The sequence below is a fragment of the Thermanaerosceptrum fracticalcis genome (assembly GCF_000746025.2).
GTDB classification, from domain to species: Bacteria; Bacillota; Peptococcia; order DRI-13; family DRI-13; genus Thermanaerosceptrum; species Thermanaerosceptrum fracticalcis.
This window is the reverse complement of sequence record NZ_CP045798.1, coordinates 3,127,948-3,358,633: the sequence shown is the minus strand read 5'-3', so window position 1 is coordinate 3,358,633 and position 230,686 is coordinate 3,127,948. Positions and strand designations below refer to the sequence as shown.

The 230,686-nt window shown below is 44.7% G+C and carries 222 protein-coding genes, 1 tRNA gene, 10 pseudogenes and 1 riboswitch (2 of these 234 running past the window's edge); of the genes and pseudogenes, 25 read left to right on the top strand and 208 right to left on the bottom strand.

Annotated elements, in window-relative coordinates; all coding sequences use genetic code 11:
- The 13 genes and pseudogenes from BR63_RS17065 to BR63_RS17010 all read right to left on the bottom strand — a co-directional run.
- Positions 1 to 117, bottom strand: partial view of an SDH family Clp fold serine proteinase gene (locus BR63_RS17065; RefSeq protein WP_034425082.1) — the 5' end (the start) only. Its footprint begins 699 nt before the window's first position; only the first 117 of its 816 coding nucleotides appear in the window; the start codon lies at positions 115 to 117; its stop codon lies off the left edge, out of view.
- Positions 118 to 152: 35 nt separating this feature from the next.
- Positions 153 to 881: pseudogene (locus BR63_RS19815) on the bottom strand (rhomboid family intramembrane serine protease).
- 369 nt (positions 882 to 1,250) lie between these two features.
- Positions 1,251 to 1,442, bottom strand: a complete 192-nt coding sequence (locus BR63_RS17055; RefSeq protein WP_338056063.1) for a type II toxin-antitoxin system RelE/ParE family toxin — start codon at positions 1,440 to 1,442, stop codon at positions 1,251 to 1,253.
- A gap of 108 nt (positions 1,443 to 1,550) precedes the next feature.
- Positions 1,551 to 1,832 (bottom strand): annotated as a pseudogene (locus BR63_RS17050) (type II toxin-antitoxin system Phd/YefM family antitoxin).
- A gap of 256 nt (positions 1,833 to 2,088) precedes the next feature.
- Entirely contained in the window at positions 2,089 to 2,286 is a 198-nt protein-coding gene (locus BR63_RS17045; protein WP_034425084.1) for a cold shock domain-containing protein, read from the bottom strand.
- A gap of 181 nt (positions 2,287 to 2,467) precedes the next feature.
- A complete protein-coding gene (locus BR63_RS20055; protein ID WP_081908294.1) occupies positions 2,468 to 2,641 on the bottom strand; it encodes an SDH family Clp fold serine proteinase in 174 nt (57 codons plus the stop codon).
- A gap of 35 nt (positions 2,642 to 2,676) precedes the next feature.
- Entirely contained in the window at positions 2,677 to 2,871 is a 195-nt protein-coding gene (locus BR63_RS17035; protein WP_243270020.1) for an SHOCT domain-containing protein, read from the bottom strand.
- A gap of 266 nt (positions 2,872 to 3,137) precedes the next feature.
- Positions 3,138 to 3,416: a hypothetical protein gene (locus BR63_RS17030; protein ID WP_034425088.1), complete on the bottom strand. Its 279-nt coding sequence runs from the start codon at positions 3,414 to 3,416 to the stop codon at positions 3,138 to 3,140.
- A 364-nt stretch (positions 3,417 to 3,780) separates the two neighbouring features.
- Positions 3,781 to 4,005 (bottom strand): DUF5348 domain-containing protein, encoded by a 225-nt coding sequence (locus BR63_RS17025; protein ID WP_187142736.1) that lies wholly within the window; start codon positions 4,003 to 4,005, stop codon positions 3,781 to 3,783.
- Positions 4,002 to 4,802, bottom strand: a complete 801-nt coding sequence (locus tag BR63_RS17020) for an ExeA family protein (protein ID WP_187142735.1) — start codon at positions 4,800 to 4,802, stop codon at positions 4,002 to 4,004. The genes BR63_RS17025 and BR63_RS17020 overlap by 4 nt, the downstream gene beginning before the upstream one ends.
- A gap of 1 nt (position 4,803) precedes the next feature.
- Positions 4,804 to 6,150, bottom strand: a complete 1,347-nt coding sequence (locus BR63_RS17015; RefSeq protein WP_187142733.1) for a DDE-type integrase/transposase/recombinase — start codon at positions 6,148 to 6,150, stop codon at positions 4,804 to 4,806.
- A 53-nt stretch (positions 6,151 to 6,203) separates the two neighbouring features.
- Positions 6,204 to 6,707 carry a DUF6431 domain-containing protein gene (locus tag BR63_RS19640; protein WP_276568918.1) on the bottom strand — a complete coding sequence of 168 codons (504 nt, stop codon included), beginning with the start codon at positions 6,705 to 6,707 and terminating at the stop codon, positions 6,204 to 6,206.
- A gap of 406 nt (positions 6,708 to 7,113) precedes the next feature.
- Positions 7,114 to 7,815: a PspA/IM30 family protein gene (locus BR63_RS17010; protein WP_034425289.1), complete on the bottom strand. Its 702-nt coding sequence runs from the start codon at positions 7,813 to 7,815 to the stop codon at positions 7,114 to 7,116.
- A gap of 435 nt (positions 7,816 to 8,250) precedes the next feature.
- Between BR63_RS17010 and mntA the strand changes: the two genes are divergently transcribed.
- The 3 genes from mntA to BR63_RS16995 are packed head-to-tail and all read left to right on the top strand — an operon-like array spanning position 8,251 to position 9,312.
- The gene (mntA, locus tag BR63_RS17005) at positions 8,251 to 8,712 is read left to right on the top strand and encodes a type VII toxin-antitoxin system MntA family adenylyltransferase antitoxin (RefSeq protein WP_034425287.1); all 462 of its coding nucleotides are present in this window, start codon (positions 8,251 to 8,253) and stop codon (positions 8,710 to 8,712) included.
- The gene (gene hepT, locus BR63_RS17000) at positions 8,705 to 9,136 is read left to right on the top strand and encodes a type VII toxin-antitoxin system HepT family RNase toxin (RefSeq protein ID WP_034425285.1); all 432 of its coding nucleotides are present in this window, start codon (positions 8,705 to 8,707) and stop codon (positions 9,134 to 9,136) included. Before mntA ends, hepT begins: the two co-directional genes overlap by 8 nt.
- A gap of 47 nt (positions 9,137 to 9,183) precedes the next feature.
- Positions 9,184 to 9,312: a cupredoxin domain-containing protein gene (locus BR63_RS16995; RefSeq protein ID WP_153802180.1), complete on the top strand. Its 129-nt coding sequence runs from the start codon at positions 9,184 to 9,186 to the stop codon at positions 9,310 to 9,312.
- A gap of 269 nt (positions 9,313 to 9,581) precedes the next feature.
- Here the strand turns inward: BR63_RS16995 and BR63_RS16990 are convergent, their stop codons facing one another.
- From BR63_RS16990 to BR63_RS16955, 8 genes are all read right to left on the bottom strand, one after another.
- Entirely contained in the window at positions 9,582 to 11,525 is a 1,944-nt protein-coding gene (locus tag BR63_RS16990; protein ID WP_034425284.1) for an oxidoreductase, read from the bottom strand.
- A 354-nt stretch (positions 11,526 to 11,879) separates the two neighbouring features.
- Complete coding sequence (lipA, locus tag BR63_RS16985; protein ID WP_034425283.1) at positions 11,880 to 12,737, bottom strand: lipoyl synthase; 858 nt, start codon at positions 12,735 to 12,737, stop codon at positions 11,880 to 11,882.
- A complete protein-coding gene (gene lipB / locus BR63_RS16980; RefSeq protein ID WP_207724732.1) occupies positions 12,734 to 13,420 on the bottom strand; it encodes a lipoyl(octanoyl) transferase LipB in 687 nt (228 codons plus the stop codon). The genes lipA and lipB overlap by 4 nt, the downstream gene beginning before the upstream one ends.
- 10 nt (positions 13,421 to 13,430) lie before the next feature.
- Positions 13,431 to 14,834: a dihydrolipoyl dehydrogenase gene (gene lpdA, locus BR63_RS16975; protein WP_081908304.1), complete on the bottom strand. Its 1,404-nt coding sequence runs from the start codon at positions 14,832 to 14,834 to the stop codon at positions 13,431 to 13,433.
- An 18-nt stretch (positions 14,835 to 14,852) separates the two neighbouring features.
- Complete coding sequence (locus BR63_RS16970; RefSeq protein ID WP_034425282.1) at positions 14,853 to 16,151, bottom strand: 2-oxo acid dehydrogenase subunit E2; 1,299 nt, start codon at positions 16,149 to 16,151, stop codon at positions 14,853 to 14,855.
- A 168-nt stretch (positions 16,152 to 16,319) separates the two neighbouring features.
- Positions 16,320 to 17,321, bottom strand: a complete 1,002-nt coding sequence (locus tag BR63_RS16965; RefSeq protein ID WP_034425281.1) for an alpha-ketoacid dehydrogenase subunit beta — start codon at positions 17,319 to 17,321, stop codon at positions 16,320 to 16,322.
- Positions 17,321 to 18,295, bottom strand: a complete 975-nt coding sequence (locus tag BR63_RS16960) for a thiamine pyrophosphate-dependent dehydrogenase E1 component subunit alpha (protein WP_034425279.1) — start codon at positions 18,293 to 18,295, stop codon at positions 17,321 to 17,323. Before BR63_RS16960 ends, BR63_RS16965 begins: the two co-directional genes overlap by 1 nt.
- Positions 18,296 to 18,613: 318 nt before the next feature.
- On the bottom strand, positions 18,614 to 20,590 hold the full coding sequence (locus BR63_RS16955; protein ID WP_051966210.1) for a sigma-54-dependent Fis family transcriptional regulator: 1,977 nt from the start codon (positions 20,588 to 20,590) through the stop codon (positions 18,614 to 18,616).
- Between the two features lie 114 nt (positions 20,591 to 20,704).
- On the opposite strand from BR63_RS16955, the gene BR63_RS16950 reads away from it, so the two are divergent.
- On the top strand, positions 20,705 to 20,941 hold the full coding sequence (locus BR63_RS16950; protein ID WP_051966208.1) for a hypothetical protein: 237 nt from the start codon (positions 20,705 to 20,707) through the stop codon (positions 20,939 to 20,941).
- A 559-nt stretch (positions 20,942 to 21,500) separates the two neighbouring features.
- On the opposite strand, the pseudogene BR63_RS16945 reads toward BR63_RS16950, so the two are convergent.
- Positions 21,501 to 22,997: pseudogene (locus BR63_RS16945) on the bottom strand (IS5 family transposase).
- Between the two features lie 511 nt (positions 22,998 to 23,508).
- Positions 23,509 to 26,730, bottom strand: coding sequence for a hypothetical protein (locus tag BR63_RS16940; RefSeq protein WP_034425276.1), 3,222 nt, complete (start codon positions 26,728 to 26,730; stop codon positions 23,509 to 23,511).
- Between the two features lie 56 nt (positions 26,731 to 26,786).
- Between BR63_RS16940 and BR63_RS16935 the strand changes: the two are divergent.
- Positions 26,787 to 27,311, top strand: a pseudogene (locus BR63_RS16935) (transposase); the annotation flags it as partial.
- 242 nt (positions 27,312 to 27,553) lie between these two features.
- Here BR63_RS16935 and BR63_RS20050 read toward each other — a convergent pair.
- From BR63_RS20050 to BR63_RS16920, 3 genes and pseudogenes are all read right to left on the bottom strand, one after another.
- Positions 27,554 to 27,748, bottom strand: a complete 195-nt coding sequence (locus tag BR63_RS20050; RefSeq protein WP_420825510.1) for a helix-turn-helix domain-containing protein — start codon at positions 27,746 to 27,748, stop codon at positions 27,554 to 27,556.
- 391 nt (positions 27,749 to 28,139) lie between these two features.
- Positions 28,140 to 28,292, bottom strand: a complete 153-nt coding sequence (locus tag BR63_RS16925; protein WP_187142727.1) for a transposase — start codon at positions 28,290 to 28,292, stop codon at positions 28,140 to 28,142.
- A gap of 63 nt (positions 28,293 to 28,355) precedes the next feature.
- Positions 28,356 to 28,712 (bottom strand): annotated as a pseudogene (locus BR63_RS16920) (IS110 family transposase); the annotation flags it as partial.
- A gap of 291 nt (positions 28,713 to 29,003) precedes the next feature.
- Between BR63_RS16920 and tnpA (BR63_RS20045) the strand changes: the two are divergent.
- The 4 genes from tnpA (BR63_RS20045) (at position 29,004) to BR63_RS16905 (ending at position 30,324) form a co-directional block, all read left to right on the top strand.
- Positions 29,004 to 29,201, top strand: a complete 198-nt coding sequence (tnpA, locus tag BR63_RS20045; protein ID WP_420825483.1) for an IS66 family insertion sequence element accessory protein TnpA — start codon at positions 29,004 to 29,006, stop codon at positions 29,199 to 29,201.
- Complete coding sequence (locus tag BR63_RS16915) at positions 29,129 to 29,338, top strand: hypothetical protein (RefSeq protein WP_243270018.1); 210 nt, start codon at positions 29,129 to 29,131, stop codon at positions 29,336 to 29,338. The genes tnpA (BR63_RS20045) and BR63_RS16915 overlap by 73 nt, the downstream gene beginning before the upstream one ends.
- 70 nt (positions 29,339 to 29,408) lie before the next feature.
- Entirely contained in the window at positions 29,409 to 29,765 is a 357-nt protein-coding gene (locus tag BR63_RS16910; RefSeq protein ID WP_187142725.1) for a transcriptional regulator, read from the top strand.
- A gap of 16 nt (positions 29,766 to 29,781) precedes the next feature.
- The gene (locus BR63_RS16905; RefSeq protein ID WP_051966324.1) at positions 29,782 to 30,324 is read left to right on the top strand and encodes an ImmA/IrrE family metallo-endopeptidase; all 543 of its coding nucleotides are present in this window, start codon (positions 29,782 to 29,784) and stop codon (positions 30,322 to 30,324) included.
- On the opposite strand, the gene BR63_RS16900 is transcribed toward BR63_RS16905, so the two are convergent.
- From BR63_RS16900 to BR63_RS16705, 43 genes are all read right to left on the bottom strand, one after another.
- Positions 30,319 to 30,573 carry a hypothetical protein gene (locus tag BR63_RS16900; RefSeq protein WP_243269976.1) on the bottom strand — a complete coding sequence of 85 codons (255 nt, stop codon included), beginning with the start codon at positions 30,571 to 30,573 and terminating at the stop codon, positions 30,319 to 30,321. The two genes, BR63_RS16905 and BR63_RS16900, sit on opposite strands and share 6 nt — an antisense overlap.
- Complete coding sequence (locus BR63_RS16895; RefSeq protein WP_420825509.1) at positions 30,521 to 31,780, bottom strand: IS91 family transposase; 1,260 nt, start codon at positions 31,778 to 31,780, stop codon at positions 30,521 to 30,523. The genes BR63_RS16900 and BR63_RS16895 overlap by 53 nt, the downstream gene beginning before the upstream one ends.
- Positions 31,773 to 33,230 (bottom strand): transposase, encoded by a 1,458-nt coding sequence (locus BR63_RS16890; protein ID WP_243269974.1) that lies wholly within the window; start codon positions 33,228 to 33,230, stop codon positions 31,773 to 31,775. Before BR63_RS16890 ends, BR63_RS16895 begins: the two co-directional genes overlap by 8 nt.
- A 414-nt stretch (positions 33,231 to 33,644) precedes the next feature.
- Complete coding sequence (locus BR63_RS16885) at positions 33,645 to 34,214, bottom strand: TIR domain-containing protein (RefSeq protein WP_034421070.1); 570 nt, start codon at positions 34,212 to 34,214, stop codon at positions 33,645 to 33,647.
- Positions 34,215 to 35,648: an SIR2 family protein gene (locus BR63_RS16880; protein WP_243270017.1), complete on the bottom strand. Its 1,434-nt coding sequence runs from the start codon at positions 35,646 to 35,648 to the stop codon at positions 34,215 to 34,217.
- A gap of 84 nt (positions 35,649 to 35,732) precedes the next feature.
- Complete coding sequence (locus tag BR63_RS16875; RefSeq protein ID WP_034421068.1) at positions 35,733 to 38,930, bottom strand: type I restriction endonuclease subunit R; 3,198 nt, start codon at positions 38,928 to 38,930, stop codon at positions 35,733 to 35,735.
- Between the two features lie 110 nt (positions 38,931 to 39,040).
- Positions 39,041 to 39,400 carry a four helix bundle protein gene (locus tag BR63_RS16870; protein ID WP_034421067.1) on the bottom strand — a complete coding sequence of 120 codons (360 nt, stop codon included), beginning with the start codon at positions 39,398 to 39,400 and terminating at the stop codon, positions 39,041 to 39,043.
- A gap of 136 nt (positions 39,401 to 39,536) precedes the next feature.
- Positions 39,537 to 40,622: a restriction endonuclease subunit S gene (locus BR63_RS16865; RefSeq protein WP_034421065.1), complete on the bottom strand. Its 1,086-nt coding sequence runs from the start codon at positions 40,620 to 40,622 to the stop codon at positions 39,537 to 39,539.
- The gene (locus tag BR63_RS16860; protein WP_034421064.1) at positions 40,619 to 41,647 is read right to left on the bottom strand and encodes a virulence RhuM family protein; all 1,029 of its coding nucleotides are present in this window, start codon (positions 41,645 to 41,647) and stop codon (positions 40,619 to 40,621) included. The genes BR63_RS16865 and BR63_RS16860 overlap by 4 nt, the downstream gene beginning before the upstream one ends.
- The gene (locus tag BR63_RS16855) at positions 41,637 to 43,139 is read right to left on the bottom strand and encodes a type I restriction-modification system subunit M (protein WP_034421062.1); all 1,503 of its coding nucleotides are present in this window, start codon (positions 43,137 to 43,139) and stop codon (positions 41,637 to 41,639) included. Before BR63_RS16855 ends, BR63_RS16860 begins: the two co-directional genes overlap by 11 nt.
- Positions 43,140 to 43,156: 17 nt before the next feature.
- On the bottom strand, positions 43,157 to 44,740 hold the full coding sequence (locus tag BR63_RS16850; RefSeq protein WP_034421061.1) for a restriction endonuclease subunit S: 1,584 nt from the start codon (positions 44,738 to 44,740) through the stop codon (positions 43,157 to 43,159).
- Positions 44,741 to 44,955: 215 nt separating this feature from the next.
- Positions 44,956 to 45,252 (bottom strand): DUF1281 family ferredoxin-like fold protein, encoded by a 297-nt coding sequence (locus tag BR63_RS19635; RefSeq protein ID WP_243270016.1) that lies wholly within the window; start codon positions 45,250 to 45,252, stop codon positions 44,956 to 44,958.
- Positions 45,159 to 45,593: a hypothetical protein gene (locus BR63_RS16845; RefSeq protein WP_243270136.1), complete on the bottom strand. Its 435-nt coding sequence runs from the start codon at positions 45,591 to 45,593 to the stop codon at positions 45,159 to 45,161. Before BR63_RS16845 ends, BR63_RS19635 begins: the two co-directional genes overlap by 94 nt.
- 1 nt (position 45,594) lies before the next feature.
- Positions 45,595 to 46,122, bottom strand: a complete 528-nt coding sequence (locus BR63_RS16840; protein WP_034421059.1) for a hypothetical protein — start codon at positions 46,120 to 46,122, stop codon at positions 45,595 to 45,597.
- Between the two features lie 161 nt (positions 46,123 to 46,283).
- Complete coding sequence (locus tag BR63_RS16835; protein ID WP_243270015.1) at positions 46,284 to 47,573, bottom strand: sensor domain-containing diguanylate cyclase; 1,290 nt, start codon at positions 47,571 to 47,573, stop codon at positions 46,284 to 46,286.
- 14 nt (positions 47,574 to 47,587) lie between these two features.
- Positions 47,588 to 47,938, bottom strand: coding sequence for a response regulator (locus tag BR63_RS19630; protein WP_243270014.1), 351 nt, complete (start codon positions 47,936 to 47,938; stop codon positions 47,588 to 47,590).
- Positions 47,939 to 47,977: 39 nt separating this feature from the next.
- The gene (locus tag BR63_RS16830) at positions 47,978 to 49,087 is read right to left on the bottom strand and encodes a putative bifunctional diguanylate cyclase/phosphodiesterase (RefSeq protein ID WP_051965544.1); all 1,110 of its coding nucleotides are present in this window, start codon (positions 49,085 to 49,087) and stop codon (positions 47,978 to 47,980) included.
- A gap of 81 nt (positions 49,088 to 49,168) precedes the next feature.
- Positions 49,169 to 49,498, bottom strand: coding sequence for a PAS domain-containing protein (locus BR63_RS16825; protein WP_034421057.1), 330 nt, complete (start codon positions 49,496 to 49,498; stop codon positions 49,169 to 49,171).
- A gap of 70 nt (positions 49,499 to 49,568) precedes the next feature.
- Entirely contained in the window at positions 49,569 to 51,305 is a 1,737-nt protein-coding gene (locus BR63_RS16820; RefSeq protein ID WP_034421056.1) for a methyl-accepting chemotaxis protein, read from the bottom strand.
- Positions 51,306 to 51,352: 47 nt separating this feature from the next.
- Positions 51,353 to 51,616: a chemotaxis protein CheW gene (locus BR63_RS16815; RefSeq protein ID WP_161781860.1), complete on the bottom strand. Its 264-nt coding sequence runs from the start codon at positions 51,614 to 51,616 to the stop codon at positions 51,353 to 51,355.
- Between the two features lie 56 nt (positions 51,617 to 51,672).
- Positions 51,673 to 51,759: riboswitch (cyclic di-GMP riboswitch) on the bottom strand.
- A 519-nt stretch (positions 51,760 to 52,278) separates the two neighbouring features.
- Complete coding sequence (locus BR63_RS16810; protein WP_034421054.1) at positions 52,279 to 52,584, bottom strand: type II toxin-antitoxin system RelE/ParE family toxin; 306 nt, start codon at positions 52,582 to 52,584, stop codon at positions 52,279 to 52,281.
- Complete coding sequence (locus BR63_RS16805; protein ID WP_034421052.1) at positions 52,577 to 52,864, bottom strand: type II toxin-antitoxin system Phd/YefM family antitoxin; 288 nt, start codon at positions 52,862 to 52,864, stop codon at positions 52,577 to 52,579. Before BR63_RS16805 ends, BR63_RS16810 begins: the two co-directional genes overlap by 8 nt.
- Positions 52,865 to 52,956: 92 nt before the next feature.
- Positions 52,957 to 57,345 carry a hypothetical protein gene (locus tag BR63_RS16800; RefSeq protein WP_034421051.1) on the bottom strand — a complete coding sequence of 1,463 codons (4,389 nt, stop codon included), beginning with the start codon at positions 57,343 to 57,345 and terminating at the stop codon, positions 52,957 to 52,959.
- Complete coding sequence (locus tag BR63_RS16795) at positions 57,345 to 58,067, bottom strand: DUF6063 family protein (protein ID WP_034421049.1); 723 nt, start codon at positions 58,065 to 58,067, stop codon at positions 57,345 to 57,347. Before BR63_RS16795 ends, BR63_RS16800 begins: the two co-directional genes overlap by 1 nt.
- Positions 58,067 to 59,716 (bottom strand): hypothetical protein, encoded by a 1,650-nt coding sequence (locus BR63_RS16790; protein WP_034421048.1) that lies wholly within the window; start codon positions 59,714 to 59,716, stop codon positions 58,067 to 58,069. Before BR63_RS16790 ends, BR63_RS16795 begins: the two co-directional genes overlap by 1 nt.
- Positions 59,697 to 60,869: a Wadjet anti-phage system protein JetD domain-containing protein gene (locus tag BR63_RS16785; RefSeq protein ID WP_034421047.1), complete on the bottom strand. Its 1,173-nt coding sequence runs from the start codon at positions 60,867 to 60,869 to the stop codon at positions 59,697 to 59,699. Before BR63_RS16785 ends, BR63_RS16790 begins: the two co-directional genes overlap by 20 nt.
- A 388-nt stretch (positions 60,870 to 61,257) precedes the next feature.
- Positions 61,258 to 61,788, bottom strand: a complete 531-nt coding sequence (locus BR63_RS16780) for a PIN domain-containing protein (protein ID WP_034421046.1) — start codon at positions 61,786 to 61,788, stop codon at positions 61,258 to 61,260.
- The gene (locus BR63_RS16775; protein ID WP_034421044.1) at positions 61,781 to 62,539 is read right to left on the bottom strand and encodes an ImmA/IrrE family metallo-endopeptidase; all 759 of its coding nucleotides are present in this window, start codon (positions 62,537 to 62,539) and stop codon (positions 61,781 to 61,783) included. Before BR63_RS16775 ends, BR63_RS16780 begins: the two co-directional genes overlap by 8 nt.
- A gap of 2 nt (positions 62,540 to 62,541) precedes the next feature.
- Complete coding sequence (locus BR63_RS16770; protein ID WP_034421042.1) at positions 62,542 to 62,880, bottom strand: helix-turn-helix domain-containing protein; 339 nt, start codon at positions 62,878 to 62,880, stop codon at positions 62,542 to 62,544.
- 70 nt (positions 62,881 to 62,950) lie between these two features.
- Positions 62,951 to 63,265, bottom strand: coding sequence for a TOTE conflict system archaeo-eukaryotic primase domain-containing protein (locus tag BR63_RS19875; RefSeq protein ID WP_420825482.1), 315 nt, complete (start codon positions 63,263 to 63,265; stop codon positions 62,951 to 62,953).
- On the bottom strand, positions 63,204 to 63,425 hold the full coding sequence (locus tag BR63_RS20040; RefSeq protein ID WP_420825481.1) for a TOTE conflict system archaeo-eukaryotic primase domain-containing protein: 222 nt from the start codon (positions 63,423 to 63,425) through the stop codon (positions 63,204 to 63,206). The genes BR63_RS19875 and BR63_RS20040 overlap by 62 nt, the downstream gene beginning before the upstream one ends.
- Before the next feature lie 612 nt (positions 63,426 to 64,037).
- A complete protein-coding gene (gene qatD, locus BR63_RS16760; protein ID WP_034421036.1) occupies positions 64,038 to 64,787 on the bottom strand; it encodes a Qat anti-phage system TatD family nuclease QatD in 750 nt (249 codons plus the stop codon).
- Positions 64,780 to 66,108 carry a Qat anti-phage system QueC-like protein QatC gene (qatC, locus tag BR63_RS16755; RefSeq protein ID WP_051965536.1) on the bottom strand — a complete coding sequence of 443 codons (1,329 nt, stop codon included), beginning with the start codon at positions 66,106 to 66,108 and terminating at the stop codon, positions 64,780 to 64,782. Before qatC ends, qatD begins: the two co-directional genes overlap by 8 nt.
- Entirely contained in the window at positions 66,105 to 66,947 is an 843-nt protein-coding gene (gene qatB / locus BR63_RS16750; protein WP_153802038.1) for a Qat anti-phage system associated protein QatB, read from the bottom strand. The genes qatC and qatB overlap by 4 nt, the downstream gene beginning before the upstream one ends.
- A gap of 12 nt (positions 66,948 to 66,959) precedes the next feature.
- A complete protein-coding gene (locus tag BR63_RS16745; protein WP_034421032.1) occupies positions 66,960 to 68,930 on the bottom strand; it encodes a KAP family P-loop NTPase fold protein in 1,971 nt (656 codons plus the stop codon).
- Positions 68,931 to 68,963: 33 nt separating this feature from the next.
- The gene (locus tag BR63_RS16740) at positions 68,964 to 70,721 is read right to left on the bottom strand and encodes an ATP-dependent helicase (RefSeq protein ID WP_034421030.1); all 1,758 of its coding nucleotides are present in this window, start codon (positions 70,719 to 70,721) and stop codon (positions 68,964 to 68,966) included.
- Positions 70,702 to 72,729 carry an ATP-dependent nuclease gene (locus tag BR63_RS16735; RefSeq protein WP_034421028.1) on the bottom strand — a complete coding sequence of 676 codons (2,028 nt, stop codon included), beginning with the start codon at positions 72,727 to 72,729 and terminating at the stop codon, positions 70,702 to 70,704. Before BR63_RS16735 ends, BR63_RS16740 begins: the two co-directional genes overlap by 20 nt.
- A gap of 347 nt (positions 72,730 to 73,076) precedes the next feature.
- Entirely contained in the window at positions 73,077 to 74,711 is a 1,635-nt protein-coding gene (locus BR63_RS16730) for a recombinase family protein (protein WP_034421026.1), read from the bottom strand.
- The gene (locus tag BR63_RS16725; RefSeq protein ID WP_081908069.1) at positions 74,659 to 75,639 is read right to left on the bottom strand and encodes a recombinase family protein; all 981 of its coding nucleotides are present in this window, start codon (positions 75,637 to 75,639) and stop codon (positions 74,659 to 74,661) included. The genes BR63_RS16730 and BR63_RS16725 overlap by 53 nt, the downstream gene beginning before the upstream one ends.
- Positions 75,640 to 77,235 (bottom strand): recombinase family protein, encoded by a 1,596-nt coding sequence (locus tag BR63_RS16720; RefSeq protein ID WP_034421024.1) that lies wholly within the window; start codon positions 77,233 to 77,235, stop codon positions 75,640 to 75,642. It abuts the gene before it with no gap.
- An 83-nt stretch (positions 77,236 to 77,318) separates the two neighbouring features.
- On the bottom strand, positions 77,319 to 77,480 hold the full coding sequence (locus BR63_RS16715) for an SHOCT domain-containing protein (RefSeq protein WP_187142722.1): 162 nt from the start codon (positions 77,478 to 77,480) through the stop codon (positions 77,319 to 77,321).
- Between the two features lie 568 nt (positions 77,481 to 78,048).
- Positions 78,049 to 78,453: an RNA polymerase sigma factor gene (locus tag BR63_RS16710; RefSeq protein WP_034421022.1), complete on the bottom strand. Its 405-nt coding sequence runs from the start codon at positions 78,451 to 78,453 to the stop codon at positions 78,049 to 78,051.
- 349 nt (positions 78,454 to 78,802) lie between these two features.
- Positions 78,803 to 79,321: a hypothetical protein gene (locus tag BR63_RS16705; RefSeq protein WP_051965535.1), complete on the bottom strand. Its 519-nt coding sequence runs from the start codon at positions 79,319 to 79,321 to the stop codon at positions 78,803 to 78,805.
- Positions 79,322 to 79,469: 148 nt separating this feature from the next.
- On the opposite strand from BR63_RS16705, the gene BR63_RS16700 reads away from it, so the two are divergent.
- Positions 79,470 to 79,916, top strand: a complete 447-nt coding sequence (locus BR63_RS16700) for a helix-turn-helix domain-containing protein (RefSeq protein WP_034421020.1) — start codon at positions 79,470 to 79,472, stop codon at positions 79,914 to 79,916.
- Between the two features lie 20 nt (positions 79,917 to 79,936).
- Entirely contained in the window at positions 79,937 to 80,446 is a 510-nt protein-coding gene (locus BR63_RS16695) for an ImmA/IrrE family metallo-endopeptidase (protein ID WP_034421018.1), read from the top strand.
- 160 nt (positions 80,447 to 80,606) lie between these two features.
- On the opposite strand, the gene BR63_RS16690 is transcribed toward BR63_RS16695, so the two are convergent.
- The 56 genes from BR63_RS16690 to rlmD all read right to left on the bottom strand — a co-directional run bounded on the left by BR63_RS16690 (position 80,607) and on the right by rlmD (position 132,560).
- Positions 80,607 to 81,251 (bottom strand): plasmid pRiA4b ORF-3 family protein, encoded by a 645-nt coding sequence (locus tag BR63_RS16690; protein WP_034421016.1) that lies wholly within the window; start codon positions 81,249 to 81,251, stop codon positions 80,607 to 80,609.
- 5 nt (positions 81,252 to 81,256) lie between these two features.
- Positions 81,257 to 81,871 (bottom strand): hypothetical protein, encoded by a 615-nt coding sequence (locus BR63_RS16685; protein ID WP_051965531.1) that lies wholly within the window; start codon positions 81,869 to 81,871, stop codon positions 81,257 to 81,259.
- Between the two features lie 55 nt (positions 81,872 to 81,926).
- Positions 81,927 to 85,133, bottom strand: a complete 3,207-nt coding sequence (locus tag BR63_RS16680) for a DEAD/DEAH box helicase family protein (protein WP_243270013.1) — start codon at positions 85,131 to 85,133, stop codon at positions 81,927 to 81,929.
- The gene (locus BR63_RS16675; RefSeq protein ID WP_034421012.1) at positions 85,133 to 88,267 is read right to left on the bottom strand and encodes a site-specific DNA-methyltransferase; all 3,135 of its coding nucleotides are present in this window, start codon (positions 88,265 to 88,267) and stop codon (positions 85,133 to 85,135) included. The genes BR63_RS16680 and BR63_RS16675 overlap by 1 nt, the downstream gene beginning before the upstream one ends.
- A complete protein-coding gene (locus tag BR63_RS16670) occupies positions 88,264 to 88,488 on the bottom strand; it encodes a MerR family transcriptional regulator (RefSeq protein ID WP_034421010.1) in 225 nt (74 codons plus the stop codon). The genes BR63_RS16675 and BR63_RS16670 overlap by 4 nt, the downstream gene beginning before the upstream one ends.
- A 46-nt stretch (positions 88,489 to 88,534) precedes the next feature.
- Positions 88,535 to 89,029 carry a hypothetical protein gene (locus BR63_RS16665; RefSeq protein WP_034421008.1) on the bottom strand — a complete coding sequence of 165 codons (495 nt, stop codon included), beginning with the start codon at positions 89,027 to 89,029 and terminating at the stop codon, positions 88,535 to 88,537.
- 40 nt (positions 89,030 to 89,069) lie between these two features.
- Entirely contained in the window at positions 89,070 to 90,110 is a 1,041-nt protein-coding gene (locus BR63_RS16660; protein WP_034421007.1) for an SH3 domain-containing protein, read from the bottom strand.
- 324 nt (positions 90,111 to 90,434) lie between these two features.
- Entirely contained in the window at positions 90,435 to 90,872 is a 438-nt protein-coding gene (locus BR63_RS16655; protein ID WP_476718252.1) for a JAB domain-containing protein, read from the bottom strand.
- A 242-nt stretch (positions 90,873 to 91,114) separates the two neighbouring features.
- Positions 91,115 to 91,381 carry a helix-turn-helix domain-containing protein gene (locus BR63_RS16650; RefSeq protein WP_034421006.1) on the bottom strand — a complete coding sequence of 89 codons (267 nt, stop codon included), beginning with the start codon at positions 91,379 to 91,381 and terminating at the stop codon, positions 91,115 to 91,117.
- 10 nt (positions 91,382 to 91,391) lie between these two features.
- Entirely contained in the window at positions 91,392 to 93,230 is a 1,839-nt protein-coding gene (locus tag BR63_RS16645; protein ID WP_034421004.1) for a VirD4-like conjugal transfer protein, CD1115 family, read from the bottom strand.
- Between the two features lie 92 nt (positions 93,231 to 93,322).
- Entirely contained in the window at positions 93,323 to 94,804 is a 1,482-nt protein-coding gene (locus tag BR63_RS16640; RefSeq protein ID WP_034421002.1) for a DUF3991 domain-containing protein, read from the bottom strand.
- 146 nt (positions 94,805 to 94,950) lie between these two features.
- On the bottom strand, positions 94,951 to 96,726 hold the full coding sequence (gene mobP3, locus BR63_RS16635) for a MobP3 family relaxase (protein WP_034421000.1): 1,776 nt from the start codon (positions 96,724 to 96,726) through the stop codon (positions 94,951 to 94,953).
- An 11-nt stretch (positions 96,727 to 96,737) separates the two neighbouring features.
- The gene (locus BR63_RS16630) at positions 96,738 to 97,145 is read right to left on the bottom strand and encodes a hypothetical protein (RefSeq protein ID WP_034420998.1); all 408 of its coding nucleotides are present in this window, start codon (positions 97,143 to 97,145) and stop codon (positions 96,738 to 96,740) included.
- Between the two features lie 418 nt (positions 97,146 to 97,563).
- On the bottom strand, positions 97,564 to 97,818 hold the full coding sequence (locus BR63_RS16625) for a DUF6103 family protein (protein ID WP_034420995.1): 255 nt from the start codon (positions 97,816 to 97,818) through the stop codon (positions 97,564 to 97,566).
- A gap of 110 nt (positions 97,819 to 97,928) precedes the next feature.
- Complete coding sequence (locus BR63_RS16620) at positions 97,929 to 98,222, bottom strand: hypothetical protein (RefSeq protein WP_034420994.1); 294 nt, start codon at positions 98,220 to 98,222, stop codon at positions 97,929 to 97,931.
- A 4-nt stretch (positions 98,223 to 98,226) separates the two neighbouring features.
- Positions 98,227 to 99,108 (bottom strand): ParM/StbA family protein, encoded by an 882-nt coding sequence (locus BR63_RS16615; protein WP_034420992.1) that lies wholly within the window; start codon positions 99,106 to 99,108, stop codon positions 98,227 to 98,229.
- Between the two features lie 32 nt (positions 99,109 to 99,140).
- Entirely contained in the window at positions 99,141 to 99,515 is a 375-nt protein-coding gene (locus BR63_RS16610) for a DUF6103 family protein (protein WP_034420991.1), read from the bottom strand.
- A gap of 13 nt (positions 99,516 to 99,528) precedes the next feature.
- Positions 99,529 to 99,900: a DUF6329 domain-containing protein gene (locus tag BR63_RS16605; protein WP_051965521.1), complete on the bottom strand. Its 372-nt coding sequence runs from the start codon at positions 99,898 to 99,900 to the stop codon at positions 99,529 to 99,531.
- A 76-nt stretch (positions 99,901 to 99,976) separates the two neighbouring features.
- The gene (locus BR63_RS16600; RefSeq protein ID WP_034420989.1) at positions 99,977 to 100,774 is read right to left on the bottom strand and encodes a Fic family protein; all 798 of its coding nucleotides are present in this window, start codon (positions 100,772 to 100,774) and stop codon (positions 99,977 to 99,979) included.
- A gap of 154 nt (positions 100,775 to 100,928) precedes the next feature.
- Positions 100,929 to 102,020, bottom strand: a complete 1,092-nt coding sequence (locus BR63_RS16595) for a M23 family metallopeptidase (protein ID WP_034420987.1) — start codon at positions 102,018 to 102,020, stop codon at positions 100,929 to 100,931.
- Between the two features lie 4 nt (positions 102,021 to 102,024).
- The gene (locus BR63_RS16590) at positions 102,025 to 102,519 is read right to left on the bottom strand and encodes a gamma-glutamylcyclotransferase family protein (protein WP_034420985.1); all 495 of its coding nucleotides are present in this window, start codon (positions 102,517 to 102,519) and stop codon (positions 102,025 to 102,027) included.
- Between the two features lie 15 nt (positions 102,520 to 102,534).
- Positions 102,535 to 103,572: an amidoligase family protein gene (locus BR63_RS16585; RefSeq protein WP_034420984.1), complete on the bottom strand. Its 1,038-nt coding sequence runs from the start codon at positions 103,570 to 103,572 to the stop codon at positions 102,535 to 102,537.
- 63 nt (positions 103,573 to 103,635) lie between these two features.
- Complete coding sequence (locus BR63_RS16580; RefSeq protein ID WP_034420982.1) at positions 103,636 to 105,468, bottom strand: VirB4 family type IV secretion system protein; 1,833 nt, start codon at positions 105,466 to 105,468, stop codon at positions 103,636 to 103,638.
- Between the two features lie 88 nt (positions 105,469 to 105,556).
- The gene (locus BR63_RS16575; protein WP_034420980.1) at positions 105,557 to 105,847 is read right to left on the bottom strand and encodes a hypothetical protein; all 291 of its coding nucleotides are present in this window, start codon (positions 105,845 to 105,847) and stop codon (positions 105,557 to 105,559) included.
- A gap of 195 nt (positions 105,848 to 106,042) precedes the next feature.
- Positions 106,043 to 106,486 carry a HEPN domain-containing protein gene (locus tag BR63_RS16570; protein WP_034420979.1) on the bottom strand — a complete coding sequence of 148 codons (444 nt, stop codon included), beginning with the start codon at positions 106,484 to 106,486 and terminating at the stop codon, positions 106,043 to 106,045.
- Entirely contained in the window at positions 106,479 to 106,802 is a 324-nt protein-coding gene (locus tag BR63_RS16565) for a nucleotidyltransferase domain-containing protein (protein WP_051965520.1), read from the bottom strand. The genes BR63_RS16570 and BR63_RS16565 overlap by 8 nt, the downstream gene beginning before the upstream one ends.
- A 236-nt stretch (positions 106,803 to 107,038) precedes the next feature.
- Positions 107,039 to 107,629 carry a hypothetical protein gene (locus BR63_RS16560; RefSeq protein ID WP_034420976.1) on the bottom strand — a complete coding sequence of 197 codons (591 nt, stop codon included), beginning with the start codon at positions 107,627 to 107,629 and terminating at the stop codon, positions 107,039 to 107,041.
- The gene (locus tag BR63_RS16555) at positions 107,626 to 107,928 is read right to left on the bottom strand and encodes a hypothetical protein (RefSeq protein ID WP_034420974.1); all 303 of its coding nucleotides are present in this window, start codon (positions 107,926 to 107,928) and stop codon (positions 107,626 to 107,628) included. Before BR63_RS16555 ends, BR63_RS16560 begins: the two co-directional genes overlap by 4 nt.
- Positions 107,929 to 107,941: 13 nt before the next feature.
- Positions 107,942 to 108,511, bottom strand: a complete 570-nt coding sequence (locus BR63_RS16550; protein ID WP_034420972.1) for a DUF7768 domain-containing protein — start codon at positions 108,509 to 108,511, stop codon at positions 107,942 to 107,944.
- On the bottom strand, positions 108,508 to 109,368 hold the full coding sequence (locus tag BR63_RS16545; protein ID WP_034420970.1) for a conjugal transfer protein TrbL family protein: 861 nt from the start codon (positions 109,366 to 109,368) through the stop codon (positions 108,508 to 108,510). Before BR63_RS16545 ends, BR63_RS16550 begins: the two co-directional genes overlap by 4 nt.
- A 73-nt stretch (positions 109,369 to 109,441) precedes the next feature.
- The gene (locus BR63_RS16540; RefSeq protein WP_034420969.1) at positions 109,442 to 109,783 is read right to left on the bottom strand and encodes a DUF3852 domain-containing protein; all 342 of its coding nucleotides are present in this window, start codon (positions 109,781 to 109,783) and stop codon (positions 109,442 to 109,444) included.
- Positions 109,784 to 109,876: 93 nt separating this feature from the next.
- Entirely contained in the window at positions 109,877 to 111,568 is a 1,692-nt protein-coding gene (locus BR63_RS16535; RefSeq protein ID WP_034420967.1) for a DUF8193 domain-containing protein, read from the bottom strand.
- A 75-nt stretch (positions 111,569 to 111,643) separates the two neighbouring features.
- A complete protein-coding gene (locus BR63_RS16530; protein ID WP_034420965.1) occupies positions 111,644 to 112,207 on the bottom strand; it encodes a DUF6550 family protein in 564 nt (187 codons plus the stop codon).
- A gap of 89 nt (positions 112,208 to 112,296) precedes the next feature.
- The gene (locus BR63_RS16525) at positions 112,297 to 112,842 is read right to left on the bottom strand and encodes a hypothetical protein (RefSeq protein WP_034420964.1); all 546 of its coding nucleotides are present in this window, start codon (positions 112,840 to 112,842) and stop codon (positions 112,297 to 112,299) included.
- Positions 112,839 to 113,240, bottom strand: coding sequence for a DUF4320 family protein (locus BR63_RS16520; protein WP_024832204.1), 402 nt, complete (start codon positions 113,238 to 113,240; stop codon positions 112,839 to 112,841). The genes BR63_RS16525 and BR63_RS16520 overlap by 4 nt, the downstream gene beginning before the upstream one ends.
- 14 nt (positions 113,241 to 113,254) lie before the next feature.
- The gene (locus BR63_RS16515) at positions 113,255 to 114,127 is read right to left on the bottom strand and encodes a hypothetical protein (protein ID WP_034420962.1); all 873 of its coding nucleotides are present in this window, start codon (positions 114,125 to 114,127) and stop codon (positions 113,255 to 113,257) included.
- Positions 114,128 to 114,132: 5 nt separating this feature from the next.
- Positions 114,133 to 115,062 (bottom strand): type II secretion system F family protein, encoded by a 930-nt coding sequence (locus BR63_RS16510; RefSeq protein WP_034420961.1) that lies wholly within the window; start codon positions 115,060 to 115,062, stop codon positions 114,133 to 114,135.
- Entirely contained in the window at positions 115,059 to 116,522 is a 1,464-nt protein-coding gene (locus tag BR63_RS16505; RefSeq protein ID WP_243270130.1) for a type II/IV secretion system ATPase subunit, read from the bottom strand. The genes BR63_RS16510 and BR63_RS16505 overlap by 4 nt, the downstream gene beginning before the upstream one ends.
- A gap of 92 nt (positions 116,523 to 116,614) precedes the next feature.
- Positions 116,615 to 117,430 (bottom strand): AAA family ATPase, encoded by an 816-nt coding sequence (locus BR63_RS16500; protein WP_034420959.1) that lies wholly within the window; start codon positions 117,428 to 117,430, stop codon positions 116,615 to 116,617.
- Positions 117,431 to 118,249 (bottom strand): Flp pilus assembly protein CpaB, encoded by an 819-nt coding sequence (gene cpaB, locus BR63_RS16495; RefSeq protein WP_034420958.1) that lies wholly within the window; start codon positions 118,247 to 118,249, stop codon positions 117,431 to 117,433.
- Positions 118,246 to 118,689, bottom strand: a complete 444-nt coding sequence (locus BR63_RS16490; protein ID WP_034420957.1) for a prepilin peptidase — start codon at positions 118,687 to 118,689, stop codon at positions 118,246 to 118,248. The genes cpaB and BR63_RS16490 overlap by 4 nt, the downstream gene beginning before the upstream one ends.
- Positions 118,679 to 118,909 carry a DUF6133 family protein gene (locus BR63_RS16485; RefSeq protein ID WP_034421075.1) on the bottom strand — a complete coding sequence of 77 codons (231 nt, stop codon included), beginning with the start codon at positions 118,907 to 118,909 and terminating at the stop codon, positions 118,679 to 118,681. The genes BR63_RS16490 and BR63_RS16485 overlap by 11 nt, the downstream gene beginning before the upstream one ends.
- A 112-nt stretch (positions 118,910 to 119,021) precedes the next feature.
- Entirely contained in the window at positions 119,022 to 119,480 is a 459-nt protein-coding gene (locus tag BR63_RS16480; protein WP_034420956.1) for a hypothetical protein, read from the bottom strand.
- Between the two features lie 57 nt (positions 119,481 to 119,537).
- Positions 119,538 to 119,720 carry a hypothetical protein gene (locus BR63_RS16475; protein WP_034420955.1) on the bottom strand — a complete coding sequence of 61 codons (183 nt, stop codon included), beginning with the start codon at positions 119,718 to 119,720 and terminating at the stop codon, positions 119,538 to 119,540.
- A 62-nt stretch (positions 119,721 to 119,782) separates the two neighbouring features.
- On the bottom strand, positions 119,783 to 120,343 hold the full coding sequence (locus tag BR63_RS16470; protein WP_034420954.1) for a YodL domain-containing protein: 561 nt from the start codon (positions 120,341 to 120,343) through the stop codon (positions 119,783 to 119,785).
- 34 nt (positions 120,344 to 120,377) lie between these two features.
- On the bottom strand, positions 120,378 to 124,427 hold the full coding sequence (locus tag BR63_RS16465; RefSeq protein ID WP_081908067.1) for an S-layer homology domain-containing protein: 4,050 nt from the start codon (positions 124,425 to 124,427) through the stop codon (positions 120,378 to 120,380).
- Between the two features lie 94 nt (positions 124,428 to 124,521).
- The gene (locus BR63_RS16460) at positions 124,522 to 124,809 is read right to left on the bottom strand and encodes a hypothetical protein (RefSeq protein ID WP_034420953.1); all 288 of its coding nucleotides are present in this window, start codon (positions 124,807 to 124,809) and stop codon (positions 124,522 to 124,524) included.
- Entirely contained in the window at positions 124,802 to 125,221 is a 420-nt protein-coding gene (locus BR63_RS16455) for an AbrB/MazE/SpoVT family DNA-binding domain-containing protein (protein WP_034420952.1), read from the bottom strand. The genes BR63_RS16460 and BR63_RS16455 overlap by 8 nt, the downstream gene beginning before the upstream one ends.
- A 37-nt stretch (positions 125,222 to 125,258) precedes the next feature.
- Positions 125,259 to 126,221: a DNA adenine methylase gene (locus BR63_RS16450; protein WP_034420951.1), complete on the bottom strand. Its 963-nt coding sequence runs from the start codon at positions 126,219 to 126,221 to the stop codon at positions 125,259 to 125,261.
- 7 nt (positions 126,222 to 126,228) lie between these two features.
- Positions 126,229 to 126,429, bottom strand: a complete 201-nt coding sequence (locus BR63_RS16445; protein WP_034420949.1) for a hypothetical protein — start codon at positions 126,427 to 126,429, stop codon at positions 126,229 to 126,231.
- A 96-nt stretch (positions 126,430 to 126,525) separates the two neighbouring features.
- A complete protein-coding gene (locus BR63_RS16440) occupies positions 126,526 to 127,125 on the bottom strand; it encodes a DUF1281 family ferredoxin-like fold protein (protein WP_034420948.1) in 600 nt (199 codons plus the stop codon).
- A 1-nt stretch (position 127,126) separates the two neighbouring features.
- Positions 127,127 to 127,654 carry a hypothetical protein gene (locus tag BR63_RS16435; RefSeq protein WP_034420947.1) on the bottom strand — a complete coding sequence of 176 codons (528 nt, stop codon included), beginning with the start codon at positions 127,652 to 127,654 and terminating at the stop codon, positions 127,127 to 127,129.
- Positions 127,655 to 127,827: 173 nt separating this feature from the next.
- Positions 127,828 to 129,030, bottom strand: coding sequence for an IS110 family RNA-guided transposase (locus tag BR63_RS16430; protein WP_034420946.1), 1,203 nt, complete (start codon positions 129,028 to 129,030; stop codon positions 127,828 to 127,830).
- 457 nt (positions 129,031 to 129,487) lie between these two features.
- Positions 129,488 to 130,174 carry a TIR domain-containing protein gene (locus BR63_RS16425; protein ID WP_034420944.1) on the bottom strand — a complete coding sequence of 229 codons (687 nt, stop codon included), beginning with the start codon at positions 130,172 to 130,174 and terminating at the stop codon, positions 129,488 to 129,490.
- Between the two features lie 263 nt (positions 130,175 to 130,437).
- The gene (locus tag BR63_RS16420) at positions 130,438 to 130,866 is read right to left on the bottom strand and encodes a hypothetical protein (RefSeq protein ID WP_034420943.1); all 429 of its coding nucleotides are present in this window, start codon (positions 130,864 to 130,866) and stop codon (positions 130,438 to 130,440) included.
- Between the two features lie 329 nt (positions 130,867 to 131,195).
- Positions 131,196 to 132,560, bottom strand: coding sequence for a 23S rRNA (uracil(1939)-C(5))-methyltransferase RlmD (gene rlmD, locus BR63_RS16415; RefSeq protein WP_034420940.1), 1,365 nt, complete (start codon positions 132,558 to 132,560; stop codon positions 131,196 to 131,198).
- A 285-nt stretch (positions 132,561 to 132,845) separates the two neighbouring features.
- Here rlmD and BR63_RS16410 point away from each other — a divergent pair, with 285 nt between their 5' ends.
- Together BR63_RS16410 and BR63_RS16405 are read left to right on the top strand one after the other, a co-directional pair.
- Positions 132,846 to 133,460 (top strand): hypothetical protein, encoded by a 615-nt coding sequence (locus BR63_RS16410; protein ID WP_034420939.1) that lies wholly within the window; start codon positions 132,846 to 132,848, stop codon positions 133,458 to 133,460.
- A gap of 13 nt (positions 133,461 to 133,473) precedes the next feature.
- On the top strand, positions 133,474 to 134,568 hold the full coding sequence (locus BR63_RS16405) for a hypothetical protein (protein WP_034420937.1): 1,095 nt from the start codon (positions 133,474 to 133,476) through the stop codon (positions 134,566 to 134,568).
- Here the strand turns inward: BR63_RS16405 and BR63_RS16400 are convergent.
- The 41 genes and pseudogenes from BR63_RS16400 to BR63_RS16200 form a co-directional block, all read right to left on the bottom strand.
- Positions 134,558 to 135,298 carry a hypothetical protein gene (locus tag BR63_RS16400; protein ID WP_034420935.1) on the bottom strand — a complete coding sequence of 247 codons (741 nt, stop codon included), beginning with the start codon at positions 135,296 to 135,298 and terminating at the stop codon, positions 134,558 to 134,560. The two genes, BR63_RS16405 and BR63_RS16400, sit on opposite strands and share 11 nt — an antisense overlap.
- Before the next feature lie 63 nt (positions 135,299 to 135,361).
- Positions 135,362 to 136,030, bottom strand: a complete 669-nt coding sequence (locus BR63_RS16395; RefSeq protein WP_051965519.1) for a CPBP family intramembrane glutamic endopeptidase — start codon at positions 136,028 to 136,030, stop codon at positions 135,362 to 135,364.
- Between the two features lie 67 nt (positions 136,031 to 136,097).
- Entirely contained in the window at positions 136,098 to 136,832 is a 735-nt protein-coding gene (locus BR63_RS16390) for a CPBP family intramembrane glutamic endopeptidase (protein WP_034420933.1), read from the bottom strand.
- Between the two features lie 234 nt (positions 136,833 to 137,066).
- On the bottom strand, positions 137,067 to 138,512 hold the full coding sequence (gene gatB / locus BR63_RS16385; protein WP_034420931.1) for an Asp-tRNA(Asn)/Glu-tRNA(Gln) amidotransferase subunit GatB: 1,446 nt from the start codon (positions 138,510 to 138,512) through the stop codon (positions 137,067 to 137,069).
- Position 138,513: 1 nt separating this feature from the next.
- A complete protein-coding gene (gatA, locus tag BR63_RS16380) occupies positions 138,514 to 139,980 on the bottom strand; it encodes an Asp-tRNA(Asn)/Glu-tRNA(Gln) amidotransferase subunit GatA (protein WP_034420930.1) in 1,467 nt (488 codons plus the stop codon).
- Positions 139,981 to 139,997: 17 nt separating this feature from the next.
- Positions 139,998 to 140,282 (bottom strand): Asp-tRNA(Asn)/Glu-tRNA(Gln) amidotransferase subunit GatC, encoded by a 285-nt coding sequence (gatC, locus tag BR63_RS16375; protein WP_034420928.1) that lies wholly within the window; start codon positions 140,280 to 140,282, stop codon positions 139,998 to 140,000.
- 156 nt (positions 140,283 to 140,438) lie between these two features.
- Positions 140,439 to 140,693, bottom strand: a complete 255-nt coding sequence (locus BR63_RS16370; RefSeq protein ID WP_243269976.1) for a hypothetical protein — start codon at positions 140,691 to 140,693, stop codon at positions 140,439 to 140,441.
- Positions 140,641 to 141,900: an IS91 family transposase gene (locus tag BR63_RS16365; protein ID WP_187142658.1), complete on the bottom strand. Its 1,260-nt coding sequence runs from the start codon at positions 141,898 to 141,900 to the stop codon at positions 140,641 to 140,643. The genes BR63_RS16370 and BR63_RS16365 overlap by 53 nt, the downstream gene beginning before the upstream one ends.
- Positions 141,901 to 142,077: 177 nt before the next feature.
- Positions 142,078 to 144,027 carry a sodium/solute symporter gene (locus BR63_RS16360; RefSeq protein WP_034425813.1) on the bottom strand — a complete coding sequence of 650 codons (1,950 nt, stop codon included), beginning with the start codon at positions 144,025 to 144,027 and terminating at the stop codon, positions 142,078 to 142,080.
- A complete protein-coding gene (locus BR63_RS16355; RefSeq protein WP_051966281.1) occupies positions 144,024 to 144,326 on the bottom strand; it encodes a DUF485 domain-containing protein in 303 nt (100 codons plus the stop codon). The genes BR63_RS16360 and BR63_RS16355 overlap by 4 nt, the downstream gene beginning before the upstream one ends.
- 41 nt (positions 144,327 to 144,367) lie before the next feature.
- A complete protein-coding gene (gene acs / locus BR63_RS16350; protein ID WP_034425815.1) occupies positions 144,368 to 146,311 on the bottom strand; it encodes an acetate--CoA ligase in 1,944 nt (647 codons plus the stop codon).
- Positions 146,312 to 146,649: 338 nt separating this feature from the next.
- The gene (locus tag BR63_RS16345; protein ID WP_034425818.1) at positions 146,650 to 146,835 is read right to left on the bottom strand and encodes a hypothetical protein; all 186 of its coding nucleotides are present in this window, start codon (positions 146,833 to 146,835) and stop codon (positions 146,650 to 146,652) included.
- A gap of 276 nt (positions 146,836 to 147,111) precedes the next feature.
- Positions 147,112 to 147,903, bottom strand: coding sequence for a LytR/AlgR family response regulator transcription factor (locus BR63_RS16340; protein ID WP_034425821.1), 792 nt, complete (start codon positions 147,901 to 147,903; stop codon positions 147,112 to 147,114).
- The gene (locus tag BR63_RS16335) at positions 147,900 to 149,171 is read right to left on the bottom strand and encodes a histidine kinase (RefSeq protein WP_420825508.1); all 1,272 of its coding nucleotides are present in this window, start codon (positions 149,169 to 149,171) and stop codon (positions 147,900 to 147,902) included. The genes BR63_RS16340 and BR63_RS16335 overlap by 4 nt, the downstream gene beginning before the upstream one ends.
- Before the next feature lie 171 nt (positions 149,172 to 149,342).
- Complete coding sequence (locus BR63_RS16330; RefSeq protein WP_034425824.1) at positions 149,343 to 150,746, bottom strand: ATP-binding protein; 1,404 nt, start codon at positions 150,744 to 150,746, stop codon at positions 149,343 to 149,345.
- A 583-nt stretch (positions 150,747 to 151,329) separates the two neighbouring features.
- Positions 151,330 to 151,572, bottom strand: a pseudogene (locus tag BR63_RS16325) (integrase core domain-containing protein); the annotation flags it as partial.
- 111 nt (positions 151,573 to 151,683) lie between these two features.
- On the bottom strand, positions 151,684 to 153,714 hold the full coding sequence (gene ligA / locus BR63_RS16320; protein WP_034424366.1) for an NAD-dependent DNA ligase LigA: 2,031 nt from the start codon (positions 153,712 to 153,714) through the stop codon (positions 151,684 to 151,686).
- 27 nt (positions 153,715 to 153,741) lie between these two features.
- A complete protein-coding gene (pcrA, locus tag BR63_RS16315) occupies positions 153,742 to 156,090 on the bottom strand; it encodes a DNA helicase PcrA (protein ID WP_243270010.1) in 2,349 nt (782 codons plus the stop codon).
- Positions 156,091 to 156,461: 371 nt separating this feature from the next.
- Positions 156,462 to 157,718 carry a lysine 2,3-aminomutase gene (gene kamA / locus BR63_RS16310; protein WP_034424364.1) on the bottom strand — a complete coding sequence of 419 codons (1,257 nt, stop codon included), beginning with the start codon at positions 157,716 to 157,718 and terminating at the stop codon, positions 156,462 to 156,464.
- Positions 157,719 to 157,770: 52 nt separating this feature from the next.
- Positions 157,771 to 158,088, bottom strand: coding sequence for a hypothetical protein (locus tag BR63_RS16305; protein WP_034424363.1), 318 nt, complete (start codon positions 158,086 to 158,088; stop codon positions 157,771 to 157,773).
- A 56-nt stretch (positions 158,089 to 158,144) separates the two neighbouring features.
- A complete protein-coding gene (gene hisIE / locus BR63_RS16300) occupies positions 158,145 to 158,786 on the bottom strand; it encodes a bifunctional phosphoribosyl-AMP cyclohydrolase/phosphoribosyl-ATP diphosphatase HisIE (RefSeq protein WP_034424355.1) in 642 nt (213 codons plus the stop codon).
- A complete protein-coding gene (hisF, locus tag BR63_RS16295; protein WP_034424353.1) occupies positions 158,783 to 159,541 on the bottom strand; it encodes an imidazole glycerol phosphate synthase subunit HisF in 759 nt (252 codons plus the stop codon). Before hisF ends, hisIE begins: the two co-directional genes overlap by 4 nt.
- 6 nt (positions 159,542 to 159,547) lie before the next feature.
- Positions 159,548 to 160,273, bottom strand: coding sequence for a 1-(5-phosphoribosyl)-5-[(5-phosphoribosylamino)methylideneamino]imidazole-4-carboxamide isomerase (gene hisA, locus BR63_RS16290; protein ID WP_034424351.1), 726 nt, complete (start codon positions 160,271 to 160,273; stop codon positions 159,548 to 159,550).
- Positions 160,251 to 160,880, bottom strand: coding sequence for an imidazole glycerol phosphate synthase subunit HisH (gene hisH, locus BR63_RS16285; protein ID WP_034424348.1), 630 nt, complete (start codon positions 160,878 to 160,880; stop codon positions 160,251 to 160,253). The genes hisA and hisH overlap by 23 nt, the downstream gene beginning before the upstream one ends.
- Before the next feature lies 1 nt (position 160,881).
- Entirely contained in the window at positions 160,882 to 161,466 is a 585-nt protein-coding gene (hisB, locus tag BR63_RS16280) for an imidazoleglycerol-phosphate dehydratase HisB (RefSeq protein ID WP_034424346.1), read from the bottom strand.
- On the bottom strand, positions 161,463 to 162,755 hold the full coding sequence (gene hisD / locus BR63_RS16275) for a histidinol dehydrogenase (protein WP_034424344.1): 1,293 nt from the start codon (positions 162,753 to 162,755) through the stop codon (positions 161,463 to 161,465). The genes hisB and hisD overlap by 4 nt, the downstream gene beginning before the upstream one ends.
- Positions 162,755 to 163,417: an ATP phosphoribosyltransferase gene (hisG, locus tag BR63_RS16270; protein WP_034424341.1), complete on the bottom strand. Its 663-nt coding sequence runs from the start codon at positions 163,415 to 163,417 to the stop codon at positions 162,755 to 162,757. Before hisG ends, hisD begins: the two co-directional genes overlap by 1 nt.
- Entirely contained in the window at positions 163,407 to 164,582 is a 1,176-nt protein-coding gene (gene hisZ / locus BR63_RS16265) for an ATP phosphoribosyltransferase regulatory subunit (RefSeq protein ID WP_034424340.1), read from the bottom strand. Before hisZ ends, hisG begins: the two co-directional genes overlap by 11 nt.
- Before the next feature lie 255 nt (positions 164,583 to 164,837).
- Entirely contained in the window at positions 164,838 to 165,155 is a 318-nt protein-coding gene (locus BR63_RS16260) for a YerC/YecD family TrpR-related protein (RefSeq protein WP_034424337.1), read from the bottom strand.
- A 207-nt stretch (positions 165,156 to 165,362) separates the two neighbouring features.
- Positions 165,363 to 167,114, bottom strand: coding sequence for a pyruvate kinase (pyk, locus tag BR63_RS16255; protein WP_187142718.1), 1,752 nt, complete (start codon positions 167,112 to 167,114; stop codon positions 165,363 to 165,365).
- 168 nt (positions 167,115 to 167,282) lie between these two features.
- Entirely contained in the window at positions 167,283 to 167,477 is a 195-nt protein-coding gene (locus tag BR63_RS16250) for a putative signal transducing protein (protein ID WP_034424331.1), read from the bottom strand.
- A 34-nt stretch (positions 167,478 to 167,511) separates the two neighbouring features.
- A complete protein-coding gene (gene mtrB / locus BR63_RS16245) occupies positions 167,512 to 167,745 on the bottom strand; it encodes a trp RNA-binding attenuation protein MtrB (RefSeq protein ID WP_034424328.1) in 234 nt (77 codons plus the stop codon).
- 14 nt (positions 167,746 to 167,759) lie between these two features.
- Positions 167,760 to 168,251, bottom strand: a complete 492-nt coding sequence (gene coaD / locus BR63_RS16240; RefSeq protein ID WP_034424325.1) for a pantetheine-phosphate adenylyltransferase — start codon at positions 168,249 to 168,251, stop codon at positions 167,760 to 167,762.
- Positions 168,252 to 168,517: 266 nt separating this feature from the next.
- Positions 168,518 to 168,979, bottom strand: coding sequence for a phosphatidylglycerophosphatase A family protein (locus BR63_RS16235; protein ID WP_051966073.1), 462 nt, complete (start codon positions 168,977 to 168,979; stop codon positions 168,518 to 168,520).
- Between the two features lie 71 nt (positions 168,980 to 169,050).
- Positions 169,051 to 169,254, bottom strand: coding sequence for a Sec-independent protein translocase subunit TatA/TatB (locus BR63_RS16230; protein ID WP_051966071.1), 204 nt, complete (start codon positions 169,252 to 169,254; stop codon positions 169,051 to 169,053).
- A gap of 51 nt (positions 169,255 to 169,305) precedes the next feature.
- Positions 169,306 to 172,734 (bottom strand): DNA polymerase III subunit alpha, encoded by a 3,429-nt coding sequence (locus BR63_RS16225; protein WP_034424322.1) that lies wholly within the window; start codon positions 172,732 to 172,734, stop codon positions 169,306 to 169,308.
- Between the two features lie 169 nt (positions 172,735 to 172,903).
- Positions 172,904 to 174,229: a CBS domain-containing protein gene (locus tag BR63_RS16220; RefSeq protein ID WP_034424320.1), complete on the bottom strand. Its 1,326-nt coding sequence runs from the start codon at positions 174,227 to 174,229 to the stop codon at positions 172,904 to 172,906.
- 124 nt (positions 174,230 to 174,353) lie between these two features.
- A complete protein-coding gene (locus BR63_RS16215; protein WP_034424315.1) occupies positions 174,354 to 174,557 on the bottom strand; it encodes an alpha/beta-type small acid-soluble spore protein in 204 nt (67 codons plus the stop codon).
- Positions 174,558 to 174,630: 73 nt separating this feature from the next.
- Positions 174,631 to 176,004, bottom strand: a complete 1,374-nt coding sequence (locus BR63_RS16210; RefSeq protein ID WP_034424312.1) for a sodium:solute symporter family protein — start codon at positions 176,002 to 176,004, stop codon at positions 174,631 to 174,633.
- Between the two features lie 169 nt (positions 176,005 to 176,173).
- Positions 176,174 to 176,725 carry a hypothetical protein gene (locus tag BR63_RS16205; protein ID WP_034424310.1) on the bottom strand — a complete coding sequence of 184 codons (552 nt, stop codon included), beginning with the start codon at positions 176,723 to 176,725 and terminating at the stop codon, positions 176,174 to 176,176.
- A 114-nt stretch (positions 176,726 to 176,839) separates the two neighbouring features.
- Positions 176,840 to 178,273 carry a 4-hydroxyphenylacetate 3-hydroxylase N-terminal domain-containing protein gene (locus BR63_RS16200; RefSeq protein WP_034424306.1) on the bottom strand — a complete coding sequence of 478 codons (1,434 nt, stop codon included), beginning with the start codon at positions 178,271 to 178,273 and terminating at the stop codon, positions 176,840 to 176,842.
- Positions 178,274 to 178,458: 185 nt separating this feature from the next.
- Between BR63_RS16200 and BR63_RS16195 the strand changes: the two genes are divergently transcribed.
- Positions 178,459 to 178,535 (top strand) — tRNA-Pro (locus BR63_RS16195).
- Between the two features lie 120 nt (positions 178,536 to 178,655).
- Here BR63_RS16195 and BR63_RS16190 read toward each other — a convergent pair.
- The 5 genes from BR63_RS16190 to BR63_RS20035 form a co-directional block, all read right to left on the bottom strand.
- The gene (locus BR63_RS16190) at positions 178,656 to 180,296 is read right to left on the bottom strand and encodes a glutamate synthase-related protein (RefSeq protein ID WP_034424303.1); all 1,641 of its coding nucleotides are present in this window, start codon (positions 180,294 to 180,296) and stop codon (positions 178,656 to 178,658) included.
- A 443-nt stretch (positions 180,297 to 180,739) separates the two neighbouring features.
- A complete protein-coding gene (locus tag BR63_RS16185) occupies positions 180,740 to 182,521 on the bottom strand; it encodes a hypothetical protein (protein WP_034424297.1) in 1,782 nt (593 codons plus the stop codon).
- 396 nt (positions 182,522 to 182,917) lie between these two features.
- Positions 182,918 to 183,316, bottom strand: a complete 399-nt coding sequence (locus BR63_RS16180; RefSeq protein ID WP_034424296.1) for a putative toxin-antitoxin system toxin component, PIN family — start codon at positions 183,314 to 183,316, stop codon at positions 182,918 to 182,920.
- Positions 183,300 to 183,575 carry an AbrB/MazE/SpoVT family DNA-binding domain-containing protein gene (locus tag BR63_RS16175; protein WP_034424294.1) on the bottom strand — a complete coding sequence of 92 codons (276 nt, stop codon included), beginning with the start codon at positions 183,573 to 183,575 and terminating at the stop codon, positions 183,300 to 183,302. Before BR63_RS16175 ends, BR63_RS16180 begins: the two co-directional genes overlap by 17 nt.
- A gap of 487 nt (positions 183,576 to 184,062) precedes the next feature.
- A complete protein-coding gene (locus BR63_RS20035) occupies positions 184,063 to 184,233 on the bottom strand; it encodes an IS3 family transposase (protein ID WP_420825507.1) in 171 nt (56 codons plus the stop codon).
- A gap of 350 nt (positions 184,234 to 184,583) precedes the next feature.
- On the opposite strand from BR63_RS20035, the pseudogene BR63_RS16165 reads away from it, so the two are divergent.
- The 3 genes and pseudogenes from BR63_RS16165 (at position 184,584) to BR63_RS16155 (ending at position 187,846) form a co-directional block, all read left to right on the top strand.
- Positions 184,584 to 185,847, top strand: a pseudogene (locus tag BR63_RS16165) (IS3 family transposase).
- Between the two features lie 767 nt (positions 185,848 to 186,614).
- Entirely contained in the window at positions 186,615 to 186,947 is a 333-nt protein-coding gene (locus BR63_RS16160) for a TIR domain-containing protein (RefSeq protein ID WP_207724815.1), read from the top strand.
- Positions 186,948 to 187,153: 206 nt separating this feature from the next.
- The gene (locus BR63_RS16155) at positions 187,154 to 187,846 is read left to right on the top strand and encodes an HNH endonuclease (RefSeq protein ID WP_034426054.1); all 693 of its coding nucleotides are present in this window, start codon (positions 187,154 to 187,156) and stop codon (positions 187,844 to 187,846) included.
- 238 nt (positions 187,847 to 188,084) lie between these two features.
- Here the strand turns inward: BR63_RS16155 and vapC are convergent, their stop codons facing one another.
- The 7 genes and pseudogenes from vapC to BR63_RS16120 all read right to left on the bottom strand — a co-directional run bounded on the left by vapC (position 188,085) and on the right by BR63_RS16120 (position 193,036).
- Positions 188,085 to 188,486, bottom strand: a complete 402-nt coding sequence (vapC, locus tag BR63_RS16150) for a type II toxin-antitoxin system tRNA(fMet)-specific endonuclease VapC (RefSeq protein WP_034426056.1) — start codon at positions 188,484 to 188,486, stop codon at positions 188,085 to 188,087.
- Positions 188,487 to 188,488: 2 nt separating this feature from the next.
- Entirely contained in the window at positions 188,489 to 188,716 is a 228-nt protein-coding gene (gene vapB / locus BR63_RS16145) for a type II toxin-antitoxin system antitoxin VapB (RefSeq protein WP_034426058.1), read from the bottom strand.
- A 376-nt stretch (positions 188,717 to 189,092) separates the two neighbouring features.
- Positions 189,093 to 189,257 carry a hypothetical protein gene (locus BR63_RS16140; protein ID WP_153802206.1) on the bottom strand — a complete coding sequence of 55 codons (165 nt, stop codon included), beginning with the start codon at positions 189,255 to 189,257 and terminating at the stop codon, positions 189,093 to 189,095.
- Positions 189,258 to 189,597: 340 nt separating this feature from the next.
- Positions 189,598 to 189,915, bottom strand: a pseudogene (locus BR63_RS16135) (transposase); the annotation flags it as partial.
- A gap of 49 nt (positions 189,916 to 189,964) precedes the next feature.
- A pseudogene (locus BR63_RS16130) lies at positions 189,965 to 190,600 on the bottom strand (IS1634 family transposase); the annotation flags it as partial.
- Between the two features lie 663 nt (positions 190,601 to 191,263).
- Positions 191,264 to 192,501, bottom strand: a pseudogene (locus BR63_RS16125) (IS110 family RNA-guided transposase).
- A 223-nt stretch (positions 192,502 to 192,724) separates the two neighbouring features.
- Positions 192,725 to 193,036 (bottom strand): transposase, encoded by a 312-nt coding sequence (locus BR63_RS16120; protein ID WP_051966310.1) that lies wholly within the window; start codon positions 193,034 to 193,036, stop codon positions 192,725 to 192,727.
- Positions 193,037 to 193,353: 317 nt separating this feature from the next.
- On the opposite strand from BR63_RS16120, the gene BR63_RS16115 reads away from it, so the two are divergent.
- On the top strand, positions 193,354 to 193,671 hold the full coding sequence (locus tag BR63_RS16115) for a hypothetical protein (protein ID WP_034425938.1): 318 nt from the start codon (positions 193,354 to 193,356) through the stop codon (positions 193,669 to 193,671).
- Between the two features lie 31 nt (positions 193,672 to 193,702).
- Here BR63_RS16115 and aroB read toward each other — a convergent pair whose 3' ends face one another.
- The 14 genes from aroB to BR63_RS19615 all read right to left on the bottom strand — a co-directional run bounded on the left by aroB (position 193,703) and on the right by BR63_RS19615 (position 206,080).
- On the bottom strand, positions 193,703 to 194,794 hold the full coding sequence (gene aroB, locus BR63_RS16110; protein ID WP_034425935.1) for a 3-dehydroquinate synthase: 1,092 nt from the start codon (positions 194,792 to 194,794) through the stop codon (positions 193,703 to 193,705).
- Positions 194,795 to 194,817: 23 nt separating this feature from the next.
- Entirely contained in the window at positions 194,818 to 195,969 is a 1,152-nt protein-coding gene (gene aroC / locus BR63_RS16105; protein WP_034425933.1) for a chorismate synthase, read from the bottom strand.
- A gap of 2 nt (positions 195,970 to 195,971) precedes the next feature.
- The gene (gene aroE / locus BR63_RS16100) at positions 195,972 to 196,829 is read right to left on the bottom strand and encodes a shikimate dehydrogenase (RefSeq protein WP_034425930.1); all 858 of its coding nucleotides are present in this window, start codon (positions 196,827 to 196,829) and stop codon (positions 195,972 to 195,974) included.
- Between the two features lie 5 nt (positions 196,830 to 196,834).
- Positions 196,835 to 198,121, bottom strand: a complete 1,287-nt coding sequence (gene aroA, locus BR63_RS16095) for a 3-phosphoshikimate 1-carboxyvinyltransferase (protein WP_034425927.1) — start codon at positions 198,119 to 198,121, stop codon at positions 196,835 to 196,837.
- A 38-nt stretch (positions 198,122 to 198,159) separates the two neighbouring features.
- Positions 198,160 to 199,263, bottom strand: coding sequence for a prephenate dehydrogenase (locus BR63_RS16090; RefSeq protein WP_034425923.1), 1,104 nt, complete (start codon positions 199,261 to 199,263; stop codon positions 198,160 to 198,162).
- A 17-nt stretch (positions 199,264 to 199,280) separates the two neighbouring features.
- Positions 199,281 to 200,294, bottom strand: a complete 1,014-nt coding sequence (gene aroF, locus BR63_RS16085) for a 3-deoxy-7-phosphoheptulonate synthase (protein ID WP_034425920.1) — start codon at positions 200,292 to 200,294, stop codon at positions 199,281 to 199,283.
- Between the two features lie 340 nt (positions 200,295 to 200,634).
- The gene (locus BR63_RS16080) at positions 200,635 to 200,922 is read right to left on the bottom strand and encodes a ferredoxin family protein (RefSeq protein WP_034425919.1); all 288 of its coding nucleotides are present in this window, start codon (positions 200,920 to 200,922) and stop codon (positions 200,635 to 200,637) included.
- Positions 200,919 to 202,220, bottom strand: coding sequence for an FAD-dependent oxidoreductase (locus BR63_RS16075; protein ID WP_187142717.1), 1,302 nt, complete (start codon positions 202,218 to 202,220; stop codon positions 200,919 to 200,921). Before BR63_RS16075 ends, BR63_RS16080 begins: the two co-directional genes overlap by 4 nt.
- Before the next feature lie 11 nt (positions 202,221 to 202,231).
- Positions 202,232 to 203,167, bottom strand: coding sequence for an electron transfer flavoprotein subunit alpha/FixB family protein (locus BR63_RS16070; protein ID WP_187142715.1), 936 nt, complete (start codon positions 203,165 to 203,167; stop codon positions 202,232 to 202,234).
- A gap of 15 nt (positions 203,168 to 203,182) precedes the next feature.
- Positions 203,183 to 203,965 carry an electron transfer flavoprotein subunit beta/FixA family protein gene (locus BR63_RS16065; RefSeq protein WP_034423508.1) on the bottom strand — a complete coding sequence of 261 codons (783 nt, stop codon included), beginning with the start codon at positions 203,963 to 203,965 and terminating at the stop codon, positions 203,183 to 203,185.
- A gap of 66 nt (positions 203,966 to 204,031) precedes the next feature.
- Entirely contained in the window at positions 204,032 to 205,171 is a 1,140-nt protein-coding gene (locus BR63_RS16060) for an acyl-CoA dehydrogenase (RefSeq protein ID WP_034425835.1), read from the bottom strand.
- A gap of 285 nt (positions 205,172 to 205,456) precedes the next feature.
- On the bottom strand, positions 205,457 to 205,609 hold the full coding sequence (locus BR63_RS16055; RefSeq protein WP_161781905.1) for a helix-turn-helix domain-containing protein: 153 nt from the start codon (positions 205,607 to 205,609) through the stop codon (positions 205,457 to 205,459).
- Positions 205,610 to 205,617: 8 nt separating this feature from the next.
- Positions 205,618 to 205,890 (bottom strand): AAA-type ATPase lid domain-containing protein, encoded by a 273-nt coding sequence (locus BR63_RS19620; protein ID WP_051966283.1) that lies wholly within the window; start codon positions 205,888 to 205,890, stop codon positions 205,618 to 205,620.
- A gap of 43 nt (positions 205,891 to 205,933) precedes the next feature.
- Positions 205,934 to 206,080, bottom strand: coding sequence for a sigma 54-interacting transcriptional regulator (locus BR63_RS19615; RefSeq protein ID WP_243270008.1), 147 nt, complete (start codon positions 206,078 to 206,080; stop codon positions 205,934 to 205,936).
- A gap of 466 nt (positions 206,081 to 206,546) precedes the next feature.
- Between BR63_RS19615 and BR63_RS16045 the strand changes: the two genes are divergently transcribed.
- From BR63_RS16045 to tnpC, 5 genes are all read left to right on the top strand, one after another.
- Positions 206,547 to 206,786, top strand: a complete 240-nt coding sequence (locus BR63_RS16045; RefSeq protein WP_034425837.1) for a hypothetical protein — start codon at positions 206,547 to 206,549, stop codon at positions 206,784 to 206,786.
- A gap of 254 nt (positions 206,787 to 207,040) precedes the next feature.
- Positions 207,041 to 207,730, top strand: coding sequence for a hypothetical protein (locus tag BR63_RS16040; RefSeq protein WP_153802192.1), 690 nt, complete (start codon positions 207,041 to 207,043; stop codon positions 207,728 to 207,730).
- 112 nt (positions 207,731 to 207,842) lie between these two features.
- Positions 207,843 to 208,148: an IS66 family insertion sequence element accessory protein TnpA gene (tnpA, locus tag BR63_RS16035; protein ID WP_034425842.1), complete on the top strand. Its 306-nt coding sequence runs from the start codon at positions 207,843 to 207,845 to the stop codon at positions 208,146 to 208,148.
- Positions 208,145 to 208,507 carry an IS66 family insertion sequence element accessory protein TnpB gene (tnpB, locus tag BR63_RS16030; protein ID WP_051966285.1) on the top strand — a complete coding sequence of 121 codons (363 nt, stop codon included), beginning with the start codon at positions 208,145 to 208,147 and terminating at the stop codon, positions 208,505 to 208,507. The genes tnpA (BR63_RS16035) and tnpB overlap by 4 nt, the downstream gene beginning before the upstream one ends.
- A 103-nt stretch (positions 208,508 to 208,610) precedes the next feature.
- Positions 208,611 to 210,188 (top strand): IS66 family transposase, encoded by a 1,578-nt coding sequence (gene tnpC / locus BR63_RS16025; protein ID WP_051966286.1) that lies wholly within the window; start codon positions 208,611 to 208,613, stop codon positions 210,186 to 210,188.
- A gap of 106 nt (positions 210,189 to 210,294) precedes the next feature.
- Here tnpC and BR63_RS16020 read toward each other — a convergent pair whose 3' ends face one another.
- Complete coding sequence (locus BR63_RS16020; RefSeq protein WP_051966288.1) at positions 210,295 to 211,563, bottom strand: MFS transporter; 1,269 nt, start codon at positions 211,561 to 211,563, stop codon at positions 210,295 to 210,297.
- Between the two features lie 213 nt (positions 211,564 to 211,776).
- Here BR63_RS16020 and BR63_RS16015 point away from each other — a divergent pair, with 213 nt between their 5' ends.
- Positions 211,777 to 213,234, top strand: a complete 1,458-nt coding sequence (locus BR63_RS16015; protein WP_243269974.1) for a transposase — start codon at positions 211,777 to 211,779, stop codon at positions 213,232 to 213,234.
- A 361-nt stretch (positions 213,235 to 213,595) separates the two neighbouring features.
- Here the strand turns inward: BR63_RS16015 and metK are convergent, their stop codons facing one another.
- From metK to BR63_RS15970, 8 genes are all read right to left on the bottom strand, one after another.
- Positions 213,596 to 214,786 (bottom strand): methionine adenosyltransferase, encoded by a 1,191-nt coding sequence (gene metK, locus BR63_RS16005; protein WP_034421804.1) that lies wholly within the window; start codon positions 214,784 to 214,786, stop codon positions 213,596 to 213,598.
- 89 nt (positions 214,787 to 214,875) lie between these two features.
- Positions 214,876 to 215,598, bottom strand: a complete 723-nt coding sequence (locus BR63_RS16000; RefSeq protein ID WP_034421805.1) for a GntR family transcriptional regulator — start codon at positions 215,596 to 215,598, stop codon at positions 214,876 to 214,878.
- Between the two features lie 93 nt (positions 215,599 to 215,691).
- Positions 215,692 to 216,198, bottom strand: a complete 507-nt coding sequence (locus BR63_RS15995) for a LeuD/DmdB family oxidoreductase small subunit (protein WP_034421807.1) — start codon at positions 216,196 to 216,198, stop codon at positions 215,692 to 215,694.
- Positions 216,198 to 217,448, bottom strand: a complete 1,251-nt coding sequence (locus tag BR63_RS15990) for a 3-isopropylmalate dehydratase large subunit (RefSeq protein ID WP_161781869.1) — start codon at positions 217,446 to 217,448, stop codon at positions 216,198 to 216,200. Before BR63_RS15990 ends, BR63_RS15995 begins: the two co-directional genes overlap by 1 nt.
- Positions 217,449 to 217,534: 86 nt before the next feature.
- Positions 217,535 to 218,770, bottom strand: a complete 1,236-nt coding sequence (locus BR63_RS15985) for an NAD(P)-dependent malic enzyme (RefSeq protein ID WP_034421809.1) — start codon at positions 218,768 to 218,770, stop codon at positions 217,535 to 217,537.
- An 18-nt stretch (positions 218,771 to 218,788) separates the two neighbouring features.
- Positions 218,789 to 219,346 (bottom strand): Fe-S-containing hydro-lyase, encoded by a 558-nt coding sequence (locus BR63_RS15980; RefSeq protein WP_034421810.1) that lies wholly within the window; start codon positions 219,344 to 219,346, stop codon positions 218,789 to 218,791.
- 13 nt (positions 219,347 to 219,359) lie between these two features.
- The gene (locus BR63_RS15975) at positions 219,360 to 220,205 is read right to left on the bottom strand and encodes a fumarate hydratase (RefSeq protein ID WP_034421812.1); all 846 of its coding nucleotides are present in this window, start codon (positions 220,203 to 220,205) and stop codon (positions 219,360 to 219,362) included.
- Positions 220,206 to 220,290: 85 nt separating this feature from the next.
- Positions 220,291 to 221,700: a lyase family protein gene (locus BR63_RS15970; RefSeq protein ID WP_051965671.1), complete on the bottom strand. Its 1,410-nt coding sequence runs from the start codon at positions 221,698 to 221,700 to the stop codon at positions 220,291 to 220,293.
- Between the two features lie 313 nt (positions 221,701 to 222,013).
- On the opposite strand from BR63_RS15970, the gene BR63_RS15965 reads away from it, so the two are divergent.
- Complete coding sequence (locus BR63_RS15965; protein WP_034421814.1) at positions 222,014 to 222,700, top strand: metal-dependent hydrolase; 687 nt, start codon at positions 222,014 to 222,016, stop codon at positions 222,698 to 222,700.
- A gap of 43 nt (positions 222,701 to 222,743) precedes the next feature.
- Here the strand turns inward: BR63_RS15965 and BR63_RS15960 are convergent, their stop codons facing one another.
- The 7 genes from BR63_RS15960 to BR63_RS15930 all read right to left on the bottom strand — a co-directional run.
- Positions 222,744 to 223,979, bottom strand: coding sequence for a DUF401 family protein (locus tag BR63_RS15960; RefSeq protein ID WP_153802065.1), 1,236 nt, complete (start codon positions 223,977 to 223,979; stop codon positions 222,744 to 222,746).
- Positions 223,980 to 223,992: 13 nt separating this feature from the next.
- Positions 223,993 to 224,505 (bottom strand): LeuD/DmdB family oxidoreductase small subunit, encoded by a 513-nt coding sequence (locus tag BR63_RS15955; protein ID WP_034421817.1) that lies wholly within the window; start codon positions 224,503 to 224,505, stop codon positions 223,993 to 223,995.
- On the bottom strand, positions 224,502 to 225,773 hold the full coding sequence (locus tag BR63_RS15950; protein WP_034421819.1) for a 3-isopropylmalate dehydratase large subunit: 1,272 nt from the start codon (positions 225,771 to 225,773) through the stop codon (positions 224,502 to 224,504). The genes BR63_RS15955 and BR63_RS15950 overlap by 4 nt, the downstream gene beginning before the upstream one ends.
- A gap of 373 nt (positions 225,774 to 226,146) precedes the next feature.
- Complete coding sequence (locus tag BR63_RS15945) at positions 226,147 to 227,643, bottom strand: tripartite tricarboxylate transporter permease (protein ID WP_034421821.1); 1,497 nt, start codon at positions 227,641 to 227,643, stop codon at positions 226,147 to 226,149.
- A 12-nt stretch (positions 227,644 to 227,655) separates the two neighbouring features.
- Positions 227,656 to 228,102 carry a tripartite tricarboxylate transporter TctB family protein gene (locus BR63_RS15940; protein WP_161781870.1) on the bottom strand — a complete coding sequence of 149 codons (447 nt, stop codon included), beginning with the start codon at positions 228,100 to 228,102 and terminating at the stop codon, positions 227,656 to 227,658.
- A 68-nt stretch (positions 228,103 to 228,170) separates the two neighbouring features.
- A complete protein-coding gene (locus BR63_RS15935; protein WP_051965673.1) occupies positions 228,171 to 229,157 on the bottom strand; it encodes a tripartite tricarboxylate transporter substrate binding protein in 987 nt (328 codons plus the stop codon).
- Positions 229,158 to 230,066: 909 nt separating this feature from the next.
- Positions 230,067 to 230,686 carry the end of an SLC13 family permease gene (locus tag BR63_RS15930; protein ID WP_034421825.1) on the bottom strand. 787 nt of this gene lie beyond the right edge of the window, so only the last 620 of its 1,407 coding nucleotides appear in the window; its start codon lies off the right edge, out of view; it ends in the stop codon at positions 230,067 to 230,069.

The window sequence follows — 230,686 nt, the reverse complement described above, 5'->3', positions numbered from 1 at the left end:
GCGCTGTTCAATTTTGGCAATCAGTTTTTTTCGTGCAGATTCAACCATTCTCTGATTAATGACTGGTTGAAGCGAAGTGAGGACAATAAATATCCAGAATAGATCTAATAACCCCATTTTTCTACCCCCTTTTTAAAAATCAAACTTAAAGGTTAATAAAATTGATAGTAATAGTATTCATCGTCAAAAAACAAGCGGTAACGACTGCGTTTTTTCTTAAATATACGAATAGCCACGGCTCCGAAGATAAAACCTCCCACATGGGCCCACCAGGCGATCCCGCCCCCAAATACCGGTCCAAACAGTTCAAAAATTCCCGAAAAAACCTGCGAAATAAACCAGAGTCCGATAAAAACAACCGCTGGAATTTCAAAGAAAAACGGAATCCAGAACACCGGAACAAGCGTGACAATACGAGCCAGTGGGAACATGATAAAATAAGCGCCCATAACTCCGGCAATAGCCCCTGAGGCTCCAATCGTCGGGACAGGAGAATGAATATTAAAAACATAATGCGTCAGAGATGCAACGATTCCGCTCAAAAGATAGAAAACAAAAAAACGGAGATGCCCAACCCGGTCTTCCACATTATCGCCAAACAGCCATAAGCTTCACATATTGCCGATAAGATGCATCCAGCTTCCATGAAGAAACATACTGGTAATCAGAGGCCATAAAAAAAACACCAATTCCAGTCTCAAACCATAATTCCAAAGAGTTGTTAGATCGCGAGGCACAAACCCCAGGCTATACACAAAATACTCTGAAATATCGGGAGGCAGTAATACCTGAAATAAAAAAACAAAAATATTAATGGTTATTAACAACCAGGTTACAAATGGCTTATCCCTATGAGGGATTGTATCTTTGAGTGGTATCATACTTCGTTCTCACCTCCACATTCTTCAAATCTCAGCTATACCGGGAAATAGAACAAATCTCCTATCAACCTTAATCTGGCCCAATTATGTATGTTACTATTCGACAAGAATTTTCCTATTCCTTTAGCTCACTCTTTTTTTCAACGCCAGCCACCCGGTTCATTTTTGGAATTGTAGATTTCTCATTTTTTATGGTACCCTCACTTTTCATTTTCTTTAAAAATGTATAAAAGGGCTGATGAAAAGAGCATAAGCTAAAGGACATCCGCCTATTCCAAGCAGATGCCCTCTATATTTAGCCAAGCTTCAGGATAATAAATATTTAAGGAACGCCCATATCCCGGACGTTGGAAAATTGCTGTATTTTATTTAAATCAGCCAGCCATAATCCTGGCGGCAATCCAGTATATAGTCGATATAAACCGTGTCATCCTTGATTTGATAGATGAGCAAATACCGCTTATCCACAAGCAGTTTTCTATATTTGTTTGCGGGCAGCAGCAAATCTGTAAGCCAGGAACCGCGTTCCGGAAACTCCTGCAGAGATTTTGCTGCCCCAATGACATCCCTCCTGAGCTTGTCGGCAGCCTGGGTGCTGACCTGCGCTAAAAAGCGGCATGCTGCACCAGCATTTCATCCGCTCTTTCAGAGATGATGACATGATACCGTTTACCTTCGCAACTTATTGGCAGCCTCCATGGCTTTTTTCATCATCTCATCTACTTCTTCAATGGAATAACCCTTTTTACCCGCCTACCAGTCCTCTTCAGCTGCAATTAGCTGTTCCCTCAATCTCAGCATGCTTTCACGCCGGGAATAAATTTCGATATCCATAACCACTAGATCTCCTTCGCCATTCTTCGTCAGAAAAACAGGTTCTTTGGTAGCCTTGCAGAGTGCGGAGATTTCGTTAAAGTTTTTACTTATTGCCGTAGATGGTTTTATATGCATCAAGATAACTCCCTGAGTAGTAAAATTATAGCTTTATTGTATTCTTATTATACTACCAGAGATTCCTCAGATAAAGGTTAGCCAGTTCAATGTTCTCGTGGCTATGTCATTTTCAAGCATCGCACAGGAACAGCTTGAACGATTGGGTATTTACACTAATGAAGAAATTTAAGAAACTTAACCGTACGGAATCTGAACAATAATCAAATAAAAAACAGGCACTTCCGACAGGAAATACCCGTTACAATTTTCAGTATTATTTACTGACAACATTTGCAGCTTGAGGACCACGACTGCCCGCCACAACATCAAAGGAAACTTCTTGGCCTTCTACAAGCGTTTTGTAACCGTCTGTTTGAATTGCCGAAAAATGAACGAATACATCGTTACCTTCGCTAGTTTCGATAAATCCAAAACCTTTTTCTGCGTTGAACCACTTTACTTTTCCTGTCATTTTAAAACCTCCTTCTCCAGAATTAGTCAAAAAGCTAAAAACCCAAAAACTCAATATCCTATTCTGCAGAAGAAGGACTTGAAATTGTTGCGAATCACTCTTTAACTTCCAATCTATATTATCATATTCCACAAAAAATAACAAGTAGAATTTTATGAAATGTTATAAACGTATGCGTTTTTTATTTTTTTAACTTCGGCAAAGGCAGATATTCAACAGAAGCTTTATGTCGAACTGGTTGAGGATACAGGCTCATTAGCTGATTAAATTCTTTGTCCATTTTCCCTCTGACATGTAAGCCTCGTACGTTGGCCTGTCCAAAAGTAATTGGATAATCATGTGTCCTCTCGCCTATTTAATCCACTGACACGAGAACAACCATGAGTTGTCTTAATACCTCATCAGATCTTCTTTGCGGTGTAAGTATTCTTCGGTACTGATTTCTCCCCGGGCATAACGTTCTCTTAAAATATCCAGGGAATCCCGACGATCCCATCCGCAGCTATGCCCTCTATAACTGAAGCGTCTAAACAATTTTACACCAACGTAAATGAGCCCAATCCAGAAGATCAGTTGAAGGAGCATAGCAAAGAGACCGATTCCCCACCAGCCTCCTCCCAGACCATACCATCATATTGCCAAAACCCATCATGATAGATTCCTCCTTAGTTATAACAATGTGTGTGAAGAATAATTGTGTTTACATTATGAAGTATATCCCCTGTATTTGAGAAACCCGTGAATGACCTATGAATTTGCGGTGAATTTAATTAAGCCATTAACGAAAGGCAGCTTTCCGCTGCCCATTCTACAGGGTCCGCTCCCGAGAGCTCAGACAATCGCCCGAACGGCTATTCTTTTAAGATTTTAAGTTCTTTCTCCAGTCTGGCTAGTTTTTCTCGATGACCGACGGCTTTCAATTCCAAGAGTTTGGCTTCCAAACGTTTCTCCGTGTGGGTCATTTCCTCCAAATCTGAAGCGAGTTGAGCTAATCTTACCTCTAAGCCGGCCAATTGTTCACCCAACTGCTGCCGATGCCGAAGATGAGTTCTGGCTTGGTCCTCATCTATACTCAGGGCTTGTTTGGCTAATTGCTCTTTTAGAGTCATCTGTTTTTTTAAGTCATTCACGGAATCTTTAAGCTGTAGACAACACCCGTTCTGTTTCCCCTTTGATGCGGGTAATCTGGCTCTTTTTCCGTTCTAAGGTCACGATCTCCTTACGAACCTCCGGGCTTAAAAGGGGCTCATACTCCGCAAGCCGTTCTTCCTTGGAATAGTCTCTTTCTCTTCTTGCATACTCACTGCGCCGCCTTAACTCGCCCAGATCATACCATGTAAGTAATCCCCGCTCTAATCGATCTAATGCTTCATAGTGTTACTGACACTTCATAATGTCCTGTAACTGCCAGTATATGGTGTCCAGTTTATGACGGACAATTTGGCCAGTGGCCGAGAAGGTGAGACGACTTTATCGCCACCTTCCCGGATGCCGTTATATTTCCACCTTGTACGAATTCCCGATCCGCAAATTGAAGCGGGCTCCCGGCATAATCACATACCACTGATGATCGTACTCTATGCGGCAAGGAATACTAGTTGAACCGATTAACAAATCAAAAACTTCTCCACAATGGAGTTCGTAACAGTAGTCTCCCGTATCCACCATCCAGCGGTCTTGTTCGTGGTCGTATGTCATCTTGCACCATTGCTGCTTCATGACAATTCTCCCTGGATAACCAACTTAACCATATGGTCATCGATGATCCGGCGGCCATTCTGTGCCCCATATAGCAAGCAGTGAGTACAGACCTTGTTCACTAGCCTAGGGACACCACTAGAGAACCGAAATATCTCATCCAAAGCACCATCAGAAAATATATCATGGTCGGCACCAGCGTAAGCAAGATGTCGTTTCACATAATCCCCTACCTGGGCGCGGTCCAAGTGGGGCAGTTTACACTGGAGATCAATGCGTTGCCGGATAGCGGCATAGGCCTGAAGCTTAAACTTCTCCCAAAGTTCAGTCTGACCGACGAGGATAAGAGCCATGGGACTTTGCGCATCCATCTTGAAATTGAGAAGGAATCTGACCTCCTCCAGCATCTCCCGGTCCAGAAGATGTGCTTCATCTACGATGACAACAGGCTGAAGATGCTGGATACCCCGCATAAGCTCGATTTCTCTATGCAGTTGACGCTTGGCATCACCACGATAAAATTTGGATTCACAGCCTAGCTGCTCCAAGAGACCCTTGTAGAAATGTCTGGGTGTCAGCTTGGAATCCGCCAGGTACAGCACCATGAATTTAGCAGGGTCTAAGGAATCCCTGAATCGACGGATAGTAGTAGTCTTGCCAGTCCCGCAGTCACCGGTAACAACGGCGAACAACTGACGCTGGGCAGCATATTCCAGGCGACCTAACGTCTCTTCCAGCATGAGTGACTGATACAACTCGTTTGTTGGGATATCCCGTGAAAACGGAGTTTGAGATAGCCCGTAGAAAGGTTCAAACATCTTAGTTCCCTGCCTTTCTTACGGTTCTGTAGGAAATGGCAGGAGCCTGTTGTTCTATTCTCTGCTGATTCTTCTCAAGAGCTGCAGCCAGGAGTCTTGAGGATTCGGCTGGTTGTGTCCTTAGATGTTCAGGTAGCTTAGGTCGCTGGCCTACCATTTCTCCGATAACGAGTTCCCGGGCCTTCCAAGGGGTATGCCCCTCATATTCTATGGTCAGTTCAGTAATGTCAGCGGGATCATAGATGACATCTACGGTACACCCGATGAAACTAAGCCCGACCTCATACTTTTTCCCCTGGAAGCTGATACATCCAGCTTTATCAACTTTGCGTTCTTCGCAATGAAGAAAGGCGTTGGCTACTGTTTCCGGGTCCAGGAATTTTAGGGCTTTTTTGTCGCTACGATAGGCACTGGCGGGGCTAGCTTTGCCTTCCAATGCAGAATGGGGCTTGTTTTGATAACACTCCTCTAACCACACCCAGAACAGCTCATTGAGTTTGTCTAATGACTGAGGTTTCTCCAAGGCAACTTCACTGAGAAAGGAATCGACCACCCGGTTAAAACGTTCCACTTTCCCAGTCGATTCTGGGGAATATGGCCTAGCAAATAGTAGCCTAATCCCCATCTTGGCGCAGGCCCGTCCCATCCATTTTGTCCGGTACTGGCTGCCGTTATCGAAGAACACTGCCTCCGGCACTCCATATTTTAAGATAGCCTGACGGAAACAGTCTTCAACGATGACCTGATCCAAGGTTGGATAGAACTGACCGTGAAGAACAAACCTAGTGCAATCATCAAAAAATGTTACTAAGTATACCTGCTTCTTGGTACCATCTATGCCGATAGGTAAGTAGGGTCCATACTTAATGTCGGAATGCCAAAGCTTGTTACGATACTTCTGCTGATACCGCCGAGTAGCAACACCGGTACTCATATACATCTGCATATGCCTGGCGCTGTATCCACGTTCGGCTAGCTTCTCTTGCAGTGTACTGCGCTTAATTTGACCCGGCTGGGCCAGACCTTCCCATTCTAGAATCTGTATGATTTGGGCCACACTGCGCTTTGGAACCTCTCGTCGCAATAATATGGCCTGTTCCAGGATGTTTGGCGGAATGGCATCTTCGCTTCTGCTCTGAGCTTTACCTTTGGGCTTAAGTCCGGCAAAGCCATGTGTCTTATACTCTGACAGATATCTGCGCAGAGTACGTTCGGAAATTCCAGCCTGCTCGCAAATTTGGGTTTTAATCTGTCTGGCTTTGGCAGGGTCCAACCCTTCAGTTAGAAGTGGGGATATGAGTTGTACTCGTTGAGTAGCAACGTCCTCGGCCTTTTTTTGGTCTCTCATGCTAGATTACCTCCCTAATATTCGGAATCTAACATGAGTGTATAACCTCTACATCAGGACAAAAAGGCAGAACGGGTCTGTACCCAGTTATTTGAATTAACTACGGTTCGGACAACTCTGGCTAGCCAGCCGTAAGATTCTCCTACATAATGCCATATCCTTTGGAGCGGGGACAGGGGAAGGTCGGATGGTACTTCCACAGAATTTCTGGAATACTGAATAATAGCTATAGATATTAGGCAACCCAAAAAGTGATTAACTAAATCAAAAAACCAGATCCGCCAACGGGTAATAGTTGATTCATCTGCTGCAACGGCGAGAGTATTCCCGGCTATCACAGTCTCTATACTTTCACTGCAATGCCGCTTGTATGGAACAAGGATATCTGGAAGTTCGTGATGGATGCGCTTACAATTACTACATTGAAGTCTTCTAATCATTAGGACCATTTTTTCTCCGGCACTATTAATGCAGTTCCGCCGGCGACTTCCGATCACTTCCATTGATTCGCTACAGCAGGGACAGAGATTCTGTTCCTCGCTCCTAACAAAAAACACCTTTAAGGGGATTCTCAATGAGCTTATATTTTGTTACAATGACCATGTTAAGCTTATTGGGGACGCTCCTAGTGCTACTGTTGGCGCAGTAACACATCAAAACGGGGGCGTCTTTTTCTTTCTATTTGATATGGTCATTATATACAGCAATTCCTGGTCAGGCAATTCCGTCAGCTTTGTGCCATATTAGTTCGACGGCAACATCATAGTAGTCACTGCGCGTGATCTCTCCAGCAGCATACATGTATCGTACTTCTTCTCGAAGGCTTTCCCAGCCGGAGTCGTAGCAATAACGCTTATGCCTCAGCCCATGTCGGTATAGATGAGGATCGTAGAACCTCCTTCCACACCCAAAACCAAACATCTCTCTCCACCCTCCTTTCGTCAAAAGTAATCTCTTTTAGGATCAGCCTGCCAGGCCTTTCTTTAAACGTTCTAATTCCGCTTCTACAGCCGAGTTTGCGTTCAATTTCTTCAGCTTCCGATCAATATCATCCTGAGTATCTGCAAAGACTTCTGTAATCAATCCTTGGTCGACCAACTCGTCAATAGCCTTTCCTTTGGCTTGCATCTCCTGAATCCGAGCTTCCGCACGTTCCACAGTACGCCCAATGCTTTCCGCCTCCAAACCGACGGAACTTACAAGTTCCTTAACCTTCAGTTGAGCCTGGGATGCAGCATAAATTGCTTTAAGCTCTTCTTTCCGACTGCGGAAGTTTTGAATCTTGTAGCGCAGTTCTTCCTGGCTTTTGGCGATTTTCTGCAAATGTCCATTCATATCAGCAATCTGAGCATCCAAGCCGGTAATCCGCTGCTCTGTTTCTAGTTTCCTTGTTAGTGCCTCTTTGGCCAAGTCTTCTTGGCCAAACTCCAAAGCTTTTTGAGCTTGCTCCTCATATTTGCGAATGGTAGCCTTTAGAGTCTCCCTTTGCAGCTCAAGGCGTTTTTTGGCAGTTCCAAGCTCCGTAGCATTTCTAGTAAGAGCATGTAACCCTTCTTCCATTTTGACCAAGCTATAATCTAACATTTCTTTCGGGTTTTCCAGAGCATTAAGCCCCTTTTCTAACTTTGCTCCGAAAACATTTTTTAGGCGACTTACTATTCCCATTTTTCCTTCCTCCCTAAAAATTTTGTATAGCGATTAAGCGTAATCGCTTTGACAGTCTTAAGTATAAAAAGGACCTTTGAACAAGCCGTGAAAGAGTTATGAATTTGTGATGAAATTAAGCTTAATAACTTCAAAGGCAGCAATTTATTCAAAATCAAAGTCCTTTCACGTTATGAAGCTTTTCTTTTACATGTTTCATGGTGGGGCAGCTTTTAAAATGTTCCGGATAAAAACTATGCACGCATTTTTAAAATGGATTAAAGCCACTGAGTCTTAGAACAACCAAGCAATAACGGGCAAAATGTGAAGGGAATTATGGTACCGGTGTAGCTGAGTAGTAGTAAATAGGCCAACAACCAACTTGCTCTACACTTATGTCCATGCTATGATTATAGAGGAAATAATTGGTATACATAGTCTCGAGGAGGACTGAACATGATCTTTGACAACAAAGCGTTGGATTTTGGTTTCATCCGCGAAAGGCTCAAAACTTTGCCACTATCATTAGAACCCTTCAATCAACAGATCAGTGCAGTCATCCTCTTTGGCTCTTTGGTTATGGGCAAGGAAACCCCGTTAAGCGATGTAGATCTTGCTATATTGTATAGAAGAAATCTAGATAATGATGAGCTTGCGAGGGTTCATAGCCATGTCTATGGAATAATTACGGACTTACTCGAAACGGATGACATTGATCTGATCAATCTGAATACTGCTCCTCTTTCCATGAAGTATGGAGCTATTAAGCAATCGAAAATCCTTTTACTGAATAACAGAAAAGAATATATTGATTTTTGGGAACAGACGGTTAAGCAATACCTAGATTTTAAACCTCTCTTAGACGAATGCAATAAAACCTTGCTTGAAACTCTTGCAGGGAGGGCCGTACATGGATGAAAAACTTGCCTTTCAAATGCGCCATATCTCCAAATATCTTGGACGGTTAAAGGAAGTAGCTAAAACCCCTCGTGAAGAATATTTACGAGATTCCATTTTGCAAAGTGCCTCTGAGCGCTACCTCCAGTTATGCATAGAATCCTGCATCAATGTTGGAAATCGGCTCATTTCCATGCTCCAAGTTGATCAACAGTTTGAAGCTCCCAAAACGTTTGCAGATGTTTTTCGGGAATTAGAAAAACAAAAAATCACTCAAGGTTTAGAGCCAGCAATGACTGAAATGACTAAGTTTCGCAATCGGTTAGTCCATGTCTATTGGGATATTTCTCCAGAAGTAGTATATGACATTATTCATAACTATCTCAAAGATGTAGATTTGTTTCTGAAGCAAGTGGCCCTTTATATAAACAAGAATAACCTATAGCATAGCGTTATGCGCTTACCGCTTGGGAGAGACCAAAATTCGGTACCATCGAAGTTTGGAACTTGATCATTTTAACCCCTGACACTCATCCGGTTCACCTGCACCTGGTTCACTTCAAGATCCTTGACCTTCGGCCGTTCGATGTGAACCTTGAAAGTTACAAATTTCCCTGTTAAGGCCACGTTACACATTTTGCCTTGTCACTGCTTGATTACTGTTTTACTAAATGTGGACAACAGTCTAGGGTGCCGAAAGCAGGCGTAGCCCTTGCCCTGAGTGATATACGCATTTGGGACACAATGAATGGAACTGACAGCCTTGCCTTAAGCTACAGCTACTGCTGCCTTCACCGTTCGGGACTTTCACTCTATAGACAACGCCCATGCCGGGCGCACGCGCAAAAGCCCCTTCCTGCGGAAGGGGCTTTGTTAATGAAGCATCAGAATTACAAGCTATAAGCTCGACGAAAGCCTTCGTGAATGGCCTCTATAATTCTTCGGGGTTTGACACAGTCTCCGATAGCAAAAACAGGTATTCCTTCTCCTTCTATAAGCATAAATAAATCATTCTTGGACTTAGAACCAACTGCGATTACTACAGTATCTATGCCGGTTATTTCTTCCGTTCCTTCTTCTTTTTCTATAATAACTCCATCTACTGTTATTTCTCGGACTTTGCTCTTAGTTAGTACCTGGATTTTGTTCTCAGCCATCCTATTTAGTAATAGAGCTCTAGTGAGGGCTCCAACATCTACCGCAACATCGTCCAGCATTTCCACCACTGTAACCTGTTTGCCTTGTTCTGCCAGATATTCTGCGGTTTCGCAACCTACAAGCCCGCCGCCAACAACCACTACTTTTTCACCAACAGAAGCTGAACCCATCAAAACCTCATGCGCCGTAACAACCTTTTTCTGCTCAACCCCGGGAATCTTTGGTATTATTGGTTCAGATCCTGTGGCTACGATTACCACATCCGGTTTAAGCTCTTGAACAATCTTTATATCTGCTTCCTTGCCTTTTTCAATCACAACACCGGATTTCTCTACTTGGTCAATAAGATAATTCACCAAATCATTTATCTCTTCTTTATAAGGCGGTACTGCAGCAATCCGCAGTTGCCCACCTAATTCCGCTTGCTTTTCATAAAGAATCACTTCATGTCCCCGCAAAGCTGCTACCCTGGCTGCTTCTAATCCACCGGGGCCACCACCAATCACTAACACTTTCTTTTTATTCGTTGCTGGAATTTCTGTGTTAAATTCCGTTTCATGTCCGGTCGCTGCGTTAGCCAGGCAGGCAATGTCAATGTCCAGGAACAAGCGATCAATACAACCCTGGTTACAGGCGATGCATTTCCTTATCGTTTCAGCCTTACCTTCAGCCACTTTTTTGGGTAATTCCGGATCGGCTAACAAGGCCCTTCCCATCGATACCAGATCAGCTTTGCCTTCCCGGATGATTTGTTCAGCCATAACCGGATCTTTGATACGGCCGGCAACAAGCACGGGTACCTCTCCGTTAATGGCTTTCTTGATAGCAGCAGCATTTTCTACGAAACAACCTTGGGGAATAGCTGCCGGCTGAATAATCATGGCCGATGTCTCATAAACCCCTCCGGAAATGTGCAGGGCATCAATTCCTGCCTCCACCAGCTTTCTAGCAAACACTGTGGTATCATCGAGGGTAAGTCCTCCAGCCACATATTCTTCAGCACTCATGCGGTAGATAATCGGGAAGCTTTCCCCAACTTCTTTTCTTATCCTTTGGATAACCTCCAGGGGGAATTTCATCCTGTTTTCGAAAGTTCCGCCGTACTCGTCGGTTCGCTTGTTGCTATAGGGCGACAAGAATTGATTAACTAGATACCCATGGCCGCCATGGATCTCAACCGCATCAAATCCTGCCTCCTTAGCACGGCGCGCAGCTTGTCCGAAAGCTTCTACCAACTCTTTTATTTCCTCCAATGATAATTCCTTGGGCATTTCTTGCTTTACCGGACAAGGAATAGGCGAAGGAGCAACTATACTCATTCCGGTAACTTTGGAAGTTGTCTGTCTCCCGGCATGATAAAGTTGCACGGCAATTTTGGCTCCATAGCTATGCACTGCATCAGTCAAGTTCCTCAAACCGGATATTAATTCATCTTTGTAAATCCCCACTTGGTTTTGAAAACCTTTACCATTCGGCTGGACATATGCCGCTTCAACAATAATAAAGCCGACTCCGCCCTTAGCTCTAGCCTGATGATAGGCCTTAAAACGTTCGGTAACTGCCCCATCAGTAGCAGCATAATTTGTCACCATAGGAGGCATAACAATCCTGTTTCTTACTTTCATTGGCCCAATTTGAATTGGTTCTAAGATTTTTTCAAAGGTAAATGCATTCATTTTATATCCTCCATCCTGTAATCGTTTCGCATTATCACACGAGCGTAAATGTTTTTACTCAAATGGTTTCATAACATCAAGCGAACGTGAATGTTATCATCATCACAATAGAGATTAGTATTATTTCTACGTTTTACGAAAAAATCCTGCTTAGTCAGCATAGGCGGCAGAATCTTAAGTTACAAAAATTTAAACCCTTTTCCTTGGTGCTTAAGGTACCTCCAGCGATAGCTACTTGTCGTTGGAGGTACCCCTTCTTACTGTTACAGAAGTCCAACACGCGCTATAATCAATTGCACTCGTTTAACAATTGCAGGCGGTGTGTCTTGGCTACCGGCATCCTATTAGTGCCGCTTACACATCGGTTAATGTCCTAAAGACCTCGCGCGCATGGTACGAGCTTCTCACTAACGGCCCGGCGTAAACTTCTCTAATTCCCAAACTTAAGGCTATTTCTCGGTAATAGCTAAATTCCTCTGGAGTTACATACCTTTCTACCGGTAGCTGTTGAGGGGTAGGTTGCAAATACTGCCCGAGAGTCAGAATGTCACAATCCACTTCTTTTAAATCCTGAAATACCTCTCTAAGCTCTCCTTCCGTCTCGCCGAGTCCTAACATTAAACTGCTCTTCGTGAGCATCCCCGGCTTCATCTCTTTGACGGCCTTCAGTACTCTCAGAGATTGCCGGTAAGACGCTTGTGGCCTAACCTTAGCGTAAAGCCTCGGGACGGTCTCTAAGTTATGTCCTAGAACATCCGGCCTGGCCTGCACAATAAGTGCCAGAGCCTTTTCCTCCCCAGTTAAGTCCGGAATCAGTACTTCAACTAAAGTATCTTCGTGCAGAGCTTTAATTTCCCGAATAACAGCGGCAAACTGGCCCGCTCCATAATCCGGCAGGTCGTCACGGGTTACAGAGGTAATTACTACATATTTTAAATCCAGGATCTGCACAGCCTGAGCGACTTTAGCCGGTTCCAACGGGTCAGGTTCTGCCAACCGACCATGGTTAACCGCACAAAACCGGCAATTACGTGTGCAATTAGGTCCCAAGATGAGGAAGGTTGCTGTGCCCTGGGCAAAACATTCCCCGGCGTTGGGACATTTTGCGCTGGTACAAATCGTATTTACATTTAACGAAGCCAGCAATCCGAGCATGTCCCTGAGTTTTTGCTGATCAGGTGTTCCGATCTTCAACCACGGAGCTAGAGTCATGCACTTTTGCCCTCCTTGCCCAGCATGCCAGCTTTAATCTCCTCAACCCGGCTATACCCGAACTGATGCCTAAATTTTTCGATCAGTTTTCTTTCAACCTCTTCATTACTTATCTCGCGTCCAAGGATTTTTTGCAGGGAAGTAACCCCTTTGTCCGAGATCCCACACGGTATTATATAGTTAAAATAGGACAGGCTTGGAGCAATATTTAAAGCAAAACCATGCCAAGTCACCCACTTGCTCACCGCAATCCCGATCGCTGTAATTTTCTCATTGCCTACCCAAACTCCGGTCAAACCCTCTATTCTACCGGCGTTAACTTCATACTCCTTTAATAAATCAATGATCATCTGTTCGAGCTTATAGACATAAAGATGAAGATCTTTCCCTAAACGGCCCAAGTCAAGAATGGGATACCCTACGATCTGCCCGGGGCCATGATAGGTGATATCACCACCTCTCTCGATGGGAACCACCTCGATCCTGCGTGTCTGAAGAAATGCTTCACTCACCAGCAGGTTGTCTCTGCTTCCCGCCCGGCCAATGGTGATAACATGGGGATGCGATGTCAAAAAGAGGGTATCTTCAATCTCCCCTTTTTGACGCAAAGTCAAAAGCTCGCGCTGTAACTGATAAGCCTGCCGGTAATCCATCCCGTAACTCTTAAGCAGATTAAGTTGCACACCATCACCTCTAGACATTATGGATTGGCTGACCTGTTGCCGCGTGCGCAACCTCCATCAACACTTCATTGAACGTAGGATGAGCATGAATAGTATTAGCCAGTTCCTCCACCGTGGACTCCAAGGTTATGGCTAAGCCTGCTTCGCCCACAAGTTCTGTAACCATCGGCCCAGCCATGTGAATTCCCAGAATTTCACCGTATTTCTTATCGGAGACGAGTTTCACGAAGCCTTCCGCTTCATCAACCGCCACCGCCCGGCCGTTCGCTTGAAAAGGAAAGCGGTGCACGGCAACGTCATAGCGCTTGCTCGCTTCGGCCTCCGTTAGACCGACAGAAGCAATTTCCGGATGCGTATAGATGCACGCCGGTACACTGCGGTAGTCTATCTTAATCTTGTGACCAAGCGCATTCTCGACCGCGACGATGCCTTCCCGGGAAGCAACATGGGCTAGCATGATGCCTCCGGTTACGTCCCCAATCGCATAAATGCCGGAGATCTCTGTTTCCATATACGCGTTGACCGGAAGAAAACCGGCATTTAACTTCAGACCAACCGCCTCTAAGTTTAAGCCCGCAGTATTAGCTTGGCGACCGGCAGCCAGCAGTACGAATTCCGCCTCGATCGTTTGCTCTTGCCCGTCGAGGTTCTTAATCCTTATTTCCTCGCTACTGCCATTATCCCGCATTCCTTGTACGTAGGCGTTTACTTCAACCCTTATCCCATCTTTGCTAAACTTTTTAAGTAAGAAACTACCCAAGTCCATATCCATTGTTGGCAACAAACCGGGCATGGCTTCGATTATGGTCACTTTAACCCCCAGCGCATGGAAAATCGAGGCAAATTCTACACCAACAGCACCAGCCCCGATAATAGCCAAGCTGTTCGGCATGCTTGGCATGTTCAACAACTCGGTACTACTCAAAATTCTCTTCCCGTCAATACCCTCAACCGGGATTCTCTTGGGATTAGATCCCGTGGCAATGATAATTTTTGCCGCTTGGATCTTGGTCTTTGTCCCGTCACTATGTTGGCAAAGCAGGGTCTGCGCATCTATAAATTGCCCATGCCCTTTTAGTACCTTTACTTTGTTCTGTTGCAGCAGATAGCTGACCCCTCCGACCAAGGTCGCAACAGCTTTGTCTTTTTGCGCCAAAGCCTGTTTCCAGTCCAGTTCTTTTCCCGTGACCTTGATCCCCCGCTTAGACAGAGAATCCAGCTTTTTGTATTCATGGGCTGTTTCCAGCAAAGCCTTGGTCGGAATACAACCCCGATTGAGGCATGTACCCCCTAATTGGTCTTCTTCGATCAGAACGACCTGAGCTCCCATTTGAGCCCCTTTGATGGCAGCAACATAACCTCCTGGTCCGCCACCGATAATCGCCAGATCTGCCTTGATCATATTTTCTGCCATGTCAACTGCCTCCTAACTCTACTCGACCACAGGTTGGTAGGGATTTTCCAACAAATACTTCAATCTCTTCAGGAACCTGGCTGCTACGTCACCATCCATCACCCTATGATCAAAAGAGATACTGAGGACCATAGTCGGCTTGACAACAACCTCTTGCTTGACGGCCACCGGACGGTCCAGAATCCGTCCCACCCCGAGAATTGCCCCTTGGGGCGGATTGATGATCGGCGTGAAACCATCAATGTCATACATACCCAAGTTGCTGACCGTAAAGGTTCCACCTTGTATTTCATCCAACGTCAAGCGGTCAGCCCTGGCCCGTTGCACGAGATCAGCGGACTCTTGAGAAATCTCAACCAGGGATTTACGTTCCGCATTCTTCAGTACCGGGACGATTAAGCCCTTTCCCCTGGCTACAGCTATGGCCAAGTTTACTTTGTGCCACTGCCTGATTTCGTCACCTTCCAGAGTGCAATTTACCTCCGGCATTTCCTGCAAGACCTTAATCACGATAGCATTGATAAAATCGGTGAAAGTAATTTTTGCTTCTTTCCTGTACTTTTCCTTTAATTCATTGCGCAGCTGGACGGCTTTGTCCATCACGACTTCAGTGGTGAGGGTGACATGAGGAGCCTTAAAGGCGCTGGCCGACATGTTTTCGCCGATTACCTTGCGCAATCCGGCTAGAGGAAGAACAGTAAAGTCGTCCATGGCCAGATGCCCTGCCTTTTCGGGAGTTTTCTCCTCGAGTTTGCGCAGGACGTCTTCCTTCTGAATACGTCCGGATACTCCGCTGCCTTGCACATCAGCTAAGGAAACACCCTCGGCTTCCGCTATCTTGCGGGCGGTAGCCGTCAGCTTCTGTTGTTTGGCGCTATCTTCTAGTTCTTGATACTTAACAAGATCCTCTTCAGTAATACGCCCGTTCGGGCCGCTTCCTGAAACAGCGGCCAAATCGATACCCAGCTCTTTGGCCAGTTTTTTCACCCTTGGGGTGGCAACAATCGTCTTCTGTCCTTCCTGAACTCCGACGTCCGCTAGACTCTGAACCGGCTCTTTAGCAGCACTCTCCGGTTCCGCGGCTTCTGTTAAAAAGGCGATAGCCTCTCCGACAGGTACCAGCGCCCCGTCCATCGCTACGATCTTCTCCAAAATCCCTGCCGCCGGTGATTCTACTTCGGCGTTAATCTTGCCTGTGAGTACTTCGACCAGAGGTTCCCCTTTTTTTACTTTATCCCCGGCCTTTTTATACCACCGGGAGATTATTCCCTCTTCCATCGTAGCGGCCAGTTTTGGCATCTCAATCTTAATGCTCAAAGATGTCAACCCCTTTTTCTTTCTGCTTAAGATACCTCCAACGCCAACTACTTGCCGTTGGAGGTATCCCGTTCTTTCTCTTTCCTGTTGATAAGTCCTAAAACACTATGATTTATTGCTACATCCTTTACGAGACCTGTAGGCAACTGTTACCCAAGCTGTTTACTGTTACTCTTGAACAAGAGCTTTGGCCGCGGCGTAGATTTTCTTTTCATTGGGAAGAACGAAATCTTCCATCGGATGGCTAAACGGAATCGGCACATCGGGAACAGCTAAGCGTTTGATTGGAGCCTCCAGATCATAAAGACCTTCTTCGGCGACCACAGCCGCAATCTCGCCGCTCATGCCGTAACTTAGATAATCTTCATCAACAATCAGGAGGCGGTGCGTCTTAGCTACCGAGGTGAGGATTGTTTCCTTATCGAGAGGCACGAGGGAACGCAGATCGATAATTTCCGCTTCAATACCCTCAGCACTCAATTTTTCAGCAGCTGCTAGCGCCCGATGAACCATTAAGGAGGCAGTCACGATCGTCAAATCTTTTCCGGAGCGCTTGATGTCGGCTTTACCGAGCGGAATGGTGTAGGGTTCTTCCGGCACTTCCCCTTTCACTCCAAACGGCAGCCAATCCAGGCCGGCCAAAAGCTTATGTTCGAAGAACATGACCGGATTATCATCGCGGATCGAACTAATCAGTAACCCCTTGGCATCATAAGGAGTCGACGGAACCACAACTTTGATTCCCGGTACATGGGCAAATAACGAATATAGGATTTGGGAATGCTGGGCTGCATCGCCGTAACCGCCTCCGATCGCTGTCCGCAAAACCATAGGAACGGAGAAGTTGCCACCAGACATATAGGTTATTTTCGCCATGTGGTTAAAAATCTGGTCCATGGCTACGCCGAAAAAGTCCACAAACATCAGCTCGACAATCGGGCGCAACCCTTCCATGGCTGCTCCTATGCCGGCGCCAATAAAAGCTGATTCCGAGATCGGTGTATCGATGACACGGTTCGGACCAAACTTGTCATAGAGCCCCACATCCGTGCCAAAGATTCCCCCGTAGCGGCCGACATCCTCGCCCATGAGAAATACCCGTTCATCCCTTTCCATCTCTTGGGCCATAGCTTCACTAATCGCCTCGGCAAAGGTCAATATCCGGCTCATTATCTGACACCTCCTTCAACGAAAACATCTTCTAAGGCTTCTTCCGGTTTGGGCCACGGTGAAGTTTCCGCAAATTTTATGGCCTCCGCAATCTCCGCTTGGCGTGCCTCTTTGATTTTCACCAACTCTTCAACGTTAACCCCGTATTCTTTAGTGAGAACCTTCTCCAGGCGGATGATCGGCTCATTTCTCAGGGCTTCCTCTTGTTCTTCTTTGGGCTTGTACACCTCCGGGTCACCCTCGAAGTGCCCCATTAGACGGTAGGTTGTAAATTCAAGCAACGTCGGTCCTTCTCCCTTCCGCGCCCTTTCCACAGCAGCTTTGGTAACCTGATATACCTCGGCCACATCGTTACCATCGGCAGCAACCCCAGGAATACCATAACTTACTGCCCGATCCGCATTACTGTTGATGGCGGTTGACATCTCTTTGGTAACGGAAATTCCGTAACGATTGTCCTCGCAGACAAAAATTACCGGCAGCTTCCACAAGGCAGCTAAGTTTAAACTTTCATGGAATGTTCCTTGGTTAGCAGCCCCATCCCCAAAGAAAACTACCGATACACTATCCAGACCTTTCCGTTTAAAGGCCAAGCCGGAGCCAACTGCCAAAGGCATACCAGCCCCAACAATTCCACCGCAGCCAAATTTTATTGATGGATCAAATAGGTGCATGTGTCCGCCTTTGCCCTTGCAAAGCCCGGTTTTGCGGCCAAACAATTCCGCCGTCATCTTTTTCAGATCGACACCCTTGGCTATCATGTGTCCATGAGCGCGGTGCGTACTGGAAACAGCGTCATCCGCCCGCAAGTTGGCGCAGACACCTACCGCGATAGCCTCTTGACCATTAGAGAGGTGCATTTCGCCTGGGATTGCGCCTTTGCCGTAGATCTCTCCAATTTTGCTTTCAAAAAGCCGGATAAGTACCATTTGGGAATACATTTTGATTAATTCTTCCTTGGTCAACTTTGCCATTAATTAATATCCCTCCTTTAGTCGTTTGCTCAATTATATATGCATATTTCGTGCCAACACAGACAACCAGGCTTGGGTCAAGCCCTCAGGCGCAGGCCTATCCCTTAATTGCATTAGCTTACCCTCCCTTGGATTAAGAAAAATCGGGAGACTAGGCTGGTCTCCCGACATAATCAAATGGTTTCTAGAGTTGTCTTACAATGATTGTTTCACTTTGAAACGTTCCATTATGAAATATTGTTTCAGTTAGAAACATTCACAACTATTGCTTTAGACAGAATACTTTGTTTCTTTTCTACCGCGTGTGCAGTCACTTTCTTACAGCTTCATATCTTTATATTCCTTAATCCTTCGATACAAAGTTGTCCTCCCAATTCCCAGGCGCTTGGCTGCTTGGGTCATATTATTGTTACATTCGTTTAATACCTGTAGGATAAGTTGTTTCTCCACAGCCGCTAATTCCAAGCAGAAATTGTTACGGTTTGCCTCGGTAATTATGGTCTTGTTAAAGGAGCCAGTAATTTCCGGAGGTAACAGGTCCGGAGTAAGGGTCTCGCCCAACGCCAGATTGATTGCACGCTCGATCACATTTTCTAACTCACGGACATTACCTGGCCAATCATACTCACTCAAAATCCGGAGAAATTCACCGTCAATACGTTTCACCTCCGTACCCATTAGGCGATTGTACTTTTCGATAAAAAACCAAATCAGGGTCGGAAGGTCGTCCTTGCGGTTCCGAAGGGGAATCATCTGTATTGTTAATACATTTAAGCGATAGTACAAATCTTCCCTAAACTTCCCGTTCTGAACCATTTCCAGCAAATTTCTATTAGTAGCCGCGATAACTCGGACATCAACCAGTATGTCGGTTTGTCCACCGATGCGCCGGACACGTTTTTCTTCCAGAACCCGTAACAAATTGACCTGCATGTCGAGGGGCATATCCCCAATCTCGTCCAAGAAAAGGGTACCCCCGTCAGCTAACTCAAACTTGCCAGGATTACCCTCCTTTTTGGCACCTGTGAATGCCCCGGCCGAGTAGCCAAATAACTCGCTGCCAATCAACTCTCGGGGTATGGCTCCGCAATTGAGATCGACAAAAGGGCCCTGGCGCCGCCGGCTTGCATTATGGATGGCTTGGGCAAACATTTCTTTGCCTGTGCCACTCTCACCCAACAATAATACGGTGGATGTACCAAGGGCCGCCCTTCTCGCCATTTCGATGCTCTCTTGGAAACGTTGATTATTACCTTTTAGATCCTGAAAAGTAAACCTTGCTCGGGCCCCGACGATCTTATGCACTAGCTTTTTAACGTTCTCCATCTTTTTGAGAATAAACAATACTCCTGTCACTTGACCGTTAACTTTAATGTTGCGGAAAGTCATCGTACAGTGAATCTTGCCGCGGCCGGTTCTGAGATATACCTCCTGATCTGTATTAAAAAGGTTGGCATGGACAATATTATTAAAATCCAGTTGATCACAGATGAAAGCATTAATGTTTTTATTGACAATCTTGTCTGCGGTCATCCCTAGAATATCTTCAACCGCCCAATTAAACTTGGTAATATTTCCGGCGGTGTCGGTCGCAATGACCCCGTCCGTCATGGAATCCATCATAGCATTCAACAAATTGTTAGTGACACTCAAATTGTCGGATATTTTTTTGAGCCGCAGGAGATTTTCGATAGCATTAGCAGCGGCTACCGCCATACCCAGAGTATGCTGGTTTACTTTGGTATAGTGTCCGGATAAGTTTAGGACCCCAATCTTCTTCCCTTCTTCATCATGGAGCGGTACAGCGGAGCAAGTCCAGCTTTTACATCCCACACAGTAATGTTCAGAAGCAAAGAGTTGAACCGGACTGTCTGTGGCCAGGGCTGTTCCAATGGCGTTAGTTCCGATAGACTCCTCACTCCAATTTGCTCCGGGCATAAAATTTATGATGCTGGCCGATTCTAAGACGTGCTTATCACCGACCACATGAAGCAGATAACCTTCTTCATCACAGAGAATGACGACAAAGCCCGAGCCCTTCACAGATTCGTACAAATTGTCCATTACACCGAGCGCGACATCGATCAACTCTTGCTTTTGTTTGATTCTATTAAGGAGTAACTCACCTTTTAAAATGATTTTCCCCTTTTTGATGTATGGCGATATCCCCAAATTTTTGCAGCGTCTCCATGAATCAGCCACCATCTTTCTGACAACTCCGGGATCGATTTCATCTTGGGCCAGGAAGTCTTCCCACGCTTTTAAAATAGCCCTGTTCCTTTCCTCGATGTCCATCTCCTATTACCCCCGCTGTTAAATCTGTCGCCAAAATCTTCTTATGTGACCCATAAACCGCCTGATCTTGGCATTTCCTATTCAAGATTAGAATAAATAATAATAGATGAATTCTTGCTTGGCAAATCCGATGAAGCAAAGAATTTGAATGAAGCTGCAACGAGTGAGATTTTGCTAAAAGAAAATATAAGTACGATTGCTAAAGCTATAACTCATTTTGTCTTCCGGAATGGGCCTGTCGAAAATATGCATGCAAATCGTCAACTATCTCAAGATGATATGAAAACACTAAATAAATTTATGGTTAATCGATTGGCTTATGTATTTACTCTAATTATTGAAGAACCATGAATAGAATTTAATTCACTGATTCAGAGCCATGATTGGATCTATGTTCGGACATGATTGGGATGAAGTAGAAATTGACGACGGAGGATGAGAAACTATATTGAACTTCAGTTGAAGGATTTACGAAAAAGGTAATTAAGTGGTTCAAGGCACCGTCATATAGTAGCGTAGTCCCAACACTTTGCTTAGTTAAAAGCTGTTCGGACGCGTCGGGAATCCTCAGAACGTTAGTGTGCCAAGAAAACTTAGTATTTCTTGCGAGGTGAAAGTCCATGCTGGGTAAGGTCTAGCCAGCCACCCATATCGAGTGCAAGGTGAAGTGTACACAGAGAACCATATAGGCCATAGGGTCTTTATGGCAAAATAAAAATACAGACTTCGGAAGTCAAAAAATACATAGTTTGCGGTAAAAAAGAGCCCTTGCCAACACCTCAAGAAATTATTACCCTTCTGTTAACCGCCAAATTCGACAGGAGGAAAAGAAAAGAGGATGTTAGCATTGGCTCAACAGGATTATATCAGATATCTAGGGCTTGCTAGCCAAACCCTGTTTTTTAGTAATCTAAGCACTAATCACTTCATGATGTCTTCTTAAGAGTCTCCATAAAATTTGGGCAAAAAGAACTCTGAGCTGACGCTCTAAGTTCATCACCAAAAAGTGCAGAGCAATCATACTCTCTGCCGTCTCTTTTAACTTGGCATAGATACGATCAAGCCCGTATTTTCGTTTACCTTCGCCAAACTTCCCTTCGACTGCATTGCGCATACGGGCATCCAATCGTTCCAAGGCTTTCTCTGCCTTCTGAATCTGGGCATTTGCTGCAGGCCGTCCCAGCTTCGGCCCGCTGAGCCGGATGTTGTGCGCTTTGCAATAGGCTAGATTCTCACGATTGCGGTATATTCGGTCAGCCAGAACGGCTTCGGGGTAAACTCCATTGCGCTCCTTGTAGCGCTCTACGCTTTCAATCAGTGTTCCGGCTTCGTTATAAGCATCCCAGGATAGCTTTTCAAGGCGACAAATCCCGTTTTCAATGCTGATGGCGACTTTCGCCCCGAGCTCGACGCTCGCACTCACTTTTCCTCTCACTATCGGCCGAACATGCGGCTAATGAAGGCTGACGATCCTGTCTGCGACTTGGTGGCTTTTGGCTTTGTACATTGTTTCCTGCTGTTCAATCACTATGCGGATGGTTTTCAATAGCCGAGCTTGTCTTCGGCTTAAGGCTTCCATCCCTGCGGGGTTGTCTTCCAACATCCGGTCTACAGTGCGAAGGTTCCGTTTGCAATACTGCAATTGACGCTTAATACCCTGACGCAGCTGGATTCTTCTTGGGCTGCGCTGTTTAGAAACACTCAGATAGGCCTTTCGTGCTTTTTGACGATAGGTTCTCGGCTTTTTGCCCTGTTTGCCGTTGGCTTCATAAAGGGTGTCGATGATCTCTTCTAGCTTTTCACGGGCTTCATTGAGCAAGCCCAGATCAGTTGGATATTTGATGTCAGCTGGGATGCAGGTGGCATCGAGAATGAGCGTGCCCTGGTTGGCTGGAGATTCTGAACTTACTGGATGATCCGCTGGAGTTTCTGTATCTGAACTGCCAGAACCGCCTTGAGGATCGTTGTGATCATCATCCTTGGTTTCACTGGTTTTATCCGCTGCTTGTTGCTGTGCCAAGGCAATCTGCTCGTTGATTCTAGCCAGACGCTCGTTTTTAAAACGCTTGCGGAATTTGACTAACGCTACTGGAGTAAACGGTGGAGTCACCTGGTATTCCTTGAGGCCGATGAAATATTGGAGATAGGGATTTTCAGTGATCTGCTGGACCAATTCTCGGTCTGTATAGCCGCAGCGAGTCTGAATAATCAATGAACCCAACGCCATGCGGACAGGTGCGGCCACATTCCCCCGGTCACTTGGAAACAGGAAGGCATAGTCCTTTTCTAATTCATCCCAAGGAATAATCTTTGCTAATTGAACCCAGCGATTTTCCGCATCAAGTTTGCCGGAAAATGGGAGAATAAAATCATCGATTGTTAGCTGAGGTTTCGGTTTGCGGTACATCTTATCGCCTCCAAGTGCACGGTTTTAAGGGGGAATATCCGTTTTTCCATGCACTAAATTTTGACGAAAGAGCCCTCAAACCCTTGTAATTACTGAATTTTTCTTTCCGTTAGCAAGCCCGAATTACTGCCAAAAACATGCAGTCATATAAAACCGCCATTCTTTTCGAAGACTGGCGATATTTTTTATAAATATCTTTTTTATACACTCAAGGGTTACTCAAAATCAACAAAATAAAGAAAATGCCACAAACACTTGAATTATCAACCTTTCACCCGCTCAATCCTCGCGACGGTTTCTGTATGCCTTGATGGTATGGAATAGATAAATTGCTCAGTAAAATACACCAAAAAAGATGGTAAGTGTCTCCAAAAAATAACTTACAGTCATCCCAACTTATCATCAAAACAACTATGAGATACCAACACATCTCGGCTCTCTGTAAGAATTCCGCTTTTTTAAAAACTATAGATGGTAAATTGGGTACTTGTTACTGCTGGTATCATGGTACTTAGCTCCAATAATACAATACATATCGTCTTGAATATCGACTATCATTAGGTTCTGGACGGTAAATAGACTCGTAATACTCCCGTTTTTCATCAATACAAATACACAGTAATTTGCGATAACAACGACAAATCTCGGTTAAGAAGTCTTGGCGCACCCGAAGTCTAAAGCCAAGTGACAGTTTCTCCCGTGTGTAACACTCATCCTGGTAGCCTTCCTGCCATGCCTCATACTTGGCAACAACTTCGCCATTTCTGAGAAGATTCAACCCTTCAAACGACAGATTGAATTCCTTTATGATGAAAGATGTCAGAGTACACACATTTAAGTACCCCAAAAAAGTTAAAGGATTCTCGTGCTCAGCGATAATCGGGATACATTCGTCTGACTTTTCCAAGACTCTGTGTCCTCTACCAGATAGTTCTGTCTGAGTCTGTTTAATTGTGACAGACATTGAGGAATTTGGGAGGATTCTCTCGGTCCATAATTCAAGTTCATCTAACCTATAGGATCCACCGTACACCTGTTGAGGGATCAGAAATCCTTGCAGGGAGATCTCTTGTCTATATGGAACATTGTACGTTTCTTCCTGAGCCATTCTCCGCTTCTCAAATATTGTTATCCATTCTCCATCATCACCCTGGATTCTTGTATCTCCAATTTCCAGAGATTTGAACGCGTCCAGCTCGCTGAACCAGGCCTCTTTGTCATGGACATTAAGTGGCTCGATGTCTAGAGGGCGCGGCATTAAACCACGGAAAACATATTCCGGATCGGCAGGCTGGATTGTCTGCCAAAGCCAGTTAATCTGTTCTTTGCTCATCTTCAGCTTTATAGCCACTTCGTCCAGTATGCCCCAAAGAGTCTCTGTAACAAGTTCCTGAAATTCGGTTGTAATCCAGACAACAGGCCAGCCCTGCGGATGTACATGGCCGTACCAGTCATCTTTTACACGGTCTCTCTCATCATCTATCGACCATTTTTGGGCAATCAGTCGTTCTTCAATGGCAGCCACAAGACTCCCCGGAGGTACTTGAAGAATTTTCTCCATCAACTCTACCTGCTTGGAAAAATCAGACAGGGTGTTTCGTTTTAGAAAATGCTTGAATTCAGGAGTAGAACAAGACGGAAGTATATATGACGAATAATATATGGCATCTGAGTAATTCCTATCGATACGCTGGACAGAACTGTTAACGGAAGCTTCAAGAGGAGAAGCTTCGTCCACACGGCGAAGAATACGCAGAACTGTTTGACGGCAGAAAAAGTCCTCCCTCTCAAGAATTTGGGCGAACACCTGCTGGTGCGGCACCAAGAGCTGGGGACAATGGGTAGCAAGACAGTAAAATACCGTCAGCAAACGACGCAGAATCCTTCCGGAAGCTGATACCATCCTGGTAATAAGCACAGGTATTGCCTCATCGGGTCTGGCAATCGCCAACTTCGTCACTGCCCTGATCAATCTCTCGCCGTGATCAATCTCAGAAGTCGACAACTCGTCCACAACAAAATTAAGAATGAGCTGGTTGGCATCGGCGGACGGTTCCTTGTACTCTTTCAGCCATGCATAGTTATCATTCTTAGGCAATTGCGCAAACATGCTTTCACAATGCGTCAGGAAGTCATTGAATACATCCTCAAGCATTTGAGGTTCATCCAGCACATCCAGTCCAGAAGCCGCAATAGGCGGTGTATCATAGCCACCACCGGAACCGCATGTTGATTCATAGCATTCCTTTAGGACAAACTTCTTCGCAGTTTGTCTATCCCTTGCCGCTATTGCCGCCAGATATTTTCTGTTATCTCGCCAACGGGACCAGCTTCCATAGCAAGCATAAGCCATTCCAAAGCACGATATGGCGTTAGCATGATCTCCGAATTCCACAAAACGTTCAGCCAATTGTTCAATAACACCTGCATCCTGCCAACGACCTTCAGACTCAGCATATTCCTTAATCGGGATAAGGTCGTCTAATGACTTAGCGGTCATTATATGATGTCTTAAGGAGGTATTTACTAGATCTCGTTCGTAAAAATGCTCATTCTGGTTCTTCAGCTTGTCAAGCGTCTTCAGAAACTCAGTAAATGATACCCGGCATTTCTCAGCTATGCCTTCAATGGTTATGCTTTCACCATCCAGTTTGAACTCTGATGGCGGCTTAGCCCATGAGTCAGCATTGTCATTCTTAACATTAGTGCTACCAGGGATGCCGAGCTCTTTCTTCAGGTCTTCGGGCCAGTGCCTAGGTGTGATCTCCGTTAGTATGAAGCGTCGGAAGCGGTTTTCGAATTCATTGTAGATTTCTACTGAACAGGATTCGTGCACCAAATCGACGATGTGCTGCCTGGTTTCCATAATTTGATTACAATGCCTACCATCTTCGCTAAAGTGATTGGCAAAGAGCTCCGTAAGACACCAGAGGTACTCAGGGTCGCCCTCTTCCATACTAAGAATGTATTCCTCAAGGCAATCCTGCATCTTCCATCTTGCTATAGACCGGGAGAAATGAGTTAGCAAATCAAACGCGGCCTGCCGATTGACTTTTAAAACTGCTGCGAAAGCTTTCTGGGGAAACCACTTGGTCTCCCTGCCATCCGTAAGATGCGGCATCCAGTCAACCATTGACAGCACGCGAGCACACCGTTCAAGTGCCAGTTCAGGCTGGCGCTGATTGACGAGATTGAGGACATCGACAAGGTATAAAAGATTGATATCCTTGTGGTACCCGTATATGTGCGATGACCGTATGCCATAGCGGAGCCACTTATCAGCATCATCACGCATACCGCATTTAGCCATAATAGCTGAAAGCCAAATAAAATGATCCGAACGGGAGCCTCCTTTAAGCAATGTCGATTTCTCATAGGTTTCAGCACACCGTTTTAATATTGGGGCAAGCTTGGAGCCCACCTGCGGAATCCTTGCAAGGGTTTCCCATAGCCGAAGCTCAAAATCATAATCTTGACGGGATTCCCCTATTCCGAAATGTGTGTTCCATAGTATAGAGTCACGAAGGGAATCCAAGCCCATGACCCATTCACTCAGACGCTCTGGAAAGTACTTCTGTACCTGCTCAGTAAGAAGGCCGATAGACAACTGCAGTACTTCTCTAATTAGCTCAATCGACTCGAAAATTCTTTCGCCTTCTCCTTGTTCAGCCTGGACAAGTATGTTGATACTCTGCCGCGCTTCTTCATACCAATCATGATTAGTACCTCGCAACGACTGCCCGATACAGTGACTGGCTACGAGCAAATGTCTGAGAGCCGTCTATTTAGCTCTGGCAAATGGATATAAAATATGGCTATATTGCCGGGACCGGTCAATTTTTCTTCCAACTTTCAGCCATAGATGTATTTGATAGATCAATAGTAGGTTACCATGTAGGATTAAGCGCCACAGCAAAGGATGCCTGCAGGGTACTTATAAATGCCCTTAAAAAACGTAACTTAACTCCCGGTGTGAAAATGCCGGTGATAAGAACGGACAATGGGCCCCAATTCATTGCTAAACTGTTTAAGGAAACTTGCGATAAATGGAATATCGATCATGAAAGAATTCCTGTCAAAACACCTAATATGAATGCCTATATAGAGTCATTCCACTCTATCCTAGAGGATGAATGCTACAGTCGCCATGAATTTGACAGCTTTATGGAAGTATATCGGACTATTAGTGAATATATTGATTACTACAACAATAGGCGTAGACATAGCGGTATAAAGTATATGGCTCCTAATGAGTTTTACAAGGCCTTTACAAAAGGGCAATTCACAGGGTCAGTACAACCTCTTATCGCCTAATACTGTTATCCTCCTAGCCAACCTTAGCAACGAAAAAGCAGGCTTCCGCAATTGGTGTCAAGGGTGCGAAGCAGGCTTTAGCCCTTGCCCTTGACAACATAAGGAAGGCGGCTAAAATTGGGTGAGGTTGGATAGGCAGCCGTTTTAAAACTATTGTATGGCATTATTTACCATTTGGTAGAAGATTATAGCCTTACTGTTAGTGAGAAAGAATCAAGTAGATATTCTCCAATTTTAGGGAGCTATTTAGGACCTGTTATTTTTTCTCGCTTAGCAAGCTTCTTAGGACGCTTGGGATATATTTTTCGTTGAGGACGTAAAATATCAAGTTCTTTGCAAAGCCGGTAAACTTTCTTATGGTTGATTATCAACTTATAATCTTCTTTCAAACAAATGCCAAGCTTTTTGTATCCATAGGGAAAACCATCGCCGGTTATAAGCTCACAAAGGTATTCTTTGATAAGTTCATCCGGTATCTTTTCTCCCTTTTTGTTCAGTGAATAGCCTGGTATTTTACGTCCCGTCTGCTTTTTTGTTAATGCTTGTTCCTCTCTGCTTTCTTTTGTGATGTTGTAGTAATAGGTGGATGCAGCTAGACCGACAGAGTTGAGAACAGTAGTTGTGTTGTATCCCTTTTCAATCCACCTCTTAGCAATGGCAACTCTGCCGGTTACCGAGGGTTTTTACAATCCATCAAATCCTTTAGAATTGCCGATTGTAATTCTTTCTCGGCAAGAAGACGTTTTAATCTATCATTTTCTGTACTTACTTCTTTAAGCTGTTTTTCCATGGCTTTGTACCGTTCTTCTTTTGCTTTGGGCAGAGGTTTTACCGAACCTCTTTGTCGTTGTTTTTCAGCCAGGTATGGATAGTAGTTGTTGCTATCTCATGCCTTCGGGCCACTAAGGCTACATTGCCTGTCTCCTGACATTCTTTTAGAATTTGCTTTTTAAATTCATGACTGTACTGATTTTTTGTCACTCTTATTACCCCCTACTTAAATACTAACATATAAGTGCATTTTCTCCAAAAGTTCTAGGGGGCTAAATAGCTACCGGGAACCAGACCGAGGCGAAAAAGATCGCCGATCCACTTGGAATCCTTGACATCATCCTTGTTGCCCTTAACAGCAGCAACCCACTTGGGGTTGGCGACGGTAACCCGGATGCTGTCCTCCAGCAAATTGTATATGGGAACATAATACTTCCCGGTGCTCTCCATGCAAACGTCAAAGCAGTTGTTGTCAATCAGCCACTGCTTAAACGCCAGAATGGATTTGTTAAAGGTAGAAAAACGCTTTTTTTTGTAACTCGGAACGATACCCTGCGTTGTGATGAGCGTAGCGACGAGAAATGTCTTGTGTACATCGACGCCACAACAGATGGGATAAACGATTCTCAGAATTCTCCCTCCTTGCAATGAAATTGTGAGGGAGAAGACAGTGACTGGATCGCCGCACATTTAACGCTGAGTTAAAACAATGATTAGCGTGCGGCCTCATGGCACCACTTATTTGTGCTTGTAAGGCGATCCTTACACTGGTTTTTATACTGATTTAAGCCAAGAGGCAGTCTGCAACTCGCCTCACCGTGCTTTGTAGTGTGCCTTCTCCTCAGACAGATTGTACTGTAATCAGGGTGGGTGTGCACCTGTTTTCATTACTATTTGTGTCGCCCGCACCGGCGGCGCGAGATGGAGGTTTTTATGACAAAAGCCGAACGTCAAAAAGAATGGGAGACTCGGATCGCCGAATATCGAGCCAGCGGCCAGAGCGTTAAAGAGTGGTGTGCAGCCCATAATGTGAAACCCCAGCAATTATGGTATTGGCTCCGAGGTATAAGACCCAAAAAGATGCTCCTTCCATCAAGCCAACCCAGTGGCTACCGGTAGAAGTCAGCGAGGGAGAAGCCATGGATCAGAATAATGCCCTGGTGGTTAAAGTGGGTGTAGCCAGCATCGAAGTAAAACCCGGCTTTGATCCGGCGCTGCTTACAGAAATCGTCCGTACGTTGGTGCCATTATGCTGAACGAAACAAGTATTGATCGGGTTTATCTCGCCTGCGGCGCGCTACCGATTTACGCAAGTCCATTGACGCTATGGTATACTATGAAAACGGTGAGCGCTTTCCACGGGAGGCAGGACTAATTGATAAAATCGCCGGTTTCTTTAACGTATCTTCAGATTTCCTGACAGACGATAGCGAAAGCATTGCAATGACTAAGGAAGAAATATTTCTAGAGGAAGCAAAAGCAGAAGATAAGTTGAGAGGAAAAAGCGAAGCAAAAAAATTCATTGAAACTACAAAATGTTTATTTGCCGGCGGAGAATTATCAGATGAAGATAAAGATGCGCTTTTTGAGGTATTAACCGAAATATACTTTGACTCAAAGAAAAAAGCCAAAAAGTATGGTGTCCGTAAAAGTAAAGGCAACAAGAATCCACCAACTGATTAGCTGTGGGGTGAAAAGTATGGAATTTATTTTACGAGAAGCCGAGAGGTTGATTCAAAAGCATAAAACCAGGAACCCCTTTGAGATTGCCGATTGTCTTAATATTAATGTTCTCTACAGGCCGCTCGGCAAGCTTAAAGGGATTTACATATACACAAGGCGGAGCCGATATATCTGCATTAACAATGATTTGGACAGTCCTGCCAGACGATTGGTATGCGCTCACGAAATTGGCCATGACCGCTTCCACAGGCATTTGGCCAAAATGAATCCCCAGGCCCAGGAGCTTATCAGCTATGATATGTCATCAAAACCGGAAAGGGAAGCAAACATTTTCGCCGCTGAAGTCCTCTTGCCTGATAATGAGGTTATTAAACTGATAAATGACGCGGAAATGAATTTTTTCAGAGCCGCAAGGGAACTTTATGTACCACCGGAATTAATGGATTTTAAATTTCAGATATTGAAAAATAGAGGCTACAGGCTTGAAGCTCCATTAAATGCGACAGGAGATTTCCTAAAAAAAGCGCGACCAAGGTCGCGCGCTCTTTGGTTCCTATAACTCATATTTAATACCATGCACACCTAAGTATTCTTTTGGGCGCATCTCACCGCCACAAACCTCACAACTAAACCTTGGTGGAACTGAAATATCTCCGTCATCCATCATATCGCAGTAATCCACCACTTCCTTCGGAATGTCTTCTTCTATGTTACACTGCAAACAAACAAATTTGATGGTTGCCTTGCCGCCTACTTTAGGCGGCTTTTTCTTTGCGTGTTTCTTTCTTTTTCTGCTTACTGGGCTCATCTATTCCTGCCAACTCCTTTAGTCTTTTTTTAGCAAAGTCATCTACGGCATCAACAACTTTCAATATCCCTGATTTTAGACACACTTTCCCCTTGTATTCCATTATCTCTTTACATCTCATACATTCTAACGGGTCTTTTCCTGTGAATTCTTCTATTTTATTTCTCCAGCCTATCCGTTGCTTTCCTCTTTGGCCGTTTTTCCTTCTTTTCTGCCTTCCCAGGTATGCTTCCATTAATTTGTCAGCCAATCTTTTACTCCTTCTGGAGTAAATTCCATAATACCGGATTGTTTTAAATTGCTCATCCGGTATATGCCTTATTATCCGTGATATGAATTCTTCTACGGTGATGGTTTCTTGTTTTTCTTTTTGCTCTGTTTTATCAAAGTATTTAAAGGTTACATTTTCCCCGTCATAGTCTACAATTCTGCTTAACGCCATGGCAGGTCTTCTCATGTACCGCCCTATATATCCTACTTGGGCTTCTACTGACCCTTGTCCTTTTTTATTGGGCGGACCATAGATTACAAATCCTTCAGGGTTATCATCCCATATCTTTTGAAACAACTTCTTATATCGTTTAACTTCTTGTTCCGGCAGTTTTTTCTTCAACATCTCCATTACTGCCGCCTGCCACCTTTTCCTCAGCATTACATATGGGATAAAGTCTTTAACAACCCATTTCCCCGCTCCGTCAAAACCACCTTCAGTTACTAGGATATGTACATGGGGATTGAAGTTCATTCTTGCTCCAAAGGTATGTATTCCTACCATGGCGCCGGATTTGACTTTTCCTCTTTTCTTCAGCCATTCTAATAGTATTTTTACTGCCAGGTCCATTAGATCTTTCAAGAGTTCTCTATGACGGGTAAATATTTCCCACAAACGTTCGTCCACTGTAAACATGATGTGGCGATGAGGAACCGGATACATTCTTTTACTGGTTTCTCGACTCCATTCTTGGGTGTATCCGGTTGCGCACGATGTACAAAAACGTCCCTTACACGTGTGAGGAACTATTTTCATTTCTCCACATACCGGACATGCGAACAGAGTAAATCCTGCTTCTTTTTGTCCACATCGATTAAATTTATTGATTTCCTTTATCACAACAGGACGTATTCTGTCTTCGTATTTATTAACAAACTTTTCCCAATGCTTGTTCTCATCAAAAAATATCTCTCTTAAGATACAGTAGTTATGCAGTTTCAGGATAATTTTCCCAATCCCATAACCTAAGTTCCAAAGAATGTGGCCAGAATTTATCAATAAGCCTTGAAAAACGCTGGGTTGCCGTGTCAAAATAGACTTGGATCAACTGCTCGCAACAGCGGATCCGACAACCGGCGTTGAAGAAGTACCTTATCACTTCGCAGAGGGAGGGGGCTTGTTCGGCGCCTTCTTTATTGCACTCCCAAGAGGCATAACAAAGAAGGGTCTTCGCTGTAAACAAGAGCTCCACATGTGCGAAATGAGCTGTTTCAGACTGAGCATAGCAAGATGTTAAACCAAGATTCTGTTTAGCGGTGCGGTAAAAAACTTCTATTCTCCATCGTTTAACATAGGCAGTTGCAGCTTCTTCCGGCGTATCTACGCGATTGCTTATCAGGAGATACGCATCCTTGAAGGTTGCTGGGCATTCTTCCTCCGGAAGAACTATGCTGCCCTCGACAGCCTGCTTCTCATAAGTGGCTGCAATGGCAGCTATGGGTAAAAAACGTTGTCTAGTAATGGGTTTTCCCTTGCGTGTTAAGGTCTCATAGGGCATTTTGATGTAAATGTCCGGAATACTGAGAACCGATTCTTTGCCAAGGACCCGAAGCTGGGAATAAACTTCTCGCAGCAGTTGCTTCGGATTAAGTTTAATGTAGCGTTCCTTTCCTAGTACCGGGTCGTAGATTTTCCTGAATAGCGCTGTGTTACGTTTGGCTTTGGTAACCCAGTCAAAATTTTGACCCATCAGCCAGTTCAGGAACTTTTTACACAAAAACCAGCGATCCATGGCTACCCATAGTCTGGCCTTGTTCAGCTGACGAGCCTCTGCGAGCATCTGTTTAGCAAGATCAAGCTTGCTTTGTTTTTCATTCTCCTGACCGGTTTTAACCCAAAAGCGCCATAACATGGGATATTCAAGACCATTCTTTAAGATAGCCAGGGTCGACACAAGATTAATACACCATACATGGCGCTTATCCGAACTGTCAAAGAGCCAACAGAGAAAGGGGATTTTTTTACCGTGAGGATGCTCAATTTTGGTATCGTCTAAGGCAATGATATCGCCGTCGGTCAGCCTGCTATCCGTATTTTCTTGTAACCTGGCAAATCTGCCCAAAGAGAACCGGAGCCACTGAAAGGGCTTGGAGAGAAACCGGCTGAAGGCACTTTGAGAGATGATTTGCCCGGAAAGCAGTTGTTGTAAAAATGGAGCTTCCGTTGAAAACTTAGCATTTTGATTTGCAGAACTTGAATGATTAACAAGGCCGCAGATGTAGGCAAAAGCCAGGAGCCACGCTGGAATTCCGGAGTGTTTGCGTATTCCGGACTGGGAAAACAGCAGAGACAGGTCAAATAAATCCCAAATTGTCTTGAGTACCGGGATTCCGGCACCTTGACCGTGATCCTTTTTTTCGAAAGTTGGTTTACACAGTTTCTTCATCAGCATCACCCATATCGCTAGAGTGATGGTAGAAAATACCATCCAAAGCGATTATGGGGGCTTTCCGAAAAAGTCAAGCCTTTTTTGTCGAAAATTAGGATCTTTTTTTTAAAAAAAATATTTTTGGAGTTATCATTTTCTATTTATTTCCACCAACTGCATAACTCCTGTTAAGATATTATCCTGGCCCATATGTTCTCACCTTTCTAACGACTACTTCCTGCTTTCGTTAAAAAATGAAAAAAACCCTTGCTTAGCAAGGGCTGAGAACCACAAAAATTTTTATACTTTCCTATACGTTGAAAAAATAGCACCCCGAACATCATATATTTTAAGATGTGCGGGGTGCTATTGCTTTGTTTAGGCTGCTGTAATTTCTTTTAAAAAATAACAAGATATTTGAGTTAACTGCTTTTACTCAATCCATTTATCAAAATTCTTATACCCATCATCTGCAACCCAATCATAAACCTTGAAATATTTTGATAATTTATAAGCTTTCCCCCAATCAGACCGATTAATACCACTTATGCTCCATCCATCTAGGTCACTATATTTGACCCATTTCCCATTTTTATATTCAAGCAAATTGAGTTTTTGACCATCATTGCTAAACTCAATTGCTAGATAATCGAATGGATTAGGCCCCAGTTTTTTTGTTTTTTTATCTTTACCTGCAATAGAATTAATATGAATTCCAAGTAATAAATTCCCTTTTTCCAGACTTTTCATAATTTCATATCTTACCCAACGTCTTGAGTATGTTTCTGAACCTATTAAGACAGCTGTAACTGATGTATTCTTTAGTTCACTATTTATTAAGCGTTTTAATGCCAAATCACTCTCTTTCTTCGCATCCTCCCATATGGAAGCGTCAAAATACCCTGCTCCTTCGTGTTTTGTAGTTTTATGGTTTCGAACTACATTTGCGCGGAAATCAATTACATCTTGATAATGGAAGCTGAAAAACACCCGCTTTGCCATCTAGATTCTCCTCCTTATCTCATCAATTATTTTCATTATTGTATTAATAATTTCATCCGGTATTGAAGTACTGCCAAGGATTTCAAACAATGGCTTAAACACCTGTACCTCAGGATAATACTTAGGAAAGTCATTCATTACTTCTTCCCATAAAATCCTTGTTTGAAAACCAGTGACACCTACTGGAATTACATTGACCCCCATTGAATAAGCTATTTCAAATTCATTTCTGACCCCTTCAGCATTAACAATTTTTCCGTCCACCCTTTTATTGCCAAAGAGAAAGATAGCTATGCCCGCTTCGGCAATCATATTCTTCCTATAAAAATCCCACAGTTCAGGCAGCGACTTACCGCCGCTTGCTTTTTGAGGAAATGGTCTTAAAACTAAGTTGTTTTCAATTCTGCTTTTCCTTTCTGACTGTAAACAGTCAAGTGCACCATTAATCACATAGCTTCCTACTCCTAGACCAAATCCAGAAATTACTCTGTAATCTCTTTTCACCAGTTCATTACTCAAGCCATGCAAGAGTTCTTTTGCAGTATCCTCAGACATTGCGCCGTAATCTTCAGCACTTCCGGATATAAAGATGCTATTTTTTCTGAAGGAATCCTCAATCATTCTTAAAATGCTGGTTATTTCTTGGTATTCATCTACTAAAATTGTATTAATTGAGAACCTTTTTAAATCGTTGATCTGTAATTCCTGTTTTATCCTTGCATAATCATAATCCTCTTTATTGTTACATTCTGATTCTACAATTCTTCTCAGGAAACAATAGTGCGGACGTTGATTCCCTTCGAGCCTTATTCTTATACGGCTAAGGATATAGTTCAGGTTTGGATCATTAAAACTGAAACCTATAAACAAGAATGTCTTTGATACCAAGTCACCTTGCAAGGCAGTAGTAAACAACGAGTGCGTCAGCTCATACTTTTCATAATCATCCCGTGTTATTACTGCCTTATGAACTTGACTTACATCCCCATGCATTTTATAAACAACTGCATCTCTGTCACTTAATGTTAGTGCAAGATTTTCCGGGTCAATTTTCACATCAGGATTTTTACCATTCTCCCTGAGCGCAGTTTCAATTAAAGTGTCATAATTAGTTGTCCAATATGTCGTAATAGGCAATCTGGCTAAAATCCTATGATTCTCAGTAATGGATGCCCGCCGCTGAAATTCATCGGTAATAATTTGATTAAGCTTACCTCTTCCACCATGTTCATTACAGTAATACTGAGCAAGAGATACCAGGTCATGTTGTTCTCTTTCTATTTTTAAACGAAGCTCTTCAGCAACGCTCCTAAGCAGTTCTGTCCAATTCACAAATCCCGCTCCGCTGGAAAGCCCAGCCCCAGCAAAAATGGCTGCATTATTTTCCTTTAATGCCTTAGAAAAATCGTCAATAAAACCTTTCAGATTCTGCAATTCTATTCACCCCTTCCTATACTTTTAATACTTCGGAGAGAACGTCACGGGCTCCTTAGATATCGTATTTTATACCCGTCATAATCAGAAATTCCCCTTTTCTTCCGCTACTTTTGGCAATTCTTCTTTAACAAGCTGATACTGATACCTAACCCCTGCACTCTCGTTTTGACACATGAGCTTGGCCTGCTCCATTACTATTTCTACAGCCTTAGGTGTTTTGTCCGGCGGATAACCATAGTGCTTAAGCAGTCTCTTTATAATCATCTTCATTTTTGCCTGGACGCTGGCACGAATAGACCAGTCAATGCTGAGATTTTTGCGTATTGCCTCAGTCAAATCCCTTGCTATCTGCTTGAGGATATCGTCGCCCATTACCTCTTTGGCAGACTCATTTTCGGCAAGGGCATCGTAAAACGCCAGCTCATCTTCAGTAAGACCGGTATTTTCTCCACGTTTATGAGCTTCATTGATTTCTTTGGCAAGCTGTATAAGTTCCAAAATAATCTGCGTAGTTTCAATGGTGCGGTTCTGGTACTTCCTGATAGCATTCTCCAAAAGCTCCGAGAACTTCCTGGACTGGACAAGATTCCGCCTGGAAAATGCCTTTATCTTGCCCTTAAGCAATCTGTTGAGAAGCTCGACGGCAAGGTTGCGCTGCTTCATGTTGCGCACTTCCTCCAGGAACTCGTCGGACAGTATGGCGATATTAGGCTTATTAAGCCCAACGGCATCCAAAACGTCGATAACCTCATTGCTGGCAATCGATTTGGATATAAGCTGGTTAAGCTGGGCTTCAATCTCCGCAGCAGTTTTCTTTTTGGAATTTTCGGGTATGAGCTTGATGATCCCGGATTTAACTGCTTTATGGAAACCTACCTCAAGATTTAATTTCTCAGCAATATCGGTAGTAGCACAAAGCGAGTAGGCCTTGGAAAGTTCGCTGACCAGCTTTAGATATTCGTTTTTGCCTTCCTCGCGCAGCCCGATGATGTAGTCGATGGTTTCAACAATGGCGGCCATTCTGTCGGAAGCAGAACCGGTAAAGAATTTCTGATAATCATGACCATGAAGCAATTCCTTAATCAATTCATACTTCTCAAGAAGTACTGCTGCTGCCAGTTCAGTATCAACACCTGTCTTCTCCCTGTCGCTCTCGGTATAATCATTAAGAGCATTTTTCAGATTTTCTGCAATGCCGATATAATCTACTATCAAGCCGCCCTGCTTTTCCTTAAATACCCGGTTGACGCGGGCGATGGCCTGCATTAAGTTATGTCCCTGCATGGGTTTGTCAATATACATGGTGTGCATGCTCGGAACATCAAAACCGGTCAGCCACATGTCACGCACAATGACTAACTTCAGCTCGTCCTTGTTATCCTTCATGCGCTTTGCGATTCTGTCCCGGGTAGCTTTTGTGCCGATGAAAGGCTGCCATTCCTTAGGATCAGAAGAACTTCCGGTCATGACCACCTTAATAACGCCTTTTTCCACATCGTCAGAGTGCCATTCCGGGCGCAGTTCTACAATGGCTTTATAAAGGTCAACCGCAATCCGCCGGGACATGGTTACAATCATACCTTTGCCCACTTCTGTTTCCTGGGCTGCGAGACGCTTTTCAAAATGCTCCACAATGTCTTTGGCAATAGCTTTAACACGCTGCTCGGCACCAACAATAGCTTCAAGCCTTGACCATTTTGACTTGAGCCTTTCTTTTTGGGTATACTCCTGGTATTCAGTGATTTCTTCGTATTCGCTGTCAATAACGGGCTTTAGTTCATCGGGCAGCTCCAGCTTCGCAATCCGGCTTTCGTAGAAAATGCGTACTGTCGTTCCGTCCTCTACTGCCCTGGTCATATCATAAATATCGATATAGTCGCCAAATACCGCCCTGGTATCCTTGTCCGCAAGGGATATCGGCGTGCCGGTAAAGCCGATATAGGATGCTTTAGGAAGGGCATCACGCATATATTTGGCATAGCCGTATTTGACCTCGGCTTCAGTATCACCCTTGACAATTTCCGCTCCGAATCCGTACTGGCTTCTATGGGCTTCATCAGCAATAACAATTACGTTTTCCCGGTCTGTAAGAACAGGTACGCTGTCCCCTTTTTCTTCAGGAGCAAATTTATGTATGGTCGTGAATATTATGCCTCCCGATTCTCTCGCCAGGAGTCTGCGAAGATCTGCTCTGTCCTGGGCCTGCACCGGTTCCTGGCGCAATAAGTCTTTTGATTTGGCAAATGTGGAAAAGAGCTGGTCGTCAAGGTCGTTACGGTCGGTAATCACTACGATTGTCGGGTTATTAAGTTCTTTCGCAAGAACAAGCTTGCCCACATAGAAAACCATAGAAAGACTTTTGCCGCTGCCCTGGGTATGCCAAACAACGCCGGCTTTGCGATCCCCCTCAGTGATTGCAGCTCTTATAGTGCTTTCAACCGCCTTATTGACAGCATGATATTGATGGTAACCTGCCAGAATTTTGTAAGTATCTTTTCCATCAGTCTGGAACAACACAAAGTTCTTAATAAGATCAAGCAGGCGTTCCTTTTCAAACATTCCTTTGATTAAGACCTCAAGCTGTGGGCGGCCTGCAGGTGCAACCTCGTCTCCGTCAATAGTACGCCACATCATGAACCTGTCTTCATCGGCAGTTATTGTGCCTGCCCGTGCATTTACCCCGTCAGATATAACCACAAAGGAATTATAGGTAAAGAGAGACGGGATAGTGCTTATATAGTTTTGGATCTGATTAAAGGCGTCAGATATTTCTACGTCCTCGTTGGCCAGGTTTTTAAGCTCGATGACAACAAGGGGAATGCCGTTGACAAATACCACCACATCAGGACGCTTTTCAATCCTGTTCTCAATCACAGTAAATTGGTTAACAGCCAAAAAATCATTATTCTCTGCTTTCTCGAAGTCAAAAACCTTGACCTGCTTGCTGACTATTCTGCCGTCACTGGCCCTGAAGGTAGCATTCACCCCATCGGTGACCATCTTCTGAAAAAGATGATTGTTGTCTATTAGTGCAGGATTGAGCGGCACAAGGATTTGATGCAGGGCGTCCTCAAGAGCTTCCTGGGGCAAATCCGGGTTTATGCGCTTTAAGGCGTCCTTCAGACGTTCCTCCAGTATTACATCGAAATAATCAGAACGTTCAGGATAATCCCCGCCGGGCGAAATATCAGGAGCAAAGGCAATTTCGTAGTTGAGTTCTTCAAACCATTCCAAGGCCGCCTGCTCCAACTCATCTTCATATATATTATGGTTTGGCATGTTTCTCCTCCTCTCTTAAATTGAAAATGGAAAATTGAAAATGGAAAATTACTTAGTTGTTGTCAATTATTCTTCATAACTTTTCATTTTCAATTGTTAATTCTCAATTTTCAATTTTTAAGGTTGTTTTTTGTTGTTTTTACTATTTGGGTCAATATCTTTTCAATTTCCGTACAATCATTCCTAATTGATAGGAATTGGTTTTCTGAAATATACTCTGTTGCAACTAATAGTTCAAGCCAATACTTGGTTTCACTGGCTTCTTTTAAGGCAATATTCATTTTGGACAAAAAATCTTTCTTACTTTGAGCATTTAGAGCTTCTCGTACGTTGGCACCAATGCTCGTACCGCTCCTCAGTAATTGCTTCGCTAAAACAAACTCCTTTTTATCTGTATATATGAACTTATACAGATTAACTATTTCAACTGCAAAGCTAAAACTCTTTTCCTCAATTGCATTTTTCTTCATAATCCCCCATTCCCCTTCTTAAATTGAAAATTGAAAATGAAAAATGGAAAATTGTTTGATTTTCAATTTTCAATTGTTAAATGTTATTTTGATTTTTTCTTTTAATCTTCAATTGTCAATTTTCAATTCTCAATTTTCAATTGCCAATGGGTACTCTTATCTCTCCGCTCATCAATTTTGGGAGGAGGGTGTCGCGAATGTTCTGCAAATGTGTAATCTCGTTTTGATTATTAAGCACTAAATCAAAGATAGGTTGAATAACATTGTCAAACTTATTTAACACATCTTCCCTTGGGAGTAATAAAGAATTCATATAAGCAATATTTCTGTTTAAGCCGGGTACTGCAGAATCTGCACTAAGCTGAATCAAATTCTGATTTTTAAGAGCAAAGTAAAGAAAGATTTTACTAATTTTAGTATCAATATAAAAAGTAGTATCAATTGGATAAAAGTTATCAAAAATATAATTCACTGTACCTGGGTTACCTTTTCTACCAACAACGATACCGGGTCCTTTAACTAAATATTCATCGTGATATCCAACAATACCATTGGAACCTACTACAGGATAATGACCATATCGGCGGTTTTCTGCTTTTAAAGCTTTTCCGTAAGATAATTCAAATACCTCTTTATTCTTAACAACTCTCCACCCCTTCGGTATCAGCCCCAGTTCGCTTTCCTCAAACTCCCCGTCCTTAAACGGCTCAAAATCCACAAACCAGGATTTGAAGATTGCCTGCGCGATTTCTTCAAGGGTTTTGTTGATTTGGTTGTTAAGCTCGATCATGTCGTCAAGGGCAGACAGTGTAGCGGCGATTGCCTTTTGCTCATTTAATTCAGGTATTTTTATAATTAAATTATAAACATTATCGCGGTTTAAACCTGGAACAGCACTATGCGTATTCATGTTAGACAATCCTAATGTTTGCAAAAAGTAATACATAAACTTTAAATCATTATTCCTTGGATTTAAATAATAAGTAGTATCTATTGGGAAAAATGGTACTGAAGAATAATTAACAGACCCCACAGTTCCTTTTCGACCAATAATTACACCAGGCCCATTTATTAGTGCTTCATCGTGAAATCCAATCAGCCCATTAGATCCATACACAGGAACGTTTCCATTATTATTCCTTTTTGTTTTTACTAGACCCTTACCATATAGGAGTTCGATCTCATCCCCAAGCTTCACCTCTCTCCACTCCCCAACACTCACACCACATCACCTCCGGCGCTATCCTTTTTCCCTTTTAGCATTTTTCCAGTCTTGTCAATGCTCTTAAGAAAGTGCTTTTCCACCTCGGAAAGTTCATTTTTGGTTCGTTCCCTATATTTTTCATACTCTTCTATCGCCTTTTGAGCAGCCTGTTGGTGGCTGATTTTGCCTGCGTGCGTAAGAATCTCACTGTCGCTCATCTTAAGGAACTCGTCTAATTTACTTACCCAGTCGGCCATGTACATTGGTTTTCTGCGCATTGCCTGAAGCTCGGCAAATTCGATATAAGCATTGACGATGCGGTTTAGTACAGCCAGTTCATCCTCTGTAAGATAGTTTTTGGCAATCTGGGATTCTGACCTGGTAGGCTTGGAACCTGTAAAGTTGGTCATGCCCATAAAAGGTTTTGTACTGTCGGCTCTCTGATACACTATTTCCGCCGCGGTGTGACCATGGGCCGCCCAGTGCATTTTGTTCTGGACCGTTTGAAAAAACTGCTGGGAAATGGCCGCGTCCGGTGTATAGTCAATACTGGTGGCATAAATGTCTAAAATTTTGCGATAAAAGACTTTTTCACTTGAGCGGATATCCCGTATGCGCTCCAATAATTCCTCAAAATAATTGCCGCCGCCTGCTTTTTTCAGCAGGTCATCATTCATGGTAAAGCCTTTGATTATGTATTCCTTGAGTCTTTGGGTTGCCCAGATTCTGAACTGGGTGCCCCTGTGGGATTTGACCCGGTAGCCGACAGAAATTATGACATCCAAGTTAAAGTACTCTACATTATAGGTTTTTCCGTCCGCTGCAGTTGTTGCAAAATATGCAACAACTTCTTTTTCTTTAAGTTCTCCTTCGCTAAATACATTTTTGATATGGCGTGAAATAACAGACTTATCACGTTGAAATAACTCTGCCATCTGATTCAAGGAAAGCCACACTGTCTCATTTTCCATTTTTACCTCGATTTTGGTTTTCCCATCTTCAGTTTGGTAAATTAATATTTCCGAATTATTTTCAAAACTCATACCCGATCGCCCCCAGTCTTTTACGGATTTCCTCCTCCAAATGGCTGCGCTTTGCAAACATCTCGGCAAGCTTCTCGGTAAGTCTTGTCATTTTTTCATCAAAAGGCTCCCCGTCATCGACCTTATCTTCAATGCCCACATACCTGCCGGGGGTGAGGATATATTCATGGGAGCGCACTTCATCCAAGGTGGCAGACTTGCAGAATCCTTTGATATCCTCGTATCCTTCGCCCTTTTTCCATTTGTGGTAGGTATCGGCGATATATTTTATCTCTGTCTCATAGTCAAGTTCCCTGTGCTTGCGGTCAACCATCGTACCCATCTTACGGGCATCAATAAAGAGGATTTCATTGCTGCGGTCCCGGCCTGCGGATTTCTTATTCTTTGTCAAGAACCACAGGCAGGCGGGAATGGTTACATTATAGAAAAGGTTGGACGGCAGGGTGATGATGCAGTCCACAAGTCTGTCTTCGATTATATTCTTCCTTATCTCGGCTTCACTGGTTGTATTGGTAGACATAGCGCCGTTGGCCATGACAAAGCCCGCTACCCCGTTTGGCGAGAGCTTGGAAATAATATGCTGTATCCAGGCATAGTTGGCGTTTCCCGCAGGGGGCATACCATACTTCCAGCGGACATCATCGGCAAGCCTGTTAGCTCCCCAGTCCTTGATGTTAAAGGGTGGATTGGCAAGTATATAGTCCGCCTTCAGCATCTTGTGGAGATCATTGGAAAAGGTATCCGCATCCCGCTCGCCAAGGTTTCCGTCAATACCCCTGATAGCAAGGTTCATTTTGCAAAGCCGCCAGGTGGTAGCAGTGTATTCCTGTCCAAAGATATGGATGTCGTCCTTTCTGCCGCTGTGTTCTTCAACGAATCTTTGGCTCTGCACAAACATGCCGCCGGACCCGCAACACGGGTCATAAACCCTGCCTTTATATGGCTCAATCATTTCAACAAGAAGTTTTACAATGGATGGCGGGGTGTAAAATTCGCCTTCTGACGAACCGAACTTCCCAAGGAAGTATTCATACACCCTGCCGAGCACATCTTTTGCTCTTGCCTCCTTATCACCAACCTTAAAGGAAAACAGGTCGATAAGCTCGCCAAGTTTTGTTTTATCTATTTCCGGGCGTGCATAGTTTTTAGGCAACACCCCTTTAAGGGAGGCGTTTTCCTTCTCAATAGCTATCATTGCTTCATCGATAATCTGTCCGATAGTAGGCTGCTTGGCATTGGATTTTATGTACTCCCAACGGGCTTCCTTCGGTACGAAAAAAACATTCTCTTCGGTATAAGCATCTATGTCTTCCTCAAATCCTTCGCCCTCTTCAACCAGCTCGTTATATCTCTCCTCAAAAGCATCGGAAATGTATTTAAGGAAAATAAGTCCCAGTACTACATGCTTGTATTCCGAAGCCTCAATGTTGCCGCGCAGCTTGTCTGCCATTTCCCATAGATTATTTTCAAACCCCAAATTTACCGTTGCCATTTTTTATCCTCCTCATCTTAGAGCAATCTCTCATAGATTTTTTCTTTTTCAGCAGCAAAGCGTTCCTCAGCCTTGCTGATAGTTTCTCGATACAGGGTGCTTTCAGCTTCATAGTGAGCTGCCAGCTCTTTCTGCTCTTCTATACTTAAGAGTGGTATTTCCATTTCCATAATGTCAGTGTGATTTATATTTACAATGGTCGTTCCTCGTTGGAAGCTTTTTATAAGTGCTATTCCGACAGGACTCTCAAAGAATATCTTAAGGTAATCGCTTAAGACCCTATTATTGGGTCTGATAACTATAACATTGGCCGAGGCGATAACGATACTTTTTTGTTTACGGTATACACCCGTTTTAATTGCCGATCCCCTGCAGGATAAGACTATATCTCCGTCTATCAGCTCATATCTTTTGATTTTTCGTTCTTCTTCATCAATACTGTCCATATTGGAATAATCAATGCCGGTATCAGTAATGTTTGAAATATTCAGTACCATGATTTTCCCAGGCTTAACATCTTTTTTGAGGATTGATTTTCCCCTGAAAACCTCTGCAACTTCATGAAGTTTAACTCTTTCAAGAGTTGATGTCTTATACTTTCTGATATTCTCGTCATCATCCGCGAGTATAAGTTCAATTCGCCAATCCTCATGAGCGGCAAAATCTTCGTTGGACACTACCTTCACTTTATCGACATAAAGACCATTATCATAACCTAAATATCCCACGCTCACATTTTCCTTTTTTACAGCACCTATTTTAAGCATATAGGTTTTTATGGCAGTATACGGCTTGAAAGTGCCTTCGGGAAGACTGTAAATACCCTCCAATTGATAGTGGGTCATGATATGCTCACGCAGCTTTGCTTCAGAACCACTTGCAAATGCAATCTTAGCAGGGAGCACAGTCACCAGCGTGCCTCTGTCAGATAAGTGTCGAAGTAAATTCTGCGTTGCCACAACATCTGGTCTTGAGGACATAAATTTATGGTTAACAGCTTCAATCTTGCCGCCAAAATCAGGCAGTGAATAGATAAAGTCAAAACGTGCGTCAATAAGAAGCTCCTGGTATATCGACTGATTAAGAATACTGACGTTCTCATATTCTTCAAATCCAAGCTTAAGCAGCATAAACATAAGTACATTGGATGTGGTAAAGGTTATATTGCTTGACTGATGCTTCTCCACCAAGCCTTTAAGACCTGACAGGCTTTTTTCTGCTTCGGCAATAAGTATCGACTGGGCTTTTGCATCATCTATCAGGCTACAGACATATTCCGTCAAATAAGCCGGAGAGAATATTTGTCCGAAACGGTCGTTTTGGTATAGTTTAAGTGTATACTCAATAAGATCAATTTCTTGTGCAACCTTATAAATAGAAGAAAAGAAATCCCTGTCGCCTGGAAAGTATCCCAGGATTGTACTTTCTGTAGAATGCTTCATCAATTCGAAAAGCTGCTCTCCATCCTGTAGAGATTTTTTTCGTGATTTCACGGCTCGCGCTGTAAGTTTGACGCGTAACATTTCGTTTAATAATTGCTCTCGGGAGGTAATACCGCGCATGGCAAACGAATTAATAAAAATATCTATTGATGGGTTCACGATTTTCCTCCTTTCTATCCAAATGTGTAATTATTTCCATTAATAGTAGTGTATCATAAATATTTTAGTATGTCTATACTAAAATATTATTTTTACATTTTTTAGTCTGTTGATGCTATTGGTACTTTCACCCTTCATCTATAGAAACATAGCCCTGCAATCTCCTGATACGGTTGATGAATTAAGCGTAATCTTCTTCTCACTTTCATAGATTTTCAAGAGATTATAGGAGGCAATGAACTCGTTGAGCAGCCCTGTCTTTTCAAGCTGTTTTTCATTTGGTTCCATGATATGAGGGTGTTCCAAGATTCACCGGTGCTTTCATTGTAGAGATATCCTGCTTCGGCAAGGTCTATATCAAGAATACTTGCCGCCAGCTCAAGGGCCTCGGCAGAGCCGCCCTCTGGTGTAAAATAACTCAGGGTTTTGCCGCCTCTAAACTCTGCCTTGCCGGTGTTATAGCCAAAGTCCTCGTCCACCCATTTGTACTCGAAACGGATGTCGGGAAACATAGATGACAACTTTTCACTAGATTACTAACGCTGCTCCATGCGGTTAAGAATTTTACCGTGCTGCCGTCAAAATTCTCTGCAGTATGTTCGTCATAGCCATAGCTGTTCCATTTCGTTCCCCAATTTTTTATGCTCCAGTCGTACCAGCAGTTTTCAACGCCGTACTTTTCAATTTCCTCCTTGCCAAGATCCCCCCTGTAGATGTGTTCCGGCATCGGTGTAATTTTATTGAAGTCAATGCTGCCGATTCCAATCTCATCATTTTTAATTACTTCAAACATTGCTCTGACTTTTTTTTCATCGCCATGTGCGGTGAGTATGTTTGTAATATGATTTGGCATACTACATTCCTCCCATCGTCTGTTCATTAAAGTTTTGTTCAGTTCCCTGCTTCAGCTCCTGTTCCGGCTTGATAAAAAAGTCCTCACTGTTCCAGAAACTGACGAAGATTTCACCGTCATTCGTTTTGATGGGGCGCTGCTCGAACCCCTCACCCCAACCGTCAGACATTTGACCAACGGCAAAATCAAGCAGTTTGGCTGTTTCCGCTTCGATCAGCTCACCATAAACCTCTACGACCATGACGCCCCATAACTTGCCGTTCCATTCTTCAACTGTCGGATGGAGGCTGTAGATTTTTTCAGACAGCGCCTGGTCTTCGTAGTAATATACCATCAGCCCACGGTCACCTTCGCTGGGCAGCTTTTCTTTTTCGATAGCGGCAAGGATTTCATCCATGTAATACACCGCCTCCGATGGAGACAGTTCTTCAGGCAGTTCGCCCGCGCGGCATCCGCCGTATTCATGAGAAGGGTATGCTGTAATCGACAGGGAACTGAAAAACTTGAGGGTTTGCTTGATGTTTGACATTTGATTTCCTCCAATCGTTTGTGATTTTTCACCCTAAAAAAGGGCATAAAAAAAGCGGCAGCATCTTATTTCCTAAAATGCCACCGCTAAACCGGTAAAGTAATCTGATTAAATTTTTATAGAATCATTATCAATTTATCCTATGCTCATCATTTTCCTCCCTATTCACATTCTTCTGTATATCGCACACAATTCCTGCCGGCAGCTTTTGCTTCATACATCATGTTGTCTACCTTATTCACCAATATATCAACCGTGTCCCCCGGACAGTAACCGACAACTCCGAAGCTGGCTGTTACACGTCTTACGCCCGGCATATCCATTTGGCTTAGACTTTCCCGCAGTTCTTCCGCTAAACGAGCCGCATTATTTACCGTTGTGTCCGGCAGTAGTATGACAAATTCCTCCCCGCCCCAGCGGGCCAGGGTATCTATTTTGCGGATCCTGTTCTTAATCAATTCTGCTATGCTTTTAAGAACTAAATCACCGGCGTTGTGGCCAAAACGGTCATTGATGCTCTTAAAGCAGTCTATGTCCAGCATTATCAGGGAAAACTTACTTTCTGCCCGTTTGGAGCGCTCTATTTCTTCTTCCAGTTTATGCGTAAAATAGCGTCGGTTATAGATTTTCGTCAGAGGGTCAGTTATTGTCAACAGATATACCTGTTCCTCTACCTTTTTTCGTTTACCTATATCGCGCACAACTCCAATCGTATACAAACCTTCTTTTCGTTTTACGGCTGTAAGGGTAAGTTCCACGTCCAGGATTTCCCCTGCCTTATTTTTTGCTTTAAGTTCTACAATCTTTCCAATATTATTGCCTTCCCCGGTTGATTGGAAATGAATAAAACTATTTTTATAAGCTCTATAGCTTTGTTCATCCAACAACACCAGCCTATGCAAGTCTTTTCCCAGAATTTCTTCCTGCAAATAACCGAAAAGCTTTTCCGCTGCCGGGTTCCAAAATGCTACCATTCCTTTTTCATTTAACATAATGATGGCTTCTCCTGCTGATTGGGTAACCGCACTCAAAAGAGCTTCTCTTTCCCGCAAGTCTTCTTCTAGTTTCCTCCGCTCTGTCAAATCAGCAACAAGAGCCATACAGACTTTTTTTCCCCTGTACGAATAAAGCTGCAGGTTTACTTCGACCGGATAAAATGAACCATCCTTGCGGCAGTGTATTGTATTGTAGAAAAACCTCTCTTTTTCTCCTTTTAGCAGGGGTTCGATGGCCCTCCTGGAATTTGGTATTTCTGTTCCCGGGATTATATCTAGGAGTGTCATGTTTGCAAGCTCTGCCATGGTGTATCCAAGGTTTTCCCTGGCACCGCGGTTTACCATCATAAACTCTAAAGTTTCAGGATTGAAAATATAAATTTCATTCATGGAATATTGCACAATCTGCCGGTACAGACCGGTACTTATGCTTTCTTCATGAAGTTTCAGTGCCATATCGACTACAGTTATTAGAATATGTTCACTGGCGTTTTTCGCCACAAAACCATATTTTGCAACAGAACGGATTTTTTCAATAAATTCCCCTCAGTATGAGCGAAAAGAAAAACTACAGGAATGCCGCAGCACTGCTGGATTTCAGCCGCCGCTTCCATCCCATCCATTCCTTTTCCCAACTCTATGTCCATCAGGATAAGGTCATAATACAGTTCTTGGTAACTATTCATTTTTTCCAGGGCTTCTTCGCCGCTTCGGACAATCTTTGTGTCATAACCGTGTTTTTTCAGTATATCGGAAGTTACTGCGGCATCAAATTTGTTGTCGTCGACAATCAGAATTCTTTTTACTGCTGCGTCTCCCAACAATAACACCTCCAAAGCAGACAACTCAATACATATTACTTATTCCTCGACCCTATCGCAAAATATACTTTTTTGCACATATTTCTCAAAATCAGCAATGGGTATAGGCTTTGCCCAAAAGTATCCCTGGCCGTATTCACAATTTATATTCTTTAGGAAGTTTACCTGTTCCTCTGTCTCAACCCCTTCTACAATAACGGTTAAACCTAATTCTCTAGCCATTGATATTACTGTTCTGATTATTTTCTCATCCCTGCTTTTCTCTATATTGTTTATAAAGATTTTATCGATTTTTATTTTATCTACCTCCAGGTTTAAAAGCATAGCCAAGGAGGAATAACCCGTACCGAAATCGTCCATGGCTATTTTTATCCCCAGTCCTTTTATTTTTCGCAGGTTTTCAGCGATTACCTCCATATTGCCCGTCGAAACGCTCTCAGTAATTTCAAATTCTAAGTTTTTACCTTCTATGCCGTAAGAAGCAATAATATTTTCAACCTCTCGGGCAAAGTTTCTGTTTTCCAGCTGTTTTAACGAAATATTAATGGCAATGGGAATGGGATTTAATTCTTTTTTTCGGAAACCTTGAATAAAACGGCACACCTCTTTCAGAACGTATGTACCGATCTCGTGGATCAAGCCCGTTTCTTCTGCTAAGGGAATAAACTTATCCGGCGGTACAAGACCAAAAACTTCATTTTCCCATCTTACAAGCGCTTCTGCAGTTGACAGCCTGTTTTCAATAATAATATTAACAATAGGCTGCAAATAAAGGCTTAATTCCTCTTTATTATCGATGACACAAGCAGTCTTTAAGCTCTGTAGTAATCGCTGCGTCATGGTGTACAGTTCATCTTTTGAGCAAGTAGAAGAAACGATTATGGCAAATTCGTCACCACCGTACCAGGCAAGCAAACAGTTTTCAGGGACTGCTTCTTTTAGCCGTCTCGCAGCCTCTTCGATAACTCTGTCACCTGTCAGATGACCCAATGTATCATTTATTTCTTTAAAATTGTCAAAGTCTATAAAAAGCTGGGCAAACCTGCTTTTTATCCTGTATGAAGCTTGGATAAGCCTGTCCAGTTGCTCCACAAAATATTTCTTATTGTATAAGCCTGTTAAATAATCCCTAATGGCAAGATTTTTCATCTCTTCAAATATTTTTGCCGTCTTGTTTTTAAGCTTTTCTACGTGTTCTATATCCTTTACAGTGGCAAAGATTAAGCCTTTTTATGCAAACAATTCTACTTCTGCCAAAAATTTTCTTCCGCCCTTCCTCTGATGCACCCAACGAAAACTGTAGTAACCCGATTCTTTTGCCTTATTGATCATTTCCCTGCCTTTGACGACCGAGCTTGACCCATCAGGCTGATTTGCGGGCGACAAAGAGTATGGCGTCAAGCCCAGCAGTTCCTCTTTTTTCTCATAGCCGAAGACTTTTAAGGCTTTCTGATTGCAAAGGATAATCCTTTCCCCTTCTATAACATAAAAAGGCAGAGAAAAATATTCTATTATCTCATATGCAGTTATATCCGTAATCTTATCGTCTTTGCTTTGCACTTATCTCCCTACCTTTTGCAAATTTTTGGGACTTTTAAGCAGCAGAACCGAAAGTTCTGCTGCTTTGACATCACACCTTGAACCTGTTTACAGTATTCATTAAGCCTTCAGCAATGGAAGCCAGGTTTTGAGCTGTAGAAGCCACTTCCTGTGAAGAAGCTGACAACTCCTCGGAAGAAGCCGCAACTTCTTCTGTGGCTGCAGAATTTTCTTCCGTGACGGCACTGACCTGTTCCACCCTGGTCATAACCTGATCCTTGGATTTGACGATTTCATCCATGGCGCTGTAGGTTTTCTTCATGAGCGGGGCAATATTTTCAACGGAAAGGGTGATGTCGCCAAAGGATTGCACCGTCTGCCCCACGGACTGGGCCTGGCTTTTGATGAAGCCCTCCACATCTTCCGAGGTTTTGATGACCTCATCGGTATCTTTATTGATGGATGCCACCAAGTTGGTAATTTCGCTGGCTGATTTTCGCGATTCTTCCGCCAGCTTTCTCACTTCATCCGCAACCACAGCAAAGCCTCTGCCGTGTTCACCCGCTCTGGCCGCTTCAATGGCTGCGTTCAGGGCGAGAAGGTTCGTCTGGTCGGCTATTCCGGTAATGATCTCCGTTATCCCGCTGATTTGCTTGACGGAGCCCGTCAGGTTTGTCACCTTGCTTACAACCACCTCGAAGGAGTTTTTGATTTCATTGATGGATTTGATGAGCTTGTCCATTTCCCCCTTGCCTTTGTTTGCCCTTTCGGCTGTGGTATCCGTCTCATCCTTCACCTTTTGCAGTTCTTTGTAGACATTTTCGATATTCTGCGTCAACTCCGACAAGGAAGCAACAATCTCTTGAAGGTCCTGGGCCTGAGAAGTTGCCCCCTGGGCTACCTGCTGCATGGTAGTAGCCAGTTCCTGGGTGGCAGAGGTCATCTCTTCAGAAACAGCCGCCAAGCTTTGGGAATGCCCGGTGACATTCTCGGAATTTTCCCTTACTTCCTTTAAGGCTCTTTTCAGATTATCAACAACTATAGCTAAGGAGCTGTTCATCCGGGCAAATTCGCTCTTGCCGCCTTCTTCCAGTATCACAGTAAAATCATATTCCGCCAATTTGGCAAGGACATCATTGATCTGCGCCATGGAACCTCTGATGAGCCTGGAGAGGATGAGTCCGTAAACAATAAATACTGCTGTAAGGACCACAAATAACCAGATAAAGGTTTTCTTAGCACTTTCGTAACCGCTGTTTGCCTTATTAACTACTCCTTTAGCTGTTTCGGCATTCAAGGCCACCAATTCATCAATGTTTTTCTGGATGTCAGCCGCATATGCGCCCAATTGATTGATTTGGGCCTCTGATACGGCATTGCCGGTTTTTAAGGCTTCTAACAGCTGTCCTGCATCTTTTATATAGGATTTATAGCCGCTTTCTATATTTTGCAGCAGCCTTCGCTCGTCCTCATTTAAAGCAAAACCCTTATATTCTTCTATTTTTTTATTCAAACTTTCCTGTTTGTCTGCCACTGCCCGGGCAGCTTCTTCATTGTACTGTCCGGCATAAAGCATTTGCGTCATATTAAGCCGCCTGATATAGAACTCTGTTTCTAATCGTTTCAGGTCAAGGGATACAAGCATTCTATCCTTATACAGGCTGTTCATATCGCTGCTTAATACTTTCATGTTATTCAGGGCAGTAAAAGAAATTCCTCCGACAGCAAAAACAGTAAAAATCATCAAAACAAAAATCAAAGTAGTAATTTTGACGTTTTTCAGGATATTACTGTTCTTTTCGCCTTTACTATGATTTTCGCTTTTCATTTCACTTTCCTCCCTGCAGTTAAATATTCTCTTTAAAGCTAATGATTTTACGCACTCATTTCTTTCAGCTTATCTTTTTCGTCCTCTGAAAGCACAGCATATGGTGCCAAAAGTATTACCATGCCTTTATCCGCTTTTCCGATACCGGCAATAATAAATTTGCGGTCACAGCCTGCAGCAATCTCCGGGGGAGCTTCTATATCTCTTTCGGAAATAGATGCTACCTGTGATACCTCATCCACCAGAAAGCCTATCTTTTTTTGTCCGATATCAACAATAATGATCCTGCTCTCATTTGTTATCTCCCCCACTTCTATGTCCCGCCACATCCGCCGCCAGTCACATCTGGATACACAAAAAGCCCCTGTGCATTAATCGCATAGAGGCTATTATTCTACTCCTTAGGCCCTTGGCTTTGCGCCCCTGGCTTTCGACAGGTTTGCCTTTGATATATTTATTTATGTACACCGTGTTGTGGTTATGACCGTATTTCAGTCTTATGGTAATATTATACTATTTTTTTCAACGAGATTCTTTCTTTTTCTTGATATTTTTCGTCGACGCGTTTTTCCAATCCTTCGAATCCTTGAAAAGCTATCTTCCCGCTTACACTTTGGCTGATTAAAAGCCGAATACGTTCATAATCTCCTCCATCACATCGGTTATCCTATCTCCCTGTCTCACCGTAAATATCCGCATGTATTTTGGCCTTTATATTCAACTTTACCTGCCTCTCCATTCCCTCAATGCTTACTTCTGAAAAATATTATATTCTAAATATTGGACGACATAACTAGTTTTTATCAGCGTTTTATCATCATTTTTTCCTTTCAAAACCCGCTCTTCAAAATCTCTGAAATCCTTACGTCATGCGGGTTTCGGCACGTTTTATCAGAACTATGCACTCAACGTGCCTTGAGCGCATGAAGAAGATAAAATTAAATTCGATGGTCAAGTTTCCGAGTCACTTCTTCTATCGGATAATCTTGGTAATATCCATCTTTGCATAAATTATTCTGTGTATTTCCACATCATGCTCACTCGCTACGTAAAATACCAAGTAGTTCTTTACAGGCAATATCCTATATTCAGCTTCAAGTGGTTCTATTGGCTGATAAACTCTGTAGGAATAAGGGAACTGTGCAAGACGGGATATGGAATGGTCAAGTGCATCCACCAGATCCATTGCAGCCTTTGGCGCTTTAAGGGTGTCAGCGATATAACTTGTAATATCTCTTAAGTCCTTTTGTGCCAAAGGCAGGTATCTCAATTTATGCATTATCCCCATCTGCCTTATCTACAAGCCTTAATCTTAAATCCGAAAACACTTCTTCATGGGTAAAGCGCTTATCCGTAGATTTAGCTTCTAGTTCTGCCTCTTTCAATTTAAAGTAAATTTCACTTTCAAACAGCTTGCGTTCATAGGCTTCGATGCTCATAACAACCATATCGCCATAACCATTTTTGGTCAAGAAAACTGGTTCTGACGTTTCATGCACAATCTTCGAAATTTCTGAAAAGTTATTACGCAAATCCGAAATCGGTCTAATATGTGGCATAAAATTCACCTCTTATTATCATCTTAGCATAATAATATCATAATTGTGCTAATCTATCAATTTGAATGGGTCGACGCTAGTGAGATCTAATCTCAGAACAAGGATAGTTGTTCTGAATCAATATACCTTAGAACTTCCTCATCCTCTTCAACCCGCACATCTTTGATAACCACTCTCATCCGACCGTCCTGAAGAATATCCTGGTTTAAGAGATAGCTAACTCCGAACCTTGATGTAATTTCCCTCGGTATTCTATGGCCAGGAGCAATCAATTGAATATCATTCTGTTTCATAATTTTGAACATAGGATCCCATAAATAAACAGCAGAAGTTGCTCCAAAAGGATTATCTGCAATAATGACCTTCTTTGTTCTTACCGAGGTATTGGTGATAGAAAGCATTCTAATAAATGAAATCAGACAGGCGGCAAAAATAAAGTAGAGAGAATTGTTTTGTCCCTCAGAACCGATAGCGTTTTCCCAGCGGTAGAACCTGGAGTTTTCCGGGATACTTTCAATTTTATATAATCTAACGGCAGCCTTATCCATGTTCACAATCTGGGCTAGAAGCTCCTTTGTGGAAAGCTTGGCTGCAACGCGCTTGCGGTCGACATCACCTTCCTCCCCGATCTCCCTGACAATCCCGTCTATATGCGCCTTCATCCGCAGTTGCTTGTCTTTTTCCTCAAATTCCTGGAGCTTAAGTTCAATCATGTTGGTCCGCCTGCCGTAAACTTCGATCCGGGAAAGAGATTCCAGCTTTCTCAAATGCCCCAGAACCAGTTCGGCTCTCTGGATACACCGGCGGGTAAAATCTTCCTGGTAGCTTTCCAATTGCCGAATATCACGGATGATTTTCTGCATTTGTTCTTCAATATTGGCAATGTATTCGATGAAATTCTCTTTTCTGGCCAAGCATTGGGCAGTGCTGACCGGCTTGCTGATTTTGCCCAGTTCTTCGAGAGGCTCGCGTATGACAAACTGAACATTCTCTGCCTGGATGGTTTTCATCCTGTCATCCCATTTCTCACTCTGCAGCCGGATGATATCCTGCAAACGGCGGTATTCTTTTTCAAACTGCCTGTATTCTTTCGTCTCAGGCGCTACTGTGCCGTCATCGGTCACTTCTTCCCTTTCCAGGAAGGCCTCATAGTCCTCTTTCTGATTATTGAGCCTGCTATATTCTTCTTTGATTCTTTCCAGTTCCTCATTGGCTCTATTAATTTCTTCCGCATAGCTTTTGATCAGCTGTTCGGCCTGTTCAATCTCCTGCTGATAGCGGCTTTCACTGTCATAACGGGGTAAATCCGCCTCCAAATCTTCTCCGGAATCTTTTAGGATTTCTTCCAGCTTCCCTTCCGTTTTTTGGATAGCCAGACTAATCTCTGTAACCCTTTCATTGGCAGCTTTTAATTTTTTACTGTTTGCATCTTTATTCTGTTTGACCTCTTTGATCATACTTTGGGTAGGAATAATGATCTGAAGGCCCTTTTCTTCACCTTTTTCAACCTCTTCCAGGTCCTCTCCGTAATCCCTCAGAATTCTGTCCTTAAGCGCATCAAGCCTGGTTTCATTGTCTTCCAGATTGCTTCTCAGTTCGCTTTCCTCGGCATTCCGCCCGCTCATTGCTTCCTGCAAGGCCTTATATTCGGCGCGCACTTGAGTAATGGCTAAGGTATTTTCTACTTCTGTAAAACTGAATAATTGCTCCTTATCTTTCTTTACATCATGAACTTCAAGCCGTAACCCGTCCAGCCGCTCGACTACCGAATCATACTGCTGTTTTAAGTTGGCGATATCGGCTTTGATCTTAGCGATTTTCTCCTGAACAGCTTCAAGCTCTTTTTGTTTTAGGCCCAACTGTACTCTGATCCCTGCCAGGTTATTTCCCGTTTCCCTGCTGTCTACAAGTTTTTCTATTTTTTCCTGGCATTCCGCCGTCAGTTTGGCAAGTTCCTCCAGTCTTCCGTTTAACACTTTTCTTTCCTTGAGGAAGTTGTTTTTCTTTTCATTCAACTCGTGCAGGCGTTCTTGAAAGATTGTAATATCATCTTTAATGGTTTTAACCATTTTCTTCTTGTTTTCAATCTCAGCCTGCGGGTATTTGCCGTAAAAAACATCAACCCCGGACAGATCTCGGTTCAATTCATTGATCCTTGTGTCCGTTGTAATGATTTCCTTATCCAGCTTTTTAAGCGCCGCTTCCATACTTTGGATATACTGATTATACCGACCGCTGTCCAATAACAAACCTGTAAAGCCGCAAAAATAATAGATGTCTTCCCTGTTGCTGTCATTCATCAAGCGTACGGTCTCCAGATTAACCACCGGAACAGGATAGTCCGAGGAAAAATCCGGTTTCAGTCTGCCGTTTTTGAGCTTGTCAAAGGATCCCCTATCGATAATAACTGAAAAAGGCAGATAGGGCATCTGGCGCAGAATATTTTCCTTCTCTTCAGGTTCGGCTTGGGCAATCCAATCTATTCCCGTTTGAACAAATTCGCATTTGGAACTCAATTGACCGGCCAGAGAGAGGATTTCCTCATTGGGCACATAGTAACCCCTGTCCTCGGAAAGCTGCTTCTTTTGCCGCATTCTTCCGGCTTCGATCTCCTTCTCCAGCTTGCTCAGGCTTTCCTTGTGAATCAGCAGCTGCAATCCTTCCTTATACTCCTCAACCGTGCTTTTGCCAAAGCCGGCAGCCTTTTTTTCCAGTCCTGAAAGTTCAAGTTGACAGTCTTCCAGCCAGCTTTCCAGCGTTTTTTTGGTTTCCTGCTTACTATTAATTTCGCCCTCTGTTTTTACAACTGCAAGACCCAGATTCTGCAACTCGTAATCTATGGATTTTATTCTTTCGATAATCGAATCATGTTCCGACAGATACCGGCTTCGTTCCTCTTCCAGGCGACTCAAAAACTGCTCGGGCGCAAGGACGGCGTCCATTTCTCCGTGTTTAAGGAAGAAATCGTTCAGCCCTTTCAGCTTATCCTGTAAATGGGTCTCTTGCTGAATAAGATCCTTAATCTTTACTCCCAGTTCGGAGGCTATTTTCTCGTTTTCTATCCGTTCCTGCTGGGCTTTGTCGTTTTCCTTTTCAAGTTCATCCTTGGTCGTTTTAGCTTTCTTTTGCTCTCCTTCAAGCTCCTGAAAGAGCTTGTCCGTCAGGAATCGAAGCTTACCTCCCGCTTTCCTGTAATCAGCCTTCAAACTGTCTTCATCCGTTTCCAAGGTTTGGAGACGTTGGCGGATCTCTCTCACTTTGGCCTTTACTTTCCGGTATTCTCCATAACCCTCCAGTGTCAGAAGGCGGTTGAGCCGCTTTTCCAGTTCACTTTGTCTTGCAGCCAATTGGTCTCTTTCCGCCTCCAAGTGCTGCAAAACAGCAAACAGCCTTTCTTTCTCATGGTTCACCAAACCGGCCTCCAGGAGTCTTTTCAACTGTTGCCCCTCGATGCTGCCGTCCGTATTGTAGTCTAATTTAGCTTTGGTTTCTGTCTTTTTCTCTTCCAGGGTTTTCAGTTTGTTTTTAATCAGTTTGTGGATAGCGGCGGCCAGCATTTTACACGCTTCGTACTCCTGGTAGGCCTTCAGGAACTCCTCATTTCTCTTGCCGAATTCCTCATAGTATTCCTTAATCTTCTCAAATTCGGTCATGTGACCTTTAAGCCGCAGGTATTCATTCAGCCTGTTTCTGATCTCAATCAAGGTATCTGCCAGCAGAAAGCTGTCATCGTTATTTTTCTCGCCCTTGTTTAAAGCCTCGACGTCCTCCACAATTTTCACAAACTGGTTTTCGATCAGTTTCCTGGAGGTGGCATTCTGTCTGAAATAAGACTCGATATTATTTTCACCGCTGTTGATTCCTTTGATGATATTCCATTCGGCAGAGAGGAGGTGATGTACAGAAATATAGCTTTGGTATTTGTCAATTTTATCAAAAACTTCCGCTGGTAAACCTTTTTGCCTTATTAGCTGGATATACTTCCGGATATCTTCAAATCCGGCATAACTTTTTTTCCCGGCCTCTTCCGCAAACAAAGGTACGGACTTGATCCCTGTGATCCGATTGTCGTTATAAAATACACACCAATTCAGGTGCTCAATATCCACTGCCTGAAGGTTTTCCTCTTCTTCGGAACCATTTGTTCCTGCCGGTTCAGCAGTGCCCCTTCTTTTCCTGGCCGAAAAACCGGTCAGCAAATATTTGTAACCGCTTCCCTCTTCCAGAATCCATTCCACAGCCACATGGGAGGTCCTGTCCTTCCCGCCCTGGAACAACAGGCTTAGGGGTTTTTCCCTTCTGAGATAGGATTTGGGCAAGACCGTCTGCAGGACCATCAGCAACAAAAGGGATTTGCCGCCTCCGTTTTCCAGGTCATAGGTTGTATTCCTTCCTCCCAGCTCCATGCTGAAATCATCATAGAACTGGGTGGCGTTATTAAAGTGGACATTGACAAGCCTTATACTTTTGATATGGGGCATCAGCCATTGACCTCCAAGCTTTGGACAAAGGTCAGCAGGTCTTTCCTGTTGTCCCTGTCCTCATAATAGTTCCAGATAATCGTCTTAAACCGTTCCGTCGGATAAATGATTCTCTGGTTCATATCCAACACAATCAGTTTTTCGCTGTTTAAGAATTTGCAGATGTTTTCCACGAAAGCAACCTTGTCGTTCTTGCCTCCGGAAACCCCTTCCCTGGCATCGGGCAGTCTTTGCCAGATCCGGCAGATTTCCGTAAAGTCAAACTGGTTTTCCTGGCTGACCGCTTCCAAATCCTCCAATTTTAAAAGGGGTTCCAAACGCTTAGAAACGCTTTCCACCAAGTCGTTCAGTTTGATGTAGGCTACCGGCGTATCCGGATAAGCTTCCCGGTAAAACAGGGTAACCAGCGTCATGATGATGAAATATCCGGTAAATAATTCGCTGTTCGTGGAGATATAACTGATCTTGTCCCGCAGTTCTTCGTTTGTCCAACCGAAAAGCCGGCTGCCGGCCTCCGGACAGATAAACAACCTCCCATTTCCCGAATAAACCCTGAGTTCCAGTTTGCCGGCAAGATGATAAAGCATTTCCTCCACATCGGTACGATAACGGTATTTTTCATATAAAAGCGCATTCTTGTTTTTGCTTACTTCTTCACCCTGCAAAAGGGCTTTTAATATTTCCAGCGCTTCATCCAACACTTCTAGTGTTCCTGGCATCATCAGTTTCGTTCTCCTCTAAACAGCATATTGGTTATTTTCAATCCCGGCAAAAGTTCGACTTCCTCTTCGGGAAAGCTTTGCACCGTGACCTGGTTGATTTTCCCTTCCATATGGGCAGCAAGCGCTGCTTGGATAAAAACCTCTTCCATGGTTTTCAGTTCTTCATCCAATTGGATCTTCCCGTCACCAAAGCGGATGATTCTGGAGTGTTCCCCTATGCTCTTGTCCCGGTTCATTTCCAGGAGGAAGCTTAAGAAATCCCCGTTATAGACGATGTCTTCCGAATACCTGTCGATCAGACTCTTACAGAAATCTTGCAGACCGATCTGTCGTTTGGACGTATCCAGCGCCTTCAAGAGTCTGGTCGCATAGAACAGAAAGTTCTTTCTGACCCGTCTGCCGGTGAGATGATCGATTGTCTCCCTCCCGGCCTGAAGATCGCTTTCCGGGCTTTCTTCGTCCTCCTGCCGACTCTTTGTCACCCGCTGAGGCTCAAGGACCCTCAAGGGGTTAAAACTTTTTCGGACATAAGGATTCAGCAAAGGCTCAAACAAGAACTTCAGGGCTTCCGGTTTCTCATTTTGGTTCATCAGCTTTTCCAGTTCACCCTGAAAGTTGAACCTTTCGGTAAATATGGCTTTTCTTCTGACCGCCAAGGCCTGGTCGTACTCCTTGGTAAAACCCACGGCTTCCTTCAAGAGTTGAGTATGCAGGGTCTGGGCCCTGCTGATTTCTTTCTCGATTATTTTTATTAAGGTAAAAGTCCGGATTTCTTTGTCCGTGGCTTCACCGTTATTGATTCTCTCCACATACTCGCTATAGGCACTGCTGACGTTTTTCACCGCCGTAGTAAACAACTCGGCTTCTTCTTGAAACTGCATCACGATACTATGATGATAGCTGTTGTAAGCTTCTCCCAAATCCAAGCGGCCATAAATCAGAGCTTCGAGCAGAGAGTATTTCCGGTCTTTCTTTTTCTGAACCTCCATGTTCAGCCTTCTCACCGTTTCATAGGCGAAGCCGAAGGCGCCTTTTTCCATCTGTTTTTGAAAGAGAAGCAGGTTGATGGTAATTTGGGTTTCCTCGGGGAACTCCTTGGTCTTAAGATAAAAGTCAACACCCTGTTCCGTGATATAGTATTGGAGCACGCCCTCCTCGGACTGCTTAATTTCCAAGAATTTGACATACTTTTCCCTGAAGTTTCCGCTTTTGAAGCTATAGGTATTTAAAATGAAATTCCGGCCCCCGTTTTGCAACCCATCCAGGATTTCCACCGTCAGTTTCCTTGTCTTCTCCGACTCCAGGTTCCTGGTCATGATTTGTTGCAAAGCTTTGGCCAGAAAAGCCTGCAAATCCTGAAAGGTAATTCCTTTATGTTTAAGCTTCCCTTCATATATCAAATAGGAAAGGGTTAAAAAGCACAGTTCAGGAACTAGCCCGGAGAATTCCTCTTCCGTCTTCCGTTTCCTCAAAAGTTCCATGATGGGATAATACACTTTGACTTGTTCCAGCCTCAATTCCAGCTCTTCCAGAAAATCGTCAACAAGGGAAAGCTCCGGGTCTTTTCCCCCGATGTTTTCCCGGATGATTTCACGGGCCAGGATGTCGTCTTCATCATGTACAAGAATATTACGTCTGGGATCCATCATTTCTGTTCGTTCCAAACCTTTCTTTCATTTTGGTAGCTGAAAGCGCTTCCTGAGGGATATAGAAGCCTCCTTCGAGATGTTTTTTCAGCATTACGATCCAAGATAGATCGAAGACCCCGGATGACACGCTTGACTCAAGTTTCTTTAATTCCGGGGATTCTTCCAAGGCCTGGATAAACTTTTCAATATTTTCTTTCCTGACCCTCTGCTCTTTCGGAGTTTTTACAGGCTCTCTTAGCATGCCAATCTCCAAAACAGCCTTATATCCTTCAGCAAAGGGATAGATTTTGTATTGTGGATATTCGTCCAAAAGTTGGCAGTAAATGTTAATTCCCTCGGGATCCAGGTCACCGAAGTAGAAGAAATGATCTTGTTGCGCATCCACTTCGTATTCCTCAATAAACTGGAAACTGCTGACAATTTTCTTTCCTTCACCGTAAACAAGCATGTCTGCTTTAATTTTCGAGGATGAGTCCATGATATTCCGTTTAAAAGACCAGAAGGTATCCTTGTTTTCAATGATATAAATATTTCTTGCAGCCAGGGAATAAAAATCCTTGTTCTGAAAGCTAAAAAACGGTTCAACCGTCTCTTGACACCCTATACTTGCATAACTGAGCCCCAGCCTTTTAAGCACAGTTTCGCCATAGCTTCTGTTCTTGCCTTCTCCCTTAAAAAACTTTTCATCGTCGAAAAGCTGATAGGCCCTTTCATTCACCGTGATTAGGTCTTTATTCTTCTGTTTAAGGAAAAGACAAATAATCTCAATGATAACCCTATCATTCAAAAAATCCTGTGGATTTTTAATATAGTAATCCAGCGTTGCAGGAGGCGCTATACTTCTAATAATTTGCGCTACTAAATCCTTATCTTTCTTTTCTAGACTTCTATTTATTCTGTATTTTAGATGTAACCCTTGAGCAGTATTGGGATTACCTACAGGTGATATGAACTGCTCCGAGACAAGCTTCATGACTGCATTGTTAAAAGCAGCCCGTCCTTCCGGGCTTTGGAGAAAAACTGGCATATCATAATTGATGCCTTCAGCGGTGGAAAATAATCTTTCTAAAAGAATATATCTGCTCTGAATGCTGTTAATTTCGTTTTTAAGTCTTATATAGAGTTCATCATTATTTGTTTTGTTATATTTCATTAACTTAACCCCATAACTCTTTCTGCCATCTGACTTTTTTCGGTATAATTATAACACAAATGTAAAAATAAAGACGAATCATTAGTCTGTACTACATAAAAATGTAATTATTCCATAAATAGGCAGTTATAAAAAACCCGCCATTCCTTTCGAAGACTAACGGTTAGTTCTTATCAAATATCTTTTTTATGCACTCAAGGGTTACCCAAAACCTGCAACTTTGCAAATGGCCTGTAACCCTCTATCTATCAGCCTTTAACTCGCTCAACCCTCGCAACACTTTCGGTACGCCTTGAGCGCATGAAAGAGATAAATTAAGTTACAAAATAATGTACGCTAAGGGCGTTATACCCTATTTTCTACCCCAAAACTGTTTACTAAACCATCATTAACAAAATTTAAGATAATCAGAAAAAGTTGCTGCCGGCAATAACCTTTGTTTTGAAAGCATATTAGCCCATATTTGGTTACCTATATTTTCATCTATCAACCCTTTGTTCATGGCTTCTACTAAAATATCGCCGGTTGTAATATGATTTAATTTCAATTTCTCTATGTATCTTTTGATGTCCTTCATATTATTACTGGCAACAATGCCGTTATGTACTTTCGCCAGCGCCAGAGCTGCAGCTTCACCTTTACCTATAACTACTTCGCCCTTTGGAGGAGAAATTGCTATTTCATAAAATAGCCTGTATTCTTCCGTTCCCATCATTATTTTCATTGTTGAAACATCACCATTTGAACAAAGAGCAGAAATTTTTCTTTTGATATGAGGTATGCTCGGGTTTGATAATTCAATAAATACTTCATAAGGTAAAATAATCCTGCCTGGATACAACTGCAATAAAAGGTTTTCTTGCTTTACCCACAGAAAAGAAGATATGCAATCGGTATCAAAAAATAATTCTTTAATCATACCGTTCTTCTCCTTCTGTGTTTAAGCCATAAACGATATCACCCCTAAAAGCATCTAATAATAATTCCTCATACTTTCCTTTCGAAATAAGGTTTTTGTCTTTTAATTCTTCTGCCATTTTAATATACTTGCCAAAAGTTGAATATTGTTTATCCTCGGGTGTAGGTAAATATAACTTGGCATCAAAACCAAGCCTTTGGGCAGATAAAATTATTCCTCTTTTCATTGGTTCGGCTTCATCAGAAGACAGATAGCCATCGTTAATCAACCTCCAAAGGGTGGCTTGCCTGCTTAAACCAAAGTACTGTTCTATTTTTACAATGTCACTAACATCTAAATTCTTGTTTTGTTTTTTTAATTTAGTCCTTATAAAGTCATTTAATGCTTCATATGGAGCCAAAAAATAAGACGCGAACATATCTGCTTCCTTTTCCAGGGGATCTTTGTTTTTGTCAATATCTTTTGCACATACTATGCTCGTAAAACTCTCGTGATAAAACAAATGACATAACTCATGGGCCGCCGTAAATCGCTGGCGGCCGTAAGTTAATGTCGAATTGATTCCTATCAACTTGTTATTTTTGTCTCTAATGCATAATCCGCTTATCCGCTCACTCATCGGATAAAATACGACGGTAAAATCTTCGCCGGTACTCAGCATGGAAAAAATATCAACGGGAGAATAACTGTCTTCGCCAAAATACTTGCGTAGACTGATGGCATCTGAATTTATTTGTATTTTTTCCTTCACATTTATTCTCCTTTCAACAACCCTTCCATATAACGCAGATTTAAAGCAATTTTATTCATTGTTGCTATTGTCTCCAGGTCCTCAGCGGTAACCGCTTTTGCCCGGAGAGCGATAGCTGCAGGAGAATATTCTGTTTCGTCATTTGTAAAGTATTCAAGGGAGCAACCAAAAAGATTGGCTGCCTTCTCGAGAATATCTACGCTGAATTGACGCTCGTTTTTTTCACATTTGGAAATATAACTCTGGTCTACATTTAAATACTCAGCAAGCTGCCCTTGCGTAAATCCGCATTGTTCTCTTAAAACTTTAAACTTTTTACCTACCAAATCAAAGTTTAGCATTATCTTCGCCTCCTTCTACTTATAGTATATGCAGCTTCTGTCATAAAATCAATTATCTATCTTGCTAAGATTATGACGGGGTGTTCTGGTTCAAAACATTTTTGAACTTCTGCAGGTTGCCGAATTCAGTAGTCAGAAAAGTCCTCCTGAAGCTTTCACCCCGGTCGTTGATAACCTCTGCAGATACTTGCGCTTCCTCCTCAGCCTCAATGATTTCAATGGGCTTAATAATAAAGTTTGAAATGGCATCTATAAAAACACTGTTTTTGTTTCTTCGTGCATTTAATTGTAAAGGTAATGCGATAAGATTCCCAAGACCGCCTTTAGGAAGTGTATCCTGGTTTTTTTGGAAACAAGCGGTCGTATGAAGTAAATTTAATTTCATGTCTTTTGGCCATTGCATGCATAAGAAGTGCTGTACCAAATTTTCTAGCTGATACAGCACTTACCTTGTCATCAAAAAAGAACCATACATGCGCTCCATTCCCTGAACGAGAACGTTCAACTGCAAATGGAATATTTTTTTCTGCACAGATATCTCTCAAAACTGTTATTTACCTCTATTGAGGCTTGAACATCATTTTTTATATACGGTGATGTCAATGGCAATCCAAGCCGTTTCCTATAGTCCTCATTTTCATTTTTTAATCTTTGATTTTCCTCCAGCAGCTTCCGATATTTTTCAAAAAGCTCATTATATTCCATCTTTCCTTACTTCCCAATACCCATTTTTCTTGAACCAATCCGCTCAATTCATAATACCCATAATTTGTTAAAATATAGTTACTACCATTCTATTTGCTTGTCCAAAATTATTCAAGGAAATGTTATTCTAATCAATTTTGATTCTTATTAATTATCTTTTTTATACACTCAAGGGTTACCTTAAATCAGCAAATTCTCAAAGTGCCCCAAACCCTCCATCTATCAGCCTTTTACCCTCTCAAGCCTTACAACCGTCTCCACATGCCTTGAGCGTGTGAAACAGATAAAACTAAAAAGCATTGACCGAATATCCGTCTATGCATAGCTCTTTAATCTCATTAATTATTTGGTATATTTGATGTCTTCGGTTATGCTTTACAACAAATAGATGTCATCAAAAATTCCAAACATAAAATTTATATATTTTTTTAAAGAGTTTACAGGATGCTATATTAAAAATTAACAGCTCTGAAATAGTTTGCATAGACACGAGCCTTTGCTTCCTCCAAATCGCATTTCCAAGCATTAGCGAGAAAATAAATCACATTAATGACCTCAGCAGGAACGGCTGGTACTTTTCCGACACAAACAAAAGGACCGTCAGTCTCAGTGAGTACCAGATTAGGGTCCATATGCTTTATTAGGCTTTGACCTTTGGCCGATCTTACCATGGAAATATTGACTGATATGTACATACCATACTCCATTGCTTTTTTTAGGTCTTTTATTGTTCCGCTAAACCAGTGAAGAATAACTCGTCCCGGATAATCAGGCCCAATCATGGCAATAACATCACTGGCTGCCCGGCGTGAATGAACCGTGAGAATTTTATCTCCTTCTGCTGCACATTGCTTTAAAATCTCTTCGAAGACCTTTCGCTGGAGCTTAATTTCCTGTTCGTTTCCGGTAGTGTAATCCAGGCCTACTTCCCCAATAAAACGGGTTTCCTTCATTAGATTCTCCATGAGTACAAGTTCCTGGCTCCGCGTTCCCACAAGTTGGGGATGTAAACCCAGAGAAGCGTGAATATATTTATAGCAACTCACAAGGTTCTGAGTGGCTTTAAAAACAGAGGGCGTATTCGTAACAGCTATTACCTCAACCCCTGAGGCCTCAATTTCAGTTGCGATCCTAACTGGATTTTCAAACAGGTCCAAATGAAAATGACAGTCTACTAGCCGACCCGTATTCAGGCTATTCATCTTTATTACTCCTCAAAAATTTTGCTATTTCTTTCATCCCACGACAATATACCCCGATGTACTGGGATAATTCATCAGGAGAGATAGGTCCGGAACTGAGTACGTCAAAAACAGCCTTCTCCTCTCCCCGTTGACTAAATCTTTCCAGAGCAATTTCCATTGCCCGTAGGTCTTTCCCTTTATCTGATCTTGAGAGTGGCGGCAGGTGAAAAATGTCATGGTCATAGGCTGCATCCGGCATGCCACTTTCAAAGACTGCTGCCTGGCGGATGATGCAGGGGAAGCAATACCCGCAGTGACCACCAGGCGGTAAGTTCTCAAGGCGACGATTATCCGGGTGGGCGCAGGACATGCTGAGAGGAAGGGTTCTTCTTAACAAATCCTGATTCTTACTTTCCCTAAGCATCTCACCTTTTGTCTTAAACCGGTAATCGAGATTCAGAGGATGAGCTAAATTTAGGGCCTGCAATAATTCCCTAAACAAAGCAATGTAGTATGGATGGGTTGTACGGGTGCTACAACTGCCAAGCCGGGCTGGTGTCAGTGGGACATTGAGTGAGATAAGCCCGTTTTCAGCCACATATAGGGGAATACCCGTACCCAGAGTATCAGCCACTGCAATACCCAGTACAAAAAACAGAAAAGATCTCGTGCGTGTAGTATCTTCGTTGTCTGGGTCCGAATCTATTCTGGGAACTTGCGGAGGAAGAACATAGAACTGGAGTGGCACTACCTGTTCACCATATTCGTCTTTTAAACACTTAAATAGGTCATTCTGGAATTTGGGCGTGCTGCCCCCTCCATGGTGTGACACAAGTGCTACCTTTTTACCTTCCGATAGCAGGTCAATAGCACCAATAAGGGAGTCGAGACCCCCGGAAAATAAAGATACTGCCTCAGGCAGATTTTCAGGCAATTTTTTATAACCTTCCCGTTCTGCTGAAAACTCCCGGAAGTAAAATTGCCAGCGGTCCCCACTAAGAAAGGTCAATAATTCGGTAAGTAACGGCCCTGCCTGCTGCCAAATTGCTAACGAAGTGACAGGGAGATAGATATTAATATCCCTTGTCCACCCATCTGATGCATATCTGCGGGAGATTAATAGATCAGCAGAATAGACAGCAATTGCAGCACGCAAAAGATCGCAAGCAGTATTTCCTGGGACAGAACCAAGAACATCTGCGATTTTATTAAGAACACTTTCCCGAGCCAAAAACGGATCTTCCGGCCTGTCAAAGGAGACGCCTAATACTGGCCCACCTTGGCTTATAGGAGCAAAAATATCACTATTCCCAATTCTGACAACTACATCCCAACTCATTGTTCCACCTCCAAAAAGCCATACGCCTCCTGAAAAACTGTATCAATGATATTACGCCCAGCAGGACCATTCCAGTCAATCGACACCGGGTCTTGTTCTCCGAGTTCAAGCCTTACACGTTCCCTGACATATACCCTGACATCACGTTCTAAACCTACTGCTTGTAATGGTGAAATTGCCTTTGTTTCTATGCTTAAGCCTAGTTCATCAAGCCAGAGGTTATATATGTAGCCAGCAATACTTGCCTCAATGGCATTGGTAATACCATCTTTATCAAGACTTTCCAGGGCTGTTACATCTCCTGTTTTTGCAATATAGTCTTCGTATAGTTTCTCCAAGACGTCATCAGCAGCTTTCCTGGCAGCCGCTTCCTGGAGTGTGGCACCAGCGGGAGCAAGTACATCTATAAGGGCAGCCAATACTTCCGGTGCACTTCTTCCTACCATATGGCCTAGGCCAATCTCATCAAGTGCTGTCCTTATCCCGGCACTTGCCACCGTGGAAAGAAATCCACCCACTTTTAGGGCCACCGATTTACCTGTGCTGGCCGCTTGAGCTGCCGCCCTCCTACCACCTTTGGCCCCGACATAATCTCTGCCCGCCCTGGATAAAGAATTCCTTTCACCAGTACTAGCAAACCGGGACATGGAAGCCTTGGCCATCTGCCATGTCACCGGTGGTGTTGGGAGGGGTGAATTATCTTGTTGATCCCCATTATCAGGGGATTCATTTTCGCCATCATTCGACTCCGCATCGTTGCCTGTATCTGGTGGAAGTGCCCAGGACGGCAAAAGGGGTTGTCTATCAAACGGACCAGGGTTTGAAGTTGAGGTACCCATTACAACATCTCCTTATTCCTTCTTTTTTAAAGCGCTAACTGCTGCCTTTTTTAGCTTGGTATTTGCACTACTATCAGCCCAACGAGTGATTAATTGCCATGCCGCAGGTGCAGTTGGCGTTTCATTACATATATTAACAAGTTTTATGGGCGTAAACATCGGAAGGCTTTCTTCAGGCAGTCCATTTAATATAGTAACTATCTGCCCAAGAAGTTCAGGACGAGCCTCTCCCCAGTCAAAGAGACGTTGAAATGCAGAAGCATCCGCTCCATAATCTTCTTCTTGCCGAACACGGGAACTGATTCCTTCAAGAACCGATGCAGCATCCATTTCACTCAGTTGTGCTGCGTTTTTAAGCGCAGTCCTTCTGACAGCTTCACTTTCATTGAGAATTTTGGCTAATATTTCTTGCGCCTGCCTGCTCATTCTCTGGGCTGAACCAGAGATCGCACCTAACAGGTCCCGTGAGAAAAAGAAATAGGGGCGGAGATCTGTATCTCGAAGCCTGGGCTCAAATTCGATCCATTCTTTTAATACAGGATCGGAAAGCCAGGCTTGCATATCCGTATCCAATTGTTGAGGTGATTTTTCTGGTTCTTTTCCTGTAGCTCCCTTTTCAGTTTCGCTCACACCATGTTTATCTCTTGCCTCATCTCTTGCTTCGACTGAAGGTTGGCAATATTCTTTTTCTGCTTCTAAGAATAATTCAGCATTTTTTAGTTGTTGTGGCCGCCCACCCTGGGCAGCCTGCCAGCGGGCAAGTTGTTTAAAAGATTCCGGCCTGAATCGCTCAAGCAACATCAGTTTTACCAGGACGCGCTGCTCAAGGGTAATTCCACGCAGTCTAGCCATTTCTAAACGGAGAACAAATGTGTTTAGGAATCGCTTGCACTGACGTGGATTCCCATTGAGTCCCCTCGCTAAAAGCGGCGCAATTCGAGCAGAGATGGCCAGGCTCTCCTGTAATTCTTTAGATAGTTCCCCAATCACTCCCTGGGCTTCCTCAATGCCAAAGCTTAGTTCAAGGTCCGTGCCTATACACTCTAAAGCTTTGGTGCGTGTTTTCGTTATTAAGTCACTGTCTAAACCAGAGGCTTCGGTAAAAAGTAGTGAGATATAGGTTTCCATTTCTGCTCTGCCAAGAGGGGGTACCCTTACCGGATATTGAATTAGCTTTTCCAGGTAGTCCTTGCCTACCTCTGATTTGTTGCCCTGAAACTCCGGAAAACGCTGTTTTACAGCGTATTCTACCAGCCTCTCATCCGCTCCGATTATAAAGGCTGTCCGGGGTACAAAGAGAAAAAGCTTAATGGCTTCAAGAGTTTCTATAATTGTGTCAGGCAGGCACCTATCAAGATCATCAATGATAACTACTAGTTTTTCTATGTTACTCTCACTGAGTAAGGACTCAAAATCCTTCCGGAATTCACGTATGCCCCGCCTTAAATTGTGTGCCGTCTCGCTCTCAAACAGCTTGTTTAACTCTTCCTCTTTTACATCACTAATTTTCTCTGAGGCCTTTTCCAGAGCCTGTTTGGCATCAAGGCCTGCAATCAGCCCCACACCTGCTGGACCTCCGGTAAGCAATGCTGTCCCATATTTAACACTGTGGCGCATCACCGTACCTGCCACCCGGAACCAATTTACCCGGCGCAACAAATTCACCGCAAGAGTTTTTACCTTTTTACTTGGTGTTTGATGACTTAAAATCTCATCGATAATTGTACCCATAAGCGCGGACTTTGCGTCATCATATCCCTCAAAGAGCCAGCCATTAAAATCTAGCACTAATGTTCTTTCGTTTTTTTCAAGCTTTTGCCGAACCATTGAAATCAGGCTTGACTTGCCACTACCCCAGTCACCAAAAACGCCAATGGTAGCTGGAAGCAAATGATCTGCGGAAGCCAGATTTGCAACAGCATCAGCAATGTAGGAAAAGCCAAGAAGGTCGATATTTGTTTCATGATCTGGCCATAAATTCATTTCTATCCCCCCGCAATAATTTAAAACTCTTTACTAAATTTGCGTATATATCCATTTATCTAGTGGTAACCTTTTAAACGACTTCTTATTTTTCATTACCGGAAGTGCTACGACAAGAAGCTTTCGTGGTCTTGTCATAGCTACATATGCTATACGAATTAACTCACTATCTAAAGGAGCTGTATCTATCATAGTAGGCGTTAACGTATTGCCTTTTATCCCTTCAATAATTAACATAATTGCATCATAGGTTTCTCCCTTTACTCCATGTACAGAAGATAAGGTAATATCATTTTCGTCCCTTTTTTCAATATAATTACGTAATGGTATTGACTGAAAACCTGGGTTTTTAGTATCCCGTAACTTAATTTTTATTTTATCTTGCAATGATATAGCTGGTATCAGATAAATATCTTCCGCAGACTGAATTATATTAGTAATTGTTGATAACATACTTTTAACCCAGTCTGACAATTTGATGTTTGGATCAGGGAGTGAAACAAGTAGTTTTACTACATGTTTTCTCCAATTTTCGTAAGGCATAATGTTTTCGATAACTTGTCTAATCTCATGTTTTATATCGCCTATGTCACCAATTGTAAGGCTGTACAGCACTTTTTCACAAAGACTAAATGCTTTACGGCGTGAACCCTTATACCATTCGTAAGATGCTTTAGCCAAGGATTCGACCTCTGGGCTCTTCCAAAGCCCATCGATATCAATACCTTTATGGATTTTACCTCTAGTCAAAACTGCTACTTTGCTTGGAGTCCATTCAATTCCGTTTTCTTGGCAGAGTTCCTTAAATTTATTAATAATGTCACTCTTATCAGTTTGATTGCTATAATTCAATAAAATCGGTTTCTGTTGATACAGAGCAAACTCTCCCTCAGCCTTACTTGGTTGCCTTGAAGCCAATGAGTGTGAAAACACTTGTGTTGCATTACATATTAACTGGGAGCTCCTAAAATTGGAAGTCAGCCACATTGTTTTCCAGTTGTCATCCTTCACTTTGGCAATAAAAAATTCCGGAGTAGCATTACGCCATTCATATATTGATTGGTCTGGGTCTCCAACGAGAATAATAGTTTTTACGCCTGCATCAGTTAACAAATCAATAATTTCCATTTGTTCCTTTGATGTATCTTGTGCTTCATCAATCATTACAATAGGGAAGCGCCGTACAATAGCATCTACAATTTGAGGATATTTTTTAAGAAGTCTATATGATAACGCAGTTGCTTCATTCTGTGTAACAAAGCCTTTTTTTATCATTGCCTGTTTAAACGCAACACATGGTTTTTTGGTCGTAATGGAGCAATCGACTTTTTTACCATTTCTCAACAACTTCCCATCTGAAGACCAATGAAATTCAAAAGGATTGGATATACAACCTCGAGCATGGCATTCCTTATTTTTGGTATAAAACCTTATCTCACCATAGTTTTCATGTAATATTACTGGTCTTTTCCTACTTCCTTCTTGCATCAGATACCCAAACCTTAATAGAATAAAACTGTCAATAAAGCTATCTATTGTTCCAATAAAATGAGGGTATTCTATACGATACCCCTCTGGCATCAGTTCTTTAGTTTGTTTATCTATTTCTTGACTTGCAACATTAGTAAACGACAGTACAGCTACACCTCTATGTGCATACTCCCAATTCTCAACGTATTTTAGCAATTTCCTTGCAACGATAAATGTTTTGCCACTTCCGGGGCACGCACAAAGAACAATTTTACCCTCTGCTTCTAAAAAGGCTTCTTGCTCAGGTGTCAATTTCTTCATCAACGGAGTCCTCCTCTTCAGTAACAGCATAGATAGCCTTTTTAATGTACAATGGAACACAAAATTTCTTTTCTACTTCTATGTTTTCTGCTAGTTTTTCAACCTGGTCTCTTATAAATTTTGACAATGCTTGAGCAAAACTACCTTTGCTTTTATTTCTGGTTTGAATAAAGAGCCATATGCATGCAGCCCTTTCTTCATCGGTATTTAAGGATGCAACTCTTTCTGATAGTTTTGGTCCTACCTGTGGGTATGCTTCAATTATAGCGTTAAGAATAAACGGCACATTATTAGGTGATAGTGCCAGTTCGTACTCTAAAGTCTTTTTAGCGGTAAATGGCTGTATATGAGTAGCTTCACATACAGAACATATTTCTGTGCACCTTGATGATGGTTTTCCTATAGAAAGTTTTTTAATTACCTCGTCCAGCTTGTCCGTATCATAGTCGTAATCCTTAGATATATAAGTATCTTTATCCTCTTTATCAGTGCATCTATCGTCATCAGTTATCAGTGCCGTTTTCGCGAACGCACAAACTGAGGAATCCGACTTAGTGAATAGATGTGCAAATGGTTTAAAAGAAACGCCGTCAACATTTACTACCTCGACAGCATATTTATCTAATGGTCGTGATAAGAGTTTCGCCATCTCCGGTAATAGTAAGGCTTCACAAATTCCTTCAACGAATATAATACCTTTTGCAAAAAACATTTGTGATTTAGTTACATCAAGGTAACGTTCAAGATACTCCTTTTCGTTGCCCTTTAAATTAGCTTCAGCTAATGGAGTGCATTGTATCCTATGGTCTTTTTCAAAAAGTAAATTGATTTTATCTATTCCAATACGTGAAACAAGAGTCGGCGAATGTGATGTGTAAAAAACTTGTATGCTGGGCGAAGGTTGCTGCTTATTTTCGAAAAAGCTATGTACTAACTCTTGTAACTGAGGATGAAGATGGGCTTCTGGTTCTTCTACTATAAGAAGATTATAGACTATATTGCCTTTTGAATATCCCATATCCCCTAAGACCGCCGACATAAACAAAATGTTGTTATACCCAAGTCCGTTTTGATATAATTCCAATGAGTGAGATGCTAAATTGGTAAGTGCTTCTTTAGTTTTTGTTTCAATAGGCTCATCTAGCCTCAAAAAACCCTGAATATCAAGGTAAACTCCTTCCACACATTGTTCAATTAATTTCTGATTCCCTTCTTTAGAGCATATCTCAATTATATTTGTGTATATATCATTGTCCTTATCAATAAAAAACCAGCGGGGTTTTAGCCATGTTCTTAAAGATGATGCAATAGATTCAAACCTTGGTTCAATTAAACCTATATCGATTCTTTGCTGCATAACTTCTTGTTCAATCATTGCAAGGTTAGTATTAATAATTTCTCGTGTTTTTGTTATAGCTGTCTTTTTTAGTAATTCTGCATTTGCTTTGATAAGTATATCGATAAGCTCTTGTCGTGCAATATCACTATCTGCCACTGTCCCAAGTAAGTTCGCAAGTTTGCTAGAACGTGAAGGCTTCAATTCACTTTCAGCATCCCTTAAGGCCCCTAAAAATACCACTTCAAGGGCATCAAAAGTTTCTACTGATAATGTGTTACCTTCAACAGGCCCACCCCAAGCCGTATAGCGAATCTTCTCTAAACCATTTTTTCCGGGCACAGTATAATACCGAACATGAAACTCACCCTTGGTTGGATTTTCCGGGTCCCATATTTCAAAAAGATCTTCTGACACTTCATCAAAATATACATCTATTTGTGCAGTCTTCGCAACTTCTCCCTTAGTATTAATATGGAAATCTGATTTATTAAAGTAAATGTCTTTTTTATAAGGGACACTGGAGAAAGCGATTCTAATAGCATCAATCAGGGCTGTTTTTCCGCTATTGTTTTCTCCAATAATAGCATTAACACCCTTTTTGAAAGTGGCAACAATTCCAATATCGTCAAATACTCTAAAATTTCTAATCGCAACTTTACTGATATACATTTATTTCCTCCTTGTACGAGCATCTGCAGGCTTGTCCGCCTCTTTTGGAATTGCCCATGCCCAGCCTAACCGAACCGCCCCCGCCACTCGTCCTTGCTCACATAGGAGCTGAACCCTGCGCTGGGATATTCCCCATTTTTCTGCTGCTTCTTTTGCCGTAATATAGTCCATTCCTTATACCTCGCAGAAATATTTTCCAAATAATATTATATACGAAGAAACGAATGAAAACAATGAATTCTGTGAATTATTTCTATGAAGGAACTAATCGAGCAAGTAATATACATGAATAAAAACAGCCGCCATTCTGCTTTTCACAGTTTGGCGGTTGTCTTTTCCCGGTAATGTTATTTTTCACTCAGCGTCTGCTCCATCTCCAAACCCGACTTGAATTTTATGAGAATCTTATCCTTTGACACGACCTTGATGCTTTGTATAAGCTGCCTGACAAGCTGGTTATCAAATTCTGATAAGTTGCAGTCTGCACTGCTCAGAAACTTCTTCATATCCTCGATTCTTCTCTGGAAGCCGTCTTGCCTGGCTTCCTGTTCGGTATATTGCGTTTTCTTCTTCTGGAGTTCTTTCAATTCGGAGGAGATTTTGGCATAGTGCTCGTCAAAGTCCGTATTATCTGCTCCACATCTTGCATTTTCCTCTACGAAGCTTATCATCTCTTTTTTTAATTCCGTAATCCGTTCCTCTATTCTTGCTATGTCCATCCGTTTAGTCCGGTTGCTCATCACCATCTGAATGTTGGACTGGAGCGTGTCCATAAAATCTCTCTTATCCTGTATAAGCGAGTTAAATGCATCCATAATGGCTCTATGTAAAACTTCTTCATCAATGGTCGGAGACTTTTGACAGTGTTTTTTCCCGTACTCCAGTCTATTTAAGCACCGCCAGACAATTCTTTTCTCGCTGTATGCTGTCCAGGATACCCGCCTGTAAGGCTTGCCGCACTCCCCACATATCAATAATTCGGTGAGTGCATATATTGAGCTGTATTTCCCGCTGTCGGTTTTGGTTCTTTTTTCAGCACTCTTTTTAATGTTAGCCCGGCGTGCTTTTTCTTCTTGTATCCGGTGAAACAAGTCTTTGGAAATGATAGGCTGATGGCTGTCCTCCACATAATACTGCGGAACAATTCCATTGTTTTTAACTCTTTTCTTTGTGAGATAGTCTACGGTGTAGCTTTTTTGCAACAAGGCATCTCCCATATACTTCTCATTGGAGAGCATGTTGTTAATGGTAGTTGTAGACCATTGGTTTTTTCCGGTAACGGTTTTAATGCCGTTTTCCTCCAGGTACTTTTTGATTTGGGTGATGCTTAGTCCCTCTAAATACAGCCTGAAAATCAGCCTTACTATTTCTGCTTCCTCCGGCACTATCACCAATTCACCGGCCTCATTTTTCGTATATCCCAAAAACTTGTTGTGATTGACCATAACCTGTCCTTTCTCAAACCGGCGGACCACACCCCACCTTGTGTTGGTGCTTAAGGAGCGGCTTTCTTCCTGGGCCAGGCTTCCTAGGATGGTGATGAGAAATTCTCCGGTGCTGTCCAAGGTGTTGACGTTTTCTTTCTCAAAGAACACACCGATGTTTTTTTCTTTCAGTTTCCGTATGTATTGAATACAGTCAAGGGTATTCCTTGCAAAACGGCTGATGGATTTTGTCAGCACTAGGTCGATCTTGCCTGCCATGCAGTCTTCAATCAGTTTATTGAAACCTGTCCTGTTTTTTGTGCTGGTGCCGGATATGCCCTCATCGGCATAGATGCCTGCAAACTTCCAGCCTGGGTTTTTCATAATTTCCATCGTGTAATAATCCACCTGCGCTTGGTAGCTGGACTGCTGTTCCTCCAGCTCCGTGCTGACCCGGCAGTAGGCAGCCACTCTCAGCTTTTTTATCTTTGCTTTTTCCTTGAAATCATAAATCGGATTTGCTGGGATTACCGATACTGTTCTTTGTCCCATCGCCATGGGCTTTTCCTCCTTTTCCCCGTAGTGTATATGAAGTGCTCAGCACCACTCCGTTGATCAGTTCAAACCGGAGCTGCCCGGTGATTTCCACCGTAATGCTTTTGATGGTTGCTTTGAATAAAGCCTCATCAAATGCTTTAACAGGCTTAACGCTCTCAAGCGCCGTTTTCAATTTCCTGGTTTTGTATTCAAAGTCATCCACCTGGGAGATTCGATATTGTTCTGCAGCTCTTCTAAATAGCAGCTGTGCCATTTCCGACGGTTCCAAGCCGCTTTGACCGAATCCGTTGGATATTTGCAATTTTATCTTTTTTAATTCAACACTCTCAGCAACAGCATTAACTGCCGGACGCTTTTCTATCATTTCAGGGCTCTCCATTACCCGGTTGATAATCTGCATAAAGGCAGCTTCAAGCTGCTTGTCATCAACCACGCCGCTTTTGCAGCACACCCTGTTGTCAACGATATACCGTTTGCATTTCCAGTTGCATTTCTTGTTCCTGTCATGATGTTCGGTGTACCTTTTGAAAACACTTCCGCATTCCCCGCATATCAACCTGCCGCTGAAGGGATAAGTGCTGGCCACACCGTTGGCAAAGTAATTGACATTTCTGCCAAGCCGGGCGTTCTTTTCTTCCCTGATCTTATTTGCAGTATTGAACACTTCCTCCGGGATAATGGCAGGATAGAAGTCACTTCCTATATATTTGCAGTTGCTCAAAATTTTTCCGATGGAACCGTGATTCCAGGAGCGCTTTCCGTTGGCATTGGGAACCTTCATTTCCGTCAGGGCCTTTGCCATCTGGTTTAAAGATATTCCCGATATAAAATCATTGAACATTTTCCTAATCAGGTCTGCTTTTTCCGGTTCGATGGCTACAGCTCCGTCTATGATTTTATAGCCGAAGGGCATATGTCTTTGTGCCATTCAGACCACTTCCTCTCCGATGATTTCCGGAAGCTCCAGTCCGTTGATCAGGCGGAAGGCGATTTCAAGTTTGGATCTTACGATGATCTTTTCTACCATCAGAGAAAAAATGTTTTCATCAAAGCTCTCCATCAGGTCATCCTGCTTTTTAAGAAAAGCGATTAGTTCCTCCGTCCTGGCGGCCTCGTCATTAAATGCGTTGTATTCGAACAGCTTGCTTCGCTGCTTTTTGGCTTCATGGAGCTGCTTGGTAATCAGATTGCTTTGCTCTATAAAAAGAACAGAGTCAAGATATCCTTTCGACCTCAGTCTACTCAGTACATGACTCTGTTCCGTAAGTTCCGTTATTCTTTTGTTGATTTCTTTAACCTGGGATTCATGTTCCCTGCCGCAGTGAAGCTTTTTCAAATCCTCGGCCAGGGGGGTTAATATTTTGTCATGATTGCTTTTCAGCTTATTATATAGATTGATGAATGCAGCTTTGATGTGATTGTCCTTGACAGCTGTCATGCTGCATTCCGCCCGATTCATGATATGCTTGGTGCAGCACCACTGCACTGTTTCATAAGGTTTGCCCTTGAATATGATTTGCCTTTTGAAAGTGCTTCCGCATTCACCGCATTGGATTTTGCTGCTGAAGGGATAACGCTGGTTATATTTTCGCGTGTCGGTATCCACCATGGCTTTTTCAATTTTTCGCTGTTCCATGATCTCCCTGACCCGTTCAGCCTGCTCTATAGCAATAATGGGTTCATGGTCATTGGCGATATAATAACTCTGTTTTTGTCCCCGGTTCCGCTTTCGTTTAAAAGGCAATGTGTCGGTAGTAAAGGTTTTCTGAAGGAGCATGTCGCCGTAATATTTTTCATTGGTCAGGATTTCCTTCACCACATTTTCTCCCCAGGCTTCCGCCCCTTTTCTTGTTGGGATTCCTTCTTCCGTAAGCTCCTTTGCGATGATATATGTTCCTTTCCCGTTCAAGTAATCGGTATAAATCCTTCGGACAATAGCGGCTTCTTCTTCATTGATGACGATTCCTCCGTCCTTACCCTTCATATAACCGTAGGGAAGGTAGGACGGCTTCCATTCGCCTTTCATAAACCTTTTTTGTATCGCCCACCGGCTGTTTTTGGATGTGGAAATGGATTCCTCCTGGGCAATGGAGCTTAAAACCGTCATCAGAAGCTCGCTTTCAGCGGACAGGGTGTTGATGTTTTCTTTCTCGAAAAAAACGGCAATCCCCAGCGTTTTCAGCTTTCTCACCGTCTCAATGCAGTCGGCGGTGTTTCTTGCAAACCTGGATATAGACTTGGTGATGACCATGTCCACCTTTTTGGCCTCGCAGTCGGCAATGAGCCTTAGAAACTCATCCCGCTTGTCCTTGGCGGTGCCACTGATGCCTTCGTCCGCATAAATTCCGGCAAAAGTCCAAGCATCGTTGTTTTCTATCAGCCGGGTGTAGTACTCCACCTGTGCTGAAAAGGATTGCAGCTGCCCTGTATGGTCTGAGCTGACCCGGCAGTAGGCACACACCCGCAGTTTCGGAGCTTCTGCTTCCATACGATGGATGGGCTTGATGACTCTTACCTTTGCCATACGCTTCCTCCTTTCACTTTTCAGTACATGATGCTTTATCAGCAACACACAGTACCACACAAATCCAGCCATATCAAGTGTTTTTACACATATACCTCCGCCAGAGTTGGAGTGAATGAATTCCGATTTAATCTGTCAATTTCTTTCAATTCAGAAAGAGTAATAAGCCCTTTTTCAAGCAGGCTGTTCAGCAGCGAAAGCGCTATTTTGTACTTGATTTCATTAGTTATTTGAGTCTGTGACATGGTCTTTTATCCCCCTTTACATTTTGCTTTAATACCACAAGGATGCAGCGGATTTGAGTTCCGCTGCATAGTTTCTGATATCAAAGCGGTTAAGCTTGTTATCAATCTTCATCCTGTGCTCTATTTGCCGCTGCTTCCCAAGCACCGGGGCAACAGCTCAAACTATCTGTGGTCAGCAGATATCACAGGAATTCCACCTCCCCGAGAACCTCCGGGCTGCACTCTGGGACTCAACCTCGACTATGCAGGAGTATCATTGTAGGCTGTTCAGGTCCTGGCGAAACAATCCACCACAGATTGTTTTATGGTCAAACATTTATCGCTCATAGCCTTTGATGCCATCGTTTTGACGGGCAAAAATGTCCGCAGGCTGTCTTGGCGTGTTTACCAATGTCGCTTTCCGTTTCAGCAGCTGAACAGCTAACGTATTTGAGCTGTTGGATATGGGGCCGGTTATAAGACTCGCAAGCGAGCCTTTGCCGGCAATTTTTCAAAGAGCAATAAGGGATAAAAAAATACCCCTTCACTTTTTAAGCCGAAAAAATGAAGGGGTGGACGAAAAAAATTTTTATTTTTCAATAATTTTTTTAAGTTTGCTGATAATGCTGTTTTTGCGAGACTGCAAAGTTGTTCTTGGCAGCTTCATAGAATCTGCAAGCTCTCTTTCGCTTTTGCCATTAAAGAACAGTTCATTAATTATTAACCGCTCATACTCTGTCAATTCTTCAAGCGCCAGCATTAATTTCTCAAGCATGATTTTTTCAATAATAACGTCTTCAACAAGAAGTTGGGGATCACACATTTTCTGCTCGATAGGATAGTCCAGTTCGACTAGCTGGTCATAAGAAAGATTGTTCTTTATGCTGATTTCCTCCATGTACCTTTCACGTCTTCTCATCTTGTAATAAGCAGTATATATTTCCTTGCTTACAGTAACAATTTCATTTTTCACTCTAATTTTGTATTCTTTCATCTTTCCTTCCCTCCGTTTTGCTTTGTTTGCGGGTCTTAGCAAAACAGAGGAAATCAAGGATACCGGATGTAGTACCAAAACAAACGCTTCACGGATGTCCCCTTTCCGGCAGCAAAAAAGGGCCGCACGATTTTTCGTGCGACCCTTTTTTTGCTGCCTATGTGCAATTTGGGGATGAGTTTCGAGGCATAAAAAAACCCTCGATTCATGGCTATATAAGCCTGAAATCGAGGGCTTTAAAGTATGCAGCTACCCATCATAATTATCGTAACACCCTGGCAGTTCGTATTCAGTACTTGTTATGTAGGTATTTTGTCCTTTATCAATTCGTATTTAGTTCACATTCCGTTTACCATATATCCCTTAGAGCAGGTATCACATATCCCCATATGGCAAGGCCCATTAAATTTATAGCTTCTTTTTTTCTTTTATAAAAGGTTGTCCTCTCACAATTGAGAGATTCGATAATTTCCTTTTCCGAATACCTGTATTTTACAATGTACTGCTTGTAAAGGATATTGAAATACAAATCCCCATAATCAGGATAATTCTTTATTTTTAACAATGCCTTGTCCACAATTTCAATAAGCCACTTGCTTTTCAATAATGAGCACAGCTTTTCTTCAAGGTCTTTCTTATTGATATTGGGATCATAATCATCCAGGTAATCCAAGGCTTCAGCCAGACGATTGCCTCCCATGGCATAATACTCTGCTTCAATCTCGCATACCCTGTCTTCAATACACCAAACTACATCCCGGTATATTTTCAGCAACAATTTTGTTTTATGATATACCCGCTCTTCATCAATGTGCATGGAAGCTAATCCTCGTTTCAACACAGCTAACGCCATTTTTTCAGAACTCATCTGTTTTCACCTCTTTTTAAAATTATTGACATATTTTTCGTTCTCTTGTATTATAATATGTGAACAATATTTTTGTCAATAAATTTGTTCTCTCCATGAATAATTAGTGAACAATATAGCCAAAATATTACCGGAGGTGTTTTATCAAATGCAGTTTGGCGAAAAAATTAGATTATTACGTAAAAGGGCAGGCATTTCCCAGAAGGATTTTGCAGAGCAGCTTGGAATTACAAGACGGGCATTGGTTTATTATGAAAACGGACAGCGTTTTCCAAGGGAAGCAGAGCTAATTGATAAAATCGCCGGTTTCTTTAACGTATCTTCAGATTTTCTCACAGACGACAGCGAAAGCATTGCAATGACCAAGGAAGAAATATTTCTTGAGGAAGCTAAAGCAGAAGATAAGTTGAGGGGAAAAAGCGAAGCAAAAAAATTCATTGAAACTACAAAATGTTTATTTGCCGGCGGAGAATTATCAGAAGAAGATAAAGATGCGCTTTTTGAGGTATTAACCGAAATATACTTCGACTCAAAGAAAAAAGCCAAAAAATATGGTGTCCGTAAAAATAAAGGCAGCAAAAATACACTAACCTGATTAGCTGCGGGGTGAAAAGTATGGAATTTATTTTGAGAGAAGCCGAGAGGTTGATCCAAAAGCATAAAACCCGAAACCCCTTTGAGATTGCCGATTGTCTTAATATTAATGTTCTCTACAGACCGCTCGGCAAGCTTAAAGGGATTTACATATACACAAGGCGGAGCCGATATATCTGCATTAACAATGAATTGGACAGTCCTGCCAGACGATTAGTATGTGCTCACGAAATCGGCCATGACCGCTTCCACAGGCACTTGGCTATAATGAACCCCCAGGCCCAGGAGCTTATCAGCTATGATATGTCTTCAAAGCCTGAAAGGGAAGCAAATGTTTTCGCTGCTGAAATCCTCTTGTCTGATGATGAGGTTATAAAACTAATAAATGACGCGGAAATGAATTTTTTCAGAGCCGCAAGGGAACTTTATGTACCACCGGAATTAATGGATTTCAAATTTCAGATATTGAAAAACAGGGGCTACAGACTTGAAGCTCCATTAAATGCGACAGGAGATTTCCTGAAAAAGTAGCACCCCGAACATCATATATTTTAAGATGTGCGGGGTGTTTTTGCTTGTTTTTAATATTTCAGTTTAAATTCCTTATTTCTAAATTTTAAGCACAGTAAAAAATCATTTCATTGCTAATCCTTTATTTATTACTTCCTGAATGATCTTATAGCATCCCCAATTATTTTACTTTTTTGATTTTCAAGCATGTCTTGAGCAAATCACTCCTAAAGTCAATGTCAAATTCCCTGTAATGCTGGCTTTCTCCCCATTGCCTCATTGATTCATGTTCCGGGTGCTTAGGGTCATTCCATGCTTCAAGGAATTCTTTATAACCGCCAAGGCCACCTACATCTTCCGGCGGACAAGCGCCCTCGCCCGCAAGTATTGTAGGGTAACCAAACTCATAATCTTCTATGGTTTTTTCCAGTTCAATTTTATGTCTCCAGTAGTCGCCAAAGTCGTAAATGTACTCAAAGGTCTTATACTTTTCCAGATACTTGTCAATTTTGATCGTTTGAGGCTGTCTAACGTTTGTTTCAATTATCCCGACTATAATGCCATGAGAGTCTTCCTTTTTTGTTGGCTTTTTGCTTTTGTACTTAGAAGAATAAAATTTGAATTCCTCATAGGATTCTTCGTCATTTGTAATTCTGAGTTTCTCCTGCGGGAACTCAAATTCATAAAGATGATAATCCCGCCAACCCATTGAAAATTGTATTGTGTCATGCAGGCGTCTGAAGGTAACATCCGCCGGGATAACTACCCTTCTCCATATTAGCGGTTCGGAATTAATCAATTCGATTTTTATTTGATAGGCTTTCATAAGCTTCACCTGAATTCTTTTCCGGTTATTTTTTTAATAATTTTGCAAAACTGTTTCCATTCTTCCGGAAACTTATTGCTACCATATTTTCTGACGGTTCTCTCGTCAGTAATTATTTCAATGCTCCATTGGGTCCCGTCACAGACTCCGGGTTCTATGTACTTACCTTTCCAATTCAGCAGGTTAATCTCTTTTAAACACTTAATGAATTCTTCTGCTGTTTTTGTTCGAATGGATCTTGTACTGGCTTCTTCAGAACCGCCCTCGTTGAACAGCCATGTAGTTTTAAGATTTGTCAAATCAATAGTTACACGATAATAACCACCGAAGTAACCACCCACTGATGCTTTAAGCCCTTTGATCTGACCGTATGCGATGTCAAGCACCTGCTCCCGGTTCCACTCATTGTTACAATCCTTGCAGTGGTATTCAGGACTGCCCTCTATAATGCAACAACCACCCAATTTTACCTTTCCGGCTTCGGCTTCCTGGAAAAGCTTAAAACTTGGCATGCCATATACAATTTTAACCGAATTCTTAGACCCGCATTTAGGGCACTTTTTATAATTAACAGCCACTTTTCCGCACCTCTTTGCTACGATAAACTCATCACGCTCCACATTACAAACCTCGTTTAGCTCATTTAGCCCCATGCCTCTCCATGCTCGCCGGTTCTTAGCATTCCAGACATATCTTGCTCATCATCTTCTCTATACAATCATCATCCTCCAGAAAAAGCACATTTCTGCTTTCAAACTCAGGTCTCCTAACTCCAAAATGAGCGCTGGCATCTGCAGCCGGTGTGCCGGAAATGATGAAGGAATTCAAAATTATCTGTTTTTCTGTACAGGATGGCTGCAACTGGGCTTCCTTTTCCTTGATGGTTTTATAAAATTGGATTTTAGGATTATTAATATTCTTTTCCAGCATCATAATGCCTTTTGGGTCAATAAAGGTAATATACTGCTTGTCATCTTCGGCAATCCACATAATAAAGTCCGGATAAAAATTGCCTGCTTCAAAAAAGCCAATACCAACCTTACTCTTGTTGCGGAGCAGGTACAGCCTCTTTTCTATAAAAGCAGATGGATTTTCATCACAATATTTCTTAAGTCTGTCAATAAACAGCTTTTCATCGCTGTTTAAGCTTACAGGCGAAACCTCAATACGGATTCCTTTATCTATAGAGATAAGAGGAGTGTAAATGTGGTTGTAAAAATCAAAATAGCGGAAATTCAAATGCTTATCCTCGTACTTGCCCAAACGCCTGTTTTTTTCCAAAGCATCCTTTATTCCCTCTATCAGCTCCGCAAATTCGTCAAATTTCTCTTTGTTAAAAAGAGTAATATTATACTCGTCGATAAAATTCTTATCACTGGATTTTAAGTCTCCGTAAACCAGGTGTGGCGCTTCCCACTCTGCCTTATGATATTTAAAAAATCTGTCCAGATAGTTTTTCAGAAGCATCACACATATATCATTGATTCTTCCAATTTTATCAAAACTGTCGGTTTCCATCAGTGCTTTGGGAACAAACAAAGTGTACCAGCCTTTTTGTTTGAGTATTTCCGGCAATAATGACTTTTCGATACTGATATTGTAATAAGCCTTTTGGTTTTTGTATTGCAGCAGTTCGGCATAAAGCTTATCCACATCTAAAAATGCGATATGATGTGGCTCCAATACAGCCTCGTCCTTTTGATATTTTACATCTTCACTCCTGGTAGAGGTAAGGCTTTGGACGGTAGCATTATAATCAATCTTGATTTTATTTTTGACCAGGTTGTCCATAAACCCGTCCGAAGGTGTGGTAAGGATCAGCCGTTTCGATTGTTTTTTGAAATTGATACCGTCCTTGACCTTAATCACCTTCAGTTTATCCTTCACATCATGAAAACGGCTTACTACAGGGAGCCTGAACTCTCTGATGGAGTCATTCAGATCCATATCTTCCTTTTCAAGATATTCTTTGAATTGTGCCATATAATCGGCTTTTACGCCAAATATAGTTAAGGTTTCTATTTTGTTAATATACCTTGGCACTTCAACATGGTAGTCCAGTTTGGAACTGCGCTTGAGACAGTTTCCGTAACCTTTAAGCCTTACCCCCCTGCCAAAAAGCTGAATGGCCTGAGACCCTTCGCCTTTAGCAAAGTTAATCAGCCCCATGGTGGAAACCCGCCAGCTGTTCCACCCTTCTGTAAACTTTTTAGAGCCTATAAGTATATTAATCCTGGAATTTTTATCATTTATTTTTTTAAACAGAGACTCATTCTCAAACTGGTTTTCATCGGTAACAATCCCGGTCTTTCCTTTTTCAATATTCTTAATCAGCTCGCTGTCGCCGCCAGCACCAACGTTGATGACCCCGAAAAACTCATTGTCGCTGCCAATCCGTAAACCGATTTCTCCACCCAACTGCTTTAGATTTACCAAGTGTAACCTGCCTGGGGAAGTTGTCTCAAAAACGATTTTTAACACATCGTCATAAACAGAGTCAGCATCTCGCTTAAACAGATTTTGCAGATAGGAAAAATCGCCATAAAACAGCTCCTGTCCTCTTTCATCAAGGAGTCCGGTATTGTCATCCAGCAGCATTTTGATCCGGCTTACGGTCTTTTCTTTATTCGCTGTAAAGCCGTTAATAAAGGCCAGGACTTCCTGCACGTCGGTTAATTCGTCCTTGCTGACGGTTTTATTGACGCTGTTACCCACAAATACCAAGAGCGGCTTTTCAATATTGAAGGGGACAAAAGCCCCTCTATCACTCTGATAAATTTTCATTTGCTGATAAAAACTGAGTAAACAACCCGTTAAATACATCTCCTGCTGTTCTCTGGAAAGACTCTCTTTCAGGTTGTAAATACGGTATTCTTTGCCATAGCCGTCGTTATAGAAGTACTTATAGGAATAGTCAAATATAATGGCCTTGCCGTACTGATGAGCAAGAGCCTCAGCCTCTGACTTTGTTTTTTCCTCCTTGATAGCCTGCTTAAAAGTCGCTGAATACTCAAAGGAAAACCCGTTCTCCGACAACCGGCTGCGAAAATCGTACCACACATTTCCGGAGAGTCCTTTGTGCCCTTCATCAACCAGGACAAGGTTGTTCTGCTCGAAACTGTCCACAGAAACTGTCTTCACCTTCCCCTGCTCTTCCAGCTTGTTAATGTCGATAACCAGCACTTCATCTTTTTCCTGCAGGGTATCCTTTTCAAAGAGGCGGCAGCGGATGCCGGAAAGCTTCATTTCCTCAATGTGCTGGTGCGATAAACCTTCATTGGGCGTAAGAAGAATGATTTTATTTAGCGCCAAGCTTTTGTTATATTCCTGCGCCCTCTTAAAGTAATGTTGGAATTGCAGGATATTAACATGCATAATTAACGTCTTGCCGCTACCTGTAGCGCACATAAAGGCCAGCTTGTTCAAGCTGTCCGATGTATAATCTGAAATTGTTTCTCCATCGCTTTTAGTATTGAATTCATGCAGGAAATTATTTAAGTCAGCAACAAAGTTCTCCCTGTCCAGGAAGTACCTGTCAAGATACATCTCGGTAAAAAGGAGAGCAAGATACTGGAAATATTTTAGGGTAAGCCCGCCACGACCCTCTCCGATATGCTGGACATAACGGAAGATGTTTTCATCATATTCCTTCAGCTTGTCCTTATTTAAAAAGCCCAGCTTAACATACTTGCGTACTATAAATTCATGGAAATAGGAGGTGTTCTCTTCATTATACCCTTCCAGATCAGCAGACCTCATGTCTTCCGCCAGTTCCCTGAAATCTCTTTTGCCAAAGAGGGAAAGGAAGTACTTATTGAGCACCAGGCAATCATTGAGATTGATGGCTTTATTTGCTTTCTTGGTCTTCTTTGCCCCCATCATCACACCTCCTCGAACATTCTCTTCTTAAATTCAAGCTCGATTAAATGAACCTTCCACTGCTGGTTGTCCTTGCGGAGGTTTTCTAAATTGTTGTCTCCATTGACATAGATAACATCAAAGTCCTTACCTTTAGCTCCAGCGCAATATTTAATGAAGTAGCTGTCTAAAGCTGCGTTGTCAGCTGCCAGATCATCGGTAAGGCTGCGCCAGATAACAAGAGCTTTATCCCCATTAGGCATAATGCCTTCCACTGTTTTAAAGGTATATTTCCCTTCCTTGTCTTCTGTGAGCATTACTGCATTTTCATATTCACCCTTAGGATCAGGGACGGCATTAAAGCGGGCAGCAGCTTTTTGTCTCGTAACAGTAAGGCCAAGGAGGTAATTAAAGGTTTCCACCAGGTCAATGGTTGTTTCTTTTGTCTCATTATTTTCAGCAATTTTCATTTTATAGGCAAAAGGCTCCTTAAAGCGGTCAAGGCTTAAGAGGCTGCCCCTGCTTTCAATGTCCAGCATATAGGATACAAGGTACTCGTTAAAGAATTTTGCATCCATCCTCAGCTGCTTTTCCTGCTCAGGCGTGCGGCTAAGCTCGATATTATTCAATGTATCCTCATAGCTTTCCAGACGAATGTATTTAAAAATCTGTGAAACACCGGTATTTCTGTTTTGTGGCTTGCCGTCCTTCCAATCTTTAGCGTAGACAACCTTTTTAATCCTCGGCTTGGTAACTGTGTTGAAATAATTGCCCATTTCCACAAGGATATATTTACGGTTGCCTCCGTCTTCGCGGTTGAGGTCTATCACAGCATGACCTGTTGTGCCGGAGCCGGCGAAGTAATCGAGAATAGTATCGTTTGAGTTAGAAACAGCATATATACAGTCTCGTACAGTAAATATTGATTTTGGGTAATCAAATAACTTATTACCCAAGCCTAAGGAACTAAGTACTTTTGTACCATAATCTCCAGCATTATAGAGCGGCGAATACCACATAGTCTTGAATTGTTCAGTTGCTTTTGCAAATTTAATCTGCAAATTCCCCTTTCTTGACGTATCAACTTTTAAATATTTTTTAATCTGTTCTACTGTTTGTCTAGCATATCGCCATTTTCTTTCTATCCCCTCATCATCAATAGGATAAATTTCAATTATTCCATCATCACGCAAAACATTTGAAGATGTGGGATGAAAATCGTCTTCGCAAACATTGCCAAATCCAATGATTTGATTATCTTTTACATAAATAGGGTAAAAACAATTAGCAGCATCTTCTCTTAATGATTCACCGCCCCAGTTTCTTAAATTCGAATATTCCCACTCATTTTCAGGGATTTCAACCCTGTTTAATTCTTTTAGGGTCTCAGGCATTACAAATATTGCATATTCATTTGAAAATGAGAAATGATCACCTTGTGTCCCTTTTTTGTTATGCTCAACTGATACAGATACAATATCATAATTGGGATAAAGCTGTTTTAATAATGCAAATAATCCATTATGCTCATATTTATCAATAGCTACAATAATAGAACCGTCGCCGGAAGATAATTTTCGACTTATATTTAACCTGTTTTCCATTAAAGATAACCATGATGAATGCTTAAAATTGTTTTTATATACAATCTCACTAGAAGGTGAATTATACGGTGGGTCAATATAAATACACTTTATCTTTTCTCTATACTTCTCCTTCAGCAAATTCAATGCCTGAAAATTTTCACTGTGAATTAAGAGGCCGTTTGTCTCCTCATCTAAATTGTCAATGCTCGCAACCAGCCTCTCCTTGAATTCTGTTGTAAAATGCTTTGTATCCAGCACAAGGTTTTTATTCTGTTTTAAAAAATCTACGGTCAGCGGATTGGAATAAGCCTCTGTCATCAAGTCCCCGGCAATCTCATCGATGGCATACAGTTCCACCCATTCCTGCCGTTGAGCATCATTTGCAGCTATTTCGGGATAGAAGCTCTCATCAATCTTATCAAGGGTGATACACCAGTTTGTTTCAACCACAAACTTTTTCTTGAGCCACAGCTTTTTCTGAAAGTCCTCTATTTGCGCCAAAAAGTCAATAATGGTGCGGCCTACCTTTTTAATGGCCTTCACCTTGGCCAGGTAGGCATTTACTTTCACTTCATTGTCGGTGTCCAGGTCGTCCAGGTGCATTATCTCGGCTTTTATGTAAAAATCCAGTTCCCTGTTCAAGAAACCGCGCAAATCTTTGTGAATAAAATAATCGAAGGTGTTCTTGGCAACATAGGTTTCCAGGTGCTTTTCCAGAATTGTGCGGGTCTTATTTTTATCTGTTGGAGCAGGCATGTTTATGGCCCAGACAAAGCGCTTTAAGTCGGCATTTTCTGAAACGGCGCCTTTAATTTTATCAACGGCGGATTTATTTAATTTAGAATTATCTTTCAGCTTGTTTACGCTATCCTGCTCACTTGCAGGAACACGATATTCAAATTTTATTGTAAGCTCATTACCCTCCGCTTCCAGGAAGTTTTCATCCAGCAGAATAAATTCGCGCTTTTTGTCATCACTTTCTTTGTTGTTATTTTGCTCGGTATTGGCGTCAACCAGCTTAAAATGAATCGTATACTTTTCTCCATGTACATCCACCTTAAAGGAATAATCCCTGAAGTTTTCACTGGTTTTGATATAGTATTGGTCATGGTTGGCCCAGTAAAGTTTGACTTCTTCCCCCTCATAGGGAATAGCATAAACACCTTCTTTGTAGCGGCGTTTGCTGATGAAATCTCCCTCATCATAGTAACGGCTGAAAAAGTTATATAAAGCTGAATAAACATCACTTTCCAGCTCGGCAACTCCTGTACCGGAGGCAAGCAACGCCTTATATTCGGCATATTCTTCCCTTAGCTTGCTGTCCTCTACCTTAACCCCTACGCTTTCACACTGCTTCTCAATTTCTTCAATACGCTTTCTTACCTGGCTGTTGTCGGTAGCATATTTCGATAGTATGGAATTAACTTCACTGGCAAGAGTATTTTCAATGAAGTTATTGATCTCATTTTTTCGGATATTCATGATGCGGTATATGCCAAAGTCAAGATCTGATTTCTCCAACTCAAACATGTCCCTTAAAAGTTTGGTAAAGCGTTGCAGTTTTTCGCTCATTGCCTAACCCCTCCTGTCCTAGCATCTATCTTCTTTTCATTAGTCCTGGTTTCTTCTCTTTTAAACCTTGCATCTGCTGGTTTTGGGGCATCTTTAGGAATTGCCCATACCCAGCCAAGGCGCTTGGCTCCATCAACTCTGCCCTGTTCACACAGAACCTGCACCCGCCGTTGGGATATGCCCCATTTTTCAGCAGCTTCTTTCGCAGTAATATATTCCATTTCTCATCCCTCATCGAAATGTAGTTTTCTAGGCTCCAGCAATTTCTTAATCCTCAATCCCATAAAATAATGGTTTATCTTTAATCAGCTCTTCCATCCTTTTAACCACACTGTCTATTTCGGCACTTTCTTTAAAATTATTTGATTTCAATGCTTCTATATAAGATTCCAATATTTCAGCAGGTTCTATAAAACTTATATTTTCCGGCTTATTGCTGAGCATGACTTGTGCGTCTATAAATGCACCCATACTGTTGATCACAATATTAAGTAATTTCCCCGCACGCTCACAGTTTCCTTGTATCATCTCATTCCTTGCCTTCAAGGTTAAACTGCGGATATCTTCTCCCCATATGGCATAACGTGAATGAGTAGCTTTAGCCTCTTTATCACAATCATTAAAGATGGCCCGCTCCAACCTGTCCATTACCCATTCCTCGCTATTGCCCTCTTTCATACGTTCAAGAACTACTGGATTTTCCATTCTTTGGAGATTATAAAAATCCAGTATGCATCTTATTAAAGAATTCACTTGCTTCAAATAAACACCCCTTCTTTCTTGCCATCCAAAACTTTTCTACTTATTCCAAACCATCATCTTCAGCAGCGCTGGTAGACTTCGTTTCAATGGTTTTCACTGTTGTCCGTTTAGCAATATATCCCCTGTAAACAGTTTTTTTATCTTCATCCTCAAATTTTAGAGGTACATATTCGACCTGGTACCAGTACCGTTCTTCGCTAATTATCGTGACGATTTCATTTTTTGTAACGGTATATACAATTGGAGCTGCTTTAGAAGGTTCTTTTCTTATTGCTGCTTTATCTGAAACGATGGTAGCCTGATGCACAAAACCAGCTATCGTCACTATTGCACTTATTATGGTAATTATCGTAACAATTGCTTGTAAAACCCGCATAACTATAGGATTTTTTTCCTGCCATTTTATTATTGCTGCATTTAGCCGTTGCTGCCAGTTTGGAGAAGAATAAATCTCTGTAATATCATTTGCAAGCTCTTCCTCTTCGATAGAGGTTAAAGATACCTCGTCAATTTCACTATCAAAATTGTTGAATATCTGAGAATACTCGTCTTCAGGAAATAAGTTCCCTAACAAATTGTTATAAGCAGTGGTATTTATTATGTTTTGGAAAAGGTTTTGATAAGTATTTAATGAATCTATAATGAACGACAGCCTGCTGTTATTAAAATTAATCCTCTCAAGGATTGCTATAGAATTCTCAAACATACTGCCTAAACGCTTAGGCATAATACCTTCAATCCTATTTGCATAAAGAATTGCCTCTCTGATTGCAGGCGTATTGACAATATCTAAAGCTCTTTGTACTTCAGAAAAAACCGCAGCATTAGGCAATACAAGCTTTTCAATACGCGGAAAGAGTTTGTCCATTTTCTCTGCATATGAAAATGCAGAAGTAAATTCTGTGCTTTTAAAAAGATTGGCAATATAGTCTTGCTGTTGTAGCAACCGACTAATAGGAGTCTCAAACATGGTTGCTATATTAAGCCTTGATGCTATTCCTGTCAACCTACTGATTCTATCCATTTGTTCCATATATCTATTCATCGTCCTTAATGGCTTCTCCATCTTACCCTTTGACATTTCTACCGAAAGCCCCCCCACCTAATCGCAAGCCTTTCTGATTTGACTTACAGCAAGGTATTTGCATTCTGTTTTAACTGATATATCCCATTGACATATCTCTTAAAAGTTATAATCATACAAAATATATTATATTCGAAACTACGAATAATGGCAAGTATTCCCTTCATAATTAAAGATAATTTTCAATTGGTTCTCTCCATCAATGGAATATATCTAACTATAACAATGCCCATAAGCTCATAAAGCCTTTCATAGCAAGACTTTATGAACTCAAAATAAATATACTGAACTAGCTGCAATCGTTTTCCCCTTCTCTTCGGCCTAAAATGAATGAGTATATTGAAAACTATCCTGGTTTTCTTCTACTGCCGCTTCGCCTAATGCAATCACTTCATAATTTGCTTTACTGTTACACTGATGAGGAATTTCTCCGTTTTCCGCCATGGAAGAATAGCGTGTTCCGCCTACAACAATGTGATCTAAAACTTTGATTTCAAGAGGATGAAAAATATCAACAAATCTCTGTGTCAATGCCCTATCTTCCGGAGAGAAATTTGTGGAGCCGCCAGGATGATTATGGGCTAAGATTATAGCCCTGCAATCACAGGCAATAGCATATTTCAATACCTCCCTGGGATAAACAACTGCTTGTCCAACACTCCCTTCAGACATGGTTCTTGTTTCAATCACGTTATTGCCGTTATCCAAAAAAGCAACCATGAACCTCTCTATATCCTTCATTCCACCTAAAAGAGCCAAAAAATACTGTCCCGATAGGGTAGATGAATTAAGCGTAATCTTTTTCTCACTTTCGTAGATTTTTCTAAATTCATCTCATCTTCCACCTTTCATGTTATTTATCCACTAAACTATTTTGTTTCTTTGTCTGACGTTGAATATTTTTTAGAGTGGGCAGTTCACTGCATAGCTCACTGTGAACCGTACCACAGTTCACCAAATAAACAGACTGCCCCCCTGGTGTAAAGTAAGGTTTTTCAGAGTTACCCCATCCCTGTTTTTAAAAAATATATGTTGCTGCTCTTACCCCCGTTTTCACGCCACCGCTGCTCTTTGTAAAGATAACCGCTCTTTTCAAGGTCTGCGATGGCTCTTTTTACGGTACTCCGTGACAGCTTCAGTTCTGCGGCGATGGTACCGATCGCCGGATAGCATTTGCCGTCCCTGTCCGCCCTGTCACGAAGGTACATGTAGACGGCTACAGCCCTATGGGGAAGCTCTGATGCATAAAGCGATTCAAAATAGCCCATCAGACACCTCCTAATCTGTGCGCAGCGGAGTCTCCATTTGCTTATGTGCTTTTATCTTTGTTTGCAGCCTGGACTTCAATGCTTTCCCCTGAATCTCTTCAGCAGGTGCAAGGGATATGCCGCCTTGAGCTGATGTGGAGTATGGTTCCTGTTCTTCTATATCTTCATATGATATGTGCCTTTTGACGATTTCCTCTTCAAGTTCTTTTTTATCAGCATAGGCCACCTTGCGGGCGGATTTTTCCTGCAGCTCATACACCTTTTCAAACCGGATGCCCCATTCCATGAACAGCTTTAAATTGGTTTTCATAGGACAGGCGCCGGTCTTTGCGACAATGAAGCTGCCTTTTGGCAGGGTCTTCAATTCGTCGGGAGTCATCAGGGGACGCTGGATCATTTGCAGGGATTGGGACGGATCATGCTTTCCCCGGGTGACCGAACCTGATAAAACCGTCTTATTGCCAAGGCTTCTGGAAAGTATCTCCGCTGATTCCGAGTTTGGGGCAAAGCCTCCGAAGATGGTATCCTGGCAGTTGTCGATGATGATGGCAGCCCCTTCCTTGCCGTAATTCTTTTCAAGCTGCGCAAAGCTCTGTATGATAGCCACGATGGAAACACGGCGGGAACGGGAAGCAGAAAACATCATCTCTGCACATTCAATTTTAGGTATAGTGCCGATCTCATCCAGGTACATCATGACACGGTTTTGAAGCCTTCCACCCTGTTCATCGGCCACCGACAGTATCTCCCGGTAGAGCTGCTGGACAATTAAAGAAATTAGAAAATATTTTGTATTGTCTTCTTCCGGCATGACAAGGAAGATGGCAGACTTTCTTTTGCAAAAACGCTCTGCATCGATGGCAGTGTCAAAGCACAGTATCTGCTCCAGTTCCGAGTCCAGGAATGCATTCAACCGGGAAAGGGCTGTCGACAGGACGCTTTGCATGGCCTGCTCCGCAGTGTTTAATGCCGCTCCTGCAAACCATCTTGCCTTATGCTCTGACGGAAGCTTTTCAATGAGCAGCTGGAACTGATTTTTGCCTTTTACGCCGGAAGGAGCCAGCAAGTCCTGTATGAGCTTAAAGACCGATATGATATGGCGTTTTTCGTTTGGACAGTATTCCGCCACCAATAAAATGACGGCGGTCAGCAAGCCTTCGGCTGCATCGTAGAAAAATGCATTCTGGCCGTAGGAGCCTGCATCCAGTCCTCCGGAGTTAACGATGGTTTTGGCAATAATCTTTGCATATTTCTCCGCCCTGGCTTTTGCTGGGAGATTATCAGGATTGGCAAGGTATTCATCCATATATTTGTTTACAAGGTGCAGCATATTGTTGCCGTCGCTGCGGGTAGGGTTTCTCAGGTCAATGACGGACACATCGTAGCCATAGTAGTCCTTGGCGATGCATCCGTAATTCCTGTAAAGGTCGCCCTTGGTGTCGGTGGTAATAAAGCTCATCCCGGAAGCACAAGCATATTCCAGATTGGGATAAAGGAAATTTGCGGTCTTGCCGACCCCCGCCGCACCGATCATCAATGCATGCACATCCCCCTGGTCTACAAGAGCGGTGACCGATCCTGGAGCCGTTTTGCATCCCACAACCAGCCCCTGCACCTTGGGCAGGTTGATGCCCTTGCGCCACCGTTCCGGCTCATAGGGTACATGAGCATAGGTCTTCTTTATTTCATTCTTCGTTGCGAACCTTGCCGTGCCATGCTGACCGTCACCCACCGTCCTGGCCTTGATGCCGTTTAATGTATAGTAATGAGCCAGGAGAACGATAAAACCGATGACTCCAAACATAGTTGCAGCAGCTATGATTAAAGTAACCACCTGTGATGCTTGCATTGGTTTCCTCCTTCTTTTAAAATTAAGAAAGCCATGCGCCAATGGTTTTTCATTCGCACATGGCTTTCTTCAAATATGCAGTTATAATATTGCTAAATACCAGGCTGCATAAATTCTTCGCAAACAGCCTGCATATAATCATCTCTGCCTTCATTCTGCTTTTGCAGGGTTTCAATTTTTTGCTCCTGGCTTTCGAGGCATATAAAAATTTGAGCCTTGACACAGTTTAGTGCAAGACCCATATACGATGCGATTAATTTTTGCTTATCCTCAAGGGTACGGATTCCAGATGTGTTGAGCTGATCATTAATGGCATTGACATCCTGCTGGATATCCTCTGCTTTGGTTTTCAGCTTTCCCCGGTCCTGGTGCGGATGATAGCTGTGACAGAGTTCATCGGTCAGTTGCTTAAAATTCATCGGTTTTTCAAGCTGCCGGTATTGCGCCATCACTGCAAATAACGCATATACCGCCACGCTTAGCAGCTGTTCCATCAGGACAGCCTTTTGTCCATCGGTTGACCTGGATGATAGCATGAGGGGCACTGCTTTTTCATAGAGCTCCATCAGCATTTCATGGGGATTTTTCACGGATTTGATAGTGCTGCACAAGTAACGAATCTCTCCGCACAGCTCTTTGCAGGCTGCAAGCTTCGGATGCGGTTTTGCCGGAACCGGTGTTATGCCATGCTGCGCTTTCAAGTCCTCATTCCAATCCTTGCATGCGGGCTGTAAATATGCAATGCAGGCGTATCCTTTTTCATGCAATATGTCTGTAAGTCGCCCGGAAGCTTCTATACCGGCAGGATCATTGTCAAGGCACAATACCACATTTTTAATGTGAATATTTTTTGACAACACTTGAACCAAGGCATGTTCAGCCACACCGTCCAGCGCTACATAGCTGTGCTGCTGCCAGCCGTTCTTATGCAGGGTGATAAATGACAGCATGTCGATGGGAGCTTCAAATACATACAGAATACTGCTTGTACCAATGTAATTGAAACTGTATTTTGGATCTGAGCCTTCCACATTGCCACGGTAACCAGCAGCATTGGAATAGGTTCCCCTTTTATGTGCATGCCGGGCAGTGCCGTTTTCATCACAGCCTACAAAAACAACATTGTGATATTCCTTATCCTCATATATTTTTTTCTCTCTGACAAAGTGGGTGAGGACATCCCGGTCAATATACCGCTGCTTCAAGAGGTAGGCATATACCCGGCGCATATTATCTGCAGCCTCCGGCAGTACGAATTTTTTTTGTTCTGCTTCCGGCGCCTTTTTATCACTTTGCTTAAACGCCGTACCCTGTTCGCCGCCCAGCAGCAGTGTCACTGCATCAGGGAATGAGAGGCCATAAAATTCCTGCACAAAATCAATGGCCAGACCGCCTTGCCCGGCGCTGTGGCGGAACCACCGGTTGCCCCGGATTGTCACGCTGTCATGACGCTTCCACCGCCACTCCCTGCCGGAGCGTATGAGCTGCTCTCCCTGCCGTCTGAGAAAGTCCACAATGTCAACGGAGTTTGCACGCTGTTTCTGCTCATCGGTAAAATGTACGTACTCTGCCATAGCCATCCTCCTTTGTCAGCATTTCCGCTTGCCCGACCTGCGAAAATAAGCCACCCTTTTCACAGGTGGCTTCAGTCTTGAGAATATATAAGAGACGGGGAGCTTTTCTTTTTTCTGTAGGTAGTTCTTCTTCATGCGAATTCCTCCTAATAGCTTTGATGTGGCGCATGGTCGTTATATGCGTGGCCTTGCGACAGTTTTTTCTCCATGATTTTTTTGCGAAGCTTGCGGTCAACATGGACGAGAGGATTGCCAAAAGCTTTCTGATACTCCTCTCTAAAGATATTGCCCAGGTGATGCATCAAGCGTGTTGCTGCAAGGAGTATGGATGGGTCTTTGAAGGAATCCATGCGTTCCAGCAAATACTTTGCATAGATATTTCCCTGTGCTGTAGCTGCCGACAGCCAATACACTGCTGTTTCCTTATCCTGCCTGACATCATGCCCCAAAAGATACAGTTTGCCGAGGGCATATTGCGCATACTGATTGCCTTGTTCTGCAGATTTGGTGAACAGTTCCACAGCCTTTACGGCATCTTTCTCTAGATGGTTTCCTGTAAGGTACAGCTTCCCCATTGCATACTGTGCGAGAGCATTTTCGTTGTCCGCAGCTTTCCCCAGCCACTGTAATGCCTTTTCAATATTTTCATGCTCGCTGTCTGATTTGAGATAAATCCTGCCGGGCATATACTGTGCGTTGACATTTCCGAGCTTTGCAGATTTCTCAAAATATGTGGTGGCAGCAGTAATATCACCATCATCTTCTATTGATATATCCTGTTCCTCGTCCGGCTCAAAAGTGAAATGGTGACTGCCGATATTTAACGCTTCGGCAATCACCATGTTTTTAATGCTCTTGAATTCTTTCTGCTGTGAAAGCGGAAGAGGTAGCGGCAGCTTGTCAGCATACGTGCTTAAAACTTCATTACGCATTTCGTACCAGCTGCTGTAAAGCTCTGCTACTCTTTCATCCTTTGCAAGCTCATCGACAATCTGATTAACAAGTGCCTTGAGGGGGGCTTTCAGGTAACCGTATTGCTTCTTGCCGGAAGTATGCTTGAGCTTTTCAACAAGGTATGCAATCAATTCCTCTATATTTTTATTTTCACATATCCCTGAACGAATTTGAGCAATGATGTCCTGCATGGTCACACGGCTCTGTCTATTCAGAGCATTGCGTCGTTCCGTCTGCTTTTCATAAATCTGCATCAAGTCCTGGCGGAAGATTTCCCGTGCAAGACTTCCCCGCATGTTTTCTATCCCTTGCTTTGTGACATAGGCTTCTTTAGGATTGATGGAGTAAGCAATCAGGTGGATGTGCGGGTGATGGCTCTCATTGTGAAAAGCAGCATACCATCGCAAATTTTCCGGAGCGATCTTCATGTTTTCCGCGATGACGTTCCGTTGTGCCCGGATCAAATCCTGCCATGATTTTGCGCAGTCATATCCCAGCCTCTCTGCATCTTCGCGCCGGAGGGATACAATATTTGTCCACACATTTCCGGGATGATTGGACACTTCCTCAGCAACCTTTGAAAGTACAACAGGTACACCTTCATCTGTAAAGAGTCCGTGGCTGCCGATCTTTTCAACTCTCGGACGATTGGCGATATATTCTACAAAGTTTTTCTTTTTACCAATCAGGTCGAGATTGTTCTCAAGGGCAATGGAGATAAACTCCGATGCATTTTCCCTGGTAGGATTGTTCAGATAGTCCTCGTACTCAAACAAGTCAGAGGTTTCCGGCAGCGTTTTCAGGATTTCAGAAATCAACTGCTGCTGGTTTTTTGTCGCAGGAAGGAGGCGTGAGCTGTCGGAGACTTTTTCAACACCCTCACGGGTAGCCACATATTCTACAAGATTGACCAAGTGTGCTTTGGGTGCATTTTTTAAGTACCGGTATTTGAATATGATCCTGGGCATAGCATATCACCTTACTTACCCTTTTGATATTTCACTGCCTCCTCAAAGGTGACGGAGCCGATGGTCTTTTTTACATCGTTGATGCATTTCCCCCGGAGCTTTTGCAGCAGGGTTTCATCGATCTCGGCGGTAGACGCAAGGACATTCATCATCATGGACATCTCCACCGCCAGCTTGAAAAGCAGCCGTGCAATACGGTTTTCGGAGCTTTCAACAATACCGGAAAGGGTGGAAGTGATTGCACTGGGAAGATATTTGTTGTTTTCACCGGATGTGATATATCCGCTGTAAAAGTGAATGGCCTTTTCTATATACTCGCTCCGGCTTTTGCAGTTATCCTTCGGGAAAAGCTCGTCTGTCTTTTTTATGGTTTCAGGATACAGCCACAGGGGAATTCTCTTTTTATTCTCCTCTGCCACTCTCAATCCACCTCCGTTCCTTGTCTGGATTCTATTTACATATTCGGCAACCACCTGTGAGGTGTACCTGTAAAAGCCTTTGCATACGGGAAAAACCCGGAGTTCCGACCACCTGCGAGGTAACCACAGTCCTGCTCAGGTGCACCTGCTTCAAAGTCTTTCAGCCCGCATTGCGGGCTGATGTGATTCGAGGGGAGGTCGCTTGCGACCACCCCTCTTTAACCTGCACCGTTTTCGACCCCATGGTTCACCCCTGCTGAGGATAATAAAAGCCATGCCTGCTGCCGTCTTCTTTATGCTCTCAACAAGCCCCAACAAGGGGCGGAAAACTGCCCAAAGGTATATAGACGCCACCTTCCCCCTGAAAAGGCCGCACAAGGGCACACAGCCGCCAAATATGCGGCTTTTAGTATGCTGTTTACACGGTGGTGTTGACTTCATTATTGGCAGCAGCCGTAGAGGAAGGCCGGGCCGGTCTTTTCGGCTTTTCCTGCACCCTGGAATCCCGGCTTTCAATGTACTCACGAACTGGTGCGGGGACATGCTTTTCGTAGAGCTTTTGCATCACATCGTCCAGTTCATTGTCAAGGGCAATGTCATTTTTGCCCATGTACTGGCGTATGGCGCAAAGCTTCTCGGTGTCGTATTGAATTTGGACCGTTGCCTTTCTCATAGTGGGTTCACTCCTTTACAAAATTTCTGTATTGCAGGAAAAAGTAAGCCATGTTGGTGTACTTTCCTAGCCTGCCATTATAACGGCGGCAGGAAATTGAGCCAACATGGTCACAGTTCCTCCAGTGCATGGATCAGGCTGCCGGGGAGATCGGACAGCTGAACATCGGCATTTGTTTTCCCATGCAGCGTGTTTTGCAGTGGCGGCACAGCATTTCGCAGTTCGTCCCTGACCGCTTGCCGGACAAGCTGTTCCAAGCTTTCCGTCTGATGCGCCGCCAGGATGCTGGTGACCACATACTCGGTGCGCTGCCTGCTGGCCTGCCGTGCAAACAGTGCCTCGGCTTCCCGATGCCTTGGGTTGTCCATATCAAAGGATAGATAGTATCGTTTTCGCCCGGACATATGCTCACCCCATCAGGAGCTTGTAACCGTCCGCATTGGCAAACCGGTTCAGCACCGCCACAGTATTGAGATCGCTCCTGTGCAGCATTGGTTCCAGCAGTTCCGCACCGCCGCCCGCGAACACCGTGGGGAGCCGCAGGTCAAGTCCGCGCTCCCGGAGCGCATTGAGCAGCTCCTTGCAGTAAGCCGCCACAGCCTGCTCCACCACAGCATGGATCAATTTGCTGTCGGCGTGCTGGATATCCCCTCGAATCGCGTCGGTGATGAGCTCATCCGACAGGAGGATGTCACTGCGCTGGAGCGTATCCTGTATGCGGCTGTAGAGGGTAATGGTCCCCATGCGCAGGCTGGCACAGCTCGACCTGTCCAACCGGAAGTCATGGAGTGTAAGTACATCCACCGTATACCCGCCGATATCCACCAGCGTGATGCTGCGGTAATCCTTCAGCCGCGTATAATACCGGCACAGCGCCGCATGACCCTGCGCGAACACCTTGCACTCGGCGATGCGGCAGCGGTAAGATGTTCCCTCGAACAGGAACGAAATATTGTCACGCAGGAAGTATCGACGAAACGCCTCCTTCTGCGTCCCATAGCTGTCAATGGGCAGACCCACGCCAAGGGCGATTTCCGCATTGGTCGTCCCTGCCTTTTTCATGGCGTCTGCAATGGCAGGCAAGGTCAAAATGAAGGCGTCCTGCTCCTTGGTTTTATCCTGCTGAAAGCGCAGACGCCGCTCGCCGACGGCGTAATACCTGCCCTCGTAGAAGAGCTGCATGTCCGGCGTGATGAATTCCTTGTCGCTTGCGGTGTACCCGGAGGCATAGAGCATCCCCTCCGAGGATTTGGTGTTGTAGTTTCCGTTGTCCACACCAACCTTGATCATTGAAATTGGCACCACCTTTTTCTTTTTTGATTTTACATGTTCATGCCCATGCCCTGGGATTCTTCCTGTTCTTCCGGCAGCTCCGGCTGTCTGGCCTGCGAAGATAATGATGCTGATCCAGACACCTCTTGCTCACGCTGGCGGCGGGTCTGCCTTGACTGGCGTTCCCTTTGTGGCTCCGGCTGCTGCTCCTGAGCTCTCTGTCCAGGCGTTTCCTCCTGCGGTGATGCTTGGTCAAGCCTGCTTTCCACATATTCTCGAACGTGTGCCGGAACAACTTTTTCATAAGTTTTATCAAGGTAATCCTTTAGCTCCTGCTCAACATCCAGCTCCTTTTTGCCCATAAAAAAACGGAGTGCATCCAGCTTCTCCGTAGGGAACAGTATCTTCAGTTCCGTTTCTCTCATGGCTCTTTTCCTCCTATAAATTCATTTTCATGCCGGCAGATTCCGGCTCAGCATCATGAAGCCCTTGAGTTTGCTCCTGATGCGCAGCGAGAAAATCACAGGCGTTGGGAAGAAATGCGGCGTAGCGGGCGTAACTGCTTCCCTCACTTTCTACAAGTATACCGTCCGGCCTGTCCTCACCCACTACTAAGAGGCAATGATACACACCTTGCCTATCGCAGTACATGAGATCAATGTTGTTCTGGATAAAGTCATAGTCATCCAGCATGTTTTTAGAAAAAGCATCGTATTGCTGTGAAGTAAGCTCAATTATTTTTTCAATAACGCAGTCCCTGGGCTGAAAATCATAGGTCTTTCTTTCAAAGATGGCCTTGGTCTTTAACATTTTTTCTTCCCTCCTTGGCAAACAAAAAAAGCCATCCCTTTTCGAGATGACTTCTCTTTTAATGTTATGCTGTCGGCTACATGCCCTGGGTAAAATCTGATAAGCCTTTGCGTTCCGGCTTCATACCTTCGACAAGAGCCAGCGTCTTTTCCCATGTCTTTTCGGTTTCATATTTGAGAAACTCATAAAGGGGATTTAAATCCTCGGCTTCATCATACTTTTGCAGGCACTCGTAATACATCCGCTTATCCTCGTTATAGACGATAAGGGGCGGGTGGTTATGGGTCATGAGATAGTAATTCATCAGCGTCCTGCCGACACGTCCATTTCCGTCTGCGAAGGGATGGATATACTCAAACCGCGCGTGAAGGTAGGCAGCGGCTTTCAAAACATCCTTTCCCTCATACGCATTTACTTCGGCAATCAGCTCTGTCAGGTCGTTTTCAACATCTTCCGCAGCGGAGCCCACCTCATGGACGCCGGTTACATAATCGTGCTTTTTAAATTCGCCTGGCCGTTCCTCATTTTCAATATACCTGCGCTCATCGTATGTCCCGCCGGTGAGAACCTTGTGCATCTCCTTGACCAACTCGATGCTGAGAGGCTCCTTCTTGACGATTTTTTCTTTCAACAACTCATAGCACAGCTTTTGGTTTTGCTGCTCAAACAGAGCGCGGGGACTCCCGGTGTAGCCCACAACCCTGCCGTTTTCAAAGATTTCTCTTGTATCGTGGTATGTGATTTCCTCGTTCTCTATTTTCCCGGAATGAAACGCAAACAGGATGCGGAAACTGTCAAGATATTTATCTAAATCAGCGGCAGACGCAATTTTGTATGACTGCCACAGTTCAACAGCCTTATTGTATAGCTCCAAACACACCCCTCCTTTTTTACAATATTTGTTTCATTATACCACACTTTTAATAAGCTTAGACAGAACTATGAAGGTTATAGGTTTATTCTAACATTAAGTCTCGCCATCGGAAGCTACCCATTTTTCTAATCCACGGCATTGTTTTTCACATTGCTTACGGCAGATAGTTTCTTGGGTTTTGCTTTTCACCGTTCACTCGTACCTCAAAGTGCAAGTGCTCTCCGGTGCTTCGGCCTGTAGAACCGACCTGTGCGATGATGTCGCCCGCCTTCACGATCTGCCCCTCAGCGACAAGGATTTTGGAGCAGTGGGCATATATGGTGACGAAACCGCCGCCGTGGTCAATGGCCAGATGATAGCCGTAGCCTGTGTTCTTATAGCGCACAAACAGCACAGTACCATCAAGGGCTGCATGGATCGGTGTGCCTTTGGACGCTCCCATGTCCAGTCCGGAATGTCCTCTGCGCTGGCCGGTGAAAGGATCGGTTCTGTAGCCAAATTCCGAGGTAACCATGCTGCGCCAGTTTTCCCCGAGAGGAGAACAGAAACCGTCCACGCCGGTAAAGGGTGCATCGGACAGCGGCAGTCCGTTTACCCAAGCATCGAATTCTTCTCCATAAGTGGGGACACTGCCGCCGTAATTAATTCGGTAGTAAATCTCCGAAGCGTTGGCCTGTTCCTCATAGGTGATGGTCCTACCAAGGGTGCTCTGAAGGTTTCCGTAAATTTCCGGCAGTGATTTAAGCGGTACAGCTACGGTGTATTCTTCCTCCGAGGTTGTGCCATCGCCATTGTCCACGGCTCGGGTGCGGGTTTCATAACGGACGAAGCAGTCAGCAAAGGCACGGTAGTCCGAGCTGTCCATCCGCAGATTTTCAGAGCCGAAGAACAGAGAATAAAAAATCGCCTTAACCCTTGTACTGTCGATGCTACCGCCCTCCACCAGTGATGATATACCGGAGATGACGGTGTCAAGCATGGCGAAGCTATCCTGCATATCTCGGATATAGGTGGCGTAATCGGAGGGAACCCGGGAAGAGATCGCGCCGCCGTTGAAGCACAATTCTATGGCGTTGCTGTTGTGATCCGCCGCAGCCGAGAGCAGGCTCACGATCATTACAACGATAAGGATGAAGGGCGTCAGGATGGCGGCGACAAGAACGCCGACAGCCTTCCATGTCCTTTTGTTGGTTGCCGCGGCGATGACCGCCCTGACCGCAAGGGTGATGGTTGCGGGATCAGCCATGCTCTCACCACCATTTCAGGCCAAACAGGTTTTCCTGTTCCGGCTGTTGTTCCTTAGCAAGCCGGATGGATTTTTCCACTGCCTGTTCCAGAACCTCGGTGTCAAAGCCCGCGCTTTCATAGCCTTCCAAAATGGTGTTCAAGTAGTAATCCGAGGGCGCGCCGAAGGGATGCCCGTCGTTCATGATATAAACCATCGCAGAAATGGTCTTGCCGTTAAGCTCGACATCAAGGATTTCCTTGCGGTAAAAATGGGGATACCCCTCATAACGGTCAAGAGCCTGCAGGTCTTTTTCTTTCAGTTCCCATAAAAGAACAGGAACATGGCTTCCCTTGAGAGGTTCCACCGTTGCTACCGAACCTCTGCGACCGCCACGGAACAGCAGCTCATAATCCTTAATTTTACTTGCCCCGATTACCTTGGCAGTGGGGCATCTAAATGCCATCTGCTGCAGGTTGAGATTGCTTCCGTACGCAATGTACAAGGTTTTGCTTTTCATGTTTTATCAGTCCTCCTACATGGACATAGAAAGACCTGGGCATTCTTCGGCCTCGGTCTGTTCGATGTCCTCTTGATTTTGTTCTTCCAAAGCTGCGGCTGCCTGTGCCTGTTCCTTTTCCTTCTTCTGCTTTAATCGTTCCTTTTGCCGCTCGGCCTGCTGGGGGTCTTTCCAGGCGATACAGCCGTCTAGATGCTCCAGCAAATGTAGCCGTGCGGTTTTGAATTCATCGCCGATTAAGCCGAGCCTTAAAAGCCAGGTGCGGAAGGTATATTTCTCATTGGTGCTTTGAGTTTTAATGCGGCTGGCGCACCTCTGTGTCAGTGCCTGATGGCTTATGGCGAGGCAGAGCTGGATGTATGCCTTGATCTTTCCGGCATGGGTGGTGCCGTTGAACAGCCTGAATTCAATCGTACCCTTCTGGAACACGCTGTGGAGGTTCAAACAGTGGTAGCGGCTGTTGTGGTAATGCTCATGCCTGCCGTCATTGCCGTTGTACCAGATCCGGCTGACCTGCTCCAGGGTTTTCGGCTTCTTGCGGTTGAGTTCCTCCAAAAAGCTCTGCTCCACCTTTTTGCAGTAGCGGCGTTCCCGTGCCACGCTCACCTGCAGCGCCTTGTAGATCAAGTCCTCCTTGCTGGCCATGATGTTAGTAATGTTGCGCAGGGTGTTGGCGTTGTGGGGCGAAGCGTCCACGTGGACATGGATGCCGCAGCTTGCGTTGGCGATGGCTCCTGCGGCACGAAGCTTGCGGACGATTTCCTGTATGGTTTCGATATCCTCATACCTGCAGATGGGGCTGACCAGCTCCACGCTATAGGTGCTGTCGGCCGGAATAATCCGCCGTCCTTCTTTTTTCTCTGTAGTGATGCTGCCGTCGCTCATGACCTTCCACCGGCGGCTTTGGCCGTCCAGGACAGAATAGATGCCGTAATAGCCCCCGTCATGGGAAACCGGCGTGCTGAAGTATTCCGCCATAACCTGGGCAGCGCGCAGACGGGACAGTCCCGTCAATTCGATTTCGATGCCGAAGCGCTGGTCCTTCATCTCCAAAAACCTTCACCCCCTTGTCGCAGCACAGGCGTTTCACCCATACTGGATTTCTCAGGTTTTTGATCATCTGCCGCCCGCCCTTCCAAAGAGCCTTGCCTTGTGTTCCGGCGCGGTCACCATGAGGTTATACCGCTCGTTGCCGCATTTGTAGAGACACACACCGCGCTGCGGGTAGCGGATCAGGTTATATTCGCTCTGCTCCAGCTGCAGGGTATCGATGTAGAATTTGGCATCAATATTTCCGGCATTAAAGAGGAAGGCATGAGTCGGTATGGAAAACAAAGGCTTGGTATATTCCCGGATGCCGTCAATATTGAAATCCTCCAGGTTCTGGCTGGCAAGGATCACGGCACTGTCCTTTTTGCGGACACGCTTCATAAAGTTGCGGATATACTCGACCGCTGTGAGGTTGGTAAGAAACAGGTAAAACTCATCGATGCTTGCTACCGTATTGCCCTTGGTTAAAAGCTCGTTGGACATGAAAGACAGCACGTTAAACAGCAGGGCATTGCGGATATTTTTGCTTGCCTGCAGCAGTCCTTTCACACCAAAGGTGATGAAATGGCTGCTGGTGATGTTGGTGTGCCCGTTAAAAAATTTAGACTCCGCACCCTTGCATAGGGAGTGGAGTCCAAGGCAGATCTGCTGCAGGATTTCTGCGGTATAGAGCTGGCGTTTGCTTTCATCAAAGGTTTTGTATTCGTTTTCAATCAGCTCATACAGGTCGGACAGGATGGGATAATCGGTGGATTTAAGCCGGTCAAAGTTGCTGTGGTCCGTGATGCCCCATTGCTCATACAGTTTCCCCAGCATGATTTCAATGGTGTCGATCTGCCGGTCGTCAAAATCCTTGTAGGTTCTGAAAAAGTCCTTGAGAAAGCTGACGTGCTGGCTGAGTTTGGAGGTCTGCCGGAACGCCTGCGGCGCTTCAGCATCCCTGGGGTCGCCGTTTTCATCCCATGTTTTCGGTTCCAGCACATTAATGATATATTCGCCGGACATGAGGTCTATGAAGCAGCCGCCGAGGTTTACCGTCAGTTCCTCGTATTCCATCTCAGGGTCTAAAGCCAGCACATGCATGCCGGACTCCCGCAGATTGGTGAGGATAAGTTTCAATAGATAGCTTTTGCCCTGGCCGGAATTGCCCAGGATCAGGATGTTGGCGTTGGTCTTGTCATCGGCCCGCTTGTTGAAATCCACAAGGATGTTGCTGCCGAATTTGTCCCTGCCGAGGTAAAACCCGCGCTCGTCGGTTTTGCCGCTGTAGTTGAAGGGATAAAGGTTGGCAACGGAGGATGCCGGCAGCACCCGCTCAAACTGATCGCCGAACACATTCCAGCCGGAAGGCATCACGCATATAAAGCCTTGCTGCTGGCGGAGCATGAGGCGGTCAACGTTGAGCTTAGAGCGGATCAGTTCGGTCAGCACCTCGGTCTGCAGCAGCTTTAACTGCTCAAGGTCGTATGCTAAAAGCTCAATGTAGACGGCGGTATGGAGCAGCGGTTCTTTGTTCCGGTGCATGCTGGCTACGATGGAGGCTACATCCTGCAGGTTGCTTTCAGCAGTGACGGTCTGCTGCAAATCATTGGTGTTGCTTCTCTTTAGCCTGTTCTTGTTTGCCGCATTGCTGATAATTTTCTTCTCCTCCACCGGCGTGACATGGCGGGTATATATTTTTAAAGTGACTCCGTCCTTCTCTCCAAGGTGGCGCAGGATTGCCTGTTCTTCTGTAGCGGTGGGGTACTCGCGAAGCGCCCACACGCAGCGGTAGGTATTGCCGCAGATGAAGTGGTCGGTGTTGAATTTAATAACCGACGGTGCGATCATGTCTAGAAATTCCTGTATGCGCACGTCCTCCTGCGCCACGGCAGTATTCATTCGATTTGTTTTTGGCATTGCATCATCTCCTCTCCTCGAAAAAAAAATAAAAAAGACCTGCCTGAATTTTTAGGGCAAGCCTCAAATATCCTGTATGGTTTAGGGGTTATATTATTTTCAACATTTTCAGCATCTTGCAGCAGTGTATTATGCCTTGCAGGTAGACGTAGTCAAGCTCGTCACTGGTGAGGCTGTCTTTTTCCTCCATGTAACTTTCGATTGTTTCTCTGTCTTCCTCGCTGAAGTGGGAGAGAATATCTCTTAATTTCATGCTAAGCTCCCTGACCCGCTCATACCGGTCCTGGTTTTCCTTTTCAATGCGCCGGAACTCTGAAAGTGCCCTTTCCCGCAATTCCGTTATGAATGCATCCAAGACTTCATCTTGTACAACCGCCATCTTAATCACCTCAGCACACACAATAAACGAAGATGCGGCGGAAGTCCATAGGGAAAAATAGATAAAGAGCAGTCCTATCCTTCGCCATAAAATTTTTCTTGCTTTACTGCCAAAACATTCCTATTATTTCATGAATTTTAGCACAAAAAACCACCGCTTTTTCTTGCGATGGCTTCATGTATTTGTTTCGTTTGACTATAATGAAGGACTGTCCTGCGATTGTGATTCGTCCTGTCCATGTTCCTCCGGCACCATCTCCGGCGCAAGGGTTAGAATAAAATCCCGAATTGTTTTTGCACTATTCAGCGCTTGCCACATATCCTGCTCTTCCAGCATCATTTCCATTGGATACCTCGGCTGAACGCCATAAGCTGTCAGGTCGGAGCATTGGTCGGCTATATCTTTAAAGGTGTCGGACCATTTCATACAGAGCTTGCACAATTCGTCTAAATCATGTATCTTAGGCGGATTTATGCCGTGCAAAACAAGGTATCCTTTAAGATATTTCTCAGCAGATTGCTGGCAGTGGTAACAAATGATCTCAACAGGTACAGGGTGCATTTTGAGCAGATATTCAGCACTGCTTAAATCCATTTCCGCAAGTCTTTGCCATTCCTGTGCGCGAGTGCGGCTATCCATACAGCACCATCCCCTCTTGTGCTATTTGCCGCTCAATGGTGGGAGTGGATTTGCGCTGATTAAACTTATTTTTTTTGCTGACTATCACATCCACAGGCATTGTTTTTTTATCCCGAATTGCTCTGTGAATCAACCTTATTGCATCAATTTCTCTAATATTTGCATTCTCCGGCATCACCACATAAATATCCAGGTCTGAATCAGCATGTGGTGTACCGTTTGCATAGGAGCCGAACAGGAATATCTGCTCTACCGGAACGGTGTTTACTATGATATCTTTAAGGATATTCAACTCATCCTGTATTCGTTTTTCCACATTAACACCTCCATCTATTTTTAGCATATCCCAATAGCTTCAATAGTACCATTTACTTTATATATGATTATTGTATCATAATTCAGAAGACCTGATTAGCGATTATTATTATGCTATAGCTGCAATATCCATGCTGCTGTCCAGCTTTGGTATCGGCATGTGCAAAAACCGCATGACTTCCTTTAACCTGTTTTTATTGCATATTTGTTATATAATTATAACACAAAAACTTCCATTTAGTCACCGAAAATCACCCATCTTTCACCATCGAAGTCTTCGAATTTTTCGGTAGTCACGTTCTGCTCGAAATACACGGCGAGGATTCTTTTGATGTCCTCTTTTTCGGCCCTCTTAACGGAAAAGCCCTGCTCTCGCAGGGTTTTTTCAATGCGGTTTAAATACGGGAACACTTCGTTCGGTTTTTCATCCCGCAACCGGATAACAATGAGGAATTCACGGGCGGTCGCCATCTGCACCTGTATGCGGTCAAGGAAGGTCAAGTCTGCCTCCAAAAGTTTTCGGACAGTGGGGTTATCCTCCTGTTCAATGCGGTTTCGCAAAAAACGCTTGTTGCCCTCAAAGTTTTCACGGCTGTTGAGACACAGCATTTCAATCTCAGCCATGCCTTTCAGAACAGTCATAAGAGCATAGATCCGGGCGGCGATACTGGCTTCCGACAGAACCGAGATGTTGGTCGGCTTGATGATAAAATATACCAGTTCGCCATGGCCGTAAGTCAAAAGGCTGTAGTCAGTAATCGCCTTTGTGTTTATGAGCTGCCGTGTGGAGAGCTTTTGTTTGGCTGTCTTTTTTTCTTTTCTGCTCATTTGTCCACCTGCTTTCTATTCGGTTCTGAATGGACAGCGGGTTGAAGTTTCCATTCATATAACTGCTGTTTGGTTATAAAAAAGGCACAGGCATACTTGATAAAATCGAGGATAGAGGTATCCTCAAAACGGATGGTTAAAAATGCATAGAGGGCAGTTGCCACTATCGGAAGCAGCATGCCGAGCTGTACGAGCGCAAACACAGAAACAAGACATCCGATGCCGATGATGCCGATATCCCGAAGCTGCCACAGCCACAATACCGCCTTGGATTTTAAATTATCCGGGTAAATATACATACTCTGCCCCTCCTTATAGCTTCATGTTTATGCCAGGGGATTGATCTTCATTTAGTTCAATTTCTATTTCCTTGGGATAGTAGGAGACATTTGCCGTGCCAATGTTTTTCATAAGTGTGCTTGCTTTCTCGGCAGCTTCCTCATAAGTATCAAAGATTTGCACCTTTCCTTCCGATTTCAGCCAATCTTCAGCAGCGCCGAAGATAGAGGCAGCACTGCGCTTTGCCCAAATTCCCCATCGCTTCATGTTCATCACTCCCTGAATTTTATTTGAATCTTGAAAAATAATTTTAATCCCGAGCCTTTCGGCTTCCTGAATTTCACGCCGCATACCCTCGGATATCCTATCACCGAACACCCACAGCTCAGAGCATAAGGCAAGAAGCTTAAGCCCCATTTTGATTCCCAGCTCTCGTTCTGCTGGATTTGATTCACAGAGAAATCTCGTCAGCAGCAAATGTGGAGCCAGGGGAATTACGCCACAGTCTGCGGCATAGCGGCAGTATGCTATTGCCCTTTTGGTGTTATATTCAATATCTCCGGCATAGGGAGAACAAATATAGACCAGCTTCGTATCCGTCATTTTGCCACCGCCCTTACCACTGTGCGCGTAATGTTCATCGCAGTCTGCGCCGCATACATGGTACTCATGAGGTTGCCCCTGGTGCTGGTGTCAAGCCCGAACTGCCCGGCAATCCGTGGTATCTCTGAAGCTGCAAGCATAAGGCCAAGGCCTAGAAGCATGTTGCTGTTAAACACCATGAGCCCTGCAATGAGGATGGTCGCCTGCAAAAATGCGGTCAGGCATAAGCCCACCACCTGTTTGCACCATGATACGAATCCGTCTATATATCCTCTGGGGACACTGAACATATACAAGCTGCCCACGGCAATCTGGATGAGCAGAATTCCCCCTCTCTTGAGGTTGGCAAAAAACACTTTGATTACCGCATAGCCCATGAGGATCAAACAGAATATCCCCATAATGGGACTAACTAAGACATCGCCTATGCTGGCAAGGGCAGCGGCAGCCATGATACTAATGCGGCTGTCTGCCGCCGCAAGTCCTGTGATGCCGGATGTGAAGACGCCCTGCAGGGTAATCGCCAGCTTGTACAGTTCCACCGGCACAATGGTAAACAGGCTGACAGCCATAAAGCCCTTGATGGCATTTAAAGCGGTGTCCTTGATGCTGCCCCTGCCGCTTTGGTATTCAATACCGCATTCAAAGGCGGAAACCACAAGCCCTGTCCCATAAAGCGCCCATGCAAGATAGGAAAAGAACAGCACAATAGCCTGCACCCAGCTCATCTCGAACAGCTCGGCTCCCATGTTGCCCATCATAGCGAAGAATTCACCAAGAAAGCCGATTATCTGAGCATAGATCCAGTCCATAATCTGTCCGAGGACAGTGTCAGCAGCAAAATCCCATATGAACATTTATAAGTTCACTCCTTTCGGAAAAGATTGAGAGCCTGCTCTTACACAGACTCCCTGCACAATTTTGCTGCTGTTACATGCCAAGAATCTGCCAAATATAAAGAGGCGCTGTGAGGGTAAATATCAAGCAGGCGAAGAGAATAGCAGGAGCCGTCCACTCAAACATTCCGTGTTTTCTATAGTCGAAGTACGCCATCCCCAGTTTGGCGAAGAAAAACACAGCAAGAATCAGGTCGATTGCAGGGAAAACGACCTTGTTGACCACGGTTTTAATCTGCGCGGATGCGTCCTTCCATGTGCTTTCTATGGCTCCCGCAACATCGCCGGTAGGAGCGGCATAGGCGGTCATGCAGAAAACGCTGATAAGGACAAGGGTGACGCAAAAAAGGTACAAGAACTTTTTCTTTTTTTTCATCAATTTTTCCACCTTTCATCCATTATTGCTGAAAAAGAAAAGACCGCAGGGCTTTTCACGCCTTGCGATCCTATTCTTTTTCTGATGATTTTTTTAAGGTTTTACGGGCGCGATGTGCCAGTCATCCCATAAGCTTCCGCTTATGTTCACTGAGTCTGTTAGGTTCATAGAGAGCATCCCCTGCGGTGTCCAGCAGTCAATTAGGTACGTATACGGGGTGTAGCTTCCATCCGGCATCCAGATTGGGGTGAAATGGGTGCGCCGGTTGTAGGTTGAATATCTGTTCTTAGCAAACTCGAATTTGGCACTGTAGCCGCTGCTGGTTCTATCCAGCAACCGCCAGTAGTTTTGGTACTGGAATTCTGGGAAATAGGTCACAGCAGTCTGTGCGCCGGTCACTGCCCAGGACTGATTGGTGCTGACATTGGCAGTCACGATTTGGTTGATGCCATATCCGCTTTTCATGGTTTTCCCCGATGCGGTTGGTGCTTTAGCATCGGGAATGATGCTCATGGAAGCTGAGAGATCTGCCCTGTAGGAGTCATAATCAAACTCCCACCAGCCGTGATCGCACCAATAGCCTGAATCTTCGCCGGTGGAGTGCCACACCCAATATTCCTGCCACCAAGGACGCCACACGCCCCATGAGGCGGAGGTTACCTGTGGGTTACTCGGGACGCTTGGTTTAGAGTAGGAATCATTGCGATCATCCGCAACGGGGTTTGGCGGATCATTGCCCGACAGATCCACAATATTTGCGGTGATGGTTCCTTGGCTTGCTCTGCCTCTGCCGGTTACAGACACAGTTATTGTCATGGTCTGCGGTGTGGAAGGTGTCGTCCAGCGCACCCACACAAGCTGGCTGTCGCCATCCGGATAATATACGTTGTTTACCGTGTAGGTTTTGCCGCCGATGGTAAAGCGTACCGATACAGGATTGTCGGGATCAGCCTGGCCTCCGCTGACCGTGACCGAGGTAATGACCTCGGTATTAACACGATAAGTGTAATCGTAGCTGCTCACTTGGGGAGGCTCTGCCTCGCTGAACCGTACAATGCCAAGGCCAAGGGAGGACTTTATATCCGCATTGGAAGCTTTTGATGTGGTGCTTCCCGACCACGCAGGATAGCCAAGATCAGGCGTTTCCAGAAACATGGCAAGGGGTAGATTTTGGTGTGAAAGAGAAGCCATTTTGCTTCTTAAGCCGCCGCCGAGCTGCTCGTCATAAAGAGCAGCTTCTGTTGCAGTCACAGCAATCCTTACGCCTTGAAAGGTCATATACGCAACTGGCTCTAACAGTATTTTGTAGTCACCGCTGATGAGGGTGTCGTAATTGAAGCCGGTAACATCGGCAATGTATCTGATAACCAGTTCGTCTGTAAAATAGCTTTTTATGACTTCAATGTTTGCATTGCCGCTGCCAGAGCTAATAATTCTCGGAATTGCTTTTGCAGGATTGACATAGGTGTATGCTTGTGGATTAGGTGTCAGAGAAAAACCTTTTGTATAAGATATTTTGCTGACCTTTCCAAAGTGTGCCTGGATGTTATCGGGATTTTTGTTGGTAAAATCAATGGGTGTGGTGACCACCGCACGATCTCTTACTCTCACAACCGTAACCCGCACACCCTCATCGCCAGGATTCCAATAGTTTTCGCTGGTACCGCTGCCCATCCCGCCGCCTCCATGGTCAATGTTCCCTTCGCCCTCGGCATAGGCGGCGAGAGGAGACAGGAAGGTCAGCAGCAAAGCCAGCATAAGAAAAATACTAAGGTTTCGTTTCATAAAGACCTCCTTAAACAGCAAAAAGCACAGCATTTCTACTGTGCCTCTTCGATTGCTTTATTCTAATTTAATGGGTTAATCCATCGTCCCAACCTTGTTGCCAGTAAGCTCATCCCCTTGTTCACCTACCGTTGTACCCGAGCCTCCTGTTTCGGTTACCCAACCGAAGCCGGGGAGATAAACCTTGCCGTCTTTTTTCTCACCGCCCTGCGGCTCACCGGACTGCGTGGTATTTGGTCTTTTTACACTGTCATGGTCTACCGCTTTCACATTGTCAACCTTTTCTCCGTTGGGCTTTTGGGTTTTGTCGATCTTTTGGCTTTCTGTCGGCGCTGCCGGTTTGGTCACTTCCGGCTGAAGATTCTGTACCGGCTGATCGGTCTTAGCCGCTGTGTCATCGGTCGGCGCTGCAACCGATTCGTTGGCCTGGATGACCACTTCTTTTTCTTCTGCCTTATCACCGGTATCGATGCCTGGATTGACCTTATTATCTGTAACTGCAGTCGGCGGAGCTATGTCGTCATCCACCGGCGTTTGCGTCTTAAATTGAGAGGATATTGCAATAACCAGCACCACGCACACAATGCCAAGCCCGGCGATGGTCAGCCATTTCTTTGTCTTGTCAGTTATATTCTTCATAAGAGATTACCTCCTTGTCTATTTTTACAGTTCCTTACAAGCCACCCTACCACAAGAGTTTTCAAAAGTCTATTACAATTCCGATACAGTTAAAATAAAGGCATATATTTCGCCTGCACCTTAAGGTTCATCCGCATCGGCGGCAGGGATTTGCCGCCAAAGGACACCGGAACCTCCAGCCGGAACACCGCATCGGCGAGAAGGCCCTGCGCACTGTCGGAGTCGGAGGGTGCAAGGGGCACATTAGTAATATCGACGGATAAACCGGAGAGCTTGAATTCCACCGCTTCGCCTGCGTATTTCACATGATAGCCGCCGTTTTTTTGCAAGCCAAGGGTATTGTCAAGATACTCATAAATATCGCCGTAGTCAATGCTGCCCTCCCATGAGGAACCGCTTGGCTTATACCCTCCTGCATAGCCCTCCCGAACGCCGTGGTAAACATCATCATAGTTGTCGTTAACTGTCGAAATGATGGCAGACTGCACCGCATCCCGAACACCGGAGGCGATGATCATGAGCCTCATGTATTCGGATATTCCGCACAGGATGATGCCAAGCGCGAGGGTGATGGCAACAACCAATGGGAATGACGATCCTTTTTTTTCCTTTAGTATACCATATAATTTTGTCATTTTTTCCAATACACCTCGCTTTTGCCTGTCGCCTGTGCGGTCAGAGTAATGGGAAAGGAGCCGAAACCGCCAAAGAGTCCGATGTCGGTCTGCATGGAAACGGTCACCGTGAACTCTTCATTGAGCTGGATTTTGCCGGTCTTTGACCAGGAAATGGCGGGATCAAGTCCTGTTTTTTCCCGCAACACCTGCGCCCTTTGGTTCGTTTCGCTGCCGACCCTGCCTGCAATCTCCGCTTCTCTGCAAAGTTCCGAGGCAAAGGTGTCAAGTTGGCTCTTGGCGATGTAGACCGGAAATACCTTGACGGCAAGAGCAATGACAAGCATGGCGCAAAGTACCAGTATCGCCACATCGATGTAGCCCTCACCGCCCTTACAATGCAATAGTTTTTTTAGCACCTCAAATCCCCTCCCTAAAACATTCCGCCGAGGGACTTAATGATCTCATAGCCGATGATGGCGAGATAGGTAAACAGGAAGCATATCAGCATAATGAAGGAGAAAATCCGGATTTTGGGCGGTATCTTCTGCGCCTCACCCTTGAGTCTTTGCAGCTCCAGCACCTTAAAATCGTGGGCGAGCATCTGAAAATAGATTGCGCCGTCATCGCCGCGCAGCACACCAATGAGTCCGCGCACTACATCAGAGAGTTGCGGTGAATTGAGCCTTGCCTCGAACCGCGTGAGTGCTGCCTCGTAACTTGATGAGCGCATGTCTGCAGTCACGATGTCCAGTTCACTTGCAAAAGCAGCGCCTGCATTTTTCTTAAAATTCTCCAGAATGGACAGCACATCGCGGCTGCTTTTCAGCGACTGTTCGATGGTCGCCACGAACCTTGGCAGCTCGCTTTCGATCTGCTCTCGTTTGACCTTCAGCTGCTCATCCGCTTTTCTGGTTTCCTTGAAATAGACCAGCACGGCGAGCAGCACCATCACCAGGGAAAGCAGCGGGAACAAGAACAGGCAGGGTATCACGCCAAGGAGGATCGCTCCTGCTTTGACGAAGGCATACGCAAGGTAAACCTCCGGTGTCATACTGATGCCCGCCGCTTTGAGGACGTTGGACATGCGGCTTTTGCGGTACTCATCCAGGCGAATAAATCTTGACAACCTGACAGCGCCGGACATAAAATACGCATCCACGGTTTTGGCAGCCTTTTTGTCCTGCTTACCGGCACTGAGCATAGCCTTGGCTGCTCCCATGGTCGGCAGCTTGAGCACATCCGCGAGAATAAAAAACAGCCCTGCCGCAAACAGGACTGCAAATAAAAATAATAGTATCAACATGTATGCTACCTCCTGTACTCAATGGGCTTAGTCAGCTTAATAACAAAGGCGGTGGAAATAAAAATTGCCGCCGCACAGATGGTAAGGATAAGCTGCCCCACATATGTGTGCATTAACGTGTCATACCAAGACTTATTGAGGAAATACATCAGGGGGATGTTGCCCATGACAAGGAGCGCCATGATGATGAATTCCTTGCGAGGCTCGAACACGAGATATTCCAACTCCGCGTTGACGATTCGCATATCCGAGAGCTTGCTGACAATGGGGGTCAGCGTTGTCTTGAGGCTCCGGTCATACTGGCAGGCGGCAATGGCATCACACCACTCGCGGAACACTTCGTTGTCAATCTTGGTCTTCATAGTTTTCAGTGCCGCATCCACATCGGGGTTGATGAGCCTCACCTGTGTCAGAAACCCGGCAAATACATTGCGCACCGGCGGGTTTAAGTATTGCATATTTTCCTCCACGGCAGTCACAATGTCCTCGTTTCGCAGGTAAGCCGTGGTGATGATGGACAGCGCCGTTTCCAACTCTGCAGCAATATTCTTCTTGTAGTGGGTGACAGTCAGCTTGATATACCAAAACGGCAGGAACATCATGCCCAGCGCAAGGACAGGGACGAGGAACACATTCTGCAGCAGAATGGCAATACTTACGCCTATAGCGAACAACAAGAGCGAACAAGCACAGATCAGGGAGAAGCGGCTGCTTCGTCCGGTCAGCGCGAGAATTTCCTGCGCTTCTATAATCTCCCTGCGGAGGAAGGAAGGGCGCTTGCGCTTGGTGGCCTCGTTGATTTCATCCTTGATGCTTTTGGGTCTTTTAATCAAAAAGCTGAACAGGCCGTCCGTAAACGCTATGGGTGAAATTCCAAGCAAGATAAAAGCACCGGCAATCATGCCGATGCAGGCGATGAGCTGAATAAAAGTCATTTTGCAATCACTTCCTCTTTTTTCTCGTTTAATTCGCTGGAGGATGAGCTGCTGTTGTGCAATATCTCGGTACGCAAAATGGGTGCAGCAGAGAGGTTCTGTGCCAGCTCATCCTGCCCTTTCGTAATTTTCTTCAGTGTCTCCTGCGGCATGCCGTTTTCCAGGAAGCGCTTTTGCAGGCTCTTGGAGATGGTATTCTCCTGCCGATGGCTGCCGCTTATGATGAAACGGTCGCCTTCCATGCGGCTCTCCGTGATGTGGAACCGGTATAAGGTGCGGAAGTTGCGTGTGCCATCAGGCAGGATTTCACACTCCATGATTTCCATGATCTTGCGCTGCTTATTCTCCAGCTGCTTGGTGAACACAACAATCGGAAACGCTTCGGTCACAAGGGACATGAGGGTATCGTCCGCAATATCGTATTTCCGTTTGCAAAGAGTGGCCATCCTGCGCCATGTGGCTTCACAGGAATTGGAGTGGATGGTGGTCAGCACCGTGTGGCCGGTACGGGCGGATTCCTGGGCGGTGTATGCTTCTGCAGAGCGCATCTCGCCCACGCAGATGACCTCCGGATTGAAGCGCAGCGCCATATCCAGGAGCATATCCTGATCAATGTTCTGCTTCTCGTTATCACTGGAGCGTGTCAAGGTATGGATAACGCTGTTGACCACCTTGCCGTCCTTTTTTCGCACCAGTGCCAGCTCACGGGAGCCGTTTTCAATCGTAAAGATACGCTTGTTGTCCGGAATGGTGGTCAGCAGCCAGCCGGCCACCGTAGTCTTGCCGGAGCTGGTCGCGCCAGCCACACACACCGAAATGCCGTACCGAAGGCATTCCGCAAGGAAGTCCAGCATCTCGTCGGTTGCTGTGCCGCCCTTTACAAAGTCAGCTTTCTCCATGTTCTGCGGATTCACAATACGGATGGAGGCCGCCACACCTACATCCTCGTCCACGAGGGGTGTTTTCAGCACGGCGATGCGGATATTTTTGCTCAAATGTCCCAAGATAGCGGGACTGGCATTGTCCAGCACCATGCCTGACACATGGAGCATACGGCGGATTACGTTGATGGCGTGTTCGGGAGAGTCAAAGTGTTCGTCAAGCTTGACTGTAGTGCCATTGCTGTACTGGACCTCAATGTCATTCCAGGCATTGATGTCAATTTCCTCAATCCCTGCGCCGAAGATGTATTTAGTGAGAAATGAGAACTCGGCCATTTCGGTATAGAGGGCATCAACGAGCTGCTGGTCGGTCATCCCCTTTACGGCGATGCGGCAATCCATCAGATATTTGCTGATATACCGCTTGACCTGTGTTTTAACCTCATCATTTCCCCCATCGAGAATGAGGGTGGAATACTTGCTGGAGATATACTCCTGCACTTCGCGCAAAACAGTGCCAAAATCCTTGGAGTTGTTATTTGGCGCAAAAAACAGGCTGTGGTTATGGGCTGCATTCATAGGCCGGATAGTTTGCGGCGATTCTACCGCAAGCACTTCTGCACTTCTTACCTGGAACTTTTCAAGGGTTCTTTGCTTACGTTTTTTGCTTTTCATATGCCAAAGACCTCCTTTGAAATTTTTTCAATCTCCTTGCGGAAGCCCCGGCTGTCCTTGAGCGCCAGGTCCCGGAACAAATCCCCGGCAAGAGCTTGATTCTCCAGCTCATCGGAGTGGGGTATCTTGAACACCACATTGCCCAGCACCTGTTCAATATGTTCGCTGGCTTGATTTGTCTTTACATTGCTTGCCACCTTGTACTGCTTATCCGCATCCCATTTGTTGTCTTTTAAGAGCGGGAGCTGGGATGAAAGGTAGCTGATTGATTTGAGATCGCAATTGACCAGACGCAGTACCGAGTCCGCTTCCATGAGGGCAACAGCGGACAGGATGTCGTTGGCGATATAGCTGCTGCAGTCGATGATAACGTATGGCGCAATATCCCGCAGATGATCGAGCAATTCTGTTGCAAGCTCCGCGTTATAGGGCGGGTAGGTGAACACATTCTCTCCCTTGAGCATGCCGATTAGGGTTAAATAGCTGATTTTCTTATGGGTGATGCAGTTCTGTTTGATCAGGGTATCCGTCACATGGGTTGCAGCCAGAATACTGCCCAGCGACCGTTCCCATTCAAGGTCAGAGGGCGGACAGATACAGGGCAGCATGGGCGCGGTCATGTCACATAAAAGCAGCACTACATTGCGCTTTTTGTCTGCCAGATGCTTGGCCAGCTTGACACTGACGGTGGTCTTCCCGGAAGAGGGGCTGCCCCATACGGCCAGCACCTGAACATCCTTTTCAGATTCCGCAGCCTGCGCCTCAACACCGGTGTTTCGGGAGAAAATGCTGCCTTTGATAAAATTAAGCATTTATTCTCCCTCCTTTGGCGTGTCGGGTTTTATATTTCCGGTATTCTCTGCCCCGATTGACTCTGTTTTTTCTTCTCCTGTTTGCACCTTGGCGGAGGGATACAATTCCTCGATTACCTTGTCCTGTGCCTCAATAAACTTGGCGGCATTCTCCTTGCTGCCCCGGTACACGAGGGACAGGTGCAGCTTGCCGTCCGCCTCCAGCTCGGCAAGGATTTTCAATTGCTCCGGCGATGCCAGAAGGGTGACGGTGCTTGGGAGCTGCTTTTCATCCTCATTCCCCCGCTGTCCGCCGGTGTCATAGCCGGTGTTAGCCGTAACGGCAATAACCTCCACATACTTAAGCTCTGCAGGGATGACGGTCGTGCCTCGCTTTTTGTAGTCAGGAGCGATGACTGATACTATGTCGCCAGTAGCCAGCTTGCCGGACAGACCGGTGGCAAAACTTTTGAGCGTCACGGAGATGGCCTGCTTTTCCCCATTGAGGTGGTAAAGATAGGCGTTTTCTGCCGCAGGCACATCGGTGAGCTTGGAGCTTAAGATGTAATCGCCTGCAGCCATATCAGCCGCAGCATATTTCCCGATAGCCGTATCCACATCTTTGACTACGTTTTTCGGCAGGTTGTAGCTGCCGACCTCCACAGTCTTCAGCATCTCCCTGGTGATCTGATCTCCGGCTTTGATATCCTTGATGACACGGACAATGTCGGTTTTTTGGGAGATACTGGAGTTAAAAAGCGGCGCTACCACAAAGCAAATCAAAAGAGACAGCACAATGCAGATGACACCGAGTACGGTTCTGTTTTTTAGAAAGCTCATAGGATGATTCCTCCTGTATTCATGAAATATATGGCGATACAGCCGATGGATAAAAAGGGTGCAAGAGGGTATGCTTTGGGGCATTCCCTCCCGCGCAGTCTTTGGACTATGGCATGGAAAACATAAAAAAGAAGCATGGCGGTAAGTCCAATGACCATGGCCGCAATGCTTCCTATGAAACCGAGGACAATACCCGATGCCGCCATGAGCTTGATGTCCCCGCCCCCAAGGCCGCCCCAAACAAGCGCGGCAAGCAGGAGCGGCATGGCTGCCAGTACGCCGAACAGCTTCACCGGCTCGAAGCAGATCAGTCCGGTGAAAGCAATAAACAGGCAGATAGTGTCGGGGATAATCCTCTTTTTGATATCGATGACAGATGCCGCCAAAAGCAGGGCAATAAAAATGCCGCCCTGCATAAAGAGCGGCAGATTAGCCTGCATAATTGAACATCTCCTGGATGCGCTCCTTTAAGGTCGGCAATACCGTTTCGCCAAACAGGGCATAGAGTCCGGCCAGCACGAGTCCGCCGATGACCACAGCCATTAAAATTTTGATTGCCGTATCCACAAAATTTTCACCGCACTGTGATCTAAGGATAGCCTTTGCCATAGGTATCTTTCCGGTAATTTTATTCATTATTCTGGTCGCAAATTTTCTCATCATGTTCTAACCTCCATAAATTTAATTTTTTGATTCCCTGCTTTTTCGGTGATTTCAGGGCTTTTCAATCATGTTAATTTGTGCAGTGTTGACTTTCGACACAAAATTTGGCTTACATACCACCCATCTGCATGCCGGAGGTCTGCTCTGGCAACTCAGAAGAGGGATTGTCCTGGGTAAGTGCCTGGTTCCGGTTCATATCCAGCGCCTGTGCAGCAGTGTTTTCCGTGACTACTTCAATTGCCATGTTTTCATCTCCAATCTCTGCGACTTTTGCTTTTTTACTATTAAGGTTTTTTCGATTATCCGGGTGGTCAATGCGCCTTTTCCGCTGCTGCTTATAGGTAAAAGCTGGCTCAATTCCTTCGAGATCCTTGCGCCTTTTTACCTTGTACCTTTCAGTGTCCTGTTTGTACAGGTAGTACCATTCTTCATCAAAGCTGTATACCCCAATCATGCCAGTAGCATTTCCATCCCTGTAAATCAATTGATACTTAAAAAGAGGATTGGGATCGCATACAACCCTAATCAGGTCAAGCTTTAATTCCTCCGTAGCTACCACCTCCGGCACAGGAAGTAAAAAAACACCGGCAGTTTATTCCGGTGTTTGGATACTCCCTGTGAAATTTTATTTGGTTTTGTATTCTTCTGTGTCATCTACATGAAGAAAACCCTGAACTGCAATTTCAACAATTCCTGAGGTTGCAAGGGATACAGGCGTGTCCCCTTTGAATAAAAACCCATCACGTATCGAATAGTTTTCCGGCAGCCCTGTATTGGCCTGAGATTTTATGATTTTTTCTATGTCCATAAAAATCACCTCCTGGTATTAATTTTGGCGACAAAAAAACAGCCACTTGGCTGTTATTGGAGTTATAGGCTCATTTCTTGTGTGCCTGACTGCTTTAGTGCCGGTGCTTGAAAATCAATCTCTTTGAAGCCAAAGCGGTCTACATAGTAAAAGGTGCTGCCGCTGTCGTCATAAAGCTGAATAATGTCCGACATGGACAGGGAGTGTCCTTGGTAATCGGGTGGGTGGTTTAAGTTGAATTTCTCATAGATGGCATCAAGATCGTTGGTTTCCAGCTGTCCGTCATACACCACGCGGTAGTTTTCCGGATTCGGCTCGCCAAACCGCTCCAGCAGCTCATCATAGCCGATGAATTTCATCATGACATCCACTTCCGGCTTGAGCTGGTGGATGCGGCAGGCTTTCAGAATCGGCGCGTTGCCGTCCATGTCAGGCTTGCTGTTTGCCAGCCGGTCGTACACACCGTCTGTCCATTGCACGGTAAGCCCTTTCTTCACTGTAAGATAATCCTTTAATTCCTCACAATGAAATATGGGATCGACCACCGCCTTGCCGCCATCCACATACCCTGCGGTATTGCCGTAAAAGAGGATGCGGTCTTTTTTGATGCTGATGCCGTTCATTCCGATCCCTCCTTTGATTTGCATACCATTCAGGCTATTCGAAGTAGTACTTGACCGAATAGGTGATATTTGACTTGTTGTACATGCAGTTGTGGTTGGTGTAATAGTAAAATTCTAATTTGCTATAGATGCCAGGAGCCAGCGTTCTGCTGAAGGTGATACCATTGGTGGTTGTCTGGTAGTCCAGCTGATCCCATTGGCGGGTATTCTTGTTATATCCCCTCACCCGGCCATAGTCGCTTCCGCTGTGGCCGCTGACTGGAGGAACCGTGAAGGTGTACTCAGTGATGGTTGCTCCTTCAATGCCATTTTCCAGAATAACGGATTCGGGACCAGTCAAGGTCATACCGCCGCCATTGGTGGAATCGGCCACAAAGAATACGATGGCCGTCCAGGGGGATTCTGCCCCGGCGGCGTCCACCGCTTTCACACGGACAGTATTTTTGCCTAACGGATATGTGGATGTTTGAGCCGGTCTGCCCTCCCACACGTAGGTGATGGCGTCTCCATCCGGGTCGGTGGACGATGCCGTGATGGTGACGGGCGTGTTTGGAGGAACACTGTTGCCGTTTGGCGTTCTGGTGATAATCGGGGTACTTGGCGCTGAATTGGCAACGGTAAAGTTGATATCCGTCCAATCGGAATACGCACCGTAAGCATCCTTTGCTCTGACCTTTACGGTGTGGGAGCCGGCAGCATAGTAGCCGTCCGCGCTTTGACCGCTGTATTCATAGGTGACTGCATCTCCATCGGGATCGCTGGCGGAAACTGTAAAGTTCACAAGGAATTTATGATCCTTAACGGTCCTTGTCACCGTTGCACTGGCGGTCGGCGCATTGGGTACGGCATTGGTGACTGCTACGCTCTCAGAATGGGTGAACACCCTGCCTGCATCATCGGTGACGCTGGCAGTTAAGGTATAGGTTCCTGTAGTATTTATGACAATGCTGCCGCCACTGTTTGTGAGGCTCCCTGTAAAGCTTGCGGCATTGCCATCCTTGGAAAGCGACCATACAATGCTCTTGCCCTCCAAGCCAGACACATTTCGCATGGACACCTGAAAGGCCGTACCTGCATGAACGGATGATGGGAGCGTAAAGGAACACTGTGCTATTGGCTTTACGGCAACTGTATCAGACGTAAAAGTAAAGCTGCGGTTGTTCTTATCCGTTGCGGCCGCAATGATCTTTACGGCAATGGTCTTGTCCGTACTGATGCTTATCTCGCCGCCGCTGTTTGACAATGTGCCGCTGGCATAATCGGTATAGGGCACGGCAGCGCCGCCATTTACCGAAATGCTCCAAGTGATATTAACACCAGCAAGATCTCTTCCGCTGACTACGACAGGAATGGCTTCCCCACCGTAAGAAAGCGGCGGCAGGGTAATCAGCATTTCCGGTATCGGATATATGGTAATGGCGCTGCTGTCAGAAAAAGTTCTGCCAAGAGCGTCTGTCATGGTAACAGTCAGCGTATAGCTCCCTTTTTCCACAAAGGTGATGGTACCGCCCTCATCGGAAAGACTGCCGCTGGCATAGTCGGTATAGGGTGCGGCATCACCGCCATTTGCTGAAATACTCCAAGCGGTATTAAGGTTGTCAAGATGGTTTCCGCTGATAGCGACGGAGACAGGTTCACCCGCATAGGAAACCTGCGGCAGCGTAAGCTGTATTTCCGGAATCGGGTGCACGCTGACGGCGCTGCTGTATGAGAAAGTTCTGCCGAGGGCATCGGTCATGGAGGCAGTCAGCACATATTCGCCTTCCTCAGTAAAACGGATTTTTCCTCCCTGGGCGTTGAGCTCACCTTCCACATATTCCGCCAGCTTTACCGCTTTGCCGTCTTTGGTGACGACCCATTCAATGGGCAGGACGCCGATGTTTCCTGTTGTTCTAAGGTCGATGGTTCTGTCCGTGTAGGTTGCCTCCGGCAACTCGAACCGGATGTCCAGCACAGGATGCACCTCAGTCTTATTTCCATACTCAAAGAGGAACACCCGGCCTGTGGCATCGGCCACCCTCGCCACCAGCTCGTAAACTCCGGCGTGTTTAAAGCGAATGGTGCCGCCGTTGTTATTCAGCTTGCCATCTACATAAGTCGACCAATCCTGAAAACCATAGGTATTGTCTACCATCCACTCAACGGTTAAACCATCCATTTCCTCTGCGGTTGTTGTGACAGGGATGGCTGTATCGGTATGCGCCGTGGCAGGCAGGCTGAATGTAAAACTTGGGACGGGATAGACCGTCACCGCCGAGGTGTAGCTGTAGGTTCTGCCTGCTCCATCCGTAAAGGATGCTTTCAGTACATATTCACCTTTGGAAATGAAGCGGATGGAACCGCCATCATTGGTCAGCTCGCCTTGGATCGCATCACTGAGTGCAACCGGCTTTCCGTCCTTGGTCAGGGTCCACACTGCCGTAGCCGTGTCAATATTTTGAAAGGTGGCTTCAACGGCAACAAAGGTATCCGTATGGGTGATTTCCGGCAGATAGAAACCAGCTGATCCAACAGGGTAAACCGTGGTTGTTGCCGTGGTTTCAAAGACTCTGCCTGTTATGTCGGTAACCCTGGCGGTTAAGGCGTACACACCTTTTTCCTTGAAACGGATTGTGCCGCCGCTGTTTGACAGTTCACCCTCCACATATTCACGGATGGAAACTGCTTCGCCATTGCGGGTCAGGCTCCAATCGGCGGTCAGCCCGTCCATTTCCGTCAGTTTAGTGACAAGGTCGATGGTCGTGTCGGTGTGCGCTGTTTCGGGAAGCTCAAACGCCACGCCCGCCACTGGGTAAACGGCGACAGCCTCGCTGTGAGCGAAGATTCTGCCTGTGGCATCGGTGATAGTGGCGGCGATGTCATAGCTGCCCTTTTCCTTGAAGGCAATCGTACCGCCATCATTGGAGAGCCTGCCGTCAATGACGGTATCCCAGGCAACAGCCTCGCCGTCTTTAACTACCGACCATACAATGTCAAGGCTTCCAAGCCCGGAAGCGGTTGCTTTAATGGTGACTGTCCTGTCCGTATGGGTGTACTCCGGCAGCTCAAAGCCTGCGTTTATCACCGGATAGACCGTGATGCTTTTTGAAAAGGAGGTTTCTCTGCCGCCGTAGTTTACAGCAGTGGCGGTCAAGGTGTAGCTGCCGCTTTCTTTAAATACAATTGTGCCGCCCTCTTTGCCCAGGGAGCCGTCTACCGCTTTTCCAAGGTCAATGGGTTGCAGCTCACCGGTTGCGGTTTCTTTGGCAAGCGACCATGTAAGTGTCTTGGCGTATTTCAGGTCAGGCGCTATGGTGATACTTGTATCGGTATGCGCAACAGCGGGAAGCTCAAAAGCCACCTGTGCCTTTGGGTGGCTGGCAGAGCCGCCGCCTGAACTGCCGCTTGAATTCCCGCCCGTGTTGTTACTCGTACTGTCGGTGATGTCGGCGGGTGGTTTCTCCTGATCCGGTTTGTCCTTTGCTTCGTTCAGATTATCAATCAGTTCAAAGGCTTCGCCTCTGGTGGTTCCACCGTCCGGACGAATGGTTCCGTCAGGATAGCCGCTGATTAAATCGTCCTCCTTGGCAATACTGACATATCCCTTGTCGGAGCTGTTGATTGCCTCATCGTCCTTAAAACCGGTATTTCCACTGAACTGCTTTGCAGCCTCGCCTTTGCCGATGGCACGCACTAACATCCTGATGATTTCAATGCGGGTAATCGGTTCATCGGGCTTCAGGCTGCCGTCATAATCTGCCGGATCAAGGAGACATATGTCTACGAGGGCCTCGATGTTTTTCTCCGACCAGTGACCGTCAATATCGTCAAAGGTGGGCGGCTCTTTCTCTGCCTCTGTTGTATCAAGCTCCAGATTCCTGACCAGCAGGGCGGCGAACTCGCCTCTTGTAATGGTGTCGTCCGGCCTGATCGTTCCGTCAGGGTAGCCCTTAATCACACCCTTTTCCACGAGTCTGATGATGGTCTGTTCCGCCCAATGCCCTGCGATGTCGGGAAAAAGTAGCGTTCCAGCATAGACGCTGCCGCAAAGCAGGAAGGACAGAACAAGGACCATGAGCCAAATTTTTTTGCTTTTCTGTTTCAAAGGTTCTCAATCCTTTCTGTTTATTTTTTATGGATATTCAAAGAGCCAGGGTCATCGCTTTAGACCTTGGCTCCGTTCCATACTTGAATAATCTTTACTCCCTGGTAATTTCTTCGATGAGGGCAATAAGCTGCGCCGCTAGGGAGAGGAGGGTTTGCTTTTCCATCGTCTTTACGGCAGAAAACACATAAGCCTCCACCGCTTGCGGGGACTGATCCCCCACTTCAATGATGTCAACCTTTTTGGCAGCAACAATACCCTTTTGCACGGCAAGCTTTATAATGTCGCCGTGATTCATCCCGGTGGCGGCGCGAAGCTGCTTAGGGATCAGGATGCGGCCTTTTTCGTCCATTACCTTGTAGACAGGCTTGCTGTTACTCATCATAAACACCTCCGTTTCTCATAACTGCCCGAACGGTTTCGGGATTGATGCCCAGGTCATCAAACAGCTGGCGCAGTTCATCAGGAAGGCTGTCCAGCAGGTCTGCCTCCATGATGACAACAGCACCCTTTGCACAGACAATTTCCAGGTCGCTGTCCACGGGAATCCCAGCCGCCTCCAGCAGGTCATGGGGCAGGGTGAGTTCGCTTTCCTCATCTTCTGCGAGGGCGGTAATGCCATCAGGGGTGATGACAAATTCCTTAAAGGTATTGCGGATAGAATCGGGGGCGTTGCTAATGTAGGCAAGCTTCACCGTGTCTCCGGCCGCAAGCCCCATGTCGCGCAGGAGAGACGCGGGAATGGTAAGCTGCCCGTGTCTGTCCACGGCACTTTGGATTTCAATCATTTTCATATTCGGGTTCCTCCTTATTGTCCATGAATGGAGCATTTTAAATTTCGCATGGTCTTTTTAAGTCGCTATCCGTGTTGTAAAAGCCGTCTGCCAGATCAAACAGCCCTATTTGCATTGGGGCATCCCGCAGCCGCTCCGCGGTGTCGTAGTTGGAAATGAGCACCTCCGGGTATTCGCAGCCTCCCTCATATCGCTGTGCGAGGTTATTTATGCGGGTGACGGCTTCGATGTAGTAGCCCTTATATAGCTCTCGGATATATTCGCAGTCGTTATATGACACCAGCCATTTGCCCTTACATTGTTTCAGCGTATCCCGCAGCCGCACATGATCCTCCTTTTTAAATTCCACCTCGTAATGCCCCTCGGTCTGATAGTACGGCGGGTCGCAATAAAAAAAGGCGTTGTCCCTGTCGTATTGAAGGATCAACGCCTCAAAATCTTTATTCTCGATGACCGTATCCTTAAGCCTGCGGCTTCCCGACCATATAAGGTGGAAGGTTTTCCGGATATCAAAGGGCTGGCAGCTATATGAGGTGCAGCCGCTGCCGTAGCTGTAGCGGATCAGCTTGAAGAAGGCGGCGGCGCGTTTTACGTCCGACATGGTCGCGTTTTCAATGAGAATCGATTTGATTTCCTCAAACTGCAGCGGGGACAGGCAGTTCTCCGCCAGTTCCAGTTCCTCCCGCAGGTATTCGCTGGTGAATTCCTCCTTTTCAAGATATTTTTTGAGGACGTTGAATTCGTCCCTGCCGTTTATGGGCAGGAAGTTCAACTCCTTAAGCAGGGCAAGAGGACGCTCCTTGACGCAGCGGAACAGGTTGGCAAGGTCGGCGTTGTAGTCATTATAGACCTCCATGCTTGCATCCGGTTTCCTGCCGAAGAGTACCCAACCGCCGCCACCAAAGACCTCAATGTATCTTCCATAATCTTTGGGCATCCGCTGGTAAATAAGTTCACGCAGGGCCTTTTTGCCGCCGACCCAGCTGATAATGCTGTTCAATCAGTCATCACCTCCTTGGCCTGCTGATCCTGTCCATATCGGTCCGCATACAGCTCCCGTCTGTACTCCAGCAGATAAAGCCGACACCAGGATAGGGACAGCCTTTGCAGCGCTCGGTGTCTTTTGGCAAGGGTACGTTGTGAATTTTTCTCGGTGGCGCAGGATCGCTGCCGGTTTTTTTCTCCTGTGTTTTTGTGTCTGTGTTCATAGTTCAGCTCCTTTCCGGCAACAAAAAAAGACGCTGCCTTTTCAGATAGCGCCTCATGCTTATTTGCCTTTCATAAAAAAATAGCGGCATGCATTTCTACACACCACCCATCTGAGGAGTTTCATCCGGCTCATCTTCCACATATTCGTATTCACCGGTGCTTTTATTGTAGATATATCCTGCTTCGGCAAGGTCTATATCAAGTATGCTTGCCGCCAGTTCAAGGGCTGCGGCAGAACCGCCCGCCGGTATATAACAGCTTAAGGTTTTGCCGTTTTTATACTCTGCCTTGCCGGTGTTATGCCCAAAGTCCTCGTCCGCCCATTTATAGTCAAAACGGATATCAGGAAACATAGAGGACAGCTTTTTCATCAGATCGCTAACGCTGCTCCATGCGGTTAAGAATTTTACCGTGCTGCCGTCAAAATTTTCTGCTGTATGTTCGTCATAGCCATAGCTGTTCCATTTCGTTCCCCAGTTTTTTATGCTCCAGTCATACCAGCAGTTTTCAGCGCCGTACTTTTCTATTTCCTCCTTGCCAAGATCTCCCCTGTAGATGTGTTTGGGCATCGGTGTAATTTTATTGAAGTCGATGCTGCCGATTCCAATCTCCTCATTTTTGATGGCTTCAAACATTACTTTTACTTTTTTCTCATCGCCATGTGCGGTGAGTATGTTTGTAATATGATTTGGCATACTACATTCCTCCCATCGTCTGCTCATTAAAGTTTTGTTCAGTTCCCTGCTTCAGCTCCTGTTCCGGCTTGATAAAAAAGTCCTCACTGTTCCAGAAGCTGACGAAGATATCACCGTCATTCGTTTTGATGGGACGCTGCTCGAACCCCTCACCCCATCCGTCGGATAGTTGACCAGTGATAAAATCAAGCAGTTTGGCTGTTTCCGCTTCGGTCAGCTTACCATATACCTCTGCTATCATCACGCCCCATAACTTGCCGTTCCATTCTTCAACTGTCGGCTGGAGGCTGTAGATTTTTTGGGATAGCTCCTGTCCATCGTAGAAGTAAACCATCAGGCCACGGTCACCTTCGCCTGGCAGCTTTTCTTTTTCGATGGCGGCAAGTATTTCATCCATGTAATACACCGCCTCTGATGGCGACAGTTCTTCAGGCAGATCGTCCGCGCCGCATCCGCCGTATTCATGAGAAGAGTACGCCATAATCGACAGGGGACTGAAAAACTTAAGGGTTTGCTTGATGTTTGACATTTGATTTCCTCCAATCGTTTATGATTTTTCACCCTAAAAAAGGGCATAAAAACCTGCTAACAAAAGTCAATACTTTTTCAGCAGGTTTTCAAATATTTTTGTATTTCATTTTTCCCACGACAAATAGACCGGCCTATATCCAGTCTTTGTTTTCCCTCCTGTATTTGGATTTTCTATCGCTGATATACCTCCATTACCCTTGCATAGTAAATACGTAAAAATTTATTCAATCCGGCTATCTTTGCGGCACATTTCGATTTACCCTCTCGTTCTTTCTTTAAGATAAATTGATACACAGCATCATCCTCTGGCGCTTTATGTGTTTTTAAACAGCGCATTACTTCATACCCTATCTTTCTCAAACTGGAAGAGCCTCGTTTTGAGATTTTTCTTTCTGTGCCTGTGAATTGACCAGACTGGTATGGAGGGGCATCTATTCCGGTATATGCTATCAGAGCCTTTCCATTATGGAATCGCCTTACGTCTCCTATCTCTGCTATCAGCTTGGGTGCCAGGACGTTTCCTACTCCGCCCATCGCCCGTACAACAGGATATTCTGGCAGGGTCTTGGCTAATTCCTGCATCTGTGTTAAAATCCTCATCAGAGTGTTATCGACTTCTCGTAACACCCTTACTGCCTCCTGTACCAGTATTTTGACGGATGGTGTGCCGGAGGAAAGAGTGGGGATGCCTTCTTTGGCCAGTGCATAAATCTTTGCGGCTTTATCCTGGTTCTGATGGTATCCCTTTTTCTCTGCCCATTTTAAGTAACTGTTGATAAACTGTTTCTCTGACTTTTTCGTGATGTTATCATAATGCCAGTATTCCTCTGCAAAATCAGACAGCTTATCTTTCCCATTTGTCTCATTCCAACCTTTTAATAAAGTCTTTATTCCTGGCATGGTATAATCCAATAGATGCGTTAGTTCCAATACGCTTTCTACCCGCATCCTCATATAATGCCGATACTGTCTTCCTAAGAGTTTCAACTCTTCATAGATGCCTGTATCTGCTTCATAATTCTTTAAACGATACCAATGATCAATTCCATAGTTAGAAATCGTAATGGCATCCTGTTTATCTGTTTTCACCCTCCTTAGTCCACGACACCGATATTCTTTCATTTCAAACGGATTGATGACTGCAACAAAAATCTTTTTTCCCTGTAAATAGCTCAATACAGGCAGGTGATAAATACCAGTAGCCTCCATAACTACCCGCACTTCATCATCCAGCCGCAGCAGCATTGCTGACAGTCCATTCAATTCCTGTTCTACATGCTGGATTTCAAACGGCTTGCTTATGATTTCACCATATGGTTTCATGATACATACCGTACTTTTTTCTTTTGACACATCAATTCCTACACTTATCATCTGTAACCTCCAAAATGAACTTGTAATTGTCTCCATCCACACTTATTAAGATTCATTTTAGTTTGTTACACGAAAGCTCCTTATGAGTTTCAACCTGCTTAAACGAATGTTTATAATAAGGGGTGGTTGACGGTTTTTATGACGGATGTGCTTAATCCAAAAAGCGCCGCGCCAGACCAATTACTCCCTTATTATAAAAAAATAAGTGTAAATGTTTAAGCACAAATGATATGCTCTAACAATTACACTTATATGGTACTAAAAAGCGGCAGCATCTAATTTCTAAAATGCCACCGCTAATTTGCTAATGGGGAATTCTTTATTTAGTTTTAGCTGTATATATAAAAAGAAGCTACGCTATCAGGCAACCTTGAATACCCGATCAGATTTATTTTAATTCGCTTTTTGACACCAGCCACTATAATATGGATAATGGGAACTGGATCAGGCTATTAAATTAAACTTCCTTGGTGATATTATAACTATCAATGTTATCTTGAATTTCATAGGCTTTATCTATGTATGTGTCCATATCCTTAATAAAATCATCCCATTTAACAGAAGTTATGTAACTACTGTCCCCGTAATAGACTTTAGAGCCGTCGTCACAATCTTTAGTACTAGGATCTTTTTGATTAAACATATTTTTCTTCAAAATGTCAAATAATTGATTTGTTTTAAGGACTCTACATCCAGAAGAACAACAAGTTTTATTATAAGTATAATACGTATAAGAGTTATTTCTATCTGGTACAATCACAGCTAACATTGCATTGGTCTTGCTTGTTACAGCGACGCCACTACTATTAATGCGAGACGTTTCTTTTAAAGAATATGATATTTCTCTTGGTATCCATTGATCCTTGTCAGGTTTCCATAATTCTTTCATACCCTTTGAAATCATCACTAATGTTAACGAGCTGTCATAAATTCTATCCCTTAATTTTGACCATATGGTATCTTCACTTAACTGTGAAAGATCTTCTCCATCAGATTCTCCCTTATAAATATGATCAGAACTATCAATACTAGATTCAATTACATCTACATAATCACGCACCGTATTTGTTTCCCACCAATTACCTTTTATATGTTGAACATCACTATCTCCGTATTTGTAAGATATAAATATTTTGCGTCCCATTTTTTTTGCTCCCCCCTATAATACTTAATGTAAATTATTCTCGGATTCGTATAACACTCTTGAATTATCTTATTTTGGAATTACCGTAGTTTTTATTTCTTCAATATTTGGCAAGTTTTCTGTTTTAGCATTTCTCACAGGCATACGAATTGCCTAAACTTCTTGAAAATAACGGTCGATTTGCTCTTTTTGAGTTTTGCCAAGAGATTCTGGTCTATCACATAGTCTTCGGTACATATAAATGCTACGATATGAGTAATTTTTTACAACAAGTTTCTAGCTATTAATACCATTGCAAACAGAATCAAATAAAATGGCCATATCGAGATCGAAGTAAGCGATTCAAAAAACCAATGGGTAATATTTCCCGAAGGATTAACTATGAAAAAATCCGAAGCCGTCAATAAAGATTTATGTAGCTTTTCAATGAAATCGCTATAGGAATTTCTAAACGATCTTTCCAAGGCCAAATAGTAAGTGTCTAAGAAGAGAAATAATAATATTGGTATTATTGCAATTAATGTATAATTAGGCTTGCCTTTATCCGCTACAGCCACCAAGATAGCAGAGACTATCGTAATACACCAAGTTTTACATGATGTACTATTTGTAGCCATGCGTTGTATGATCGACTGAATAATCGTAAGGTGAGCCTGAACTGCTTGAGAGTTTTCCTTGAATTCTTCACTCATTAATATACTCCCCTTCCAAAATATGTACATCTTTAGACTGCTTTCTCTGCTTCAGTAGGTTCACATTATAGACATAATTATATCATAAATTCTGGAAAACTTGTTGAAAGACTTTTATTTGACTAATTTTTCAGAATATCATTCGTGCTTTCCTGGCGAGCTATATCCCCAGATTTATCAAAGAAAATCCAGTGAGGCAATTAATGCTTTTCTGGTCGTTTATCTTATAAAAGTAAAAACCCGATTATTTTAAAAATAACCGAGTTTTTATTATTAATTATCATCATTTTTCCCTTTCAAAAACCGCTCATCTAAATCCCCGGAAAGCCTTATTTCATGCGGCTTTCAGCACGTTTTATCTGAATTATGCACTCAACGTGAGCCGTCCAGGGGAACATGTCCACAGGCTGTACCTCCTGAACCTGATATCCACCTGTTGTTAGGTATTTCAAGTCCCGGGCCAAGGTAGCGGGGTTGCAGGAAACGTACACCACCCGCTCAGGTTTGACGGCGATTATGCTTTCGAGAAGCCTAGGATCGCAGCCTTTGCGCGGCGGGTCCACGACAACCACATCAGGCTCAACTCCCTTTTTTACCAGCTGAGGTATCAGCACCTCCGCTTCCCCCTGGAGAAATTGGACATTGTTGACATCGTTTCTTTGAGCATTGAGCTGAGCATCTTTTACGGCTTCTGCCACATATTCAATGCCCATGACTTTCTGTGCTTTTTGCGCCAGGAAGAGACTGATGGTACCGATACCGCAGTAAGCATCGATAACGGTTTCTTTACCGGAAAGCCCTGCATAAGCCAGGGCTTTTTCATATAGCACCTCCGTCTGGATATTATTGACCTGGAAAAAGGAGCGGGGCGAAATGGTAAAGGTAAAAGACCCAATCCGGTCCTCGATTTCTCCTTTTCCCGAAAGAACAGTGGTTTTTTTCCCCATAACCTCCCCCACAGGCTTAGGGTTGAAATTCTGACATATACCAACAACGGCTGGGGTTTTATGGCATATTTCCCGGGCAATCATTTCTTTATGGGCTGAGAATTCTCCCGAAATAATGAAAACTACCAGGATCTCACCAGTGGCTTTGCTTTCCCTGATTACCACGTGACGCAGCCCCTTTTCCTCTTTTGTCGCCACTTTTACCTTATAATCGGTAAGAATGTCTTCTATGGAGGAAATTAAGGCCGTCACCTGGGGAGAAAAAAGATGCTGGCAGTACTGGGAAACAAGGTCGTGGGACCCCTCTTCCACAAACCCCAGCTTTACTTTTCCCTGGGATATACCTACCCTAAAATGACCTTTATTGCGGTAGGCCCAGGGGTTTTTCATGCCAAGGACAGGCTGTACCGGCACTCCATCTAAACCGCCAATACGGGTAAGGGCTTCTTTTACTATCCTTTCTTTAATCTCTAACTGCCCCTGGTAAGCGATGTGCTGTAGCTGGCAGCCCCCGCAGGAAGCATAGACTTCACAGGGAGGGGTTAGTCGTTGGCCGTGTTTTTTTATGACCTCCAGCACCCTGCCTTTTAAGAAGCGTTTATGCCTTTCCGTAATCTCCACCAGGACTTCTTCATCCAACAAGGCCCCGGGAACAAAGATTACCTGCTCACCGACTCTCCCTACCCCGGCCCCCTCATGGGAATATCCCGTGATGGTTACCTTGTATACCTTATTTTGCTTCTGCATCCTTATTTCACCGATCCAATCTGATTTACTGACTTCCTAAATAAGTAACGAGTCACGAGTATTCTTATATCGTGAACAGTGAGCCGTAAACCGTGAACAGTTAACAGCAAACGACTTCCGATATCCGACATAGCGAGACTTGTGCCTGTGGTGCATCCGATATTAGTGACCAGATTCCAAGTGTCCGGAGTCCGGTTAATAAAATTCACTACCAACTACCAACTTATCTCTACTCCCAGCATAAAAATAACCTGGCTCTGGGAAACTAGTAGTCAGGGTGATGAGATGAATTACGATACATCTTTGTATGTGGAAAACCTCCAGAAAATACTGTCAGAGCCCCTCTGCATCCAGGGAAATCCCCAATACCTGGACATCTCTTCCTCTCAGTTAATAGAGGACGAACTGCTTAGAGAAGCTAAAGACCAGGTTCCCCCTTCGGATCCTTTGATTAAAGGCCTCGGCCTCATCCTGGAGTCCATGGAAAAAGGCCCTTTCGACCTTACACGCTTTGGCATCAACGAACTGCTAAAGTCCTATCTGTTCAAGGTAAATGAAGAAAATCAGGAATACTGCACCATGTGTTATTTAAACTGTATCTATCAGATTTATCTTTACGGCCTGATGGAATATTATCCTTTTACCGACCTGCTCTGGGAGTATTTAAGCCTTTGTTTTCATGCCATGGGCATCTATCTGGTAGACCATAAATTAGATAAAGGCTGCCAGGTCTTCCTCAACAAAGTTTCCACCATGGGTAAACTTGCCGCCCAAAAAGGATTACACACCAGCTCTATCCAGCATTTCCTGCATAACTTAGAAATCCGGGCTAATGAGAGCGGTTTCCCGGATTTGGCCGACAATGCCAAAAACCACCGTTTCAACCTGGAAACTTTCTGAAAAAGGTGATTCCGTGTTCAGCGACAAAATTTATCCCTATGTCATGCTGGCTGTAGCCAGCGGTCTTTTAACCCTTTTGGGTTCAGTGGGTATCTTTATCTCCTTAATTGTGCAGAGACGCCTGGAACGCTTGCAAGACGTCCTGGAAGAATTTATCAACCTGTCCTACCGCAGTGAAATCAATCTTACCGGGAAAATGTATAACCTGATTGAAAAATACCAGATGCACTATATTTTCCCCCAAAATCCCCGCCGTATGATTTTACGCTATATAGACCTTAATATCATCTTCATCCTGGTTATTTGGGTAGGACTCCTCTTTTTATATTATGAGCCGCCCTTTTCCCCCGAGATCATCCTGCGTTCCCTTCCTTTAATAATTGGGATTTATGCCACCCTGTTTTTCCGCCAGCTCCTGAGAAGTACCATCAACCTGGAAAACCCTTTGCTGGACTCTATCATTCCCGCCCCTACCAAACTGCGTAGCATCTCTTTTCTTTCCCGCTTCGTTAACCTCTCGGTAAAATCAGTTCTCAAACAGGCCCGGCTTACTCTCTTGGTGAAAGCCGGGACCAGGGATAGTCATAAACTAAAAGTACTCCTCAAAGAAGAACTGTCCTTTGACGACTTTTTTTATTTTCTGCTTATTTCTGAAGGTGAAACACCCTGTTTCGTTTCCTTCGGTGAGATTAGCTTTCATTTTCCCCCCGATCCGGTTACAGGTAAACCGGCCCCTGTCCGCCGTAACGTCAATGTCCCTTTAGGGGAATTTACCTTGTCCCGGTTTCCCGAGGAGTTAAAGGCCCAGTTCCTGGTCTTCACCAAAGGAGAAAAACACCCCATCCAGTATGTTTACCTCCTCTCCCAGGGGACCAGTTATCTATCCCCTAACAGTGAACCGGATATAACGGTAAACCATCAGATTATCTACACCATTAAAAATGACATGGTGGAAATCCTGGAGTGCGAAAGTAAGATACCCCATTTCTGTGAATTAAGTTCTTTTTTCCATCTAAACGGCGAACGTTATTATTTAGACCGCCTCCACCAGGGCTATAACCAGTCCGCCAATCTCAAAACAAGTCATGAAGAAGTCTTTATTGACTAACTACTTTCCCCTCCCGTACCAGGTAAACAGGATAGGGGAACTCCCCTTTTTTCAGGATTTCCGCCAGCTTGTCCCCTTCATACTCATAAGTTTTAAAGAAATACAGATTGGCCTTATAACCTGTTTTTATTACTCCTTCGCTCTCTTTACCCAAAAGCTGGGCGCGAAATCCCGTGAGACCGGCCACCAAGTCTTTCTCCTCCTCCGCCCCCTTTTCCAGGGAACTCAGGGGGAGAAGCAAAGCTTTCCTGGTATTGTCTCCTGCAGAGAGCATTTTCACCATCTGCTCCGGGGTAACCCCTTGCACCCGGGAAGCCTGCCGCAGACTCAAACCGGTATAAGGAGGATCTATAAGAAAAATGTCTTCTGCCGGGTATCGGGGATAGCTGGTCAGTAAAAGATGTTCTACTACTTCCTCACCTTTTTCCACAGGAACCAGAAAAGGAAGCACTGTAAGCCCTCCTGCTTCCAAAACAGGAGAGTCTTTGGGATTTACGTATCCGACCCCCACAATGCAGCCATCCCTGATGGCAATGTCCCCGCGGAATTTTCCATTTATGCCCGAACCGTCGAGGATTAAGGCGTGTTTAACCACCAGGTCATAAGGCTCTTTGGCCCGGAACAGGTAGCTGTAACCCTGTACTTTGAGACTTGTGAAGATATTGAGGCTCAAAAAATAACTGGTAATCCCCAGAACCAGCGCTAACAGGCCTATTTTTATCCAGCGCAATCTTTCACTCCTCTATTTTGGACTCTCCTCTTAATTCTACATCGATAGCCCAGGTCCTTTATGTCAGAGGGATAAATATATGGAAAGGAGCCTGCTGCCATTCAGGATAATGTGGGCGATAATTCCCGGAAATAAGGAATCGAACCGCTGGTACAACCAGGTAAGAATCACACCCACCAGAAAAATCTCGACAAACCAGATCTGGTTAAAATGCGCTAAGGTAAAAAGCAGGCCGGAAGCAATAATGCCTAAAAGTACACCCAGGTGTCGGCGTAAAACGGGATACAAAAAACCTCGGTAAAAAAACTCCTCAGCCACAGGCACCAGGAATCCCCCAACCAGGAAGGGGAACAAAAACTGCCCTGACGTGCGGGCGTTGGCGGTTAAATTGATTAAAGGATGGGGCCCCACATCCACCAGCAGGTATTTTAAGGCTAATTTTTCACCATAGTTACCCAAAAAGAAAACGGCAAAGCCTACCACTGCACCCCAGGTCAGTTGGGTGATAACTTCGTTGACAGAGTCGGGGAAAAAACGAGCTGGACTGATACCTTTTATTCTTAAGAAAATAAGCACAAGTAAAATAAAAATACTGCTGTCTACCACCTGTAAGCTGAGGTAATCCGTAATCCCCAGCAAAGGAAGTATCAATCGTCCAAATAATAAAACAAGAAGCAAACGAAGAGCAAAAACAGCCACCACGTCCCGCCATTCCCAGAAACCAGTCTTCATAAAATTACACCTTCTTTAACGTAAAGTGAGAAGTCCCCGGTATTAACATATACCGGAGACTTCTTTGCTATGCCCCTATATTGGCTCCCCAGAAAATTAACAGCACCATAAGGGTATTCCACACAGCATGGGCTGTAATGGAGGTATATAAAGACCCTGTTTGTTCGTAAAGCAGGGTTAACCAGATTCCTCCCAACGTAATGGGTATAAAACGAATCAAATCAAAATGAACCAGGCCAAAAAATGAACTGGCAATCAGCAACGCGGGAATCCTCCCCAGCCAGTTTTTCAATGCCGGGTAGAGGAACCCCCGGAAATACAATTCCTCACTGATGGGTGCCATCACTGCGGCAACAAAAAGGGGCAACAACATTTCACGAAAGCTTCTAGCAGACATAATAATTTCGGCAATAGGTTGAGGTTCTACCTTAATGGGGAAGAGTATGGTGATGATGATACCGAGAATTACTACAAGAATAAACAGTACAACTCCCTGTTTCAGCCCCGTCCAAAACCAGCGTTTTTCCTCATCGGAAATCAACCCCACCCGGGACCAGGGTAAATCATATCTTCGCCTCAGGAAGTAGGCAATGAGAGCAATAAATAAACCGCCTTGAACAATTCCACTCCAGAAGACCTGGCCCAGCAAAGGATTATCTGGGCTAACCAAAGCAGCTAAAAATTTAAACCAGGACATTTTCTTAAAGGGAATAAAAATACCTGCAGCAAACACTATGATGATTACGGAGAGGGCTTCAAGTACTGACCATCCCGGGTTCACCGGTCTTAACTCCTCTTCCATTCCTGCCACCTCCTCTTCTTCTTTTAACGACATCTGACTCCGATATCCGATGTTAAAACTATATTCCCTAAGAGGTAACTCATGAACTAAATTATATCAAGAAATACAATGGTGTGCTAAAAAAACAAGACGTAAGAAAACTTACGTCCTAAAATTAATAATTAATTCGGATGTCGGCATTCGGACATCGTAAAAATAATCGGAAGTCGGAAATCGGTTATCGGATAACGTAAATTAGCCAAGCTTATCTTTTAAGAGCTTGTTGACCAGACCGGGGTTGGCCTGGCCCTTGGTCTCTTTCATCACCTGGCCCACCAGGAAACCGATGGCTTTTTCTTTACCGGCCTTATAGTCTTCCACCGACTGCGGGTTGGCCGCAATCACCTTCTCCACCACGGCAGCCAGGGCCCCTTCGTCGGAGATTTGAACCATTCCTTTTTCTTTAATAATGGTTTCCGGCTCTTTGCCGGTCTCAAACATTTCTTCAAATACAGTCTTGGCCATTTTGCCGCTGATGGTCCCTTCGGCCTGAGCCTTTAACAACGCCGCCAGGCTGCGGGGTTTTACTTTACTTTCGGCTACCTCCAGGTTATTAGCATTCAAGAGACGCAGGAATTCGCCCATAATCCAGTTGGCCACTGTTTTCGGCTCGTTATATTCAGCCACCACCTGGTCGAAGAAATCGGCCAGGGCACGGCTCCCCGTAATAATGCCGGCATCATATTCCGATAAGCCCATTTCTTGAACGAGACGTTCCCTCTTGGCGTCGGGAAGTTCGGGCAGGGAATCCCTGATTTCCTGAACCCACTGGGGATCTATGACCACAGGCACCAGGTCCGGGTCAGGGAAATACCGGTAATCGTGGGCCTCCTCTTTGCTCCTCAGGGATACAGTAACCCCTTTGCCTTCGTCCCAGGAACGGGTTTCCTGGATGATTTTGCCCCCCTCTTCCAGGATATCCCTTTGCCTTTCTATTTCGTATTCAATAGCCTTTTGCAAGGCCCTGAAAGAGTTAAGGTTCTTGATTTCTGTTTTAGTCCCAAATTCTTTCGCGCCCATGGGCCTCAAGGAGATGTTGGCGTCACAGCGGAGCGACCCTTGCTCCATGCGCACATCAGAGACACCGGTGTACTCCAGTATCGCCTTAAGCTTTTCCATATAAGCCCGGGCCTCTTCCGCCGAGCGCATATCGGGCTCGGAAACAATCTCAATGAGAGGCACCCCGGTACGGTTGTAGTCTACCAGGGAATAGCGGGAGGTGGCAATGGTAGCCCCGCCGTGGACAAGTTTGCCCGCATCTTCTTCCATATGGACACGGGTAATGCCTATGGTCTTTTTCCGGCCATTCACCTCAATTTCCAGGTACCCCTTTTTGCAGATAGGCAGATCGTACTGGGAAATCTGGTAGGCCTTGGGCAGGTCGGGATAGAAATAATTTTTTCTGTCAAATTTACTAAAACTGGCAATCTCACAATTTAAAGCCAGGCCGGCCCGCACCGCATATTCTAAAACCTTTTTGTTCAAAACAGGCAGCACACCCGGTAACCCTAAGCACACAGGGCAGACATGGGTGTTCTCCTCCCCGCCAAATTCCGTGGGACAGGAGCAAAAGATTTTCGTATCTGTCTTTAATTCGGCATGGACTTCCAGGCCGATGACCACTTCATACTGGGCAGACAACCTAGATCACCCCTTCCATTTGAGCTTTGGGTTTCGTCAGGTCGGTATTTTGTTCCAGGGCATAGCCCACACGCAGGAGCGTACCTTCGCCAAAGGGCTTGCCAATGAACTGGATACCCACGGGCAGCCCTTCTACCGTACCGAAAGGTAGGGATAAGCCGGGTACACCCGCCAGGTTAATAGGAATCGTACATACATCAGATAAATACATGGCCAGGGGATCATTGACTTTCTCCCCGAATTTGAAGGCCGTGGTAGGACTGGTCGGTGTCAAGAGACAGTCATATTTAAGAAAGGCCTGGTCAAAGTCTCTTTTAATCAGGGTACGCACCTTGAGGGCTTTCAGGTAGTAAGCATCATAATAACCGGAACTCAAGGCATAAGTACCCAGCATAATCCTACGCTTTACCTCTTCCCCAAAGCCCTGGCTCCGGGTCTTGCAGAACATGGAAATGACATCCTCGGCCTCAACACGCAGGCCGTAGCGCACACCGTCGTAACGGGCCAGATTAGAGCTGGCTTCCGCCGAGGCGATGATGTAGTAGGCAGGCAGGGCATATTCGGTATGAGGTAAGGAGACTTCCTCACACACCGCGCCAAGCTCCTCCAGTTTTGCTGCAGCTTGCTTGAGATAAGCGGCAATGCGGGGATCGATGCCTTCGCCCATATATTCTTTGGGGATACCGATTTTTAGTCCTTTCACATCGTCCACCAGGTACCGGGTAAAATCGGGAACCTCCACCGGTGCGGAAGTAGAATCCTTGGGATCATGACCGGCTATCACATTAAGAACCAGGGCGCAGTCGGTGATATCCTTCGTTAATGGCCCGATCTGGTCCAGGGAGGAAGCATAGGCAATAAGCCCATAACGGGGAACATACCCATAGGTAGGCTTGAGGCCCACCACACCGCAAAAAGCTGCAGGCTGGCGAATAGACCCTCCAGTATCAGAACCCAGGGTAAAGACAGCTTCATCGGCGGCCACGGCCGCTGCCGCACCGCCGCTGGAGCCGCCCGGAACGGCACTTAAATCATGGGGGTTACGGGTAGGGAAGAAACCCGAGTTTTCGTTGGAAGAGCCCATGGCGAACTCATCCATGTTACACTTACCTAACAGTATGGTCCCTGCCTCCAACAACTTTTCCGTTACCGTCGCGTTGTAGGGAGGCACAAAGTTATAGAGGATTTTGGAAGCACAGGTGGTGGTAACTCCTTTTGTACAGATATTGTCTTTCATGGCCATGGGTATACCGGCCAAAGGCGACATCGCTTCCCCCCTGGCCCTCTTTTCATCGATTTCCCGGGCCTGCTCCAGGGCCTGTTCTCCTGTTACGGTGACAAAAGCCTTAACCTTTTCCTCTACCTTATTGATACGATCAAGCACTGAGCGGGTCAGTTCCTCACTGCTGACTTCTCTTTTTTGTAAAAGGCTGCTCAGTTCATGGGCTGTCTTTTTATATAAATCCATGGGGAACCCTCCTTGCCTCACACAATTCGCGGTACTTTAAAACAGCCGTCTTCTTCTTCGGGAGCATTGGCCAGCACCAGTTCCTTATCCATAGTACGGTGAAGCTTGTCTTCCCGAAACACATTCTTCAGGGGCAGCACATGGGCCGTAGGCTCCACATTGCTGGTATCTATCTGGTTCAACTTTTCCATATATTCAAGGATCGCATTTAAAGACTGGGTATATTTTTCCTTATCCTGTTCCGTCAAATCCAGGCGGGCTAACAAGGCCACATGTTCCACATCTTTAACGGTAATCTTCATTGATCTTCACCATCCTTCTTCATCCTTCTCTGCCATACCTTGCATTATATCAAATTTGCCAGATTACTTACAAGCTATTAGATTATAACCACCCAATCCTACCCATTTATAGCATAATTAAAAAAAGCGCGACCAAGGTCGCGCGCTCTTTGGTTCCTATAACTCATATTTAATACCATGCACACCTAAGTATTCTTTTGGGCGCATCTCACCGCCACAAACCTCACAACTAAACCTTGGTGGAACTGAAATATCTCCGTCATCCATCATATCGCAGTAATCCACCACTTCCTTCGGAATGTCTTCTTCTATGTTACACTGCAAACAAACAAATTTGATGGTTGCCTTGCCGCCTACTTTAGGCGGCTTTTTCTTTGCGTGTTTCTTTCTTTTTCTGCTTACTGGGCTCATCTATTCCTGCCAACTCCTTTAGTCTTTTTTTAGCAAAGTCATCTACGGCATCAACAACTTTCAATATCCCTGATTTTAGACACACTTTCCCCTTGTATTCCATTATCTCTTTACATCTCATACATTCTAACGGGTCTTTTCCTGTGAATTCTTCTATTTTATTTCTCCAGCCTATCCGTTGCTTTCCTCTTTGGCCGTTTTTCCTTCTTTTCTGCCTTCCCAGGTATGCTTCCATTAATTTGTCAGCCAATCTTTTACTCCTTCTGGAGTAAATTCCATAATACCGGATTGTTTTAAATTGCTCATCCGGTATATGCCTTATTATCCGTGATATGAATTCTTCTACGGTGATGGTTTCTTGTTTTTCTTTTTGCTCTGTTTTATCAAAGTATTTAAAGGTTACATTTTCCCCGTCATAGTCTACAATTCTGCTTAACGCCATGGCAGGTCTTCTCATGTACCGCCCTATATATCCTACTTGGGCTTCTACTGACCCTTGTCCTTTTTTATTGGGCGGACCATAGATTACAAATCCTTCAGGGTTATCATCCCATATCTTTTGAAACAACTTCTTATATCGTTTAACTTCTTGTTCCGGCAGTTTTTTCTTCAACATCTCCATTACTGCCGCCTGCCACCTTTTCCTCAGCATTACATATGGGATAAAGTCTTTAACAACCCATTTCCCCGCTCCGTCAAAACCACCTTCAGTTACTAGGATATGTACATGGGGATTGAAGTTCATTCTTGCTCCAAAGGTATGTATTCCTACCATGGCGCCGGATTTGACTTTTCCTCTTTTCTTCAGCCATTCTAATAGTATTTTTACTGCCAGGTCCATTAGATCTTTCAAGAGTTCTCTATGACGGGTAAATATTTCCCACAAACGTTCGTCCACTGTAAACATGATGTGGCGATGAGGAACCGGATACATTCTTTTACTGGTTTCTCGACTCCATTCTTGGGTGTATCCGGTTGCGCACGATGTACAAAAACGTCCCTTACACGTGTGAGGAACTATTTTCATTTCTCCACATACCGGACATGCGAACAGAGTAAATCCTGCTTCTTTTTGTCCACATCGATTAAATTTATTGATTTCCTTTATCACAACAGGACGTATTCTGTCTTCGTATTTATTAACAAACTTTTCCCAATGCTTGTTCTCATCAAAAAATATCTCTCTTAAGATATTATCCTGGCCCATATGTTCTCACCTTTCTAACAACTACTTCCTGCTTTCGTTAAAAAATGAAAAAACCCTTGCTTAACAAGGGCTGAGAACCACAAAAATTTTTATACTTTCCTATACGTTTAAAAAAGCGGAGAGTAAAGACTCCACCGCTTTTTCCCGGCTCTTATTTTTAACTTCAATAACTGTTGTTTAAATCTCCTGCGATGAAACTCCCGTACATTTGAGTACCGGCTCAGGCTGGGTAAGCAGGGACACTACTACCAGGGTAATAAAACTTAGAGGCACAGAAATAATGGCCGGGTTGTTGAGAGGTACAGGAGCAACAAGATGAGATAAGTGATACACTTCATTAAATGTCTTTTGTGATAATAATATTAAGCCCAGGGCAGAGGTCAAACCGACAAAAATTGAGGCAGCAATCCCCTGGGAAGTGGTTTTTTTCCAAAACAACAGCATAACTATGGCCGGTAAATTGGCGGATGCAGCCACGGCAAAGGCCCAACCCACAAGAAAAGAAACATTTATATTTTTAAAGGCGATGCCCAAGGCAATGGCTATGCAACCAACAATCACCGCGGTGATTTTTCCTGCCATTACTTTTCCCCTGTCGCTCATTTTCCGGCCAAAGAATTTATCCATTAAGTCATGGGCTACAGCTCCCGAGGCTGCCAGAATAAGGCCCGCCACTGTCCCCAGCACCGTGGCAAAGGCAACTGCGGTAATGATGGCAAACATTAGAGTACCAAAGGATTTTGCCAAAAGGGGAGCAGACATGTTGTCATTTGTTAAATCGATTACCCCGCTTACCATGGCACCTAATCCCATGTACAAAGTGAGGACATAGAATAATCCTATAGCAGCAATAGCAATAATGGTAGACTTCCGGGCACAAGAGGGACTTGGTACGGTATAGTAGCGGATAAGGATATGGGGAAGGGCTGCTGTACCCAAAAACAAGGCCAGCATTAAGGAGACAAAATCGAATTTATCCCGCACAGTAGCTCCTTTATCCGAATCTAATTTATAGATGAGCCCCGGGCGCAGTACATCCTTCCCCGGTGTGGGATTCTGATAATATACGGTAGTCTCACTGTCTCCGTCCTTGATTATTTGTTTGCCCCACCTGACAACGGAACTCTTCTTAATGTTTTCAATAAAAGAGAAAGGATTAAGGGGTGCGATTTGCCAATCGGCTTTGCCGTCTATTTGGCTTAAATGGCCGACCTGATAAAACCTCCCCGCTTCCTTTTTGCCACCGTTATAGAGTGTGCTGCCATCGGCCAGTTTTGTGACAAAAAGCGTCTCTTCCAGCATCATGTCTTTTTCATTGATTTTCCAGATGGAGACGACATTATCCCTGGATAGTTTCACAAAGGGGTATTTCTTGCCATATTCCTTGCGGTAATCGGTAAGCACCTGGTAAGACTGGTCCGCAAGTTCAAGGGAGTCGGTACTAAGGGCAGTCAGTTTTAAGGTCTTAAAATCGTGGTAAGGCACATTTCCGCCCTGATCAGGTTTGGTAGTAAGACCACGGGAGAATATAAAGAACACCAGGAGCAGTGAAAAAACAATCAGCAAAAGACCTTTAAGAAATTGCACATAAGTTGTAGATGTCATACCAGCGGTGCCCACAATAATTATCACGACAGCTCCAACCAGAAGAACACCGGCGCTGTGAGGCAACCCCAGCAAGGGGGTAACCAGTGACCCGGCACCTACCATTTGCGGGATTAGATAAAAAAGCGAAACCAGTAAAGTACTGATGGCGGCCATCAACTGAATAGATTTGGAATTAAACTTGGCGTCCAGGGCATCGGCAAAGGTATACTTACCAAGACGTCTCAAAGGTTCCGCCACTAGAAAAAGGGCGACTATCCAACCAGCCAGGTAACCAATGGAATACAGGAACCCATCGTAACCGGACATGGCGATCATTCCGCAGATTCCTAAAAAGGAAGCTGCGGAAAGATAATCACCGGCAAAGGCAATACCGTTTACTGCCCAGTGGATCTGCCCACCGGCGGCATAGTATCCGGCGGCTGATTTGGTACGGTGGGCGAAATAATAGGAAATATACAGCACAGCTACTACAAAGAAGACAAAGATAACGATAGCCCAGGGCGAAGGCACATAATTCATAAAGCATCCTCCTTCTGCAAGGCATGGTTTTCTTCGCGGAAAATTTTTTCTGCTCCGGAACTGACGCTGTTATAGAAAAGCGCCAAGAAAAGGGCGAAAATAATTAGCCCGAAACCATACACTATGGCTACATTCAGGGGTCCAACATCCACCGCCATTAGTTTGGGAGCTGTAATATTGATTAGAATAAACCCCCCATAAACAAAAGCATAGAGAAAGAACAGCCATAAACCCAGGTGAGTTTTAATTAAAGAAGCTTTATCTTCTTGCCATTTCATCACAGAACCATGAAAACTCATGATTTTACCCCCTTTTTTTACAAATTTCTATGAGGTGATATTTAGATGGCAATTTTCCGCTCCAGCAACTGGGATATTACCGATGGATCCGCCAGGGTGGAGATATCGCCCATCACCCTGCCTTCCGCAATATCTCTTAATAAACGTCTCATAATTTTGCCACTGCGGGTCTTAGGCAATTCCCCGGCGTAAATGATTTCCTCGGGCCTGGCCAGTCCGCCGATCCTTTTGGCCACGTGGTTCTTTAAATCATCCTCCAACTCAGTGGCCCAAATTACTCCTTCCCTGAGGGTAACAAAGGCCGTAACCGCCTGCCCTTTGAGCTCATGACTGCGGCCAATCACCGCAGCCTCCGCCACTGCGGGGTGTTCCACAAGGGCGCTTTCCACCTCGGCACTGCCAATCCGGTGGCCTGATACGTTGATAATGTCATCAACTCGTCCGCGCACCCAAATATAGCCGTGTTTATCCTTTTTCGCCCCGTCCCCGGTAAAATACATCCCTGCAAAACGACTCCAATAAGTGTCTATATAGCGTTGAGGGTCTTTATAGACAGTGCGAAGCATCGAAGGCCAGGGCCTCTTAATTACCAGGTATCCACTACCACCGGGCACTACCGGTTTGCCGTTTTCGTCAACCACATCAACAAATACTCCTGGCAAAGGTTTTGTGCACGAACCAGGTTTAACCGGTGTGATACCGGGTAGTGGCGCCACCATGATGCTGCCGGTTTCGGTTTGCCACCACGTATCAACAACGGGGCACCTTCCCCTGCCGATGTTTTTGTGGTACCAATGCCAGGCTTCGGGATTGATGGGCTCACCAACGGATCCCAGCAGTCTCAAAGAAGACAAGTCCCTGCCTTGTGGCCAGGATTCCCCCCACTTCATAAACATCCTGATGGCGGTAGGAGCCGTATAAAAGATAGATACTCTGTATTTCTCAATTATTTCCCAGAACCGGTCCTTTCCCGGATAATCGGGGGCCCCTTCAAAGATTAGGATGGTAGCACCATTGGCCAGTGGGCCGTATACCACATAACTGTGGCCAGTAATCCACCCAATGTCAGCAGTACACCAGTAAACATCATCTTCCTTGAGGTCAAAAACGTTCCGGTGGGTCGAGGCAACACCCGTTAAATATCCGCCGGTAGTATGAACGATCCCCTTGGGTTTACCGGTTGTGCCGCTGGTATATAAAATAAACAATACATCCTCGGCATCCATGATTTCACATTGACAACCCGCGGGTGTTTTTCTCATTATTTCGTGATACCATACATCCCTCACCGGCTCCATCTTGACTTCAACCCTAGTCCTTTGCACGACTACTACTTTTTCCACGGTTGGGCATTGAGAAATGGCTTCATCTACGTTGCTTTTAAGGGGAATGGCTTTACCCCGGCGCCAGCAACCATCCGCCGTGATAATCACCCTGGATTCTGCATCACTGATTCTATCCCTCAGGGCCCCAGCGGAAAAACCTCCGAACACCACACTGTGAGGTGCACCAATGCGGGCACAGGCAAGCATGGTTATGACCGCCTCCGGTATCATGGGCAGATAAATCGTTACCGTGTCACCTTTGTTTACTCCCATACCGCGCAAAACATTGGCAAACCTCGTCACTTCCCTGTGCAAATCCTGGTAGGTCCATACCTGGCGGTCTCCAAGTTCACCCTCAAAGATAATGGCGGCTTTGTTTCTGCGCCATCCCTCCAGGTGTCTGTCCAGGCAATTGTAGCAGGCATTGAGTTTACCATTGACAAACCATTGAGCAAAAGGGCTATGCCATTCCAGCACTTTATCCCATGGCTTGAACCAATGAAGTTTTTGAGCCTCCCCCATCCAGTAATTCTTGTAATCTACCCACGCGCTGTCATAAATCTGGGTATTTTGAATATTGGCCCGGGTGGAAAAGGATGAATCAGGAAAAAATAACTGTTCTTCATCTTCATAATGAGATATTGTTTTTGCATTATTCATAATGTTTCCCCCTGTCTTTTTGATTATTGTTCTTTTTGATTATTATCTTAATTAACACACAATGAAGCAGCTATGTTTTTCCCGGTAAAGGCAATATTTAAGACTTCTCGTACACCCTTCCCCTCCCAACAGCACAACACCACCCTTGGGGATACAATGCCTCCTGCCACTTACCGTTAAACCTCCCGTTTGTGCACTTAAAGCATCAAAAAAACCTCTGGAGCGGGAAAATATCATTTTTCCGTACTTTAGAGGTTAATGGCAAAAAAAAGTCACCACTTTCAGGTGGTGACTCTTCACGGACGTTTTAATCAATTAATAAATGTTTTATATTTTATTTATATTAAGGACAGCTTAGCCTGATTCATATTGTGAACAAAGTACTCGGAAATATAAAATACAAGCCCCGGAAATTCTTTTTCCTGTTCCCTGGCATATATTTCCGCTTCATTTTTGTCTTGAAAAACCTTATCGATGGAGACAACACAGTTGGTATCCATACTTTTTACTATATAGACCTTCATTCAAATCCCTCCTTCGCCCTGCTCCGGTTGATTATGTTAGATACTTTTGTTGATTACATCTTACCTCTGGAGCTAATTAAACTAAACTTCTTTCCCGAGAACGGAAAAAATATGCCTCCGGGCGGTCAAAATGCAGGCTGAAAGGTAGATTTCACCGTTATTAAGTAAAAACAGCGGCTTTGCCTACCGTTTAACCCTCTATTTAAACCGTTAAGCTGCTTTAAAAACATCTGGGATAGTCTTTCAAAAATCAATTATCTTTAGCAAAATCCTGTTTTAAAAACCTAGTACTTTCCTTAGTTTTCGCGCCTGGTTCCGGCTGACCGGCACCGTACTATGATCTTTATCCTCCAGCACCAGGTTAAAAGTGCCATTAAATAAGGGCAGTATTTCTTTTACCTTCAGCAAATTTACTATATAACAACGGTGCGTCCGAAAAAACTTGCCGCCGCTGCCCAGCCTGGCCTCCAGTTCTTTCAGGGTAAAGCGAGTGAAAAGCTTTTCCCCAAAGGTTTTGATAAATACATAATCCTGCTCCGTAAAGGCATAATAAATCTCATTAACATCAACGAGTACGGTCTTACCCTGCTTTTCTGCCGTTAACAGGTTTACTTTCACTTCCCCGGCGTTTTCCGCGGCTGTTTTAGGACTTTCCAAAAGTGAGTCGCCGCTTCCTGGTGGCGCAGAAGAGCCCCCGCTTTCCTGGCAAGTCTTCAGCACACGCTCAATAACCCGTTTGATCTTTCTTTTATCAATGGGTTTAAGAATATAATCAATGGCATTCACATCAAAAGCTTCCAGAGCATACTTGTCGTAGGCGGTTATATAAACAACAAAGGGCGGTTTTGGCAAAGCCTGAATAGCTGCTCCCAGTTCAATGCCGTTCTTTCCCGGTAGGTTTATATCCAAAAACAAGACCTGATAATCAAGGGCTTTAATCAACGTCAGCGCTTCAGATGCACTGGCAGCCTCCCCTACCACTTCAATGTTGTTAAACTGGCTTAAAAGAAACCTCAGTTCCTGACGGGCAGGATATTCATCATCAACAATCAAGGCTTTCAATGTCATGTTATTTCCTCCCTTATCATTACCGAACTGAAAGGAACCCTGAACCAAACTTTTGTACCGTTGCCGAATTCACTTTCAACGTGCAAACCATGCTCCTCGCCAAATAAAATTTTTAACCTTTCATGAACATTTGACAGTCCTACCCCGCAGCCGGAACCAAAACCCGGCTGAAATATTTTAGGCATAATTTCGGGATGAATGCCTATTCCATCGTCAACAACGGATATTTCAATTTCATCCCCTTGCAAACAGGCCGAAATCTGCACCGTTCCCCGGCCTTCTTTGGGTGTAATACCATGCCTGATGGCGTTTTCCACCAGTGGTTGTACTGTCAAAACAGGAATGGAGTATTCTAAAAGCGATTTATCAATGTTCCTGCTAACCCGCAGTTTTTTCCCAAAACGTGCTTTTTCCAGGACAATATAGTTTTGAATATACTTTAACTCTTCCTTAAGGGTAATAAAACGACCCTCGCGATTCAGTGAATACCTGAAAAACGAAGCCAGCCGGATTAAAAGCTTGCGTGCGGTTTCCGGTTTTGTCCGGATAAACATATTGATGGTATTCAAAGTATTAAAAAGAAAATGGGGATTAATTTGGGCCTGCAGGGCATCCAACTGGGCTTCGGTTAATAGCCGGGACTGCCGGTCCAGCTCGGCCAGTTCCATCTGCATCCCAAGGAGTTGGGCTATACCGGCGGCTAATTTTACCACATAATTAGGGATGTGCCCCTGCCGGGTTTGATAAAGTTTTAGTGTGCCTACGACCTGTCCCTTACAGATCAGGGGTGCAATTACCGCAGATTCCAGAGGGCAGTTGCAATTGTTGACAAGGCAGTTGAATTCGCTGTTGTTCTGGACAACCTTCAACTGTCCCGTCAAGATAACTTCAAAAGTAGCTCTGGTTACGATGGGCCTTCCCACCGGATGGTTTTCACAACCCGTGCCTAAAAAAGCCAAAACCTTTTCCCGGTCAGTAATAGCCACAGCAGACACGTCGCTGATTTTTTGTATAATCTCTGCTATTTTACGCGCAGTCTCTTCGTTAAGTCCTCTGCGCAGATAAGGAAGTGTTTCATTGGCAATCAGCAAGGTGGGAGTAAAAGCTTTATCGTCAATACGAGAATCAACTGCCTGCCGCAGTGGGTAAAAGCGTATGATAATTATACTCCCGGCAATGCTCAATAGGCATGCTGCTGACAAAATCGGCCATACCGTGGGGAACAATATTAAAAAGATAAGCCAAATAGCTGTTTGTACCGTAAATATGAAGAAAATTAATCTTAATTTTTGTTTGTTGTAACCAAATTTGTTTTTAATCACTTTCTTGCCGTTACCCCCCTATGCTCCCCTTATGTAACATTCTGCAATACTGTCATAGGGCCAAATAATATATAATAAATTCAGGGAAAACCTTTGCACACGGCGAAACAAATGCACTTACGCAAGCCTGACCCCAAAAACCAATATTAAATCCTTTCGTTTATCAGCCAGGGATAATAAATTATGGGTAAAGCCAGATTTACTAAACAGGACATATTGTTCTTTCCTTTCTTTTTTGTACCAGTCTACCTGTTTTGCCTTTTGCAATAAATCATAGAACACATCTCCATCTACTGGTTTATCGTGATATTTACATTCACAAAATACAATGTCCTTACTATCTTCGTTTAAACCTATGAAATCAATTTTTTCGCTGCCTCTCCACCATTTGCCCAGTTTTAAAATTTTAAAATTCAAGAAATTTTCGTCATTCATCTTCCATAATTTTTCCATACATATTTTTTCGTAGACAAAACTAACATGGTTGTCGATAAAATTATTCTTAATTTTCTCCATCACATATTCTGTATTATCCATCTCGAGATAATTTCTATAAGGGTAGATAAACTTAAACCAGAACTCAATGAAATTATCTTTTATAAAGTAAAGTCCTTTTTTGCTCTTTTCAGGGTTTTTCTCAGTTATAGGGACTTCTCTTTGAATTAGATCAAGATTTATCATTGTATTCAAATATTTTGTTAGGCTGGTCTGGGATACTCCCAGTGCTGCTGCAATACTTCCCAGTTTATGATTTCCCTGAGCGATAGTCTTAATTATTGAAAAATAACTGCCTATCTCTGAAACTTCCTTCTCCAAAAGAAAGATTGGTTCTTCATATAAAAAACTTTGTCGTGTTAAGATATTTTTCTGAATTCCCTCATAAACATCTTCCACATCCCGAAAAACCTCAATATACTTCGGTACCCCGCCTGTTACAGCATAATATTGTATTAACTCTTCTTCACTCTTATTACCGTAAAATTCTCCATAATGCAAAAAAGGAATTTGCTTCAGCTTGATTTGTCCTGTTCTTCTTCCGTATAAAGGACTTGAATAAGCAAGGGTTTGGCTTTCCATCATATGAATTAAAGAACCGCATAAAATCACCATGATATATGAATCTTTCAATATTTGGTCCCATATCCTCTGAAAGATGGATGGAAAGGCACTGTTGGCCTTGCCTAAATACTGAAACTCGTCAATAACAAGAATCTTTTTGTAATTACTGTTATAATCTCTAAATACGGTAAACAAATCATCCCAGGAGAAGTCTGAACCTCTTCTAAGGAGTATATTTCCTGTAAATTCAGCCAACAGGTTTTTAAAACTGTTGATATTTTCCCTTTCCGGCTCTTCAGAAGCGAGAAAATACAGAGCAGATTTGTCCTGAATAAATTTTTTAATTAGGGAAGTCTTTCCGATTCTTCTTCTGCCATAAATAATCACTAAAGAAGATTGCCTTTTAATGTATTCACTTTGCAAAAAGGTCAATTCATTTTCCCGGTTTACAAATTTATTCATAACATCACCTGCTATTATTATAACTCAAATTATAATAACCTTAAATATATTTTTCTTTTGATTAAATAAAAAATATCCGTTAATGAATAAAAGAAACCCGTATGATAAACACACAGGTCAGACTGCCGACAACCAGCCAACCGGTTTAACAACTGCACCCCATGTTGTACCCAAATCCCAGTTAAGCTAAAAGTTAAAAAGTATCCAAGTGGAGAGTCCTTGGATACTTTAATCTCACAGATAAGTTTATATGGTGGCTAAAGATGTTAAGACATTTTTTTGACCTTGTTTAAGGTGGTTTTTCTCCCTCCTTTGTGTATTTTGTAAGTAAATTATTGTTAATAATGACATTTGTTGGCTGGTATTATGTCATTTTTTACCAAACAAACACTGTCTGACTCCTGTTCGTCAAGTTCGTAATCGACGTACTGACTCTTAGCGACCACCAGGGAGCTTAGAGTCAGTAGGAGGCTTCGAACTTGACGGAGTAGCCAGGATTATACTGGTCAGAGGGGGTTTGGACACCAGAGTGGCCAATACCCCCTAAATGCTCTATAATCCTCGGCTTAATAGACTCGAAATGTTATTGGAAGTGTTCCAAGGTATAATTGCCGAAGTAGACTTCGGCCGGAGTCAAATTTTTCAGTGCCTGATGCGGCCTGTAGTTGTTGTATTTTTCAAAGAACCTGGCAAGACCGAGACGGGCTTCACGGGGGCTTGTATAGTCGTTTATGTAGACCTCCTGGTACTTAACTGTACGCCAGAGTCTCTCGGTAAAAATGTTGTCCATAGCACGACCTCGCCCGTCCATGCTGATTTTGATCCCTTTACTCAGTAATGCTGGGGATATCCCCATTTCCCGCATATACTTCTGTACCGTGGATCGACTGATGCAAAAGCCTTCCCGGTATAAACACAGGTTTCTGTTTCGTCTTTATTAACTTTTAATTCCTTTTAACAACTCCTGGAATTCTTCTTCCGTAAGTATTTTGAGAATTGACTCAGGTTCGGTCTCCAGGATGGCCCTGGCTTTATCCAGTTTGGACCCGGCGTTTTCACCTGCTATTACGTAATCCGTCTTCTTGCTGACACTGCCGGAAACTTTAGCCCCCAAATCGCTTAAGAGTTTCTCAATCTCAGACCGGGTGAAATTCTGCAAGGTTCCGGTCACTACCACCGTTTTATCTTTGAAGGGGCTGTCCGTCTCAGGACCTTTTACGAATTGGGGCCTTACGCCCGAGGCCAGGAGGCTCTCTATGCTTTCCTTTATTTTTTCATCGTGGAGGAATTTAAGGATGCTGTCTGCAACAATCTCTCCGATCTCAGGTATGGCCAGTAATTCTTCCCGGGTAGCCTGCATGACACCCTCCAGGGACTGGAAAGTTCGGGCCAGGTCGCCGGCTGTTTTTTTGCCCACATTGGGAATTCCCAGGGCGTAGATAAAGGAATCCAGGGTACAGTCTTTACTTTTTTCTATGGAATCCAAAAGGTTTTGCACCTTTTTCTCTTTAAACTTCTCCAGGGTAAAAAGGTCTTCCCTGGTGAGACGGTAGAGGTCGGAGATTTCCCGGATATCCAGCTTTTCAAAAAGCTGCTCCGCCGTTTTTTCACTGAATCCTTCGATATTCATGGCCTCCCGGCTGGCAAAATGTACGATGCTTTTCACCAGCTGGGGTTTGCAAGAGAGGGAGTTCTCACAGAATAGATGCACCCCGTCCTGGATCAAATCAGCCCCGCAGGCCGGGCAAACTTCCGGTGCTTTTATTTCTGCAGTGCCGGATAAAGATTCTTCCACTACACCGGTTATTTCGGGGATCACATCATTGGAACGACGCACAAAGACCTGGCATCCTAATCTTACGCCTTTCCGCTTGATGTCATCCATGTTATTAAGGGTAGCCCGCTTCACGGTTACTCCCCCGATATCCACAGGTTCCAAAAGAGCAGTAGGGGTTACCTTTCCGGTGCGGCCCACATTCCATTCTACCGCAAGCACGGTGGTTACGGCATCCTTGGCTTCGAATTTATAGGCAATGGCCCACTTGGGGAATTTGATAGTATAACCAATAACCTCCCGCGTGGGCAGATCGTTCACCACAATCACAGCCCCGTCAATTTCGAACTCGAAAGTATCCCGGATTCTTTCCAGTTCCTTGACCTCCCGGATCACTTCTGCTATACTGCGGCAGGTCTTATGGTATTTATGGACAGGCAGCTTTTGTTCCTTAAGAAAAGCCAGGATCTCCTCATAGTTCCGGAAAGACTCTCCCTGGCTAAAACCAATATCATAAAACCAGGCAATGAGCTTGCGTTTGGCCGTTTCCTGGATATTGAGATTCCTTAAAGCGCCGGCCGCTCCATTACGGGGATTCTTTAAAGGGACTAGAGCCTTGGCATTATACTCTGCAAAGGCCTTTTTGGTCATGAGGGCCTCGCCGCGAATTTCCAGTAAGGCTTTACTCTTGATGGCGAGAGGTATGGACTTGATGGTTTTTATTTGAGCAAGAATTTCCTCCCCTACTTCGCCTGTCCCCCTGGTGGCGGCATGCTGTAAGACACCCTCGTAGTATGTCAAATTGATGGTTAATCCGTCGAACTTGAGGGTAACCACGTAGGAGAGAGGGGGTAAAGGAACATCATGAGAAGCATTGTATTCTTCGATGGCCTTTTCCAGCCTCTTTTCCCAGCTTCTCAGTTCCTCTTCATTCTGGGCTTTGTCCAAACTCCACAATTTGGCTTTGTGGGTGTGCTTTTTAAATTCGGTGAGGAGCACATCTCCCACCCGCTGGGTGGGTGAGTTGGGGAGTACCACCCCTGTTTTCTCTTCCATGGCCTTTAAGCGGTCATAGAGTCGATCATATTCCCGGTCACTGATACTGGGATTGTCCAGAGTATAGTACTCGTAAGCATACTGGTTTAACTGTTCTACCAGTTTTTCCATTTCCTTCAGCATCTCAGTCTGGTCCATATAAATCCCCCTTGCCTTTAATTAGGCTTACTGGATTTTGGAGATGGGTGCGTATTTCGCTACCAGGCTCTTAATACCTAAATTGGGGAAAGCCACTTTAATTTCCGCTTCTTCTCCTTCTCCCTTGACACTGACTACCACACCCTGTCCCCATTTGCGGTGTTCTACCTTATCGCCCACGTTAAATTGAGTATACCCCCCCGGCCCCGGCGAGGTAACGGGAACCGGAGCCCGGGTAGTGGGGAAGAAATCATGATTACTTTGATATTCTTCCCAAAGCTGGGGCGGAATTTCCCCGATAAAACGGGAGGGCGGGTTATAACTTGTATTACCATAGAGATTCCGCTCCCGGGCACAAACCAGGTGTATTTTCTCTTTGGCCCGGGTTAAGGCCACGTAACACAAACGTCTTTCTTCTTCCAGTTCGCTTTCGTTGAGAAGAGAGCGAGAATGAGGAAAAATCCCCTCCTCCATGCCTACAATAAAGACCACGGGGAACTCCAAACCCTTGGCTGTATGCATGGTCATCACGACCACAGCCTGGCTCTGGTCTTCTAAGGTATCAATATCACTGACCAGGGAAACCTCAGCCAGGAATCCGCCCAGGGATGGTTCAACCGCTTCTTTTTCATAATTCTGGGTTACTGTAAGAAATTCTTTGAGGTTTTCCCGGCGGCTCTGGCTCTCTACAGTATTATCTTCCAGAAGCTCCTGCCAGTAACCCGATTCTACCAGTATTTTTTCCGTAAGCTCAGTGAGGGAAACTTGTCCCACCAACCGGTACATCTTGTCCATGAAATTGACAAAAACGGCAATACCCCTGGCTATCTTGGCCGTGAGGCCTAAGCTTTCATACTGCTTGAGGGCCTCATAGACAGGTAGTCCTTCCGCTCTGCTGAAATCCTCCACCTTCTGGACAGTGGCCTCACCCACGCCCCGGCGGGGCACATTAATGATGCGGCGCAGACTGATACTGTCACTGGGATTGGCCAGCAATTTTAAATAGGCCAGGATGTCTTTAATTTCTTTACGCTCGTAGAATTTCAGGCCGCCTACGATTTTATAGGGTATACCGGCCCGCAGAAACCATTCTTCCAGTACACGGGATTGGGCGTTGGTCCGCATTAACACGGCACAATCCTGGTAGCGGTAATGGCCCTGGGTGAATTCTCTGATGCGCTCTGCCACATACCGGGCCTCGTCCTGTTCATTCTGGGCCCGGTAGAGGACAAGCCGTTCACCCTGGGGATTTTCCGTCCAGAGGCTCTTTTTCTTTCTTCCCACATTATTTTTGATGACCTGGTTGGCAGCAGCCAAAATGCTCTGGGTGGACCGGTAATTTTGTTCTAATTTAATGACTTTGGCCTGGGGGTAATCCCGCTCAAATTCCAAAATGTTTCTTATATCGGCCTGGCGGAAACCGTAGATGGACTGGTCATCGTCCCCTACCACACATAGATTCTTGTATTTTTGGCTCAAAAGATTTACCAGCACATACTGGGCATGGTTGGTGTCCTGGTATTCATCCACCATAACGTAACGGAACCTTTCCTGGTACTTCTTGAGCACCTCAGGGTATTTTTCGAAGACCTGGACCGTAAGGGAGATGAGATCGTCAAAATCCAGGGCATTGTTTTCTTTTAAACGTTTCTGGTAGATCTCATAAGCTTTAGCCGCCTTGTCCTCCAAAAAATCTCCGGCCAGGAGTTTCGCATCTTTGGTGCTTTTTAGCTCATTCTTAAACTTACTTATGAGATGAAGCATGGTACGGGGGGTAAATTTCTTCTCATCCAGGTTCAGTTCTTTAAGTACTCCTTTGATAACCTGCTGCTGGTCCTGGGTATCATAAATGACAAAATCAGAAGTATATCCCAGGGCGGTAATTTCCCTGCGCAGGATACGCACACAGGCTGCATGAAAAGTCATCACCCACATTTCCCTGCTGATATCACCAAGCACCGCTTCCAGGCGTGTTCTCATTTCCTGGGCGGCTTTATTGGTAAAAGTAATGGCCAGGATGGAGCGGGGACTGATCCCCAACATGCCGATAAGGTATTTAATCCGGGGAGGCAGTAAACCTCCCTTCCGGTTTTTTTCTTGTTTCAGCCAGTCCTCCATCATCCGCAGATCCTGTTCCGTCATATCCGCCGGGGGCTCTGGTTTGGGATTGTGTTTGGGACCAAAAAGTAACAGGTGTAAGACCCGGTAGACCATGGCCGTTGTTTTCCCGGAACCGGCTCCTGCCAGGCAAAGGACCGGTCCTTCTCCCGTTTCTACTGCTTTATACTGTTCCGAATTTAAACGCCGGAACAGGTGGTTTCTTATCTCTTCTCTTAATCTCCAGTACTCCTCTATCATCTTGTTTTGTAAGACCACTGGTTGTCCTCCCTTTAAATGTCTAATCTTTACATACAGTTATTGTACCATATTCCGCTTTTTTCGCCGGAAAAATCGTATTTTTTACTGAGCTGTGACAGGCACCATTCGGCCCGTCCCTGCTTATTATATAAAATGATAAAGGAGAAAAATACCTGTAAAAGTTTTCTTTTAAATTTTTAACCGGAATGTATAGAGTACCTCTTTCCCGGCAATAATTTATAATGAACAACTCCTCTTATCTCCTCCACTCTATAGGTTCAGGGAAATTTTCCTTGAACCTACTTTTTTATGTATATAAAAAATACCCGACACCTAGTAATTAAAACCGATTTCGGTATCGGGGGACAGGCAGCGAAAAAATAAACTTTCTAAGTACAGGTATAACGGCGTTTTTCCCGAATGTTTCCTTTAGGTACGAGACTCATTTTTTCTCCTGACAAAAGCTTCTCTATTCCCGTTTTTGGCAAGTGGGTCAGACGCCGGCAAGCCTCACAGGATTCGTCACAGTTACTGTTTGTAACCGCAGGTTCAGGGTAAGCACAAATCATCCCTTCATAGTTCCGCAGGATCACTTTGTGGGTCGACTGGGAAATAAGATAGGTGGGAGCAACGGGGATTTTTCCACCCCCGCCGGGTGCATCCACTACATAGGTAGGTACAGCCAGGCCCGTGGTATGCCCCCGTAAGAGCTCCATGATTTCAATGCCTTTGGAGACCGGAGTTCGGAAGTGCTCCAATCCCGGCGAAATGTCGCACTGGTACAGGTAATAGGGGCGCACCCTGATGCGCAAAAGGGCATGCATCAATTCCTTGATAATATAGGGACAGTCGTTGATTCCCCGCAGCAATACTGTCTGATTCCCCAGGGGTATTCCGGCATCGGCTAAACGGGCACAGACCTCCTCGGCTTCAGGAGTTATCTCTTTGGGGTGATTAAAGTGGGTATTTAAGTAAACGGGAGGGTATTTTTTCAACATGTTACACAGCTCGGGAGTAATACGCTGGGGAAGGACCACAGGTGTACGGGAGCCGAAGCGAATCAGCTCTATGTGCGGAATTTTCCTGAGACTCCCTACAATATATTCTATTTTTTCGTCGGACAGAAGCAGGCTGTCGCCGCCGGAAATCAAGACATCGCGGATGGTAGGGGTTTTCTTAATATAGACAAGGGCCTGGTCAATCTGCTCCTTTGGTAAGGAAGCATCAGCATTACCGGCAAACCGCCGCCGCGTACAGTGGCGGCAGTACATGGAACACTGGTCGGTAACCAGAAACAAAACCCTGTCAGGATAACGATGGGTAAGCCCCGGTACGGGAGAATCCACATCCTCATGGAGCGGGTCTTCCATCTCGTGTTCTCCCATTTGCAGTTCCATGGTCCTGGGAACTGCCTGCTGGCGAATAGGGTCACTGGGGTCGTTTTTATCCATAAGTGAAGCATAATAGGGTGTGATGGCCATCCTCAAAGTATGAAGACAGGATTCTACCCCTTTTTCTTCTTCCGGCGTTAAGTGGATGATCTTTTTTAATTCCTCCAAAGTTTGAACCCGGTGGGCCACCTGCCAGTGCCAGTCATTCCACTCCTGGGGGCTCACATAAGCCCAGTATGAAGCAATCTCCGACATGGTCTCACCTCATAAGATTTAGCGCTTCCGTTTTTTGCGGAAGCGCTGATTTTTATTCATCACCAAAAAAGTTAAAGTCGAACCCTGTTTTCTTCTTGCCCATGCCGTCGGCATCGATATCCCTTACCGCCTCGAAAGCCCGGTGGGGATTACGACCAAGCCCGAAATCCTGGCCCATTTCAAACTTGTTGTTCTCAAACCTTTTATGCTGTTCTCTGGCCTTATTTCTGGCTTTTTCCCCGGTCACTTCGTTGGTAATACCCTGCTCACGCATATCTTCGATGTCCATTGCCCCTGTCATTCTTTGCTCGTTCCTTCTCGTTGTATATGTTACGCCATTACCCAAATCATAAACTCTACTCTCGGCCAAAAATAAACACCTCCTTTTACCTTAGTATGAGGGTAAAAAGAGGTGTTTATACCCGGTTATTTTTCTTTGTGTCTCCGTGCAAGTTCCCGCCAGATGTCCTGTAAATCAATTTCTTTTTCCCGCAAAAGGACAAGGAGATGATACAGGAGGTCTGCCGTTTCGTAAATTATTTCCTCCCGTTTGCCGCCTTTGGCGGCGATCACTACTTCCGTGGTTTCCTCTCCCACTTTTTTCAGGATTTTATCAATCCCCTTGGTAAAAAGATAGGTGGTATAGGAATCGGGCGGAAGGGTTTCTTTTCTTTGTTTAACGAGTTCCTCCAGCCAGGATAAAAGAGCCCAGTCCGGTGAGACAGCATCTTCTTTGACCAGCAGAGGCCTGGTAAAACAGGAAAAGGTTCCTTCATGACAGGCCGCACCGGTCTGGTGCACCTGAACCAGGAGGGTATCGCCGTCACAATCATAAAAGATACCCGCCACCTGCTGGATATGACCGGAGGTCTCACCTTTGGCCCAGAGGGTCTGGCGGCTGCGGCTGTAAAACCAGGTTCGTCCTTCGCTGAGGGTTTTTTCCAGGGCCTCCCGGTTCATGTAGGCTACCATTAAAACGGTCCCTGTTTTCACATCCTGGACCACGGCAGGAATCAAGCCTTTATCATCAAACTTTAAAGAAGCAATAGTTTCCGGGGTTATCTTCATAACCGCACGACAACCCCCTTCGTGTTAAGATAGTTTTTAACTTCAGCTATTGTTTTTTCACCAAAATGGAAGATGGAAGCGGCCAAGAGGCCATCGGCCTGGCCCAAAATAGCTCCTTCATAAAGATGCTCCACAGTTCCCACACCGCCTGAGGCAATAACGGGCACAGACACAGCCTCACTTACCGCCCTGGTGAGTTCCAGGTCATAGCCCTCTTTGGTACCGTCCCGATCCATACTGGTGAGGAGTATTTCACCCGCGCCCAATTCTTCTACTTTTTTGGCCCAGGTAATCACATCCAGGCCTGTGGGGGTACGTCCACCATGAATGTAGACCTCCCACCTGCCCTCAGCAACCTTGCGGGCATCGATAGCCACCACCACACACTGACTGCCAAAATGATAAGCTCCTTCACTGATGACCCCGGGATTCTGGACGGCAGCGGTATTAAGAGCCACTTTGTCGGCTCCCGCCTGCAGTATCTTTCGCATATCCTGGACAGAGCGGATTCCCCCGCCCACGGTGAAGGGAATAAAGACCTTTTCGGCAACCCGCGAAACTACATCCAGGATGATATTCCTGTGTTCGCTGGAGGCGGTGATATCGAGAAAAACTAACTCATCAGCCCCTGCCCTGTCATAATAAGCTGCTAATTCCACAGGGTCTCCGGCGTCTTTCAGTTCCAAGAATTTTGTACCTTTCACCACCCTGCCCTTGTCCACATCTAAGCAGGGTATGATTCTTTTTGCCAGCATAACAAATTAATCCTCCATAATCTCCAGGGCTTCCTTCAGGCTGATGGTCCCGTTATAAAGGGCCTTGCCCATGATGACACCCTCTACGCCAAAAGGTTTTAGAGACTTAAGGTTACGCAGGTCATCCAGGGAAGAAACCCCGCCGGAAGCAATAACCTTAAGACCGCTGGTCTGGGCCAGGCGTTTGGTTGCCTCTATATTAGGACCACGCAGAGTCCCGTCCCGGCGCGTGTCCGTAAAAACAACCCGTTTGATGCCCAGCTTGGCAATCTCCAGGGCTAAAGCTTCTACTGTCATTTCCACCGTTGATTCCCAGCCTTCAATGGCCACTAAACCATCTCTTCCGTCAATTCCTACCAGGATACTGTCGCCAAATTCCTTGCTGCACTGGCAAACCAACTCCGGTGAAAGGATGGCGGCAGTGCCGAGGATAACCCTGTCCACACCTGCGTCCAGGACTTTCTTCACAGTTTCCAGGGAACGTATTCCTCCACCTAATTGAATAGGAATCCGTACCGACTCCACCATCTGTTTAACAATTTCCAGATTTTGTGGTGTTCCCGTAAAGGCGCCATCCAGGTCAACCACATGCAGTCTCCGGGCTCCCCGCTCCTCCCAGAGCTGGGCCATTTCCACCGGTTCATCTGAATAGATTGTTTCTGTGCCTTTTTGTCCCTGGACTAGACGGACACAGCGGCCGTCCCTCAAATCAATCGCCGGGATTACCAACATGACTTACCAACTCCCCAAAATTTTTCAGTATCTTTAGTCCGATCTGGCTGCTTTTTTCAGGATGAAATTGTATACCCATGATGTTATTAAAGCACACAATGGCAGGAAATTCTATACCATAAAATGAAGTTGCTGCTACATGGGAAGAATTATACCCCGCTCCACAGTAAGAATGGACAAAGTAAACATAGCTGTCATCGGGAACACCGCTTAACAGAGGATGGCTTTTTTCTATCTTCAGGGTATTCCAGCCCATGTGAGGGACCTTTAACCCTTTGGGAAAGCGGACAACTTTTCCCTTAATGAAACCTAAACCCTGATGCTTCCCGTATTCCTCCCCTTCTTCAAATAGCAGCTGCATCCCCAGACATATCCCCAGGAAAGGGGTTCCTCTCTGCACCACCTCAGCAATAACAGGCAGGAGACCCAAGTCCTTTAAATTTTCCATCCCCTTAGGGAAGGCCCCTACACCTGGCAGGACTACTGCCCGGGCCTCCAGGATCTCGTGATGCTCCCGGGTAATCAAAGGTTCTAATCCGGCAGCTTTCAAACCCTGGGCCACACTAGCCAGGTTACCCAGACCGTAATCGATCACCGCTGTCTTCATTTTATAAAACCCCCTTGGCCGAAGGTATTTCCTCTCCTACCAGGCGGGTTGCCTCTTTTAGAATCCTGCCTGTTCCTTTAAAGACAGCCTCCGCCAGGTGGTGAGAATTTTTTCCCGCCAGTTGCCTGAGATGAAGGGTAATCCTGGCTTCCTGCACAAAGGCCCGCCAGAATTCTTCTATCAACTGGCAGTCAAACTGCCCTATTTTCTCGGTGGGAAAGACAAGTTCCGGATAAAATCCGGGCCGCCCGCTGATGTCCACAGCACAAAGGACCAGGGACTCATCCATGGGTAAGGCCAGGGAGGCATAACGGGCTATACCCTTTTTGTCACCCAGCGCCTGGAAAAAAGCCTTCCCCAGGCAGATTCCTATATCTTCTACAGTATGATGGTCATCAACAAAAAGATCGCCTTCAGCCTCCAGGCTAATGTCAAAACCGCTGTGCCTGACCAAGGAATCCAGCATATGGTCGAAAAACCCAATACCGCTCTCGCCCTTAAAAAGGCCCTGTCCCTCCAGGGTTAATTCCAGTTTGATTTTCGTCTCTTTAGTACTTCGCTCCACAAAACCGCGTCGTAAACTCATAACCCATCCTCCTCAAGGCGAACGCCTATGGCCCTGCCATGGGCCGTCAAACCTTCTATCTCCGCCAAGTGCATAATAGATCGGGCAGCCATGGTAAAACCTTTCGCCGTATAGCTGATAATACTGGAGCGTTTACAAAAATCTTCTACCCCCAGGGGCGAAGCATAGCGGGCTGTTCCACCTGTAGGCAGGACATGGCTGGGACCTGCCCAGTAATCCCCCAAAGGCTCCGGTGAATAGGGACCTAAGAAGACGGCCCCTGCATGTTTTATTTTGGCAAGATGTGGCCAGGGATCGGCTAAGAGCAGTTCCAGATGTTCGGGGGCGATAAAGTTGGACACAGCAAAGGCTTCTTCCAAGTCCTCAACAAGAATAATGGCTCCGAAACTCGTTAAGGCCTCCCGAGCCACATTCTCCCGCGGCAGTGATGTTAACTGCTTCTCTACTTCTTCCCTTACCTTACTGGCCCAGTTACCATCATTGGTGACAAGAAAAGCCCGGGCTCTTTTGTCATGTTCTGCCTGGGAAAGAAGGTCCGCTGCCGCATATGCGGGAGCCACACTCCCATCCCCAATGAGCAGAATTTCACTGGGTCCCGCCAGCATATCGATACCTACTTGGCCGTATACGAGTTTCTTAGCCATGGTCACATAGATGTTGCCCGGTCCCACAATCTTGTCTACAGGGCGGATACTCTCCGTGCCGTAGGCCAATGCTGCCACAGCCTGGGCACCGCCTACCCGATATATTTCTCCTACACCGGCTTCGTGGGCTGCTACCAAGGTAGGGGCTGGGATACCGCCGTCCTTGCCCGGCGGTGTTACCATTACAATCTCCGGGACGCCCGCCACTACAGCGGGCAGACTGGTCATTAATACCGAGGAAGGATAGTTGGCTGTCCCTCCCGGCACGTAAATACCGACTCTCTCTAAAGGCCGGTAAACTTGCCCCACCAGGGAACCCCTTTCGTCCTGCACAAACCAGTCCTTTTGTTTTTGCAGGGTGTGAAAACTTATGATGTTTTCTTTGGCCTGCCGCAAAGAGTGAAGAAACTGGGTATCAACCTTGTCGTAAGCTTCTTGTATTTCTTCTTCCCTAACCCTCAAGCTGTCTTTTGTTAGACGACAGCCGTCAAAACGTTCTGTGTAGCGAAGAATGGCCTCATCTCCGTTCTTCACGACCTCACTTAGTATTTCCGCCACCTGGGCTTGTACGCTTAAGTCCTCCAAAGCCGCAGGTTTAATTCTTTCTGCAGCTTTTTTTTCCGGCCAACGATAAATGGGCAGCATCAAGGGCTCCCCCCTTCCTGCTGTAATATTTCCTTCATTCTACTGACAATGTGATTAATTGCTTCTGATTTCAGGCGGTAACTGGCCCTGTTCACCACGAGACGGGCCGTAGCCGAGCCGATTTCCTCCAGGGGGACAAGATTGTTTTCCTGCAAGGTTTTTCCGGTGGAAACAATATCAATGATAAGTTCGGCCAGGCCCACTCTGGGGGCTAATTCTATATTGCCGTGGAGTTTGATGATCTCGGCATGGAGACCTTTCCGTTTGACAAATTCTTTGGCGATAGTAGGAAACTTGGTGGCTATCCTGAGCCCCGCTTTCCACTGGTATTCACCGTCTGGAGACAGCACACTGCGGGGAGCGGCCACCACAAAACGGCAGTAGCCATACTTTAAATCCACCAGTTCATAGAGATTCTTACCTGCTTCCATAATGCTGTCCTTACCCACAATACCTAAATCTGCCGCACCGTATTCCACATAGGTGGGTATATCCGTGGGCCGACAGATGATAAAGCTGGTTTGGTTTTTTTCGTCGGTAAAGACTAAAGTCCGGGCCTCATCGGAAAAGTGAGCACAGTTGAAACCACATTGGCTTAACAACTCAATACTGGGTGCGAAGAGTTTTCCCTTGGGCAGAGCGATGGTCAGTTTAGTCTCCATAGTAAGTCACCCCTCCTAACCAGACAAGTTGGGCCTCTTTTTCCCTAGAAAGCAGTTTTGCTTCTTGTTCCGTGATTCTTCTCAATTCCGCAATGACTTTCTTGCCCTCGGCCCGTAAAGTTTGAGCCTTTTTAAGGACGAGACCGGGTTCTTCCCCCGCTACCAGAAACAGCTCACTCTTTTTTTCTTTCTGGGCCAGGCTGAGAAGAAGGCGGTCAACCCCCAGGGCAAAGCCGGTAGCCGGGTAGGAATGACCAAAACGGTGGAGAAGATGATCATAACGGCCGCCGCCACCTATGGGGTAACCAAGTCCGGCAGTATAAACCTCAAAAACCATCCCCGTATAGTATTCTTGGTTACGGAGAGTACTTAAATCCACCTGAATATATGGTTCATAGCCGTATAAAGCGATAAGGTTTACTATTCCCTTTAGATCTGCCAGGGCCGTAAGAATTTCGCCAGGTAAACCTGAACCGGTCATAGGGAAATTATCAATATCCAGAGGGCGGGTTAATAAATCCACAACCGCTTCCCTTTTCTCTTGAGCCAGGCCAGCTTTCTCCAAAAGCTCATTTAAGCCGACAAAATCTTTCTCCAGCACAAGATGGCGCACTGCTTTAAGCTGGTTCTCTTCACAGGTTAAACTTTGTAGTAATCCCTGGAGTACTCCCATATGACCGATACTCACGGTAAAACGCTCCAACCCTTGGGTTTTTAAGGCTTCTATTGCTAAAGCCAATATTTCGCAGTCAGCTTCCGGGCCCTCCTGTCCGATGAGTTCCGCACCAACCTGGCTGAACTCCCGCTGCCTGCCTGTCTGCACGTCTTCATACCTGAATACTTCTGCACCATACATTAAGCGCCAGGGAGGAGCCCCCTCTATTTTACTGCTTACCACACGGGCTATAGGTGTAGTCAGTTCCGGTCGCAAAGCCAGGATACTGCCATCCCTGTCAATCAGTTTATATAACTGGTCCTGAACAGCCCCCTCTTCCCCCTGAACCAGGGTCTGGTAATACTCTAAAAGAGGGGTAGCGATTTCCGTATATCCCCAGGTGGCCATGGTTTGCAAAAGCTCGTTGGTGAGATCCCTTCTCCTGGCAGCCTCACCGGGCAGCCAATCGCGCATCCCTACCGGTATATTCCAGGTTCTTTTCTGGTACATTCACCGCACATCCTTTAGTTTGTTAAAGTATTAATATGCTAATTAAATTAATTGTATGAATAGACCGGCCAATTGTCAAGAAAAAATTAGTTGATAGTTGGTAGTGACCTACGTTTCCCGTTTCTCGATTCCCCGCTACCCGAATTAGCAGCATATCTTCGGGTAGCTGGTAGCGGGTGGCGGGCAGCGATAAACCTCATCGGATGTCGGACATCTGAAAACGGAAAGTCGGCCTATATAGAAAAAACCGGCTTGTCAGCCGGTTTTTTCATCCTTATTCTTCGCTTTTAAACGTTTTAATATGAGCTGGTACCCATCAGCCCCAAAATACAAACATCTTTTGACCCGGCTGATGGTGGCGGTACTGGCCCCTGTTTCTTCTGCAATTTCCGTATATGTTTTATCCTGATCGAGCATCTTGGCCACTTCCAGCCGCTGAGCGATGGCCTTGATTTCTGCCACTGTACAAATATCCTCAAAAAAGCGGTAGCATTCTTCCTCTGTTTCCAGAAGTAAAATGGCTTCAAAAAGTTTATCCGTAAACTCATCCTTCAAACGGCTGTCATAGCCCATAATCAGGCTCACCTCTTTTGCCTTTTTTTCTCTAGTTCTACTTTAACATATTAAAATCCTGCTGTTAAAAGAAACGATTTCCGAAATCCGACTTCCGAATTCCGATAATCATAATATTTCTTTTGAGAAAGTATTTCTAGCCAAATTAAAAACGCTATCCAAATTTAAGATAACTCTAAATTCGGATAGCGGATATCGGAATGTCGATTATAACACTTTCGCGTTTCCTTTATAGATAAGGCCACGGACAGGATCGATGGTAACTGTACTGTACTGGGACAGGAGTTTGGTAGCTTCCGCCACCCCAACAATCACAGGTATCCCCAGGTTTATACCCACAATGGCAGCATGAGAAGTTAGTCCACCCTCTTCTGTGATAATGGCGCCGGCAAGTTCCATGGCGGGAATAAAGTCCCGGTCAGTAGAGGAAGCAACGAGAATATCTCCCTTCTGCATCCTGGCTTTAGCTTCCTCGCCGGTTTCGGCAATCACTATACGGCCTGCTACAGAACCACGTCCAATACCTGTTCCTTTGGCCAGGACTTCCCCTACGGTATGAACCTTTAACAGGTTGGTAGAACCAGGAATGCCCACGGGTACGCCTGCGGTAATCACTACCAGATCACCGTTACGAATATACCCGGCCTGTAAAGCGGTGTTGACTGCAGTGTCAATCATTTCATCAGTAGTATCACTCTCAGGGGATAAGAGCGGGTATACACCCCATACCAAAAGGAGCTTCCTATAGACCTTCTCCTGTGGTGTTACAGCAATAATAGGTGCCTGGGGACGGTATTTCGATACCATATGTGCTGTAGAACCCGACTTGGTGGCGGTAATGATAGCCGCTGCGCCCAGACTGAGAGCCGTGGCACAGGTGGCATGACTGATGGCTTCCGTAGTAGTGCGGGCCACAGTTAAAGCCCTCTTTTTAATCAATTCACGCCAGTTCAGGGATTCCTCCGCCCGCAGGGCGATGCGGGCCATGGTTTGTACAGCCAGGAGGGGATATTTACCCGCTGCCGTTTCGCCGGAAAGCATAATGGCGTCACTGCCGTCAAAGATGGCATTGGCCACGTCACTGGCCTCCGCCCTGGTGGGACGGGGATTTCTGATCATGGAATCCAGCATTTGAGTAGCGGTGATTACAGGTTTTCCGGCAATATTACACTTTTCAATCATGGTTTTTTGCACCAGGGGAACCTCTTCAGCCGGAATCTCCACACCCAAATCACCCCTGGCTACCATAATGCCGTCAGAGACCTGAATGATTTCATCAAGGTTCATCACACCCTGGTGGTTTTCGATTTTAGAAATAATATCAATGTCGGCCCCCTGGTCCTCCAGTAATTTACGGATAGCCAGGACATCACTGGCTGAGCGAATGAAAGAGGCGGCTATGAAATCGACGTTTTCCTGAACGCCAAAGGTAATATCATCGACATCTTTTTGGGTCATGGCCGGCAAATTGATTTGTACGCCGGGAACGTTAACTCCCTTCCGGTTGCCCAGTTCCCCTCCGTTTTCAATGACACAGTGAATATCAGACCCTTGCACTTTCGTGACACGGAGAGCAATAAGCCCGTCATCTAAGAGAATCTGCACGCCTTCGCTGACATCACCTGGTAAACCTGGATAACTTATACTGATGCGTTTTTCCGTACCCATGATTTCTTCGGTGGTCAGGATGATTTCTTCCCCGGCTTTTAACTCGATTTTCCCTTGTTCCAGGAGACCTGTTCTAATTTCCGGACCTTTCGTATCCAACATAATGGCCACAGGTATTCCCAGTTCCTTGGAAGCCTGCCTGATATTCATAATGCGCTGCCTGTGTTCATCGTGGGACCCATGGGAAAAATTTAAACGGGCCACGTTCATACCGCTTTTTAGGAGCTCCTTAAGGACAGGAACCTGTTCACTGGCCGGACCAATGGTACAAATAATTTTTGTTTTCCGCATAATCTCTCCTCCTTTATTCTCTTACCTATGTAACTTTGACGTGTCACTATGTTAATATTGACCATCAGGGACGTTTTTTGTCCCTGATGGTCAATATCTTTTTTCGTGTCGTTTACTGCAGACAATTATACCTGTTTTTTCCAAACCTTCCAGTCTAAACTTTATTACTTATAGTGCACCCGTAAGGATTTCATGGGCTTCTTCCGCTTCAGACTCCGGTACTAAAATCTCCACGGAACCTGAATCACCCAGGTGGGGAACGCCTACGGAACGGAGCATCACTAAGAGTCCTTCATTCATTAAAAGTGTTTTTAGTTGTTCAGCTGTTGGTCTGTTAGGCGCAATATAAACGACAGTCCACATATAGAAACCTCCCCCAGAAGTCTTATTCCTGCAGCTATTCTCCCGATTCGATCACACCATGTCTCGTAAAGATACGAGCACGGCCTCTCACTTTCATTGCCGAGGTAATTTCCGTAAACTGGGCAATCATCACTTCACCCCGGTCTAACTTTTCAGAATGGTGAAATTTAGTGTCTTTACCCCTGGTTAAACCACTGATGGTAACGCCATTTTCCATAGCCTTCACCACAATATATTCATCAGTGCATGCTCTCTCGCCGTTAGCCATTTTCTCCCCTCCTATCATACTTTCGCAGTTCCACGGTACTTTTCTTTCAAACCAGCCTCTACAATAGGCGGTACCAGTCCTTTGACACATCCACCCAAAACAGCCACTTGTTTGATCATGCTGGAACTGATAAAAGAGTATTCTCCGGCTGTCATGAGAAATACAGTTTCCAGGGTTTCGTTTAAACGCTTGTTCATCGCCGCGAGCTGCATCTCATATTCAAAATCCGATACTGCCCGTAAACCTCGAATTAAGGCCTGGGCATTCTTACAAACAGCATAATCTGCCAGGAGGCCGGAAAAACTGTCCACCTCTACGTTTGGCAGGTACTGTAAGCTCTCTTCCACCATTTGTAGTCTTTCCTCAAGAGAAAAGAGATTGTTTTTATAATTATCCTTGGCTACGGCTATAATGACTTTATCAAAGAGTTTGCTGGCTCTTTCCGCAATATGAATATGCCCGTTGGTAACAGGGTCAAAAGTGCCCGGGTAAATCGCAATACGCAAAAATCTCCCCCCTCAAAAATTGCCGTTCCCTGTTTAATGCCATTGTGTCCCTGTCGCAACACAATTATTCTTGTTCAGTCATTAATTCACCCTGATAATTCGTGAAGCCTTTTTCATAATCCTGCTAAACTTCGAAAAAAATATAAAGAAAACTTGGCTTGCACCAAGCATTGGCGCAGGCGGAAGCCTTAGTTGCACTTATGCCTCCTCAAACTTATACTTTCTGACTGGTATAAAAGAAACCCAGTATTTCTACTGGGCTTTACTTAAGAGTTATGGGCTATTTTCGCAGCCGCTGCGGCAGCAATGGCAGCCACCAGGTCATCGAGAAAAGTATTTACTCTCCCCTCCTTGCCGTTGTGGAGACGACCAATAATCCCTGTTTTCATTTTGTCGAGATAACCAAAACTGGTGATGCCTATGGTTCCGTAGACATTAGTGATACCCATGGCCAAAACCTCGTCGATGCCATAAAGGCCTTGATCTTCTTCAATAATGCCGGCCAAGGGCTGGGGAACTAATTTTTGTTCCGTCAGCATATCCAGGGCAATGCCCGTTAAAACAGCATGCTGAACTTCACGTTTGTTTAGTACAGCCTCCACTGCCTCGACACATTCTGCCAGCTGTAAATCGGGAAAATACGGTTCCTGCAGCCACTTTACAATCTCGGCAATATCTCCCACCATAACCCCCCGTTGGACTAACTGCTTCAAAGTCTCTTTTTTCATCCTTCTCTCCTCCTCCTGGGTCTGTGAAAAAAATCTATGTGGCCGGGAGGAGATTTATGTTTTTCCTTAAGCTATTTCTTTTCTTCCATATTCTTTATTTCTTCCTTGATTTCATTTTCCGCCTTTTTTACGGCTCCTTTAAACTCGGCAATACTTTTGCCCAAGGCTTTACCCACTTCAGGCAATTTCCCGGGACCGAAGATAATTAAGGCCAGCACCAGGACCAGTAAAAGCTCTGAGAACCCTACGTTTGGTATAAAGCCGAATGTCGTCATGACCCACCTCAAAATTAAATAAATTAGCCTTAGACTTATTATACCACAGCTTTATTTATTCACTACACTGATGGCTTCCACACCTGTCAGGGATTCCAGTTCCACCATAAGCTGCGGCAGTACGTTAACCCAGAATTCCGGTTTGCTTTTGATGAGCTTTTTCAGATGAGGGAAATAAAGATAAAGAGGTGTTTTACCCTGGTAGAGGGCAATAATGGGACGGAGTTCTTCCCAGATCAGGTTTTCATCGACGTTAGGCGAAATCTTTAAATAGAGGGTTGTTGCCGTACCGGGTTCCACCTGCCATTCCAAATTGGTCAGGGAACTTATACTCTCTACAAAAATTTTGGGTTTATCCTCCTGCAGGTTTAGCCGCGCCTTCACCAAGACAGGAGAATCAGTTTTCAAGAGGTTATTAAATTTAGCCAGATTTTTTGGGAAAAGGAGAGCTTCTACGCTACCGCTCAGGTCTTCCAGCGTAAAATAAGCCATAGTTTCCCCGCGTTTCGTCACTGTCCGGCGCACAGCCGTAATAACCCCGGCCAGCACAACCAGGTCACCATCAGTGGCCTGGGCCAATTCTTCGATTACGTGAGTAGTCTTACCCCGGATCACTCCCATAAACTCGGCTAAGGGATGCCCGCTCAAATAAAGGCCCAGGGTTTCTTTTTCCATCTGTAATATTTCCCTCTCCGAGAAATCACGGACTTCCGGTAAAGGAATCGAGGGCTTAAAGGAGGCAGGCGTGCTGGTAAGGTCAAAAAGGGACAATTGATTGGAGTTCTTCTGGCGCTGCCAGGCTAATCCCTGGTCGATACAAAGATGTAAAATCTCTAAAAGCTGTGCTCTTGTCCCCGGCACAGAACCAAAGGCACCGCATTTAATCAAGTTTTCTAACACACGCCGGTTAACCTGGCTTAAGTCCACCCGCTCGCAAAAATCCTGGAGGCTTAAGAAACGGCCGTTTTTTCGTTCCTCCAGTATGGCCTGGATAGCATTATGACCTACCTGCTTAATAGCGGCTAAGCCAAAACGGATTTTATTCCCTGATACGAGAAAGCTCTCGGCGCTTTCATTGACATCAGGAGGCAGTACCGCAATTTTATGCTGCCGGCATTCCTCAATATAAAAAGGTACGCGGTCACTGGATTCCATGACGCTGGTGAGCAAAGCAGCCATAAACTCTACGGGATAGTGGGCTTTTAAATAGGCGGTCTGGTAGGCCAGGATGGCATAGGCCGCGGAGTGGCTCTTATTAAAACCGTACCCAGCGAAATATTCCATTAAATCGAAGATTTTTCCGGCTACCTCACCATCGACCCCGTTTTTTACAGCCCCTTCCACAAACTGTTTGCGTAAACCTGCGATGATTTCCGGCTTTTTCTTTCCCATGGCCCGGCGTAAAAGATCCGCTTCCCCCAGAGTAAACCCGGCCAGGTCACTGGCGATACGCATAACCTGTTCCTGATAGAGAATGACACCGTAAGTTGTCCTGAGGATAGGCTCTAAAGCCGGGTGCAGGTATTTCACTTCAACTTCCCCATGACGTCTTTTAATAAAATCTTCCACCATACCGCTCCCCAGAGGGCCGGGACGATAAAGGGCGACTAAAGCGACGATATCCTCAAAGGTCTGGGGTTTTAACTCGCGCAGGATGGCCCTGAGGCCGGAACTTTCTAACTGGAATACGCCAATGGTGTCGCCTTCGGATAATAATTCATAGGTCTTCTTGTCGTCCAGGGGTACCCTGTTAATGTCCAATTGTTTATTTTGACTCTGGACAATTAACTCTACCGTATTGTTAATGACTGTTAAAGTACGCAAGCCCAGCAAATCCATTTTTAAAAGGCCGATTTCTTCCACTGTGTCTTTATCAAATTGGGTAGAAACCAGACCTTCAGTAGTTTTTTGCAGGGGTAAATGCTGGTCCAAGGGTCTTTGGGAAATGACGATACCCGCAGCATGGGTTCCGGCATGACGGGGCATCCCTTCCAGGGCCCGGGCAGTCATCAGCAGCTGTTTCACTACATTATCTTCTTCCGCCAGTTGAACAAGTTCCGGTGAAACTTCCAAAGCCCTGTCAATGGTAATCCCCAGTTCGCTGGGAACCAGCTTGGCCACCTTGTCCACCAGGGCCAGGGGCACATTCATGGCTCTCCCGGCATCCCGGATAGCGGCCCGGGCGGCCATGGTACCGAAGGTGATGATCTGGGCCACCCGGTCGGCGCCGTACTTTTCTACCACGTATTCAATAATTTCTCCCCGGCGCTCAAAACAAAAGTCTATGTCAATATCCGGCATGCTTACCCGCTCAGGGTTCAAGAACCGTTCAAAGAGCAAGTCGTACTTCAAGGGATCAATATCGGTTATCCCTAAGCAGTAAGAAACCAGGCTGCCTGCCGCCGAACCCCTGCCTGGTCCTACAAAGATCCCTTGCTTTTTAGCATAGTGGATAAAATCCCAGACAATAAGAAAATAACTGCTGTAGCCCATTTTTTTTATGATGGAAAGCTCATAGGCCAACCGCTCCTGGTGCTTGGGCTCTATTTTGGGGTAGCGTTCCCTTAAACCTTGCTGGCAAAGGTGCTCCAGATAAGTGTCGACGTTATAACCATGGGGGACCTCATAAAAAGGCAGGAAGTTTTCGCCAAACTTAAAATCCACCTGGCAACGTTCAGCGATCCTCACCGTATTGGCTAAGGCTTCGGGATAATCGCCGAATAATAACCGCATCTCTTCAGCTGATTTCAGGTAAAACTCTTCTGTTTCAAAGCGCATCCGGTCCTGGTCCTGCAGAGTTTTTCCCGTCTGGATACAGAGGAGTATATCCTGGATAGCAGCATCATTACGCCTGGTATAATGGACATCATTGGTCGCAACCAGGGGAATCCGGGTATCCCGGGCTATCCGCAGCAATCCGCTGTTAACCTGGTGCTGCTCTGCCAGACCATGGTCCTGCAGTTCCAGAAAGAAGTTATCTCTACCGAAAATGTCCTGGTAGTCAAGGGCTGCAACCCGGGCTTCTTCCTCTTTCCCCTCCAGTAACAATGCAGGAACTTCTCCGGCCAGGCAGGCAGAAAGGGCGATCAAGCCTTTATGGTATTTTTTTAACAGTTCCTTATCCACCCTGGGTTTATAGTAAAAACCCTCCAGCCAGGCAGCGGAAACCAGCTTGATAAGATTCTGGTATCCCTCCTGATTTTCCGCTAAAAGGACAAGATGATAGGGGGAATCATCTAAACCTGCCACCTTATCCCAGCGGCTGCGGCGAGCCACATATACTTCACAGCCGATAATGGGCTTGAGACTTGCCTTTTTGGCTTCTTTATAAAACTCAATCACACCGTACATCACACCGTGGTCGGTAATGGCCAGTGCCTGCATTCCCTGTTCCTTGGCCTGTTGAACCAGTTCCGGGATTTTGCTGGCACCGTCCAGCAGGCTGTAACACGTATGGTTATGGAGATGAACAAAACTCACCTTTATTCCTCCCGGCTCCTAAGCCTCAGAATAGTTCTAGATAAACTTCTTATCATATATATTTTAACAAAGATAATTCCCGGGAACGAGGTTTAATTTCCACCGCTGCCGTATCCTGTTTGTTGTCCGGTGATGAGTAATGAAAAAAGGGAGAGCACAAGACTCCCCCTTATTTTTTAATGATGCGCGAACTGAGGATTCCTTTGGCCTTCAGTTTTCCTTCACAGTAGATACTGACATCAGTAACACATGACTTTTTCTCAATATGGATCACCCTGGTGTAAACTTCCACAAAATCCCCCACCTCTACCGGGTCCATGTGGTAAAGGGTTAAATTATCCAGGACCGTATCCAGCCGCAGCTGTTTACGCAAGGCAATATAGGTGGCCGTGGACATAATGGTAACCAAAGTGCCGGGACTGGCAGAACCAAATTCGTTAATCATGAACTGGGTAATCTCACCGGATATTTTCGTCCCTTCATCCCATTCATCCAAGGTAAAACCGCTCATCACCAGGTTGTCCACGGTTTCTCCAACATGGGGCTGTTTTTGGGTTTGCTGGAAGGCCTTTAAAATATCCTGACGGCTCACGACCCCCACCAGGCGCCCCTCTTCCACAATAGGCACCAGTTCAAAACCTTCCCAGATTAAAAGACGGGCTAAATGGGTAACCAGAGTCTGTCTCTCAGCAATGAGAACATCTTTGGTCATGACCGATAAAACACTGGCAGTCCTATCAATACCCGCCACATCAACGGCGGTAACAATACCGATGACCAGCATGTTCTGGTCCACAACAGGGAAGCGGCTGTGGCCGGTTTTCTGGGCCATTTCATGCCATTGTTCCACTGTGGCTTCGGAAGTCAGATAAAAAACATCCCTGACCATGATGTCTTCCACACGGACCAGTTCTTTTTCCGTTAAACGGTCGTAAACCGCCCTGTTCATCATGGAGACGGCCACAAAAGTATCATAAGGACAAGAAATAATTACCAGGTTATTTTCCTGGGCAAGCTTAATGAGTTCTTTTGATACTTTAAAGGCCCCGGCCACCATAAGGTGGGAACCCTTCTCCAGGGCAATACGCTGGAACTCAGGTACGTCTCCGACAATCAGCAGGGCATCCTTCTCTAACAGTTGTTCCAGTATGCCAATACTGTTACAGCCAATAACAAAACGGGAGGGAGCTAATCCTAAACGTTCAGTACTGCACAGTACTTCCCCTTCCACAATGAGGGAGATTTCCCTTAAGGTTAAATCTTCAATTTCCCGTTGCTCCTCGGCCTCTATACGGATTGTTCCCACTTTGGGAATTGAACTTACCAGTCCCTGGGCTTCAGCTTCTTTAATAGCCCGGTAAGCTGTTCCTTCACTAACATCCAGTTCTTTGGCGATCTGGCGTACCGAAACTTTCGTACCTACTTCTAAATTTTTGATGAATCTGATAATTTGTTCATGTTTCGTGAGGCTACTCCCCAAGGCTTCGCCTTTCATTCCACCACACCCTTATATCTCACTCTATATATTCTCTACCAGTATAGCAGATAATAAGTTCTGTCACAATGGTGATTTTAATTCCAGCCGTGTAATACAACAGCTGGGAGCAGGCTCTTTATCTCTAACTGTTTCCCTGCCGCATTCTTCTGGTCATAATTCCACCAATACGTCCCGATTCTTCCGCACTTAGTTCGGCCCAACCCCATTTCTGAATTTTTTCCCATAACCCTAATTCCTTGGCTATCTCAAATTTAAGCAGTTCCTGGGGAGTAGGCTCTTTTTTCTTATTTCTTGACAACTTGTTTTTTTCCTTTTCACCTGGCATACAATCACCTTTTCTGACTAAATTATCCTGCTCTGTGCATTATACCCTTTATTTAACAATTCATGCATCATACTCAGGAAAAGGCTTTTCTGGAGAAATATCCTATAACTAAAAGAAGCAAGCTGCATGCCATTCCTACATAGAGGGGATCCAGGGCCCCACCCAGCAGTGTCCATAAAAGAACTGCGGAAGGCCCGGCGATGATGGCCCAGCGTCCAGCCCAGGCAGCGATTTTGTTTCTTAAGAAAATGGCGGCCAGAAGAGGAAAACAGATCGTAGCTCCCCGCAAGCCCATGGAAAGGAAGCTCCACTTGAGAATCAGGGAATTGAGATTTCCTCCCACAAAGACTAAGGTAGCCAGGGTAACCACAATAATGATCACCCTTGTTACCGCTAAAACCCCGGAATCTGTAGCTTTAGGATTAATTATCTTCTTATAGATATCCTGGCTTAACATGGTACTGATCCCTAAAGTAAGCCCTGCCCCGGTACCTACAACGGAAAGAAGCAAAGTGGCTAAGACCATACCGCCTACCCAGGGATTGAGAAACTGTAAAATAAATAAGGGCAAAGCCTCCCGCGGGTCGATTTCAGGGAAATGGCTTCTCATGTATAAGCCCACCATAATACTGGCCAAACCGATAGGGGGAATTAACAGGGCGGACACAAGAGCCCCCCGGCGGGAAGTACGTACGTCTCGCCCGGAAAACATGGCCTGGAGATAAGTCTGCGTGGATAAGACACCTACCACTAGGGAAAACCCGGCAGCGGCATCAGTGTTGAAGCCGCGGCCGAAAAGACTGAACCAGGGAAAAGCAGGAAATGTGGCCGTCAACCCCGGCAGGCCGCCTATCATCTGGTAGGAAAGAATCCCGGCCACTGCCAAGGAAATATAAAGCAGGATGAGTTTTACCACACCTACCATTCCTGTACCCCATACGCCGCCAAAGATCACATAACTGATAACCAGGACTACAGCAATGAAAGCCGCTAAGAGCGGCGGTACTTGAAACATGGAGGTAAGCAAAGCTACGGCAGAGAGAATCTGCCCAATAATATTGAGGAAAATTCCAAGAGAAGAGAAAACACTGGCTACCGGACCGGCTCTTTCCCCGTAAGCCTTAACCAGGAATTGAGGTGCCGTAGAGGCTCCTGATTCCCTTAAGGGCTTAGCCAGAACTCCTAAGAGCAGGCAGGCAATACCTGCGCCTAAAGTAAACCACCAGGCACTAAACCCAACTTTGAAAGCCAGTTGGGCCGTACCGATGGTAGAAGCGCCGCCCACTACCGTCCCCATGATTGTACCGGCTACTAATGAAACACCCATAGACCTTCCCCCAACGGCAAAATCCGCTGAAGTCTTAACCTGCCGTATGGAATAAACCCCAACCACAGTGACAATAGCCAGGGTAAACACCATACTGATGACATGTACCTGAGTCAACATCCCCTTTCCTCCAACTCTCACAGTAAATTTTTTTCTATATTAATTCTATAATTTTTTCTATATTAATATTATTTCTCTATTTGTTTGATAATTCCTGTTTCACTTATTTAAATAAAAGTTACTTTGGCATAAAAACACCCACTTGGACCAAGTGAGTGCAAAAAAAGCTTTACTCTTCTTTTCCTTCAAATAAATCCGGGTGACAATACAGTGTTTGAGAATCACTGGCAATTTCGGCGAAATCCTCTAAAAGCTTGGAATATTTAAAGGCAAAGTTGAAGAACAGATGAATTTCCGGTTTACTCCGGTCACATGACCGCATAATCACCTTATCGGGATAAAACAGATACTGATAATCCTTATCTCGCCAGGCCAAGCGTATATTGCCGATAATTAAATAGACATTTCCCCATTCATTGATGGAAAAATCATTGAGGATGCCCCGTCCAACTTCCAGTTGGCCGAGACGAAAACCAATAGTATGGTCGGGCTTACCCATAAAGGTAGAAAAATGCTCCAAGATAAAACGGCAAGGTAGACTGACTTCCTCTAAAAGGCGCCTCTCCGTTGTCAGCTTTTCTTCCAGTGTTTTAAAGCGGAGAGCCTGGGGGTGATTTTCTTCCCCCGTTAGACCATATTTCTCCTTGCAACGGCGGAGGACCAAGGTTATCTCTTCATAAGCTTCCAGATACCTTTGATCCCTTTCTTGTCGCTTGTTCATGGGCCACCCTCCTTTGCTGCCTCTTAATATAAGTATACACTAACCGGTACAATTATTTCCATGTTTGGCCCTTTTATTTAAAATAAAGGGTTGTTTCCAGGAAAGATTTTACACTTATTCGGTAACCCCGGCAATCCTTCGGGCATAATCAATATATTCTTCCAGAGGTGTATAAGCTTCCACCACTATCTTTGCACCGTCAGGCGCCCCACCGCCGTGCATACAGCCCGGTACGCCGGCCCCCAGGGTAAGCCATTCAGCGAGACGAGCCATTCTTACCCTGGTTTCCGCAGAAACAGAACCCGCCTTAAGCACATTCAGGAGGTAATCACCGTATTCCTCATTCTGCAAATCCAGATAAGACGGCAGGCAGCCTGTTTCCACAATACCACCGCCTATCTCCTGGCAGAGCCGCTTTGTCTCATAGGGCAAAGTGGCTACATGGACCTTATTGGTATGGGCTGTAATAGGATCAGAGAACCAGATTCCAGAGGGGTGCTGTTTCCCTAAAGCAATAGCTCCTACACCCACACTAAAAGTTGTTTCATTATTAACAGCCATTTGGGTTAACTTATCGGAAAAGATTTTTTCGCTTAAACCATTAGCCCGGGCCAGCATAGCGGCGGCACCCAGCATCACATCCCCCTGTCCGGCCACGCACGCACCGATACATGCACGGTGATTAGCGGAGAAATAACTGATAATATTTCCCGTGTATTTATACTCTCCGGCCATAAAAACCCGTTCATTGGGAACAAAGACATTATTAAACAGCAGATAAGCCTGGGTAATACCTGTCTCCGGAATATCAAAGCCCTCTTCATATTCCCGCCGGTCACTGGGACGGCGAGCCTCTACAATCGTTAGCCCTTCAATATCACGGGGTACCACACAGGCCACGGCATAATTCTTGTTCGCTTCATCGTAAGCGCCGCTTGGTAAAATAAAAATTTCATTGGCTGCTGCCACACCACAAATCATGATTTTGGCTCCCCTGATGATGATGCCATCTTCCCGCTTTTCCATAATACGCAGATTGGCATCGGGCACAGGCTGATTGGCCGGTTTTTTGGAACGATCACCTTTGGCGTCGGTTAGCGCTCCGGCTGCCACCCAGCCTTCTTCCTCCGCTAAGAGCAACCATCGTTTCAGACGCTGATGATAACAGGTACCATATTCTTTATCGATTTCATTTGAGACCGCCCAGAGGACATTTTGAGCGTTCCAGCCCACGCAAAGGCCCCCAGTACACGTGCCGGTCAGATGATACATAGTTCTTTTTAATTTTGAATTGTGGATTACATCTTCCATCTTCTTCATTAACCCGTTGAAACGATGAATCCTGTCACCGGTGAGATAGGACTTTGTGGTGAAGAGTTCTTCCAATTTGGAATCATAGGCGGCATCAAAACCACGGGCATGACTTTCTACCGTTCGTCTCGTGGCCGGGTGAGTGGTAACATCGGTGATTAATTCACCAAATTTGTAGACATTGGGCCTCATCCTTTTAAGCGACTGTATGTATTTTTCCCTGGTGATTAACGCCATTTTTTTGTCCCCTCCACTCTTTCTCACATTCCAAAATATTTTAATTTTATATTTTAATATTAACACATTTCAGTCTTTGTTAATTATAATCACTTCTAATTTCCCAATTTACCCTTTCTTAAAAAATATAAAAAGTATATCTCCAGTTTGACAGAATCACGATACCATCATATAATATTTTAGTACGGGATGTAGCGCAGTTTGGTAGCGCGCTTGGTTCGGGACCAAGAGGTCGCAGGTTCAAGTCCTGTCATCCCGACCATCTTGAATATTATTACTCCTCCAACCCGGAGGAATTTTCTTTTTTATACATTAACAATAAAGGGCTTCTATCTATAGAATCACAGATAGAAGCCCTTTAACATTGCCAATATTACTTAAGTTAGGAATTTAGAATCTTCTTGGCACTTTCGTCTAAAGCATCAGTAATGTATTTAATATTAGTTTCTCTTTCTGTTTCACGATTGCCAGCCACTAAGTCATCACGGGATATTTCTTTCAGGGAGAACTTCCGGGCACCGGCCATTAACTGCTGGAGACCGGCCGCCAGTTTATCAGCCAAGTTCCACATAGCTATTGCACCCAGGGGTATATTTTTCATTTCATCTTTACCCACTTTATTCTGTACATCATAGTAACCCGCAAAGATTTCTTCTGCAGTAGCACCAACTTGTGTTACAGCGGCGGGCAGTTTATCCCAGTTACCATTGACCAGCGCTTTTCTCTCAGGTTTCAGTACGCCTTCTATATTTGCACCCAGGAACCCGGGAATCATGACAGCTCTTCCCATACAGACAAGTTTTGTAAAGGGCGCTCCCAGCGCTAAGGCTTTAAAGATATGGTCTTCGCGAGCTAACCCGCCGCCAAAGGCCAGGTCTACAACCTTATTGCCCTTTGCCGCCAGTATGGTGGCATATTCATAGGCCTTGGCATGAAGTAAAATCGAAGGAACTCCCCATGTCTCCATCATATTCCAGGGGCTCATTCCTGTACCGCCACCGGAACCGTCTATCGTTAAGAGGTCAAGCTTGGCATCGGTAGCATACTTCATGGCCATAGCCAGAGCTTCCATGCCATAGGAACCGGTTTTTAAAGATATCCGTTTATAACCGATTTTCCTTAAATACTCCACAGAGCTCATAAAGTTCTCTCTGACTTGCTCAGGTGAGGATAAGTCAGTATATCCCAGTCTGCTGTGGCGGGCAAAAGATTTGATGGCTCCGTTCTTAAAGGCTTCCTGAACCGCGGGCTTGGTGGGATCGGGATCAACCACATAACCCCTATTTTTCAGGAATAAGGCATAGTCCAGGCTTGTTACCTGTATTTCTCCGCCAATGTTTTTGGCCCCTTGTCCCCACTTGAGTTCAATAACGACCTTATCGCCGTATTTATCAATAACATACTCGGCCACGCCGTTTCTGGTGTCTTCCACATTCATCTGCACAATGATAGCGCCATAGCCGTCATAATAACGCAGATAAGTCTCGATTCTCCTGTCCAGTTCCGGAGCTTTCACTATTTTTCCGTTTTCAATAACCGCTTCCTTATCCACGCCTACCACGTTTTCGCCTATAACGATAGGGAATCCTACCAGAGCTGCGCCGGTAGCAAAGGCATCCCAGTATTTTGCGGCGATGAAAGTGGATCCAAGAGCCCCTGTCATGATGGGAATCCTGGATTTTGTTTTGACTTCGTTGCCAAATTCCGTTTCGATATTCACATTGGGAAAAATACAGTCATCGGCCGAATTGGAAATTCCTTTCGGCAAACCTGCCGCCCCATAATTATATCCCTGGATTCTTAGGGAATTATAAGACACTCCCACATGGGTTGTGTTTCTACTCCCCGCCGTAACTATGCCAAAGTCCCGGGGATACAGCATTTTTCTCCCAATCATGCTGGTTAACCAGGTTTCGCACTTTCCTTGACAATCAGCCCTGCAAAGAGTACATAATCCCGATTCTGCAGCATCTCCTCTGTTCACTGTACCTAAAACATCATTTGTTTTGGGATATTGATTCATGATTTTCCCCTCCTAAACACATCATTGTGTATATATTATTAATGCTTATTGGTAAACTTTTATATTCATAACATTCTTATAGCTGTTATTTTATAATACATTTCTGTTAAAGTACAGAATACGAAAACATGTATACTGTATAACAGACATGTATACAGTATTCCGACGATGTATACAGTATTAAGCCTTTTCATATAAAGATTAATTCCCGAAATATGGAAGAAAATAAAAACAAAAGGAAAGTGACCAATCACCCTCCTTTTGTTTTTATTTTACCAATTTTTTATCATGCGTATATTTGAGAACGACTGTCCTCACCAGAGTAATTACCAAATCGAACCTTATCTCTAAAGTTTTAGTTATGTTTTCCGTATTTCTTTCTGTAAAAAGGGCGGTAAGCCTCTGACTACCGCCCTTCTCTAGTTTAGAGAGTGCTCTTATACTTACTTCGTAATGCATAAACCTTTCTCACTGGGATTAAGCTCATACCAGAACACAATCCGCCCATCTGCCAAAACGCCGAGAATATGAGTCCCCGCAGCTTTAACTGAAACAACTTCTGGCTCAACCTTTAAGGTTTTCAAGTTAAGACGGTTTATATAAGACATGTGATTGGCATTGTCATTACCGTCTCTTGTGTAGGTTATAAATGCTGCATGATTCTTACCAACATAACACATATCTGGAAATCGAATATCTCCGGTCTCACCGGGATTCGCCAGCTTAATTTCGTGTACATTGCCCGTGGTAAAGTCCAGGTATACTGATTTATACTCAGATGTTTCCTTATGTCTATTATAAGTGTTCACCCCAAGGAAGCCCGTATCATATCGGATAGCAGCTGATGAACCATGGGGATCCATGTAAAATCTTTTTGCTTCACCGTTATCCAGATCGTACAGTGTATAACCCAGGTTGCCTTCATAACCCGACATGGTAGTCATAACCTTCTTATCACCCGCTACAAACCGGGGAGACATATGATAAGAATGGTTGATTAACTGACTACCTTTAATATCAACGGTTTTAGCCAAGAGCTTCTTGCTGTTGTCTGCAATGTTCCATAGCTTGAGACCTGCCTCATCGGCATATATAAACTTCGTACGGTCCTGGGAAAGATCGTAGCCGCCAAAAAAAATAAGTGGATTCCCGTCTTCGTCGTACTTGGGTTCGCGGGCTATTTTATCGGCAATTACTTGAGGCAGAGGTATGTCACTAGCTGGAGTAAGGTCTTTAGTAAAGGTAATTACTTTATCCTTTAGGCGTACCATTAGAGCATCTCCTGCTAGCTTGATGTCAGAGTATTCGCAGTTAGTACCCAGGTCCAGCTTTTTCTCCACCTTCATGGTATTAGGGGTTACAATCATTAACACTGTATTTTTCTCTTTTACATAGGGCGTGTAGGCCAAAATCATCCTGCCATCTACCTCGCCCACCATGGACAGCTCCTGCATATCACCGTCAAAACCTGAGATTTTTTCAAAGCGCTGATAATCACCGGTGAGGGCAACCAGTTTGTTGTTTGCATACTCCCACTTGCCCTTTACAAAATACAGGCTGCCGTCTTCCCGCTCCTTTAAGGTCAATGTCCTGGTTAACTCGATGCGGCGGGTTTGATAAGGATGGTATTGTACCATAACTGCAGTGACAGTGCCATCGGTGTTTCGTGTCACTTTATCAAGCTGAAAACCCCATGGGTTGTTCTCTGTGTAAGAGGGGCGCTTGCCTTCCATACCCATGCTAAATAAGAAGGCTCGTTTCCCGGGGTCATAGTAGTGCTTCTCTACCTTTGAAACATCCAGGCTAGTCAGGTTAAAATAGCGGTTGGCATATTTAAGAACGACTTCAAGGGGGAAGAGGCGCAGCGTGCTGTCCTTACCGGCCAACGGTAAACTGCCCTCACCATGTTCTGATATATACTTAAACCAAAAGAACATAGCTATATAAGTGGGATCGATTTCCGCTGCCGAGTTAAACTCCCGGGTGTTGCCTACTGTGGCAATTGAATCATATAAATACTCCTGCCAAAGCTTTTCCAGCACAGCTGGATCTGTAATCTCCCCATATTCAATTTTTTCTGGCTGCTTTTCTTCAGTTTTAAGCGTACTAACTGGCGGCTGTTCTTGTGGGGGTTGGACCGGTTCCGTTTTCCTGCTGTCACATCCTGCCGCAAACAAAAGGAGAAGCACTACCACAGCAATAAGTACAGCTTTTTTGTTCTTCATCACATTAACACCTTCTTAAATCCACTTTCCATTAACTATAAGCAGTTTTTTAATTTATGTATGGTTTCTAAATTCTACCGATGAATTTTTTCTCATACTAAGATTCAAAGTTCATTTCCTTACCGTGCAATAGACCTTTGAGATATTCTATCGTTACAACTACGTCTGCCGGCGTTATATCTAATACAAATAACCATCCCTTTTCCCCCGACGTCCCCCGGCCCTAAGGCGTAGTCCGAACCTTAGATAACTCCTATCTTAGGTTCGGGCGAGCCGGCCGCCGCCGCGGTTGGGTCGGGGGTGTGGCGGCCCCATGAGATTCTCTACCGCACCCTTGGGAAGGTATTGTTAGCTGATGTACCGGTTTAATGCCCCTAAAGTAATACACCAAGGGAATTAATAAATATTAAGAAACTCCCTTGGTGTTAATACTATTGGTTTTTCAATTTCAATGCTTTGGAAGTCTTTATCACCGGTTATGATTATATCTACGTCAGCCAAAATAGCTGAAACAAGTATCGGAAGGTCGCCATTATCCCGTATCTGAGGATATTTGTTCATTTCTATATCCAATGGTGTATAAACCAGCTCATATGATAGTTTAGACAGAAATCTCTCAAGGTTCTTAATCTTCTCAGGAAACTTCCTCTCAAACACAATATGAACTTCATCTATTATGTGAGAACACAACACAAGATTATGTTTTTCAATAACTTTCTGTAGGGTAATTGTAGGAGAAGAACCTGGAAACAAGATGGCCGAAATGAGTACATTTGTATCAATCATTATTCTCATATTTCTTCTCCCAGAGCTCTTTCCTTATCTCTTTCACATACTCATTTATTTCATTATCCGATTTAAATCCTTGTTTTTCTGCTTCCCCCATCATTGAACTCTGCAATTCTTTAAATGCCATAAGCGAAGCGTTGGCAACAACTATCTTACCGTCTTCTTCAAAGAACAAAACTTTGTCACCTTCTTTTAAATTAAGTTTCTTCCTTATCTCGATTGGGACAGTAATCTGGCCCTTTGAAGACAATCTTGCTAGTTCCATGTCTAAGCCCCCGTTCATGCTTTCTTTACTTTCTTTACTTATATTATATCTCAAGCAGATGGGTTTTTACACTATGGCTTTCATCTTCTCCCAAGCACGGTATGTCAGCTAACGAATGTGCATTACCGACGTCAAAAACGGGAACGCAGTGTTATGCACAGTGCGTACTTGTTGTCTTATAGGTTTAATAACCCCTGAAGATTTCTACCGAGAATTAACTCCTTATCACTATTCGATATTTCAAGCTGTCTTATCTTATGAATTGGAGTGATCTAACTAAACTGGACACGCAGAACGGTGTTTTTCTCCTCTTTTCTTAGAATTACTCATTATTTTATAAAAAAGGAATTCTTTGTATTTTAACTTTTGCTCTTCTGGGGCAATAAGTATAATATTCTGAATATAACCCAGGTTATATCCATATATTTCCATTAATAGGGTCGACAGAGACCTATCCCAGCTTTTTACTAGTTTTTCTTTGTGTAAGCTAGGCCGCCAGAGATTTTCTGTAATGCCTTTCAAACTCTATAGGGGACATATATCCCAGGGCACTGTGCAGTCGTCTGGCATTGTAGAATGTCTCAATATACTCTTCTGGTCTTCGTGTGGGTGAGGTGGTTCGTTTGAAACTGTAGGATATAGACAAATCTCGAAATATGATTCATATCCGTCAGGCCAAAGGTAGGAAAAATCGATATACTATGTTATCTCTAAGTTGCTTTGGAAGTATTAACCCAGTATTTAAGACACTTAGACAGGCCCTGGTGTATTTGGAAAAGCAGTGCATAGTGATCGCCCTATAGTAGTTGAAATCCCATTTGATCCTAAGAAGTTGGAAGCAAGCAATGCCTTGAATGTAGGTAAAGATGAGTTTTGTTCGAGCTTAGAAGAAACAGCAGCGGGGTTGGATAATCCTACTTAGAGCATCGGTGAGGTTGCTATTTAGCCCCCTAGAACTTTTGGAGAAAATGCACTTATATGTTAGTATTTAAGTAGGGGGTAATAAGAGTGACAAAAAATCAGTACAGTCATGAATTTAAAGAGCAAATTCTAAAAGAATGTCAGGAGACAGGCAATGTAGCCTTAGTGGCCCGAAGGCATGAGATAGCAACAACTACTATCCATACCTGGCTGAAAAAACAACGCCAAAGAGGTTCGGTAAAACCTCTGCCCAAAGCAAAAGAAGAACGGTACAAAGCCATGGAAAAACAGCTTAAAGAAGTAAGTACAGAAAATGATAGACTAAAACGTCTTCTTGCCGAGAAAGAATTACAATTGGCAATTCTAAAGGATTTGATGGATTGTAAAAACCCTCGGTAACCGGCAGAGTTGCCATTGCTAAGAGGTGGATTGAAAAGGGATACAATACAACTACTGTTCTCAACTCTGTCGGTCTGGCTGCATCCACCTATTACTACAACATCACAAAAGAAAGCAGAGAGGAACAAGCATTAACAAAAAAGCAGACGGGACGTAAAATACCAGGCTATTCACTGAACAAAAAGGGAGAAAAGATACCGGATGAACTTATCAAAGAATAACTTTGTGAGCTTATAACCGCGATGGTTTTCCCTATGGATACAAAAAGCTTGGCATTTGTTTGAAAGAAGATTATAAGTTGATAATCAACCATAAGAAAGTTTACCGGCTTTGCAAAGAACTTGATATTTTACGTCCTCAACGAAAAATATATCCCAAGCGTCCTAAGAAGCTTGCTAAGCGAGAAAAAATAACAGGTCCTAACCAGCTCTGGCAAATGGATATAAAATATGGCTATATTGCCGGGACCGGTCAATTTTTCTTCCAACTTTCAGCCATAGATGTATTTGATAGATCAATAGTAGGTTACCATGTAGGATTAAGCGCCACAGCAAAGGATGCCTGCAGGGTACTTATAAATGCCCTTAAAAAACGCAACTTAACTCCCGGTGTGAAAATGCCGGTGATAAGAACGGACAATGGGCCCCAATTCATTGCTAAACTGTTTAAGGAAACTTGTGATAAATGGAATATCGAGCATGAAAGAATTCCTGTCAAAACACCTAATATGAATGCCTATATAGAGTCATTCCACTCTATCCTAGAGGATGAATGCTACAGTCGCCATGAATTTGACAGCTTTATGGAAGTATATCGGACTATTAGTGAATATATTGATTACTACAACAATAGGCGTAGACATAGCGGTATAAAGTATATGGCTCCTAATGAGTTTTACAAGGCCTTTACAAAAGGGCAATTCACAGGGTCAGTACAACCTCTTATCGCCTAATACTGTTATCCTCCTAGCCAACCTTAGCAACGAAAAAGCAGGCTTCCGCAATTGGTGTCAAGGGTGCGAAGCAGGCTTTAGCCCTTGCCCTTGACAACATAAGGAAGGCGGCTAAAATTGGGTGAGGTTGGATAGGCAGCCGTTTTAAAAGTATTGTATGGCATTATTTACCATTTGGTAGAAGATTATAGCCTTACTGTTAGTGAGAAAGAATCAAGTAGCTATTCTCCAATTTTAGGGGGTCAGCCCGAGGTCTTACCAAGAGAATTCGCACCATTTACGACGGACATAAATGGACAAAGGCCCACATCGTCTAACACCCTGCTAAGCAGTTTCGCTACGCTCCACCCAACTCGCGGCTGTCACGATTTTTGCTAATAGATTGAAAGGTGTAAAAGGTGTAGGAAAAATCGCGCCAGCTATCGCGAATTCGCCTAGCCTATGATACGTTAGCCGAAATACGGATCCACTGAAGGAGGTTTAAAGATGAAAAAAGAGGAAATTATTGAAAGATTAGTTGCATCAGATTATGAGATCGAAGAGATTAGAAGACTTGGAAATGACACAGGAGATCAGATAAGACTTACTAACTGAAATGTAATTAACTGTTATGATAAGGGAACTTATAATGTTCAAGGTAAGAATAAAAGCGAAATTGAAGCTATTCTAGAGATTCGAACAAGTCACACTATGGTAAAAGAATCATGCTTAGGAGATGGGAAATAGAACCTTTAATACTTGATCAGTTGCCTTCAGAAGGTTAGACAATTATAGAAAAACTTGAAAATTATACAGGGAAAGTAAATTTTGCAGTTGTTTTAGCAACACCAGACGATGAAGGGCATAGGGCAAATCACCCCGATGAAAAGACATATCGTGCAAGGCAAAACGTAGTGTTGGAGTTGGGAATGTTACTATCAAAACTAGGAAGGGCAAAAGTGGCAATACTAATTAAAAACCCTAGTAAAATGGAACGTCCTTCAGATATACAAGGTCTAATATATATTCCTTTTAACGAAAATTTGGAAAAAGAAGCAGGAGTTGTATTAGCAAAAGAAATGGAGAAACAATGGATTCATATATCTGTATCTAAACTTTAGATTAATCTGTACTTCGGCTAACAATGGCTTCACGCATCGGGCGCGGTAAGCGGGTTCAACGCGGGTTGGATTTTGAGCGGGGCTGAAGAGTGCGTGCCACACCCTTGCGCCCAAGACCGGCAGGACTCGGTCATCGCCTTAGGGCGCAAGGGCGTCGTAAAGCCGGGACCGTTAGACGCAATACCTATAATTAGGAGGTTAAATCCATGCCAAGACCTGGTGATATTATTTCATATCTTGAGATGAGTATGGAGGAAGGGATTAACCTTCAAAGAGGTATGAATTTCAGGTTGAGAGGTAAAACATCAATAATTCTCATGAGTGTAAGGCCAGGGGCACCGTATGCAGATAGAATTGAGGAAAATGGAAAAATATTAATTTATGAGGGTCATGATATACCAAACAGAAAAGATGGACCTAATCCAAAGAAAGTTGACCAAGAGATGTTTACTCCAAGTGGATCCCTTACTGAAAACGGCAAATTTTTTGAAGCTGCCCAAAAGTACAAGAGAGGAATACAACCTGCTGAAAGAGTGAAGGTATATGAGAAGTTAAGAGACGGGATTTGGGTATACAATGGTATATTCAAATTGGTCGATGCCTGGCTTGAAGAAAGTAATGCACGAAAAGTGTTTAAATTTAGATTAGAACTGGTGAACGAGCTAATACCAGAGAAAAAACAGGATGATGAGTTGGAACACGGGAGAATAATTCCTTCAGAGGTAAAGTTAGCAGTTTGGAAAAGAGATAAAGGAAAGTGTGTCATTTGTGGCAGTTCAGAGAATCTTCATTTTGATCATATTATTCCTTATTCAAAGGGTGGATCGTCATTGGTTGCCGAAAACATTCAACTTCTGTGCGCAAGACATAATTTAGCGAAACACGATAAGATTGAATAAACCGGTACTGCGTCTAACACTATACTCCCGCAAGGGCGCGGATTAGCAGGGCTGCGGGAGCTTGATTTTGGGTGAGGCTGGAGCGTGCCGCGCCACATCCCCTGAGCCCAAGACCGGCGGACTCGGCTCACCTTCGCTAAGAGTTGCAAGCAACTCTAAAGCTCAGCCATCGTCTTAAGGCCGGGTGACGTCGGGAACACGACTTCGTCAGTCGACATGGTGGCAAAAAAAGGACTGATTACTCAGCCCAGTTTTTAAGGGGCAGATTTGGTATTCTGCTGAATTCTTTAGTGTTATTTGTAACCAGGATTAAGTCCTCAGAAAGTGCGTGAGCTGCAATCATTAGATCGTATGCACCGATAATTTGACCTCGTTTTTCAAGACCAGCTCGGATATGGCCATACAAAACTGAAGCTCGGTCAGAAAAAGGAAGAATGGTGATTGGTGCTAGGAAATTTACCAGGGCGAGTTTGTTTCGCTCCGGAAACTGACTTTTATAAACACCGTATTGTAGTTCTGCTAGAGTAATTGAGGAGATACATACGTCGCCAACTTTAAGAGCATTGAATATTTGGAAGACCTGAACTGGTTTCTTCTTGATGATGTAGATGCAGATATTGGTATCAAGCATGTATCTCATAGTTACAAGCCTTCTCGTTTCTCAATCTCGGGTTGGTTTCTTTCAGCCATAAAATCATCGGAAAAGTAGTTTAAGCTAGATTCAAGTGTTTTCCAGGCGCTGTCTTTGGGAATCAAAAGTACGACATCATCAATTTTCTTGACATAAACTTCGGAACCTTCTAGCCGATATTCTTTGGGTAATCTAACAGCCTGACTTCTTCCGTTAAAGAAGATTTTTGCAATATCCAAAGTAATCACCTCTAACTAGGTATATATCATAGTATATACCTAAATACTCTTATTGTCAAATAAAGTAAACGTAATGAAGACACCACCACGATCGACTAACACTGCGCTCCCGCAAGGGCGCGGATTAGTAATGTGATATACTTTACTTTCACTGTATGTTCTTGGTCTCCTGGGCATAACCTCTCACCCCCTATACCTTTGCTCAAAACAGCAAAATCGTGTCACGAGAACCGTCCCTATTCTTTCTTCTTTCTGAACAGGAGCGAGGGTATAAAAATGCCCTGTGAATACTGCATGTTTATATGTGCAGCACCACAGGGATGTAGGCAAATCCTTTATTCTTGAGCAGATTTATAATGAGCGGATATGAGAATATCTACGCTTTTGGCGAATAACCAAAATTCTTTTTATCTTTTACTTCTAAAACTGTATTTATGCAATCTCTGAACTTGTCGATTTCGATTTCACCACAAACAATCACAACAATACTGTCTTCAATTTCTATGCAGCAATTGCATTTCTTTTCCTTATCACATCCCACTTTGAATTCCTCCTTTCATAATGAATTGCCTGACCACCCGGTGGTCTTAAAATATACTATGATGTACAAGTAAAAATGGTTATTCTCTTTTTTTTGATCAAGTCCAAAATTATGTGTAAAATTCCTCAGTTAGAGTAACCTGAACACCGCCGCATAGATTGTCCAGCACGCCAGTTGCCAGTCAAGGGTAAAGGCTAAGCCTCCGCTTTGTGGACCCTTGACAGTCACCTGGCTTAGCTGGAATTGGTCATTAAGCAGTGTTCAAGGGTAACGATATTGTTTTTGTTAAAGCTTTGTTTTTGCTCTTTCTGCCACTGTAAGTACTCATCCATATCAAGATATTTTTTACCGGCTCCATTAGGGCTAACACCAGAGCTTGCTCGCTGCGTTGATACCGGGCAAACATTTCGGTAGAAAACTGGCCATTGCGAAAACGCGGCACACGCAGGGTAATGGTTCCTTCCCGGGTGGTTAGTTGATGAGGATATGAGCCATTACGGTATCCTTTTCTTTCAGCAGTACGTTCGTACGGCTCGGCTTGCAGTTGTTCGGTGGCTTGTGCCTGCAAAATCTGGTTCAATACGGATTCCAGCAAAGCTGCTATACCGGAATCTTTATCTCGCTTTCGACAATGCGTAGGCACAAAAATCCCCGCCATCCCAGGCGGGTCAAGGCTTTGAAACACTTGTGGATAACTTCGCGTATGTCTACAATTTTTTAGTCGTTCGAGGGGCAATGTGCCATATTCTCGGGGGTTCATCAATTTTGAGAGCTGAAAAAATACCGTCCTGTTCCTCGGTTGTTTCAGTCCTTTGCCATACCCGTCCGTCTACCGATTCGTATTCAATCAGATGCATTTTTTCTAACTCCATCCGCAGGCTTCGCCAGGTCTGTTTAGTTTCCACTTCAGCCAGACGGACTAACAACAGGGCTAACCAGCAGAGAAGGACATGAGCTTTAATGCGTTCATCCTTGCGGTGGTAGACAGGACGAAGGTCTAACGTCGTTTTCAGGGTTCGGAACGCGGCTTCAACATCCATAAGCTGTTTGTATCCTAGTGCAATGTCTTCTGCAGAAAGGGTATCGTCAGAGGTACGGATCAAATATTTCCCGTCCAGTCGCTCTGCTTCTTTTACTGCCTGACGATCAATTTTCAGGTTACCGTGCTTATCCATCTTTAGGTAGCGTTTGTAGACTTGGTGGCTGTAAAGTCGGCAATGGGCCTTGGTATGGGCCTCACCGTTTAGGTCTTTCAGTTTAGCCAGTTCCTGGGTCAATTTTTCCAAATGTTTCTCGCGGGTAGCCGCGTCCCGTTTAGCTTCTGCCGGGTTACGGACCATCATTTTTGTGTCGTAGGGACGGTTCTGTTGATACGAGGGTTCTCTGTACTACTCCTCTATTAATTCCAAGAATATCCGCAACCTTACGATTGATAACCCTTTCTCATAACTAAGATATTTTATTAGCTCTTTTCTAAGGGTACCATCTATTAAGTTTGCTTCCTCAATTCCACGTTCTTTAAGATATCTATTTATAGTTGATTTAATGTCTTCCTCGTCAAGCGTAGTATTTTCCTGCTCTATATCTAAATACTTGTTACTGTCGGCCTGTTCATGAAAATCGATAAATACCTGTAGAGCTTTTGTGGGATTCGGAGAAAAAAGTTCTAGTACTTCATTCTTGTTAATGAGAGATTCGCTACCGTCGTTAATATATGAGGAATAACTGCTCTATTGATAACAGGCAGCGGTTGGTACTATACCAGCCTTAACTGGATTATTATGAATATACCTAACAAGATTTAATATAGGTAGCTATCATTCAAAACTGTCTCACTCTTGTACCTGTCTTGAAATACGTGGCCCACCCGTCTGTATTTAGTACGAAAATAACCCTATCAAATAATCAATATGCTTGTAAGGCAAAAAAGACAATAACGAACTAGCAGATGCAAGTTCATGCATCTGACGGATTAATCCTTCTGGAGGATATAACTGTTAGACAGCTTACTGGACTTCTCTCACCTCCAGACCGAGTTTTTTAGCTTCGGCAATAATTCTTTTTACACGGAATTTTTCCTGTTTTTGTTTAGCTTTTTCAAAGGATGTCTCGTCGTAGTCAACATCTTTCTTCAATAAGTTGTAAATGATCACGAGGAGCTTTCTGGCTAATGCAATGAGAGCTTTCTTGGCCCCGCGGCGTTGTTTTATCTTCCAGTACCAAGACGATAAATAGCTATCGCGTATTCGGGTGATGCACCAGGCAATTTCGCAAAGGATTCGTTTTAGATAGGTGTTGCCATGGGTGGTACGGGTGGACTTTTTTTTCCTGCACTTTCATTATTACCAGGACTTAAGCCCGCCCAGGAACAGATATGTTCCGCGGTTTTGAATCGGCTCATATCAATGCCGATTTCCGCCAAGATTGCAGCAGCGGCGGTTTTGTCAATCCCCGGGATGCCGTCCAGTTGCTCCAGTTGTCTTTGATATTGCTTGAGTTTTTCCTCAAGCTTTTGCTCTACCTGGTGAAGATGCTCGTAGTGCTGATCCAGCCACCCTAGCAAAAGCTTGAGGAACTCCCTTTGGTGAACATCCATTTTACCATTGACAGCCTGTTTGATCTCATGGAGCTTGCTCTTAGCGCGCCCCTTTACAAATGTTTCTACTTCGCGGGCAGATATCTTCCCGTAGCAGCAAAGGTGATCTATAATTGCTCGGCCTGATACGCCGAATATATCGGTGAGAAATGTTGACAGCTTAAAGCCGCAGCTTTGTAAGTGCTTTTCAATCCGATTTTTCTGGGAAGTAATTTCCTCGACGATGCTTTTACGGTACCGGGTCAGATTACGGAGTTCCCGGATAGGTTTCGAGGGGATAAAACTTCCTTCTAACAATCCGGCACGCAAGAGAGTGGCTATCCATTCAGCGTCCTTCATGTCGGTCTTTTTGCCAGGAACATTCTTCATGTGCCGGGCGTTGGTAACAATCAAAACCATACTGCCGTCAAAGGCTTCTTCCAGTACGTTATATACAGGCTGCCAATAAACACCAGTACTTTCCATAGCCACATTCCGGCAGTTTTCCTCTTCCAGCCAGGCTTTTAGTTCATCAAGTCCAGCAAGAAGGGTGGAAAAAGTGCGGATGGTTTTAACTGGTTCCCCGTCAACATTGCCTTTTAATAAGCAGGCGACAACAGTTTCCTTGTGGACATCAAGACCACAACAAATTTCCAGAATGTCTTGCATACGACTCACTCCTGCTCCAATGGATTTCAGGGATGATTGCCCGAGAAAATATGGAGTTTAGTACCCGTGCTGTTCCCAAGTCCTTAAAAACAAGGGGCGACAATTGGCCGTGCTCAAAGGCAATCAGGTTAGGTTTTTAGTCGAGGTTATACCATCAAAATACAATCAACCTTTGTCCCTGATAATTCCAATGTAGCAGAAAATTAGACCATTGTAATCACTTCTACATATTTTCATAATTGGTTGTGCCTTCTAGGCATGGGTGGTTTTTATTAAAATAAATTGCGTAAGCCGTGTTTAACTTTTTCATTATGGTAGAAATACTATCCAAATTCTCTCTTATCAGAAGATGAATATGGTTATCCATAAGGCAATAAGCATATAAACAGAAAGCCTCTTCTGTTTTCTTCCTCATGATAATATTGAGAAACTTCTCTCTATCCTCTCTGTCATAAAACAAATTCTTCTTTTCGTTTCCTCTGGTCATAATGTGATATACTTTGCTTTCACTGTATGTTCTTGGTCTCCTGGGCATAATCTCTCACACCTTCTACCTTTGCTCAAAACAGCAAAATCGTGTCACGAGAACCGTCCCTATTCTTTCCGCAATTACCCAAATTTAAAATGATTATTCTACATATTCCTGTAATTATCCTTGGGAAAAAATGACATATTTTGTCGTTTTTGGTATGTATTTTCCCTTAATTGTATTCTTGTTTTACCCCCTTGTCGTAGAACACAATATGATTTATTATCCAGCGATATACTTTTGTTACTTCCAGAGAGGAATTTACAGAATCGCGGCGAACTTTAACACCAACTAAATCTTTTCATAACCTGGAGGAGAGATTTATGTTTGGAGTTAAATTAACCTGCCCCCAGTGCAAGGAGCCTATCACTACAAATACCAGCAGATGCCCGTCCTGCCGCAATACTATACCAAAGAAGCATGTAGAGCATTATAAAAAGGCGGAGACAAAGTTCTGGATAACGTTCCTGGGTGGCTTCATCATCTTCCTAATCATCCCCTTCCTCCTTTATGATCTATTGGGCACCAAATGGACAGGGATCCTGATTGCCTCCGGTATCCCCATCTCATTCCTGGCCGGATACCTGGTAATGTTTATGGATATTTACGGCAAAAAAAGAAAGCGCTATAAAGACAACTGACCTGCTTTCCGGCAGGTCAGTTGTCTTTTATTTATAATATCAGATTTTCTTGTACCACACGGCGGATTATATCCTGAGGAATATCCCTTACCATCTCCACTTTACCGATAGCAGTAGGAAGAATGAATAAAACTTTTTTGTCAGAGACCTTTTTATCATAAATCAGGTTCTGGATAACTGTTTCCAGGAACTTAGCAGGAAAACGTATTGGAAGTTCCCATAGTTCCAGGATATCCTTAACTCGTGTTACCACATCTTTCTCAATCATACCCAAAGCGTAGGCCAGTTCCATAGCACCGTACATACCAATGGCTACGGCTTCCCCGTGCCGGTACTCTTTGTAATGGGTCGCACTTTCCAGGGCATGGCCCAGGGTATGGCCGAAATTCAGGATGTTTCGTAACCCCTCATCTTTTTCATCCCGGCCGACTACTTCAGCTTTGATTTGACAGCATCGTTCGATCATTTCCGGTAAGACAGAGGGGTCACGCCGCAAAATCTCCAGGGTATGGTTTTCGAGAAACTCAAAAAAAGCCTCATCCCAGATGATACCGTATTTCACCACTTCCGCCAGGCCTGCCCGCCATTCATTATCCGGCAGCGTATCCAGAGTCCGTAAATCGGCCCAGACAGCTAAAGGTTGATAAAAGGTACCCAGCATATTCTTCCCCAGGGGATGGTTGACGGCCACTTTTCCCCCCACACTGCTGTCCACCTGGGCCAGCAAGGTAGTGGGGATTTGGATGAAGGGTACGCCCCTGCGGTAGAGGGCCGCTACGAATCCGGCTATGTCCCCCACCACACCGCCGCCTAAGGCCAGGACAGGGGCTTTGCGGCCCAGATTCCCTTCCAGCATTTTCTCCAGGATTTCTCCTGCCTGCTCCCATGATTTAGCTTCTTCTCCGGGAGGCATCAGGTAGGTTCTCACTTTAAAGCCCTGGTCAGCAATCAGTGTCTCCAAGGAGGAACCATAATACTTGTGCACTTCCCTATCAGAAAGCAAAAACACTTCTTTTTCCAGGGGAAAAGTACCAAGTTCCGCGGTACATTCCTCTAAAATCTCATAGCCTATAGTGATGGTATAACTTCTCTCGCCCAAATTCACAGGAACCTTTCTTGCCACACACATCGCCACCTATTGTCAAACTACCACTTTTTCAGGTATTCCAGGTAATGGTTATAATTAACCAGCATTTCTTCCAGGTGGTCACCACCGAATTTTTCTAAAAGGGCCACAGCGATTTCCCAGGCTACAGCAGCCTCGCCCACAATAGCCGCGGCAGGGACTGCGCAGACATCAGAACGTTCTACAGCGGCCTGGAAGGGTTCTTTGCTGAGGATATCCACGCTGTTTAAGGGAGAAAGCAGGGTGGGAATGGGCTTCATAGCCGCCCTGATCACGATATTTTCCCCGTTGGTAATGCCACCTTCCAGCCCTCCGGCGTGGTTGGTCCGGTGATAGAAACCTCTTTCCGGTGAATAATGAATCTCGTCATGAACCTGAGAGCCCGGTAAAACAGCCCCTTCCAAACCCAGGCCGATTTCTACACCCTTGATGGCAGGAATACTCATAAGAGACTGGGCCAACCGTCCGTCCAAACGCCGGTCCCACTGGACATGGGAACCTAAGCCAGGCGGAACTCCTTCCACGATAACCTGGAAAACACCACCCAGGGAGTCACCTTCTTTCCTGGCCTGGTCAACGGCCTCTCTCATGGCTTCCGCAGCATTATTGTCCGGGCAATAAAATGGATTATCGTATAGCTCACGTCCCATTATCTTACCGGATGCTTCCCCCCGTACCGGGCCAATGGCTACTACCTGCCCCTGAACCCTAATGCCAAAGGCAGCCAGCAGTTCCTGGGCTACGGCACCCACGGCCACCCTGACCGCCGTTTCCCTGGCACTGGCCCTTTCCAGGATATTGCGGATGTCCCGCTGCCTGTACTTCAGGGCACCGGGCAAATCAGCATGACCCGGGCGGGGTTTGGTTACCACTCTTTCAGTAAGGAGAGCCCCATCACCGGGGGCCATAATCTCCTGCCAGTTCTCCCAGTCCTTGTTGCGTATCAGTAAAGTTAGGGGGCTCCCCAGAGTCAGGGAGCCACGCAAGCCGGAAAGAAACTCCACCCGGTCCTGTTCTATGGCCATACGCCCGCCCCGGCCGTAGCCGCCCTGGCGCCTCTTTAATAGCTCATCAATATTTTCCTTGTGTATCTTTAAACCCGCCGGCAACCCCTCGATAATCGCGGTAAGAGCCTGACCATGGGATTCCCCGGCTGATAAATAGCGCAGCATCTCTATACCCACCTCTCCAGTTCGCGGGCCATTACCTCCACAGGGGGCTTCAGCCCGGACCACTGTTCAAAAGCCAGTACTCCCTGTTCCAGAAGCATCCCCAGGCCATTAAGAGTCTGACAGCCTTTTATCCTGGCTTCCCGTAAAAACAAGGTTTCTTTCGGTTTATAAATAAGGTCAATCACCCATTGTGAAGGCCTGAACCAGTCAGGATTCAAGGGAGGCATTTCCTCCACCCGGGGCACCATTCCCAGAGAAGTGGTATTAATAATAAAATCACTTTCCTGGACTGCCTCTTTAATACTTTTATCATCCCACCCCAGGGCCTGACCCCGGCAGTCAAGACCATAAACTATCTCCATGATCTCCTGGGCTTTACTTAAGGTACGGTTAATAATATTGATCTCTTTGGCGCCTGCCATAGCAAGGGTAACCGCCACGGCCCGGGCCGAACCACCAGCGCCCAGCATAAGGACTCGCCGTCCTTCCACCCCCCGGGGATCTACCTTCTTTAAGGCCTTCAAAAAACCGGCTCCATCGGTATTGGTCCCCCATAGTTCCCCTTCCCGGCAATAGAGAGTATTCACCGCCCCTATTAAGCGACTTTCTTCAGAGATGCCATCCAAAAAGGGAATAATTTTTTCCTTAAAGGGAACAGTAACGTTTCCTCCCATAATGCCTAAAGCCTTTAAACCCTTGACAGCCTCTTCCAAACCGTCTTCCTCTACTTTACAGGCAATATAGAGCCTGTTTTCCTGAAGAGCCCGAAAAGCAGCGTTGTACATAGCAGGGGAAAGGGTTTGAGCAATGGGGTTACCCAGAAGGACATATATTTTGGTATTACCGTTAACCTCAAGCATCTTACTCACACCTTTTGCAGTTGGCTGATGAGCTGGGTGAATTCGGGGAAAGAGATATTCACAGCCTCCCCGTCTTCTATGTGAGTTTCCCCCTCAGCACGCAGTCCCGCGACAGCCAAAGCCATAGCGATACGGTGGTCATGATAACTCTGGCAGACATTGCCTTTTAAGGGCTTACCGCCTATGATACGCAGACCGTCGGGGAGTTCCTCAATTTGCGCCCCCAGTCTGGTCAAGCCCTCACTGATGGCATACAAACGGTTACTTTCCTTTACTTTCAATTCCGCCGCATCATGGATCTCTGTAACTCCTTCAGCAAAAGCGGCAGCCACAGCCAGCACGGGTATTTCGTCAATGAGGCGAGGTATAATGGCACCGCCAATACTCACACCCCGCAGCTCACTGCTCTGTATTTCTATATTACCAATAAGTTCGCCTGCTACCACACGGGTATCGAATAAACGGATTTTTCCCCCCATGGCCTGTAAAACCTCTAAGATGCCATCACGGGTGGGGTTTAAACCTACATTTTCAATAACGATCTTTCCCTGAGGAACAATGAGCCCGGCTACCATAAAGAAAGCCGCCGAAGAAATATCCCCTGGCACCTGCACCTGCTGCCCTTTTAGTTGTGCTCCGCCTTTGACACGGACGGCTGGTCCATCTGTTTCAATTTCTGCGCCAAAGGCTTTTAACATCAATTCTGAGTGATTACGGGACTGCTCAGGTTCAATAACCTCAGTCCAGCCGGGAGCATAGAGACCGGCCAGAAGAATAGATGATTTGATTTGGGCACTGGCCACAGGTGTTTTATAAGATATTGGTTTCAGGTTTCCTCCCTGGACTGCCAGAGGAGCCAGGTTTCCGTTCTGGCGCCCCACAATATTAGCCCCCATTTCCCTTAAGGGTTTGGCCACTCTCCCCATGGGACGACGGCGTATGGAGGGATCACCCGTGAGAAAAGAGGTGAAAGGCTGCCCGGCCAAGATACCCATCATCAGCCGGATGGTGGTACCTGAATTACCCACATCCAGAACATCCTCGGGTTCCTGCAGGCCGTAGAGTCCTCTGCCCTCTACCCGGACGCTTTTACCCTCCATCGTGATAGGAACTCCCAGAGTCCTAAAACAGCGCACAGTACTCAGGCAGTCCTCGGCCATGAGGAACCCTTCAATCCGGGTAACGCCCTGGGCTAAGGCCCCCAGCATGATGGAACGGTGGGAAATGGATTTATCTCCCGGGACCTGGATCGTCCCTTCCATCTTCTCAGTTTGTGTTATGGTTATACGCATTTACATCGGCTCCTCTTACCCAGCATAATTACCATTTATTATACCCCAGTTTTCCGTACAGGGAAGCCTTTAGTTTGAAGAATTTCTACAGCCTGGTTTCTCCATTCTTCACGGATAAAACCAAAGCGGATGATACCGCCGTCATCTTCTCTTACCGGCTGTATTTCTATATCGCTGATATTAATGCCCTGTTCCCCTAGAAGGTTGGAGAGTTCCGCAATAATTCCCGGCCTGTCAGGGACAATCACCACTGCTTCATGTAACTGGGGAACAATGCCTTTGAGCCCCGTAGGCAACCCCTCCCGCCACAGCCGGGACTGTCTCAGCATCTCTAGCAAGGCCTGGGCATTCTTCTCCTCAATGTATTTTTCCAGTCGTTCCAGGGATTCCCTAAACCCCCGGACAAGGGGTAAAAGGGCCTTTTCATTCTGCAAGAAAATATCACACCACATCTCACTGTTACTGGCAGCAATACGTGTGGAATCGCGGAATCCCCCTGCGGCCAGGGCAAAATACCCCTTCTCCCTTTCTTCCAGCTCACCCACAGTAGAAACCAGGGCACTGGCCACCAGATGAGGCAAATGACTTACCGCCGCTACTTTCCGGTCATGTTCCTCGGGTGAAAGAAGGATAACCTTGGCTCCCACGTCCTGGACCAGTTGTTTTACCGTCTCCATGGCGTTACTTGAAGTTTTTAAAGTAGGGGTAAGGATATAGGCAGCGTTCTCAAAAAGCAGTTCATGGGCCCCCTGCAGGCCCCCTTTCTCGGAACCGGCCATGGGGTGACCGCCTACAAACTGGACAGTAGGGGGTAAGATTTCCTGCAAAGTATTCACGATATATCTTTTGGTACTACCCACATCTGTAATAATAGTACCTGGTTTTAAGAAGGGTACAATTTCCTGGCAGACCACAGGCATTGCCGTCATGGGTGTAGCTAAAAAAATGACTTCAGCATCCCTTACGGCAGCCTCAAAATGGAGAGTACCCCAATCAATAGCTTTTCGGGCCACTGCTTCGCCCAGGACCTCCTGCCGCGTATCAATACCACATACTTTTATCTCGGGCTTTTTCTTCTTAAGGGCCATCCCCAGAGAGCCCCCGATCACCCCTAAGCCGATAATGGTAATATTTCTAATCACCCTCTACCGCCTCCCGGTCAGATGGTTCTCCCCATCGCAACGGCCATTTTTTGTAAATCTTCCATGATACTGGAAAATCTCTCCGGCGTTACAGACTGGGGACCGTCACACAGGGCTTCACTAGGTTTGGGATGAACTTCTATGATCAGGCCATCGGCGCCGGCAGCGATGGCGGAACGGGCCATAGGCTGTACCAGCTTCCATTTTCCAGTACTGTGACTGGGATCGACAATAACGGGTAAGTGACTCAATTCTTTAATGACGGGAACCGCGGAAAGGTCCAGAGTGTTCCGGGTAAAAGATTCAAAAGTACGGATTCCTCTTTCACACAGGATAACCTGGTGATTACCGCTAACCATGATATACTCGGCAGCCATAATCCACTCCTCAATGGTAGCACTGAGTCCCCTTTTTAAGAGGACAGGTTTGTTACATTTGGCTACCTCCCGCAGCAGAGGAAAATTCTGCATGTTCCTGGCTCCAATCTGTAAAATATCGGCGTATTGGGCAACCATAGCCACCTTTTGCGTATCCATTACTTCCGTAACAATTAAGAGACCCGTCTTTTCCCGGGCTTCGGCCAGGTATTCCAGTCCTTTTTCCTCCAGGCCCTGGAAAGCATAGGGAGAAGTCCGGGGTTTAAAGGCCCCGCCCCTTAGAATACGGGCTCCTCTTTCTCTCACCATTTCCGCTACTTCCAAAAGCTGCTCCCTGCTTTCTACAGCGCAGGGTCCGGCCATGACCTGGATTTCCTCTCCGCCTATGGTAACGTCACCTATTCTGATAACGGTATCGTCGGGTTTAAATTCCCGGCTGGCCAGTTTGTAAGGCGCCAGGATAGGAATAACCTTTTCCACACCTTCCATGGCTTCCAGGGCTAAGTCCATGTAATGGGACTTATCTCCCACAGCTCCGATGAGGGTTCTTTCCACCCCTACGGAAAGATGGATCTGGAAGCCGTTTTCTACTAGCTTCTTAGCCACCTTGTCAACCAATTCTTCTTTGACACCTGTTCTCATGACGACAATCATTTTCCATACCTCCTTCATTTTCTTTTAGGTAAGTATGGCCAGCATACGGGTGCAAATAAATACAAAAAGACACCCCTAGGAAGGGTGCCTGACACACACGTATCTTCCTACCATACTACCATCCTACCAGTAATTCACTTTTCCAGGGGAACAAACCTACCATCCTACGGAATTTGTGTCCCTTCACTGGTGCAATTTTTGTATATTATATTCCCTCTATTATAAAAATGCAAGCCCTTTTTATCTAAAATGTTTTTATCTAAAAATAAGGACCGTTTCCTAAGAAAACGGCCTGTGGTTAAATGGTGCAGCAACCACACTTTATAATCTTTAAATTATTTTACCCATATCTGAACTGGACCCCAAAGATTCCCCGGGGATAATTCCACTGGATGGCCCCTTGCTTTTGACAGACCACCCGACAGGTCCCACATTCCAGGCATCCCGCATAATCAAAGGTCATTTCTCCCGCTTCGTTTAAGTTGTATAAAAGGGCAGGACAGGCATAAAGACAGGGCTTTTCCGTACAGGTGCGGCAGATTTCTTTGTTTATAGTGATATGGGCTTCATCATCGTCCACATTGAATTTGTTGAAACCCAGGCGTTCTTCGATGGAGAGTTTCTTCATAGGGCCCTGACCCCCTTTATACCGTCTTTGACCAAATCAAAGATGGATATATTATTCTTCTTGAGTTCGCCCATGACCATGGGTAAAAGATGCTGGGCGGGAGTACCGTATACGGTAAACAGTTTGTAGAGGATGTTGTCGGCTAATTGCGGATAGGTGGTGAAGATCCGGGTGGTCTGTTCCATGAAGGCCGGGGCATTTTTGTAGGTCTCCAGGTCTTTCATAACAAAGCTGTTTTTAAGAAGTTCCTGGTAATGACTTAAGGATGTTTTGGAATAGTCTTCTTTTTCTTTGGCTTTGATGACGGTCTGAGCAGCAGCGATGCCGGAGTAGATGGCTAAATCCATGCCCCTGACCATGTAGCCGGTGTTTAAGACTAAACCTGCGGCATCACCGGCGATTAAAAGCCCGTCTGTATAGAGGGCAGGCAGCATATTTAGGCCGCCTTCGGGTACTAAATGGGCCGAGTATTCGACGACTTTACCCCCGGTTACGAGAGGAGCGATGTTGGGGTGGGTCTTGAATTCTTCGATTAAGTCAGCAATTTTTATTTTGCTTTTTCCTATAGCCCCGGAGGTAATGACGAGACCTATGGAGATGGTGTTTTTGTTGGTGTAGAGGAAACCGCCGCCCTGGATTCCTTGGGTGCACCGGCCCACAAAGAGCTGAGCAGCCCCTTCTTCTCCTGTGAGCTGGAAGCGGTCCTCTATTACTTGTCTTGGCAGTTCGATGACTTCTTTGACGCCTGTGGCCACGTGAATGTCTTTGAGTTCGCCCCTTAGGCCCGCTTTCTGGGCTAAAAGGGAGTTGACTCCGTCGGCGGCGATGACGACGTTGGCCAGCATTTGGTCTTCGCCGGCAATGACGCCAATGATTTTACCCTGGTCATCCCGTAAAAGGTCATCGACTCTGACGCCGGTGGCGATGACGGCCCCGGCTTCTTCGGCTTTAGTGGCCAGCCACTGGTCGAATTGGGCTCTTAGGACTGTAAAGGAGTGGTAGGGTTCCTGGTTGTAGCGCTGGCTCTTGTAGTCCAGGGAAACACTGCCGGAAGGCGTGATCATAGTGATGGTTTCTTTGACAACCCGTCTTTCGACGGGTGCTTCTTCCCAGAAGTTGGGGATTATTTTTTGCAGGGCGTGGGCGTAGAGCCTGCCTCCTGTCATGTTTTTGCTGCCGGCTTGCAGGCCTCTTTCGATGACGAGGACTTCGAGGCCGGCCCGGGCCAGGGTAAGGGCGGCGGCGCTGCCCGCCGGCCCTGCCCCCACGATGATACAGTCAAATCTTTCTTCGCTCATGTTTCATCCCCCTATTTGTTGAGGGCCTTCTTGCAGGCTTCTTCCAGGGCGGGTACGACCTGGTAGAGGTCACCGACGATGTAGTAGTCGGCATTCTGGAAGATGGGCGCATTTTCGTTTTTGTCTACGGCAAAGATGATTTTGGCATCACGGATGCCGGAGATGTGCTGGACTTGCCCGGAAATACCTAAGGAGAGGTAAAGGCCGGGTTTGATGTTTTGACCGGAGATGCCGATGTAACGGTCTTCAGGCAGCCAGTGGAGGTCTTCGGCTACAGGACGGCTGCAGCCTAGTTCTCCCTCTAAGACTTTGGCCAAGTCTTCGGCCAGTTTAAGGTCTTCCTGTTTGGCAAAACCGCGGCCTACACCCACAACGACGGCTGCATCAGCGATATTGACAGCATCTTTGGGCTTAGCGCGTTTTTCCACGACTTTTACCTTAGTACTGGGCTGGCCGGTAAAGGCTTTCACTTCTCCTGTTCTTTCCTCTTGGGCGGGAGCTTCATAGGTCTTGGGAGGAACGGTGACAATTACGGTTTCTTCCTGGGAGATCAAAGTACTGACGGCCAAGCCTCCGTAGACCATTCTTTCTATTTTTACGCCTTCGGCGGTAAATTCTATGTTTTTGCCGTCGGTGGCACAACCCACACCCAGGAGAGCAGCGATTTTAGCAGCCAGGTCTTTGCCTCTTCTGGTAGCTCCTATGAGAATGAGTCTTGGTTTGGCTGTTTTGAGGGCTTTGGCCAAAGACTCAGCATAGTTTTCTAAGGGCATCTCCCCATTTATGTAGTAACATTTGCTGGCACCACTTTTTACTGCCATTTGGGCCTGGGCTTCTGTCCCCGTGAGGACGGTGATAACTTCACCCGCTGTTCCCGAAAGGGTACGGGCTGCCCCTGTCAGTTCCAGGGCCAGTTCTTGTTGTTCGGCTATTACCCAGATGTTCATTGCTTTTCCTCCCTCCTAACCCACGACGCCTTCTTTGATTAGTGCAGCCGCTGCTTTTTCTGCCATTTCGTTTATGCTGTCACCGGTGATTCTCTGCTGTTTCCTGGCCATGACGTAAGCTAAGGTACTGGCTACCTTAAAACGGGGTTTGAGTTCTTCTGGCGTAAGTACCAGTTCCGGAAGTTTAATCTCCTTGACCGGTTTTTTGCTGGCGCCCAGGATCTGTTTAAGGCTGGGAATACGGGCCTTGTTAATGTCGGGCAGAACGGTGACGAGGACAGGATAAGCGGCCTCCACCACTTCGATGCCGTCTTCCAGTTTGCGCTCGGCCACTACTTTATCGGGTAAGACGGTAAGTTTGTTGACAAAGGTAATGGCGGGAATTCCTAAGAGAGCGGCCAACTGGGGGCCTACCTGCTGGTTGTACTGGTCGCTGGAACCTTCGCCGCAGATAATCATTTGATAATCAGGCACCTTGGCCACAGCTTTGGCCAGGACACGGGCGGTGATAAAGGCATCAGCATTGCCTAAAAGCTCATCATTCACATAGATAGCCTGGGCAGGCCCCCGGGAAAGAGCATCTTTTAAGGAAGCCCTGGCTTTTTCCGTACCGGCTGTCAGGGCTATAACCTCTCCTCCCTGAGCTTCACAGATTTTGACCGCTTCTTCAATGGCGTTACGGTCGTATTCGCTGATTTTGTAGTTGACCCGGTCGAATTGGAGCTCCCGGGTCTTTGCATCCACTTTGATGTCGGCTTCATCGATAACCCATTTGTAACAGGCAATTATGTTGGGCATATTCCTCTCCTCCGCAACTAAGTTTTCGGCCAGCCTGGGCTGACCGAAAACCTTTTTTTCTTTTGATTACCGTAAAATATTAGAGGCAATGACCATACGCTGCACTTCTGAAGTTCCTTCGTAGATTTCGGTAATCTTGGCATCCCGCAGATGGCGTTCCACGGGGTAGTTCGTGGTGTAACCGTGACCGCCATGGATCTGTACGGCTTTAATCGTTACCTGCATAGCGGTTTCGGAGGCATGTAATTTAGCCATGGAAGCTTCCTTAGTATGAGGCTGGTCACTACCCTTGAGGAAAGCGGCATGGTAGACCAGGTGACGGGCTGCCTGGATCTGGGTAGCCATGTCGGCCAGCATAAACTGGATGGCCTGGTTGGCGCTGATGGGTTTGCCGAACTGGTGCCTTTCCTTGGCATATTTCAAAGCCGCCTCATAAGCAGCCTGGGCAATACCTAAAGCCTGGGCGGCAACACCAATCCTGCCTCCGTCCAGGGTAGTCATGGCAATCTTAAAGCCTTCACCTTCTTTACCCAGGAGGTTTTCTTTGGGTACTTTGCAATCTTTGAAAATGATTTCGGCGGTTGCAGAACCGTGAATGCCCAACTTGTCTTCAAACTGGCCTACGGCAAAACCGGGAAAGTCCTTTTCCACGATAAAGGCGCTGATACCTTTGACACCTTTGCTCTTGTCTGTCATGGCAAAAACTATGTAAGTGCTGGCATAACCGCCGTTGGTAATAAAACACTTGGAACCGTTGAGAATATAGTAGTCCCCATCGAGTACGGCTACTGTCTGCTGACTGGCGGCATCAGTGCCGGCGTTAGGTTCTGTCAAGCAGAAGGCTCCTAATTTCTGCCCGCTGCAGAGGGGCTTTAAATATTTTTCTTTCTGTTCGGGAGTACCAAACTGGTAAATGGGCCAGGAAGCCAACGAAGTGTGGGCCGAAAGAATAATACCTGTGGTGGCACAGGCTTTGGAGATCTCCTCTACCACTAAGATATAACTCAGGTTATCCCCTCCGGAACCGCCATATTCTTCAGGGAAGGGAATACCCATCAGATTTAACTCCACCATCTGGACTACGATATCACTGGGAAATTCATGCTTTTTATCAATTTCCGCAGCTCTGGGGGCTACCACCGTCTCGGCAAATTCTTTGGCCATTCTTCTGATTAATTCTTGCTCTTCCGTCAATTGAAAATTCATATACCTTACCTCCTTTTTATTGTGAAAGTTTATACTATCACATTATCTCCTAAATAATCCCCGAAACCCCTTTTTTGAGCTCTCTCCAGACATCAATTTCTCTTTAAACAATGCAATTTTCATGCCATAAGGAAAAACTTAGCCTTTCCTTGATTGCCAAGATTTTGACAAGGCGGCTTAAAGAACACTTTCACAACTTATATCCATAATTTAGGACAGTTCCAGGCAGAACGGTGCTCACTAAAGGCCCGGTCGACGGTCTCAAAAAAAATACACTGTCTCAATTCAGAGACAGTGGTCATGGGAAAGCAGTTTATATTTCTCCATTTTCTGGTATATATTAGCCCGGCTGATGCCCAAAAGTTTGGCGGCCTGTATTCTGTTGCCATTGGTTCGTTCCAGGGCACGCTGGATGACCTGTTTTTCAATTTCCTCCACTACCAGCTTTAAGTTGAAAGCATTATCCTGCTGTCTATTCTCTCCAGTAGCTTTTTGATATGCAAGGGCAAGTGGTAAGGCTGGACTACCGGCCCGTCCATAAAGTTCAGGACCCGTTCCAGAATGTTCTCCAATTCCCGGACATTTCCGGGCCAGGAATAGTTCATAAAAATATCCATGGTTTGACTGGCAATCTCCGGAACCGGACGCCCCAATTCAAAGGAGATCTTTTTCAAAAGCTTCTCTACCAGTAAAGGAATATCGCCTCTTCTTTCCCGCAAAGGGGGTATGACCAGCTCGACTACATTAAGCCGGTAGTAAAGGTCAGACCTGAATTTTTTCCTGCCGGATGAGTTCTTCCAGCATGCGGTTAGTCGCTGCAATCACCCGTACATTGACTTTTATGGGTTTGTTTCCTCCCACCCTTTCTATTTCTTTTTCCTGAAGAACTCGCAGCAGTTTACTCTGCATGTTTAAAGGCATATCACCTACTTCATCCAGGAAAATCGTACCCCCGTTAAAACGGCTTCCATTAACTCACTGACTAACATGGCCGTACTCCTTTTACCACTTATTGTGAAGTCCATAACATTAAAACATTATTCGCCCTAATATAACTAAAATCCTGTTATTTGTGAAGAATATTCACAATCCTGTTTTCCCAAAGTCTAAAAGAATTTCGCCGGGCAAAGCCCTTTTGAAATTAAAAAATACCTTAAAATTTCCGAAAGATTACCCGCTTTTATTGATAAAAACAACCCCCTATCCTTTTGAGAAAACACCGCACTTATGTTTTTATATTCACAATCTATCTTTATATACTGATTTAAGGTAGCTTGTGAAAAGAAACATTTAATTATTCGAATATTCACGCTTTATTTCCCAATTGTGATTACATATAATAAAAACAAAGAAAGGTAAAGGAGGGGTTCCTGCTATGAAACAGCCAAGTGATGCTTTATATTATCTGATGATGGAAACGAAAGTCTCTCATATCCTGGAACAAATTGAAGAACTAAAAAATATGCTCATCCACTGCGCTGATATCCAATTAAAGTATAACGAAGGGCCACTCTGTCACATCGAAGAGACCATTGCCCATGTACAACATGTGAAGGAACAGCTCAATAGGCTGGATATCAGTTTCTGTCATGATTGTGAAGCAATAGCGAGTTAAAATACTCGCTTTTTTTTCACCAGAAGTAACATTCATACCTTTGGCATCAATTACCTGGATTTGACCCCTTATTATCCAGGCACTTCTCAAAAAATGCCTCTTGATATTAAATTAGAATATACCTGAAGTACCAGTGGGAAGGGGAGGAACCCAGAGAACAGGAGATAAACTGGTGGGAACAAAGCTACTCCTTCGATGTATCGGTCGACATACCGGTGCCCCGGCCTTTTAACCATTTGCGGTACCAGTTAATTGTGACAGACCACGAAGGTAATGAAACCCTTTCTCCCGAAAAATCATTCTTTTATTTACACCCGGAGTTATTGTTCACTACCGATGGAAACCCTGACAGCTTTTACCTGGCCATCACAAAAAACGCCCAAAACAGGGAGATAATCAGGGACAGTGTTCTTAGCTACTGGGAGGAAATAGAGAGGAAGCTCCCGCCAGGCTTTTCATGGAAGCTGGTGGTCATCGGCGATACACGGGTGGACCTGAGCGAGGTTAGATCTGGTAACTATCTCCTATTGAGAGATGAAGATTTTCTCCCGGAGCAAGACTGGAAGAACAAAATAGATACTTATTATCTATTAAGGGCAAACTTTGGCTCCTCCTGGCAGTCACTCCCCTTTTACCTGCAGAAAGAGTTGAGCCAGGGGTATTTTCACAATAAGGGTATAAAAGGTAAAATCCTGGGCCACCTGGGAAAAAAACAGACTCCAGAAAAACTCTCTCTTCTGCTGGCGGAACTGGGCAAAGGCACCTCCTGGGATGAGGCCATAGCCGGCATTTATGGGATGAACACTGCTTTTTTAGCAGTAAAGCTGTGGTTTTACCAATGGGGAATCCTGCTCCTCATCCTGTTTTTGGTCCTGGGTGTGGGTATGCTTAGTAACTGGCGCAGCTTTCATGCTTTCTTTAAAAAAACCAAAGCCCTTGAGTGACTTTGACACCCAAGGGCTTTTTGTGTAAGCGCTAAATATTAGGGTGCCTGGCCGGCTGGTTCCAAGCGTGCCATAATATCTCCATAAAATCACGGAAATGGAGGATAATAAGATGGACGCTAAAGAACGGCAGGTCCTGGTTGCCGAATGTCGAGCTAGTGGAATGACCGCAAAGGCTTGGTGTGAACAAAAAGGAATCAAATACCGGCAGTACGTTTCCTGGGCAAGCAAAGTTAACAGGAAAAATCAAATGGTAATAGAACACGGGAAACAGCAGTGGGCTGCTGTAACGTTGCCGAAAGAAGAACAGGTTGCCGGCCGAATCAAGTTAAACTGCGGCAAATGGACCATCCATGCAGATCCCGGATTAAACTTGGCGTTGCTTGCAGACGTGCTGAAAGTTGTGGATAGCTTATGATGAAAGACATCACCAGCTATGATGGGATTTATCTAGCTTGTGGAACCACGGACCTACGCAGGTCCGTTGATGGCCTGGCTATCATGGTGAAACAAGAATTCAAAATGGATCCCTTCGGCAACTATTTGTTCTTATTCTGCAATAAAGACCGCAACCGGTTAAAAGCCCTAAGCTGGGATCGCAACGGCTTTATCTTGTATTACAAAAGGCTGGACGGTGCAGGCGCTAAGTTTATATGGCCCCAAAAGCCAGCCGATGTAAGAAGCATAACGGTCAGGCAGCTTAGTCTACTCTTGGAAGGGATGTCCATAGACCCGCCTAAGGGTTTTGGTGAGATTAAAGCCAGAGATTTTTACTAGAAAAATAAATAAGACCACAATATTTAAAGATTTTGTTGTAAAAACGGCCCAAAACCTTGATTTTGCTAGGTTTTTGGGTCTTTTTATGTTATAATAAAATAAAATGAGAACATTTGATTTAACGGGCCTAGCGCCTGAGGTAACTGCATACATAACATCCCTGGAAACGCAAGTGCAAGACCTGAAAGTGCATGTAGATCGGCTTACGAATATACTTGCCAACTTTCAAAAGGCCATGTATGGGCAATCCAGTGAAAAGAGAAAATATGTCCTTGGCCAAGATGAAAACCAGCCTTCTCTTTTCAACGAAGCTGAGGCCGAGGCTGACCGCAACGCACCAGAGCCTAAAACAATTACTGTTTCCGGGCATGTTCGCAAAAACAAACGGACCAAAGAAGAGCTGGCAGCCAATGTTCCTGTGACCGAAATTCTCTGTGAGCTGGATGAAGAAAAGCGTGTCTGCGGGGAATGCGGCGGGAAAATGAGAATCCTCGGCAAAGAAACTGTACGGGAGGAATTGGAGTTCATACCGGCCCAGACGAGACTCCTGCGCTATGTTCGTGAGAACTATGTCTGTGCAAGCTGCGAGAAGGAGACAGGAGAAGCTACGATTATAAAAGCACCTGTTCCCGCTCCAGTCATTAAGAAGAGTCTTGCTTCCCCCTCGTCAGTAGCTTACGCCATGTATCAGAAGTATGTAAATGCCATGCCTCTGTACCGTCAGGAAAAAGACTGGGCTAATCAAGGTATCGTTTTATCCAGAGCGACATTGGCTAATTGGATCATCCGGGCAGCAACTGACTGGCTCGAACCCCTTTGGGAAAGGATGAAATCTCGTCTTCTTAAAGAGGCTGTAATTCATGCGGACGAAAGTGTGATTCAGGTACTTAAGGAAGAAGGGAAAAAACCATCGTCCGATTCGCGGATGTGGGTGTATTGTTCGGGCAATACTGGAAATCCACCGATAATACTTTTTGAATACCAGCCAACACGTTCCGGAGAACACGCCCGTCGCTTCCTGCAGGGATTCAGCGGCTATCTGCAGACCGATGGTTACAGCGGATACGACAAGGTACAGAATGTCACCAGATGCGGCTGCTGGGCTCATCTAAGGCGCAAGTACCAGGAGGCGCTGCCTAAGGGTGGAGATATCCGAGGTTCTACTGCTGCCGTTGGATTTGAATATTGCAACCAACTTTTTGCTATAGAAAAGAATTTAACAGAACTTACTCCGGAAGAACGGAAACTTAAGCGTCAGGAACAGTCCAGGCCAATCTTTGAGGCTTACTTGTCATGGCTTGAAACCGTGAACCCTCTCCAAGGCTCAAAACTTGCCGAGGCCATAACTTATTCCTTAAACCAAAAAGCTTCACTAGGCGTATTTCTTAAAGATGGACAAATCGAATTGTCCAACAACCGAGCTGAGAACGCAATTAGGCCATTTGTAATCGGCAGGAAATCCTGGCTGTTTGCCGACACAACCAAAGGAGCCAGAGCCAGTGCCGTTATTTACAGCATTGTAGAGACAGCCAAAGCTAACAAACTCAATATTTTTAAATATCTGGTACATATCTTCAGCACAATGCCAGCTCTTGACTTCAAGAATTGTCCTTCGCTTCTGGAGAACTTAATGCCTTGGTCCGAGAATCTGCCTGATTATTGTTATAATGAAAATTGTTAAATATAGGTATCTATGCCCCGGTACGACAAAGTCAACTGTGCCGGGGTTTAACTTTTCTTAATGCGCCCTGATATTAAGCGCTTACCTTTTTGTCTGTTAAGTGCTTTTATATACTACTACTGCCGGTACGGGAATCTTCCCGCCTTTCCAAGTGGACCACACTAATGATGCTTAAGAGCCCCAGGAGAGAACCCAGTACCAGACTGCGGGGCGCACCCCACAGCTGGGCCACATAACCGCTGAAGAGGCTGCCGATAGGCAGTACGCCGCCGAAAACCAAGGCATAGACACTCATGATTCTTCCCCGTAAATGGTCAGGAACATTGAGCTGTAAGGTTGTATTGACCGAAGCTGTAAAAGTAATCATAGACCAGCCGGTGAGAGCAAGGAGTAAAAGAGCCCACGTATAAGAAGTAGTTAGTGCTAAGAGAACCTCAAAGGTACAGAGTCCCACAGCACCTCCCAGCAGGATTTTTGGCCGGGGCCCATGATGACTGATCATGGCTAGTGTGAGAGCTCCCATTAAGGCTCCGATGCCAATGGCCGACATTAAATAACCGTACCCTTCGGCACCTTGCCCCAGGTTATCGCGGGCTAAAACAGGCGTAAGCACATTAAAGTTAAGGGCAAAAATACTCATGAGGGCCATGAGAATAATCGTTCTCAAAATAAGAGGAGTCTGCCGTATATAACTTAAACCTTCCCGGATATTCTCCCAAAGCCTGGCCTCACTAAGCTTTTCCTTTTTCTGCCCCACAGGCGAGGTCCGGATCAGTGTCAGGCTGATAATAATGGGCAGGAAACTTGCAGCGTTAAGAAGAAAACAGGGCCCTATGCCGAACCAGCCAATGGTTAACCCGGCAAAGGCAGGCCCTACAACACGGGCGGCATTAAAGATGGAGGAATTCAGGGCAATGGCATTCATCAGATCGGCTTTTCCTACCATCTCCACGATAAAAGATTGCCGGGCAGGCATATCAAAAGCATTGGCAGTTCCCAGGAGGCCGGCCAGGACCATAACATGCCAGTACTGTACCCTGTTGGTCACTGTTAAGATCCCCAGAATTAAAGCCGGTACCATTAAGCTCACCTGAGTGGCGATGAGCATCCGTCTCTTAGGCAGCCTGTCAGCCACTGCCCCCGCCACCAAGGAAAACAGGAGCATGGGGGTAAACTGGACAGCAGTAGCCAGGCCCAGTTTAAAGGCTGAATCGGTAAGGGAAAGAACGAGCCAGCCCTGGGCCATATTCTGCATCCAGGTCCCCATCAGGGATATCATCTGGCTGAACCAAAACAGCCGGAAATTGCGGTGTTTCAGGGAGGAGAGGGCGTGAGAAGATAGATCTCCCGGAAAACCGAGTATTTTTTGTGCCATAAAACAGCCTCACTCAATTATTGATATATAAATTATATCATTTTTTATACAGGAGTTATGCAGTTGGTGGAAATAAATAGAAAATGATAACTCAAAAAATATTTTAAAAAAGATCCTAATTTTCGACAAAAAAGGCTTGACTTTTTCGGAAAGCCCCCATAATCGCTTTGGATGGTATTTTCTACCATCACTCTAGCGATATGGGTGATGCTGATGAAGAAACTGTGTAAACCAACTTTCGAAAAAAAGGATCACGGTCAAGGTGCCGGAATCCCGGTACTCAAGACAATTTGGGATTTATTTGACCTGTCTCTGCTGTTTTCCCAGTCCGGAATACGCAAACACTCCGGAATTCCAGCGTGGCTCCTGGCTTTTGCCTACATCTGCGGCCTTGTTAATCATTCAAGTTCTGCAAATCAAAATGCTAAGTTTTCAACGGAAGCTCCATTTTTACAACAACTGCTTTCCGGGCAAATCATCTCTCAAAGTGCCTTCAGCCGGTTTCTCTCCAAGCCCTTTCAGTGGCTCCGGTTCTCTTTGGGCAGATTTGCCAGGTTACAAGAAAATACGGATAGCAGGCTGACCGACGGCGATATCATTGCCTTAGACGATACCAAAATTGAGCATCCTCACGGTAAAAAAATCCCCTTTCTCTGTTGGCTCTTTGACAGTTCGGATAAGCGCCATGTATGGTGTATTAATCTTGTGTCGACCCTGGCTATCTTAAAGAATGGTCTTGAATATCCCATGTTATGGCGCTTTTGGGTTAAAACCGGTCAGGAGAATGAAAAACAAAGCAAGCTTGATCTTGCTAAACAGATGCTCGCAGAGGCTCGTCAGCTGAACAAGGCCAGACTATGGGTAGCCATGGATCGCTGGTTTTTGTGTAAAAAGTTCCTGAACTGGCTGATGGGTCAAAATTTTGACTGGGTTACCAAAGCCAAACGTAACACAGCGCTATTCAGGAAAATCTACGACCCGGTACTAGGAAAGGAACGCTACATTAAACTTAATCCGAAGCAACTGCTGCGAGAAGTTTATTCCCAGCTTCGGGTCCTTGGCAAAGAATCGGTTCTCAGTATTCCGGACATTTACATCAAAATGCCCTATGAGACCTTAACACGCAAGGGAAAACCCATTACTAGACAACGTTTTTTACCCATAGCTGCCATTGCAGCCACTTATGAGAAGCAGGCTGTCGAGGGCAGCATAGTTCTTCCGGAGGAAGAATGCCCAGCAACCTTCAAGGATGCGTATCTCCTGATAAGCAATCGCGTAGATACGCCGGAAGAAGCTGCAACTGCCTATGTTAAACGATGGAGAATAGAAGTTTTTTACCGCACCGCTAAACAGAATCTTGGTTTAACATCTTGCTATGCTCAGTCTGAAACAGCTCATTTCGCACATGTGGAGCTCTTGTTTACAGCGAAGACCCTTCTTTGTTATGCCTCTTGGGAGTGCAATAAAGAAGGCGCCGAACAAGCCCCCTCCCTCTGCGAAGTGATAAGGTACTTCTTCAACGCCGGTTGTCGGATCCGCTGTTGCGAGCAGTTGATCCAAGTCTATTTTGACACGGCAACCCAGCGTTTTTCAAGGCTTATTGATAAATTCTGGCCACATTCTTTGGAACTTAGGTTATGGGATTGGGAAAATTATCCTGAAACTGCATAACTACTGTTTTATATTTTTTGTATGTTTACCCGTACTCCTACTCCCTTTTCTTTGGCCCTTCTTACGGCCAAACCCGCTGTGGCCAGATCCTGTATGTCCACACCGGTTGTATTGAAGATTGTTATTTCCAGCGAATTCTCCCGGCCGGGTTTCCTACATCGCCAATGACATGGCCCTGGACCGCATCCATATAGATATAGGTCCCTGGCCTAATCTCTGTAATGCCCAAGATTTAGCCACGCATTAAAATATAATAGGGCTCTCAAAACGCTTGAGCGCCCTTATTACTGTAATTCCATTTCTTGCGAGGTAACCTAAGTTAAAAGAGTAATTAAATAATACACATGCCAAAGTTAATTTTTTAAAGGCTAAAATGCTCTTTTAGTTCATCAACCTTATCAAGGCGCTCCCAAGGCAGGTTTAAGTCAAGACGACCAAAATGACCATAGGCAGCTGTTTGTTTGTAAATTGGTCTCCGAAGGTCTAATTCCTTAATGATACCGGCAGGTCGTAAATCAAAAATGTTTTGAATGGCAGCCACAATCTTTTCTTCATCAACCCTACCTGTCCCAAAAGTATCGACCATAATACTCACAGGACGGGCAACACCGATGGCGTAGGCTAATTGAATTTCGCATTTTTCGGCTAACCCAGCAGCTACAATATTTTTAGCCACATATCGTGCAGCATAACCTGCAGAACGGTCCACTTTAGTGGGATCTTTCCCGGAGAAGGCCCCACCGCCATGGCGGGCCATACCACCATATGTATCAACTATAATCTTCCTACCCGTCAGTCCTGAATCTCCCTGTGGGCCCCCTACAACAAACCTGCCTGTAGGATTAATAAAATAACGAGTTTTTCGGTCTATTAGATCTTTAGGAACTACTTTCATAATAACTTCTTCCATGATGTCATCTCTAATTTCATCCATCTCAACACTTGGGCTATGTTGAGCAGAAATAACAATAGTATCAATTCTTGCCGGTGTACCATCTATATATTCTACAGTTACTTGAGATTTTCCATCAGGCCTCAAATAAGGTAAGATGCCTCCTTTTCTTACTTCAGCCAAACGACGGGTAAGTTGATGAGCTAGTGAAATTGTTAACGGCATGTATTCCGGTGTTTCGTTAGTAGCATAACCAAACATCATACCCTGGTCGCCGGCGCCGATGGCTTCGATCTGGGCATCGCTCATTTCCCCTGTTTTAGCCTCCAGGGCTTTATCCACCCCCATCGCAATGTCCGGAGATTGTTCATCAATTGAGGTTAAAACAGCACAAGTATCTCCATCAAAGCCATATTTTGCCCTGGTATACCCAATATCCCGTATAGTTTGGCGTACTAATTTTGGTATATCAACATAACATTTTGTAGTGATTTGACCAAATACCAGTACAAGACCAGTGGTTACAGATGTCTCGCAAGCTACCCGAGCCAGAGGATCTTCCGCAATAATGGCATCAAGAACAGCGTCTGATATCTGGTCTGCAATTTTATCAGGGTGGCCTTCAGTAACAGATTCCGATGTAAATAACTGTTTGACCATTTTCTTCACTCCTCGTATGATGTAACCAACAGGTTAATTATTAGCAATTTATATTTATTTTTAAAACATCTAAAAACAGACTTTTCGGTTTAAATTGTCAAAAAATGTTTGCATCTGTCCCCGCGAAAGATCCACTTACATAATAGTACAATTCTATTTTCCGAAGTATATAGCTGTCTTTCCAATAATAACGCTGGTATACCCTCGCTTACCCGAAGCAATTTGGATTCATATTCATCAATCAGTACAGGCTCTATATATTTTTTGGCCCCTACAACTTTAATACCATGGCTTTCGAGGATTTTCATGTATACCGGTTCTGTGGTTATTTTTTCCAGAGTTAAATCAGGACAGATTTCAACGGGTATATAAGTTTTTTCAATAAAAAGCGGCTCCCCATTTACATACCTTAGTCTTAATATATCAAAAACCTCATCTTTATCAACCAGGGAAAATAATCGTTTCAGACGTGAGCTAACCGGAGTTTTTTTAACACTGATAGTCTCAGAATAAGTATCATAGCCCTGTTCCCTCATTTTTTGCGTGAAACTATAAAAACCAACTAAATCCTCCTCTAATTTGGGCGGTGCAACAAAGGTCCCTCGTCCTCTTTCTCTACGCAACAGACCGGCATTAACCAAATCACCTATAGCTTGACGAACAGTAGCCCTGCTAACATCATATTTTTCACAAAAATCACGTTCCGGAGGTAATACCTCGTCTGGTTTGTATACCCCAGACTCTATTTCTTCTCTTAATATCTCTTTCAGTTGGTAGTATAGCGGTATTCCGCTAAATTTATCTATTTTCATATAATTACCCCATATTTCTGTTTGTTATTACATTAAATAATTATAAAATCATGATAATAGAATGTCAATAAAAGTCGGAATTAACAATCTTAACTACTGATACTCCACCTTATAAGCCTTTTGTTTTTTTACATATGGGAGTAATCCACCGTTTTCAATAATACTGACGATAATTGAGGGGTATGGCTCAAAACTCTTGACGTTTTCAGTGGGCAAGATAATTCTTCCATTAGAAAAATCTACAGTTATCCTATCCCCCGTCATTATCTCAGGAGGTATCTCACATCTAATCACATATAATCCTAAATTGATGGCATTTCTAAAAAACAAATAACCAAAGGAAGGTGCAATGACAGCTCTTATACCATAATGTTTTAAAACTGCTATTGCATCTTCACGTGAAGAAGTGGTACCAAAACCTTCACCTGCCACAATAAAATCCCCGGGTTGAATTCTTTTTTTAAATTCAGGGTCTAATTTAAGAAAAATGTCGTTGACCAGTTCTGTGAAAGGGGTGCCTGACGGCTTGTATTTACCAGAAATATGAATATCTGTATTAATATTGTTGCCAAATCTATGAACCCTACCGGTATACTGCATTAAACCACCCCCATAATTTCCCTCGGGTCAGCAATGTAACCTAACATAGCGGAAGTTGCCGCTACGGCGGGCGATGTAATATAAATGAAGGAGTTTGAGTTTCCCAAACGTCCTTGGAAATTACGGTTAGCAGTAGAGACAACCACTTCACCATCACCGGGTATCCCCAAACCTGATAGTCCCACACACAAAGAGCAACCAGGGGCCAAGATAGTAGCACCTGCCTCTGTTAAGGTTTCCATAACCCCCTCCTTCACAGCCTGGAGAAAAACGTTACGGGAAGCAGGTCCGATATAAAACCTTAGTCCTTTGGCTATCTTCTTGCCTTTTAAAATTTTTGCCGCAACTCTTAAATCCTCTAATCTTCCATTAGTGCAAGCCCCCAAAAAGACTTGATGAACTTTGACATCTTTTAATTCCCTGGCCTTTTTAACTAAATCTATATTATGAGGTACCGCTACCAGCGGTTCAATTTTACCCACATCAATTTCTACGACTTCCTTATATTTTGCATCGGGATCAGCATTGACAAAATGATCTTCGGCAAAATATTCTTTTAAAACTTCATCCCCCGGCATTAAAGCTGCAATAGCCCCTATATCTGCGGCCATGTTGCACAATGTATATCTCGCTGGTAAGCTGAGTTCACTAAGACCAGGTCCGGCAAATTCTATTGCAGAAAAGTCCGCTCCTTCTGCACCTAACTGTGAGGCTAAATATAAGGCGATATCCTTACTAGAAACATAAGCTGGTAAGTTACCCTTCAACCTAACAAGTATGGTTTCTGGAACCATGAACCACATTTTACCTGTGGCTAAGACAGCGGCAAATTCACTGGACCCAATAGCAAGCCCAAGTACATTCATACCACCAAAAGTGGGTGCGTGAGAATCAGAGACACAAACCAGGTTGCCAGGAGATATAATGCTATTTTCCGGTATTAACTGATATCCTATTCCCTCGCCAGTTTCAAAATATTTTATCCCGTACTTGTCACAAAATTCCCGAATGGTTAGATGCTGGTTAGCCATAGTACTATGGGTACAGGGTGAATAATGATCAAAAACAAAAAATACTTTTTCTAATGGAAAATTAAGGGTGAGATTTTCTTTCTTAAAAATTTCAATAGCCAATAGTGACTTGGTATCGGTTCCTATTAAATAATCGACTGTGGGAATAACACACTCTCCGGCATATACCATTTTCCCACAATGTTTGCTGAACATTTTTTCAACAATTGTCTGCCTCACCCTTACCACCTCATTTTTCATAAAAATCAATATAATTCTTCCCCTACCGGTAATATGACAACGGTAGGGGAAGATGGCATTAATAATTATCTTTCATTATTAAGATTTACAAGCCTTCTCGTATTTTCTGCTACTTCTTCCGGAGAGACTTTAACCCGGGCTACGCCACTTTTCATGGCGGCTTCAGCTACCGCTGCAGCCACGGCAGGCCCTACCCTGAGGTCAAGAGCCTTTGGTATTACATAATCTGCAGATAATTCATCTCCTACCAACCCTGCTATGGCATAGGCGGCTGCAATCTTCATCTCCTCGTTAATGTCAGTAGCCCGTACATCTAAGGCACCCCTGAAAATTCCCGGAAAGGCCAGCACGTTGTTAACCTGGTTGGGGAAATCAGATCTTCCTGTGCAGATTACTTTGGCTCCCCCCGCTTTAGCTTCATCAGGCATAATTTCAGGAACCGGATTGGCCATGGCCATGACAATAGCGTCTTTGTTCATTCCAGCTATCATTTCTTTAGTTGCTGTCCCGGGTCCGGAAAGGCCAATAAATACGTCTGCGTCTTTTAAAGCATCTGACAGGGAACCCTGGAGTTTCTCTTTGTTTGTAGCCAGGGCAATCTCTTCTTTAGCCTTGTTCATTCCCTCTTTTCTACCTTCATAGATGATGCCGCTCCTGTCACACAAAAGCACATTACTTACACCCATACTAATCAGTAATTTGACTGTGGCAATGGCCGCTGCACCTGCTCCATTAACAACAATCCGCACTTTACTAATTTCCTTATTCACGATTTTTAAAGCATTAATCAGAGCAGCCAGAACAACAACTGCGGTACCATGCTGATCATCGTGGAAAATAGGTATATTAGTTTCCTTTTTCAGCCTTTCTTCTATTTCAAAACAACGGGGAGCTGAAATATCTTCTAGGTTAACCCCACCAAAGGTAGGTTCTAACATTTTCACTACTTCGACAATTTTATCCACTTCTTTTGTAGCAACACAGATAGGAAAAGCATCTACTCCGCCAAAAGTTTTAAAAAGAACTGCCTTACCTTCCATGACAGGCATACCCGCCTCCGGTCCGATGTCACCTAAACCTAACACTGCAGTACCATCAGTTACTACAGCAACCAGGTTTCCTTTAGCTGTGTAGTCATATACTTTGTTGATGTCCTTGTTAATTTCCTTACAGGGTTCAGCTACACCAGGAGTATAAGCAAGACTCAAATCGGCAGATGTTTTAACTGGAACTTTACTGATTACTTCTATTTTGCCTTTGTTGTCAAAATGCAGCTTTAAAGCCTTTTCTTTTAAATCCATTTTATTCACCTCATCACATTATTTATTCACTGCCCATTGCTGGCGTCCCTCTTCATATAAGTCTCCACCATAACAATCATTAATTACGATTGCAGGCAGGTTCTCCACTTCGAGACGGTAAATTGCTTCTGGTCCTAAATCTTCATAGGCCACAATCTCAGCTTTAGTAACACATTGGGCTAGAAGAGCTGCAGCCCCGCCCACTACAGCCAGGTAGACCGCCTTATACTTCTTCATAGCTTCTTTCACTGCCTCGTTTCTTGCTCCCTTCCCCAGCATAACCTTTAAACCGTACTGCAAAAGGGCCGGTGTATATGCATCCATACGGTAACTGGTAGTAGGACCACAGGAACCTATAGCTTGCCCAGGTTTGGCCGGGGCAGGGCCAACATAATACATAGCCTGCCCACGCAAATCAACAGGGAGTTCTTTACCTTCTTCCAATAACTCTGCCAGCCGTTTATGTGCTGCATCCCTACCAGTATAAATTACACCGTTGATGAAAACTTTATCACCACTGCGCAGACTTGTAATTATCTCATCCGTAAAAGGAGCTGATATAACCTTTTCTGCCATTACCCCCACCCCCCTAAAGAACCGCGCTCTTGTGCCTTGTGGAATGGCAGTTGATATTAACTGCCACCGGCATGCTTGCGATATGACATGGAAAGGTCTCAACATTAACTTTCAGGGCAGTGATTCTTCCACCAAAACCTTGCGGTCCAATCCCTAACTCATTTATTTCCTCAAGCAACTCTTTTTCCAAAGCTGCAAACTGCGGATCCGGGTGATTTTGGTTCAATGGCCTGATGAGAGCTTTTTTGGCAAGGAAAGCAGCTTTTTCAAAATTCCCCCCTATACCTACCCCGACAACGATTGGAGGACAAGGATTGGGGCCGGCTTTTAAGACCGTATCAATTACAAACTTTTTAACCCCATTATATCCATCTGATGGCGTCATCATTTTTATAGCGCTGCAGTTTTCTGCTCCCCCACCTTTAGGGGCAACGGTAATTTTAAGTTTATCTCCCGGAACCACCGTTGTATGAATCACAGCGGGAGTATTGTCTTTAGTATTTATCCGCTTAATCAGGGGATCATCTACCACCGACTTTCTTAAGTAGCCCTCTATATAGCCTTTCCTGACGCCCTCGTTAATGGCATCATTGATAGAACCTTTATCAATACTGACATCCTGCCCATATTCCAGGAATACCACGGCCGTTCCTGTATCCTGGCAGACAGGGACATCGTTGTTTAAACCCAGTCTCGCATTATCCAGGAGCTGGTTCAATACTTCTTTCCCAGCCTCTGATTCTTCTTTTTCCAGCGCTGATTGTAATACTTCCAGTACATCATTTCCTAGATAATAGTTAGCTTCCTTACAGAGCTTGGCGACGGTTTCCACAACATCGTCATACTTTATGATTCTCAAATAAGTCACCTCCCAATAACTCAATCATGAATAGAAAAATAATGCCCAGCCGACCTGGGCATTATTTTTCATCTCCTGCAAGGAATTACTCAAGTGTAACGGCTACTTCCGCAAGGGCCTCTTGGTCCAGCTTCCGTTGTTGTTTTATGTATTCAACCATTCTTACAGCTTGTAAAGGAGCAGTACCTACATAGGTTTCAGGGTTGGTAAGTTCGATAATTTCTTCATCAGTTAAGAGCTTGCTTGCTTCAGGATGCTTCTTGATTTCTTCTCTTAAGGTGGTGCCATTATCAAAGGCGGCCATGGAAATATCATGTACCCAAGTATGGGCAGTAACCTTTTGTCCGCCAAGTTTCTTATAGAGTCCCATTAATACTAATTCAGCCATAGCAATATCCTTGGTTGCATAGAGGTTTCTCCGCATGTTTTCAGGCTTCACTCTTAATCCTCTCATATTAAAGATGCAAGTCTTGAGAGCGGCAGAGAAGTTGAGGCAGGCTTCCGGAATCATACCAAACTCTGCTGCCATCCTTGTGGCGTCCCTCTCATGCTGCATGCATATTTCATTAACAGCCTGAGCTGCACCGCGGATACATGCACTTAAACCACGGACCCACTCACTGGGTTCAGGATTCCGCTTATTAGGCATCGTACTGCTGGAGTATTGCTCCTTGGAATCGAAAGGTTCTTCTACTTCCTGAAGTTCCGTTTTCTGGAGTTCCCTGATTTCCAGGCTCATCTGGGAGAGGTTCATCATGCACTCGGCGATAGTATTGACGAATTCGGCATAACGGTCGGGTCTCTGGTGAATATCCATAACCGGACGATAGAGTCCTAATTCCCTGGAAACGATATCCTGGATTTTTTCAGCTTTTTCCGGACCAACTAAGTAGGCAAAAGTATTTCTGGCCCCTACGGCTGCGGAGATATTAGCCTGGAATAAACGGGGAGCCAATTCCTTGAACCTGGTAATGGTATCTCTTACGGCACCTGCCCAGATAGCACACTTAAATCCCCAGGTTAAAGGAACAGCATGCTGACCGTGGGTACGTCCCATCATAACAGTATCTTTATGCGTAATAGCCATGTCGCACAGAGCATCTTCCAATTCTCTTAACTGCCTCATCAGGATTGTGTAAGCTTCTCTTAATTGAAGCACCAAACCTGTATCAAGAATGTCCTGGGTAGTAGGACCGACATGATACCATTCACCCCAAGGTTTACACATCTTAGCAAACGCTTTGATAAAGGATACTATCAGGTGGGCTGCACCGGCCTTAACCTCGGCAATCATTTGTGGTGTGAGATATTTAACGCTGCTTTTCTCAATAATTCCGTTAGCTTGTTCCCAGGTAATGATACCTACTTCTGCTTTGGCTTTAGTAATAGCCACTTCCATGTCCAGCCATTTTTGCACCATGTTTTCTTCTGTCCAGACCTTACGCATTTCCTCGGTTCCATACGCATTTTTCAGAAGTACAAATGTGTGTTTCACTTCAATTTCCTCCTTTATATGTATTTATATATTTTTCTCATCCCCATGAACGTACTTAAATATTTCACCTCCTACAAGCTAATCTATGGGGATTTGTACATTGGACATTATTTTATAATATAATATTATCAGTACCTATGAGGTTATGTTGTAATGTTGTACGTACCAATTTATATTTTACATGTTCTACATTGTTTTCAGTTTTCCTTTCGATCTTGGAAAAATTTTTTATATTTTTCTTTAGAAAAAGGAGTGTACAAGTTTCTAGCGAAAACTACTCAATGACAACTATTTTAAAAAGGAGGTTTGGAAAATGCTAAAATTAACCTTTCTGGGGCATTCATGCTTTCTGTTAAATAGTCCAACCACCAGCCTTATCCTTGACCCTTGGCTTAGAGATAATCCACAGTGTTCAATTAAACCTGAAGACATAGAAGTAAATGCGCTACTTGTTACTCATGGTCATTTTGACCACCTGGGAGACGCTATAGAGATTTCCAAACGAACTAACGCAGTAATTATTGCCCCTGCTGAGTTAGCCAATTACTGTGCGCAATTGGGAGCCACTACTCATCGTATGCACATAGGTGGAAGTCACGATTTTGGCAACTACTGGATAAAACTGACTCCGGCCTGGCACGGTTCTTCCATTCTAAACCAAAATAATTATTACACCGGGATGCCCTGTGGTTTTCTGATTAAAATGGAAAACAAAATAATTTATCATGCCGGTGATACAGGTTTATTTAGTGATATGAAATATGTACTAGGGGATCGTTATCCAATTGATATAGCCTTACTACCTATCGGAGATAATGTGGTAATGGGTCCAGAGGATGCACTAACTGCAGTAGAATGGCTTAAACCTAAAACTGTTATTCCCATGCATTACAATACTTTTCCACTTATTAAACAGAATCCTGAATCTTTCAAAGCTAAAGTAGAAACCTTAGGTGTGGACTGTATAATACTTCAACCAGGTGATGAACTCAGTTTATAACTAAAAAATATTTAATCCTCCCGCCGGGGGGATTTTTTTATAGCTATATAATGTCTTTAAGCCATGGTATGGAGTACTGAATCATTGAACTCCACATAACGGAAAATAAAAGAACCACAAGTTCCGGAATCAAGGAACGTTTAAAAAGTTTGCTGTAATCCGAACCAAAGTATTCTGTTGTCAACAAAATGCAAAGATGAGCGGGAGATAGTCTGGTTCCGGCAAAAGAACTTAAAAAAACTAATAAGATATAGCCAAGATTGGGAATACCCTGACCAACCATTTCCCCCAGGATAGAGAAAGCAATAACAACAGTAGGACTTGCCATACCATTAACCATCCCTATAAACCAGGGGATTATTAGCAAAATGAGCCAAACCGGAATCCCCAACACGTAGCTGAGTTCGGGTATTCTTTCCACTGATCCGGTAGTGATGATGACTTGTTTAAAAAACATTACTCCTATAACCAGCAAAATAGTGTTAAGCTCCATCCCCGCCTTCAGGGCACCAAGTGCTCTCGTCAAATTATATTTATAAAGCACCATTAAGATGGCCACGGTAATGAAAAGAGCGAACGGTACTTTGACACCGGTAAATACGAGTAAACCAACAATCATAAAGGGAAGCAGATGAATAAGCAAAAGTTTCAGATCCTGAAATGTAATATTCTTTCGTTCTATAACTGGTTTACTGATATTTTTAAATCCTGATTTAAACCCCACCACTAGGGATAAAATTCCTACAGGTATTAAACACAAAACAAGGATGTTCACTGAAATTTTCTGCATGCTAGCCGTTAACAATACTGCCGGATAGATGGGCCAGAAATATTCAACCACATGCCGAAACCAGTAATTAATGAAGCTCTGATCCTCAGGAGACATATTAAGTGCTTTATTAACTTCTCTTACCATAGGACAGGAAAAGCGAGCCCCGCCCGGAGCTGGTAGCGTACCCACTAGTGCTGCCAGTGCTGCCATGTTTTTTCTGGGGTCCCTAATGATAACAGCCATACTTCCTGTGATCTTCTGTATCAGATCATTCTCAGTTAGGATATGTTCTAAGATCAATATAAAAATTAATGAAAAAAGAAGCTCCAGGGTGTCAGGAGAAGTTAGGCTTTGGTAAAAAATCTGAAGAATATGGTAAGGAGCCAATACGTAGAGTAATGTCAGTAGAATTCCAGCCAGCATCATGGAAAAACCAATATTAAACTTTTTTCGCGTTAATAGAACGAGCACACTGATGGTAATAAATAATTTTATTGTATCAGCCATTTTTAATTCCCCGTCATTCTGAAGCCAAAAATTCAATTAAGGAAGGCATCAATCCACCCTGGTTTATAAAACGGAGCAAGAATTCAGGAATTGGCTGAAAATTAGAACTTTGTTCCGTCCGGTTTTTAATTGTAATAGTCCCTTCCGATAGATTGATTTGCAGTAAATCACCTGGCTTAATTTTATTAACTGCGTCAGGTGCAATTAAAGGGATAAGTCCAATATTTATGGCGTTACGGTAAAAAATCCGAGCAAAAGATTTCGCAATTATAATTCTAACCCCAGAGTATTTTAAGGCTAAAGGAGCCTGTTCCCGGCTTGAGCCGTAGCCGAAATTTTCACCTGCCACTACTATGTCTCCTTCCTTAACCTCTTTCGCAAAAAAGGGGTCGGCACCTTCCATAGCATGACTCGCTAATTGAGCAGGCTCAATCTGCTGCATATACCGTACAGGAAGAATCTCATCAGTAGAAACATTATCCCCAAATTTCCATGCTTTTCCTGCAAAAAGGTATGGTGGTGTCATATTCTTCCCTCCAATAGCTCTCTTGGATCGGTTAGCTTTCCTGTGACTGCAGATGCGGCTACTGTAGCAGAACCTGCCAAGTAGATTTTGCCGCCTGCTCCCATTCTGCCTTTCATATTTCTTGTTGTAGAACTTATGCAGACTTCATCTTTCGCCAACGAACCTATATAATGGGCGCCACATGTACCACAACCGGGGACACCTATTACCGCCCCTGCCTCAAGGAGAGTAGTAATGATACCTTTGTCCACTGCCTCTTCTAAAATACGCTTGGAAGCCGGAACAACATAAAACCTAACCCCTTTGGCCACTTTTCTGCCCTTTACAACTTTGGCGGCTATCTCCAAATCATAAAGGTTACCGCCCGCACAGGAGGAAATTGTCGCCTGGTCAATTCTAATGTTTTCACCTGACAGGTTACTAATATCAGTTGCATTCGTCGGAAGGTCAGGAACCGCTACCTGTGGACATAACCCTGATAAATCAATATGTACAATGCCTTCATACCTGGCGTCTTCATCGCTTCTATAAGGGGCAAAATCTGTAAGTTCCATGCCAAGATAATGGGCGGTTATTTCATCGGCCGGTACAACGGCACATTTAGCCCCCATCTCGGTACTCATGGCACATAAAGTTAATCTTTCGGGGATGCTTAGCCTTTCTATAGACTCCCCGGTAAATTCCACAGCTTTATAATTAACTCCCTGAGGCCCGAAAAGGCTGATAATCTTAAGGGCAAGGTCTTTGACTTCTACACCAAAGGGGGGAACTCCATTGATCTCGATTTTAACGGTTACAGGAACATTAAACCACAGTTTACCTCTAACAAAGACACCAACCATTTCGGTAGCACCGATGCCGGTAGCAAAACATCCTAGGGCCCCAAGGGCATTTGTATGAGAATCAGTGCCTACCAACACCTGGCCTGGCAAAATATGTTTGTTTTCTGCCAGCAGGGTGTGACTTATGCCGTCTCCGCCGGAATACGTGTACTTAATATTAAATTCCTCTGCAAATTTTTTAATCATCAAGTGGTTTTCTGCCACAGACATGTTGGTATTTGTTGGATGATGGTCAAAGGTTATCACAATCTTTTCAGGGTCCCACACTTTTCGTTTCGGTAGTTTATGAAAATGTTCGATGACGACAGGGCCTGTATTGTCGTGGATCATGGCAGTATTAACCTGTGCATCAATTATTTGGCCAGGAACTACACTTTCTAATCCTGCTGACTTAGCCAGTATCTTTTGAATAATTGTCTGACCCAAGTTGATCCCCCCTATCCTCAGATCTTATGCTTTTCTAAGTACTTGTCATCAACTTCTATCCCAAGTCCAGGCCCATCAGGAACAGGACAAAACCATCTTTAATATATGTTCCCTTTTGCACAGGATCTGCAATAACCCAATTTGGTGCTTTTATTTCATTGAAAATAACGTTGGTCGAGGCGAAAAAGTGGGCAGCGGCAGTATCGACAAGCAGATTTATATTTTAACGTATCTACTCTGCCTGCCGCCGCACTAATTCCCCACCGAATACTTGGCATCGGCCGAATGCAGTTCCACGCCCAGCTTGATATCCACAGGAAATATCTCAACCCTTCTTATGTATACATTCATTCACCGGCTTTAAAAGAGATCTTTAAGCATTTATAGTAGCTTTCCTTCTTGCTTTTATATCTTTAATTATGGGGTAAAGAGCAGATACCAGTGCCAGCATCAAGAGAAAAGCGCTGATAGGATGCTTGAAGAAGACAAGATAATCTCCTCCTGATTGCAGGATAGCCCTTCTTGCACTGGACTCGATAATAAAACCTAATACCATGGACAAGACTATAGGAGCAGGTGGGAAATTAAATTTATGCAGGATATAACCAAGTATGCCGAAGGCGATCATCACTCCTACATCAAAAAGGCTGTTACCGATTGAATACGAACCAACTATGGAAATACCCATAATGGAGGGAATTAAAATATTACGAGGAATGGAGTTGACCCTGGCCCAGATTTTTGTTCCTCCTAAGCCTAGAACAAGCATAAAGAAATTGGCCAAAAACAAGGAGGCAAAAAGGGAAAAAACAATCTCCGGGTTTTTCTCAAACAGCATGGGACCAGGCTGGATGTTATGCATCATCAAGCCGCCAATTAATATCGCCGTAGTCGCTGAACCGGGAATCCCCAGTGTCAAAAGCGGGATTAAGGCACCGCCAACGGAAGCGTTATTGGCCGATTCGGGAGCGGCTACCCCCCTCAAATCTCCTTTACCGAAATCATCCGGATTCTTGGCGGCTCTCTTAGCCTGGTCATAGGAGATTAGTGAGGCGATTGTCGCCCCTGCTCCCGGCATAGCGCCAATAAACGTACCGATGATCGAGCCACGTAAAATGGTTGGCGCCAGTCCCTTGTATTCTTTCAAAGTGGGCAATTTTAGGGAAGATTTATAATCAAAAGTAATTTTTTCCTTGATAACTTCTTCCATCAACTTGAACACTTCGGAGATAGCAAATAGACCAAGGAGGGCCGGTATCAGGCTAAAACCCTCTAATAGTTCCATCCTCCCAAACGTAAAGCGAGGATAAGCAGTAAACGGGTCCATACCCACGGTTTCTATAATCAACCCTATACATGCGGCGACAAAGCCCTTAATATAGTTGCGGCTGGAAAGGCTGGCAATTATGGTCAGGCCGAAAATACCCAGAGCAAAATATTCCGCCGGACCAAATTTTAAGGCAAGTTCAGCAAGGGGGACACCCAGGACAATTAGCGCAATGGTGCTGAACATCCCACCACATGTGGAAGCCACAATAGAAGCTCCCAGGGCTTTGCCAGGTTGTCCTTTTTTCGTAAACTGGTAACCGTCAAAAGTGGTTGCCACAGCAGCCGGCGTACCAGGCGTATTAATAGTAATGGCAGTAATGGAACCCCCATATTCAGCTGCGGAATACAAGGCACACAAGAGGACAAGACCCATGGCAGGATCCATAGTAAATGTAAAGGGGAGCAGCAGGGCCACTCCGGCTGAGGCATTCAATCCCGGTGTAGCACCTACTAAAATACCAATGACAACGCCGCCAATTATTAACAGGATTGGCTGCCAGTGCAAAACAATAGAAAAGCCCATTAGTAAGTTTTCTAACATTTTCGTTCCCCCTTACATGAGACCTATAAGTTTGCCCAAGGGCAATTCTACATCCAATGTCAGGTAAAAAACTAAATAGATGAAGAGAAGAAAACAGATGGGATACATGATTAAAATTTTCCAGTTCTTTTCACCCATAATTAAGAGGATAGATACCAGGAATATCAGCGCAGTGATGAAATATCCCAGGAAATTACACAGTACTAAAAAGAGGATTAAACAAACCATCCCTAAAACGGCCCTGGTAATATTGCCGTTTTGTAATTTTATTTCCGGTATCATCCACTGGTAAGCAATCATAAGTACACTTAAAACTATGGTTACCGTCAGAACAATTCTGGGCCAAAAGGTAGGACCCAGTGTCTTTGTCGTTGGGGGAGGAAAACTATTTGTTTGGATAAGAAATAAAGTTGAAATAATAATCAGAAGAACCCCGATTATCGTAGTACCTTTTCGCAAAATCTGACCCCCCTTTTTGGTATTGGGGGAACCCATAACAAGTCCCCCCTCTACCCGTTAAATTTTTCTTACTTCTTCATGAGAGCTTTAACAATTTCCCAGGTTCCGTCCGTATCTTCCTGAATAACTTTGCCTAATTCAGCTGCCGTTTTAGGCCAACTGAGCTGCTCTGTCCTTTTCAGATAATCCTGGAACTGCGGGTCTTTCACGGCTTTTAGCAAAGCATCTTCCAGTATTTTGACTACATCATCAGGTATCCCTTTTTTAGCTATTATGCCTCTCCAGTGATAGGCTTCATAGTCCCAGCCCAGTTCTTTAAAGGTTGGTACATTAGGCAGGGATTCCAGGCGCTTGTCTGTGGTAACACCCAGAATTTTCAATTTTTTTCCTTCATACTGGCCTTTCACGTTGCCGGGGTTGGTTTGACCAGCCATGGAGTGTCCACCCATCACATCGGCAACGGCTTCGCTGCCTCCTTCAAAGGGAATCCACTGGAAGTCGAATCCGGCCAGCTTGGCAAATTTGCTAAAGTTAACATGGTGGGCTCCACCGGCGAAAGCTCCGGTCACTGTTAATTTACCAGGGTTTTCCTTGGCCCATTTGACCAGGTCTTTCATATCATTGAATTTACTGTCCGGAGGCGCTATGACAGTGTAGGGGTCAGCCTGGACGCCGGCAAGTGGTTGAATATCTTTGGGGCTGTAAGGTGCGCCTTCCTTGGCAAATAAACTGGCAAGACTGATGGTGGCAGCTAAAATGGTATAACCGTCCGCCGGCTGCTGGAGGGTATAAGCTAATCCAGTGGCACCTCCACCACCTGTTTTAGTTAAAACGTTAACGGGTTGACCCAGGTACTTCTCCAAAACCTTGGCCAGTTCCCGGCTCATGACGTCAACCGGGGAACCAGCTGCCGACCAGCAAACGAGTGTAATTGGTTTGGTGGGGAATTTGGGAGTTTCCTTCTTAGCAGATTTTGTGCCACAACCCATAACACCCACGAGAAGGAAAGAAAAAATCAGGACAAAAGCCAATATTTTGGTCCATTTCCTATTCATCAAATTACCCCCTTTAATTCAATAACAAAAGTCATGTGCCTACATTTACTTCCGCCCAATTCTATGTAACATACCAGACACATTTAAAAAATGTTCATATTTTTTCTTGTTGTAATCCCTCCTCCTTCGCCATTTAACTTAAATTTCTTCAACACCTCCTCCTGTTCTTCAATTGGGAAAGATCTATATTGATTAAAACCAAATCAATTATTTATTCTGTTATAATTACAAAATGATATTATAATGTACGTACCAATTTTTCCAATAATTTTAATTCTTGATTCTTTGTGAAATTCCTGCTTGATAAAAAATTTTTATATATTTTTTGAAGAAATTTCTATTATTGATGGTTGCTTCGCAACTATCCTAATATTTTGTTGCTTTGGATTTTATAAACATATTCTATGCGACCGATAAAATATCCTTGGTATTTTACGACTACTTTTGTCGTTTTGTGCAGCTTTGAACATTATTATTTTTCGTTATATCCCAAAAGAGGCCAGTAATAAAAGTATATGCAGAGTATTCCACATACTAAAAAAAATAAAGAAGAAAAAAACACCTTTATTACTTTCACCAAATCCACATTAGCCTTGCGAAAGGCAAACATGGCCTGGGGAGATTGACTTGGAAGCTATACTTCTAAAGCCTCCTCGTTTATTTTAAAGAAAATATATGTAAACATATTTCTATATATTTTGATTATTTTCGACAGTGTTCTGCTCTTTTGTGTATTAGGAATTAAAAAATGCGCTCTTAATAACCGAGTTCTTCACCAACTACCAGTACATAATAGTCAAGGGAGGCTCTCGGCACACCTTCAATAATGGTCGTGATATTACAGCTCCTGTTAGGCGGCAGGCAACATACCTCCCTGGAAACTGTGTAGTAAGACAGCAGTGAATAGAATTATTTATAAATGGGCATTCCCACCAGAGGCCAGTAATATACGGCAAACAATGTGGTCACAAGAATTACAGTTATTGTATAAATAATTCCCGGTTTAAGCATCTCCCATATTTCCAACTGGTTTGTAGAATAGGTTATTAAACCGGTGGCGGACTGGGTAGGAAAGAGGAAAGACAAACTGAAAGAAATGACAGCAACAGACCCACCCCATAAGGGGTTATAGCCCCAGGAACTCATGACCGCCAGGACTAAAGGCAGTAAAGCCGCAGAGGCTGACAACACCGTTACAAAGGCGATACGAAGAAAGGCGATTACCAGCATAACGATTGCTGATAAGGCTAGGGGACTTATTACTTTAAAATTAACAAGAGTACCGTACTGTTTTATCCACTCCATTACTCCATTAACATGCAGGGAGTCCGCCAAACTTAAGCTGGCTGCAAACATGAGAAGTATATTAAAATTAAAGCTCTTCACTGCCTTTTGCATGCTAATCACGCCAATTCCCGGTGAGACAATTAGTATAGCTGTGACCAGAGCAACCAGTGATGTTGAATAGCCGTGCCATGTGGAGGAGACCCATAAACCAAGCATTAGCAATAAGTAACAGGCCAATCTCT

Coding starts and splice junctions, on each gene's coding strand:
- hisIE (WP_034424355.1), bottom strand. CDS start 158,786: ATGAAGATAACCCCGGAAACTATTGCTTCTTTAAAGTTTGATGATAAA.
- hisA (WP_034424351.1), bottom strand. CDS start 160,273: ATGTTGGTAATCCCGGCGATTGATTTGAGGGACGGCCGCTGTGTCCGT.
- BR63_RS16730 (WP_034421026.1), bottom strand. CDS start 74,711: ATGGCGATGGGACAAAGAACAGTATCGGTAATCCCAGCAAATCCGATT.
- BR63_RS16505 (WP_243270130.1), bottom strand. CDS start 116,522: ATGAATGCAGCCCATAACCACAGCCTGTTTTTTGCGCCAAATAACAAC.
- BR63_RS16460 (WP_034420953.1), bottom strand. CDS start 124,809: ATGAGTAACAGCAAGCCTGTCTACAAGGTAATGGACGAAAAAGGCCGC.
- BR63_RS16205 (WP_034424310.1), bottom strand. CDS start 176,725: ATGAACAAGCGACAAGAAAGGGATCAAAGGTATCTGGAAGCTTATGAA.
- BR63_RS16440 (WP_034420948.1), bottom strand. CDS start 127,125: ATGCCAAATCATATTACAAACATACTCACCGCACATGGCGATGAGAAA.
- BR63_RS16740 (WP_034421030.1), bottom strand. CDS start 70,721: ATGAAGAAATTGACACCTGAGCAAGAAGCCTTTTTAGAAGCAGAGGGT.
- BR63_RS16120 (WP_051966310.1), bottom strand. CDS start 193,036: ATGCCCAGGAGACCAAGAACATACAGTGAAAGCAAAGTATATCACATT.
- BR63_RS16645 (WP_034421004.1), bottom strand. CDS start 93,230: ATGCAAGCATCACAGGTGGTTACTTTAATCATAGCTGCTGCAACTATG.
- BR63_RS16200 (WP_034424306.1), bottom strand. CDS start 178,273: ATGGCGTTAATCACCAGGGAAAAATACATACAGTCGCTTAAAAGGATG.
- BR63_RS16485 (WP_034421075.1), bottom strand. CDS start 118,909: ATGAGAAAATTTGCGACCAGAATAATGAATAAAATTACCGGAAAGATA.
- BR63_RS16810 (WP_034421054.1), bottom strand. CDS start 52,584: ATGCATAAATTGAGATACCTGCCTTTGGCACAAAAGGACTTAAGAGAT.
- BR63_RS16015 (WP_243269974.1), top strand. CDS start 211,777: ATGAAGAAACTGTGTAAACCAACTTTCGAAAAAAAGGATCACGGTCAA.
- BR63_RS16955 (WP_051966210.1), bottom strand. CDS start 20,590: ATGGACATCGAGGAAAGGAACAGGGCTATTTTAAAAGCGTGGGAAGAC.
- BR63_RS16490 (WP_034420957.1), bottom strand. CDS start 118,689: ATGCAGGCTAATCTGCCGCTCTTTATGCAGGGCGGCATTTTTATTGCC.
- BR63_RS16860 (WP_034421064.1), bottom strand. CDS start 41,647: ATGAGTTTTGAAAATAATTCGGAAATATTAATTTACCAAACTGAAGAT.
- BR63_RS16735 (WP_034421028.1), bottom strand. CDS start 72,729: ATGTATATCAGTAAAGTTGCGATTAGAAATTTTAGAGTATTTGACGAT.
- BR63_RS16785 (WP_034421047.1), bottom strand. CDS start 60,869: ATGAAATATAACAAAACAAATAATGATGAACTCTATATAAGACTTAAA.
- BR63_RS16705 (WP_051965535.1), bottom strand. CDS start 79,321: ATGAGTTCTGAAAAAATGGCGTTAGCTGTGTTGAAACGAGGATTAGCT.
- BR63_RS16840 (WP_034421059.1), bottom strand. CDS start 46,122: ATGTCAAACATCAAGCAAACCCTCAAGTTTTTCAGTTCCCTGTCGATT.
- BR63_RS16395 (WP_051965519.1), bottom strand. CDS start 136,030: ATGAAGACTGGTTTCTGGGAATGGCGGGACGTGGTGGCTGTTTTTGCT.
- BR63_RS16675 (WP_034421012.1), bottom strand. CDS start 88,267: ATGAGCGAAAAACTGCAACGCTTTACCAAACTTTTAAGGGACATGTTT.
- hisZ (WP_034424340.1), bottom strand. CDS start 164,582: ATGTACCAGAAAAGAACCTGGAATATACCGGTAGGGATGCGCGATTGG.
- mobP3 (WP_034421000.1), bottom strand. CDS start 96,726: ATGCCCAGGATCATATTCAAATACCGGTACTTAAAAAATGCACCCAAA.
- aroF (WP_034425920.1), bottom strand. CDS start 200,294: ATGATTGTCGTCATGAGAACAGGTGTCAAAGAAGAATTGGTTGACAAG.
- BR63_RS15980 (WP_034421810.1), bottom strand. CDS start 219,346: ATGGCAGAAAAGGTTATATCAGCTCCTTTTACGGATGAGATAATTACA.
- BR63_RS16070 (WP_187142715.1), bottom strand. CDS start 203,167: ATGAACATCTGGGTAATAGCCGAACAACAAGAACTGGCCCTGGAACTG.
- BR63_RS16445 (WP_034420949.1), bottom strand. CDS start 126,429: ATGAACACAGACACAAAAACACAGGAGAAAAAAACCGGCAGCGATCCT.
- BR63_RS16330 (WP_034425824.1), bottom strand. CDS start 150,746: ATGAATAAATTTGTAAACCGGGAAAATGAATTGACCTTTTTGCAAAGT.
- BR63_RS16680 (WP_243270013.1), bottom strand. CDS start 85,133: ATGATGGGGGCAAAGAAGACCAAGAAAGCAAATAAAGCCATCAATCTC.
- BR63_RS17010 (WP_034425289.1), bottom strand. CDS start 7,815: ATGGGAATAGTAAGTCGCCTAAAAAATGTTTTCGGAGCAAAGTTAGAA.
- BR63_RS16855 (WP_034421062.1), bottom strand. CDS start 43,139: ATGGCAACGGTAAATTTGGGGTTTGAAAATAATCTATGGGAAATGGCA.
- BR63_RS19635 (WP_243270016.1), bottom strand. CDS start 45,252: ATGTTTCCCGACATCCGTTTCGAGTACAAATGGGTGGACGAGGACTTT.
- BR63_RS16045 (WP_034425837.1), top strand. CDS start 206,547: ATGAAACAGCCAAGTGATGCTTTATATTATCTGATGATGGAAACGAAA.
- BR63_RS16800 (WP_034421051.1), bottom strand. CDS start 57,345: ATGCCCCATATCAAAAGTATAAGGCTTGTCAATGTCCACTTTAATAAC.
- qatB (WP_153802038.1), bottom strand. CDS start 66,947: ATGGGTACCTCAACTTCAAACCCTGGTCCGTTTGATAGACAACCCCTT.
- BR63_RS15955 (WP_034421817.1), bottom strand. CDS start 224,505: ATGACACCACCATACCTTTTTGCAGGAAAAGCATGGAAATTTGGGGAT.
- BR63_RS16620 (WP_034420994.1), bottom strand. CDS start 98,222: ATGTCCGGGCGAAAACGATACTATCTATCCTTTGATATGGACAACCCA.
- BR63_RS16430 (WP_034420946.1), bottom strand. CDS start 129,030: ATGATAAGTGTAGGAATTGATGTGTCAAAAGAAAAAAGTACGGTATGT.
- BR63_RS16080 (WP_034425919.1), bottom strand. CDS start 200,922: ATGAAGAAACTCTCCATCGAAGAACGCCTGGGTTTCAACAAATTCAAT.
- BR63_RS16500 (WP_034420959.1), bottom strand. CDS start 117,430: ATGCTTAATTTTATCAAAGGCAGCATTTTCTCCCGAAACACCGGTGTT.
- BR63_RS16235 (WP_051966073.1), bottom strand. CDS start 168,979: ATGAAAAAAGAGACTTTGAAGCAGTTAGTCCAACGGGGGGTTATGGTG.
- BR63_RS19875 (WP_420825482.1), bottom strand. CDS start 63,265: ATGAAATTAAATTTACTTCATACGACCGCTTGTTTCCAAAAAAACCAG.
- BR63_RS15995 (WP_034421807.1), bottom strand. CDS start 216,198: ATGCAGTATACCGGTAGGGTTCATAGATTTGGCAACAATATTAATACA.
- BR63_RS16660 (WP_034421007.1), bottom strand. CDS start 90,110: ATGTCAAAGGGTAAGATGGAGAAGCCATTAAGGACGATGAATAGATAT.
- BR63_RS16020 (WP_051966288.1), bottom strand. CDS start 211,563: ATGGCACAAAAAATACTCGGTTTTCCGGGAGATCTATCTTCTCACGCC.
- BR63_RS16820 (WP_034421056.1), bottom strand. CDS start 51,305: ATGAAAAGCGAAAATCATAGTAAAGGCGAAAAGAACAGTAATATCCTG.
- BR63_RS16910 (WP_187142725.1), top strand. CDS start 29,409: ATGGTATACTATGAAAACGGTGAGCGCTTTCCACGGGAGGCAGGACTA.
- BR63_RS16695 (WP_034421018.1), top strand. CDS start 79,937: ATGGAATTTATTTTGAGAGAAGCCGAGAGGTTGATCCAAAAGCATAAA.
- BR63_RS16365 (WP_187142658.1), bottom strand. CDS start 141,900: ATGGGCCAGGATAATATCTTAAGAGAGATATTTTTTGATGAGAACAAG.
- BR63_RS16770 (WP_034421042.1), bottom strand. CDS start 62,880: ATGCTAAACTTTGATTTGGTAGGTAAAAAGTTTAAAGTTTTAAGAGAA.
- BR63_RS16890 (WP_243269974.1), bottom strand. CDS start 33,230: ATGAAGAAACTGTGTAAACCAACTTTCGAAAAAAAGGATCACGGTCAA.
- BR63_RS16830 (WP_051965544.1), bottom strand. CDS start 49,087: ATGAAAAATCTTGCCATTAGGGATTATTTAACAGGCTTATACAATAAG.
- BR63_RS16210 (WP_034424312.1), bottom strand. CDS start 176,004: ATGTTGACTCAGGTACATGTCATCAGTATGGTGTTTACCCTGGCTATT.
- tnpA (WP_034425842.1), top strand. CDS start 207,843: ATGGACGCTAAAGAACGGCAGGTCCTGGTTGCCGAATGTCGAGCTAGT.
- BR63_RS17020 (WP_187142735.1), bottom strand. CDS start 4,802: ATGTTTGAACCTTTCTACGGGCTATCTCAAACTCCGTTTTCACGGGAT.
- BR63_RS16795 (WP_034421049.1), bottom strand. CDS start 58,067: ATGATGCCAGGAACACTAGAAGTGTTGGATGAAGCGCTGGAAATATTA.
- metK (WP_034421804.1), bottom strand. CDS start 214,786: ATGGTCAAACAGTTATTTACATCGGAATCTGTTACTGAAGGCCACCCT.
- BR63_RS16355 (WP_051966281.1), bottom strand. CDS start 144,326: ATGAGTTTTCATGGTTCTGTGATGAAATGGCAAGAAGATAAAGCTTCT.
- BR63_RS16650 (WP_034421006.1), bottom strand. CDS start 91,381: ATGGGCTATTTTGAATCGCTTTATGCATCAGAGCTTCCCCATAGGGCT.
- BR63_RS16780 (WP_034421046.1), bottom strand. CDS start 61,788: ATGATTAAAGAATTATTTTTTGATACCGATTGCATATCTTCTTTTCTG.
- BR63_RS16510 (WP_034420961.1), bottom strand. CDS start 115,062: ATGACTTTTATTCAGCTCATCGCCTGCATCGGCATGATTGCCGGTGCT.
- lpdA (WP_081908304.1), bottom strand. CDS start 14,834: ATGGCAGAAAATATGATCAAGGCAGATCTGGCGATTATCGGTGGCGGA.
- mtrB (WP_034424328.1), bottom strand. CDS start 167,745: ATGGCTAACGGCGAGAGAGCATGCACTGATGAATATATTGTGGTGAAG.
- aroE (WP_034425930.1), bottom strand. CDS start 196,829: ATGCTTGAGGTTAACGGTAATACCAAAATATATGTCCTTCTGGGTAAC.
- BR63_RS16470 (WP_034420954.1), bottom strand. CDS start 120,343: ATGAACGGCATCAGCATCAAAAAAGACCGCATCCTCTTTTACGGCAAT.
- BR63_RS16535 (WP_034420967.1), bottom strand. CDS start 111,568: ATGAAACGAAACCTTAGTATTTTTCTTATGCTGGCTTTGCTGCTGACC.
- hisD (WP_034424344.1), bottom strand. CDS start 162,755: ATGCTGCCCATTTATCGTTGGCCGGAAAAAAAAGCTGCAGAAAGAATT.
- BR63_RS16590 (WP_034420985.1), bottom strand. CDS start 102,519: ATGAAAAGCAAAACCTTGTACATTGCGTACGGAAGCAATCTCAACCTG.
- BR63_RS15985 (WP_034421809.1), bottom strand. CDS start 218,770: ATGGATTTAAAAGAAAAGGCTTTAAAGCTGCATTTTGACAACAAAGGC.
- BR63_RS16260 (WP_034424337.1), bottom strand. CDS start 165,155: ATGGGCTATGACAGCCGTTTGAAGGATGAGTTTACGGATAAACTTTTT.
- BR63_RS16250 (WP_034424331.1), bottom strand. CDS start 167,477: ATGTGGACTGTCGTTTATATTGCGCCTAACAGACCAACAGCTGAACAA.
- BR63_RS16725 (WP_081908069.1), bottom strand. CDS start 75,639: ATGGCACAAAGACATATGCCCTTCGGCTATAAAATCATAGACGGAGCT.
- BR63_RS16000 (WP_034421805.1), bottom strand. CDS start 215,598: ATGAAAATAGATAAATTTAGCGGAATACCGCTATACTACCAACTGAAA.
- vapC (WP_034426056.1), bottom strand. CDS start 188,486: ATGAGATACATGCTTGATACCAATATCTGCATCTACATCATCAAGAAG.
- BR63_RS16475 (WP_034420955.1), bottom strand. CDS start 119,720: ATGGACATAGAAAAAATCATAAAATCTCAGGCCAATACAGGGCTGCCG.
- BR63_RS16540 (WP_034420969.1), bottom strand. CDS start 109,783: ATGAAAAAAAAGAAAAAGTTCTTGTACCTTTTTTGCGTCACCCTTGTC.
- BR63_RS16075 (WP_187142717.1), bottom strand. CDS start 202,220: ATGAGCGAAGAAAGATTTGACTGTATCATCGTGGGGGCAGGGCCGGCG.
- BR63_RS16185 (WP_034424297.1), bottom strand. CDS start 182,521: ATGAAGAACAAAAAAGCTGTACTTATTGCTGTGGTAGTGCTTCTCCTT.
- BR63_RS16390 (WP_034420933.1), bottom strand. CDS start 136,832: ATGGAAGAGGAGTTAAGACCGGTGAACCCGGGATGGTCAGTACTTGAA.
- aroC (WP_034425933.1), bottom strand. CDS start 195,969: ATGCTGCGCTATTTATCAGCCGGGGAATCCCATGGTCAGGCTCTTACC.
- BR63_RS16420 (WP_034420943.1), bottom strand. CDS start 130,866: ATGAGTGAAGAATTCAAGGAAAACTCTCAAGCAGTTCAGGCTCACCTT.
- BR63_RS16345 (WP_034425818.1), bottom strand. CDS start 146,835: ATGAAGGTCTATATAGTAAAAAGTATGGATACCAACTGTGTTGTCTCC.
- BR63_RS16570 (WP_034420979.1), bottom strand. CDS start 106,486: ATGGATAGCCGCACTCGCGCACAGGAATGGCAAAGACTTGCGGAAATG.
- BR63_RS16580 (WP_034420982.1), bottom strand. CDS start 105,468: ATGCCAAAAACAAATCGAATGAATACTGCCGTGGCGCAGGAGGACGTG.
- BR63_RS16215 (WP_034424315.1), bottom strand. CDS start 174,557: ATGCCAGGTGAAAAGGAAAAAAACAAGTTGTCAAGAAATAAGAAAAAA.
- BR63_RS16715 (WP_187142722.1), bottom strand. CDS start 77,480: ATGTCACAGACTCAAATAACTAATGAAATCAAGTACAAAATAGCGCTT.
- BR63_RS16410 (WP_034420939.1), top strand. CDS start 132,846: ATGAATTACGATACATCTTTGTATGTGGAAAACCTCCAGAAAATACTG.
- BR63_RS15965 (WP_034421814.1), top strand. CDS start 222,014: ATGCTAAAATTAACCTTTCTGGGGCATTCATGCTTTCTGTTAAATAGT.
- BR63_RS17035 (WP_243270020.1), bottom strand. CDS start 2,871: ATGCTCCTTCAACTGATCTTCTGGATTGGGCTCATTTACGTTGGTGTA.
- BR63_RS16340 (WP_034425821.1), bottom strand. CDS start 147,903: ATGACATTGAAAGCCTTGATTGTTGATGATGAATATCCTGCCCGTCAG.
- BR63_RS16180 (WP_034424296.1), bottom strand. CDS start 183,316: ATGAGAATAATGATTGATACAAATGTACTCATTTCGGCCATCTTGTTT.
- BR63_RS16545 (WP_034420970.1), bottom strand. CDS start 109,368: ATGTTCATATGGGATTTTGCTGCTGACACTGTCCTCGGACAGATTATG.
- BR63_RS16360 (WP_034425813.1), bottom strand. CDS start 144,027: ATGAATTATGTGCCTTCGCCCTGGGCTATCGTTATCTTTGTCTTCTTT.
- BR63_RS16060 (WP_034425835.1), bottom strand. CDS start 205,171: ATGAATTTTCAATTGACGGAAGAGCAAGAATTAATCAGAAGAATGGCC.
- BR63_RS16625 (WP_034420995.1), bottom strand. CDS start 97,818: ATGAGAAAGGCAACGGTCCAAATTCAATACGACACCGAGAAGCTTTGC.
- BR63_RS17025 (WP_187142736.1), bottom strand. CDS start 4,005: ATGAAGCAGCAATGGTGCAAGATGACATACGACCACGAACAAGACCGC.
- BR63_RS16905 (WP_051966324.1), top strand. CDS start 29,782: ATGGAATTTATTTTACGAGAAGCCGAGAGGTTGATTCAAAAGCATAAA.
- cpaB (WP_034420958.1), bottom strand. CDS start 118,249: ATGAGCTTTCTAAAAAACAGAACCGTACTCGGTGTCATCTGCATTGTG.
- BR63_RS16230 (WP_051966071.1), bottom strand. CDS start 169,254: ATGACGACATTCGGCTTTATACCAAACGTAGGGTTCTCAGAGCTTTTA.
- BR63_RS16065 (WP_034423508.1), bottom strand. CDS start 203,965: ATGCCCAACATAATTGCCTGTTACAAATGGGTTATCGATGAAGCCGAC.
- BR63_RS16875 (WP_034421068.1), bottom strand. CDS start 38,930: ATGCCAAACCATAATATATATGAAGATGAGTTGGAGCAGGCGGCCTTG.
- BR63_RS16605 (WP_051965521.1), bottom strand. CDS start 99,900: ATGTTAAAGACCAAGGCCATCTTTGAAAGAAAGACCTATGATTTTCAG.
- BR63_RS16690 (WP_034421016.1), bottom strand. CDS start 81,251: ATGAAAGCCTATCAAATAAAAATCGAATTGATTAATTCCGAACCGCTA.
- BR63_RS16870 (WP_034421067.1), bottom strand. CDS start 39,400: ATGAAGAAAAATGCAATTGAGGAAAAGAGTTTTAGCTTTGCAGTTGAA.
- gatC (WP_034420928.1), bottom strand. CDS start 140,282: ATGAAGATTACCGTTAAAGATGTGGAACATGTGGCCTTGTTAGCCCGC.
- pyk (WP_187142718.1), bottom strand. CDS start 167,114: ATGCGGAAAACAAAAATTATTTGTACCATTGGTCCGGCCAGTGAACAG.
- BR63_RS16990 (WP_034425284.1), bottom strand. CDS start 11,525: ATGAATGCATTTACCTTTGAAAAAATCTTAGAACCAATTCAAATTGGG.
- hisH (WP_034424348.1), bottom strand. CDS start 160,880: ATGAAGACAGCGGTGATCGATTACGGTCTGGGTAACCTGGCTAGTGTG.
- BR63_RS16595 (WP_034420987.1), bottom strand. CDS start 102,020: ATGGCTGATCCCGCAACCATCACCCTTGCGGTCAGGGCGGTCATCGCC.
- BR63_RS16515 (WP_034420962.1), bottom strand. CDS start 114,127: ATGTTGATACTATTATTTTTATTTGCAGTCCTGTTTGCGGCAGGGCTG.
- BR63_RS16805 (WP_034421052.1), bottom strand. CDS start 52,864: ATGCCACATATTAGACCGATTTCGGATTTGCGTAATAACTTTTCAGAA.
- BR63_RS16965 (WP_034425281.1), bottom strand. CDS start 17,321: ATGAGCCGGATATTGACCTTTGCCGAGGCGATTAGTGAAGCTATGGCC.
- BR63_RS16560 (WP_034420976.1), bottom strand. CDS start 107,629: ATGAGCAGAAAAGAAAAAAAGACAGCCAAACAAAAGCTCTCCACACGG.
- BR63_RS16435 (WP_034420947.1), bottom strand. CDS start 127,654: ATGTCAAACATCAAGCAAACCCTTAAGTTTTTCAGTCCCCTGTCGATT.
- ligA (WP_034424366.1), bottom strand. CDS start 153,714: ATGGACCAGACTGAGATGCTGAAGGAAATGGAAAAACTGGTAGAACAG.
- BR63_RS16555 (WP_034420974.1), bottom strand. CDS start 107,928: ATGTATATTTACCCGGATAATTTAAAATCCAAGGCGGTATTGTGGCTG.
- qatD (WP_034421036.1), bottom strand. CDS start 64,787: ATGAATAGCCTGAATACGGGTCGGCTAGTAGACTGTCATTTTCATTTG.
- BR63_RS16845 (WP_243270136.1), bottom strand. CDS start 45,593: ATGCCAAATCATATTACAAACATACTCACCGCACATGGCGATGAAAAA.
- rlmD (WP_034420940.1), bottom strand. CDS start 132,560: ATGCAGAAGCAAAATAAGGTATACAAGGTAACCATCACGGGATATTCC.
- BR63_RS16700 (WP_034421020.1), top strand. CDS start 79,470: ATGCAGTTTGGCGAAAAAATTAGATTATTACGTAAAAGGGCAGGCATT.
- tnpA (WP_420825483.1), top strand. CDS start 29,004: ATGGAGGTTTTTATGACAAAAGCCGAACGTCAAAAAGAATGGGAGACT.
- qatC (WP_051965536.1), bottom strand. CDS start 66,108: ATGAGTTGGGATGTAGTTGTCAGAATTGGGAATAGTGATATTTTTGCT.
- BR63_RS15935 (WP_051965673.1), bottom strand. CDS start 229,157: ATGAATAGGAAATGGACCAAAATATTGGCTTTTGTCCTGATTTTTTCT.
- BR63_RS16915 (WP_243270018.1), top strand. CDS start 29,129: ATGGTATTGGCTCCGAGGTATAAGACCCAAAAAGATGCTCCTTCCATC.
- BR63_RS16900 (WP_243269976.1), bottom strand. CDS start 30,573: ATGAGCCCAGTAAGCAGAAAAAGAAAGAAACACGCAAAGAAAAAGCCG.
- BR63_RS16575 (WP_034420980.1), bottom strand. CDS start 105,847: ATGGCGGTTGTACAAGATGAAGTCTTGGATGCATTCATAACGGAATTG.
- BR63_RS16610 (WP_034420991.1), bottom strand. CDS start 99,515: ATGAGAGAAACGGAACTGAAGATACTGTTCCCTACGGAGAAGCTGGAT.
- BR63_RS16885 (WP_034421070.1), bottom strand. CDS start 34,214: ATGGCAAAGCGGGTGTTTTTCAGCTTCCATTATCAAGATGTAATTGAT.
- BR63_RS15960 (WP_153802065.1), bottom strand. CDS start 223,979: ATGGCTGATACAATAAAATTATTTATTACCATCAGTGTGCTCGTTCTA.
- tnpC (WP_051966286.1), top strand. CDS start 208,611: ATGAGAACATTTGATTTAACGGGCCTAGCGCCTGAGGTAACTGCATAC.
- lipA (WP_034425283.1), bottom strand. CDS start 12,737: ATGACTCTAGCTCCGTGGTTGAAGATCGGAACACCTGATCAGCAAAAA.
- BR63_RS16425 (WP_034420944.1), bottom strand. CDS start 130,174: ATGGGACGCAAAATATTTATATCTTACAAATACGGAGATAGTGATGTT.
- BR63_RS16640 (WP_034421002.1), bottom strand. CDS start 94,804: ATGGCAGAGTACGTACATTTTACCGATGAGCAGAAACAGCGTGCAAAC.
- hisG (WP_034424341.1), bottom strand. CDS start 163,417: ATGGAGACTAAACTGACCATCGCTCTGCCCAAGGGAAAACTCTTCGCA.
- BR63_RS16835 (WP_243270015.1), bottom strand. CDS start 47,573: ATGGCACTGAAACTTCATGAAGAAAGCATAAGTACCGGTCTGTACCGG.
- BR63_RS16745 (WP_034421032.1), bottom strand. CDS start 68,930: ATGAATTTATGGCCAGATCATGAAACAAATATCGACCTTCTTGGCTTT.
- tnpB (WP_051966285.1), top strand. CDS start 208,145: ATGATGAAAGACATCACCAGCTATGATGGGATTTATCTAGCTTGTGGA.
- mntA (WP_034425287.1), top strand. CDS start 8,251: ATGATCTTTGACAACAAAGCGTTGGATTTTGGTTTCATCCGCGAAAGG.
- BR63_RS16790 (WP_034421048.1), bottom strand. CDS start 59,716: ATGATGGATCCCAGACGTAATATTCTTGTACATGATGAAGACGACATC.
- BR63_RS16525 (WP_034420964.1), bottom strand. CDS start 112,842: ATGACAAAATTATATGGTATACTAAAGGAAAAAAAAGGATCGTCATTC.
- BR63_RS16115 (WP_034425938.1), top strand. CDS start 193,354: ATGTTTGGAGTTAAATTAACCTGCCCCCAGTGCAAGGAGCCTATCACT.
- BR63_RS17045 (WP_034425084.1), bottom strand. CDS start 2,286: ATGACAGGAAAAGTAAAGTGGTTCAACGCAGAAAAAGGTTTTGGATTT.
- BR63_RS16670 (WP_034421010.1), bottom strand. CDS start 88,488: ATGGAATATATTACTGCGAAAGAAGCTGCTGAAAAATGGGGCATATCC.
- BR63_RS16155 (WP_034426054.1), top strand. CDS start 187,154: ATGCCAAGACCTGGTGATATTATTTCATATCTTGAGATGAGTATGGAG.
- BR63_RS16455 (WP_034420952.1), bottom strand. CDS start 125,221: ATGAAAATGATTGAAATCCAAAGTGCCGTGGACAGACACGGGCAGCTT.
- BR63_RS16530 (WP_034420965.1), bottom strand. CDS start 112,207: ATGAAGAATATAACTGACAAGACAAAGAAATGGCTGACCATCGCCGGG.
- BR63_RS16960 (WP_034425279.1), bottom strand. CDS start 18,295: ATGGCAAAGTTGACCAAGGAAGAATTAATCAAAATGTATTCCCAAATG.
- BR63_RS17015 (WP_187142733.1), bottom strand. CDS start 6,150: ATGAGAGACCAAAAAAAGGCCGAGGACGTTGCTACTCAACGAGTACAA.
- hisF (WP_034424353.1), bottom strand. CDS start 159,541: ATGCTGGCAAAAAGAATCATACCCTGCTTAGATGTGGACAAGGGCAGG.
- kamA (WP_034424364.1), bottom strand. CDS start 157,718: ATGTCGGAGATTGCTTCATACTGGGCTTATGTGAGCCCCCAGGAGTGG.
- hepT (WP_034425285.1), top strand. CDS start 8,705: ATGGATGAAAAACTTGCCTTTCAAATGCGCCATATCTCCAAATATCTT.
- gatA (WP_034420930.1), bottom strand. CDS start 139,980: ATGGATTTATATAAAAAGACAGCCCATGAACTGAGCAGCCTTTTACAA.
- BR63_RS16720 (WP_034421024.1), bottom strand. CDS start 77,235: ATGGCAAAGGTAAGAGTCATCAAGCCCATCCATCGTATGGAAGCAGAA.
- BR63_RS16710 (WP_034421022.1), bottom strand. CDS start 78,453: ATGAAAGAATACAAAATTAGAGTGAAAAATGAAATTGTTACTGTAAGC.
- BR63_RS16220 (WP_034424320.1), bottom strand. CDS start 174,229: ATGAAAGGCGAAGCCTTGGGGAGTAGCCTCACGAAACATGAACAAATT.
- BR63_RS16175 (WP_034424294.1), bottom strand. CDS start 183,575: ATGGAACTAGCAAGATTGTCTTCAAAGGGCCAGATTACTGTCCCAATC.
- BR63_RS16550 (WP_034420972.1), bottom strand. CDS start 108,511: ATGACGGATACGAAGCTGGTCTATATTTGTTCTCCCTATGCCGGAGAT.
- BR63_RS15945 (WP_034421821.1), bottom strand. CDS start 227,643: ATGTTAGAAAACTTACTAATGGGCTTTTCTATTGTTTTGCACTGGCAG.
- aroA (WP_034425927.1), bottom strand. CDS start 198,121: ATGCGTATAACCATAACACAAACTGAGAAGATGGAAGGGACGATCCAG.
- hisB (WP_034424346.1), bottom strand. CDS start 161,466: ATGAGTTTACGACGCGGTTTTGTGGAGCGAAGTACTAAAGAGACGAAA.
- acs (WP_034425815.1), bottom strand. CDS start 146,311: ATGAATAATGCAAAAACAATATCTCATTATGAAGATGAAGAACAGTTA.
- BR63_RS19615 (WP_243270008.1), bottom strand. CDS start 206,080: ATGCAGAGTAAACTGCTGCGAGTTCTTCAGGAAAAAGAAATAGAAAGG.
- BR63_RS16190 (WP_034424303.1), bottom strand. CDS start 180,296: ATGAATCAATATCCCAAAACAAATGATGTTTTAGGTACAGTGAACAGA.
- BR63_RS16370 (WP_243269976.1), bottom strand. CDS start 140,693: ATGAGCCCAGTAAGCAGAAAAAGAAAGAAACACGCAAAGAAAAAGCCG.
- BR63_RS16615 (WP_034420992.1), bottom strand. CDS start 99,108: ATGATCAAGGTTGGTGTGGACAACGGAAACTACAACACCAAATCCTCG.